Raw genomic sequence first — 230,686 nt, forward strand, 5'->3', positions numbered from 1 at the left:
GCGGCATGGATGCCGGCCTGCTGCACAAGGCCATGTACGAGGTGGTGCAGCCCAACGGCCTGCTGGTGTTCCGCGACCCGGCCCGGACCACCGGCGCTTCGGTCAGCTTCGATCCCGATGGCAGCGGCCGCAGGCTGGAGACCTTCCCCGGCCAGGACATCTACAGCAACAACATCATCACCGCCGCCGGTTACCGCGATCCGGGTGACACCCTGACGATCACCGGCAATGTCAGCGGCGACATCAACCCAGGCTACCTGCGCACTGCGCGCCAGCTGCAGGCGTTCGTCGATGACGACTTCGCGCGCTGGAACGATACCGACTTCGCCACCACGTACATCAACTATGCGGTGAACATCTACAACCGCTCCAGCGCCGGCCCGAACGGCATCGGCCCGGCTTCGGTGCAGGATTACCTCAACAATCCGGGTACACAGCAGCTTCTTCTGGGCCAGCTGCGCCTGGATGAACTGGACGCCTCCACGCTGGGCAATTCGGCTGGCGTGATCCGCGTCGCCAAGGGCGGCACCTGGCGCACCGCCGAAACCACCGGCGCCGATTTCATGCTGGTGGAGAACGGCACCATCGCCCTGGAAGGCGGCGCGTTGCGCACGCCGGAGCTGCGCGTGCTGGCGGCCGGCATGGTGGTCGGTCACGGCGACATCGCCTCGGTTGCCACCGACTCGAGCGCACTGCTCGATGCCACCGGCCCGTCGTACCGCGAGGATGGCTTCAACCGCCTGCGCGTGTACGGCACCCTGATGCCGCGTGGTGGTGACCTGGTCACCCATGGCTACGTCAACATCATGCCGGGCGGCAAGGTGCTGTTCGACGTCACCGAGGCAGGCGGCGCCAACAGTGGCCGTCTGCGCGTGGGCGACTTCTACGACAGCGGCGCCAACGAGGGTGCGCTGGTCATCTCGCCGGGCGCCCACCTTGAACTGAACGTGGCGCAGGGCTTCTACGCCGGCAACTACCAGCGCGAGCTGGTGAGCGGCCCGATCTACCAGGGCGGTTTCACCGATGCGGTGCGCCTGGGCGACACCGGCTATACGGCCAGCATCACCAACGGCCAGGTGTTCCGGCCACGCCACAATTCGCTGCTGAGCTTCAACATCAACCAGACCGCCGAGGGCCTGTCGCTGACCGCCAACCCCGGCTTCGACCAGCTCGCGCAGCTCACCGGCAACAATGGTAACGATGGACTCGGTCGCGCGCTGGCCACTGCCGGCCAGCGCCAGGATGCCGGGCTGAAGCCGCTGCTGGGGGCGCTGCAGTTCGCTGACCGCGATGTGATCGCCCAGCAGGCCGGTGCACTGCGCGGTGATGGCCATGCCAGCCTGCGCCTGGCCGACAACGCGCTGGTCGGCAGCATCGGCAGCGTGGTGCAGCAGCACCAGGCCGCACGGCGCAGCGGCAGCGGTGATGCCGGTGGCTTGGCCGCACAGGCCGCGCAGGCGGCGTCGGCACAGCCGGGCATGGCCAATGGCAGCCTGTTCAACCAGTTGGCGATGCATCTGGTGGAGCCGGCGGGGACGGGCGGTGGCAGCACCAACTTCGGCGGCGAAGCGCCGCGCAGCCATGGCCTCTGGGGCCGCGGTTTCGGCAGCCATGGCCGCATCGACGGCGAGGGCGGCGTGGCCGGCCTGAGCCATACCGTCGGCGGCATCGTGCTCGGTGCCGATACGCAGCTGGCCGATGACCGGGTGACGCTGGGTGTCAGCGTTGCCGCCGCAGACATGTCGACCAAGGGCCGCGATGGTTCCGGTTTCAGCGGCGACGTGCGCGCGCTGGATGTGGGCGGCTACCTGGACGCCACCTACTCGCGTGGCTACCTGTCGGCCTCGGTGCGCTATACCGATCTGCGCCACGACACCCGCCGCAGCATCGATGGCATCGACGGCCTGCAGGGTCCGTTGCGTGCCAAGTACAACAACGATGCGATCTCGGCACGGCTGGAGCACGGCTTCTCGTTCACCACCGCCAAGGGCGTAGTGATCCAGCCGCTGCTGCCGGTGGTCGATTACGCGCGCATCTCGGCCACCCGTTTCAATGAAGGGCAGGGGGCCGGCGCACTGGTGGGGCGTGGTGACAGCCTGGAAAGCATCCGCGTCGGTGCGGGTCTGCAGGTGTTCAAGACCTTCGAAGGCAACAATGGCGAGCGCATCACCCCGCGCGCGCGCTTGGTCTGGCAGAAGGAACTGGGCGACAGCCAGGCCCGTTACAGCACCGGCTTCGCCGCCGCGCCGGACCTGGTGTTCGGTGCCAGCAGCCAGGCCGTGGGCGAGCAGGTGCTGGCCTGGAACCTGGGCGTGACCAGCCGCGCCACCGATCGCCTGTCGGTGATGGTCGACTACGTGGGCGAGCGCCGCGACGGCCAGCTGCAGAACGGCGTGATGCTGGGCCTGGGCTACACGTTCTAAGGCAGTACCGGCACCGGCGGCCGTCGCGCCGCCGGTGCCATCCCCATCGGTGTGCGGGTGCGCTATGGTCGTGGCGGATTTCCGCGCAGGCCTTGCCATGCAGATCGCCGTTTTCAGTGCCCGTCCCTACGACCGCCGCTTTCTCGAGGAAGCCAACCAGCGCGAGGGGGCAGGGCAGGATTTCCAGTTCGTGTATTTCGACGCGGCGCTGGACGTGCACACCGCCGCGCTGGCACAGGACTGCGCCGCCGTTTGCGTGTTCGTCAACGACAGGCTCGATGCACCGGTGCTGCAGACCCTGCATGCACTGGGCGTACGCGCGGTGCTGCTGCGCTGTGCCGGCTTCAACAATGTGGACCTGGCCAGCGCGAATGCGCTCGGCCTGTTCGTCGCCCGCGTGCCCGCCTACTCGCCGGAAGCGGTGGCCGAGCACGCACTGGCGCTGGTGATGACCCTCAACCGGCACACCCATCGTGCCTACAACCGTGTGCGTGAGGGCAACTTCATGCTGGATGGCCTGCTCGGCCGCACCCTGCATGGCAAGACCGTGGGCATCGTCGGTACTGGCAAGATCGGGTTGGCCACCGCGCGCATCTTCCGCGGCATGGGCTGCACCGTGCTGGGACACGATCCGTATCCCTCGCCGGCGTTCGCCGGGATCGGCGCGATGGTTGAACTGGACGAGCTGCTCTCGCGCTCGGACATCGTCTCGCTGCATTGCCCGTTGACCCCGGATACCCAGCACCTGATCGACGACGCCTCGCTGGCGCGGATGAGGCCCGGCGCGATGCTGGTCAACACCTCGCGTGGCGGCCTGGTCGATACCCACGCAGTGATCCGCGCGCTGAAGTCGCGCCGGCTGGGCCACCTGGCCATCGACGTCTACGAGCAGGAAAGCGCGCTGTTCTTCCAGGACCTGTCCAGCGAGATCATCGACGATGAGGCCTTCCAGCGCCTGATGACCTTCCCCAACGTGCTGGTGACCGGCCACCAGGGCTTCTTCACCGTGGAGGCGCTGCAGGAGATCTCGGCGATCACGCTGGGCAACCTGGCCGATTTCGCGGCGGGGCGGGAGTGCGGCAACCGGGTGGCGGCGGGTTGAGAGCCCGGGCGGGTGGGCGTTTGACGGCAATCGTCACGACCGGATTGACCGCAGGGGCAGGGCGACCGTAAAATTGCCTGCTTCGCCGGAATAGCTCAGTTGGTAGAGCGGCGCATTCGTAATGCGTAGGTCGTAGGTTCGATTCCTATTTCCGGCACCAGTTTCAGCAAAAGCCCCGGCCTTGGCCGGGGCTTTTTGTTTGGGGCGGCACGGTTCTCCGTCGGCCCTCGCCCCCTGGCCCTTCAGCTCTGCCTATAATCGGCCGCGCAGATCACCTGCACCGGTTCACCCGCACGGAGGCTTCCCATCATGTCCATTGCTGCAATCCCCGATGTTTCGCTGGTCGACAACAGTGAGCAGCGCACGCCGCTGATCCTGGTGCTGGACTGTTCCGGCAGCATGAGCGGTGGCCCCATCGAGCAGTTGAACGCGGGCCTGAAGCTGCTGGAGCAGGAGCTGAAAGCCGATGTGATCGCGGCCAAGCGTGTGCGCGTGCTGCTGGTCGAGTATGGCGGCATGGACAACGCGGCCATCAGCGGTGACTGGTGCGATGCGATGGATTTCACCGCGCCCACGTTGTCGGCCAATGGCACCACGCCGACTGGCGCGGCCGTGGAAGTGGCGCTGCAGGAGATTGAAGACGAGAAGGCGCGCTTCCGCCAGGCCGGCGTCGCCTACACCCGGCCGTGGCTGTTCCTGATGTCCGATGGCCAGCCCACCGACGCCTGGGAAGCGGTGGCCGAGCAGTGCCGCGAGGCCGAGCAGCAGAACAAGGTGGCGGTGTTCCCGATCGCCGTCGGTAATGCCGACTTGAGCGTCCTGGGTCAGTTCAGCCGCAATGGCGAGCGCGGCGTGAAGCGCCTGCAGGGCCTGCAGTTCAAGGAACTGTTCCTGTGGCTGAGCGCCAGCATGCGGGTGGTCTCCAATTCGACGCCCGGTGGCCAGGTGCAATTGCCGGCCACCGACAGCTGGTCACAAGTGCCGGTCTGACCATGGCCTGGCGCGTGATGGCCGCATCGGCCACGGGACGGTCCCATCTGGACCGCGGGCAGCCCTGCCAGGACGCCTATGCGTCGGTGCAGGTGGGGCAGACATTGGTCGCGGTGGTCTGCGATGGCGCAGGCTCTGCATCGCATAGCGATGTGGGCGCCCGGCATGTATCCAGCAGCGTGGCGGCGTCGGTTACCGGGTCCGCGCAGCTCGGCGCCGATCCACTGGCACTGCCGGTGGACGCGCTGCGCAGCATCATCGAAACCGCTGTCGACGATGCGCGCGGGCAGCTGGCGATGCTTGCGCTGGGCCAGGGCCTGAAGCTCTCCGACCATGCCTGCACGCTGGTAGGGGCGGTCGCCACACGCGATGGAGGGTGGTTCTTCCATGTGGGCGATGGCGTGGCCGCCTGTGCGTTCAGCAATGAATCGCCCGATGCGGTGTCGCTGCCTGCCAATGGCGAGTACGCCAACGAAACCTGGTTCGTGACCGGTGGCAACTGGCGCGATCAGCTGCGGTTGACCCGCTTCGAAGGGGCCATCGATGCGCTGGTGCTGATGTCCGACGGCGTGCAGCCGTTTGCGATGTCGCGCGCGGGCGACAGCTTGTTCCAACCGTTCATCGCACCGGTGATCCGTTATCTGGCCGGCGTGGACGAGACCCACGGCAGCCAGGCGTTGCATGCGACGCTGGCCGACCCGCGCACCGATCAGATCACCGGCGACGACAAGACGTTGCTGGTCGCGCTGCCGGCCTGAGCACATGCCCGGGCGCAGCGGCGAAAAGGTCTACGACGCGCAGCGCAGGCCGCTCACCCTGGAGCGGTTGCTCAAGAGTGGCGGTGCGGGCAGCGTGTTCACCCTCAAGGAGCGGCCGCGCGAAGTGGCCAAGCTCTACCATTCGGACAAGGACGCGCGCGTCTACGAGCGCAAGCTGCAGGCGATGCTGGAGCTGCAGCCGGACCTGCCGCCGATGGAAGGGCAGGGGGCCGACCAGGTACAGATTGCCTGGCCGATAACCCTGCTGCGGGATCGCAGTGGGCGTTTCATCGGCTTCACCATGCCGATCCTGGATCTGTCGGCCACCAGCGATCTGGAGCATGTGCTGCAGGAGCGGCAGGCACGCGCCGAGGGCCTGCCTACCGGCCTGGGCGCGAAGATGACCTTGGCGGCCAACCTGGCGGTGATGCTGGCTGCGCTGCACCGGCGGCAGCACTATGTGGTCGACCTCAAGCCGCTGAACGTGCGGTTCTATCGCAGCACCTTGTTCATCGCGATGCTCGATTGCGATGGTTTCAGCATCCAGGGCAAGGGCGAGCGCTTCCCGGCCGGGCAGGTCACTACCGACTATCTGGCGTCCGAGTTCCAGCAGCCGGGGGTGAAGCCGGGCCAGGAGGAGGCGCAGGATCGATTCGCGCTGGCGGTGATGGTGTTCCAGCTGCTCAATTCCGGCCTGCATCCGTTTGCGGGCCGGCCGCAGGGGGCGACGGTGCCCAGTGACCTGCCGGCGCGCATCGCCGCCAACCTGTACCCATATGCGCGCGGCAAGCCGCATCCGCGGATGTTGCCCTCGCCGGTCAGCGGCCATGAGATGTTCCCGCCGGCACTGCGCGACATGTTTGATCGTGCGTTCTCGGCGCAGGCGCGGCGGCGGCCTTCGGCGCAGGAATGGGCCACGCTGCTGCTGGACTACGCACGGCGCAACGCCGGTCAGCTGGTGGCGTGCGGCAAGGATGCGGCCCACCAGCATTTTGTCGGCATGCCCTGTGCCGCCTGCGCCCGCGCGGAACTGCTGGCCGGCAGCGCCCGCGCGGCGCAGACTCGCACGCGGCAGAAACCGAACAAGGCCCGCAAGCAGCGTGCACGCACCGCCGCGCGCGTCGCCCAAGCGCAGCCGGTCGCCGCGCAGGCATCGGCGGCCAGCGGCGTCCCCGGTGTGATGTCGCGGGTGACGATGGCGGTGATCGGCACGCTGCTGCTGGGCTGGGTGATGGGCTGGGGCATGCCGGCCTACCGCCGCTACAGCGCGCTGGTAGACCCGGGCATCTGGGATGGCGTGGGGCTGGCCGTGCAGATGGCCATGCTGGCGATCGCGATCCTGCTGTTCATCCTGTTCGTGCCGATGCTGATCATGAGCAAGCGCCCATGAAGCTGCTGGGTGTACTGGCCGTGCTGTTGCTGGCGCTGATCGGGATGGCGCCGTTCTGGGGCGACCTCGGCGTGCTGGTCTACAGCTCGATCGGCTGGCTCGGACGAGTGCTGTCGAGCGGCGTGTTGAGTGATGGCAGGGCGGCGTTGCGTGCTGCGCTGCTGATCGGCGGAGCGGTGTCGGTACTGTCATTCCTGCGCGTAGCGGTGCAGGACCGGGCCGTGGACTATCTGATCGCGTCGGTGATGTTCGGCTTCCTCTCTTTCGTCGTCTTCATCGTCACCGGCATTTCCGGGGATGGCGCTACGGGCGCAGGAAGCGGTCAACAGGGGCCGAGCTCGGTACTGGTCGGCGAGGATCGCACTACGGTTCCGCGCTGGTACTCGCGCGGTCATTTCGAGCGGGAAATGCTCAACAAGGTGCACGAAACCGCGCGCACTGCTGCCCGCGGCGATCTGCCGCGTACGCAGGCGCTGATGCAGGAGCTGGATCTGTGGGCGCGCAATGGCCCCGTGCTGCGCGAAGACCGTACCGAGTACGAGCGCCTGCGCGCGGCGTACAACGAGACCATCGAGACCCTTGCCGCCCGGTCCGGCCGCCGCACGCAAAGGACGGCGGGGCTGGCCAGCGATGCGGGCGCGATGGTGGACCGGCTGACGGCGGAGGAAGCGCGCGAGCTGGAGCTGAAGCAGGTCGAGCTGCTGCAGCAGATGTGGAAGCTCTCGCCATCGAGCACCTCGGTTGCGATGCGCCTGCTGGCGACGGATCTGCAGGAGCTGGCGATCCGCTCACGGTGGTCGCCGCGCAAGCCGTTCGACCGTGAGGGCGACGCGGCACTGGAAGAGCGCCTGTGGCGCGTCCACGGCACGCAGGAGGTGTTGTTCGCCTATGCACCGCTGGAGGAGCGTCTGTGGAATGCCTACGCTTCGACGATGGTCGACACGGACGAAGAGCTGGCGCTGGGCGCGCTGGTGATTGCCGGACTGATCGACCGCAGTGACAAGAACGCTTCGTCCGATCCCGCCCGGTTCGACGTGAACACGCTGCTGATTGGCAGCGACGTGTTCATGCTCTCGACGCTGCTGGCCAGTGCGTCCGAAGACCGCATGGAGATCCTGACGGCGCGCGCGACACTGCTGCTGGGCGATGACGATCGGCAGGCGAAGGCAGGCAAAGGCAATGCGCCGGACGCCGCCGACACCGCCGCAGACCCCGCTGGCCCGGCGGTCTCGGAGCCTTCGCCGCCGGCGGTCCCGAAAGCGGACACCGCCAGGCAGGCGCAACGCGCGATGCCGCCAGCGGGGATGCTGGTCGATCGCAAGGGCTTGGCGCTGCGTACGTCACCCTCTCTGCCGCCGTCGTCGCCACCAGCAGAGTATGGGCAGGTGCTGGTCGACCTGCCCGCCGCCGGCTTCAAGGACCTGCGCCATGGCATCCCGCTGCGCGCACCTGTGGAGGCCGACACCATGGTGACCCTGCAGGTGGATGTCTGGCAGACCGGCGTGGTTACGGCGGTGCTGGTGGAAGGCAGCAGTGGCAGCCCCCAGCTGGATGAGGCCGCGCGCCGGGGCGCACGCACCTGGCTCAGCGCGTCGAAGGTGCCCACAGGCGGCGAGCGCAGGCAGGTGACGGTCGTGTTCAAAGCGCCTGTCGCAGCCACGCCGCCGGCGGTGACCGTGGACGCACCAGCGCCGACGGCCATGGACCCGCCGCCGCCGCAGCTGGACCCCGAGCAGGCGCTGGGCGCGCAGTTGGCGGCGATGACGCGCCGGCATCCCCCGCGTTATCCGCGTGGTGACGGGGAGACGGTGCTGGAAGGCAGCGTCGAGCTGCTGATCACCATGTCAGCCGAGGGGCGCGTGCTCGATGTGACCGTGGACCGCAGCAGCGGACATCCTGCGCTGGATCGCGCCGCCCGTGAGGCTGCACTCCAATGGCATGTCACCCCCCGGCGGCCGGTGACCACGGTCAAGCAGATCACCCTGCGTCTCCCGGTGCGGTTCCAGGGCGGCTGACGGAGCAGCCCGAGACGCGGCCGTCACCGCGCCCGCACCGGTTGCCGCAGCACCGTTTTCAGGCGAGCAGGCTCTACCTTGCGTGGGTCGCCCAGGTAGATCTCATGATGCGGCCCGGCGAAGGTCAGCCCCTGAGCCGGCATGATCCGTTCATGCAGTTCGGCCAGTGTCGGGCCCTCGTCATCGTAGGCGCCTACATGCAGCGTCTGCAGGCACAGGCCTTCCTCGTAAAGCGCCAGGCGCAGGCTCTGCGGCGCGGTACCGCGCTTGTTCGATGCCTTGGCCACCGCTTCGTTGAAACGCGGAACGCCGACGTCCAGCGGCGTGCGGATCATCATCGTCCAGCGCCACGCGTGCTTGCGCCGTGCCACGAAGCTGGACGGGTCGTCGGCCCACCACAGTCCCTCCAGCGGCGGCACCACGTAGTCCCGTCCTTCGGCCTTCATCGCGAACTTCAGTGCGTAGCTGACCGAGTACAGCCACTCCACCGCATCGCGATAGGCCGGCGCCTGGTTCGGATCACCTTGGCCATCGACCATCACGAAGGACATCGGCGGCACCTCGATCCGCACGAACGAGCCGGCCGGTGGCCGGTACAGCGCCTTGTCCTGCGTCTTGAAGTCGATCTTCGCCCGCGTGGCTGCGGACCGGGTCATTGTACGGCTCCGTTGGCAGGCCCCTTCAGCTCCACCGTGTTGCCGTCCGGATCCTTGAAGTACAACGACAATCCGTCGCCCTCGGCACCGAAGTTGACTTCGGCCGGTCCCGGCACCGGTACGCCGTGGGCGGCCAGGTGGGCGACCAGCGCCGCTTCGTCGAAGGGGTGCACGCGCAGGCACAGGTGGTCAACGTTGCGCCCTTCGCTGCCCGGTCCGCTGCCGCCGTGGCGACCGAGCGTGCCGTCCAGGCTGATCAGGTCGATCATCGATGCACCTGCGCGCAGGTGCACCAGACCCAGGTGCTCGCGCCGCCGCACCACCGCGCAGCCCAGCACCTGGCCATAGAAGGCTTCGCTGCGGGCCAGATCGCGCACCCTCAGCACCAGGTGGTCGATGCGTTCAACGCTGAAGGGTCTTTCCATGCCGGGTTCCTCGAAGAATGGGGGGCACAACTTGCTGAACCTGTTCAGTCGACTTTGCCGAACGAGGGGCCTCGTCGTCCTCGTGGCCGATGCTACGCCGCCATCCCCGCGCGTTCTGCCTCTCACAATGGCGCGGTGCGACAACGTGTCGCATCCAGATCCGGGCCTTTCCTGCGCCTGATCATTGTCAATGCCTTTCTTAAATGGTGGGTGACGGCCTAAAATTGAAAGGCTGACTCGACCCCACCTCACCTGCCTGTCTTCTGGACGGGTGGGCCCGGCTTTGGCCGGTGCGGGCAGGACGGGGAACGGCATTCCCTCGCAATTGGATCGACCGATGATTCCGTTGAAAACCCTTGGGCGCTGGTTGCGCCCGGGCCTGCTGCTCGCATTGCTGGTGATGCTCACCGGCTGCGATGCCGTGGCCATCCTCAGTCCGAAGGGCCAGATCGGCCAGGATGAAAAGACACTGCTGATCACGGCCACCGTGCTCATGCTGCTGGTCGTCATCCCGGTCATCATCATGACCCTGACCTTCGCGTGGAAGTATCGCGCCTCCAACACCAAGGCCCGCTACGAGCCGAAGTGGTCCCACTCGACGGCGATCGAGGTGGTGGTGTGGTCGATCCCCTGCATGATCGTGCTGGTCCTGGCGGTGCTGACCTGGCGGTCCTCGCACGCGCTGGATCCGTACAAGCCCCTGGAATCGGACGTCAAGCCGGTCACCATCCAGGCGATCTCGCTGGACTGGAAGTGGCTGTTCATCTATCCGGAAGAGAAGATCGCGGTCGTCAACGAGATCAAGTTCCCGGTCAACACCCCGCTGAACTTCGAGATCACCTCCGATACGGTGATGAATGCGTTCTTCATCCCGCACCTGGGCAGCATGATCTATTCGATGGCGGCGATGGAGACCAAGCTCCACCTGATCGCCAACGAGACCGGTGAGTTCCCGGGCATGTCCTCGCACTACAGCGGTGCAGGCTTCGCCAAGATGCATTTCACTGCCTACTCGGTCACCGATGCGCAGTACCGCCAGTGGCTGGACCAGGTCCGTGCCGGCGAGCAGAGCCTGGACAAGGCCTCGTTCAAGGCGCTGGGCGAAGCGAAGAATTCCGAGTGGTACCCGGTCACCTACTTCGGCAAAGTTGAAGAGAACCTGTTCGATTGGGTCATCGCCAAGCACATGGGCGACAACAAGCACTACGGCATGAAGCATTCCCACGCCGGTGCCGCTGCTGCCGACGCTGCCAGCCATGAAGCGCACGAGGGCCATGCCCCGAGCGACGCCCATGAGTCCAAGGAATCCGGCGAGAACCTGGATGCCACCGAACACGAACACGCAGGCCATGCCGGCCACGCGGGTTCGGGAGAATGAACATGTTGGGAAAACTCTCTCTTGAGTCGATCCCCCACGATCCGATCGTGCTGACCACCCTGGTCGGCGCGATCCTTGGTGGCCTGGGCGTCGTCGCCCTGATCACCAAGTTCAAGCTGTGGGGCTATCTGTGGAAGGAGTGGTTCACCTCGGTGGATCACAAGAAGATCGGCGTGATGTACATCATCGTCGCCTTCGTCATGCTGCTGCGCGGTTTCTCCGACGCGATCATGATGCGTACCCAGCAGGCCATCGCCGTCGGCGGGTCCGAGGGTTACCTGCCGCCGCACCACTACGACCAGATCTTCACCGCCCACGGCGTGATCATGATCTTCTTCGTGGCGATGCCGCTGATCACCGGCCTGATGAACCTGGCCGTGCCGCTGCAGATCGGTGCGCGCGACGTCGCGTTCCCGTTCGTCAACTCGCTCAGCTTCTGGCTGTTCGTGTCCGGTGCGGTGCTGATCATGCTGTCGCTGTGGATCGGTGAATTCGCCGCCACCGGCTGGCTGGCGTTCCCGCCATTGTCGGGCATCGAGTACAGCAACAATGTAGGTATGGACTACTACATATGGGGACTACAGGTGGCGGGTCTGGGTACCACGTTGAGTGGTATCAACTTCTTCATCACCATCCTCAAGATGCGCACCCCGAGCATGAAGCTCATGCAGATGCCGGTCTTCACCTGGACCGCTCTGGTGACCAACGTGCTGATCGTCGCCGCCTTCCCGGTGCTGACCATCACCCTGGTGCTGCTGACCCTGGACCGTTACCTGGGTACGCACTTCTTCACCAATGACGGTGGCGGCAACGCCATGCTGTACATCAACCTGATCTGGATCTGGGGCCACCCGGAAGTCTATATCCTGGTGCTGCCGGCCTTCGGCGTGTTCTCCGAGGTCATCGCGACCTTCTCGCGCAAGGCCCTGTTCGGCTACAAGGGCATGGTCTACGCCACCGCCTGCATCGGCGTGCTGTCGTTCATCGTGTGGCTGCACCACTTCTTCACCATGGGCTCGGGTGCCAACGTCAATGCCTTCTTCGGCATCACGACGATGATCATCTCCATCCCCACCGGCGTGAAGATCTTCAACTGGTTGTTCACCATGTTCCGCGGTCGCGTGCAGTTCACCACGCCCGTGCTGTGGACCATCGGCTTCATGGTCACCTTCACCATCGGCGGCATGACCGGCGTGATGCTGGCGATCCCGGCCATCGACTTCGTGCTGCACAACAGCCTGTTCCTGATCGCCCACTTCCACAACGTCATCATCGGCGGCGTGGTGTTCGGCATGTTCGCCGGCATCACCTACTGGTGGCCGAAGATGTTCGGCTTCCGCCTCAACGAGTTCTGGGGCAAGTGCGCGTTCTGGTGCTGGTTCATCGGCTTCTATGTGACCTTCATGCCGATGTACGTGCTGGGCTTCATGGGCATGACCCGTCGTCTGCAGAGCACCGTCAACCCGGCCTACGAGCCGTTCCTGCTGGTGGCCGCTGTGGGCGCCTTCATCGTGGGTGCCGGCATCCTGTGCCAGATCATCCAGGTGGCCGTGTCGATCCGCGACCGCAAGAAGACCGCCGACCTGACCGGCGACCCGTGGGATGCCCGTACGCTGGAGTGGGAAACCTCTTCGCCGCCGGCCTTCTACAACTTCGGCACCCTGCCGGAAGTCACCGAGCTGGACGATTTCTGGGAGCGCAAGCAGCGTGGTGAAGCCTGGCCGAAGCCGGCCAAGTACACCGACATCCACATGCCGCGCAACACCGGCACCGGCGTTGTCATCGGCGCCTTCAGCCTGGTGTTCGGCTTTGCGATGATCTGGCACATCTGGTGGCTGGCCATCATCGGCTTCGTCGGCATGATCGCCACGTTCATCTACCGCACCTTCGACCAGGACGTGGACTACTGGGTCCCGGCTGCCGAGGTGGAACGCATCGAGAACGAACACCGCAAGCACCTGGAAGCCCAGGGCCTGGTGAAGTCGGAGCTGAAGGCATGAGCACCAATACCTCGACCCTGAGCCACGGGCACGCCGCACACGCGGCGGCCCATGGCCATGACGACCACGAGCACCACGACACCGGCGGCAACACCGTCTTCGGTTTCTGGGTGTACCTGATGAGCGACTGCCTCATCTTCGCCTCGCTGTTTGCCACCTACGTGGTGCTGGCCGGCGGCACTGATGGCGGCCCCGGCGCGAAGGACCTGTTCGAGCTGCCGTTCGTGGCGTGGGAAACCGCGCTGCTGCTGACCTCGTCGCTGACCTTCGGCCTGGGCATGATCTCCATGCACCGCAAGCAGGTCGGCCAGATGTTCCTGTGGCTGGGCATCACCTGGCTGCTGGGCTTCGGCTTCATGTGCATGGAAGTCTATGAATTCCAGCACCTGATCCATCAGGGCTACGGTCCGGACCGCAGTGCCTTCCTGTCGGCGTTCTTCGCCCTGGTCGGTACCCACGGCCTGCACGTCAGCGCAGGCCTGCTGTGGCTGCTGGTGATGTTCGTGCAGCTGAAGAAGTACGGCCTGACCCCGACCAACAAGACCCGCATGGCGTGCCTGAGCCTGTTCTGGCACTTCCTGGACCTGATCTGGATCGGCGTGTTCTCCGTCGTCTACCTCAATGGAGCGCTGTAATGGCACATGACAACCATGCACACGACCACGCCGCCGGCGGCGAAAGCCACGGCACCGTGAAGTCGTACCTGATCGGCTTCGTGCTGGCGGTGGTGCTGACCGTCATCCCGTTCTACATGGTGATGTCGGGTGATTTCTCGCGCACCGTCAACGGTGTGGTGATCGCCATCACCGCGGTGCTGCAGATGCTGGTCCACCTGGTGTTCTTCCTGCACCTGGACCGCTCGTCGGAGAGCCGCTGGAACGTCAACGCTGCGGCCTTCACCGTGGTGGTGATCGGCATCATCGTGGTCGGTACCCTGTGGGTCATGCACAACATGAACGTGCACATGATGCACTGACGTCTTCGCGACGTTGCCACGCAGAAAGGCCGCCCCCGGGCGGCCTTTTTGTTTGTTGCGCGATCGCGGGGAACGCATCCACGCATGGCGTGGATCTACCAGTCACCGCGAAGTCCCCGCACAGTAGATCCACGCCATGCGTGGATGCGGTTGCCTCTAACCCACCTTGCGCAGGAATTCCTCGGCCTCCATCGGCCGCCCCAGGTGGTAACCCTGCAGCTGGTCGCAGCCCAGCTCGCTCAGGTAGTCGCGCTGGGCCTGGGTCTCCACGCCCTCGGCCACCACCTGCAGCTGCAGGGTACGGCCCAGCGCGATGATCGAGGACACGATGGCGGAATCTTCGTCATTGCGTTCAAGGTCATGCACGAACGCCCGGTCGATCTTCAGCTCGGTGGCCGGCATGCGCTTGAGGTACAGCAGGCTGGAATAGCCGGTACCGAAATCATCGATGGCGATGTGCACGCCCATCGCGGTCAGGTCGTTGAGGATCGCCAGGCTGGCCTCGACATCCTTCATCGCCGTGGTTTCGGTGATCTCCAGGGTCAGCCGCGCCGGGTCGATGCGATGCCGCTGCAGGACCGAACGCACGCTTTCAAGCAGGGCCGGCGAGGCGAACTGCAGCGGCGACAGGTTCACCGCCATCGTCCAATGGCTGTGTCCGCCGTCATGCCAGGCGCGCAGCTGCGCGCACGCCTGGTCCAGCACCCAGTCGCCGATCGGCAGGATCAGGCCGCTGCGCTCGGCGATGGGAATGAACACGTCCGGTGCCAACAGGCCCAGTTCCGGGTGCTGCCAGCGCAGCAGCGCCTCGGCGCCGGTGGCCGGTGCATCGGCCGCCGGGAATTTCGGCTGGTAGTGCAGCAGCAGCTCGTTGCGTGCGATCGCCTTGCGCAGGTCCTGCAGCAGCCGCAGCTGGCGGTTGGCACTGAGCTGCATCGAGGGAATGAAGAAGGTGTAGCCGTTCCGGCCGGTTTCCTTGGTGTGGTACATCGCCGCATCGGCATGTGCCATCAACTCGCGTTCGTCGCTGGCATCGTCCGGATACAGGGCAATGCCCAGGCTGGCGGTAACCTGCAGCTCGGCCGCGTCCAGCACGAACGGTTCACCGGCCGCGGCGATCACCCGCTCGGCGACCACCGCCGCATCATCAGGTGCATCGATGGCCAGCACGATCACGAACTCGTCGCCGCCGAGGCGGGCGAGGGTGTCCTGCGGGCGCAGCTGCGCCCCCAGGCGCTGGGCCACCGCGACCAGCAGGCGGTCACCCAGCTGGTGGCCATAGGCATCGTTGACGGCCTTGAAGCCATCCAGGTCGCAGAACATCACCGCCACCGACTGCTGGCGGCGTTGCGCCTTCTCGATGGCCTGCTCGATGCGATCCTGCAGCAGCATGCGGTTCGGCAGCTGGGTCAGCGGATCGTGCAGTGCGGCCTGGATCAGCTTGTCGTTGGCGTGCGCCAGGGAATCGGCCAGCAGGCCGGTGCGCACGCGCATCTGGCGGTCGAACAGCGAGGCCACCAGGGCGATGCCGAGCGTGGCCAGGGTGGTCACGATCACCAGCACTGCCAGCCAGCGGGGATCGATGCCGCCGCTGCCGATGGCGCCGCAGACGCTGCCTGCCGGGAAGCGCGCGGCGGCCATGCCGGTGTAGTGCATGCCGACGATGGCCAGGCCCATCACCAGCGACGCCAGCATCCGCAGGCGCACCGTGTTGCGCTGTTCCACGCGCAGCCGGAAGGCAATCCACAGCGCTGCACCGGCGGCAGCGATGGCCACTGCGATCGACGCGGCAAACCAGCCGGGGTGGTAATCGATACCGGGCTGCATGCGCATGGCGGCCATGCCCAGGTAGTGCATGGCGGCGATACCCAGTCCCATCAGCACCGCACCCGCGGCCAGCCGCTGCAACGGCAGGCTGGGGCGCGACACCAGCCACAGCGCATAGGCCGACGCGCCGATCGACACCGCCAGCGAATACAGGGTGATCGCCAGGTCGTAACCGACCGGAACCGGCAGCTTGAAGGCCAGCATCGCGATGAAGTGCATCGACCAGATGCCCAGGCCCATCGCGGCGGCACCGCCGGCCAGCCACCAGCGGGCGACCCGGCCCTGGGCCGTGGCCAGGCGGCCGGCCATATCCAGCGCGGTATACGATGCCAGCATGGCCACCAGCAACGAGATGGCGACCAGGCTCTGACTGTAACTACCAGTCATGTTGAATCCAGAGGAGGAGGGAGGGGCGCCCGCAAGGCGCACGCCCGCCACCGCTATCGGCACCGACGGGTGGGACTTGAGTGGTCGCAGCAGCTGCGACCCGGCTCGGCTATCCTGCCACGCTCGTTGCCCCTGCAGGAAATCTCCGATGGCCAAAGCCCGCACCGCGTATGTCTGCAATGAATGCGGCGCCGAATACAGCAAGTGGCAAGGCCAGTGCACCGAGTGCAATGCCTGGAACTCGCTGTCGGAAATCGTTCTTGAGAGCGCTGCGGCGGCCAAGGCGCCCGCGTCGCGCCGTGCCGGCTGGGCGGGCAAGATCGACCCGCCGAAGATCACCGCACTGAAGGACGTGGCGCAGACCGAACACAACCGGGTCAGCACCGGCATCGGTGAATTCGACCGCGTGCTCGGCGGCGGCCTGGTCGAGGGCGCGGTGGTGCTGGTCGGTGGTGATCCGGGCATCGGCAAATCCACCCTGCTGCTGCAGGCGGTGGCGAAGATGGCCGCGGTCCTGCCGGTGCTCTACGTCACCGGTGAAGAGTCACTGGCCCAGGTCGCCGGCCGCGCGCATCGGCTGGAGCTGCCGCTGGAGGGTGTCAACGCGCTGGCCGAGACCGGTGTCGAATCCATCCTGCAGCACGCCACCAAGAGTGGGCCGCGGCTGATCGTGGCCGATTCGGTACAGACGCTCTGGACCGAGACGCTGACCGCCGCGCCCGGTTCGGTCAGCCAGGTGCGCGAGAGTGCCGCACGGCTGGTGCGTTTCGCCAAGGAAACCGGAACCGCCGTGTTCCTGGTCGGCCATGTGACCAAGGAAGGCGGCATCGCCGGCCCGCGCGTGCTGGAGCACATGGTCGATGCCGTGCTGTATTTCGAAGGCGAGAGTGGCAGCCGCTTCCGCCTGCTGCGCGCGTTCAAGAACCGCTTTGGTGCGGTCAACGAGCTGGGCGTGTTCGCGATGGGCGACAAGGGCCTGAAGGAGGTCTCCAATCCGTCGGCGATCTTCCTTTCCGGTGCCAGCACGCACCAGCCGGGCAGCTGCGTGATGGTTACCCGCGAGGGCACCCGGCCGCTGCTGGTGGAAGTGCAGGCGCTGGTCGACGCCTCGCCGCTGTCCAATCCGCGCCGCGTGGCGGTGGGGCTGGAGCAGAACCGCCTGGCCATGCTGCTGGCGGTGCTGCATCGGCATGGCGGCGTGCTGGTCGGCGACCAGGACGTGTTCGTCAACGTGGTCGGCGGCATCCGCGTGCAGGAGACCGCCGCCGACCTGCCGGTGCTGCTGGCGGTGCTGTCCTCGCTGCAGGACCGTCCATTGGCCGAGAAGACCATCGCGTTCGGCGAAGTGGGCCTGTCCGGTGAGATCCGGCCGGTGCCCAACGGCGAGGATCGCCTGCGCGAGGCGGCGACCCACGGTTTCAAGCGCGCCATCGTGCCGAAGGCCAATGCCCCCAAGGGCGGCTCGGTGAAGGGCATGGAGGTGATCGCGGTCGAACGCCTGTCCGAGGCCATCGACGCGGCGTGACGGGGTCGGGTGCGTGCTCGGACCTGCAGATGCGGCCGACGGCACAGCAGCGGTCAGCCAGCCTGTGCTAGTTTTCCCGGCTCGACGAAGGCGCCCCCTGGCGCCTTTCCGTGGCAAGGAGTAATCGTTTACATGCAGGACCCGATGTTCAGCACCCCCGCCGCCGAAATCCGCCGCGCCGGGGTCGATCTCAATGGACTGATGACGGTGCTGGGCAAGCACCTGTATTCCACGCCGATGGTGGCGCTGCGCGAGCTTGTGCAGAACGCGCACGATTCGATCATCCGTCGCCGTATCGAGCAGCCCGGCATCCAGAGTGTGTCGCGCATCGACGTGCAGGTTGATGTCGCCGCCGGCGTGCTGCGCATCACCGATACCGGTGCCGGCCTGACCCGGCAGGAAATCCACGATTACCTGGCCACGGTCGGTGTCGGTTACACCCGGGGCCTGCGCCAGGACGGCGAGGACGATGAAGGCCTGATCGGCATGTTCGGCCTGGGTTTCCTGTCGGCCTTCGTATTGGCGCGCCGTGTCAGCGTGCGCACCACCTCCTACCAGACACCAGAGCTGGGCCACCTGTACGTGTCCAGCAACGCCGAGCAGTACACCGTCAGCGAAGTGCCGGCGCGCGCGATCGGCACCGAGGTCGAGCTGGAGCTGCATCCGGACTTCCTGCCGCTGGCCAACGAAGCGCGCCTGCACGAGGTGCTGGGCCGCTACTGCGCGCTGCTGTCCGAGCCGATCTTCATCGGTGCGGCGGCCGCCGCGATCAATCCCGAACCGCCGCCATGGCGCGGGCAGGGTGACGTCGCGCTGCATCCGGTGCAGGCGCGCCGCCAGGCGCAGCAGTTCGCGGCCCGTTTCGAACACGATTTCGAGCCCATCGTGACGATGCCGCTGCAGTCCGATGGCAGCAGCGACGCCGTCGGCATGCTCTGGGTGCAGGACGGTGCCACCTACGGCACCAGCGACAACCGCAACCTGTCGGTGTTCGTGCGCGGCATGCTGCTGGACGACGATGCACGCGACCTGCTGCCGCCGTGGGCCGGTTTCATCGGCGGGGTGATCGAATCGTCGAAGCTGACCCCGACCGCCAGCCGCGAGGACCTGCAGCGCGATGACCACTATCGCGCCGTGCAGCACGCCCTGCTGGAAGCGCTGATCGATGGCCTGGCCGACGTCGCGCGGCAGCAGCCCGAAGCCTGGCGACGCGTGCTCAGCCGCCACAACGAGGCCCTGCTGGGCGCGGCGCTGTGCGATGAGCGCCTGTTCGACCTGCTGCTGGAACACGTGCGCGTGCCGACCTCGCAGGGTGACCTGCCGGCCAGCGCGTTGCCGGCGCGCGGCGCGGTGCATGTGATCCTCGACAACGGTGGCGGCTTCGAGGAAATGCTGTTCCGCGCGATGGGCGTGCCGGTCGCGCATGGTCATCGCTACGCGGTGGTGCCGTTCCTGCGGCGCTGGGCCCAGGCCAAGGGCCTGCGCCTGGTCGAACTGGGTACCGAGCAGGGCAATCGCGCACTGTTCCGCACCGACGACAGCCTTGACGATGCGCAGCTGGCCTGGCTGCGCGAACACCTGGGCGATGGCGAACAGCTGCTGCCCGCGCGGTTCAGCCCCGAGGCGCTGCCGGTGGTGGTGGTGCCCGACCGCGAGGCCGAACTGAAGCAGCGCCTGGAAGACGACGAGAACGACAAGCGCGTATCGATGGCGGCATTGCGGCTGGCGCGCCAGTTCACCGCGCGCATCGAGGCGCGTGCGCCGTCGCGGCTGTACCTCAACCTGGACAATCCAGCGGTGCAGGCGTTGCTGCAGGCCCAGCGCGAGGGCCACCCGCAGGCCGGGGCGGCCGCGCGCCTGCTGCGCTCGCTGAAGATCATCGTGTCCGCACAGGGCCGGCCGCTGCAGCAGAGCGCGGCGATGCCGGGCCCCGATCTCAATGGTGCATTTACCGACATTGCCGGTGCCCTGCAGCAGATGCTGCGCTGAGCACCGCTACCCCCTCTCATCCAGCCTTCGCTAGACAGGAGCATTACCCCCATGGATATCTGGAACTGGGTCGAAAAACTGCAGGAAGACCTGCGCCAGGCAGGCCAGGCGCAGAACGCCCACCTGCTGACCCGCCTTGCCGATGAAGTCAGTGAACTGCAGGTCGACCGCGTCGATGCACTGCTGCCCGAAGCGCGCGCGCTGGGCAAGGCGCTGGACAACCCCTGGGTCGACGTCTATGTCGGCCATTGGGCGCTGCGCAACCGCGTCGGCAACCGCGTGGAAGGTGAAAGCGCGCTGGGCGAGTCGGTGGCGCTGTTCGAGCGCGCACACCGTGCCGATACCCTGGACTGCCCGCAGTCGATCTGCGTCACCCAGGATCTCGCCGCCTGCTACGGCAACATCGATGGTCCGGGCTGGGTGCCCGAACGCATCGAGGTCTGCGACGAGACGCTGGGCCGCATCGACCCGAGCTGGGCCTGCTTCCAGTGCCTGAGCTGCGAGAAGGCAGACGCGCTGCTGGACGACGGCCGCGGCCAGGATGCGCTGGATTACCTACAGGTGCAGGCGGCGGCGATCCAGGCGCGCGGCAAGGAAGTGTTCGACAGCTTCCCTGAAATGCAGATCAAGATCCTGCTGGCCAGCGGCCGTGCGCAGGAAGCGCTGGCGCTGATCGAGAAGCGCGAAGCCGAAGTGGCCGCTGCGGGCGAATACGAGCCTGCCAACTGCACGGTGCCGCGCCGGCTGTCCAAGGCCTGGGCACTGGCCCAGCTGGGCCGCGATGAAGAGGCGCTGCAGCAGCTGGTGCCCTGGAGCGAGCTGACGCCGAATCACTGGCGGTTGTGGGCCAATACCGCTTCGACACTGTGCAGCCGCGATGCCGCCCGCAACACCTGGGATCTGGGAACGCGCTTCAACACGATCATCGAACACTTCGCCGCTGTCGGCGCGCATCGCCTGGTGATCGAGATCGCCGCGTTGAGCCTGGAGCTGGCCCTGCAGCGCGGTGCGCGCTGGGTGGCGCAGCGCCAGTTGGGTCTGGCCCGCACCCATCTGGCGCAGCTGCGGCAGGACCGCGGCGCGGCCGCGCTGGTGGCCGGTCTGGCGGCACGCATCGAAGCGCTGCCGCAGATGGCGCCGCTGCCGGTGCCTGCCGATGAGCTGCTGGCGTGGCTGGAAGCGCAGGGCGAACAGAACCAGTCGCGCGATCCCGAGCGCGAAGCGCAGTGGCTGCTGCAGGCGCACGCCGAGCGGCCGGACGACGGCGCGCTGGCCGAGGTCGCCGCCTCGGCGCTGCACGCGTGTGGCGCGAAGACGGAAGCGCAGGCGCTGCTGTGGGACTTCGTGCGCGGCCACGCGCAGGAAGACGGCGCGGCGGCCTACACGCTGATGCGTTGGCTGGCCGAGCAGGGCGATGATGATGGCCTGCGCAGGCTGGCCGCGACCTACCGCGACAGCGTGCCGGTGTTCGCGCACTGGTGCGAGGTCCAGCGTGCACGGCGTGCGTCCGACTGGCCTGCACTGGAACAGGCCGCGCAGGCATTGCTGGCGTTGTCGCCAGGCTCGAACGGCGCACGCGGGACGCTTGCCCGCATGTACATGGAGACCGGCCGCTTCAGCGAGGCGCAGGCCTGCTATGCGCAGCTGGTGGAACTGCTGGAAGAGCCCAGTGCCGCGCATTGGGACCATATGAGTGCGGCCAGTGCGGCGCGCGACTGGGATGCGGTGCGCCGCTCGGCGGCAGCGATCGGCATGGAACTGTCCAGCCAGCAGGGCGTGGTCGAAGAGCCCTGGGGCTGGGTGATCATCCGCAGCGAAGAAGGCGGCGAGCCGATGGAGTACTACGCCCGCCGCAGCGGCCCGGTGACCGCGCGCATCGTCGAGAACGCACCGGCCAACCGCGCGCAGCAGGTGGGGGACTGGGTGGTGTTCGACGCCGGCCTGGTACACCCCGCACCAGAGGACGAAGCGGAGCGCGAGCACTTCATTCCGACCTATGCGCAGGTGCATGTGCTGGAGCGGGGTGGTTTCGCGCGCAGCTGGCTGGTCGACGGCGCGCACCCGGGCGAGGAGGCATGGAACGCTTTCGTGGAGGCAGCCGAGGCACAGGGCTGGAAGGTGTGGTCGCACAGCCGTGCGGACTACACCGTGACCGATCCGGACGCGGAAGACGGCACGCTGCCGGGTCTGTTGTTCACCGTCGCGCAGCCGCAGGACCATGCGCCGCTGGCGCTGCACCGCTTCCTGCAGCAGGCCACGGCGGATTGGGCACATCCACACTGCTGGCTGCGCCTGGCCGAGGCCTGCGACCAGGACCGCCAGCCGCATCTGGACGCGATCGAACGGTACGGGTTGTAATCCGCCGATATCGGGGTTGCCAGCCGCTGGCCGGCAACCCCATGGAATCACGCGTTGCCGGCCAGCGGCCGGCACTACCACCAGGGAATTGGAACATGCGGAAGACAGGGATGTGGGTGATCATCGGCCTGCTGCTGGCCCCCACCGTGCAGGCCGCGCCGGCCTGCCAGCAACCGGCCGACGTGGCGCGCGCCTTCTTCGAAGCGACCACCGGCAAGGGCGACCTGCTGGAGCCGCCGCAGGCACTGGTCAGTGCGGCGTTTGCCAAGGCGCTGCACGGCGAGCGTGCCTGCCAGGTGCGCGAAGAGGGCATCTGCACGCTCGATTCCGATCCGTGGCTGGACGCGCAGGACGGGGAGATCGACAGCCCGGTGCGCTACAGCTGGAAGCAGGCCTCGGCCACGGCCGGCCAGGTCGAAATGCGCTATCCGGTCTGGGGCAAGGCCTACGTGACCCGCGTGCCGATGGTGCGCAAAGGGGAGGGCTGCTGGCAGGTCGACGACATCCTCACCAACAGTGGTCGCTCGGTGCGCAGGATCCTGGCCCAACCGCTGCCCTGAGCATCCGGGGCATCCACGCATGGCGTGGATCTACTGTGCTCCGATTGCCGGCCGGCGGCCGGCACTACCAGGTGATGTTGGGGTGGGTGCCGACCGTTGGTCGGCACGCCTCTATCGCGAATGCCCGAACACCAGCTCGATCACGAACTGGCTGCCGAAGAACGCCAGCAGCAGCAACAGCATCGCCGTCAGCGTCCAATGCACTGCCTTCGTGCCGCGCCAGCCATAGCGGCGGCGGCCGATCAGCAGCACGCCGAACACGATCCACGACAGCACGCTCAGAACCGTCTTGTGCACCAGCTTCTGCGCCAGCAGGTCGTCGACGAACAGCACGCCGGTAACCAGGGTCAGGGTCAGCAGGGCGAAGCCGACGGTGATCACCCTGAACAGCAGCGATTCCAGATCGGCCATCGGCGGCAGCGCACGCAGCCACGGACGGAATTCACGGCGCCGCAGCGCACGCTCCTGCAGCCATAGCATGATCGCCAGCAGCGCGGCGATGCTCAGCGTGGCGTAGGCCAGTAGTGCCAGCCAGGCGTGGCTGGCCAGGCGCCAGCCCAGCACCTTGCTCGGTTCATGGCCGTAGCCGTGGTAGACCACCAGCAGCAGCGCGGCCAGCGGGAACACCACCACGCCCAGGGTGGACATGCGCCCGCGCGCGCCCACCAGCGAGGTCAGCCAGGCCATTCCCAGGCCGACCAGCGACAACGCGGCGAAGAAGTGCATGTCCGGGCCGCCGGTCGTGCGCATCGCCACCAGCACGTGGTAACCGCCATGCAGCAGCATCGCCGGCAGCGCAGGCCACAGCCACGCGGGCGAGGTCACCCCGTCGTTGCGACCAAGGGCGCGCACCAGCAGGGCGCTGGCGGCCAGGTAGAGCAGGACGGCGATGAGAACGATTGTCATCGTTGAAGTTTCGCATACCCCCGCGGTGCTGGCGACGGGCGTGGCGTCGCAGTCCGGGGAGCGCGATGGACCCGTTATACTGTGGGCCTTATTGTCCCCCGCTTTCAGACAGGTTGCGCCGCATGTTCGAGTCCCTGACCCAGCGCCTTTCCGGCACCATCGAGCGCCTGCGCGGCCGTGGCCGCCTGACCGAAGAGAACATCCGCGAGGCGACCCGCGAGGTCCGCATCGCCCTGCTTGAAGCCGACGTCGCGCTGCCGGTGGTGCAGGCCCTGATCGAACGCATCAAGGTGCGTGCGGTCGGCCAGGAAGTGCTGAAGTCGCTGACCCCGGGCCAGGCCCTGATCAAGGTCGTGCGCGACGAGCTGACCGCGGTGATGGGCGCCGAAGCCAGCGACCTGAACCTCAACGTTCCCGCGCCGGCCATCATCCTGATGGCGGGCCTGCAGGGCGCCGGTAAGACCACCACGGTCGGCAAGCTGGCCAAGCACCTGAAGGAAAAGCGCAAGAAGAAGGTGATGGTGGTCTCGGCCGACGTCTACCGTCCGGCGGCGATCGAGCAGCTGAAGACGCTGGCCGACCAGGTGGGCGTGATGTTCTTCCCATCCAGCGCCGAGCAGAAGCCGGAGGCCATCGTCCGCGCCGCCATCGATGACGCGCGCAAGTCGTTCGTCGACGTGCTGCTGGTCGATACCGCCGGCCGCCTGGCCATCGACGAAGCGATGATGGCCGAGATCAAGGCCCTGCACGCTGCGGTCAACCCGGCTGAAACGCTGTTCGTGGTCGATGCCATGACCGGCCAGGACGCGGCCAATACCGCCAAGGCCTTCGGTGATGCGTTGCCGCTGACCGGCGTGGTCCTGACCAAGACCGACGGTGACGCCCGTGGCGGCGCCGCGCTGAGCGTGCGCTACATCACCGGCAAGCCGATCAAGTTCGTCGGTGTCAGCGAAAAGCCGGAAGGCCTGGACGTGTTCCACCCGGACCGTATCGCCAGCCGCATCCTCGACATGGGCGACGTGCTGTCGCTGGTCGAGCAGGTCGAGCAGCAGGTCGACAAGGACAAGGCGCAGAAGCTGGCCGAGAAGGTCGCCAAGGGCAAGAAGTTCGATCTGAACGACATGCGCGACCAGCTCGAGCAGATGCAGAACATGGGCGGCATTGGCGGCCTGATGGACAAGCTGCCGGGCCTGGGCCAGATTCCCGAGCACCTCAAGCAGCAGGTCAGCCAGGGCAAGGAAGTGCCGCGCATGATCGCCATCATCGGCTCGATGACCAAGAAGGAACGGCGCAACCCGAACCTGCTCAATGGCTCGCGTCGCGCCCGCATCGCCAAGGGCTCGGGCGTGACCCCGGCCGACGTCAACAAGCTCATGAAGCAGTACATGCAGATGGAAAAGATGATGAGCAAGATGGCCGGTGGCGGCATGAAGGGCATGATGCGCAGCATGAAGGGCATGATGGGCGCCATGGGCGGCCGTGGCATGCCGTTCCGCTGAGCGCGCGCTGTATCGAACGCTTGAACAACCCGCGGAATCAATCAAAGGAATGTGCATGAACAAGTCGATCGTGGTGATGGCGCTGGCCCTGGGCCTGGTTGCCTGCAAGGACGACACCTCCGTGTCGCAGAAGGCCGGTAGTGCCATCAGTGGTACCGCTGCCGATTTCGTCGCCGGGCTGGGCGAGGGCGTGGACAAGCGCATGAACGTGACGCTGCAGGCCGATCCGGGCCTGGCCGCGCAGGGCCTCACCGTCACCCTCGGCAAGAGCCGTGGCATGGGCTCCAAGGACGCGGCGGTGTACGTGGTGGCCGACAAGGCGTTCAAGGGCAAGCTGGTGGCGCGTGCGCTGGATGCGGAGGGCACCGAGATCGGTCGCGCCAGCGCCGAGGAAGAGTTCGCCGCTGATGACGCGCGCTATGTGACGTTCAAGTTCAACGAAGAAATGGACAGCCAGCTGGTCCGCACCTACGCGGTGTCTGCACGCTGAGCCAGGCGGGAGCGGATCGCCCGAGGCGACGCTCCCGTCCACAGTGTCTGGCGTATGCTGGCAGCGACTCCTCCCACAGGTGCGTCGCGTGAGCCTTTCGCCGATTCTCGAACGCGCCGACGATTTCTGTCGGCGTTTTTCATTGCAGCTGCCGATCCTGCTGGCACCGATGGCCGGTGCCTGTCCGGTTCCGCTTTCCGCCGCGCTGGCCAACGCCGGCAGCATGGGCGCGATGGGGGCCGTGTTGTCGCCGGCGGCGGATATCGGTCGCTGGATGCAGGACTTCCGTGCAGCGTCCAGCGGGCCGGCGCAGGTGAACCTGTGGTTGCCCGATCCCGCGCCGGTGCGCGATGTGGCCGCCGAGGCCAGCACGCGTGCGTTTCTCGGCCAGTGGGGGCCGGAGGTTGCGGCCAGCGCAGCGGATGCCACGCCTGCCGATTTCGAGGAGCAGTTCAGTGCGCTGCTGGCGGCACGGCCGGCGGTGGCCTCGACCATCATGGGCGTGCTGTCGCCGCGTCATGTGCAGCAGTTGAAGGATGCGGGCATCGCCTGGATCGCCTGCGCTACGACGCTGGCCGAAGCGCGCGCTGCGCAGGACGCGGGTGCTGACGCGGTGGTCGCGCAGGGCGCCGAAGCCGGCGGCCATCGCGGCGCCTTCGATCCGATACGTGCAGAACAGCAGCTGGTCGGCCTGTTCGCACTGCTGCCGCGGCTGGCGGACAACCTGAGTATTCCGGTGATCGCTGCGGGCGGAATCGGCGATGGTCGCGGCATTGCTGCTGCCCTGATGCTCGGGGCCAGCGCCGTGCAGATCGGCACGGCCTTCCTGCGCACACCGGAAGCAGCGGTGGCGCCGGCATGGGCCGATGCGTTGGCCCGCAGCGAACCCGAAGACACCTGGCCGACCCGCGCTTTCAGTGGTCGCCTGGGCCGTGGCCTGGCGACTGCCTACGTGCGTGCAGCTGCTGCCGAGGGTGCACCCGCGCCGCGCCCGTACCCGGTGCAGCGTGGCCTGACTCGACCGATGCGCAAGCAGGCCACGCAGGAAAACCGGCTTGCTGCGATGCAGGCCTGGGCCGGGCAGTCGGCGTGGATGGCACCGGCAGCGCCGGCCGCCGACGTGCTGCGTGGCATGTGGGAACAGGCGCAGGCGCTGCTGCGATGACGGTGACCTGCAACGGCGCAACGGCGCGGGCCGAAGACCTGCTGCCGGCGCTGACCAACTACGGCCACTTCACCTCGTTGCAGGTGCGCGGCCGCGCGGTGCAGGGGCTTGATCTGCATCTGCAGCGGCTGGCCAAGGCAACGCAGGAACTGTTCGGCAGCGTGCTCAATATCGCGCAGGTGCAGGCGTGGATGACGCAGGCGCTGCAACAGGCCGGCCAGGTCGACGCATCGATGCGGGTCACCGTGTACTCGCGCCGTTTCGATTTCCGCGCGCCGCTGGCAAGCGTGCCGGTGGATGTACTGGTTGCCGTCTCCGCGCCGGTCGCGCTGACCGCGCCGAAACGCGTACGCAGCGCGACATGGCAGCGAGAGCTGCCGCAGATCAAGCATGTCGGTACGTTTGGCCTGTTCGCCCAGCGCCGTGCAGCGTTGGCAGCGGGTTTCGACGATGCGCTGTTCGTGACCGCCAATGGGCAGATCAGCGAGGGCACGACCTGGAACCTGGCCGTGCATGACGGGGGACACCTGATCTGGCCGCAGGCGCCTGCGCTGCGGGGAACCGCTGAGGCACTTCTGCGGGCAGGCTGGGTGGGGCCGCAGCAGACCCGGCCGTTGCGGCTGGATGAGCTGGTCGGCATGCGGGCGGCTTTCGCCTGCAACGCCAGCGGGTTGTGGGCGCTGGATGCCATCAATGGTCAGGCGCTGCCGGGTTCGCAGGCCCTGGCTGAACAGGGCAGGGCGGTGTTGGCCCGAGTGCCCTGGCAGTCGCTTTCCTGAATGGAACCGTTCGGGTCAGATCCCTTTTGCTCGGTAAAAGGGATCTGACCCCGGGGTACACGCCCGGGGTTGGCTCGGCCGAACTCTGCCGCTATAATCGCCCGCTTACCGCGCCATCCTGGCGACTGGGCAATAGGAAAAAACCACCATGGTCAAGATTCGACTGACCCGCGGCGGCGCCAAGAAGCGTCCGTTCTACCACATCATCGTCACCGACGTCCGCAGCGCCCGCGACGGCCGCAACATCGAGCGCGTTGGCTTCTACAACCCGGTTGCACAGGGCGGCGAGAAGCGTATCGAGCTGGACCTGGCCCGCGTTGACCATTGGGTCAAGAACGGCGCCCAGCCGACCGAGAAAGTTCGCAACCTGATCAAGGAAGCGAGCAAGTCCCAGGCCGCTGCGGCCTGATCCTGACGGGCCGCGCCCTGGTGCGGCCCATCTGATTGAACGCAGATGAAAGATAACGAGCGCCGCATCCTGCTTGGCAGGGTTGTCGGCGCTTTTGGTGTGCGCGGCGAAATAAAGCTCGAGTCCTGGACCGAGCCGCGTTCCGCTATTTTCCGTTACCAACCGTGGATCCTGCGCAGCCCCAACGGGCAGGAATCGACGCTTGAAGGCGCCCGTGGCCGGGATACCGGCAAGCACCTTGTGGCCCGTTTTCCGGGCATCGAGGATCGCGACACGGTCGAGGCGATGCATGGCACCGAGGTCTTCGTGGCCCGCAGTGCGCTGCCGCCGCCGAATGCCGACGAGTATTACTGGGTCGATCTGGAAGGCCTGGATGTGAAGACCGTCGAAGGCGTTGCCCTCGGCCAGGTCTCGCACCTGTTCAGTACCGGCGCCAACGATGTGGTGGTCGTACGCGGTGATCGCGAGCGGATGATTCCGTTCGTCGTGCCGGAGTTCGTCAAATCCGTCGACTTCGAGGCCAATCTGGTCGTGGTCGACTGGGACCCCGAGTTCTGAGTGTGAGCATGCGTTTCGACGTCATCACCCTGTTCCCCGATTTCCTCGCCCAGTCCGCTGGGCTGGGCGTGGTCGGCCGTGCGCAGGAAAAGGGATTGTTCAGCCTGCATGGCTGGAATCCCCGTGACTACGCCGAGGGCAACTACCGCCGGGTGGACGATCGTCCGTTCGGCGGTGGCCCGGGCATGGTGATGCTGATCGAACCGCTGCAGGCCTGCCTGCAGGCGATCCGTGAGGCCGATCCGACGCCTGCGCGGGTGATCCATCTCAGCCCGCAGGGCGCGCCGTTGACCCAGGCCAAGGTGCGGGAACTGGCGGCATTGCCGCGCATGGTCCTGCTCTGCGGCCGCTATGAAGGCATCGACGAGCGTTTCCTGACCGCCAATGTCGATGAGGAGATTTCCCTCGGCGACTACGTGTTGTCCGGCGGCGAGCTGGGGGCGGCGGTCATCATCGACGCGGTGGCCCGGCTGCAGGAAGGCGCCTTGAATGACGCCGAATCCGCGGCGCAGGACAGTTTCGAGGGCGACCTCGGCCTGCTCGACTGCCCGCATTTCAGCCAGCCGGCCCAGCATGCGCTGGGGGACGTGCCGGACGTGCTGCGCTCGGGCAACCATGCCGCCATCGCCGCCTGGCGCCGGCAGCAGTCGTTGATCCGTACCGCACAGCGGCGCCCGGACCTGCTGGATGAACAGGCGCTGGGCAAGGCCGACCGCAAGCTGCTGGCCCTGGCCCGCCAGGTCCCGGCGGAAAAGGGCAAGGCCTAGCGCCAGCCCTGCTTTATCGGCTATCATGGCCAATTACCGCCGGCCTCGGCCGGTGCGCAGTACCCAAAACAAACGTGCAGCACAGTCCGGTGACTGCATGAGCCCACGCTGTCGAATGACACGCCCACCCGAACAATGAATCGGTGTAACCCATGAGCAAGCTGAACAAGTCCATCGTCGCGGAATTCGAATCCGCCCAGATCACCCGTGAACTGCCGCAGTTCAGCCAGGGCGACACCGTTGTCGTCAACGTGAAGGTGAAGGAAGGTACCCGCGAGCGCGTGCAGGCCTATGAAGGCGTTGTCATCGCGACCAAGAACGGCGGCCTGAACTCCTCGTTCACCGTGCGCAAGATCTCGCACGGTTACGGCGTCGAGCGCGTGTTCCAGACCCACAGCGCCATCATCGACTCGGTCGAAGTGAAGCGTCGTGGTAAGGTCCGCGCCGGCAAGCTGTACTACCTGCGTGGCCTGGAAGGCAAGGCTGCCCGCATCAAGGAAGATCTGGCTGCTGCTGCTGCCGCCAAGGCTGCCCGCCTGGCGACCAAGGGCTGATAAACAACTTCGGTTGTTGCCGCGACGGCCGCCTTCGGGCGGCCGTTTGCGTTTGTGGTGCCGCCTCGTTAGTTTCAATGGATGGATGAGACCGACCATCGATATCCGGCGGACATCCAGGTGGCGTTGCGCTTCCTGGACCGTTCCGGGGTGCCACGGAGGGAAGCGGCCCCCTTGCTGCACCGCATGCTGTGGCGGCTGGGTGTCGCGCTTCCGCCGCCGATACTGGCCGGTTTCCTGACCAATACGCTGCTGCAGGGCCTGCTGTTTGGCGTGTTCTGGACGGTACTGATGTGGCTGCTGTTGTGGCAGGGCAGGGCCCCGGCGCTGGAACTGCTGTTGCTTGCCGGGGTGGCGGCAGGCGTGATGTTCGGCCTGGTGATGGCCACCCTGATGTGGTTCCTGCGCGGGGCCCGCAAGCTGCCCACCTGGCGGCAGTTCCGCAGCAGCCTCTGAGACCATGGCGCAGTGCGCCGTGACCGCTGCCGGGCGGCGGCGTACGCTCGGGCCTTCGACCCTCATGGCCCCTGCGATGCCCGCCAAGCGACCTGCCAGCAGTGCCGCGCCGAAGCTGCTGTCCGGCGGTAACCCGCAGATCGCCAAGGGTGAGGGCGATGCGCCCGTGCAGGCTTATATCGCTGCCATGCCGGACTGGAAACGGGCCGTTGGTGAGCGTCTGGACGCCCTGATCGAACAGGCCGTGCCCGGTGTGCACAAGGCAGTGAAATGGAACTCGCCGATGTACGGCGTTGCTGCCGGCGAGGGCTGGTTCCTCAGCTTCCATTGCTTCGCCCGCTACATCAAGGTCGCGTTCTTCCGCGGTGCGCTGTTGCAGCCTGTTCCGCCTGAACCGTCCAAGAGCGCCGACACGCGCTACCTGCACATCCTTGAGGACGAGCAGCTGGACGAGGCGGGCTTCCTCGACTGGGTGCGACAGGCCAGCCAGCTGCCTGGCGAACGCATGTAATCCCCCAGGTTCTTTCCCCGAACGAGACCACGCGATGGCCACGCAGAAGTCCGATCCCGCAGATGCCGCTCTCCCCGCTGCCGCCCTGATTGACGCCCGCATCGCCGAGCTCGCTGATTGGCGCGGCGACATCCTCGCCCGCGTGCGCGCGCTGATCCACGAGGCGCTGCCTGACGTGGAGGAAACCTGGAAATGGCGCGGCACACCGGTGTGGGAACACAACGGCATCCTGTGCACCGGTGAAACCTACAAGCAGGCGGTGAAGCTGACCTTCGCCCACGGCGCCGCGTTGCCGGACCCGAAGCGTCTGTTCAATGCCAGCCTGGAAGGCGGCACACGCCGCGCGATCGACATCCACGAAGGCGGCATGCCCAACGCCGCGGCGCTGAAAGCACTGCTGCGCGCCGCCGCCAGGCACAACGCGGAAAAGAAAAAGCGGTAGTGCCGGCCGCTGGCCGGCAACTGCGCGATGTCTGCGGCGTCCATGGAATTGCCGGCCAGCGGCCGGCACTACCGGTGCATGTTCAACGCGGTGGAATGGTTTCCAGCGCCGCATCCGGGTCGGCCACCGGCGAAGGCGGACAGGCGGGAATCTCCGAGGGCGTGGCGAGTTCTTCGGCATGCACCGGTGTACTGATCATCTTCGCCTTGCGCCAGCCACCCCAGCGGTAATACGCCAGCGACAGCAGCATCGACACCAGCGAGCCGGCCGGGAAACTCCACCAGATCGCATCGGCACCCCAGTACGGCTGCAGGAATTCGGCGAATGGCACGCGCACGCCCCACAGCGACGCGGCCAGGATCAGCAGCGGCGGCAGCACCGCGCCGGTGGAGCGCACCACGCCGGAAATCACGAAGCTGACGCCGAAGAACAGGAATGAACCGATCACGATGTGGTTCAGGTGCCGCGCGATCTGCAGCGACTCGCTGCCCTGCGGCAGGAACAAGGCCAGCGAGTACTGGTCCAGCAGCACCAGCGGCAGGATCAACGCGCCGGTCAGCAGGAAGTTGAACGCGATGCCCTGGCGCGCGGTACCGCGCACGCGATCCCAGCGCTGCGCACCGACATTCTGCGCGGCCATCGACGAGCATGCCGCACCGATCGCCATCGCCGGCATCTGCACGTAGTTCCACAGCTGCAGCGACGCACCGTAGGCTGCGCCGGTGTCGGTGCCGTACTGGTTGACCATCGTCATCAGCATGATCACCGACAGCGAGATCAGCACCATCTGCAGGCCCATCGGCACGCCCTTGACCACCAGCGCGCGCAGGATGGTCATGTCCAGCTTGAACAGGTGCATGTCGGCGCGGCCCAGCCACAGCGTGTGCCGCTTGTGCCGCATGTACAGCAGCAGGCCGGCCAGCGACAGCGTCTGCGACACCAGCGTGGCCCAGGCCGAGCCGGCGATGCCCAGTTCCGGGAACGGCCCCATGCCGAAGATCAGCACCGGGTTCAGGGCGATGTCCAGCACCACCGAGACCAGCAGGAAGCGGAACGGCGTGCGCGAATCGCCGGCACCACGCAGCGCCGCACTGAGGAAGGCGAAGGCGTACAGCGTCGGCATCGCCAGGAAGATGATGCGCAGGTAGGCCTCGGCCAACGGCAGCGAGGCGGCAGGCGTGCCCATCGCCGCCAGCAGCGGGTGGGCCAGGAACCAGCCGGCGATGGCGATGATCACCGACAGGCCGATGAAGAACGTGGCGCTGGTGCCGACCACGCGCCGTGCCTGGGCGATGTCGCGTGCGCCGATGGCCTGGCCGATCAGGATGGTCGAGGCCATGCCGAAGCCGAACACCGAACCGATCAGGAAGAACATGATGTTGTTGGCGTTCGCGGTCGCGGTCAGTGCCGCTTCGCCAAGGAAGCGCCCCACCCATACCGCGTTCACCGAGCCGTTCAGCGACTGCGCGATGTTGCCTGCCAGGATCGGCAGCGCGAACAGCAGCAGGTTGCGGCCTATCGGGCCGGAGGTCAGGTCAAGCTGCGCTTTGGCCATGGAGTGGTGATCGATTCCCGGGAGGCGCACACTAGCATCAAGCCGGTTTGCAGGATGTGGCAATGCATCAACCACAACAGGCGATGCGGATGATCGTGGCGGCCTTGATCGCAGCGGCGCTGGCCGCATGTTCGTCAGGTGACCGGCTCGGCGATACCCAGGTGCGGCCGACCGACCGCCCCGAGTGCCTGGTCGGCAGCCAGCGCCAGGACCTGGCGGCCGGCACACCGGCATTGATCGGGGGCAGCGGCTGCCGCACCGACCCCGATAATCCGCGTCCCCTGAACAAGCGAACGGAGTAGTCCCTACCGATGTCCGAGCTTTCCCCGTTGGCGCCCAGCGTCCGTCTGGACATCTGGTTGTGGGCGGCCCGCTTCTTCAAGACCCGCAGCCTGGCCAAACAGGCGATCGAGACCGGCAAGGTATCCGTGGCCGGGCAGCGCCCGAAATCCTCACGCGCAGTACGCGTGGGAGAGCAGCTGCTGGTCGATCGCGGTGAAGAACACTTCGAGATCCAGGTGCTGGGCCTGAGCGACCAGCGCGGTCCGGCGCCGGTGGCGCAGCAGCTGTATGCCGAGAGCGAGGCCTCCAAGGCGCGCCGCGCCGAACAGCGTGCGCTGCGCATTGCCGCGCGTGATGGCTACCAGGCGCCGGAGCACAAGCCGGACAAGCGCGCGCGACGGTTGATCCGCGCCCTGGGTGATCTCGATGCGCTTTGACGCAGTGACCGGACTGAACCGGCTCGCGCTCCGGTAGCCGTCCACCTTGGTGGGCGCTTTGCCGCCTACGCTCAGCCACCGTTCGGCTTGCGCCCCGCACGTTGGATCGTCCTCCTCATGGAAGCCCACCATGTTCCTGCGCCGCAGCCTGCTGTGCCTGGCCCTGTCCGCCGCCGTCCCGGTGTTCGCCGCCGACATCACCTTCTGGGATACCCCGCAGCGCGGTGGCAACAGCTTCAACGAAACGCCGCCCGACCGTGCCTACTTCCAGGGCCTGCGTGACACCGGCGCCACCTGGGTACGACTGACCCCGGACAAGTGGCGCAGTGCCGGCGGCCGCGATTTCCTGATGGGCGATGCCGACCACTATCAAGGACTGGTCGATGCCGACGTGGCCACGCTGCGTCGCGCGCTGGATGACGCCAATGCCGTGGGATTGAAGGTGGTGCTGGTGCCGCTTTCACTGCCGCTACTGCGCTGGAAACAGAAGAACGGTGACGTGGTCGACCAGCGCCTGTGGCAGTCCTTCGACAACCACGCACCTGCGCAGCGCTTCTGGCGTGATCTTGCCGCCGCGCTGAAAGGGCATCCGGCGCTGGCCGGCTACAACCTGATCAACGAGCCGGCGCCGGAATACGGCACCACGCTGGCCGAACACGCCTCCCGCGAGGACATGCTGAAGTGGTATGCGGGCGTGCAGGGCGGACCGCGCGATCTGCGCCAGCTGTACACGGAACTGGTGGCCAGTGTGCGCGCGGTCGATGCAGACATGCCGCTGATGCTCGACGCTGGTTGGTACGCAGCGGCCGATGCCTTCGATTACTGGCCGGCGCCCCTGCAGGACACGAAGCTGCTTTACAGCGTGCACATGTACGAGCCGTACGCGGCCACCAGTGCGCCGAACCAGAAGCGCAGCAAACCGTACCGCTATCCCGCCGAAGTGCCGTTTGGCGACCGCAGCGAGCGCTGGGACGCCGCGCGCGTGCGCAGCTACCTGCAGCAGCCGATGGACTGGGCGAAGACACATGGCATTGGTGCCAACCGGATGGTGATCGGTGAGTTCGGCTGCATGCGCCGCTGGCCGGACTGCGGCCGCTACCTGCGCGACGTGCTGGACGTGGCCGAGCAGCAGAAGGTGCACTGGGCGTTCTACGCATTCCGCGAAGACGGTTGGGATGGCATGGACTACGAACTGGGCGACAAGCCGCTGCTGGGGGCGTACTGGCAGGCTATCGAAAAGGGCGAAGCAGCGCAGCCGCCGCGTTCGATGCAGGCGCCGCTGTTCGCGCCGATCCTGGAGCGGTTGAAGGAAGGGGCGCCTCGGTAGTCGCCCACCTTGGTGGGCGTTGTGTCCTGTGCCAACCAAGGTTGGCATCTACCAGAACATGGTGCGAACGCTTTGGTATTCGCCCACCTTGGTGGGCGTTATGCCGCGTGCCGCGTGCCAACCAAGGTTGGCACTTACCATATCCGGTCAACCGTGCAGGTCGTAGCGGTCCAGTTCCATCACCCGCGTCCAGGCGGCGATGAAATCCTGCACGAACTTCTTCTCGCCATCGGCACTGGCATACACCTCGGCCAACGCGCGCAGCACGGCGTTGGAACCGAACACCAGATCCGCACGGGTGCCGGTCCAGCGCGCAGCGCCATCGTTGCGGTCGCGGCCTTCATAGCTTTCGCGGCCGGTCGCCTTCCAGGTCGTCCCCATGTCCAGCAGGTTGACGAAGAAGTCGTTGCTCAACGTGCCGGGGCGGTTGGTGAACACGCCGTGCCTGCCGCCATCGACGTTGGTGCCGAGCACGCGCAGGCCACCGACCAGCGCGGTCATTTCCGGTGCGGTGAGGGTCAGCAGCTGCGCCTTGTCGATCAACAACGCCTCACCCGGCACGCTGTAAGCGCCCTTGAGGTAGTTGCGGAAACCATCGGCAGCCGGTTCCAGCACCGCGAACGATTCGACGTCGGTCTGTTCCTGGCTGGCATCGGTGCGGCCCGGGGTGAACGGCACACTCAGGTCATGGCCGCCGGCCTTTGCCGCCTGCTCGATGCCGACGCCACCGGCCAGCACGATCAGGTCGGCCAGCGACACCTGCTTGCTGCCCGTGCCGTTGAACTCGGCCTGGACCTTTTCCAGCGCGGCCAGCACCTTGGCCAGCTGTTGCGGCTGGTTCACCGCCCAGTCCTTCTGCGGTGCCAAGCGCACGCGTGCACCATTGGCGCCACCGCGCTTGTCCGAACCGCGGAAGGTCGAGGCCGAGGCCCACGCCGTGGACACCAGCTCGGCCACGCTCAGGCCGGTCGCTGCGATCTTCTGCTTCAGCGCGGCGATGTCCTTGGCGTCGATCAACGGGTGCCTGGCTTCCGGCACCGGGTCCTGCCAGATGAATTCCTCGGCTGGAATCTCCGGGCCGAGATAGCGCGCACGTGGGCCCATGTCGCGATGGGTCAACTTGAACCAGGCGCGGGCGAAGGCATCGGCGAACGCCTGCGGATCAGCAAGGAATTTCCGCGAGATCTTTTCGTAGGCCGGGTCCATGCGCAGCGACAGGTCGGTGGTCAGCATCGTCGGGCGGTGCTTTTTCGACGGATCGTGCGCATCGGGAATCACCGCATCCGCATTCTTGGCGACCCACTGGTGGGCGCCGGCCGGGCTCTTGCTCAGCTCCCATTCGTTGCCGAACAGGATCTCGAAGAAATCGTGGCTCCACTGCGCGGGGGTGCGGGTCCAGGTGACTTCCAGGCCGCTGGTGATGGTGTCGCCACCTTTGCCGCTGCCGAAGCTGTTGGCCCAGCCCAGGCCCTGGCTTTCCAGGCCCGCTGCTTCCGGTTCCTTGCCGACGTTGTCGGCCGGGCCTGCACCATGGGTCTTGCCGAAACTGTGGCCACCGGCGATCAGGGCGACGGTTTCCTCATCGTCCATCGCCATGCGGCCGAAGGTGTCGCGGATGTCATGCGCGGCCAGCACCGGATCGGGATTGCCATCCGGGCCTTCCGGGTTCACATAGATCAGGCCCATCTGTACCGCGGCCAGCGGGTTTTCCAGTTTGCGCGAGTGCACATCGCCATCAGCGTCGTCATCGGACACCAGCACGCCGTGGTCCTCTTGCACGCCCTCCGAGCCGTGCTTGTAACGCACGTCGCCACCGAGCCAGGTGGTCTCGCGGCCCCAGTACACGTCCTGGTCCGGCTCCCAGGTATCGGGACGGCCGCCGGCAAAGCCGAGCGTCTTGAAGCCCATCGACTCCAGTGCGACGTTGCCGGTCAGGATCAGCAGGTCGGCCCAGGAAATGGCCTGGCCATACTTCTGCTTGATCGGCCACAGCAGGCGTCGCGCCTTGTCCAGGCTGACGTTGTCGGGCCAGCTGTTGAGCGGGGCGAAGCGCTGCTGGCCGCGACCACCGCCGCCACGGCCATCGTCGATGCGGTAGGTACCGGCGCTGTGCCACGCCATGCGGATGAACAGGCCGCCGTAGTGGCCGAAGTCGGCTGGCCACCAGTCCTGCGAGTCGGTCATCAACGCCTTCAGGTCGGCCTTCAGGGCGCTGTAGTCCAGCCCGTTGAAGGCCTTGGCGTAGTCGAAGCCCGCATCAAGGGGATTGGAGCGCGTGGAGTGCTGGTTGAGCAGGTCCACGCGCAGCTGGTTCGGCCACCAGTCGCGGTTGGTCGTCGCATCACCGACGACGGCATGGTTGAACGGGCACTTCGCTTCGCTTTTCATGGGTCTCTACCTGTGGGCTGGCGAATGAGGGAATCAGATCGCTTACCCACCATAGGCATCGCCTAATGATGGGTAAATTCGATTGATTCAACCGATGCGATAGTGGCCGCCTATGGCAGGCGGCGCTTGCATCGTTGTGCGCGATCAGCGCTTGAGCAGGCCCGCGCCGAGCTTGAACAGATCGCTGGCGCCGAACTGGCCATCGCCGTCCTGGTCGAGCGCACCGCCAAGCAGGCTGCCGATGCCGCCGCCGGATTGCTGTGCTTCCTGGCCGAGGGCCTGGCTGAGCTGGCCTGCGTTGCCGCTCTGGGCAAACCGCTGGGCCAGGAACGACATGACGATGGGGGCAAGGATCGCCAGCAGCTGGCTGGACTTGCCGCTGTCCAGGCCGGTCTTCTGGCCCAGCGCTTCGGCCGCCTGCGAGGTCTGCCCACCGAATACGTGGCCGAGGATGCCGGCACCGTTGGTGGCGTTGCCGCCGGCACCGCCCATCACCGCGCCGAGGATGCTGCCGAGGTCGAAACCGCCACCACCGCCGCCGGCCGAGCCAAGGTGGTCGCGCTGCAGGGCATTGAGGAGGGACTGCGCACCCTGCGGCTCACTGGCGTTCTGGCCCATTGCGCCGAGCAGCAGGGGCAGGGCGCTGCCGACGGCCTGGGTAGCCTGGCTGCTGTCCAGGCCGAGCTGCTGCGACACCTGCTGCAGGCCTTGGCCCTGCTGCAGCTGCTGGAAAAGGGATGCAGCGAGGGATTCGGTGTTCATGGCGGTCTCCGGTCTGTGAAGGACGAACCGCCCGAGCATAACGCCGTGTACACGACGGCAATGCGAAGGCTTCATGGCGGGCGTCCGCCGGGCAGGGCCGGCGGAACCTGCGGCCGGCCTTACAGCAGCGCCTTCAACCGGTACAGCGCTTCCAGTGCCTGCTTCGGGGTCAGCTCGTCCGGGTCGATCGCGGCCAGCGCCTCCTGCGCCTTGTTCGGCGGGGCGGCAAACAGCCCGAACTGCTGCGGGGCATCCAGCGCCTGCGGGGCGAGTTCGGCGGCATGGCTTTCGCCGCCGCGCTGTTCCAGCTCGGCCAGGCGTCGGCGCGCCTGTGCCACGGTGGCACGCGGCAGACCGGCCAGGGCAGCCACCTGCAGGCCGAAGCTGCGGTTGGCCGGACCGTCCTTCACTGCATGCATGAACACCAGTGCTTCGCCGTGCTCGACGGCATCCAGATGCACGTTGGCGATGCCGCTGCGGCCGCCTTCGTGCTGTTCGTCGGCCAGCGCGGTCAGTTCGAAGTAATGGGTCGCAAACAGCGTGTAACAGCGGTTTTCGTAGGCGAGGTGGCGCGCTACCGCGTCGGCCAGGGCCAGGCCGTCGTAGGTGGACGTGCCGCGGCCGATCTCGTCCATCAGCACCAGCGAATGCGCGGTGGCGTGATGCAGGATGTAGCTGGTTTCGGCCATCTCGACCATGAAGGTCGACTGCCCGCGGGCAAGGTCGTCGCCTGCGCCGATGCGGGTCAGGATGCGGTCGATCGGGCCGATCAGCGCACGGCTGGCCGGCACGAAGCTGCCGATGTGGGCCAGCAGCACGATCAGCGCGTTCTGCCGCATGTAGGTCGATTTACCGCCCATGTTCGGGCCGGTGATGACCAGCATGCGACGGTCCGGGTGCAGGTCCAGGTCGTTGGGCTCGAACGGCTGGTCACGCACCGCTTCCACCACCGGATGGCGGCCGCGCTCGATCTTCAGGCACGGCTCGGCCTGCAGCTCCGGGCGCGCCCAGTCCAGCGCCTGCGCACGTTCGGCGAAGGCGGCCAGCACGTCCAGTTCGCTGAGTGCGGCAGCACACTGCTTGAGCGGCTCCAGCTGGGTGCCCAGCGTGTCCAGCAGCTGCTCGTACAGGTACTTTTCGCGCGACAGCGAACGGTCGCGGGCGGACAGCACCTTGTCTTCGAACGCCTTCAGTTCTTCGGTGATGTAGCGCTCGGCGTTGGTCAGTGTCTGCCGGCGGGTGTAGTGCACCGGCGCACGGTCGGACTGGCCCTTGCTGATTTCGATGTAGTAGCCATGCACACGGTTGTAGCCGACCTTCAGGGTGGCGATGCCGCTGCTCTCGCGCTCGCGCTGCTCCAGGTCGACCAGGAACTGGTCGGCGTGGGTCGACAGGCGGCGCAGCTCATCCAGCTCGGCGTCGAAGCCATCGGCCAGCACGCCACCATCGCTGAGCTTGAGCGGCGGCATGTCGGCGATCGCGCTGGCCAGCAGGTGGGCGCATTCGTCGTGTTCGCCGAGCGCGGCGTGCAGGGTCTGCAGGCGCGGTGAATCCAGTGGTGCCAGCACCTCACGTACGGCCGGCAGCAGGCCGAGGCCATCGCGCAGGGTGGAGAAGTCGCGCGGTCGTGCCGAGCGCAGGGCGACGCGGGTGAGGATGCGTTCCAGGTCGCCGAGGCGGCGGAACTGCTCGCGGATATCTGCGTCCGCGCCACGGTCGATCAGTGTTTCCACCGCGTGGTGGCGCTGCACCAGCACCTCGCGCAGGCGCAGCGGCCGATGCAGCCAGCGGCGCAGCAGGCGGCCGCCCATCGGCGTCACCGTGCTGTCGAGCACGCCGAGCAGGGTATTGCGGGTATCGCCGTCGACGCGGGTGTCCAGCTCCAGATGGCGCCGCGTTGCCGCGTTCATCGCGATCGCTTCGCCGGCGGTTTCCATCGAGATGGAGGTCAGGTGCGGCAGGCGCTGTTTCTGGGTTTCCTCGACATAGCCGAGCAGGGCGCCGGCAGCGGCGGTGGCGCGCGGCTTGTCGTCGATGCCGAAGCCGCTCAGGTCATGCAGCTTGAAGAAGTTCAGCAGCTGGCGGCGGCCACTGTCGGCGTCGAACAGCCACGGTGCGCGGCGACGCACCCCGCTGCGCTGGCGCAGGAACTCCGGCCAGTTCTCCTCATCCGGCACCAGCAGTTCGGCCGGTTCCAAACGCGCGAGTTCGGCCTCCAGCGCGTCATCGGTGTCCACTTCGTTGACCAGGAAGCGGCCGCCGGCCAGGTCGGCCCAGGCCAGCCCATAGCCGTTCTTGTTGCGCGACAGGGCCATCAGCAGGGTGTCGCGGCGCTCATCCAGCAGCGCTTCGTCGGTGACCGTGCCGGGGGTGACGATGCGCACCACCTTGCGTTCGACCAGCCCCTTGGCCAGTGCCGGGTCGCCGATCTGTTCACAGATCGCCACCGATTCGCCCAGCGCGACCAGTCGTGCCAGGTAACCCTCGTAGGCGTGCACCGGCACGCCGGCCATCGGAATCGGTGCACCACCGGAGCTGCCACGCTGGGTCAGGGTGATGTCGAGCAGGCGCGCGGCCTTGCGCGCGTCGTCGTAGAACAGCTCGTAGAAGTCGCCCATGCGGAAGAACAGCAGCAGGTCCGGATAGTCGGACTTGGCTGCGAAGAACTGCTTCATGAGGGGCGTGTGCTCTGCACTGGCCTTGGATGCAGACGGTTTCGCTTTTGAATCAGTGGTTTGCAATTGAGCTTCCTACGGTTGTAGCGATCGATCCAGGTCACTGACGGCGAGTAACGGGGTTCTTCGTTGCGCCACGGTTGCGGCGGTCACTCAAAGAGCATCAAATCGATGTTGCGACGGATACACGGCGGATCGACCATGGATACGGTTGTTGCGGCGCAGGCAGATGCCCCGCGCCGGCGAGGCACCAAGTTTAAGCTGACCTGCCGCCAAATCTGCGAACTGAGCGTGGCCAAGGGCCCGCTCGACGGCAAGCAGGGGCGGGGCGGCATCGCCCCTCGACCACCCGCAGACCCCGGAAAGCCTTACCGCGTCTTGGACGGCAAATGGGTCGCTTGAGTGCGGTGAAGCTAAACGGCGCGGTTGCTGCGGAATACCGCTACAACGATCTGGGTCAGCAGATTCCTCGGAAGGCCGAAGGTGCTTCAGCCCTGAATCTCTACGACGAGCGCGGGCAATGGCTGGGGGAATACGACCAGACGGGTGTTGCGCGTCAGCAGGTAATCTGGTTGGACAACCTTCCCGTCGGGTTGCTGAAGGGTAGCGCCCTCTACTACGTTCAGCCGGATCATCTGGGTACCCCTCGCGTTGTCGTTGACCCAGCCCGTGACGTGGCGGTTTGGAGTTGGGATATGAAGGGGGAGGCGTTCGGTGCAACGGCCCCAAATGAGGATCCTGACCAGGACGGCAGTCTGTTTGAGTTTGCGATGCGCTTCCCTGGGCAGCTCTATGAAGGTGTTTCTGGTCTCAACCAGAACTACTATCGTGACTACGATCCGTCTGCTGGACGCTATGTGCAGAGCGATCCCATCGGAATTGCGGGTGGCATTGGAACCTACGGATACGCCGAGAATTCGCCCATCCAGCTTAGTGACAGATTTGGTCTCGCTAGCTGCTATTACTCGATCCGGGATGAGCGAATGGAGTGCTTCCCGTCGACAGAAGGAAAGCAATACCTTTCGATCAGGGTTGCCTCTGGAAACAATGGGGGCGGGATGCAGTGCAAGAACAACCCGGCTTGTACAAGCCTCCAAGGACGTGGCCCTATTCCGACAGGTAAGCGGAACTGGACAAGTACCTGGACCAGCAAGCCCAATGGCCGAGCTTTGGAGCCTGCTCCAGAAACCAATACCTTTGGCCGATCCCTGATAAGGTCGCACAGCTGTGCAAACGCCTTTGGTCCGTCGCTGGGCCCGCACTTCTGTTCCGAGGGGTGCGTGACAGGTGCTGCCGCGGACCTGAAAAAGCTCAATGAGCTAATCGACGATGAGCCAGGGAGTACTCTGCAGGTGATGGATCAGTTTACGCGTCTTCCCCCAAGATTCTGGTGAGCCGATGAAAACCACTGTGCTGATTTCGTGCTTCGTCCTTTGTGTTCTATATGGCTCCTCGGTGTCCGCCCGGCCGCTGGCAGAAAGACTCGCGGCAGACATGGAGATGGCCGAACACTCTATTCTTGCCTCGCTGGTAGTGCACAAGAGTTCCGAGAGCAAGTCACTGTGCTCTCAGACGCCATATGCCTGTGTAGGAGCTGACGGTGCTGAGCTTGGTCTTGCCTTGATAGGGGGCAGTAGGAGTCCGGCTGCCCCTCGGAACTTGGTTGAACTGTCCCGCTTCCGTATGGACGGAGCGCTCTCCGAAGACTACAAGTGCTACGTCGCCGCGCAGGGCAATTCAATGGTTCAGGCTGCGTCGAGGCTGGATGCCAGGAAGCTGGCAGGTCAATGCCTCTCCGAACTTGCTGCTTTCAAGCGTCGGGCGGGCGGGGCGAACTTCGACGTGGCGCCTGAAAACATCTGTAGCTCAGTCGCGGACATCCAGAGTTCCCTGCGTGACGTGGTCAGGCTCGCCAAGGCCGGTAGTGACTGCGATGGCGTCTGAATCGGTCGTTTGACATGTACTACCACAACCGGTCGCGCTGTAACGGTTGGCGTGTTCCGCAGGCGCGATGCCGCAGGGGGGAGGGGCGCCACTTCAGGCGCACACCAGTGCAACGTTCGGGTGGCTGGCGAAGATCTCCATCACGATGTCGAAGTAGGTCTGCCCCTCGCCACGTTGCAGGGCGTCCAGCTGGCGGCCGATGGTTTCGGCATTGAACGTACTCGGCTGCCGCAGCTTGTCTTCCAGCCACGCGCGCGTGGCCTCCAATCCCAGTGCCTCTCGGCTGCGGTCGATGTCGCGCCAGACCAGCGTGGCGGTTTCGTGCCCGGCCAGCGCGCCATAACCGCCGTACAGCAGATCGTCCAGCCCATCGAGACTGGGCCCGAGCTGCCAGGCTTCGCCGGCCATGAATACCCGGTTGATCTCCGCATAGAGGCTGGGGATATCAACAATGGCGGTGCCATTGATCTGCAGGAATACGGTCATGCGCCGACTGTAGCGTGGGCCGGCGAAAGGCGTTGTGCTGAACGCCGTTGCTTTGCGACGTGGCGCGCGCCCACGCATACTCTGGATCTCTGCCTGCGGTGTTCTGTCCCGTAGTAGTGGGCATTTGAAAATTTCCCTATAGAAATCCTTCGGGCGGCCGATAGCCTATGCGCCACTTCGCGTCGGGCGCGGTGGCATGCCGTTGCATACCCCGGCGAACCTCGATTCAAGCCATCGGGTTGGCCCTTCTCCTTTCCGGGAGCAGGACCGCTGACGCGTGGCATCAACACGTGGAATTGATTGTGCAAGCAAGGAAGATGTCTGTGCGCGGTGCGCGCCGCAGTGGTGGAGGGTTGGTGCTTCTGGGCATGGCCTTCAGTGTTGCTGCCCAGCAGGTGGGTGACCCGGGCGCGCAGGAGCTGCTGCGCCAGCAGGAACGAGAACGCGTGCTGCGCGAGCAGCAGGAAAGCCGGCCCGATGTACGCCTGGAGAGCAGCCAGGGTGAACAGGGGGAGCGCCTGCCGACGCAGGAGCAGCCCTGCGTGCGTATTGATCGCATCGTGCTGGACGGCGAGGGTGCCAAGGACTTCCAGTGGGCATTGGCCAAAGCCGATCCACGCGAAGATCCCGCCAGCGGCCGCTGCCTGGGCACTGAAGGCATCAACGTGGTGATGAAGCGCGTGCAGAACGCGATCATCGCGCGTGGCTATGTCACCACCCGCGTGCTGTCGGCTCCGCAGGATCTGAATACCGGCACGCTGACACTGTCGGTGGTGCCCGGGCGATTCCGCGAGGCGGTGTTCACCGAGGCGGATGGGCGGCATCCGGCCATCGCCAATGCGCTGCCGATCCGCAGTGGCGGCCTGTTGAACCTGCGCGACATCGAGCAGGGGCTGGAGAACCTGCAGCGCGTGCCCACCGTCACTGCTGACATCAAGATCGCACCTGCAGACGGCGAAGGCGCCGCGCCCGGCCAGAGCGACCTGAAGATCGACTGGAAGCAGCGTTCGCCGGTGCATGCCAGCCTGACCCTGGATGATGCAGGCAGCCGCGGCACCGGCAAGCTGCAGGCCAACGCCACGCTGTCGTTGGACAACCCGCTGGGCCTGAACGAGCTGTTCTACGTCAGCGCGGGGCGCGGGGTGTTCAATGGCAAAGGCAAGGACACCAACAGCTGGACCGCGCACTACGACGTGCCCTACGGCTACTGGCTGTTCGGCGCCACGGCCAGTGCCTACGACTACAGCCAGACCGTGGTGGGCGCGTACGAAAGCTATGACTACAGCGGCCGCAGCGGCAACGCCGAGGCACGCGTGGATCGCCTGCTGCTGCGCAATGCCAAGACCAAGCTGGGCATCTACGGCCGCGGTTGGCAGCGCACGTCGAAGAACTACATCGACGATACCGAGATCGAGGTGCAGCGTCGCCGTACCTCGGGCTGGGAGCTCGGCCTGACCCACAAGCAGTTCATCGGCGCGGCTACGCTTGATGCCACGCTGGCATACCGGCGCGGCACCGGCGCCTTCCATGCACTGCGCTCCCCGGAAGAGATGGCCCAGGCGTGGGATCCGACCCTGCCGTTGGAAGGCACCTCGCGGATGAAGGTGATCACGGCTGACGCGCAGTTCAGCGTGCCGTTCCAGCTGGGCAAGCAGCGCCTGCGCTACACCGCTGCCTGGCGCGCGCAGTGGAACCGCACACCATTGTCGCCCCAGGATCGCTTTGCGATCGGCGGCCGCTACACGGTGCGTGGCTTTGATGGCGAAAGCTCGCTCAGCGGCGAGCGTGGCTGGTCGCTGCGCAACGATTTGTCGCTGGGTATCGGCGGCGGCCAGGAGTTCTACGTCGCCGCCGACTACGGCCGCATCGGCGGGCCATCGGCGCAATGGCAATCCGGCCGGGATCTGGCCGGCATGGCATTGGGCCTGCGCGGCGGCTGGCAGCAGCTTTCCTGGGACGGCTTCGTGGGCTCGGCCCTGCACAAGCCCTCCAACTTCCCGACTGACTACACCACCTTCGGCTTCAGCCTGGCGTGGCGCTACTGATCTGGCACAAGGATTCGTGAAATGAACAGCATCTATCGCCTGGTTTTCAACCGCGCGCTGCGCGTGTGGCAGGTCGCTTCGGAACTGGTGAAAGGCGGTGGTGGCCTGGTCGGCCAGGTCGCCGGCCGGCAGACGGCAGCCGTGTCGCCGCTCGGCTTCGCGCTGATGTGCGCGTTGGGATGGGTCAGCCTGGCGCCCGTGGCTGCAGCGCAGTCGGTCGGCCACATCATGTCCGATCCCAACGCGCCCGGCCGTGAGCGGCCCACCGTGGTCACCGCGCCGAACGGTGTGCCGATGGTCAACATCACCACGCCATCGGCCGGTGGTGTTTCGCGCAACCGTTACTCGCAGTTCGATGTCGGCCGTGAGGGCGTGATCCTCAACAACGCGCGTGGCCAGGTGCAGACGCAGCTGGGTGGCTGGGTGCAGGGCAATCCGTGGCTCGCCACCGGCAGCGCACGGGTCATCCTCAACGAGGTCAACGGCCCGGCCAGCCGACTCAATGGCTATGTGGAAGTGGCCGGACAGCGCGCCGAGGTCATCATCGCCAATCCGGCCGGTATCCAGGTCAACGGTGGTGGTTTCCTCAATGCCAGCCGCGTCACGCTCACCACCGGCACGCCGGTGTTCAGCGGCAGCGGTTCGCTGGAAGGTTATCGGGTCAGTGGTGGGGCAATCGAGGTCAACGGCGATGGCCTCGATGCCAGCCGCGCCGACTACACCGACCTGATCACCCGATCGCTGAAGGTCAACGCCGGCATCTGGGCCAACCAGCTGCAGGCGACCCTCGGCAACAACGTGGTCAGTGCCGACCACAGCCAGGTCAACGCTGCGGCGGCCAGCGGCGATGCGCCGACCTTTGCACTGGATGTGGGCGCGCTGGGTGGCATGTTCGCCAACAAGATCTGGCTGGTCGGCAATGAACACGGTGTGGGCGTGCGCAATGCCGGCAGCATCGGTGCCCAGGCCGGCGAACTCGTGGTCACGGTGGACGGCCGGCTGGAGAACACCGGCGCGCTGCAGTCACTGCAGAACGTGCGCGTGCAGGCGAGCGGCGATCTGGTCAATGCCGGCACCATCGCTGCCACGCGTGAAGCTGCGATCACCTCCGGTGGCACGCTGGACAACAGTGGCGGCAAGCTCAATGCACAGCGCCTGCAGCTGCAGGCACAGGCCCTGCGCAACCGTGGCGGCGCCATCGAGCAGACCGGCGTGCAGGCGTTGAGCCTCAACGCGGGCAGCGTGAGCAATCGCAGCGAAGGCCTGATCGGTGCGCTGGATGCGGTGGCGTCGGGCGGCTCCGGCGGCACCCCCGGCAGTGGCTCCTCGCCGGGAAGCGGTGGAACGCCAGGTACCGGTGCACCCGGAACCGGCACGCCCGGTACGGGTACTCCGGGTACACCGGGTACCGGCACTGGCGGCGGTACGCCAGTGACGCCGGCTGTTCCGTTGGCCGCCGGTGTGCTGGACATCGCCGGCACGCTCGACAACGACGGCGGCAGCATCAGCAACGGCGGTCGTGTATCGCTGGTTGCGGGCAATGGTCTGGACAACAGCGGAGGCCGCCTTGGTGTGGCCTCACTGCGCGCCACGGGCGATCTGAACAACGATGGCGGCACACTGCAGGTGCACGGTGACGCTGCGCTGCAGCTGGGCACGCTGTCCAACCAGAAGGGCGCGCTGAGTGTGGCCGGTGCGCTGCAGCTGCAGACACAGTCGCTGGACAACCGGGCAGGCGAGCTGCGCCATGCCGGCAGTGCCGAGTCGGCCTGGACAGTGCAAGGCGCGTTCAACAACGAGGGCGGCCTGCTGGCGACCAATGCCGAGCGCCTGACGCTGGGGGCAGGTCGGGTCTTCAACGCCGGTGGCCGCATCGAGCACGCCGGTAACGGCGGCCTGTTGCTGACCACGGGCGACTGGACCGGTGCCGGCGGTCGCCTGAGCACGCTCGGTCGCCTGGACTGGACGGTGGGCAATGCGGACGTGCGCAATGGCACGCTCACCGCAGCGCAGTTCCAGATCGTCGCCGGCACGCTGGACAACCGCGGCGGCAGCCTGCTGTCGCTGGGCAACCAGGGCAGCGCGCTGCGCGCCGGTACGCTGGACAACAGTGCCGGTGGCACCGTGGCCGGCAATGGCGAGCTGCACCTGACAGCGACCACGCTGGACAACAGCAAGGGCCTGCTGCAGCAGGCCGGCAACGGCGCGTTGCGTGTACACGCCGATACGCTGCGAGGCAGCGAAGGCCGCCTGCTCAGCAACGGCGACCTGTCGCTGACCGGTGGTCAGCTGGATGTGAGTGGCGGCATCACCTCGGCGCAGAGCGTGCAGATCCAGGCCGACGGCCTGCGCAATGCCGGTGGCCAGATCGTGTCGCTCGGCAATTCCGAGTTGGCGCTGGAAGTACGTGGCACCTTCGACAACCAAGGCGGGCAGGTGCTTGGCAATGCGGGCCTGCGCATCGATGCGGGCCGCATCGACAACCAGAAGGGCACGCTGCAGTCGGCTGGTAGCCAGGGCGCGACACTGACCGTGCGCGACGATCTGGACAACAGCGCCGGTGCGATCTCTGGCAACGGCCAGTTGCAGCTGCACGTCGGCAGCCTGCTCAACCAGGGCGGCAAGGTGCTTGCGGCGGGCAGCGGCTTGTTGCAGTTGCAGGCCCGCGAACTGTTGGACAACAGCAACGGCGGCCGCCTGGCCGGCACGGGCGACGTGCTGCTGCAGGCGGCGCGGCTGGACAACCGCAGCGGTGCAATCGAGCACGCGGGCAGTGGCACGCTGCAGATCCGTGCCGATGCGCTGCAGGGCGCGGCGGGCCGGATTCTCAGCCAGTCGGCGCTGACGCTTGAGGGGGGCGAGCTGGTACTGGGTGCCGGCAGCACCACCCAGGCCGAGCGCATCGCGATCAATGCCGAGCGCCTGGACAACGCCGGCGGCAACCTCAGCGCCACCGGCAGCGATGCGCTGCAGTTGCGCGTGGTGCAGACCGTGGACAACAGCGGCGGCACGATCGCCGGCAACGGCGCCCTGGATGTGCAGGCCGGTGAACTGCTCAACCGCAAGGGCACGCTCAGTGCTGCCGGTGCAGCCGACAGCACGTTGCAGGTCAACGGTACGCTGGACAACCATGAAGGCACCATCGCCAGCAATGCCAACCGGCTGACCCTCACTGCCGCGCAGCTGGACAATACCGCCGGTGCCATCCGCCAGGCCGGCAACCAAGGCCTGGATATCACCACAACCCGTCTGGATGGCAGCAAGGGCACGTTGGTCTCTGCGGCTACGCTGACCCTGCGCGCGGATGAGGTAGACCATCGCGACGCAACGCTGGGGGCTGACCGCTTCGACCTCGAGGCCGGAACGCTGGACAACGCCGGCGGCCGCATCATCGCAAGTGGAGAGGGTGCCAACCGCATCCATGCCACCACGCTGGGCAATGCCGGCGGTACGCTGGCCAGCAATGGTGACCTGACGCTGCAGGCGCAGACGCTGGACAACAGCGCAGGCAAGATCCAGCACGCCGGCAGCGGCCAGTTGCAGGTGCTCGCACAGACCCTGCTGGGTGCGGGTGGCAGCGTGCTCAGCAATGGCACGTTGGTGCTGGAGGGCAAGACCCTCGATCTGTCGAAGGCGACCACGTCGGCGCGCCGCATCGACCTCACTGCCGATAGCCTGACCACGGCCGGCGGTGCGCTCACTGCCACCGGCGAAGAAGCGCTGCGCCTGCGGGTGCAGGGGCTGCTGGACAATCGCGGCGGCTCGCTGGCCAGCAATGGCGTGCTCGACGTTTCCGCGCGGCAGCTGATCAATGCGCAGGGCACCCTGCAGGGCGCCGGCAGCGGCCGTTCCACCCTGGCCATCCGCCAGGCACTGGACAACCAGAGCGGGCGCATCCTGCTGGGTGGCGCGGGCACGATCAATGCCGCCAGCCTCGACAACCTCGGCGGTACCGTCCACGCCGGTGGCAGCGAGCTGGTACTGGGCATCGACGGTCGCCTCGACAACGGCAGTCAGGGGCTGCTGTCCAGCACTGGTTCGATGACGCTGGACGCTGCCAGCCTCGACAACCGGCATGGCACGGTGGTGGCAGGCAAGGACCTGCTGCTGACCACGGTTGCAGGCGTGGACAACAGCGATGGCGCGATGCAGGCCGGCGAGCTGCTGCAACTGCAGGCCAATGGCCTCGACAACCAACGCGGCACGCTGCTGGGGGGGCAGCTGACCGTCGATACCCGCGGCCAGCGGCTGGACAACAGCGCAGGTACGCTGGGTACGCAGAAGGGTGCGCTGACCGTGCACAGTGGCGCGCTGCTCAACCAGGGTGGCCGGGTGCAGTCGGCCGCCGATCTCCGCATCGATACCGCAGGGCAGACCATCGACAACCGGGACACCGCCAGCAGTGGTGGCCTGTTGGCGGCGGGCACACTGCAGCTGGACGCTGGTGCGCTGGACAACCGAGGTGGCACGCTGAACGCACAGGGCGATGCGCGGCTGGTGCTGGCCAGTGCCGACAACAGCGCCGGCGGTACGCTTGCCAGCGCGGCGGGCCTGTCGCTGCAGGCGACGACGCTGGCCAACGGCGCCGGGCGCGTGCAGGCCGGGCGCAATCTCGACCTGACCCTGAGCGGGCACCTGGACAACACTGCCGGCGCGATCGCCGCCGGCCAGTTGCTGACCCTCACCGCAGCCAGCGTGGACAACCGCAACACCCGCGGCGGCGATGGCACCAGCGGCCTGCAGGCGGGCCAGCTGCAGTTCGGAACGCAGTGGCTGGACAACAGCCAGGGACAGATCGTCACCGATGGCGGCGCGCGGTTGCAGGTCAACGGCCAGCTGCAGAACAACGGGGGTGTCATCACCACCGGCGGCAACCTCGACAGCAGTGCCGACAGCGTCGCCAACAGTGGCGGCCTGCTGCGGGCCGATGGCAGCCAGACCCTGGTGGCGCGCGCGCTCAGCGAGGACGGCCAGGTACACGCCCAGCGCGACTTGAGCCTGACCCTGCAGCAGGGCCTGAGCAACCGCGGCGAGTGGGTTGCCAACGGCACGCTGGCCCTGCATCTGTCCGGCGACCTGGACAACCAGGGCGTACTGCGTGGCGGCAACCTCGATCTCAACGCGCAGAACATCACCAACGCGGCCAACGGCGAGATCTCCAGCGAAGGCATCACCCATCTCAATGCACGCGGCCAGCTGACCAATCGCGGCCTGATCGACGGCAAGGTGACCCACCTCGAAGCCGACGTGCTGGACAACCTTGGCACCGGCCGAATCTATGGCGACCACGTGGCGATCTCGGCCGGCGTGCTGAAGAACCATGCCGAGGATGCCAACGGTGCCACCCGCGTCGGCACCGTGGCCGCGCGCGAGCGCCTGGACCTGGGCGTGCGCGAACTCCAGAACACCGGCAAGGGCCTGATCTACAGCGGCGGCGACGCGGCCATCGGTGGATCGCTGGGGGCTGATCGCATTGCTGCGGGCACTGCCGGCAGGATCGACAACATCGGTTCGATCATTGATGTAAGCGGCAACCTGGCGATCGATGCGGGCGTGATCAACAACATCCGTGAGAACGTGGTCATCACCCAGACCACCACGGTGAACGCGCCGGTGCGCATGGATCGTCCTGCATGGTGGCGCAACGGCAAGAACGGCACCGAGAACATCCGCAGTACCAGTCACTACAGCGCGCACGAGGTCTATTACCTCAATCCTGCAGACATCCTGGAAGATACGCCGCACATCACCCCCGACGGCTTCACCGTACACCGGGCGGTGGTGCGCCTGACAGCACAGACCAGCGCCTACTTCTTCGGGCGCGGCGGGCTCTATGCCGGCCTCGGCGAGCGTTCGCGCTTGAACGTGCAGGACGGCACCGTGGTCATGTACTACGTCGGTCGCCAGGACAACCAGATCAATCCCGACCAGGTCGCCAGCGGCGCGGATGATCCGTTCACCGAGCTGAGCGGGCTGCATCCGGATGCACCGCCCTTCCGCTACGTCGACGACAAGCTGACCTATTCCAACGCCTATGGCACCTGCACCACCAACTGCGTGCAGCTGTGGACCTACAAGGACTATGCCCCGGACCAGCACCTGACCAATCCGCGAGGTTCCGGCGGCAACAACGTCAGCAGCAACGAACAGTACCGCATCGCCACGCAGACGGTGACCGAGGATGTTCTGGGGCCAGGCGTAGGCGCCGATGCGGTCATCCGCGCCGGTGGTGCAATGCGATTGCGTACCGATGATCTGCGCAATCACTACGGCAGCATTGCCGCCGGCGGCAATCTCGACATCGTTGGCCTGGGTGGCACCGCCAAGGTGGAGAACCTGGCTGCGACGCTGTATCGCACCCATGCTTTCAACAACGTGGGGCATACCTTCTCCGGCGACCTCGTCACCTGGAGCAACCCGGCGATCTCCGAAGTGACCGGGAAGATCGGCGGCAGCATCACCAGCGGCGGCACCCTGACCATCGACGTTGGCGACCTCAGCAACCTCAACCAGGGGCGCAACGCACCCAACGTGCAGGATGGCGCGGCAATGGCCAACCTCAACGTGCAGGGGCCGAAGACGCTGCCGGACGGCCCTGGCCATAACGGTGCGCAGGGACCGGGCCACAGCGTAGGGACGGGGGCGGAACGCGCGCTGGCGCAGGCGGCCGATGCCGCCGGCACGCAGCAGGGCGGCACGGTCGGGGGCATCGCCGGCAATGGCGCCGCATCCGGTTCGCGCGTGGTCGCCGCCGCCGGCGGCTCGCCGGACCGCATCGCGATGGGCGCGCCGGACACCCGCGCACCCACGGCCAGCCTGTTCAACGTCAATCGCAACGGTGGCAACTATCTGGTTGAAACCGATCCGCGCTTCACCGACCACAAGACGTGGCTGAGCTCGGACCACCTGCTGGGGCAGATGGGTTACTCGCCCGATACCGTGCAGAAGCGGCTGGGTGACGGCTACTACGAACAGAAGCTGGTGCGCGAGCAGATCGGCGAGCTGACCGGCCGCCGCTTCCTTGATGGTTACGCCAGCGATGAGGCGCAGTACCGCGCGCTGCTGGAAGCCGGCGCTACCGTGGCCAGCGAATGGGGGCTGCGCCCGGGCGTGGCGCTGACCGAGGCGCAGATGGCGCAGCTGACCAGCGACATTGTCTGGCTCGTCGAGCAGACCGTGACCCTGGCCGACGGCAGCACCACCACCGCGCTGGTGCCGCAGGTGTACCTGCGCTTGCGCCCGGGTGACCTGGACGGGCAGGGTGCGCTGCTGGCCGGCGCAAATGTCGATATCAAACTGGCCAATGGCCTGGTCAACACCGGTGACATCGCTGGTCGCAAGCTGGTGACCATCGATGCCGGCAACATCGAACACCTGGGCGGCAGCATCTCCGGCCAATACGTCGGGTTGGCGTCGGACAAGGACATCCGCATTGCCGGTGCATCCGTGACGGCGACCGATGCGCTGTCGGTGCAGGCGGCGGGAAATGTCACGGTGGCCTCCACCGTGGAAACACAGCGGGGCGGTGGTACCTACCAATACGAGACCAACCGCATCGATCGCGTCGCCGGCCTGTATGTGACCAACCCCAGCGGCGATGGCATGTTGTCGGTGGTGGCCGGCGGTGACATCAGCCTGCAGGCCGCGCAGATCCGCAATGCCGGCACCGATGGTCTTACCCAGTTGGCGGCAGGTGGGAATCTGGATGTCGGCACGATTGCGCTGGACGAGCGCCGCGATGCCACCTTCGACGACCGCAACCACCAGCGCAGCAGCAAGACAACGCACGCTGCCACGTCGGTACAGGGTGGTGGCGATGTAGTGCTGGCTGCTGGCAAGGACATCAACCTGGCCGCCGCGCAGATCAAGGCCGGTGGTGGACTGGCGCTGCAGGCCGGTGGTGACATCAACAGCCAGGCATTGGTGGACAGTGAGAGTCGCGACTTCGCCAATGCGGGCAAGCGCAGCTCACTGCAGGTTAGTCAGAGTGATGAGACAGTTCGTGGAAGCCAGTTGCAAGCGGGGGATGACATCGCGTTCTCCGCTGGCCGCGATGTGACGTTGATTGCGGCGGGCGTGCGAAGCGACCAAGGCGCGATCAGCATTGGCGCAGAGCGCGATGTCAATCTCCTCGCAGCTCAGGAATCGCATACGTGGGAGAAGGACACTCAGAGCAAGAAGCGCGGGCTCACCTCCAGCACCCGAACCGCAACGCATGATGCCACGCAGGACGCCCTGGCAATGGGCACCACGCTCTCGGGAGAGAAAGTAATCATTGGAGCCGGCCGGGACATTACTGTTGAGGGGGCCAGGGTAGCGGCGACCGCCGACGTTCTGATGGCAGCCAAGGGCAATCTCAGCATCTTGGCTGCCGAATCAACTCATTCCGAACAACACAGCAGCGACCGCAGGAAATCGGGCCTTCTGGGAGGTATGAACGGCAGCTTCGGCGTGACGTTTGGGAGCCGTAGCAACGGAAACAGCAACTCGTTGACTGAAACGCTCGCCGAAGGAAGTCTCATTGGCAGCGCGCAAGGGAGCGTTACGCTCTCTGCCGGGCAGACCTTGCACCTGGGTGGATCGGATGTGCTGTCCAAGACGGGCATCACGATGATTGGCAAGGACGTGCTCATTGATGCTGCCAAGCAACAAACGACATACACCGACAATAGCTACTTCCGCCAGTCCGGTCTGAATGTCGCGCTGGGCGGTGCCAGCGTTGATACCGTGCAAAGCGCGAGGGCGGTCTATGCGACCGCCAAGAGAGCAGATGAAGTCGAAGATGATCGTCTGAAAGCACTTTATGCGTACAAAGCTGCTCAAGGAGCGATAGCCGTCGCCGAAGCGGTTGGCCAGCAATCGGGCAACGGCGAGGGCGGTGCCGGCTTGAATGTCAGAGTGACGGTTGGCAGCCAGCGGTCCCGCTCTGAGAGCGTAATGGAGCAGACAACGCACCGGGGCAGCCTCCTGAAGAGCGAGGGCGACGTTGTTGTTGCTGCGACCGGCGGCGACCTGACGATTGTCGGCAGCCAGATTTCCGGCCGCAATGTCGATCTGGCCGCAGCGAATGACCTGATCATCCGTAGCAGTGAAGATCGCTACTCTCAGGAGAGCCGAAACCAGTCGCTGGGCGGGGAGGTGGGCGTTGCCATCAGTGGCAGCAGTGGTGGAGGTGCCGCCATCGGTGTCTACGTGGGCGCGAACGCTGCGCGCGGCAAGGCGGACGGCGAGGGCACCCTTCACAACGAGAGCATCATCCAGGCCGGCGACAGGCTGACTTTCAGCAGTGGCGGCAATACCACCTTGCAAGGCGCACAGCTCCTGGCCGACCAAGTGGTCGGACGTGTAACCGGCGATTTGACGCTGCGCAGCGAGCAGGACACAGACCGTTACAAGACCGATCAGCTGGCTGCGAAGGGCGAGGCGACCATCGGCTACGGCTTTGAGGGCAGCGCCAGCGGTAGTGCCAGCATGATCGACAGTGACTATCGCAGTGTTCGCGAGCAGACAGGAATCGCAGCGGGTAGCGGCGGATTCCAGCTTCAGGTTGGGGGAAATACCCACCTCGCTGGTGCTGTGATCGGCAGTACGGCGGATCCGTCGAAGAATCAGCTGTCTACGGGCAGCCTGTCGTTCGAGGAGCTGAAGAATCGTGCTGAGTTCCTTTCTGCGTCCGTCAGTGGCGGTACAAGCGGCGGTGGCAATCCCTCGGATGGCTTCTCGTTCGATCCGTCACTGGTGCCCGGTCTGCCGACAGGGGACAGCAAGAGTTCCACAACTCGCAGTGGCTTGGCAGATGGAACAGTCGAGATCCGCAACGGTGACGACTCCGTACTAGCAGGCTTGCAGCGTGGCGTGACGGGCTTAGACAACGCCAACGGCTTTGCGCCGATCTTTGACGAAAGAAAGGTGCAGGAGAGGCAGGAACTGACTGAGATGCTTGGTGCCATCGGCTTTGAAGTGATCGGCAACCTGGCAGCAAAAAAAACTGCCCAGGCAAATGCAGACCTGGAAGTGGCCCGTGCCAATGGCGATGCTGAGGCCGAAGCCGATGCACTTCGCCGGATTGACCAGTGGGGCGAGGGTGGACGCAACAAAGTACTCCTGCACGGTCTGACTGGCGCGGCAGTGGCAGCGTTGAGCGGTGGGGATATCGGCGGTGCAGCGGCGGCTGCGGCCGGTTCCGAGCTGGCCAAGGATGCGATGATCAGGTTCCTTACGGGTCAGGGTATGGACCCCAGTAGTGCTGAGTTCAATAGCCTGATCGAACTGGCGAGCGCTGCATTGGGTGGTGTGGTCGGTGGGACCGACGGTGCTGCAACTGCGCTGTTGGGGGATCGGTACAACCGTCAGTTGCATCCAGACGAAATAAATTTCTTGGTGGGAAAGGCTGAAGAGTTTGCAGATCAGTTGTACGGGTGTGGGTCGACCTGCACTCCTGACCAGATCAAGCAGGCACGAGGCCGTTTGCTACGTGAAGCATACGCGCGGGTTGATGAGATCTATGGCAAGTACGACTCTGACGCTGCTGCATCTCACTTCATTGGAGCCAATCCGATGACATTCATTGGGCCTGATGGCCAGCAGCGTGAGGGATTCATAGAGCTGGACGACAACAGGCGTCGCGACCACAGCCTGTACAAGGATCTGCTTGGAACTCGAAGAAGGGAAATTGATTTCCTCTCTGAAGCGCTCATGGATGGGGGCAAGACAGAAGCGGACGTACGCTTGGATTACAATCGCCAATTCGCCGAGTTGGCAACGGGTGCGCGCGGACGAGATGGAATTACCATTCTTGAGACCTTCAGTGGGGATATTGGCGCGATTGGGAGCTTCATTAAGAACCTGTTGAAGGGGGATGGTGAGTCTGCGAGCCTCGCGGCAATTCCTCTGTTAGTTGCGACCAAGGTTCCGGGTGGCAAGGTTGTGGCAGAGGTCGCGGAATCAATTGCTTCGCAGGCTATCAAGAACTCAGCATCCGCTGTTGCACATGTGGGGGGGACCGTCAGTGCAGGCCAAATTCGGATAGTCCTCGGCTCCGCCCAAGCCCCCTACAAGGGCAGCACTGTGATTGGTCATGCCTTGTCGAAGCATGCCGGCAGAAACCCTGAAGTATGGGGGAAAATGACCGGTTCGATGAAGTCGTGGAACGAACAAGCAATGAGGCATCTTCGTGAAGTGGCGAGGGCGCCAGGAGAGTTCAAACCTGTAACCAATAAGGATGGAATCACCTTCTTGGAGAAGAAGCTTCCTGATGGACGGGGTGTTAGATTGAATATGGACGGAAGGTTCAAGGGGTTTATCGATGAGTGACGCGTACGAAGTGGTGATGGAAGGAGTACCTCTTGACGGGGTTCTGGCCGTGTTGGCGAGAATTTGGCGGTCCTCGGATTCGGTTTCAGTTCCGGAAGTTGATGGCATGCCCGTTGATGTCGAAATGTGGATTGACGCCGGCCCTGGCTCTGCTTGCGCAGATGGCGATTCATGCCTCGTGCAAACACTGCAAGGATTCAATGTTGGCAATGTGCATCTGCCATTTTTGTTGCTTCGAGTGCTTAGATATGATGGTCTGATGGATGTTGAGGTTTCATTCGACGCGGATCGCGCGGAGGTTTTGGCTGCGATGGATGAGCTGCAGAAATTGTTCTTGTACATAAAAGGCGTGGTTGGTGCGAGGACCGTTATTGGAGGCATGGAGCCTGCAAAGGATGAAGAAACACGGTTTTTCACCGATGAGTTTCCTGGCCCAATGGCGTCCTAAGGTTGGGGCACTTCTTAGTGGCTTGTTCGGTGCCGCAGGCAGCTACCAAGGGTCGGTCTGCAGTGATTTCCACAAGTCAACAGGGCATCAGGTAGGCCGACTTTACCGTTGAGGAAAAGTGGCGTTTTTTCTCGAGGCGGGCTGTCGTTGGGCTGGAAATAATTCTAACGATTACCTGCCAACAGCGCGGGCGGGTCGGTGCATGTGGAAGAATGTTTGAGCCGATTCACATTTATGAGGGTTTCAGCGTAAAGTATCCTTAAAGTTTCCCCATCCCGTGCCGCCACCGATATAGGGCCACGATCAAGGGAATTGAGATGCTCGCCTTACGCAACCTCCGTGTGGGATCCCGGCTTTCCGCCGGCTTCGGTCTGCTGTTGCTGTTCATCCTGGCCATCGTCGGCCTGGTGCTGTACGGAAACCATCTGAAGTCCGCCCAGTTCGAGAAAGTGGTGGGCGTGAACATGGTCAAGATGCGGTTGTTGAACGACATGCTCGATACCAACAACGCGGTGCTGATGCATCGTCGCCTGATGGTGATCAAGCGCGGTGAGGAGTTCGACAAGGATTACCAGCTGGCGCAGGAACTGAGCCATACCTACGATGGCATCTGGGACAAGTACGTCAAGATTCCCCGTGATGCCACCGGCGATACGCTGGTGGCGCAGATCGCGGCGGCACGCAAGGCGACCGACGTCTCCACCCAGCAATTGCACGAGCGGATGAAGGCGGGCGACTACGATGGTGCGGCCACCGAATTGCTGGCCGAGCACGGTCTGGCCACGGCCTGGAATGAAGCGATCTCCAGCCTGCTGCGGCACCAGGAAGCCCTGACCGAACGCAGCCGTGAGGAGTACCGCGCCACGGAAGCGTGGACGGGAACACTGTCCATTGCGTTCGGTGTGCTCAGCCTGATCCTCGGTGCACTGGCTGCGTGGGCGATCACCCGCAGCCTGACCCGCCCCTTGGCGGGTGCGGTGAAGCTGGCCGATGGCATCGCCAACGGTCGCCTGGACAACGTCATCGATGCTTCGGGCAACGACGAGGTGACCCAGTTGCTGAAATCCATGCAGCGTATGCAGGGGCAGCTGCAGGCCGTGATGACGGCGCAGGGCGAGATGGCGCGGCAGCATGATGACGGCAGCCTGAGCTACCGCATGGACGAGAGCACCTTCCCCGGTGACTACGGGCGGATGGTGCATGACACCAACGCGCTGGTGGGTTCGCACGTGCAGGTACAGAACCGCCTGATCGAGGTGATGAAGCACTACGCGCGCGGTGACCTGTCGGTGGACATGGATCGCCTGCCGGGCGAAAAAGCGGCGATCACTCAGGCCATGGACGAGACCAAATCGAGTCTGTCGGCCATCAACGGCGAGATCCGCCGCTTGGCGACGGCCGCCGCCGCAGGCGACTTCAGCCTGCGTGGCGACGAAACGCGCTTCGAGCACGATTTCGGCGAGATGGTGACCGGCCTGAACCGGTTGATGCAGACCACCGATGAGAACCTGGTGCAGGTGTCGAGCCTGCTGCAGGCGATCTCGCGCGGAGACCTGACCGTACGCATGCAGGGCGAATTCCACGGTGTGTTCGCCCGCATGCGCGACGACTGCAACGCCACCGTCGAGCAGTTGACCCAGATTGTCGGCCGCATCCAGGCCAGTGCATCCAGCATCAATCTGGCAGCGGGGGAAATCGCCTCGGGCAATACCGATCTGTCGCGCCGTACCGAGCAGCAGGCGGCCAATCTGGAAGAAACGGCGGCGTCGATGGAGGAACTGACCTCCACGGTGAAGCAGAACGCCGAACACGCGCGTCAGGCGAACCAGTTGGCAATCGGTGCACATGGGGTGGCGTCGCAGGGTGGGGAAGTGGTCGGCCAGGTGGTGACCACCATGACGGCCATCGAAGCGTCGTCGAAGAAGATCGCCGAGATCATCAGCGTGATCGATGGCATTGCCTTCCAGACCAATATCCTGGCGCTCAACGCTGCGGTGGAAGCTGCGCGCGCGGGCGAGCAAGGCAGGGGCTTTGCCGTGGTGGCCAGCGAGGTGCGGACGCTGGCGCAGCGCTCTGCGGGCGCCGCCAAGGAGATCAAGGGCCTGATCGAAGAGTCGGTGGGCAAGGTATCCGACGGCTCGGCGCTGGTGCGTCAGGCGGGCACCACGATGGGCGAGATCGTTGCATCGGTGCAGCGGGTGACAGACATCATGGCCGAGATTTCCGCCGCGTCGCAGGAGCAGAGTTCCGGCATCGAGCAGGTCAACCAGACTGTGATGCAGATGGATGAAACCACCCAGCAGAATGCTGCGCTGGTGGAAGAGGCCAGCGCTGCTGCACGTTCGATGGAGGAGCAGGCTAACCTGCTGGCCGAAGCGGTGTCGGTGTTCCGCACCGGGGCTTCGGTGGCGGCGGCAGCGGTCCGGCCGATGCTGGCCGCGGTCGCCGCAAGCGTGCCGCCGGTGCGTCGCGTGACCGGCGTGCCGCCGCGCATCGCCCCGTCGCTTGCTGCCAACACGGGTGGGTGGGAAGAGTTCTAAGCCGGGTGGGAGACGGCGCCCATCGCGATGCTGGTCGCGATGGGCGCATTTTTGTTTCCTGAACCGATGATGGCCATTGAGCGCTTGGAGACGTGGATTTCACCTGCAGTTGCCACGTGCAGGCAGACACTTGCCCCATACCGGAGCACAGGAGATGGCCATGAAGAGCTCGACCCGATTGATGGTGCTGGGCACCCTGCTGGCGGCCTCGTCCGTTGCTGGCGCACAGAATTACGGCCCGCGTGATGAAGGGCGCAAGTTCAACGATGGCAGCCGCGTGGTCTGCAAGAACGTGGAAGTGCAGCGCAATACCCGCGATCCCAACCGCATCACCGGTACCGCTACGGGCGCCGTGGTCGGTGGCCTGCTGGGCAACCAGGTAGGCGGCGGCAATGGCAAGAAGCTGGCGACTGTCGCCGGTGCCGTGGCGGGCGGTGCAGCTGGGCGGCAGATCCAGGGCAACCATCAGCAGAAGACCGGCGACCGCGTGGTCGAGCGCCGTTGTGAGCGTGTCTATCGCTGATCCCTCCATGCGATAACCCCTTCCACACTGCTGTACCCCGAACGCCGGCCCTGTGCCGGCGTTCTCCGTTTCCGGTCCCGTTCCGTGAAGCAGGGTGCATGCCTATACTGCGCCGACCTCCAGGGATGAATCGCCAGTGAACGAGTCGAGTACTGTAGACCGCCGGGAACCGTCCGATGTTGCCGATGCAGTGCCTCGCACGACAGCCAGCTACTCCCGCGTGCGCGACCGCACAGACGAGCTGGAGCTGTTCATTTCCGGCCTGCTTGCCTTCGCGCTGCTGGCCGTGCCGGGCTACCTGTTCGATGCCTGGGCGCGCAGCAGCCTGCATACCGAAGGGGTCTATTTCCAGGCGCTGTGGTTCGCCTTCAGTATCGGCGTCGGCATGTGCTACGTGCTGGCGGTGGCCTTGATCATCCACTTGGCGGTGCGTGGCTACTGGATCGGCCTGATCGGCCTGAAATCGCACTTCCCCAAAGGCATCGACTGGGATCGACTGACAATGTTGGGGCCGTTCTCACGTGCGTTCCTGAAGCAGCGCGACGGTGGGCTCGACGGCACCATCGAACGCGCAGACCGGCTTGCCACCATGCTGTTCTCGAGCACGCTGCTGTGCGTGCAGACCCTGGCCGGCACGCTGGTGGTGGCGATTGTCTCGCTGGGCGTGGCGATGGCCATCGGTGCCGCCTTCGGCGATGTCGATCGCATCACGCTGGCGATCGTTGCGGTGCTGATGGTTGGCCTGCTTGGCCTGGCGATGGTGCCGATGCTGCTGGAAAAATCGATCGCGCGGCGCCACGCGCGGGGCCTGGACACCGCACGGCAGGAGAAGCGGCTGCAGTCGGTGCTGGCTGGCCTGCAGCGGGTACCGATGCTGCGCCTGCTGCAGACCATGCAGTGGACCCTGCAGAGCAACCTGCGCGGTCGCTCGTTCACCGTGATCTATATATCGGCGGTAATGCTGGCGATGGTGCTCGCCGCGCTGCAGGTGTACGGCTCGATGAAGTTCTCGCTGTTCAACCGCTACAGCGTGATGACCGAAGAAGCGGTGGACCACGGCATGCTTGGCGCGCACTACGAATCGCTGCGCTCGGCGCATGACCAGCTGCTGCCCTATCCGATGATTCCGGCCGATACCATTAGTGCATCGCGGTTGCGGCTGTTCATTCCGCACCGTCCGCAGCGTGACAATCCGGTGGCACGGCAGCGCTGTGCGGGCGGTGCCCGCAACGAAGCGCAGGGTGCACAGGCGGCGACGGCAGCGGTGAACTGCATGGCGCTGCTGTGGACGGTGCAGCTCGATGGCGGCAAGGTCGACCTGCATGATTTCGTGCCGATGGAGCGCCGGGACCTGGATATGCGCGGGCTGGTGGGCTACTTGCCGATGGCGGATCTGAAGCCGGGCCGGCATGACCTGCGACTGGTCTGGAACGCCGACGGCGGCGAACGTGGGCCCAGCCGCCGTCGCGAATACAGCATCCCGTTCTGGTACGCACCGGAACCGTAAAAGGGGACGGAGGGGATCAAGTCGGTTTCTCCCCTTCGCGCCGATTACGACTTAATCCCCTCCGTCCCCTTTTTGCTGTGCAGGCGCCAGAGGGCGAGGGCGCTGTACAGCACCAGCAGGGCGGTCAGGGTGATCAGCTCGTGGCTGACCTCAGCCAGGCTGGCGTCCATCTGGTTCAGGCGCACCATCAGGTTGATGCCGGAAGTGGTGGGCAACAGTTGCGCCAGCCACACCAGTGGGCGCGGGGTCATCACCGCCGGCCAGGACAGGCTGGCCAGGAAGAACAGCGGGATCGAGGTGGCGATGATGTACTGGAAGGCGCGTTCGCGGGTGCGGAAGAAGCTGCCGACGAACAGGCCGAAGGCTACCGTGGCAGCGATGAACAGCGTACCGCCCAGCAGTTGCCCGAGTGGATTGCCACCACGCGGATAGTCCTGCACCCAGGCGGTGAATCCGGCGTACCAGAACAGCCCGAACAGCCCGATCAGGCCGAAGCCGAGCGCCATGCCGGTCAGGGTGGGCAGGTCGAAGCGCAGGCGCCGGCCCAGTGCCAGCCGGCGACCGCCGAGCAGCACGCCGATCCCCATCAGCAGTGTCTGGTGCACGATCAGTTCGGCCACGCCGGGTACGATCGCGCTGCCGTAGCCTTCCTGGGTGTTGAACAACGGCCGCTGCACGAGGGCGACCGGTGGCGCCTGTGGCGCGCCCATGAACGCGGCCTGGGTGACTGCCGCTTCGCGGCCGAACGCGCCCAGTGCATCCGCCACGCTGCCCAGCACCCAGCTGGCGCGGCCGAGATATGCGCCGTTGCCGAGCAGCACCAGCTTGGCCGGATGGCCACGCAGGATGTCGCGTTCCAGGTTGGCCGGGATCAGCACGATGCCTTCGGCATGGCCGGCCTCCAGCTGTGCACGCGCCTCCAGCAGGTCGGCCGGTTGCCCGACCACATGGGCCACGCGCAGCGAATCGAGCTTGCGCAGCAGTTCGCGGCTGGTCGCGCTGTGGTCTTCATCGACCACAAGCACGGGCAGGTTGCCGGCCACCTGGTGGCGATAGGCGGCGGGGTAGAAGAACGAGTACAGAATCACCGCGCCGACCATCACCACGATCGCATAGCGGTCGCAGAGCACGGCCAGCAGGGTCTGCCGCAGGCTGTGCCAGATCCTGCTCATGCGCCCGCTCCAGCGGGTTGCGCGGCCTGCGGCGTGCGCGCGAACGCCAGTAGGCGCCAGCCGCCGATGCCGCCGGCGACCACGATCATCAGCAGCAGCGTGGCCAGTGGCCACAGCGACACGGCCAGTGGCGAGCCGATGAACTGCTGCTGGGTCTGGAGCTTGATGTAGGCGCTGAGCGGCAGCAGCAGGTGCCAGACGCGGGTGAACAACGGTGCGTCGATCACCGGGAACGTGGCGCTGGAAAAGGCCAGCGCGGTGCCGATGCTCAGGCCCACGGCAGACAGGGCCGTGCCCATGTCGCGGGTGACGCCGACGAAGAACAGGGCATAGGCCGCGGTGGCCAGGTAGAACAGCGGCTGTGCGAGCAGCAGCAGAAGCACGCTGCCAGCGATGCCGTCGCCACGCAGCCAGGCCAGGTAGGCCGCGCCCAGCGCGCCGTACAACGAGAACAGCAGCACGTAGGGCAGCACCTTGCCGGCAATGGCCGACCATGGTGCATGGCCCAGCCAGGCGGGCAGGGTACCGTCGCGGATCTCACGGCCGAGGCTGCCGGCCACGGCCAGCGCCAGTATCAGCGACAGTACCGCCGGGAAGATCAGTGGCAGCAGGAACAGCTCGTAGCTGCGCGCCGGGTTGAACAGGATGTCCGACTGCACCGCGATCGGGGCGGCGCGCAGCTTGCCCGGCCCGACCTGCAGGCCGATACGTTCGCGCAGCAACCGCGCGTTCCATGCCGATACCGCGTCGCCGATATCCCGCGCGGCGGACTGGCCGGTGGTCATGTAGGTGGCGTTGTAATAGGAAAACACCGTGCCCTGCCGGCCGCGCAGCGCCTGGCGGGTCACATCGCGCGGCACCAGTACCACCGCGAACACCTCCAGCCGACGCAGCTGCGCGCGCGCCTCATCCATATCGACCGGTTGGCGGGCGATGCGCACACCGGGGCTGGCGTCGAGCATGCGCAGCAGCAGGCGGCTGTCGCTGCTGTGGTCAAGGTCGACCACGGCAATCGGCACATCGCGCATCACCGATGCGGAGAACATCCAGGCCATCACCACCAGCATCAACAGTGGCAGCACGGTGACCAGCGCCAGGTCCGCACGGTTGCTGCGCAACCGGCGCAGTTCGCGCTGCCATGAGCTGCCGAAGCTGCTGCGGCTGGTGTTCAGTGCTGCGGCCATGCGAACAGCACGCTCATGCCGGGGCGGAAGCCCTCGATGCGGCGTACCGGGCGCACCCGCACTTCGAAGCTGCGCACGTCATAGCCCGATGACTGGCGGGTGGTGCGCCAGGTGGCGTAGTCGCCCGCGGGATTGATGAAGTAGACCTCGAACTCACCGTCCTTGCCGAGTGCCGGCACGCTGCCCTGCAGCTTGCTGCCGACCTTCAGGCCCTGCATCTGCGATTCGCGCAGGTTCATCGACACCCACATGCGGTCGATGTCGACCAGGGTGAACACCGGGTAGCCGGCTGGTACCAGTTCGCCCGGGTCGGCCATGCGCTTGTTGATCTCGCCGGCCACCGGCGCGCGGCCTTCCACTTCAACGCGCGCGGCGTTGACTTCCGCCACCGCGCCCTGGGCCTGCTGCACCTGGCCCTGCGCGGCACGCTTGTCCTGTTCGCGCGCGCCGGTCAACGCCATGTCGTACTGGGCGCGTGCGGCGCGGGCCAGTTCGCGCGAGCTGGTGGCCTGGGCCGCCGCTTCATCGCGCTTCTGCCGGGTCATCACCCCTTCGTTGAACAGGTTCTGCACGCGCCGGTAGGTGGCATCGGCAAGCGTGGCACCGGCTTCGGCGCGCTTCCAGTTGGCTTCGGCCGCGCGGATGTCTTCGCTGCGTGCGCCTTCGGCAGCCTTGTCGGCCACCGCCTGCGCCGCAGCCAGTGCGCCGTGCGCCTGCTGTTCCTTGGCTGCTACTTCGGGGCTGTCGAGCAGGAACAGCACCTGCCCGGCCTGCACGCGATCGCCCTCGCGGACCTTCAGTTCGGCCACGCGCGCGGTGATCTTGGCGGACACGTTGAGGGTGTCGGCGTCGGCCATGCCCTGGATCTGGTCGGCGGGGCTGCGCCAGGCCAGCCATAGGCCCAGCACCACCGCCACCAGCAGCACCACCAGCAGAACCGGCCCCAGCCGGCGCTTGCCCGGGGGCGTAGTTGCTTCGTCGTGCAACACATCACTCATGATCAATTACCTCGTCTGCACGCCGCCGATGGTCTTCGAAGCGGTCCATCTGTCCACTCACCTCGAGCAGTTGTGCCAAGGCGATATCGTATTGGTAGGCGGCCTGCGCACGTTCGACGCGGGCACCGCCGAGACCGAGCCGCGCGTCGATCACGTCCAGCGAGGTGGCCTGGCCTTCGCGGAAGGCCAGCTCCTGCAGGCGCAGGTTCTCGTCGGCCTGGGCGATGCTGCTGTCCAGCAGCACGAACTGCTGGCGTGCGGTTTCCAGCTCGTTCCAGGCCTTGCGCACACCCAGCGCGACCTGGTTCTCGGCCTCGCGCAGGCCGGCCTCGGCCTGTTCCTGCTGCGCGCGTGCTGCACTGATCTGTGCCGGCCGTGAGTTCGGCGACAGGAACGTGTACTTCAGGCCGATGCCGAACGCCCAGTCCGGATCGGTCAGCATTTCGTCGCGGCGCCGGAAGTCGTACTGGCCGAACAGGAATACCGTTGGCTTCAGCTTGGCCTGCTGCACGCGCACGCCCTGTTCGGCCTGCGCGACGATCGCGCGCAGGCGGGCGATCTGCGGCTGCCGTGCCTGCGCGGTGCGCTCGAAGGTGGCGACCGGTTCCAGCGGCGCGCGCTGCACGAACAGCGGCGACAGCGGCTGCACATCGCCGCCACTGCGCAACAGCGTGGCCAGCGCAGCCTTCAGCGTGGCCAGATCATTGAGCGTCTTCTGGTACTCGCGCTCGGCCTTGTCGCGGGCGACGGTGGCCTGCAGGCGCTGCGCACGCGTGGCGAAGCCTTCGCGTTCCAGTTTCTCGGCATCGGACAGGTGGCGGTTCAAGCCATCGCGCACGTCGCGGCGCACGACCACTGCCTGTTCGGCCAAGCGCTGACCGAAGTAGGCCTGGGTCAGTTGCACGGTCAGCGACTGCCGCTGCGCTTCGCGCTCGGCGCTGGCCTGTTCGCTGGCCGCGCCGGCAGCACGCTGCGCGGCCGGAATCAGGCCGCCGGTGTACAGCGGCAGCACCGCAGTGACCACCGGCCGTGTGCGCCAGTCGCGCTCGGTGAACGACAGCGGTGAGTCGATGCCAAAGGCTTCGGCCACCGGCGCCAGCGAGCCCAGCGGCAGGGTCAGTGTCTTCTGGAACTGCAGCCGCCGCACTTCGCCGGTGATCTCCGGCAGGCGCAGCAGGCGGGTGGCCTCGTGCAGGTCTTCCTTGTTGCGCACGCCGGCATCAGCAGCGGCCAGCGCGTCGGAGACCTGTTCCAGACGCTGCCGCGCCTGTTCCCATTCCAGTGCGGGAGGCGCGCTGGTCTGTGCCGCTGCAGCCAGCGGCAGGCTGGCCAGCAAGGCCAGGCCGGCAGCGCCGAGCGCGCGATGAATCCTTGTCCGTGGGCAGCTCAGGCGCATGCCGTTCCTGTAGTGAAGAAGTGGGCAAACGGTAGTGGTCCGCGCGTGAAGCCGGGGTCTGCGGTGGTCTGGATCATGCTCTTTTCAACGTAGGGTATTGCCCGCGGCGGTACGCAGCGCGTGGGTGATGTGTTGCAACGTGCTCGAACGCACGGCGGCATGCTGCCAGAACAAGGGTACGTCGAGCCAGCGATGCGGTTCCAGCACAACTATCTGCCCGGCCTCTGCCGCTGGCGTGACCAGGGCCTCCGGTGCCAGGCACCAGCCCAGCCCACGCGCGGCAGCATCGACGAAGCCGGTGGAGGAGGGCAGGTAGTGTACGGGCGGTTGCATTCGCGCGCGGGTGAGCCTGCGCAGGAAACGCCATTGCAGTTCATCCTTGCGGTTGAACACGATCATCGGCGCCGAGGCCAATGCTTCGGCCTGCATGCCCGCGCTGAAGTGGCGACGCGCAAATGCCGGTGAGGCGATGGCGCGGTAGCGCATCGCGCCCAGCGGATGCACGTTGCAGCCCTTCAGCGGTCTGCGTTCGGCGGTGACCGCGCCAAGCACGCTGCCGGTGCGCAGCAGTTCCAGGGTGTGGTCCTGGTCGTCCATGCGCAGGTCGAACAGGTAGCCGTGACGCTGGTGCAGCTCGGCGATGGCGGCGACGAACCACGTGTCCAGCGAATCGTCGTTGACCGCCAGCGGAATCGGCGTACGGGTGGCATCGCTGCCGCGTTCCGGCAGCAGTTCGGCAAGCGCTTCGGCCTGCAGTGCCTGCATCGGCCGCACCCGCCGCAGCAGCACTTCGCCGGCAGCGGTAGGGCGGCACGGGGCCTGGCGCACCACCAGCACCTGGCCCAGCCGGTCCTCAAGCGCCTTGATCCGTTGCGACAACGCCGACGGGCTGATCGACAGGCGGCGTGCGGCGGCCTCGAAGCTGCCTTCTTCGAGCACGGCGGTGAAGGCGCTCAACTGCGGATGTACCAGGTCCACGCGGTGCCTCTTCAGTTTTTCTGCACAGGATAAAGAAAAACCAGCTGGCCTTAACGGGTTGGTTCGTCGCACCCTGCGTCTCCTTTCAAGGTGGAGAGCGTCGGATGTGGATTGCTGCGGCTCTGGCCGGCCTGTTTGCGGGCGCCGGCCTGATCATCGCCATCGGCGCGCAGAACGCCTTCGTGCTGCGCCAGGGGCTGCAGCGCCGCTACGTGGGCATGGTGGTGCTGGCCTGCATGGGCGCGGACATCGCGCTGATCCTCGCCGGGGTGGGCGGCATGGGGGCGCTGGTGCTGCAGTGGCCGTTGCTGCTGCAGGTGCTGCGCTTCGGCGGGGCCGCCTTCCTGCTGTGCTATGGGCTGCAGGCCGGGCTGCGCGCGTGGCGGGGTGGCAGCGCGCTGGCCGCTGCCGATGCCAGTGGTGGCAGCCGGCGGCAGGTGCTGCTGGCCTGCCTGGCGTTCACCCTGCTCAACCCGCACGTGTACCTGGATACGATGGTGCTGCTGGGCAGCCTGTCCACGCGCTACCCGGGTGACCTGCGTTGGGTGTTCGCAGCGGGCGCCTGCGTGGCCAGCGTGCTCTGGTTCTGCGGGTTGGGGTTCGGTGCACGGTTGCTGCAGCCGGTGTTCCGCAACGCGGCAGCATGGCGGTTGCTGGATGCAGGCGTGGCGGCCTTCATGCTGTGCCTTGCGCTGCTGTTGCTGCTGCGCCCGCTCTAGGCCGCATCCACCGCGCACAACGGGGTTTCACCAGGGCGCAGGGTCAGCACGCGCACGCCGCTGCCGGTCACGGCCACCGTGTGCTCGAACTGCGCCGACAGCTTGCCGTCGCGGGTATACACCGGCCATTCGTCCGGCTGCTGGCGGATGGCAGGCTTGCCCTGGTTGAGCATCGGCTCGATGGTGAACACCATGCCTTCCTCCAGCTCCATGCCGGTGCCGGCATGGCCGTAATGCAGGATCTGCGGCTCCTCGTGCATCTCCTGGCCGATACCGTGGCCGCAGTACTCCTTGACCACGCTGTAGCCGTGGCTGCGGGCGTGGCGGGCGATGGCGTGGCCGATATCGCCCAGGCGCGCGCCGGGCCGCACGGCGGCGATGCCTTTCCACATGGCCTGGTAGGTCACCTGCACCAGCTTGCGCGCGGCGTAGTCGGCATCACCCACAACATACGTGGTGCTGGAGTCGGCAATGTAGCCGTTCTTCTCCAGCGTGATGTCGAGGTTGACGATCTGGCCATTGCGCAGCACGTCATCGGCCGACGGCATGCCGTGGCAGATGACATTGTCGATCGAGGCATTGAGCACGTACGGGAAACCGTACTGCCCTTTGCTGGCGGGCCGTGCCTGCAGGTCGTCGACGATCATGCGTTCGACGATGTCGTTGATCTCCAGCGTGCTGCGGCCCTGCAGCGGCAGCGCGTCGAGCATGGCGAAGACCTGCGCCAGCAGTCGCCCGGACTCGGCCAGGCGGTCGATCTCGTCGGGGCGCTTGATCATGGCCATCGGCTCAGGCCCGCCCGGGGGCAAGCAGCTGCGGCTGCACACCGGCGGCGCGCAGTTCACTGGCGACGACGTCCTGGAAGCTCAGGGTCGGGTTCATCTCGCACAGCATGCCGACCCGGATCCAGAACGTGGCCTGGGCGTTGATCGAGCGGTTGGAGACGGTGCAGGCACGGCGCAGCTGGTCGTGCAGGGTGTCATCGATGTTGACGATGCCCATGGGCGTTCTCGATTGGAAATATATGAAGCGTATACGAAACGTATATTCCCGCTCAAGCGCGTGGCATTCAGCCAGCGTCGGTGGCGAAGCGCAGGCGATTGCCGTCCGGGTCGACGATCAGCATCTCGCGGCTTCCCCAGTCGGTATCGTGTGGCGGCTGCTCGATGGGTACTCCCGCAGCGCTGAACGCGCGGTGCAGGCCATCGACGTCGGTGACGATGAAATACACCGCACCGCCCACCTCGCAGTCGCCGGTGTGTTCGGTCAGGAAGATCGTCTGGCCCTCGCGGGTGAGCTGGGCGAACAGCGGGAAGCCGGGTTCGAAGCGGTGCTCCCAGTCGACGAGGAAGCCCAGGCCCTGCACGTAGAAGGGCAGGCTGGTATCGGCATGGCGCATGCGCAGCTGCGGGATGACGGTCTGGGGCATGGCGGCGGCTCCGGGGGCGGACGTCCAGTGTAGTGCCGGCCGCTGGCCGGCATCCTCGTGAGCCCGGGAACAATGAGGTTGCCGGCCAGCGGCCGGCACTACCGACTCTGCCTGGGTCTGGCAGGTGCCAACCTTGGTTGGCACATCGTGGTACAGCTGCCGGCCAGCGGCCGGCACTACAGGGCGGGGTCAGCAGGCCGCCGGCACTGCGGCCATCGCCGCCAGCAGTTCGCGGTTCACCTGCTGGTGCTGCTGCTGCCATGCCGGCAGATCATCGGCGCTGATGTTGGGCTGCCCATCCAGCGATGACAACCAACGCTTGAAACGGCTCTGGTAGTTGGCAAGTGACACCTCGCCGGTGATGTCGCTGCCCACCAGTCCACCGGTGCGCAGGGCCTCGATCACCATCAGCGCGTGTTCAAGCTGGAAGCGGCCCTGGTCCCAGTTGCTTCGCGCGACATCTTCAGCGAACACGTCCTTGTCGATCGACAGGTAGGTCGGTTGAGGGGCCTGCGCCTGTTCGGCGGCGAACGCGGCGACCAGGGCCTCGGGATGGTCGAAGCGGCGGAAGGCAGCTGCCATGCCCATGCGGCTGGCCCAGCCCACATCCACATCCATGCACCAGTAGGTCAGCCGCCGCCCCAGCAGCGGCCGCCAGTGGTTCTCCCACGCATGGCCCAGGCCGATATCGGCGGAGGTGATGCCCAGCACATGCACATGCGATACCTGTGGCAATGCGGCGGCAGCGTTCACCCAGGAACCGCAGTGCATGCCGAAGGGAAAGCGCATGTTGTCCGGATGGTTGTCCAGCACCACCAGCTGGAACGGGGCACGCGTGTGCAGGTGCTGCAGCAGCGGCAGGCTGAGATGGTGGAAGTCGCCGCTGCCGAGCATGACCGTGCCGAGCTGTGCCGGCAGCGGCCGAAGAACTTCAGTGGCGAAGCGTGACAGCGTGGCGTTGCGGCAGGCAAAGCGCAGCGGGTCATGCCAGTGCTGCAGCGCAAGCGTGCGTGCCTGTGGCAATGGCAGTACGCCACCATCGAGGTCGAGGATCAGCGGCGGACGCAGTTGCATCGGTCAGCCTCCTCCATCCGGCTCAGCCTGCAGGTGCGGGGCCAGCCTGCGCAGGACGGCGCGCAGCAGCGGCGAACGCGCATGTACCGCGTGTACGGTGGAGGTGAAGCGGGCACCCAGTTCGGCCTTGATGCGTGAATCGGTCCAGCCGGCAACGTAGTGGCTGAGGCCGTGCTGCAACGCGTATTCCAGGTTGTGCATCCAGCTGACCGAGTACAGGTTGTGGTCGCGCGACTGCGGATAGGACAGGCCGATGTACTTGTCCACCAGCTTGCCGGCATGCACGTAGCACAGGTTCCAGCCGATCAGCTCGCCGTTGTGGCGGTAAAGGAACAAGCGCCCCTGTCCCTGCGTGTCTGCCAGCAGGTGCTGGAAGAAGGGCAGGTCGAGCCGGTCGAAATGCACGGCGCTCTGTGCATACACCTGCAGGTACAGCGCATGCAGTTCGGCCTGCAGCCGCGGTTCGGCAAGGGCAGGGGCACCGGTGGCGATGCAGTCGATCTGCAGGTTGCTGCGTGAGCGCAGCTTGCGCCGGATGTTCTTGCGACGCCCTGCGGACAGGCGTGCCAGATAGGCGTCGATGCAATCGAAATCGATCGCCACCCATGCCAGCGGCATGCCCTCCAGCGGGATGAAACCGCGTGCTTCCAGCGCCTGCAGGAAGGCGTGGCTGTGTGCGTTGGCGGCATCGTCCAGCAAGGGCGAATCGATCGCCAGATCCTTGACCACCAGCAGCCGGCTGTCACCGACGCCATGGCGCAGCACGTCGTCGGCCAGTGCCGCCGCAGAAACATGCCCCGGCAGCGGCGTGTACTCGGTGCTGGTGGCACCGATGAACCGCGTCTGCCAGGTCAGCCACGGCTGCCACAGGCGCGACAGCGGCAGCCCCAGCAGGCGCGTGCGCAGTGCATCGTCCAGGGTTGTGGTCAGATCCAATGGCGCACGGAAACTGGGCAGGCCGCTGGGCAGGCGGCTGGCATCGAACCCCAGGGGTGGGTGGGCCAGGAAGCCCTCCAGCAACGCGGCCGGTTCCAGCGCGGTGCTGGATACACGCGGGATCATGTCCATGCGGGGCACGGGAACCGGCAGCGCATTCCCGCTCAGCCCTTGGCCTTGGTCAGCAGCTGGTCCAGCAGGGTGATCGCCAGGTCGATCTCTTCGTAGCTGATGTTCAACGAGGGTGCGAAGGTGATCACGTTCTTGTACCAGCCACCCACATCGAGCACGAGGCCCATGCGCTTGCCGTCGTGCAGCAGGTCGCCGGCCAGGCCGATGTCGACCATGCGGTCCAGCAGTTCACGGTTCGGGGTGAAGCCATCGGCGGCGCAGATTTCCGCACGCAGTGCCAGGCCGAGGCCATCGACATCGCCGATTTCCGGATGGCGCTTCTGCAGGCCGCGCAGGCCGTCGAGGAAGTAGGCGCCCTTCTCCGGCACGGTGCGCTCGTAGTCCATCTCCTTGCCCAGCTTCAGCACTTCCAGGCCCAGGCGCGTGCCCAGCGGATTGGAGTTGAAGGTGGAGTGGGTGGAGCCCGGTGGGAACACGGTCGGGTTGATCAACTCTTCGCGCGCCCACAGGCCCGACAACGGGTTGAGGCCATTGGTCAGCGCCTTGCCGAACACCAGCACGTCCGGGGTGACATCGAAGTGTTCGATGGCCCACAGCTTGCCGGTGCGCCAGAAGCCCATCTGGATCTCATCGACGACCATCAGGATGCCGTACTTGTCCAGCACGCGCTTGAGGCCCTTGAAGAAGTTGCGCGGCGGAATGACGTAGCCGCCGGTGCCCTGGATCGGCTCGACGTAGAACGCGGCGTACTCGGCCTGGCCGACCTTGGGATCCCACACGCCGTTGTACTCGCTTTCGAACAGACGCTCGAACTGGTGCACGCAGTGGTCGGAGTATTCGTCCGGGGTCATGCCCTTCGGGCGACGGAAGGGATAGGGGAACGGGATGAACATCGCGCGTTCGCCGAAATGGCCGTAGCGGCGGCGGTAGCGGTAGCTGGAGGTGATCGACGAGGCGCCGAGGGTGCGGCCGTGGTAGCCGCCTTCGAAGGCGAACATCAGGCTCTTGCCGTTGCGCGCGTTGCGGACGATCTTCAGCGAATCCTCCACCGCCTGCGCACCACCCACGTTGAAGTGCACGCGGCCGTCGAGGCCGAACTTCTCGTGCATGTCCACCGCGATGGTCTTGGCCAGCTGCACGCGAGTCGGGTGCAGATACTGGCTGGCGACCTGCGGCAGGGTATCGATCTGGTCCTTCAGCGCATTGTTCAGGCGCTGGTTGGCGTAACCGAAGTTGCACGCCGAATACCACATCTGCAGATCGAGGTACGGGGTGCCGGCGGCATCGAACATGTAGCTGCCTTCGCAGCGCTGGAAGATCTTCGGCGGATCGACGTAGTGCACGGTGTCACCGAAGGAGCTGTAGCGGGCTTCGTCTGCCAGCAGCTGCGCATCGGTGATGGCGGCATCGGCGTTCTTGTCAAAAATATTCATCGGTTCGGTTCCGGAGAGGGCATTCGAAGGAAGCAACGGGCGGAGCGATCAGGCGGTGGCGAGCAGCCGCGGAAGCGAGGGTTGAAGCAGGCTGCCGTCGAGCAGGCGCGGCAGCAGCGCAGTGGCGTCATGGAAGGTGTCGATGGCGGCGTGGGGAATGCCGGCGTTGGTGCAATGGGCGATCAGACGACGCTTGGCGAACACGAAATCGGCGTGTTCGGACACGCAGAAATCCGAGGCGCCATCACCGATCATCAACACGCGGGGAGCTTCGTCAGCACGCGCCTGCGCCGCGCAGGTGCACTTGCAGGTGCCGCTGCGGCAGCCTTCGGCCTGGTAAGGGGATTCCAGCTGCCAATGGCCGTCACACCAGCGCAGGTGGTTGGCCACCACAGCCAGCGGCGGCAGGCCGTGGTTGGTGAGGATGCGATGGATTGCGTAGTCCAGGCCGTCGCTGACGATGCGCAGTGGCAGGCCCAACGCCTGCGCGCGATTGACGAAGGCGGCGAAGCCCGGATCGATCCGTACCTGGTCCAGGTGTGCATCGAGGGTGGCCGGATCCAGCTTCAGCAGGCGGACCTGGCCCTGCATGCATTCACGCGAACCGATCTCGCCGGAGCGCCACTGGTCTTCCAGCTGTTGCCAACCGGGCTGGCCGAAGTTTTCCAGCAGTGAATCGATGACGTCCTCGAGGCTGATGGTGCCATCGAAGTCACACAGGATGCTCCATTGCATGGGCAGCTCCGTCGATGAAGAGAGGCCTTGGCACGATGCCGGCGACGGGGCCAATGTAGGCAGGCCGTCTTTCTCGTTCCTTTCCACCTGAAAGCCCGAACGAAGGCACTCGGGAAGCGTTCAGTCAGTAGGCGCGAAGCAGGCTTCGGCCACTACTGGCCTGCCAGTACCTTTACGATCTCGCGCGTGTCTTCGTGGGTCAGCCAGGGGCTGTTGCCCACGGTCAGGGAGCGGGCGGCGAAGTCGCGGGCATTGGGTACGTGCGCGTCTGCAACGACGCCTCGCAGATAGGCATAGTCCGGCAATGCATGGATGAACATGCGGCTGACACCCAGGCCGCGCTGCCACAGCGATGAAAGTGCTTTGTCACGCGCACGTTCGCTGGGCAGCAGCAGCATCAGCATCGGCCAGGTGCCCTGGGTGCCAGGCATTCCGTCCACCACTTCAACGGCGGGAAGCGACTCCAGCTGCATGCGCAGCTGCAGCGCACGCAGACGGGCGGCCTGCAGGAAATCGGGCAGGCGCTGTGCTGCGCGTGCACCGACGCTCTGCCGCCAGCGGCTGACGTGATGCTGCGGAATATCCAGTGGAAATACGTCACCCACCGCAGCTTCCAGGTCGCCGCGGCGCAGGGCACGCCGCAGCGGATTTCCATACACCAGCGACAGCAGGGAAGGGCGGTAGCAGGCCGCCAGGCCCAGCAGCTGCAGGCTGCGGGTCAGTTCCCAGCGCGGCTTGAAGGGCGTGTGTCCTGCGGCCTGCTCGATCAAAGCCGCACGCAGTTCTTCATCACGCGTCAGCAGCAGACCGCCCTCATGCAGGCTCAGACCCTTGCCGGCGGCCAAGCTGAAGAAGCCGATATCGCCGCGCAGGCCGACGCTGTTGCCGGCCACGCGTGCACCCAGTGCCTGTGCGGCGTCCTCGATCACCCACGCACCGACGCGGTGCGCAATGGCACATGCGCGATCAACATCGGCGATGCGCCCGCCCAGATGCGTGGGAATGATCGCCAGCGTGCGTGCATCGGCTGCGGCGTGCAGCACCGCCGGGTCGAAATCGAAATGGTCGCGGCGGGTATCGCACAGGTGTATGCGCAGGCCGAGGCTGTGCACGGCAATCGGTACCAGCGGACAGGTATAGGCCGGCAGGATCACCGTATCGCGCTGCGGCGCGCGCCTGCGCAGGGTGCGCAGGGCGATCAGCAGGGCATGGGTGCCCGAGCAGGTCAGCTGCAGCGGCGGCGTGCCCAGCTGCCCGGCAAGAATCGTGCACAGGTCACCGCCACCGGGAAGGAAATCGCCGGCCTGCAGGGGCAGCCCAGCGGTGGGAGGCAACTCGCGCGACAGCAGGCTCACGGGGCTGCTTCGGTAACAGCATGCGGATCATCCGCCTCGGCGCGGCCCAGGCAGATGATGCCGGCCACGATCAGCACCGCACCGATCAGGTGATGCAGCGTCAACGGCTCGTGCAGCAGCCACGCCGACAGCAGCAGCACGCTGATCACTTCGAGGTGCGAGGCCGCGAACGCGGGGCCGATCGGCGCGTGCCGCAGAAGGCTCATCCAGGTGAAGAACGCGCCGACGTAACCGAGCATCGCGCCGTATACCCAGGGCTGTGACAGCACGCGCAGCAGCCATGCGCTGTTGGCCTCGACCGGCAGCGCGGCGTCGCCGGCATACTTGAAGCACAGCTGGGCCAGGGTGTCGAAGGCCATCAGCAGCGGGAAGCCGACCAGGTACAGCCGCCTCATGTTCCGGCTCCGACCACGGCAACGCCGGCGCTGACCAGCAGCATGCCGGTCACCCGCAACGGCGTCAGCCGCTCGCGGAACAGGATGCGGCCGGCCACCATCAGCGCGACGATGTTGATCGAGCCGAGCAGCACGCCCTGCGACAACGGCACCAGTGACAGGAAGGCGATCCAGGCGACGAATTCAAGCACATAGCAGGCGATGCCCAGCCACAGCCAGGGACGGCCGAACATGTGTTTCCAGCGCTGCAGGCCTTCGCCATCCTGCGGGTCGCTGGCGGCAGCCTTGAAGGCCAACTGGCCGCTGGTATCGAGCACCACGTTGACCAGCCACAGCAGGGTCGCAAGCGATCCCATCTCAGGCGACCGCCTGCAGCACGCCCGCACGTTCGCCGATGTCGCTGAAGAAGCGCGCGCTGCGGCGGATCACCTCGCGCCGTTCGCGATCGATGGTGATCATGTGGTAGCTGTCTTCCAGCACCACCAGTTCGGTCGGTCCGCTGACGCGCGAGATCACCAGTTCGGCGTTGCCCATGCTGGCCACGTCGTCCTCGCGGGCATGCATCACCAGGCATGGTGCCGTGACCTGGTGCAGGTGACGCCGTGTCCAGGTGCTCAGTGCACGCATTTCGGCCAATGCATGCCACGGGTTGCCTGGCAGGCCGGCAGCGGCACTGTCACCAGAGAGCATGGCGGCGCTGACCTGCGCACGCAGGCGCTCGTCGCGCAGGCCGTACGGCGGCTCTTCCATGAACATGCGGTCGCGGCCGATGCCCAGGCGCTTGAACCACGGCAGCAGGAACGAGAAGCGTGCGACCGCCGGAATGTTCCAGCCGTCGAAGCGGAAGGTGGCGCCGTACACCCCCACGCCGGAGACCCAGTCCGGCCGCCGCGCGGCCAGCGCCAGCGCCAGCACCGCCCCCATCGACAGGCCGCCCACGAACAGCTGGTCGACCTTGCCACGCAGGTCCGCCGCCGCATCTTCCACGCCCTGGTACCACTGTTCCCATCGGGTCTGCAGCAGGTCTTCGACGCTGCCGCAGTGACCCGGCAACTGCACGCCATGCACGCTGAAGCCCGCGTTGTTCAGCCCTTTGCCCAGCATGCGCATTTCGGCGGGCGTGCCGGTCAGGCCATGGATCAGCAGGACACCCTGCGGGCCACCGGGAAGAAAGAACTCATGGGATGCAGGCACCAGTCGGCTCCAGCGCGGCAGTCGGGAAGGTCAGCATCGCAAGCGCGATTTTCGGCAACCTTTCAACGGTCCGTCTGGATCAAGGGCCCTTCAGCAACGGTATGGTGATGGACACCTTCAGGCCACCGCCGGGGCGGTTGAGGTAGCCCAGGCGTCCGCCCAGGTGTTCGACGGCCTCATGGGCGATGGCCAGGCCCAGGCCGGTGCCGCTGGCGGCAGTGCCGGGCGCGCGGAAGAAGCGTTCCCCCAGCCGCGACATCACGTCCTCGGGTACGCCTGGGCCGTTGTCTTCGACGTACAGCTCGACATCGTTGTCGTCCAGGGCCTGCACTCCGACCGTGACGGTCGCATCTGCGCCGGCGTAGCGCAGGGCGTTGTCGATAAGATTGTCCACCGCCTCGTGCAGCAGGGCGCCGTTGCCCAGTATCCGCACCGGCTGCTGCGGACCCAGGTAGCCCAGGTCGATGCCATCGCGGATCGCTTCGGGCACGCGCATGCCCACCCATTGCGGCACCAGTTCGGACAGGTCCAGTGCCTCCACCGTCTCCGGCACGGTCTGGGCACGGCTCAACGCCAGCAGCTGGGTGCTGACGCGTGCGGTCCGCTGGTTGAGCCGGCGGATGTTCTGCAGCGCTTCGCGCACGGTCTCCGGATCGCCGTGGGCCAGTGCCTGGTCCACGTGCAGTGCCATGCCCGCCAGCGGCGAGCGCAACTGGTGGGCGGCATCGGCAATGAAGCGGTTCTGCAGCGTGATCATTTCCGCCTGCCGCGCGAACAGGCCATCGATGGTGCTGATCAGGGGCTGGATTTCCTCGGGCACGTCGGCATCGGAAATCGGTGCGAGCTCGCCGCGGCGCTGGGCCAGGCGCGAGGTCAGCGGGGTCAGGATACGCAGGCCGTGGGTGACGCCGAACCAGACCAGCGCGGCCATTCCCAGGGCCAGCATGGCCATCAGTGGAATGACGATCATCAGGATCTCGCGTGCACGCTGGCGGCGGTCGGCCATGCTTTCGGCCACGGTCACCGCCAGCTGGTCCTGCGGATCGTTCATCGCCTGGGTGCAGACCGTCGACATGCGCACCTGCTGGCCGTTCAATTCACCTTCGTACAGGGCCGGGTGCGTGCCGCTGCAGTCCTGCGAGGGCGCATAGGCGCTGAAATCTGCGTTGCCGGCGATGGTGCCCAAGCGGCTGCTGTCGACGTTGAAGTAGCGATGACCGTCGGGGTCGTATTCGATGAGAAAACGTGCCTGCGGGGACAGGTCGCTGCTGACCGGCATCGTGCTGAGCATCTGTGCGAACGACACGGTGTCATCGGTCAGGTTGCGGTCGTGGATGCGGTTGGAGTAGTCCAGCGCCACGTAGTAAGCCAGCAGCGTGTTGAAGGTCAGCAGACCCAGCATCGGCAGCGCCAGGAAGGCGAGCAGACGCCGTCGCAGGCTGGGCGGTCCGCTGATCACGCGCTGGCGTCTTCCAGCATGTAACCCAGCCCGCGTACCGTGCGGATGCCCATGCCGCCCGGCTGCAGCTTGCGGCGCAGGCGGTGCAGGGCGATGTCCAAGCCGTTGTCGGTCAGGTCCTGGCCCCAGTCGCACAGGGCCTCCACCAGCTGCGCACGCGAGACGATGCGCTCGGCACGCACCGCCAGGGCGGACAGCAGGCCGAATTCGCGCGCGGTCAGCTCCAGCGTCTGCTCGTCTATCCACACACGGTGACCGGTCAGGTCCAGGCGCAGCCGGCCGATGCGCAGGTCGGGGTTGCCGTTGCTGGTGACCCGGCGCAGCTGTGCACGCACGCGTGCTTCGAATTCGTCCAGCGCGAAGGGCTTGACCAGGTAGTCGTCGGCTCCCAGGTCGAGCACGCGCACGCGCTCGGCCAGGCCATCGCGTGCGGTGACCACCAGCACGGCCAGGCCATCGCCGCGCTGGCGCAGCCGTTGCAGCACGTCGCGGCCATCCAGCTGGGGCAGGCCCAGGTCCAGCACCAGCAGCGCGTACTGGGTGGAGTTCAGGGCGGCATCGGCATGCGCGCCGTTGTCCACGTGGTCGACCACGTGGCCCTGCCGGCGCATCGAGGCGCACAGGCCAGAGGCGATGTCCGGGTCGTCTTCTGCGATGAGTACGCGCATGCGCGGGGCTCCTGGGGGCGGATGGGCCGCCCGCTGGACAGGGCGGGCCTCTCGGCTGCCGAGGGTAGCGGCAAACCGGGTGGAGGTGGCAGGCGTGAGGGGGCCAGGCGCACCCGGCGCTGGCCCTTCGTTCAGTCCTGCAGGCCAGGCTGGCCCTTGGCCAGCGGCACCCGCGATCCGTCCAGCAGGCCGCGGCTGAGCTTGCCGTCCTCGATGAACAGCAGTTCGCCGTTCTCGCCATTCTTGATGCTGCTGTCGATGGCAATCACGCGGCCGTCGTGGAAGCTGCTGACGTGTGGCATCGAGGTGTGGCCGACCACGATGCGCTTGAGCTGGAGACGGTCGAGCACCGCCTGTACGCCCTGGCTGTCCAGGCGCCCGTCGAAGTAGCCGCGGTACCAGATCGGGCTGGTCTTGCCGTCGTACAACGGTGCGGTGGCGGGGGCTGCCTTCACCTCGGCCTTGGGAATGCCCAGCGAGGCCTGGTAGGCGGCATTGGTGTGGGCCGGGTCCAATGCCATCTGCACCGCTTCGGGCGAGATGCCGCCATGCAGGAACAGGGTATCGCCGATCTGCAGCAGCACCGGCCGCGTGCGCAGCCACTGGCCGATCACCGAGTCGGCAGCATACAGCTGCGGATAGCTGCGACCGAGCAGCTGCGCGCTGCGCAGGTATTTCGGATTGACGTAACGCAGGTCGTCGTACAGCACCATGGTCTCGTGGTTGCCGAGCACGAAATGCACCGCGCCACCGGCGGCGGCCGCCTGCTGCTGCAGGCCATACAGCAGCCAGAACGCTTCGGTCACCTGCGGGCCGCGATCGAACACGTCGCCGGCGATCACCAGCGTATCCGTGCCCAGTGCCCAGCGGTCCTGCGTGTCGATCACCCGGTTGGCGCGCAGCAGGCGGACCAGCAGCGCGTACTGGCCGTGGATGTCGGACACGGCGACGATGCGTGGCACGGCCGGCAGTATCGATGCCGACGGCGCGTTCGGCGGCAGCACATGCACCGCATGCGGGTAGCCGCAGCGCGCGGCAACCTCCGTGCCATCGGTTCCGGCCTGCACGCTGTGGGTTTCCACCTGGTCCTGGCAGATCCACTGCGCTTTCAGCTGCGCGCCCTCACGGAACAGGTAAGGGCCGTCGCTGTCCACGTGCTCTGCAGGTGCTGCCACGTCGCGGGCAGAGGCCGGTGGTGCGGCCAGCAGCAGGACCAGTGGCAGCAGGATCGACAGGGTTCGGGCGTGGTTCGGCATCGGCGGCATCCAGCGGCAGGAGACGAGCGATGCTAACCGCCCACGGACGCCACCGGTGTGCGCGAACGGGCGGATCAGCCCCGGCCGCCTTCCCCCTTGAGCTTGCGCACGCGGGTATCGGCGGCGCGCACGGGCTGGCCGTCACGGCCTTGGGGTTGCATGTAGGGCAGTGGCCGGCGGCTGCTGGATTCGATCAGTTGCGAGTGCGCTTCGCCAGCAGCGAAGCAATGCCGTTCTCCCCATTGGCGCAGGGCCACCAGCAGCGGAAACAGGTCCTGGCCGGCCGCGGTCAGCACATAGTCGTGGTAGGCGCTGCCATCGGCGGCGGGCTGCTGCACCAGCAGCCCCGCCTCGACCAGGCGCCGCAGGCGGTCGCTGAGGATGTTGCGCGCCGCGCCCAGGCTGCGCTGGAAATCGCCAAAGCGACTGACGCCATCGAAGGCATCGCGGATGACCAGCAATGCCCAGCGGTCGCCGAGCAGATCGGCGCTGCGGGCCACGGGGCAGGGGCTGTTGGCGTGCATGGCGGACTCCCTCGATTGTGGTTGCAGTTTAAAACCAGTGGCGCTACCGTGCACCTGGTTTCAAAATGCAACCAAACTGATGATGCCTTCGCTGTCCCGCCCCGTGTCGGGCCTGCTCGCCATTGCTGCCGGTGCCAGCGTGGCCAATGTCTATTTCGCGCAGCCGCTGCTGGAGCGCCTGGCCCATGATTTCGCTCTGGATGCCGCCGTGGCCGGTGCAGTGCTGGCCGCCACCCAGGCCGGCAGCGTGCTGGCCTTGCTCGGGCTGCTGCCGTTGGCCGACCGTGGCGACCGCCGTCGACTGCTGCGGATGCAACTGCTGGCGCTGGTGGTGGCGCTGCTATGGCTGGCCGCCGCCCGCAGCACCGCGTGGTTGCTGTCGGGCATGCTGCTGGCGGGTCTGCTGGGTACCGCGCTCACCCAGGGACTGATCGCCTACGCCGCCAATCTCGCTGCACCGGAGCAACGCGGGCGGGTGGTCGGCATGGTCCAGGGCGGCGTGTTCATCGGCCTCCTATCGGCGCGCGTGGTCTCAGGTGCGGTAGCCGCCGTAGCGGGATGGCGCGCGGTGTACGTGCTGTCGGCATTGCTGATGGCGGCGCTGGCACTGCTGCTATGGCGGCGCCTGCCGCACGTGCCGGTGCCCGCAATGCCGCCGTCGTGGCGCAACCTGCTGCGTTCGATGGCCGATATGCTGCGGCAGGATCGCGCGCTGCGCGAACGCGGGCCGCTGGCATTGTTCCTGTTTGCCGGTCTCAACGTGTTCTGGGCCGCGGTGCCGCTGCCGTTGTCGGCGCCGCCGTTGAACTGGTCGACCGCCGCCATCGGCGCGCTGGGCCTGGCCGGCATCATCGGCGCACTACTGGCAGCGCGGGTCGGGCACTGGATGGATCGTGGCCTTGCCCACCGGATGAGCCTGGGGGCGCTGCTGCTGATGCTGGTCGCCTGGGTGCCGTTGCTGGGCCTGCCGTACTCGCTGGCCCTGTTGCTGCTGGGCGTAGTGGTGCTGGATCTGGGCGGGCAGGCGTTGCATGTGTCCAACCAGGCCCTGCTGCTGCGTGCACCGGCCGAACAGCATGGACGCCTGGTGGCGCTGTACATGCTGTTCTATGCCGTGGGCAGCGGTGTGGGGGCTGCGGCAGGCACCTGGACGCAGGCGCGCTATGGGTGGCCGGCGGTGTGCGCGCTGGGCGCGGGCATCGCGCTGCTCGCACTGACGTGGTGGGCGACGTGGCGCATACCGCGCAAGGACGCCGCGTAGCGTCGAGACCGTCCGACACCACGTCACGCGCGCTGCAGGCTCAACGTTGCAGCGCGCGTCGTCCCGGAGCTTCCGGCAGTGCGTCGTCGGCCACCACCACCCGGTTGCGGCCCTGTCGCTTGGCGGCATACATCGCCGCGTCGGCGCGCGCCATCAGCCGCTCGTAATCGGGATGACCATCGTGTCCGGCCACGCCGATGCTCGCGGTCAGCGCCAGCGTCTGTCCATTGGGCAGGGTGATCGGCGACTGTGCGATCTGCCGGCGCAGGCTTTCGGCGATCACCTCCGCCTGCGACTCGCTTGCCGCCACCAGCACCACCACGAACTCCTCGCCGCCGTAGCGGAACAGGTAGTCGCTGCCTCGGGTCTGCTGGCCGAGCAGGGCTGCGACGTGCTGCAGCGCGCGGTCGCCGGCGTCATGACCGTGGCCATCGTTGATCGCCTTGAAATGGTCCAGGTCCAGCAGCAACAACGAGAACGGCGTGTGGTTGCGCGTGGACAACTCGATCTCACGGCGCAGCACGGTCGGCAGGAAGCGCCGGTTGAGCAGGTTGGTCAACGCATCGCTGCCCGCATCCAGTTCACCGATGCGTTCGAACAGCAGGGTCATCAGGTTGCGGATGGTGGCCAGGTCTTCGCGGATCATCGGCAGGGCGGTCAGCCGCCGTGCCGGATCTTCATCGGTGGCGCGCTGCAGGCGGCTGTCGATGCGTGCCATCAGCTGGCCCACCTGCTGCGTCTCGCTGCTTTCGCCGAAGCTGGGAATGCCCTTGTGGGTGAACCACAGGCCGAATTCCGAGCTCGCCAGGCTGGCGTTGTCGGCACCGGTCGCATGGCCGGCGAGGGTGTACAGCAGGCTGTTTTCCCAATCCAGCAGCAGGGCGCGCTGGCGCTCGCGCTCGGTGCTGACGTTCTGCACCAGCGAGAACAGCCGGTACGCCGCATCGGTGCGCGAAGAGCGCTCACGGGCGTGCGTATAGGCCAGCGTCATGCCTTCCATGGCGATGTCCATGATCGCGCTGAGGCAATCGATGGCGGCGAAGGCGGTGTCGTTGTCAGCGGCATCGGCGCGCAGGCGGATGAACAGCTCGTGCTTGAGTACGCGCGCACCGCGGGCCACCAGGTCCACCGGAATACCGACCCGTGCGTGCACATCGCCGATCACCCGTTGTGCGGCGACGGTAGCGGCAATGCCATCCGCATCGGTGGTCAGCAGCTGGGCCAGCCAACGCTGCATCGCCGGTTGCAGGCGCTGCTTGACCTGTTCGTGGGACAGGAAGCGGCGCGCACGCGTGTCCTGCAGCAGCACTTCGTAGAAGCGCTGCGCCAGCGTCGGCGGTGCATCGGCGGCCACGGCATGCAGCAGCGCGGCGGCGGCGGGGCCGGCCAGCAGCAGACACTGCTGCCAGGCCTGGGCCAGCGGTTGGCTGGCTTCGTCCAGTTGGGGTGTATCCACGTCGATCTCTAACGGCGCACAACAGACCACGGTATCGGCCGCGGCTGTCGACGGTTGATGGCAGGGAAGCCGGCCAGTTTAAGCGCCATGCAGGCCGAAAAACGCGGGTGAAGCACATGCCGGCCGATGCCGCAATGCGTTGACGCATTTGAGAATCACTCGCATTTGTGAAAAAATGACGGCAGGAACCGGCATGCGGGCATCCCGCAGTGATCGTTCCGCCTCCCCCGTCGCCGCCTCGTGCCCTATGCCAGAGGCTTCCGTTGCCCTGCCAGAAGGTTCAGAACATGCCTGCAAACACTCTTTCACCGCGCCCGCTGGCGCTTGCCGTGGCTGCGCTGCTGGCCACCGCTGCCGTCACCGCCCATGCGGAAACCGATGCCACCGATATCGACACCGTGCATGTCACTGCCTCGCAGATCGCGCGGCAGGCGCTGGGCACCTCCACCATCACCGCCGAGGACATCGCCAAGCGGCCGCCGGTCAACGACATCGCCGAACTGCTGCGGACGATGCCCGGCGTCAATCTGACCGGCAACAGTGCTTCGGGCCAGTACGGCAACAACCGGCAGATCGATCTGCGCGGCATGGGGCCGGAAAACACCCTGATCCTGATCGACGGCAAGCGCGTGGGTGCACGCGACGCGGTGCGCATGGGCCGCAGTGGCGAGCGCAACACGCGCGGCGATACCAACTGGGTGCCGGCGGAAATGATCGAACGCATCGAAGTGCTGCGCGGCCCGGCAGCGGCACGCTATGGCTCGGGTGCCTCCGGTGGCGTGGTCAACATCATCACCAAGCGCCCGACCGGCGACCTGACCGGTGCGGTTGACCTGTACGGCCTGGTGCCCGAACACAGTGCCGAGGGCGGCAGCGAGCGCCTCGGCCTGCAGCTGAGCGGGCCGATGACCGACACGCTGTCGTTCCGGTTGTACGGCAACCTCAACAAGACCGATGCCGATTCGCTGGATCTCAACCGCGACTTCGCCACTGGTGCCAATGCGGTACCGCCGGCGGGGCGCGAAGGCGTCAAGAACCGCGACGTCAACGCGCTGCTGCGTTGGGACGTGACCGCCAACCAGGTGGTCGAGTTCGAGGCCGGTACCAGCCGCCAGGGCAACATCTATGCTGGCGATCGTGCGGTCAGTACCACTGGTACCTCCACCGGCGTCGACCTGGCCGCGCTGGCCGAGCAGCAGGCCGAGACCAACCGCATGTACCGCACCACCGGCGCGATCACCCATCGCGGACGCTGGGGCGATGTCAGCTCGCGGCTGACGGCAGCGGTGGAAGGGGTCAACAATTCGCGCATCAACGAAGGCCTGGCCGGCGGCCCGGAAGGCAGCTTCAATGGCGCCGACTGGTCGACCTCGCGCCTGCGCAACTACCAGTTGGACGGCGAGGTCAGCTTCCCGACCAGCCTCGGCGGCGCGGAGAACGTGTGGACGCTGGGCTTCGAGTACCTCGACAGCCGGCTGACCGATCCCTATTCGATGAGCCAGTCCAGCAGCAGCGGTGGCGGCATTCCGGGCCTTTCGGCCGATCGTGCACGCGGCAAGTCCGATGCACAGACCACCGCCGTCTACGTGGAAGACAACATCTACCTCGGTGAGCGCTGGATCGTGACCCCGGGCCTGCGTTTCGACCATCACAGCCAGTTCGGCAACAACACCAGTCCGAGCCTCAACGCGCAGTTCCGGCTCAACAGTGACTGGGTGGTCAAGGGCGGCATCGCACGCGCGTTCAAGGCGCCGAACCTGTACCAGTCCAACCCGGACTATCTGTATTACACCCGTGGCAACGGCTGCCCGAACGCGTTGCCGAGCCTGGGCGCCGGCTGCTACATGCAGGGCAATGCGGATCTCAAGGCAGAGACCAGCCTGAACAAGGAACTGGGCGTGGAGTGGGCACCGCAGAGCGGCTGGCAGGCCTCGTTGACCTATTTCCACAATGACTACAAGGACAAGATCCAGGCCGGTTACACCCAGATCGGCCTGACGGCCGACCGCAAGGGCCGCATCTTCCGCTGGGAGAACGCACCCAAGGCCATCGTGCAGGGGCTCGAGGGCAACCTGGTGATCCCGCTGCTGGGCGAGCAGGGCGACCGCCTGAAGTGGAGCAACAACTTCACCTACATGGTGGAGAACGAGAACAAGAGCACCGGCCAGCCGCTGTCGGTGATTCCCAAGTACACCGTCAACACCATGCTGGACTGGCAGGCCACCGAGCAGCTGTCGCTGCTGCTGACCGGCACCTTCTACGGCAAGCAGGAACCGGCCACGGCCAACATCAACAACGATCCGCGCTGCACCGCCAACTGCGATGCGTCCACCGTGCTGCAGACCCGCGGCGCGTACAACGTCTGGGGCGTGAGCGCGCGCTACAAGGTGACCGACACGGTCAGCGTGGGCTTCGGCGTCAACAACCTGGCCGACAAGCGCCTGTTCCGCGAGGCCAACAGCAGTGACGCCGGTGCGGCGACCTACAACGAACCCGGCCGGGCGTACTGGGCCAGCCTGCGTTTCGGCTTCTGATCATCAGGCGGTGTTGCCGGCCGTTGGCCGGCACCCTCCCGCTTCGCGCCAGCCGTGCATGCCTGCAATGTTATAAACACCGTGATAGTTTCCCGACACCCGCCGGCGTAGCCTGACTCCCATCGCTAAGGAGCTGTTGCCATGGGTCACGACCACGATCACCTGCCATCCGAGATCCGCCACGAGAAACCCTTGTGGTGGGCGCTCGGCCTGACCTCCACCTTCCTTGTCGTGGAGGTGGTCGGTGCATTCTGGACCAACAGTCTGGCACTGCTGTCCGATGCCGCGCACATGGCTACCGACACCCTGGCACTGATGATCGCGCTGGTGGCCGTGCGGCTGAGCCGGCGCCCGCCGGACGCGCGCCGCACCTACGGTTATGCACGTCTTGAAGCACTGGGCGCGATGATCAACGGCGCAATGCTGTTCGTGGTTGCCGGCTACATCCTGTGGGAAGCCATCGGTCGCTTCCGCCAACCGCAGGAGATAGCTTCCACCGGCATGCTGGTGATTGCCGCGGTCGGCCTGGTGATCAACATGATCTCCATGCGCCTGCTGCAGGCCGGCAGCGGCGAGAGCCTCAACGTGAAGGGCGCCTACCTGGAAGTGTGGGCCGACATGCTCGGCTCGGTGGCGGTGATCGCCGGCGCGCTGTTGATCCAATGGACCGGCTGGAAGCCGATCGACCCGATCCTGGCCGTTCTGATCGGTTTGTGGGTGCTGCCGCGCACGTATATGCTGATGCGCGAGGCCATCAACGTGCTGCTGGAAGGCGTGCCCAAGGGCATGGACGTGGCCAGGGTCCGCGACCGCCTGTCCGACCACGACGCAGTGCTGGACGTGCATGACCTGCACGTGTGGGCGCTGGCGTCCAGCACGCCGGCACTGACCGCGCACATCGTGATGCGCGAAGGCGACGACGCCGACCGCCTGCGGCGCGAACTCGGTGATCGCCTGCACGATGATTTCGGTATCGAACACGTGACCCTGCAGATCGAAGCCGACCATTGCGGCGAAACCTGTGGCCAGCCGTCGGCGGGCAAGGACGACGATCACGCCGGGCACGATCATGCAGCTGCCGATGCGCAGGGCCATCGCGGTCACGTGCATCGCTGAAGCGGGTGTGGCGGCTGGTGCCCGGCGCTACCTCTGTTCGTCGCGCCGCGAGGCCAGCCGATCCGCCAGCCGGGTCGGCTCGGGCAGGCGATAGCCGCGCAGCGTGCGCTGCACCCAGGCCAACGCGGTATCGGCACTGACCCGATGCCCGCCGGCGACGAACAGCGGCTTGCAGCGCAGCTTGCTGCGCAGTACCCAGCCGAGCTGCTCGCCGCCGTCCAGCAACGGCGTGTGCGCGCCGGCCTCGGGCCCGGGCTCGATGAAGCGGCCGACCAGCTTCGATTTGGCCACGCCGATGCTCGGCAGGTCGGTCACCACGCCCAGGTGTGCGGCAATGCCCAGCCGGCGCGGATGGCTGATGCCATGGCCATCGACGAACACCAGGTCCGGTGCGCGCGGCAGCAACGCCAACGCAGCCAGCAGCGCCGGCAGTTCGCGGAAGCTGAGCAGGCCCGGGATATAGGGCATCACGGTGGGGATGCGGGCGATTTCCTGCGCCACCGGCTGCAGGGTGTCCGCGTCGAGCAACACGGCCGCAGCGCGGGTGATCGCGCCGTCTTCCTCGAAGCCGACATCCAGCCCGGCCAGCCAGCGCACGGTAGTGGGCAGCCGGTCCTGCCGCTGCACGCGGGTGGCCAGCTGCTTCTGCTGTTCGCGGGCGGCGCTGACGCTGCCTTCCCAGCGCCCGGGGTCGATCAGTGCATTCATCGGCCACAGGATGACATCCACACCGCCACGGCGCGGTGAGCGGGCGCCGGGGCTACAATGGCCGCCTGCCTTTCCTCGCGTTGGAGACCCTGCAGTGACCCGTAAACTCGTACTGTTGCGCCATGGCCAGAGCCAGTGGAACCTGGACAACCGCTTCACCGGCTGGGTCGATGTCGACCTGACCGAGCAGGGGCGCCGGGAAGCGGCTGCCGCCGGCCGCCTGATGCGCGAGGAAGGCCTGCAGTTCGACGTCGCCCACACCTCCGTGCTCAAGCGCGCCATCCACACCCTGCAGGGTGCGTTGGCCGAGCTGGAGCAGGACTGGCTGCCGGTGAACAAGTCCTGGCGCCTCAACGAGCGCCACTACGGCGGCCTGCAGGGCCTGGACAAGGCCGAGACCGCCGCCAAGCATGGCGAGGACCAGGTCAAGGTGTGGCGCCGTTCGTACGACATCCCGCCGCCGGCGATGGACCTGGAAGATCCGGGCCACCCGATCCACGACCGCCGCTATGCCGGGCTGGATCGCAACGCGCTGCCGGGCACCGAATCGCTGGCGACGACGCTCGACCGCGTGCTGCCGTACTGGCACGACGCCATCGCGCCGCAGTTGAAGGATGGCAAGACCGTGCTGGTCACCGCCCACGGCAACTCGCTGCGCGCGCTGTACAAGTACCTCAACAACGTCTCGCGCGAGGAAATCCTCGAGCTGAACATCCCGACCGGCATTCCGCTGCTGTTCGAGTTGAACGACGATCTCACCGTGAAGTCGTTCCGTTACCTGGGTGACCCGGAAGCGGCACGCAAGGCCGCCGAAGCCGTGGCCAACCAGGGCAAGGCGCGGTAGATACCCACCGTTGGTGGGTATTCCCCTGTTGGGTGTGTGCGGACCAACGGTCCGCACCTACCCGGTTGCGACCACGGGCGTTCCCCCTGTGACCTTTGGCCGGTCCCCACCATCGCCGCAGCGGCTACGCTGGACGATTCGCCGTTGGAGACACGCCATGAATGTCCGCAATCTGGTCCCGCTGGGCCTGACCATCGCCATCGCCGCTTCGCTCGCCGCCTGTGGCAAGAACGAGACCGCGCCCGCTGCCGACGCCGCCAAGCCGGCGTTCGACCAGTCGCAGATCAAGACCGCGCTGATCAGCCTCAACAGCGCCGATCTGGATCCGTCCATCGCCGCGTGTACCGACCTCAACGGCTTCGTCAACAGCAAGTGGCTCAAAGCCAACCCGGTGCCGGGCGACCAGACCACCTGGGGCAGCTTCGAGATCCTGCGCGAGCGCTCGCTGGAAGTGCAGCACGCGCTGGTGCAGCAGGCCGCGGCCAGCCAGGCCAAGGCCGGCTCGGTGGAAGCCAAGATCGGTGACATCTGGAAGACCGGCAGCGACGAAGCGAAGATCGAGGCTGCCGGCCTGGCGCCGCTGCAGCCGACGCTGGACAAGATCACTGCGCTGAACGACACCGCCGCCATCACCCAGTACCTGCGCGACAGCCAGGCGCAGGGCCAGGGCGTGCTGTTCTCGCTGTTCGCCAATGCCGATTACAAGGATTCGGCCAACGTCATCGCCTACGTCGGCCAGGGCGGCCTGGGCCTGCCGGAGAAGGGCTACTACTTCGACGACGCGCAGGCCAAGATTCGCGACGCCTACGTGGCCTACATCGGGCAGGTGCTGACGCTGTCCGGCGTGGACGCGGCGCAGGCTGCCGAACAGGCCAAGGCGGTGATGGCGTTCGAGACCCGCCTGGCCAAGGCCTCGATGTCGCGCATCGAAATGCGTGACCCGGCCAAGCGCTACAACCCGCTCAGCGCCGCCGATGCGGACAAGCTGACCCCGAACTTCAGCTGGACCGCGCTGTTCGACACGCTGAAGGTGCCGGCTGCACAGAAGTTCTCGCTGGCCCAGCCGGGCTTCTTCAGCGAAATGGACAAGATGCTGGCCGACGTCCCGGCCGCAACCTGGCAGTCCTACCTGCGCTTCCACACCATCGACGATGCCTCGCCGTACCTGAGCAGCCAGTTCGAGAAGGCCAACTTCGAGTTCTACGGCAAGACCCTGCGCGGCCAGCAGGAAATGCAGCCGCGCTGGAAGCGTGTGCTGGAGTCGGTGAACGGCGGCATGGGCGAAGCCTTGGGCCAGCTGTACGTGGACGCGGTATTCCCGGCCGAATCCAAGGAGGCCATGCAGCATCTGGTGCAGAACCTGTCGGTGGCGCTGAAGGCGCGCCTGGAGCAGCTGCCGTGGATGGGCGAGGAAACCAAGAAGAAGGCGCTGGAAAAGTGGGCCAGCTTCACCCCGAAGATCGGTTACCCGGACAAGTGGCGTGAGTGGACGGGTCTGCAGACCAACGGTGACAGCTATCTGGGCAACATGCAGGCAGCGCGTGCGTTCAACTACCGATACATGCTGGACAAGATCGGCAAGCCGGTGGACAAGACCGAGTGGGGCATGACCCCGCAGACCGTCAACGCCTACTACAACGCCACCAAGAACGAGATCGTGTTCCCGGCGGCGATCCTGCAGGCACCGTTCTTCGATGCCAAGGCCGATCCGGCGCTGAACTACGGTGGCATCGGTGCGGTCATCGGCCACGAGATGATGCACGGCTACGACGACTCGGGCAGCCAGTTCGCCGCCAACGGCAACTTCGACAACTGGTGGACCGACAGCGACCGCAAGGCCTTCACCGAACGAACCGACCAGCTGGTCGCGCAGTTCGACGGCTATGAATCGGTGCCGGGCGTGTTCGTGAAGGGCAAGCTGACCCTGGGCGAGAACATCGGCGATCTGGGTGGCCTGACCGTGGCCTACGATGCCCTGCAGATGGCGCTGAAGGAGAACCCGAAGGCGAACGTCGAGGTGGACGGTCACAGCCAGGACCAGCGCTTCTTCATGAACTGGGCCACCGTGTGGCGTCGCAACTTCACCGACGGTGAGCTGCGCGTGCGCCTGAACACCGATCCGCACGCACCGGCGAACTTCCGTGCCAACGGTGCGCCGTCGAACATGCCGTCCTATGCGGCTGCGTTCCAGTGCAAGGCTGGCGATGCGATGGTGCGTGCCGACGACAAGCGCGTGGTGATCTGGTAATCGATCGCATGCGGCAGTAATGCAGGAGGCCCGGCGAATTCCGGGCCTTCCTGTTTCCGCCTGCCTACATCGCCATCGGCTGCAATGAATGCGTTAGGATGCGCGCGCTGCGCACGCCCTGCACGGGGCCCAGGGACGGTCATGAGCTTCAATTTATACGAATCCAGCAACACGTTACCTGCTGCAGCGGTCGCGCCGATGCCGGCGTGCGGGCACCGTCGGCCCTTGTGGCTGGGGATGACCATTGGCGCGATCACGCCCTGGGTGGGCCTGGTGGTGGTGGTGGTCTTGTTCGCGCTGACACTTGGCAGGACCCCGTACTATCTCGTCCGGCTGGCTGCATCACTTCACGAAGTGATGGTGTCGATGGCATTCGCGGTAGTGCTCTGCGGGCCCTGGATCGGGCTGCTTCACTGGCGCCGACGCCTGAGCTGGGTATCGGTCTGCGTTGGCGCTACGCTGATCGGCGGCATCATGCTGATGCTGCGGGCCGCCTGGCCGCCGGAAGATGGCTACCTGGAGATTCTGCTGATGGACCTTGGTTGGGGGCTCATCTTCTGCTTCCCGGTCGGCGGCTTCTTTGGATTGCTGAGCGGGATTGGCTTCAGTGCGGTTGCTGGGATTCCATTGAGGTCCCGCGCCCGCGCCAAAGGTACCTAGAGAGGCCCGCAGGCAGTCTCCGCGGTGTGCAACTCAGGCCAGCGCCGGCTCGTTCCTGAGCATGCCGTGGAAACGCTGCAGCACGTAGGGATCGATCAGGCCACCGGCCTGCTCATCGAGGATCCGCAGCACCGTCTCGTGCTCCATCGCCGCGCGGTAAGGGCGCACGCTGGTCATTGCATCGTAGGCATCGGCAATGGTGACGATGCGGGCGCCGAGCGGAATGGCATCGCCGTGCAGGCCATCGGGATAGCCGCTGCCATCGAACGCTTCATGATGGGCACGGATCAGTCGCGCGACCGGCGCGGCATCACTGCGGCCGGTGGCCAGGAAAATGTGCTCGCCGCGCACCGGGTGCTCGCGCATGATCGCGCGCTCTTCGTCGCTGTGCCGGCGCGGGCTCAGCAGTACCTCGTCGGGGATGCCGATCTTGCCGATGTCGTGGAAGCGCGCGGCCAGGCCGACCTGCGCACAGGCGTCCTCATCCAGGTCGCAGTGCAGGGCAAGGTGCTGCGCAAGAAGGCCCACGCGGTCACAGTGGTGGCGGGTATAGGCATCACGCATCTGCAGCGACATCGACAGGGCGTCGATCAGGCAGGCCTGCGCGTGCAGGAGGTCGGGAGGTCTGGGCTGGGGCATCGGAACTGGCGGCGCGGCGAAGCTGCGCAGGAAACGGAAAGGCCCGCGAGAGCGGGCCGGGGCGGCGCATAGGGTACCCGCATCAGTGTCACGCGGGGGGCATCGACGGTCCCGCGTGGGGCTGTGCGTTCAGTCGCATGCAGCATTTGGCCCAGGCCGCATCGGCAACCGGGGCGGCGTGGCTCAGCCGGTGGTCTGCAGGTGGATGCGATGGGCTTTGGCGAAGGCGTCCTGAGCGTCACTCAGGGTCTGCATGTCTTCGTCCATTCTGGTCACGGCCTCATCCAGCGTCTGCAGCAGCGGGGTGACCTGTTCTTCGCTGTAGCCATCGGGCAGGGCGGCCAGCTGTTCCATCACGGCGAACATGTGTTCGGTGCTCTTCAGGGAATCGAGCAGGTTCTGGTGCAGTGCATCGGCGTCCTTGCCATGGGTGAACTGCTGGACGAAGACCAGCCGGTCGGCGATTTCCTTGTGCGCGTTCTTCAGGCCGAAGCGATGCTGCTGCATGCTCTTGCCGTCCTGCAGCGACGCATGGAAGGACTCGCCGTTCGGGCCGTTGGTCCATTGCTCGACCATGCTGACCGTGCCGTTCCAGCTGGCGACATTCTCATGCAGGTAGTCGCGGTTGCTCATGCCGCTGTGGCAGGCGGCCAGCAGGCCCAGGCTGGTGGCGAGCAGAAGGGGGGCGAAACGATTCACGGCAACACTCCTTGTCGCGGGCGCAGTAAACGGAAAAGGTACCGGTCTGCCGCCCGCGGCGGACCGGAACCTTGGATATCGATCAACGCAGGGCCAGGGTCAGCAGCAGCGCGCGTGCGGCGTTGAAGCGGTCTTCGGGCAGTGGCAGCGGATGCTTGACGCGCAGCTTGTCCGGACCGTCCATGGCATAGAGGTTCGGTTGTTTCTGGATCAGCTGGATCACCGCCATCGGATCGATGTTCGGCTTGGATTCGAACACGATGCGGCCACCGTTCTCGCCCAGGTCCAGCTTGCGGATGCCCAGCGTGCTGGCCTGCAGCTTCAGCTCGGCGATCGCGAACAGGTTCTTGGCCGCATCCGGCAGCAGGCCGAAGCGGTCGATCATCTCCACCTGAAGTTCGCGCAGCGCATCGCTGTCGCGTGCGCTGGAAATGCGCTTGTACAACGTCAGGCGGGTGTGCACGTCCGGCAGGTAGTCGTCCGGAATCAGCGCCGGCACGTGCAGCTCGACCTCGGCGCCCCGCGCTTCTTCGCCGGCATCGATGTCGGGCAGATGGCCCTGCTTGATGCTGCGCACTGCGCGTTCCAGCAGCTCGGTGTACAGGCTGAAGCCCACTTCGGCCATCTGCCCGCTCTGGTCCTCGCCCAGCAGTTCGCCGGCGCCGCGGATCTCCAGATCGTGGGTGGCCAGGGTGAAGCCGGCGCCCAGTTCGTCCATCGAGGCGATCGCTTCCAGGCGCTTTTCCGCATCCGGCGTGATCGAACGACGGTCGGGTACGACCAGGTAGGCGTAGGCGCGGTGGTGCGAACGACCGACGCGGCCACGCAGCTGGTGCAGCTGGGCCAGGCCGAAGCGGTCGGCACGATTGATGATGATGGTGTTGGCGTTGGGGATGTCGATGCCCGATTCGATGATCGTGGTCGACAGCAGCACGTTGAAGCGCTGCTTCTGGAAGTCCAGCATCACCTTTTCCAGCTCGCGCTCGGGCATCTGCCCATGGGCGATGCCGATGCGCGCTTCGGGCACCAGCTCGGACAGCTCGCGCTGCATGCGGCCGATGCTCTCCACGTCGTTGTGCAGGAAATACAGCTGACCACCGCGTGCCAGCTCGCGCTGGAAGGCTTCGCGCAGCAGCGCGTTGTCCCACTGGGTGATGAAGGTCTGCACCGCCAGCCGGTTCGGCGGCGGGGTGGCGATGATCGACAGGTCGCGCAGGCCGGCCATGGCCATGTTCAGCGTACGCGGAATCGGCGTGGCGGTCAGGGTCAGCAGGTGCACGTTGGCGCGCAGTGCCTTCAGCGCCTCCTTCTGGCGCACGCCGAAGCGCTGCTCCTCGTCGACGACGACCATGCCCAGGTCCTTGAACTTCACGTCCGGCTGCAGCAGGCGATGGGTACCGACGATGACGTCGATGGTGCCGGCGGCGACCTTCTCCAGCTCGGCCTTGATCTCCTTGGTGCTCTTGAAGCGCGACAGTACTTCGACCTTCATCGGATAGTCGGCGAAGCGGTCGCGGAAATTGCGGTAATGCTGTTCGGCCAGCAGCGTGGTCGGCACCAGCACCGCCACCTGCTTGCCAGCGCTGGCGGCAGCGAACGCGGCGCGCACGGCAACTTCGGTCTTGCCGAAGCCCACGTCGCCGCAGACTACGCGGTCCATCGGCTGGCTGCTGGCCAGGTCACGCAGGGTGGCGTCGATGGCAGCCAGCTGGTCGGGGGTTTCCTCGAACGGGAAACCGGCGGCGAACGGCTCGTACATCGCGCGGTCCACCTGCAGTGCCAGTCCGGCACGCGCCTGGCGGCGGGCCTGGATCTCCAGCAGTTCGGCGGCCACATCGCGCACCTTCTCGGCGGCCTTGCGCTTGGCCTTGCTCCACTGCTCGCCGCCCAGCGAATGCAGTGGCGCGGTTTCGGCGGACGCGCCGGAATAGCGGCTGATCAGGTGCAGCTGTGCGACCGGCACGTACAGGCGGTCGCCCTTGGCGTACTCGATTTCGAGGAACTCGCCGGGCATGCCGCCGACGTCCATCGCGATCAGTCCGCGGTAGCGGCCGACGCCATGGTCCTCGTGCACGATCGGCGCGCCTTCGGTCAGTTCGCCCAGATCGCGGATGATCGCTTCCGGCTCTCGTCCGGCGCGGCGCGTGCGACGGGTGCTGCCGGCGCGCTCGGGGAACAGCTGGCGTTCGGTCAGCACCGCGATGTGCGGCGCATCCAGGGCGAAGCCGTCTTCCAGCGGCGCCACGGCAATGGCGAAGCGTTCGTCGCTGGCCAGGAAGGACAGCAGGTCGGCCACCACCGGTGGCTTCAGCTCGGCGGCCTGCAGCACTTCCAGCAGGGCCTCGCGACGGCCCGGCGAATCGGCGGCGATCAGCACTCGGCCAGGGTAATGGCCAAGGAAGGATTTCAGCGCGTCACCGGCCGGCGCCTCGCGCGCGGCCACCGGCAGCGGCGGCAACGGCTGGTCGCCCAGCGCATGCGCCTCGGCGATGCGGGCGTGATCGGCAGCCCATACCTCGATGCGCGGTGCGTCGTTCAAACGCTCGCGCAGCAGGTCCGGCGACAGGTACAGCGCCGACGGTGGCAGCAGCGGTCGTTCCACATCATGGCGGCGTTGCTCGTAGCGCTCGCCGGTCTGCGTCCAGAAGGTCTCTGCCGCTTCAGCGGCACCGACACAGACCACCGGCAGGCTGCCGGCAGGCAGGTAGTCGAACAGGGTGGCGGTACGCTCGAAGAACAGCGGCAGGTAGTACTCGATGCCGGCCGGGGCCAGGCCCGATTTCAGGTCCTGGTACAGCGAACTGCGTCGGGTATCGACGTCGAAGCGCTCGCGCAGGGTCGCCAGCACCCGGGCGATGCTGGCGTCGTCCATCGGTACTTCGCGGCCGGGCAGCATGTGCACCGCCTCGACCTTGTCCAGCGAGCGCTGGCTTTCCGGATCGAACGCACGGATCGAATCGATGTCCTCGTCCAGCAGTTCCACCCGCAGCGGCTCGTCGGCGCCCATCGGGTAGACGTCAAGCAGGCCGCCACGCACGGCGAAATCACCCGGGTCCATCACCTGCGGCACGTTGCGGTAGCCGGCGCTTTCGAGGCGACGCTTCTCCGCTTCCAGGTCCAGGCGCTGGCCGACTTCAAGATTGAAGCTGCCGCCGATGACATAGCTGCGGGGAGCCAGCTGCTGCAGCAGGGTCTGCACCGGCACCACCACCAGGCCGCGCTTCAGCGTGGGCAGGCGGTGCAGGGCCGACAGACGCTGCGAAATGATGTCCGGGTGCGGGCTGAAGCGATCGTAGGGCAGCGTCTCCCAGTCCGGGAACGCCACCACCGGCAGGCTCGGGTCGCCTCCCAGCAGGGTATGCAGATCCGCTTCGATCTGGTTGGCACCGTGGTTGTCACGGGCCACCACCAGCAGCGGGGCGTCATGCGTGCGCGCTGCCTGGGCCAGATACCAGGCCAGGGCAGTGGGCGAGGCGGGGGCGCGCCACCAGGCGCGAAGCTGGCCGGCACGTGGCAGCGGCGGGGCGGGGTATTGAGTACGCGACATGAACCGCGGATTTTAGCAGAAGCCCCCGCCTGGCCCATGATCGTTACGTGACCGGGGTAGCGCCGGGCCATGCCCGGCGAGCGCAGCGGTCGGATCAACATCGCCGGGCAGGGCCCGGCGCTGCCGTTAGTTGTCCAGTTCCAGCACCATCCGCACCAGGCCTTCGGCCCCGTTCGGATGGGGGACCGGCTTGAAGCCCAGCGAGGCGGCCAGCTGCTTCATCGGCTCGTTCTCGGCGGCGACATCGCCATACAGGCGGTCCAGGTACTTGCCGCGGCCCCATTTCACCAGCTTGCGCATCAGCTGGCGGCCCAGGCCCTGGCCGATCAGGAAGCGGCTGATCAGGATCGCGTACTCGGCTTCCCGGGTACCGGGGATGATCGAGGCACGGGCCACCGCGCCGACCACGGCCTCACCGGCCGGCAGCGACTCGGCGGCGACCAGGGTGATCTCGGTCTTCGGGTTGGGATGGGTCAGGCGCTGGGTGGTTTCCGGCGACAGCTCGGTCACCGACTGCAGGAAGCGGTCGCGGATTTCTTCCGGCCCGAACAGGCTGAAGGCGGCCTGCAGCGGCGCGCCATCTTCCGGGCGGATGGGGCGGATCAGCAGCTCGTGGCCGCTGGGAGCCTTGAAGATCTCATGCCAGGGCGGCATGCGGTTGCGAGTGGCCATACCGGGTGATTCCTTGGTGGTCCATCGATTGTGTCATCACCGGGGCTGCATTCCGTGAACGAAAGGCTCACGGTCGTACAGCCTCGTGAAGGCCCTTATTCGGCCGTCTTCAGCCAGTCCAGGCGGGTGCTGGCGCCAGGCTCGCCCAGATGCTGGCGCAGGGCCGGCAGGGCCGGGCCGACCACGCGGTCGAACTGCCAGGGGGCATTGAGCACCAGCATGCCGCTGCCGTTGAGGCGCAGCGGGGAGTCGTCCGGGCGGACCAGGAACTCGATGGTCATCGCCGACTTCACCGGCAGTGCGGTGGCCTTGCGCAGGAAATGCAGGATGGTGCGGCGCTGCTTGATCGGGAACCAGACCGCACAGGTGGCCTGGGGCCAGCGGGCCAGGGTCTCGGCCAGCGCGGCGAGGACTGCCTGGTACTCGGCGTCCTGGGCTTCGTAGGGCGGGTCGATCAGGACCAGGCCGCGGCCGATCTTGGCGCCGTTGGCCTTGGGCGGCAGCAGCGAACGCAGCAGTGCGTAGCCGTCACCGGGGTGCACGCCGACGCGGCTGTCATGGGCGAACAGGGTCTTCAGCGAAGCGGCCTCATCCTCCTGCAGCTCGCACACCGCCATGCGGTCCTGCGGGCGCATGGCCTGCGCGCTGAGCAGCGGCGAGCCGGGGTAGGCGATCATCGCGCCGACCGGATTGTCAGCCTGCACCGCTTTGAGGTAGCGCTCGACCACCTCGGGCAGCTTGGGCTGGGCCATCAGCCGCATCACCCCGGATTCGACTTCCAGGGTCTTGCGGCTTTCTTCGCTGGCCAGCAGGTAACGGCCGGCACCACCGTGGGTGTCGAGCACGAAGAACGGGCTGTCCTTGCGCTTGAAGCTGTCGATCAGGGCCAGCTGCACGATGTGCTTGAGGACATCGGCGTGGTTGCCGGCGTGGAAGGCGTGGCGATAGTTCATGGGCGGCAGTGTACGGGGCAAGGGCCGCAGCGGCTATGCTTCGCGCCATGACAGCCCCTGTTACCCATGTCCTGGTGGTCGAAGACGAAGCGGCCATCGCCGAAACCGTGCTCTATGCGCTGCGCAGCGAAGGCTACGCCGCCAGCCATTGCCTGCTGGGCGGGCAGGCGCTGCAGCGGCTGCAGGCCGGCGATATCGACCTGGTGGTGCTGGATGTCGGCCTGCCGGACCTCAGTGGTTTCGAAGTCTGCCGCCGGCTGCGGGCCCTGCCGGGGCCGGTGGCGCAGGTGCCGGTGATCTTCCTGACCGCCCGCAACGACGAACTCGACCGCGTACTGGGCCTGGAGCTTGGGGCGGACGACTACATGGCCAAGCCGTTCTCGCCGCGCGAGCTGGTGGCGCGGGTGCGTGCCCGGCTGCGGCGTGCCACGCCCACTCCGGTGGCCCCGTCCGCCGAGGCCGGCTGGCAGGAACACGGTGCCTTCGCCATCGATCGCGATGGCCGCCGCATCCGCTTCCAGGGCCATCCGCTGGACCTGACCCGCTACGAATATGCGTTGCTGGAGGCGTTGCTGCAGCGCCCCGGCGCGATCCTCAGCCGTGCCCAGTTGATGGACCGTGGCTGGGACAGCGCCGCCGACAGCGCCGACCGCACCGTCGACACCCACGTCAAGACGCTGCGTGCCAAGCTGCGTGCGGCCGGCGCCAGCGGTGAGCCGATCCGCACCCATCGCGGCCTCGGCTACGCCCTGGAGGTCTGACGCGTGCGTCTGGTCCTGAAACTGTTCCTGGGGTTCTTCCTGATCGTTGGCATCGCTGCGTTCTTCGTGATGCGCGTGTTCGTCAACGAAGTGAAGCCGGGCGTGCGCCAGGCGATGGAATCGACCCTGGTGGATGCGGCCAACGTGCTGGCGGAAATGGCCGCCGCCGACGTCAAGGCCGGCACCATCCGCAATGGCACCTTCACCCGCAACCTGGCCAAGGCCCGGCAGCGCGACCTGAAGGCGATGGTCTGGCGTTTCCCCAAGCGTGCGCTGGACTACCGGGTGACGATCACCGACGCCAAGGGCATCGTGATCTACGATTCGCTGGGCCGCGACGTGGGCCGCGACAATTCGCGCTGGAACGATGTCTACCGCACCCTGCGCGGCGAATACGGTGCGCGCTCCAGCCCGGAAACGCCGGGCGATGACAGCAACACGGTGATGCACGTGGCCGCGCCGGTGTATGACCCGGCCGATGGCAGCACGCTGATCGGCGTGCTCAGCCTGGCCCAGCCCAACCGCAGCATCGATCCGTTCATCGCCGCCAGCCAGCGCGCCATCATCGAGCGCGGTGCGTGGCTGATCGGTCTGTCGGCGCTGGTGGGCGTGCTGGTGACGATGTGGCTGACCAACGGCCTGGGCCAGCTCAGCCGCTATGCGCGTGCGGTCAGCGCCGGCGAACCGGTGCCGCCGCCAAAGCGGCGCAGCGACGAGATCGGCGATCTTGGCCAGGCGCTGGAGACCATGCGGCGAAAGCTGGAAGGCAAGGCGTACGTCGAGCAGTACGTGCAATCGCTGACCCACGAGATGAAAAGCCCGTTGGCGGCGATCCGCGGTGCCGCCGAACTGCTGCAGGAGCCGATGGCCGACGCCGACCGTGCGCATTTCGCACGCAGCATCGTCGACCAGCAGGAACGGCTGACCGAAACCATCGACAAGCTGCTGGCGCTGGCCGAGGTCGAGCAGCACGGCTGGTTGCAGACTCGTGATCCGATCGCCTTGCCGGTGCTGCTGCAGGAAGCCGCGGCGGCGGCGCAGGTGCGCGCGCAGGCCGCAGGTGTCCAGCTGCACATCGACGAGGTGCCCGACCTGCGCGTGCAGGGCGATGGTTATCTGCTGCGACAGGCGCTGCACAACCTGATCGACAACGCCATTGCGTTCTCGCCACCCGGGGCACAGGTGCAGCTGGATGCCCAACTGGATGGGCAGGGCGTACGCCTGCAGGTTGCCGACCGTGGCGCGGGCATTCCCGATTACGCACGCGAGCGCGTGTTCGAGCGCTTCTATTCGCTGGCCCGACCCGACACTGGCCGCCGCAGTTCCGGCCTCGGCCTGCCCTTCGTGCAGGAAGTCGTGCGCCTGCATGACGGCCGCGCCAGCCTGCAGCCGCGCGAAGGCGGCGGCACCGTGGCCAGCCTGTGGCTGCCGTTGGCGATACCGGGCCAGCGTCTGCGGCGCTGACTTCACACCCGCTTCAAATTCGCCACAAACCCTGCTCACCGCAGCCGTCCATCCTGCAGTCCTCTCCAACGAGGACGGACGATGAAATCCCTGAAGATGCTGCTGCGGTTCGCCATTGTCGGCGGCCTGATCCTGCTGCTGCTGATCCCGCTGTTCCTGATCCGCAGCGTCATCACCGAGCGCAGCGCCTATCGCGAAGAGGCCTACTCGCGGGTGGCCGAAAGCCGTGCCGGTACCCAGCGCGTGGTCGGGCCGGTGCGCGTGGTGCCATGGTCCAAGCGCGAGCAGGTGGAAGTGGTCGATGCGCAGGGCAACAAGAAGACGGAGCTGCAGACCACCCAGGGTTACTGGTTGCAGCCGCCGGCCACTCTGCAGATCAGTGGCGAGCTGCTGCCCAGCCAGCGCTCGGTCGGCCTGTTCAAGGTGCCGGTATACAGCTGGAATGGCCAGCTCAAGGCGACCTTCAGCGAGGACGACTACCCGGAGCACGATGGCATGACCTATGGCGACGCCTACATTGCGCTGGGCGTGTCCGATGCGCGTGGCCTGGTCGGTACACCGAACCTGCGGGTTGATGGGCAGCAGGTCAAGCTGCTGCCGGGCGTGGCCGGCGCATCCGCATTGGGCCGTGGGCTGCATGCACCGATTGCCGGCATTGCCCGCACCGGAGGCACCTTGGCGGCCAGCAGCGTGGAACTGGAACTGCAGCTCGATGGCAGCCGCTCGCTGTCGGTGGTGCCGGTGGGCGATGACAACCAGATCGCGCTGCGGTCCAGCTGGCCGCACCCGTCGTTTGCCGGTGCATTCCTGCCGAACGAGCGGCGTGTGGATGCGCAGGGCTTCGATGCACGTTGGGCCGTGTCCTCGCTGGCATCGGACGCACAGCAGCGACTGCGCGAGGGCGATGACCTGGATGCGCAGGCGGTGCAGGTTTCGCTGGTCGACCCGGTCGATACCTATACCCAGGCCGACCGCGCTTCCAAGTACGGCGTGCTGTTCGTGGTGCTGACGTTCGTTGGTTTCATCCTGTTCGAACTGATCAAGTCGCTGCGCATCCACCCGCTGCAGTACCTGATGGTCGGCCTGGCGCTGGCGATCTTCTTCCTGCTGCTGATCAGCCTGTCCGAGCACATCGCCTTCTGGCAGGCCTACCTGGTTTCGGCGCTGGCCTGCATCAGCCTGCAGGCGGTGTACCTGGCCAATGTGCTGGGTCACTGGAAGCGGGGCCTGGGCTTCGCCGCGATGCTGACGGTGCTGTACGGCGCGCTGTATGGGCTGCTGGTCTCGGAAAACAATGCACTGCTGATGGGCTCGCTGCTGCTGTTCGTGATCCTCGCGCTGGCGATGTGGGTGACCCGTCGGGTTGACTGGTACGCCCTGGCCGAGCAGAAGTAAGGAGCACGCCATGGGCTGGCGCCAAGGATTGCAGCAACGGGCACGACAGGGCATTCCCGCGCTGTTGGAGGTGGATGCACTGCTGCAGGCCCATGGGGTACTGGCGGCCTTGCCGGGGGCACGGATCGCGCCCGGCCTGGTCCGCTTCCAGCTGGCCGCCGTCACCTGCGAAGGATTGCAGCGGCGCGGACTGGACTGGTTGCGGGAGGCGCGGCACGGACGCGGCGCGCTCGCCGGCAAGGTGCCCCGTTACCGGCCATGGAAGGCCGGGGCGGCGGCATTGTCGGAGATCGGCATCGACGGGTTGCCGGCAGACTGGCCGGAACATGCGGCGGTGTTTGGTTGCAGCAGCATCGACCAGCGGCACTGGCTGCTGCTGTTGCCCGAACGCGCGCAGCTGTGGCTGGGGTGGAAGGGGTGACAGCGGAAGGCCCATCCACGCGTGGTGTGGTTCTACGGGGCCTCTGCTGGGTGCGGACCTTGGTCCGCACCGCTCTTCGGTGGGAAGGCGCCATCCACGCATGGCGTGGATCTAGCAGATGCCCATGACCGATGGGACGTGGGCCGGGCGCCCCGGCTGGCTAGACTCGACAGGATGATGATCGAGCCGAAAGGGCAGGGGTGCGGCGTGTTGACGTGGAGCGGGCTGAAGTGGGGCGTGCTGGCAGTAGCGCTGGCGATGGGTGGCAATGCGGTGGCGCAGCAGCGCGAGCCGGTGGACCTGGACATGGTCGGCAAGATCCGCCAGCAGGCGTTCCACAAGTCGCAGGTGATGGATACCTTCAGCTACCTCACCGAACGCATCGGGCCGCGCCTGACGAATTCGCCGGCGATGGGGCGTGCCAACGCCTGGACCCGCGGCAAGTTCAGCGAATGGAAGCTGGACAATGTCCATGACGAAGCCTTCGACGAATTCGGCCGTGGCTGGGAATTCACCTCGGCCAGCGTCGAGATGCTGGGCGATCGCGTGCAGCCACTGCATGCGCTGCCCAAGGCGTGGACGCCGGGCACCAATGGCCCGGTCGAGGGCGACCTGCTGCAGGTGGACATCAAGAAGCCCGAGGACATCGAGAAATATCGCGGCAAGCTGCGTGGAAAGATCCTGCTGCTGGGCGAGGCACGCGAATACAAGCGCGGCACCGACGCCGATTCGCACCGGCACGACGCCACCTCGCTGGAAGGCCTGCAGGAATTCACCCTGCCCAAGGACAAGGACGTGGCCGCCGACCGCGCCAAGCGGGTCAAGGAATACCAGGAGAAGCAGGCGCTGGCGGCGAAGGTCAACGCATTCTTCGTTGAAGAAGGCGCGCTGGCCTCGATCAGCATCAGCAGCTGGGACAACGGCATCATCCGCGTGGCCGGTGGCGGCTCGCGCAAGGCCGGCGAAGCGGTCGGCATTCCCGAACTGGCGATGATCGCCGAGCACTTCAATCCGCTGGTACGCGCGCTGGAAGCCAAGCAGAGCGTGCGCCTGCGCGTGGATGTGGCCGCACGCTTCACCGACGAGGCCGACCAGCCCGGCTACAACACCCTGGCCGAGATCCGTGGCAGCAGCAGGCCGGACGAGGTGGTGATGATCGGCGCGCACCTGGATTCCTGGCACAGCGGCACCGGCGCGGCCGACAACGCCGCCGGCGTGGCGGTGATGATGGAGGCCATGCGCATCCTCAAGGCCAGCGGTGCCAAGCCCAAGCGCACCATCCGGGTTGCGCTGTGGAGTGGCGAGGAACAGGGACTGATCGGTTCGCAGGCGTACGTGGCCAAGCACTTCGGTCGATTCCCCGAGCCCACCGACCCGGCGCAGAAGGCGCTGCCGGCCTCGCTGCGCGAACCGACCGGTGCCCTGCAGAAGACCCGCGACTACGGCAAGTTCCAGGTCTACTTCAACATGGACAACGGCTCGGGCCGCTTCCGTGGCATCTACGCCCAGGAAAACCTGGCGGCGATGCCGATCTTCGAAGCCTGGCTCGCCCCGTTCCATGACGTGGGTGCAACCACCGTGGCCACCCGCAACACCGGCAGCACCGACCACATCAGCTTCGACCGCATCGGCCTGCCGGGCTTCCAGTTCATCCAGGACAAGCTGGACTATTTCAGCAACGTCCACCACAGCCACCTGGACACCTGGGACCACGCCGAACCGGAAGACCTGAAGCAGGCCGCCGCCATCGTCGCCTCCTTCGCCTACCACGCCGCCATGCGCGAGCAGCCGTTCCCGCGCAAGCCCGAGCCCTGAAAAAGGGACGGAGGGGATCAAGTCGTATTTCCCCTCCGCTGCATCGGCGTTCTCCCGGGAGCGCGGCAATAGCGACTTGCCCCCTCCGTCCCCTTTTTCCGCAGGGGGCGGAGGGCTGGTAAAATCGGGGGATACCCGTTCCTCGAGTCCTCCATGACCTGCCGCACCCGCTTCGCCCCCAGTCCCACCGGCTACCTGCATATCGGTGGCGCCCGCACCGCGCTGTACTGCTGGCTGGAGGCCCGCCATCGTGGCGGCGAGTTCGTGCTGCGCATCGAGGACACCGACCGTGAACGCAGCACCCAGGGCGCGATCGATGCGATCCTGGAGGCGATGGAGTGGCTGGGCCTGGACTACGACGAAGGCCCGTTCTACCAGACCGAGCGCGTCGCCCGGTACAAGGAAGTGGCCGAGCAGCTGATCGCCGACGGCAAGGCGTACTACGCCTACGAAACCCGCGAAGAGCTGGACGCCATGCGCGAGGCCGCGATGGCCAGGCAGGAAAAGCCGCGTTACAACGGCGCTGCCCGCGAGCAGGGCCTGCCGTACAGGGACGACCCGAACCGCGTCATCCGCTTCAAGAACCCGCTTGAAGGCACGGTGGTGTTCGATGATCTGATCAAGGGCCGCATCGAGATCGCCAACAGCGAGCTGGATGACATGGTCATCTTCCGTCCGGACGGCTACCCCACCTACAACTTCGCGGTGGTGGTGGACGACTGGGACATGAAGATCTCCGAAGTCATCCGTGGCGACGACCACATCAACAACACCCCGCGCCAGATCAACCTGTACGAAGGCATCGGCGCACCGGTGCCGAAGTTCGGCCACATGCCGATGATCCTGGACGAGCAGGGCGCCAAGCTGTCCAAGCGCACCGGCGCGGCCGACGTGATGCAGTACAAGGACGCCGGCTACCTGCCTGATGCACTGCTGAGCTATCTGGCTCGTCTGGGCTGGTCGCACGGTGACCAGGAACTGTTCAGCCGCCAGGAACTGATCGACCTGTTCGATGTGAAGGACTGCAATTCCAAGGCCTCGCGCCTGGACATGGCCAAGCTGGGCTGGGTCAACCAGCACTTCCTGAAGACCGAGGAGCCGGCCGCGATCGTGCCGCACCTGGTCTACCAGCTGCAGAAGCTGGGCCTGGATGTGGCCGCTGGCCCGGCGCCGGTGGACGTGGTGATCGCCCTCCGCGAGCGCGTGCAGACCCTGAAGGAAATGGCCGAGAAGGCCGTGGTCTGGTACCAGCCGCTGAACGAATACGATGAAGCGGCCGTGGCCAAGCACTTCAAGGCCGGTGCGGAACTGCCGCTGGGCAAGGCCCGCGAGCTGCTGGCGGCCCTGCCGGAGTGGACCGCCGAGGCCGTTGGCGTGGCCCTGCACGATGCAGCCGCCGCGCTGGAAATGGGCATGGGCAAGGTCGCCCAGCCGCTGCGCGTGGCCATCACCGGCACCCAGGTCAGCCCTGACATTTCCCATACGGTGTACCTGGCCGGCCGCGAGCAGGCCTTGAAACGCATCGATGTGGCCATCACCAAGGTAGCAACGGCCTGAGCCCTGCGGCCCACGCCCGAACTGGAGAACGCGCATGTCCGCCAAAACCGCCTGTACGGCCCCGCACCACCATGTCCACGACGCTTCGGATTTCGTGGCGGTGGTCGAGCGTGTCTCGCGCGAGCGCGGGCTGCGCCTTACCCCCATCCGCGCCAACGTGCTCAAGCTGATCGCCGAGGCCGGCAAGCCGGTCAAGGCCTACGAGCTGCTGGAGTGGGTGCGCAACGGCAAGGGCGTGGGCGCTGACGCCCCGCCCACCGTGTACCGCGCGCTCGACTTCCTCATGGCCAATGGCTTCGTGCACAAGCTGGAATCGGTCAATGCCTTCGTGGCCTGCCACCATCCCAGCAGCGCGGCCCATTCGGTGCCGTTCCTGATCTGCAACAGCTGCCACAGCGCGGTGGAACTGGAAGACCGTGAGATCGTGACCCAGCTGGAAAAGCGGGCCAAGGAGCTCGGCTTCCAACCGCAGGCACAGACATTGGAAGTACACGGACTCTGCGCCCGCTGCGCAGGTTGATGCGAGGGTAGTGCCGGCCGCTGGCCGGCTTCCTCGGGTTTGGGGTCAGATCCCTTTGCCAGTGGCAAAGGGATCTGACCCCATTTCATAACAATGCAGCCGAGCATGGCTCGACTCCACCGGGCCGGCGCCCTAGTCCATCGGCTTGGTCGCGGTATCCACCCGCACGATCACCGACATGCCCGGCCGCAACCGCGCCGCCAGTTCCTGGTCCCCGTTGATCGAGATACGCACCGGCAGCCGCTGCACCACCTTGGTGAAATTGCCGCTGGCATTGTCCGGGCGCAGCACGCTGAACTCCGATCCGGTGGCCGGCGCGATCTGCTCCACCCGTCCGCGCAGCACCTGGCCCTGGAACGCATCCACCGAGAACGAGGCGGGCTGCCCGATCTTCATCTGCCAGGTCTGGCCTTCCTTGTAGTTGGCCACCACCCACAATGCATCGGGTACCAGAAACAGCAGCTGCGACCCGGCCGCCACATACTGCCCCACGCGCACGCTGGCCTCGCTGATCTGCCCATCGCGCGGCGCATGGATCACCGTATTGGCCAGGTCGATGCGGGCCAGCTCAAGCTGTGCCTGCGCACTTTCCACCTGCGCTTCCAGGCTCTTGCGCGAGACCTGGGTCGAGACCAGGGTTTCTTCGGCGATGCGGATCTGCGCTTGCGACTGCTGCACGCTGGCCTGCGCCGAGGCCTGGCTGGTGCGGAACTTGTCGCGGTCGTTGATCGACACCAGCTGCTGCGCCGCCAGTTCCTCGTAGCGCTTGGCCTCGTTGCGCGAGCGTTGCAGCTCGGCCTGGCCGGCCGACAGCGTGGCCTGCGCCGCAGCGATCTGCGCGCGGTTCTGCGCCTGCGACTGGTCCGAATTGGCCAGGGCCGCGCGCGCGCTGTCCAGTGTGGCCTGCGCCTGCGCCACCCGCTGCGCGTAGATGCGGTCGTCGATGCGCAGCAGTGGCTCGCCCTGCTTCACGTGCTGGAAGTCCTTCACCAGCACGTCGGTCACATAGCCGTTCACCTGCGGCGCCATCACCGTGATCTGCCCACGCACGTAGGCGTTGTCGGTCACCATCACGCTGCTGGTGAACGGCCACAGGTGCCAGGCGCGCAGGATCAGCGCGATGCCCAGCAGGGCCACCACCACCATCACCACCACGCTGCGCGAACTCGGCTTGAGGTACTTCGGCGCGGCGGCGGGCGCGGCAGGCGTCGCCGCCGGTGCCGCATCGGTGGGCGGCGGCGGGGTGACGTTCTCGGCAGAGTCGGTGTCGTCTGGACGGGGCGGGACGGGAGGCATGACGGTGGACTCAGCGCGGTGCCGCGGTCGCAGCCGCAGCGGGGGAGGAAGGATGGCGCTTGCGCCATTGTTTGCGTACGGCGGTACGCAGCGACAGCAGCAGCAACCAGCACAGGAAACCGATTGCCAGCCAACCGCTCAGGGTGAACACATCGTTGAACCCTCGCACGTTGGCTTCGCGGCGGGTGGTCTGTGCCAGCTGCGCGCTGCCCTGGGCACTGCGCAGCACCGGGTCGGTGATCTGCGCTGCGTACAGCTGCTGCTGGATGCGCAGGCGCTGTGCCACCACCGGGTCGGCTGGATCGAGCTGGCTGGTCAGCGCGCTGGAATACAGCTGCTCGCGATGCAGCTGGAATGTTCCCAGTACGGCCGAGCCGGCCAGTCCGCCCAGCGTCTGCGTGATCGACAATGTCACCAGGAAGGTGATCATGTGGTCCACGCCCTGTTTCAACGCGGCGGAAATGCCGAGCATGATCAGCGGGCCCATGAACATGCCGGCGCCCACCGACGCCAGGAACTGGCTGATGTAGAAGTCGTGCGGGCGATCCAGGCTGGTGCGGTGCTGGTCGAAGAACGCGGCGGCACCCAGCAGCAGGATCGCCATCAGCAACTGCGCAATCAGGCGCTTCGGGCCGAAGGTCAGTGACGCACCGGCGATGCCGGTGACCACCCCGGCCAGGATCACTACGAACAGCGGCCGCATCTGGTCCGGTCCCATGCCCAGCGTGCGCATCAGGTTGACCACGCCGTAGGACTGTTCAGTGGTCAGGAAGCGGATCAGGAAGGCGCCGACGATGAAGTGCATCACCGGCAGGGTCGACAGCCAACGGATCTGCAGCAGCGGGTTGCGCCGGTAGTGTTCGATGATCAGTGCGGTGGTGGTCAGCACGATGGAGGCGATCAGCGCCCAGCCCAGCCACGGTGTGTTCAACCACCAGCGCGTGTAGCCCTGGGCCAGCACCACCACCAGCAGGGCGACGGCGGGCGCGAGCAGGGCAAAGGTGAGGAAATCCAGCGGTTCGAAGGCCTTGACCTGGATGCCCGGCGGCAGCTTCAGCACGACCACGGCGGCAAACGCGCACAGCGCCAGCCCCGCTTCGAACGAATACAGCTGGTGCCATTGGCCGGTATCGACCAGGCCGGGCGAGACGATCCAGGCAATCGGCACCGCCAGCTGCGACAGGCCGACGCCGATCACCAGCAGGTTGCCGGTGAATCGCCGCGGCAGCGCCTGCAGCATGTACAGCGTCCCCAGCGTCGAACAGGCCGCGCCAGCGAAACCGCTGGCGGCGCGGGTCAGCATGGTGGTCTCGAAACTGCCGACGAACAGGTGCAGCACCGCCAGCGCCGCATATAGCCCCAGGCCGATCTCGGCGAACAGGCGGATGCCGTATTGCTGGCGGAACTTGAAGGCCAGCAGGTTGGCGGTCACGTTGACCATGGCGTAGGCAGCCACCAGCCAGCTGCCCTGGGTGGGGGTGAGCGCCAGTTGCCCCTGCAGGAAGGGCAGGTTGGCCGTTACCAGCGCGTTGCCAAGGCCGCCGGTGATGGCCACCAGCAGCGACACCAGTGCATAGGCTGCACGCCGATAGGGCGGGTGCCAGGGCATCGATGCCGAACCGGGCATGGTCGGCTTCTCGTGCTCCTCCCAATCCGGAACCGGCTTGAGGTACGGCTGCACCATCAGCGTTCCCCGTTGGCTGCTCCCTGGAGTCCCCCGCGCAGCAGTTGCAGGGCACGCCCGGCCAATTGGGCGCGCTCATCGCGGGTCTTGCCGCGCAGGGCCGCGCCCAGCATGCCCGAGATCAGTGAAATATCCGTCTTCTCGAGGTCGGGCCGGCACAGGCCAGCAGCCTTGGCGCGGGCGATGGGGGCTTCCAGCAGGTCGCGCACGGTCTCGCGTGCGGTGCGCATGGCCGGCACGTCCGAATCGACCGCGCGCCAGTAATCGGCCAGTGCCGGCGAATCGACGATGCGCTGGGCCATGCCTTCGAACACCTCGAACAGGGCGTCGTCGCGGTCGCCAAGCTGCTCGACCTGGCGGCGGATGCGGTCGACCGTGCGCTGCAGCAGCGCCTGGATCAGCGCGGTGCGGTCAGGGAAATTCCGATACAGGGTGGCGCGGCCGACTTCGGCACGCTCGACCACCAGGTCCAGCGGCGCGGTGACGCCGTGTTGGCCGAACACATGGTCGGCAGCATCGAGGATGAGGGCTCGGCGGGCAGCGGCATCGGCACGTTGGGTGGTCATGGCTTCATTTTCGGACACAAATGTCCGGATGGCGAGAGACAGATGGCGACGGGATTGTCCGCTTGTTGTCGTACGCACATCTTTGTGACGGATGCGTGAGGGTCGATCGAGGTCAGCAAAAAAGACGGGGGGCCAACCTGGCCCCCCGGGAGAGAACGACAGCATGCCGCCGTCAAAGTCAGAAAATCCACACCACGCGCGGATGCACTTCAGTAGATCCACGCCATGCGTGGATGCCTCATCAGAAGAACGCGCGGATCCCGAAAGCGACACCACGACCCGGCAGCGGCGAGTAATCCTTCAGCAGCGAGGTATGCGGACGCACTTCGCGGTTGGTCAGGTTGCTGCCATCCAGGAACAACTCGTAGCTGTTGCTGTCGCTGCGGTCCCAGCGGTAGGCCAGGTGCGCATCGACCAGGGTGTAGCCGTTGCTCGGCTCCTCGTTCTGCGCAACGTCCTTCTGCCGGCTGTAACGCACCGCGCCCACCGAGGCACGCCAGCCATCCTTCGCCCAGCGCAGGTCGGCGCCGACACGGGCCGGGGCGATGCGCGGCAGGTAACCGGTGTTGGCCAGTTCGACGCTGTAGTTGTGGTTGTGGTCACCGTGCGGCACGGCGATGTCCAGGGTGCGGCTGCCGTTGCCGTCCAGCTTGGCCTGCACGTAGTCGCCGAACACGCGCAGGTCCCAATCACCGGCGCCGCCTTCGAACAGGTGCACCAGCGCTTCGGCCTCGGCGCCCTTGAACACCGCGTCCTGCTGGGTCCAGGTGCGCACCGGCAGGCTCTCAGTGATGCCGGTGTCGGCCAGGTAGATGAAGTCCTTGAACCTGGTCTGGTAGATCGCGGCAGAGAAGTCCAGGCGCTCGCTGTGGGTGTGGATGCCCAGTTCAATGCGTTGGCCGCGCTCGGTCTTCAGGTTGGCATCACCGATTTCCAGCGAACGGGTGGCGATGTGCGCACCCGCGGCGTACAGCTCCTCATTGGTCGGTGCACGCTCGGAGCTGTCCACGCCGATGCGCAGGTCGACCGCATCGTTGAGCTTCCAGATACCGGCGGCCGACAGGTTGGTCGCGTCGAACTTGCGGCGGCGGTAATCGCCGGTGGGGTCCAGCTTGACCTGGTCGTGGCGACCGCCCAGTTCCAGCTTGAACGGGCCGAACTGCTTTTCCTGCAGAACGAACAGGCCGATGTTCTTGGTTCCGGTATCGGGCACGAACGCTTCTTCGCCCTTGGCGCCGAAATCGCTGTTGCCGAACTGCAGGCCGAAGGCGCCGTCCCAGCCGCCGATCTGCTGCTGCACAGCTTCCAGGCGGCCTTCGATGCCGCGGTTGGTGAAGCGGGTGGACGGCGTGCCGGCTTCCAGCTCCACGTGTTCGTAGTCGGTGTAGGCCACGCGTGCGTTGACGTTCTTCAGGAACGATACCGGGTTGTAGATGCCGGCCTTGGTCTCGAAACGGTTCTGCACCATGTCGATGCGCACGTCGTGCTCTTCACCTTCCTCCTCCTCGCCATGGTCGTGGTCGTGATCATGGTCGTGGCCATCGCCGTCAGCATGCACGTGGGCGCCGTTGGGGATGCCGTAGTTGGTGCGGTAGGTGCTGGCCGAGGCGCCGAAGTAGCCGCCTTCACCCAGCCACGTGGCGCCGACGCCGCCGGCGCGGGTGCGGATGGAACTGTTGTCCAGGCGGCCGCGACGCGGCTCTTCACCTTCCTCGCCCGCGTGGTCGTGGTCATCGTGGTGGTCTTCCAGGCCGTCGATCACCGCGTAGCCGGGAATGCGGAAATCATCGCCATTGCGCACCAGGCCATCCACGTGCAGCACGACGTTGCCGCTCACGCCGTCCAGGCGGAACATGCCGCTGCGCTCGTCGTTGACCGAATTGCCACGCAGCTCGGCACGGCCGCTGAGCGGTCGATCCGGCAGTTCGCGCGCAATGCGCCCATCGACCACGTTCACCGCACCGCCGATCGCGCCGCTGCCGAACAGCAGGGTAGCCGGGCCTTTCAGTACTTCGATCTGGTCGGCCAGGAACGGCTCGATGCTGGTGGCATGGTCGGCGCTCACGGTGGAGGCGTCCATGTTGCCCATGCCGTTGGACAGCACGGCCACGCGCGGGCCTTCCTGGCCGCGGATGATCGGGCGGCCGACACCGGGACCGAAGAAGGTGCTCTGCACGCCGGGCAGCTTGGCGACGGTATCGCCGAGGGTGCCGGCCTTCTGCTCATCCAGTCGCTCACCGGCCAGCACTTCAACCGGACGCGCCAGCGATTCGGCGTCACCCTGCAGCGGCGACGCGGTGACCTGCACCGAGGACAGTTCGGTCAGGTGGCGGTCACGATGCGAATCATCGTCGGAGGCCGCAAAGGCGACGGACGGCAGCAGCGCAGCGAGCGCCAGGGCCAGGGAATGCGGCTTGAAACGAGGGTGGTGGGAGGGCATGGGCGGTCCTTTGTTACAATATATCAATCGGGTGGCGCACGAATCCCGTCGGCGGGACAGGGGGAGAGAACCGTGCGGTTCGGGGATCGATGTTATATTATTCCATAACGATTCGCCGCCCTGCTGGAAGTCATGCCTTTGCCCTCACGCCTGCGCCACCTGCTCGATCGCTTCGGCGCCACCGGTTCGATGCTGTGCGCGGTGCATTGCGCGGTCATTCCGCTGCTGCTGGCCGCTGCCCCCTCGCTTGGCCTGTCTTTCTGGCTCAGTGATGGCGTGGAGAAGGCGCTGGTGGTGTTCGTGACCCTGCTGGGCTTGTTCAGCCTGGTCTGGGGCTATCGGCGGCACGGCGCGCTGCGTGCGCTCGCGTTTCTGATTCCCGGTCTGGTCGCTTTGTGGGCCGGCGTGCTGTACGACCCGCTGCACCACAACGCGGTGCCGCATGCGGTGGTGATGACCTTGGGCGGGCTGCTGGTCGGCATCGCGCACCTGGTCAACCTGCGCCTGAACCACGGCCACGTGCATGACGCCAGCTGCGCGCACTAGGCGCTACGTGGTAGGCTTTCCGATCGTGCGCGGGGGCGCCCAGCAAGGCGGCCCCGCCGAACCCGTGTCAGTACGGGGTAACCAGATTTCACATTTGAGGAGTTGAAGACATGGGTAAGGGTGACCGCAAGACCGCCAAGGGCAAGCGCTACAACGCCAGCTACGGCAACGCCCGTTCGCACACCGCGAGCAAGGTCGCCGTAGGCGCCGCCGCCCCGGTTGCCAAGAAGACCGTGGCCAAGGCTCCGGCGAAGAAGGCTGTGGCCAAGAAGGCAGTGGCCAAGGCCGGCTGATCCGCCGACCGACCGGTCCAAAGAAAAACGCGGCGCTCGGCGCCGCGTTTTTTTTTGACCATGGCCAGGGCATGGCGCCGCGATCAGCGCAGGGTTTTCTGCAGCGTCTGCGCGTTGCCATCGTTGGCCGCTTCCGGCACCTGCAGCAGGTGCACCAGCAGCGGGTAGACGTCGACATTGTCGAAACCGTCGATCACCAGGCCTTGCCGGAATGAAGGGCCACGGGCGACGAACACTGCGCGCATCGACGGCAACGCGTTGTCGTAGCCATGGGAGCCGCGATCGGCGTGCTCGCGCTTGGCGATCTTCTCGCGCGTCAGCGCGTCCCAGCCTTCATCCATCTGGCAGACGATGGCAGGCACGCGCGGATGGGTGCCGTAATGCCAGCGGGCCGGCAGGTTCTCCTTCTTCCAGCATTCGTAGTGTGCGTGGCGACCGAGCAGGGCACGCTCGGCCTCTGCTTCGCGTCCCACCTCCGGCGCGAAGCCGACCGACTGGCCTGCGCTGACGTTGCGCGCGATGGCAGGGTCAACCATCGATTCGAGGGCGATCACCTGGCCCTCCGGTACCGGCGCCATGCCGTGATCGGAGACCACGATCACGTTGGTGCTGTCGGCCAGGTCGTGCTGCTGCAGGCCATCGAGCACCTGGCCGATGACCTTGTCGGCATGCACGATGGCCTCGGTGTACTGCCTGGATTCGGGGCCAAAGTTGTGGCCGGCCTTGTCCACATGCTCCATGTACAGCGTGGTCAGGCGCGGCGCATCGGCATCGGTCTGCGACAGCCAGTCGAGCACTGTCTGCGCACGCTGCTCCAGCGGTTCCTTGGCATCGTAAATACGCCACTGGCTGGGCCGTGTGCCCTGGATCTCGGCTTCGCTGCCCGGCCATGAGGTGGTGGCGGTGCGCACACCGACCTTCTCGGCACCGACCCAGATCGGTTCGCCGCCCCACCATCCGCTGGTGGTCACCGCAGTGCGGTCGTGCAGCGCGAAGCGACCGAGCGCGGCATCGTCCATGCTGTTGTTGATGATGCCGTGGTGGTCCGGACGCAGGCCGGTGACCAGTGTGTAGTGGTTGGGGAAAGTAAGCGAGGGATAGGAGGGCGTCATCCAGCGCGCACGCACGCCCCCATCGATGATCCGCTGAAGGTTCGGGGTGAGGCCGCGATCCAACGCATCGGCGCGCAGGCCGTCGATGGAGATCAACAGCAGCTTCGGCGGGCGGGCGGGCGGCGTATTCGCCTCCGCGGCAGGTGCAGCGATGGTTGTCGAAGGCGAAGGCGTGGTGGTGCATGCGGCCAGGGGCAGCAGCAGCGCCAGCGTGCAGGTCAGGCGTACAGAAGTCATCCGCTCATGATAATCCGCAGCAATGACGTACCCAAGACACGCCATCGCGCCTGTGGCGCGCTGGCGTGTCCACGCATTTCACCTTATCCCCGCGCTTTTGGCGCGCCCCCTTGAACACGCCATCCCGCCGTTGGCGTGCTGGCGTGTCCACGCATTTCACCTTATCCCCGCGCCTTTGGCGCGCCCCCTTGAACAACAAGGGGGCTTTTCTCCAGACAGATTACGGATGCTTCCATCCACGCATGGCGTGGATCTACCGGAACGAATCAAACCGTCACCGGGAACCTGTCGAAGGCGGGGCGGTGTCGGATTGCGGGGTGTCCGCGGCATGGGCCCGAGGCATGCCTCGGGCGGGTTGGGCAGGACGTCCAACCCCGGTCTTGCCGTGTGCGCAGGACAGCGCGCAAGAGCAAGCCGCGGCCAAGCCCCCAAGGATGGGTTTACGGCGTCCCCGCAATCCGACACCGCCCCGACCACCCACGGACAACCTGCTTTTGACGTTGATGTTGCTCTGGCTTGTAGCGGGTGCAGGGCGCAGCCCTGCCTCCAACCCTCATGCAAACAGCGGTGCCTGTCGCTGCTCCAGCCGCAACAAGGCCGCCTTGGTTTCCAGTCCACCACCGAAGCCGGTCAACGTACCGTTGCTGCCGATCACGCGATGGCACGGCAGTACGATTGGCAACGGATTGCGGCCATTGGCCGCGCCGACCGCACGGGTCGCCGTCGGCTGGCCCAACTGCTGCGCCAGCTGCAGGTAGCTCCAGGTCTGGCCGAAGGGAATCAACGCCAGCGCATGCCAGACGCGCAGCTGGAACGGCGTGCCATGCGGTGCCAGCGCCAGGTCGAAACCGCTGCGCTCACCGTGCAGGTACTGCAACAACTGTTCGCGCGCCTCCGGCAATGCGCCAGGCGCGTAATGCCAGTGCTCGCGGCCGCGCGCAGGATGGCGGTTTTCCGGGAACAGAACGTGGGCCAGGCCATTCTCATCCCCGGCGATGGTCAGTTCACCGATCGGTGTATCGAAGCGATCGAACAACAGGTTCATGAGGGTTCTCCAACGAAAGTGCCGGACAGGTGCCACAGATGCAGCACGGCATAGGCGCGCCATGGGCGCCATGATTGCGAACGGGCCTCGGTGGCGCGTTCGCTGAGGCGCTGGCCCTGCGCGTGGCCCAGCACCTGCTGCAGCACCAGGTCACCGGCGGGGAAGGCATCAGGCTGGCCGAGCCCACGCAGGGCAATGTACTGCGCCGTCCACGGGCCGATGCCGGGCAGGGCCACGCAGCGGGCGACGAATTCTTCCAGTGCCTGCCCCGGCCCGAAGTCCAGCTGGCCGCTGGCGCAGGCTGCGGCGAGGGCGCGCACGGTGGCGGCGCGGCTGCGTGGCAGGCCGATCGATTCCAGCGGCGCGTCGCCCAGTACGTCCGGCGCTGGAAACTGACGGTCGAATTCGGGCGGCATGCCGGGCAGGTGCGCACCGTAGGCATCGACCAGCCGACGCGCGAACGTGGTGGCCGCGGCCACGCTGACCTGCTGGCCCAGCACCGCGCGCACGCCCACCTCGAAGCCGTCCCATCCGCCTGGCACGCGCAGGCCGGGGCGCTCGTCGATGCCGCGCGCCAACAGCGGTTCATCGCCCAGCGCTGCGTGCACCTGCTGCAGGTCGGCGTCCAGGTCGAACACACGGCGCACGCGGCGCACGATGTCCGGAATCAGGCGTGGGTCGACCGCGCCCAGTTGCAGGCGCAACTCGGGCCGCTTCGGGTCGGCGGTGACGCGCAGCAGGGCGGGGCGCTCGGCTGTGCCCAACACGCGCTGGTAACTGTCTTCCCCGATCAGTTCGATGCCGGGCAGGCTGCGCTTGCGCAGGAAGGCCAGCATGCGGGGGAAATCCAGCGGCGGTCGATAGCCCAGGCGCAGCACCAGCCCGCCATCGTCGGCGGCCAGGGGATGGTGTTGGCGGCGCAGTACGGTAGGCGCCATGCCGCAGCCCTGCAGGAATGCCGTATTGAAGCGGCGGAGGCTGTTGTAACCAGCGGCCAGTGCCACGTCGGTCACCGGCAGCGTGGTTTCGGTCAGCAGCTGCTTGGCCAGCAGCAGGCGATGGGTTGCGTGGATCTGCCCTGGCGTTGCGCCCAGCCGTTCGATGAACAGGCGTTGCAGCTGGCGTGCGCTGAGGCCGATCTTTCCTGCCAGCTCGGCCACCGGCTGGTCCTGCAGGAAGCCGGCATGGATCAGCGCCAGGGCCCGCTGCACGGCCTGTCCGGCCAGCGCCTGTTGTGCCAGCGGGGCCAGCTCGGGGCGGCAGCGCAGGCAAGGGCGATAGCCGGCGGACGCAGCGGCCGCTGCCGTGGGGTAGTAGGTGATGTTACGTGGCTTCGGTGGCGGCGCCGGGCACACCGGCCGGCAATAGATGCCGGTGCTGCGCACGGCGGTGAAGAACACGCCGTCGAAGCGTGCATCACGGGCCAGGCGGGCGCGATCGCAGGCGGCAGTGTCGAGGGCGAGTGCGGTATCCATGGCGCCAGTCTAGGCGCCTGCGGGCGGTAGTACTCGCCATATTCGGACATGGATCCTGGAGGGGCCTGGCCGGGCTGCGCCCGGCACCCGCAAAGGCAACGGCAACGGCAACAGCGGGCTAGCCGTGGGATGGCGGGGTGGGTCCGGTTGCAGGGGACGCTGCAAGTCCCCCTCCGGGGCCCGGCCCAGCCGCTGGCGGCTGTGCGTTCGGGCGCTTGCGAAGCAGTGCTTCGCAAGCAAAGCGCCCTCACCCCTGTAAGCTTGGCCGCGGCATCCATGCCGCGGACACCCCTGCAACCGGACCCACCCCGCCTTCGACAGGTTCCCGCTGCTGTTGGTGGGTGTCGACCTTGGTCGACATGGTGGATCCACGCAATGTTGTGTGGGATGTCGGATGTCGCTGGGACGGGAAATGACAGGGTCAGAGGGTCAGAACAGGTTCAGTGGCGGGCGCTGAATGCGCGTCGTGGACGGGTAGACTGTGGTTCTTGCCTGTCTGAATCCGGTTGCCCGATGTCCGCCAAACTCCGCTGGTTGCCCCTGTTGTGCCTGGCCCTGGCGGGCTGCAGCCAGTTGGAGAACCCTGGCAACGTAACCGCTGCCGACAAGGCCACGCGGGCTCCGGCCAGCGATGGCGAAAACATGGTGTCGATCAATGCCGCCGATGCGCCGCCACCGCCGGCACAGGCACGCAGCCGCGCTGATCGGCCCTGGCCGCAGGCGCAGCTGGAAAACGGCAAGGCCTGGGTCAGCTGCACCACCGATTACGCCGGCGACGGCGGCGATGGCATTGAACTGGAAGGCCTGCAGCGCGAACAGCTGAAGCAGGCGCTGGCGCCGTGCGCCGAGCGTGGCCTGCTGCGCGTGCGCTACAACGGCAAGATCAACCCCGGGTTTGCCGAGATGATGTGGCGGCTGGCCGTGGTCGCCGACGAGCTGCAGATCCACAAGCGCATCCTGGATCTGGATTCCAGCGGTGGCCAGGTGGAATCGGCCATCGTTGCCGGCGACAGCATCGGCGAATCCGGCTGGACCATCTGGGTGCGCGAGGGCTCGATCTGCCACAGCGCCTGCGTGTTCGTGCTGGCTGCCGGCGACAACCGCCTGTTGACCGGCAAGGTCGGCATCCACCGCATGATGCGCATCAGTTCCAAGGCCACTTCGCGCGCGGAACTCAACCGCGAGCTGCACGAGGTCTATGACAACGTGAAGGATTATCTGCAGCGCAATGGCGTGGCGGTAGGCGTGGCCGACCTGATGATGACCGTGCCCAACCGCAGCCTGCGCCTGCTGACTGCCGAAGAGCTTCGCCAGTACGGCCTGGACGGGACCAACGCCGTGCAGGACGACCTGGAGCGGATCAAGCAGATGCGTACCTGCGGCGACGACTTCGTGCAGCGCAAGGATGCGTTCCTGGTGGCGTTCGACCAGCAGTGCAAGCGCGACGGTGCCGACATGGAATCGATCAACAGCTGTGGCCAGTCGCTGAAGCAGCGCTTCGGCTTCCCCGACCCGGTGTGCCCGGAGGAAAGCCCGCTGTCGGAGATCGACGTGGCTACGCTGCCACCGGCACCGCCGGAGCAGCCGCCGGTGGCCGAGCAGCTGCCCGCGACATCGGCGGCACCGGCGTCGCAGGCCGAGGCGGGTGCGGTGGAAGGCAGCGTCCAGGCGCGCTGACGGCCCACTCACTGCGCTGGCGTAGACTGCGGTTCTTTCCATCGAACCGGCGGTGTCCATGAAGCGCGTGCTCCTGCTGCTGTCCCTGTTGCCCTTCGCTGCACTGGCGCAAACGCCGGCGCCGGCCACGCCCGCACCGGCCCCGGCTCGCCCCGCGCCGAGCGCCCCGACGGCCGCAAAGCCGGCGACTGCTGCCACGCCGGCGCTGAGCCCGGCCCAGCAGGCGCAAGTGCAGAAACAGGACGCGGAAATGGGCAGTGCCGCATTGAAGGCCGCGCAACTGGTCGACGCCAATCGGGCCGGTGAATTGTGGGACGGCGCCTCGGCGGTTGCCCGCCGCGCAGTGCCCAAGGCGGCCTTCGTCAGCCAGCTTGCCGCAGACCGCACGCGTCTTGGCGCGCTGGCCGGGCGTGGCCAGCCGACCATCACCCGCGTGAAATACGCTGCAGGTGCGGCCGTGCCCGAAGGCCTGTACATCAACGTCAGCTTCCCGACCCGTTTCGCCAACAGCGCGCAGCCGGTACGCGAGCTGGTGTCGTTCCGCTTCGACGAAGACCAGACCTGGCGCCTGGCCGGATACAGCCTGCGCGCCTCCAGCCCCTGACGGAGATCGAAGATGGCTACCGAACTGACGATGCTGGCGTGGGCGATGCTGCTGGGTTTCGTCTACATCTTTGCCGCCTCCACCGTGGTCACCCGCGAGCGCGGGATGAAATGGAACGCCTCCGCACGTGACGACTCGTCCAAGCCGCTGAGTCCACTGGCTGGACGACTGCAGCGGGCGCAATCCAACTTCTTCGAGACCTTCCCGTTCTTCGCCGCCGCAGCGATTGCGGTGGTGGTGGCCGGGCGTGGCAGCGACACCACCGCGCTGGCGGCGCAGGTCTACTTCTGGGCACGCGTTGTCTACCTGCCGCTGTACGCAGCCGGCGTGCCCTATGTGCGCAGCCTGGTCTGGCTGGTGTCGATCGTGGCGATCCTGGCGATGGTGTTCGCGCTGCTGTGACGCGCAGCTGATCCAGATCAAGGCCGGTCAGGCACGCGGCGCTATGCTGGCCGCGACTGGATCAACGGCAGGAGGCGCGCATGCGCAGGATGGACGTGGTGGTGGTCGGTGCCGGACCGGCAGGGCTTTGCTTTGCGCGCGCGCTGGCCAGCACTGGCCTGCAGGTGGGGCTGGTCGAGGCACAGCCGCGCCAGGCCCTGGCCGAGGCGGCCTTCGACGGCCGCGAAATCGCCTTGACCCATGCCTCGCGGCAAAGCCTGGAACAGCTTGGCCTGTGGCAGCGCCTGCCCGAAGCCGAGGTTGCCGAACTGCGCGACGCGCGGGTGCTGAACGGAGGTTCGCCCTTCGCGCTGACCTTCGCCAGCAGCCAGGTCGATGGCCAGCCGTTGGGCTGGCTGGTGCCCAACCATCTGATCCGCCGCGCGGCCTGGCAGGCGGTGCAGGGCCAGGACGGGCTGGACCTGTTTGATGGCCGCAAGGTGCAGGCGGTACGCGCCGACAGCCAGGGCCACGTGGTGCGCCTGGACGATGGCAGCGAGCTGCATGCGCGGCTGCTGGTATGTGCCGACAGTCGCTTCTCCGGCACCCGACGCATGCTCGGCATCGGTGCGCAGATGCGTGACTTCGGCAAATCGATGCTGGTCTGCAGGATGCAGGTCGAGCGCGATCACCACCACACGGCGTGGGAGTGGTTCGGCTATGGCCGCACGATGGCGCTGCTGCCGCTCAACGAAGGCCAGGCATCGGCGGTGATCACCCTGCCGCCGCGGCAGATCGAAGCGCTGCTGGCGATGGATGAGATCGCGTTCGGGGAGGCCATCAGCGGCTTCTTCGAACACCGCCTGGGACGCATGCAGCCAGTGGCCACGCCACAGGCCTATCCCTTGGTCGGGGTGTATGCGCACCGCTTCGTCAGCGAACGTTCGGCACTGATCGGTGACGCCGCAGTGGGCATGCACCCGGTCACCGCACATGGTTTCAACCTGGGCCTGGCCAGCGCGCAGCGGCTGGCGCAGGGCATTGCCGAGCAGCAGCGACGCGGAGCGGACATCGCCGCGGCCGGCATGCTGGGCCGCTACCAGCGCGGGCATCGGCTGGCGGCGCGGCCGCTGTATGAAGCGACCAATGCGATTGCCAGCCTGTATACCGACGACCGTCGTCCGGCGCGCCTGTTGCGGGCGGCCGGGTTGCGGGTGGCGCAGGGGGTGGCACCGTTCCGGCACTTGATTGCCGCCCACCTGACCCAGCGCGTGGCCTGACGGCCACGCGGTGACTTACGCGGCGGCCAGGACGCGGATCTGGCTGTCGTTGAACTCGACCACCTGGCCTGCGCGGATCTTGCAGGCCTTGCGCAGCTCGACCTCGCCATCGACCAGCACCAGGCCTTCGCTGATGACCATCTTGGCTTCGCCGCCGCTGGTGACCAGGTCGGCCAGCTTCAGCAGCTGCTTGAGTTCGACGTAATCGCCGTCGAGGTCGAATTCGAGGATCTGCATGGAACGGGTTTCCTGGGGCAGGCGCTGCAGGACAGGGCCCGCGGCGGTAAAATGGGCGCCTATTGTGCGCCACGGCGGGCCGGAACGGCATGCCGTTGGCTTCCTGTACACCTTGTTCAGGCACAGTGCGGTATCATTCCGCTCTGAGCGAGTAAAACCTCAGCTCCAACCGAGCAGCGCCAGGGCACGCGATAAGAAGGGCGCCCAAAGCGCGGAATCCCCCTTTTTTTTCGCCTGCCATGCTCGTGGCAGTGCCTTCGGAGTTCCCCATGTCCCAAGAAACCCAAGCGCAGCTGCAGTTCGCGCAGCTCGGCCTGTCCGATTCTGTCATGCAGGCTGTCACTGCCATCGGCTACGAAACGCCGTCGCCGATCCAGGCTGCCACCATCCCGGCGATGCTGGAAGGCCGCGACGTGCTGGGCCAGGCCCAGACCGGTACCGGCAAGACCGCGGCCTTCGCGCTGCCGGTGCTGTCCAACATCGACCTGCAGCAGATCAAGCCGCAGGCCCTCGTGCTGGCCCCGACCCGCGAGCTGGCCATCCAGGTTGCCGAGGCGTTCCAGTCCTATTCCTCGAAGATCCCCGGTTTCCGCGTGCTGCCGGTGTACGGCGGCCAGCCGTACGGCCAGCAGCTGACGGCCCTGCGCCGCGGCGTGCACATCGTGGTCGGTACCCCCGGCCGCGTCATCGACCATCTGAACCGCAGCACCCTGGACCTGTCCGAGCTGAAGACGCTGGTGCTGGACGAAGCCGATGAAATGCTGCGCATGGGCTTCATCGACGACGTCGAAGCGGTGCTGAAGAAGCTGCCGGAGAAGCGCCAGGTGGCGCTGTTCTCGGCCACCATGCCGCCGGCCATCCGTCGTATCGCGCAGACCTACCTGAAGGACCCGGTCGAAGTCACCATCGCGACCAAGACCACCACCTCGGCCAACATCCGCCAGCGCTACTGGTGGGTGAGCGGCATGCACAAGCTGGACGCGCTGACCCGCATCCTCGAAGTCGAGCCGTTCGACGCGATGATCGTCTTCGCGCGCACCAAGGCCGGCACCGAAGAGCTGGCCAGCAAGCTGCAGGCCCGTGGCCTGGCCGCTGCCGCCATCAACGGTGACATGCAGCAGGCGCAGCGTGAGCGCACCATCGCCATGCTGAAGGAAGGCAAGCTGGACATCCTGGTCGCCACCGACGTGGCCGCTCGTGGCCTGGACGTGGAACGCATCAGCCACGTGCTGAACTACGACATCCCGTACGACACCGAAAGCTACGTGCACCGCATCGGCCGTACCGGCCGTGCCGGCCGCAGCGGTGAAGCAATCCTGTTCGCCACCCCGCGCGAAAAGGGCATGCTGCGCCAGATCGAGCGTGCGACCCGCCAGCCGATCGAAGAAATGCAGCTGCCGAGCGTGGAAGCGGTCAACGACAACCGCATCAACAAGTTCACCTCGCGCATCACCGAGACGCTGGGCCAGGGCGGCCTGGACTTCTACCGCCAGCTGCTGGAGCGTTTCGAGTCCGAACAGAACGTGCCGGCCATCGAAGTGGCCGCCGCACTGGCGAAGATGATGCAGGGCGATACCCCGTTCCTGCTGCAGCCGCCGGTGCGTGCACCGCGCGAAGAGCGTGCGCCGCGCGAGCGTTTCGAGCGCACCGAGCGCCCGGAACGTGGCGACCGCAACGAGCGCGGCCCGCGCTTCGAGCGTGGCCCGCGTCGTGACGATGCCGAGGGTGGCTTCGAGCAGCGCCCGCGCCGTGACGTGCCGCCGCGCGGTGCACCGGAGCAGGGCATGGAGACCTACCGCATTTCGGTCGGCCACCAGCATGGCGTGAAGCCGGCCAACATCGTCGGCGCCATCGCCAATGAAGCCGGCCTGGAAAGTCGCTTCATCGGTCGTATCGACATCCACGACGACTTCTCGCTGCTGGATCTGCCGGCACAGATGCCGTCGGACGTGCTGACCCACCTGCAGAAGGTATGGGTGTCCGGCCAGCAGCTGCAGATGCGCCCGTTGGCGGCCGGTGAAGAGGTCAATCCGGCGCCGCGTCCGTTCAAGCCGCGCTTCGACAAGCGTGGTCCGGGCGGTCCGGGTGGCCCGGGAGCTCCGCGTCGCAGCGGTCCGGGTGGCCCCGGCGGCGACCGCGACAGCCGTCCGCCGCGTCGTGATGGCTTCAACAAGCCGCGTGGCCCGCGCAGCTTCTAAGCCGCGCTGAAGTAGACGAACAACGCCAGCCTCCGGGCTGGCGTTGTTGTTTGCATGGCGCCAGGGCGGCCCGGCCGCCGCTGCCGATCACCGGCCGGGTCCGGTTTCGCATGGCCCACACATCTGCGGTTCTAGGCTGGCGCGGTTCCGTAGGAGATTGTCACCGCAGCACATTCGGGGGATCCAGGATGGGTAGAAGTGGCATGGACCAGCAGCGCCGACGGGTACCGATGACCCGCGGGCTGGGACTGCGATTTGCGCTGTTGACGGGCATGGCGATCGGCTTGGTCGCGCTGTCGGCTGTGATCCAGGAGCTGCAGGCGGCATCGACCGCATGGATCGCAGGGCAGGGCTACTGGTCGCGGGGGCAGCAGGACGCCACCGCAGCGCTCAGCCGTTACCTGGCGCGTGGCCATCTGCAGGATCTGCAGGATGCCCAACGGGCACTGCAGGTTCCGTTGGGTGACCTGCAGGCCCGCAAGGCGCTGGAGCAACCCGAACCGGACGAGGCGACAGCCCGCGCCGGTTTTCTGCGTGGGGGCAATGCCCGCGCCGACATTCCGCGGCTGATCTTCTCGTTCCGCCATGCGCGCAACGTCGGAGCCTTCCGCGAAGCCACCTGGCTGTGGCGGCAGACCGACGCAAACCTGCTGGCCATGCAATCGCTGGCGGAGGAACTGCAACGGCGCCATGGCTCCGGACCGCTGGACGAGGCGACCGTGGATGACTACCTGCATCGGCTGCGTGGCATCGACCACCAGCTGCGCGGGCAGGCGCAGGCGTTCTCGCAGGCACTGCTGCGCATGGCGCGCGCGGTGCGCATCGCGACCCTGGCCGTGGGCGGCCTGTCGGTCCTGCTGATCAGCCTGATGGCGGTGGCCCTGGCCCGCCGGGTGGGCAAGGACCTGACCGAGCATGAGAGCCGCTTCCGGGCTGCCTTCTACCAAGCCAACGTCGGCATGCTCAAGCTGGATGCCGGCGGCCGGGTGGTGGAGGCCAACCAGGCGATGGCCGACATTCTCGACCATCGTCGGGACGTGCTGCTGCAGATGTCGCTGGCCGAGCTGCTGATGGAGGGCGAGCTGGTGATCGATGAAAGTGGCCGCATCGACTGGGAACGTCAGCTGCGACCGGGCGAACTGCGTTTCCGGCGTCGTGATGGCAGCCTGGTGTGGGGACGCTGGAGTGGCACCGGCGTGCGCACCGCCAGCGGTGGCCTGTCGGTGTTCGCCATCGTGGAGGATGTCAGCCAGAACCACGCGTTGGCACGCGAGATCGAACACCACGCCAGCCATGACCCCCTGACCGGCCTGATCAATCGCCGGGAGATCGAGCGTCTGCTGGAAAAATCGCTGCTGCAGGTCCGCTCCGACGGTGGAACCCATGCACTGGGCTACATCAACCTGGACCACTTCAAGCTGGTCAACGACAGCTTCGGCCACGCGGCCGGCGACCAGATGCTGCGCAGTTTCGCCGAGTACCTGGTCGGTGCGGTGCGCGATGGCGACTGGGTCGGCCGCCTGGGGGCGGACGAGTTCGCGGTGTTTCTCGCCCGCGCCAACCAGGATGAAGCCAAGCGCGTGCTGCAGCGACTGATCCGCAACCTGGGCCAGGCCACGTTCCCGGTCAGCGAGGGCAGCCCCCAGTTGAGCTGCAGTGTCGGCGTGGTCGAAGTGACAGCCGAGGCGCCGGACGTGAACTGGTTGATGAGCGCGGCCGACAGCGCGTGCTATGCGGCCAAGCAGGCCGGTCGCAACCGCGTGCATTGCTTCAACGAAAACCGGCTGGCCCTGGAGGAGCGACGGCTGGAGGCCGAACGCCTGCAGGGCGTCAGTCGCGCCATGGCCGAGAACCGGATGCTGTTGTATGCGCAGCGCATCGCCAAAGTGGGTGATCCGTCCTACCTGCACTACGAGGTGCTGGTACGCATGCGTGACAGTGACGGCGTGCTGCACCTGCCGGGCCAGTTCATGCCCGCGGTGGAGCGCTATGGCATGGCGGTGGTGTTGGACCGGCACGTGCTCGGGTTGCTGTTCCGCCACCTGCAGGTGTGCCCGGCGCACGTACGCCAACTGGGCCTGTGCAACGTCAATGTGTCGGCCCAGTCGATCGCCGAGCCGGGATTCCTGGCCTTCGTCTGCGACCTGCTGGAGCGCAACCGCGCACTGGCGTCCAAGCTCTGTTTCGAGATCACCGAAACCGCGGCCATCGGCAACCTGAGCCAGGCGCGTGCCTTCATCGACGCGGTCAAGGCGCGCGGCTGCCGGGTGGCGCTGGATGATTTCGGCTCGGGCCTGTCCTCGTTCGGCTATCTGCGGCAGCTGTCGGCGGACATGCTGAAGATCGACGGGGCATTCGTGCGCGACATGGACACCGATCCGGTCAGCCGTGCCAGCGTGCGCGCGATCAGCGAGCTGGGCCGCGAACTGCAGATGGAGGTGGTGGCCGAGTGGGTGGAGACCACCGAAATTGCCGAGGCGCTGGCCGGGATGGGCGTGCAGGGGCTGCAGGGTTATGCCATCGAACGGCCGCAGCCGCTGGAACGGCTGACCCTGGCTGACCTGCGGCCGATGCGGTTGGTCGGCACGCAGGGGCCATCGGCTGCCGGCTGAAGGTGCTGCGGCCGGGCGGCGCCCGGCACCCTCAACCTCAACCTCAACAGCAACAGCTGCATTCCGTGGGATGGCGGGGTGGGTCCGGTTGCGGGGGACGCCGCAAGTACGTCCCTGTAGGCTCGGTCGCGCCATCCATGGCGCTCACGCCCCCGCAACCGGACCCACCCCGCCTTCGACAGATTCCGGCTGCTGTTGGTAGGTGTCGACCTTGGTCGACGTGTAGATCCACGCCATGCGTGGATGACATCCAATCCATTCACTGATTTCGAAACGGTATGAACATCCATCCACGCACGGCGTGGATCTACCAGATGGCGGGACACTGTCAGGGGTGGGGCGGTATGGGCAGGCAGGACCGTTGGCGCCATGGGCCCGAGGCATGCCCTCGGGCGGGTTGGGCAGGACGCCCAACCCCGGTCTTGCCGTGTGCGCAGGACGGCGCACACGAGCAAGGCGCCATCGAGCCCCCATGGATGGGTTTACGGCGTGTCCTGCTTGCCCATACCGCCCCGCCCACCTCGGTAGCCGCTTTCGCTGTTGCTTCGGCTCCGGCCTCTGCGGGTGCCGGGCGGCAGCCCGGCCAATACCCCCGCCACTTTGGTCTACACATCGGTGGTGCATTCCGCTGCGATAATGCCGCTAGGGGCGACGCGCAGTGGGCGCGGACGTAAGCAGGAACAGGACGTGGCGTGGGCGGCAGGCAGGTGCGTTTGGAAACAGGGGCGGTGCTTGTCCTGCTGCTGGTGTGGTTGGCGTTGCCGTGGCTGGGCCATGCGCGCAGCGTCGACGCCGGCCGCGATTACCTTCTGGTCGGCACCGCGACAGCCGAACCTACGCCCCATCGCGCGTGCACGGCGGAGATGCTGGCCGGGCCGCGCCAGCAGACACGGGTAAATGCACCGCCAGAAGGCTGGTCCGGCGAGCCGCAGGCGCTGGATGTCTTCAACATCTTTGCCGGCGAAGTGCGGCTGCAGCACGGTGATCGCGAGATCTGCGGCAACATGCAGGATGCGCGCACCCGCGATTCGCGCTTTCGTGCGGGCATCGGCATGGTGGCGGTACCCGCTGCCGGCAGCCACGAGCCCTTCCTGGTTTCCTGGCAGACGCCGCTGAAGGCGCGCTGGGTTCCGACATTGCAGCTGGGTGCGCCCAGCCCGGTGCAGCAGAACGACACTGCCCGGCTGCTGGTGCGCGCCGCATGCATCGCCGTGGCAATCGCGCTGGCGCTGTCGGCACTGATGGCCTATCTGACCACCCGCGACCGCAGCTTCCTGATGTATATCGGTGCCACCCTGGTGCTGGTGCTGTGGCAGTCGATCCTTGGCGGTCTCAGCGGCTATCCCGAGCCCTGGCTGCGGGTCGGCGGGCGCGGTGACTGGTGGCTGCTGGCGCTGACTGCGGCGACCCAGGCACTGGTGTTGCCGGCGCTGTGGCGCCTGAACGGCGGTGACCGCGTGCTGCCACGTTCGCGCGTGGGCCAGCAGCTGGTGTTGTGGTCCCTGCTCACGCTGGCGGCACTGGTGCCGTGGTTGCAGCGCGATGGACTGGTTGTGGTCGCACAGGTCCTGCAGTGGAGCTTCATTGTCGGCTGCGCACTGTCGTTGGCGATGGGCATCTGGGCCCGGTTGCGCGGCGATGTCTGGTCGCTGGCCGGGCTGGCCGCACTGGCGCCGATGCTGGTGCTGATCGTGGCCGACGCCGCCAGCGCGCACTGGTTGATGGAATACCGGGTGGAGGCCCTGCAGCTGGCGGTCACCTGGCTGCTGATGATGGCGGCCTATGCGCTCAACCTGCGCCTTGGCCGGCTGCGCCAGCAGCGCGATGAAATGCGCCAGCTCGCCGAGACCGACATGCTGACCGGCCTGCCCAACCGCCGTGCCGGCCTGCACCAACTGGCCCAGCATTTGCAGGGCGGCGAGCGCGAAAGGGGGCCGCTGGTGATCGGCTTTCTCGATATCGATCTGTTCAAGGACATCAATGATCGCCATGGCCATGAGGTCGGCGACCAGGTGCTGGTGGCCGTGGCCCGCGCGCTGCGCGCCGCTGTCCGCAGCGAGGACGAGGTAGTGCGGATGGGCGGCGAGGAGTTCCTGCTGCTGTTGCCGGGAATGCCACGTGAGATCGCTGCCGCGCGCCTGGAACGCCTGCGCCAGCGCATCACCGAGACCTGCCGGGACCTGCAGGTGCCCGGCCTGGAGGTGACCGCAAGCATCGGTCTGGCACAGTGGCGGCCAGCCGAAGATGACCTGGCTGCGCTGCTGCGACGGGCCGACCACGCCATGTACGTAGCCAAGCGCAGTGGCCGCAACCGGGTGTTCGATGGCGAAACCGAAGATCCGTTGACCACGGCATGAGGCGGGAAGGGCGGTGATGCCGGATAATGGGGCGATGACCACCCGACTCAACAAATACATCGCCGACACCGGCTTCTGCTCCCGACGCGAGGCCGATCGCCTGATCGCCGCCCGCCGGGTCACCGTCAATGGCCATGCCGCCGGCACCGGCGCGGTGGTCGGTGAGGATGACAAGGTGCTGGTCGACGGCCAGCCCCTGCGCGTGCGCACTGCCCGCAAGCCGGGCGCCCGCCGCCACGTGTACATCGTGCTGAACAAGCCGGTGGGCGTGACCTGCACCACCGAAAGCACGGTGAAGGGCAACATCGTCGACTTCGTCGGCCATGAACAGCGCATCTTCCCGATCGGCCGCCTGGACAAGGAATCGGAAGGCCTGATCCTGATGACCAGCAACGGCGACATCGTCAACCAGATCCTGCGCGCCGAAAACGGTCACCAGAAGGAATACCTGGTGGCGGTGAACAAACCGGTCACCGACGAATTCCTGCGCGGCATGGCCCGCGGCGTACGCATCCATGACCAGATGACGCTGCCGTGCAAGACCTCGCGGATCGCCAAATTCGGTTTCCGCATCATCCTGCAGCAGGGCCTGAACCGGCAGATCCGGCTGATGGCGGCCGAGTTCGGCTACCGCGTGACCCAGCTGCGCCGCGTACGCATCGACAACATCAAGATCGGTGCACTGAAGCCGGGCCAGTGGCGCAACCTGACCGAGCAGGAACTGCACGGCCTGTTGCCGCAGCAGCAGGACTGGTAAGCAACGGGCGTTAGTGCCGGCCGCTGGCCGGCAACTGCACGGTGCTGGCAATGAACATCAGGATGCCGGCCAGCGGCCGGCACTACCCCGTGTGTGCAGACTGCGCGGCTACATCAGCTAGACTTTGCGGCGACCTGCCGGAACGTGACGTTGCATGATCAAGCCCGACAAGCCTGCCAACGAAGCGCTGCGCCTGGAGGCGCTGTACCGCTACCGGATCCTCGATTCCGAGCGCGAACGCTCGTTCGATGACCTGGTGGCCATCGCCAAGGCGGTGTGTGGCACGACCATGGCGGCCGTGACCCTGATCGACGTCGAGCGCCAGTGGTTCAAGTCGATGCAGGGCATCGCCGCGACCGAGAACCTGCGCAGCGAGTCGATGTGTGGCCACGCGATCCTGCAGCCGCAGGAAATCATGGTGGTTGAGGATGCATTGCAGGACGTCCGCTTCCACGACAATCCGGTGGTGACCGGCGACCCGCATGTGCGCTTCTATGCCGGTGCGCCGTTGATCAGCAGCGACGGCCTGCCGCTGGGAACCCTGTGCGTGTTCGACGCGCGGCCGCAGCAGCTGGCGACCGACAAGGCCGAAGCGTTGGCCGCGCTGTCGCGGCAGGTGATGGTGGTGATGGAGCTGCGCCGTTTCGCCCTGGATATCCAGCGGCACATGCTTGAGCGCAACGATTACGAACGCCTGCTGTCGGAGTATCACGATGTGCTGCTGGCCCAGAATGCCGACCTGGCCGAACAGAGCCGTACCGACGCCCTGACCGGCCTACCCAACCGGCGGGCACTGGCAGCGGCGCTGGACGAGGCGGTGATTGCCGTCGATGGCCGCGACCGGCAGACCTGCGTGGCCCTGCTGGACATCGACCATTTCAAGCACATCAATGATTTCCAGGGCCACGCGACCGGCGACCGGGTGCTGGCCGAACTGGGGGCGCTGCTGCGCTCGCACTTCGCCGGTGGGGGGCTGGCCGCGCGCTATGGCGGCGAGGAATTCGTGGCACTGATGCCGGACGCGGACCTGCGCACCGCCGAACTGCAATGCGAGTTCCTGCGGGTGGCCGTGTCCAACCTGCCGCTGGGCTTCCCGGTGACCATCAGCATCGGTGTGGCACAGCACCAGCCCGGTGAAACGTCTGACCAGACTCTGGCCCGTGCCGATGCCGCGCTGTATCGGGCCAAGGGCGCCGGCCGCAACCGGGTGGAAGTGGCGCCCTGACCGCCCGCGCGGCTGCGGTGGATCCACGCGATGCGTGGATGGCCCGGGCCTTTGCGTGCAGTCGCAGCCATTGCGATACCCGTACGGCACCCTCAACGACTCACCGCAAGGACGTCGACCATGCTGCAGACCCTGGCCATCGCCAATTACCGATCGCTGCATGCGCTGGTACTGCCGATGCAGCGGCTCAACGTGGTCACCGGCGACAACGGCAGTGGCAAATCCAGCCTGTACCGCGCGCTGCGCCTGCTGGCGGAAACCGCCCAGGGCGGTGTTGCAGCGGTACTGGCGCGGGAGGGTGGATTGGGCTCGGCGCTGTGGGCCGGTCCGGAAAAGATCGACCGCCGCGTGCTGGCCGGTGAGATTCCGTTGCAAGGCGGGCCGCGACAGGAGTCGGTGGGGCTCAAGCTGGGCTTCGCCACGGATGAATTCGGCTACGCCATCGACCTCGGATATCCGCCGCCTAGCCGATCGGCCTTCGCGCTGGACCCGCAGATCAAGGCTGAAGCGATCTGGGCAGGACCGTTCCTGCGCAGCGCCAATCTGCTGGTCGACCGCCGCGGTGCGCTGGTGCGGCAGCGGCACGGGCATGGCTGGGATGTAGTGGATGATCGTCTTTCACTGTTCGACAGCCTGTTCACCCAGGTGGGCGATCCGCAGCGCATGCCGGAAGCCATCACCTTGCGCGAGTACATCCGCCGTTGGCGCTTCTACGACCACTTCCGCAGCGATGCCGATGCACCGGCGCGACAACCGGCAATGGCGACCCGTACCCCGGTGCTGCACCACGACGGCCGCGACCTCGCCGCCGCCTGGGTGACGATCCTGGAAATCGGCGATCCGCAGGCGCTGGCGCGGACGATCGAGGATGCATTCCCGGGGGCGACGGTCAGCTTCGAGGAACTGGATGGCCGACTCGCGCTGCGCTTCCACCAGCCCGGTCTGCTGCGACCACTGTCGATGGCAGAACTGTCCGACGGCACGCTGCGGTTCCTGTTGCTGGCCGCGGCCCTGCACACGCCACGGCCACCGCCGCTGCTGGTGCTTAACGAGCCGGAGACCAGCCTGCATCCGGACCTGCTGCCGGCGTTGGCACGGTTGATCATCGCCGCCAGTGCACGCAGCCAGGTCTGGGTGGTATCGCACGCCACGCGCTTGATTGCCGCGCTGGAACAGGCACCGCAGTGCCATTCAATGCACCTGCACAAGGAACACGGGCGTACGCTGCTGAGCGGGCAGGGCCTGCTGGATGCACCGGCCTGGCATTGGCCGCAGCGCTGAGACAGGTACCGGGAAGATCCACGCAATGCGCGGACGCACTCAATCGGCGATGTTGCGCGCTTCGGATGTGCCGAGGATTTCCGGATGCTGTACGCGCTTGCGGCGGTTGAGCAGCGGATGCAGGAACACGGCACCGACGATGATCGCCACGCCCAGGTAGAACCACGGGGTGACTTCATGCTGCTCGCGCAGCAGCACCACGGCCAGCAACACGGCGTAGACCGGTTCCAGGTTGGTGACCAGCTGCACGGTGTAGGCGCTGAGGTGGCGCAGCGCGACCAGGGCCAGCGCGAACGGCAGCAGCGTGCAGGCACCGGCCAGCACCAGCAGCAGGATGCCGTCGTGCAGGTCGGGAACGATCCACAACGGGCTGGCCAGCGCCGGCAGCAGGTACGGCATCAACGGTGCCAGCAGGGTCAGGGTGATGGTACCGGCGCCGAGCTCCAGCGCGGTCACCGTCAGCGGATCGGCATGGCTGACCATGCGCTTGTTGAGCGAGCCGAACACTGCCACCAGCAGGGCCGAGAGCGCACCGATCAACACGCCCAGACGCATGCCGTCGGGCACGCCGCCCACCACCAGCGCCACACCGGGCAGCACCGCCAGGCCGAATGCCAGTTCGCGCAGCTGGAAGGGACGCTTGGCCACCCAAGGCTCGATGATCGAGGTGAACACCGGTGCCAGGGCGATGCAGGTGGCGGCAACCGAGGCATTGGCCAGCTTCACCGCGCCGTAGAAGGTCAGCCAGTGCAGGGCCACCAGCGCGCCGATACCGGCATAGCCGGCCACCAGCCGCAGCGGCAACGTGCGCAACCCGCGCCAGACCCGCGGCAGCAACGCCAGCATCGCCACCACCAGCAGCATGCGCCACCACACCAGCGGCAGCGCCGGCAGGGTGATGACCTTGCCGAGGATGGCGGTGACGCCCCACAGCAGGACACAGAAGTGGATCTGCCAAAGCGCTTTGCGGGTGTCGGGTGTGCTCATCGGCGTATTGTGAGGCAAGCCGCATCGGCGGGCGATGCCTGTGGCATGCTCGCGGCGTTGCCACGAGGGAGCCGTGCATGCCTGCTGCCCGTTTTCTTCTGCTGCGCGGCTGGGCGCTGTTGACCGCGCTGGTCGCGGCAGCATCGCTGCTGCTGCAGTTTGCCCTGCTGATGCGTGGCATCGGCACCAGCCTGGGACCCGGCGTGGCGAGCCTGCGCTTCTTCAGCTACTTCACCATCCTCAGCAATCTGGCCGTGTGCCTGGGCTGCCTCTGGCTCTGCAGCGGCCGCGCACTGCGACCTACGGTAGCCGCCACCCTGGCACTGTGCATCGGCGTCACCGGCCTGATCTATCTGCTGGCGCTGCAGGGGTTGTGGCAGCCAACTGGCCTGCAATGGTGGGCCGATGTCGGCTTGCACTACGTGGTGCCGCTGCTGTATCTGGCCGGTTGGGCGGGGCTGCTGCCACATGGTGGCCTGCGCTGGCGTGCGTTGGGTGTGGTCCTGCTGGTGCCGCTGGCCTACCTGGGCTGGGCGATGCTCACGGCCTCGTGGCTGGGCAGCGCACCGTATCCGTTCCTGGAAGTACAGCGGATCGGTTCGCGTGCATTCGGCCTCAGCGTGCTGCGCGTCGGCGGGGTGTTCGTGCTGGGCTGGACACTGCTGTGGGCAGTGGATCGCTGGCGCCGTCGATGACCCGCTGCAGTGCCATCGCCGCCGCCGGATTGCGCACCTTGCCGGCACCGATGCACAGCAGGTAGACATCGCGCGGCGCGGCAGGGGCCGGTGCGGCCAGGCAGGGCAGGTCGTCCACCGCCTCACCCCGGGCCCAGCACCGCGCGCGCGTGGCCCAGCGCTGCTGCATCGGCTGGGGAAGACCTTCGGCCAGTCTGGCCTGGCTGCGTTTGATCCGTGCATAGACGAAGCTGGCGGTGATGTCGCCATGCAGCGGCGATTCGTCGCTGTCTTCGATCACCAGGGCCACGCCATGCCGGCGCGCCGCTTCCACCAGTTCCGGCCCATGGACGCTGGCGTTGCGCACCTCCAACGCATGCTGCAACCCCGTTCCATCCAGCTGCTTGGGCAGCTGTGCCATGAAGGCATCCAGCGCCGCGGCATCGGCCGGGTGCTGCGGGTCGAACTGCCAGAGCAACGGGCCCAGCCGGTCGCCCAGCGCGACGGCCGCCTGCAGGAACGCGCTGGCCGCCTCGATCGTGGACGACAGGTCGCGACGCTGCACCAGATGACGCGGGGCCTTCATCGAGAACCGGAAACCTTCCGGCGTCTGCGCTGCCCATTGCGCGCACTGGGTCGCTGTCGGGGTGCGGTAGAAGGTGCCGTTGATTTCGATGCAGCGCAACGCGCGGCTGGCATAGGCCAGCTCTTCGCGTTGGATCAGGCCGGGCGGATAGAAGGCGCCACCACGCCATTGCGGGAACACCCAGCCGCCGATACCGCAGCGCACCGGCGCCGCAGACCCATGCCGTGCCGTCATTGCGTGTGTTCCGCCCGCCACGGATCGTAACTGCCGAACCACCACAGGTAGCCTTCCGGGTCGGCACAGGCATAGCCACGTCCGCCGTAGGCCTGGTCGGCAATGTCGATGACGATGCGCGCACCGGCAGCCTTGGCACGGACGTAGTGCGCGTCGACATCGGTGACGATCACGCAGGCACTCTGGGTCTGCCGGCCACCGACTTCATCGGGCATCGCCGCCAGCTTGGCCCATTCGCCGCTGTTGCTGGCAGATCCGAGCATGATCATGCCCTGGCCGAATACCAGCTGGGCGTGATGCACCGTATCGCCGTCGGCATACACGGCCTGCGCGTGGAAACCGAACGCGCGCTGCAGCCAGTCGATGGCGGCCAGCGCATCGCGGTAGCGCAGGCACGGAATGATGGTGGAGCCGTTGCTGCTCTGGCCGTTCGCACCCATGACACCCCTCCTATGGCACAGGGCAGGCTGCACCCGGGGCCGTTACCATCGCGCGAAACCCCGGTGACGGCCTGCACATGGCCGCTACCCCTGTTCGGAGATGGTGCTGGATGAAAACCTGGATCGGAGGAGCCGTGCTGCTTGCGTGCACGACCATGGCCAATGCGGCGACCCCGCAGCAGCTGCAGGACCTGGATGCGACCGTGGAGCGCGTGCGCGCGCAGTTCGACGTGCCCGGTATCGCCGTGGCCGTGGTCAAGGACGGGCAGGTGGTGCTGGAACGCGGCTGGGGCGTGCGTGAGCTGGGCAAGCCGGCGCCGGTCGAGGCCGATACCCTGTTCGCCATCGCCTCCAACACCAAGGCCTTCACTGCCACCTCGCTGAATCTGCTGGCCGAGGACGGCAAGCTGAAGATGGACGACAAGGTGATCGACCACCTGCCATCGTTCCGCATGTCCGATCCGTTCGTGACCGGGCAGATGACGATCCGCGACCTGCTTTCCCACCGCAGTGGTCTGAGCCTGGGCGCAGGCGACCTGCTGTTCTGGCCGACCACCTCCTACAGTAATGCCGAAGTCGTGCAGCGCCTCGGCCAGGTGCCGCTGAAGGGCGGTTTCCGCGAGCGCTATGCCTACGACAACATCCTGTATGCGGTCGCCCAGCAGGTGATCGAGCACGTGTCGGGAATGAGCTACCAGCAGTTCCTGCAGACACGCATCTTCGACAAGGTCGGCATGGCCGGCACGCGCTACAACGCCGATCACCTCAAGGCCGGCGACAATGCTGCGGTCGGCCACGCCAAGTACGATTTCAAGGACCTGCGCACCGTTGCACCGTTGACCTGGTCGAACAACGCCGGTGCCGGTGGCATCTATTCCAGTGCCCACGACATGGCGCGCTGGATGCAGGTGCAGCTGGCCGAAGGCAAGCTGGCCGATGGCACTGCGCTGTTCACCGCCAAGAGCCAGCAGCAGATGTGGCAGATGATCACGCCGCAGACGATTCCGGCGCCGAGCGTGCCGGAGCTGGCACCGGCGCGGGCCAACTTCGCCGGCTATGGCGAGGGCTGGAGCCTGAGCGACTATCGCGGGCAGAAGCTGGTCTGGCACACCGGTGGCTGGCCGGGCATGGTTTCGCGGCTGACCCTGGTGCCGGGCGAGAAGCTGGGCGTGGTGGTGCTGACCAACCAGGAAGTGGGGGCCGCCTTCAATGCGATCACGCTGAGCGTGCTCGATGCCTACCTCGGCGGTGAAAAGCACGACTGGGTGGATGCCTATGCCAAGGGCGTGGCCAAGGGCCAGGACAAGGCCGACGAAGCGTGGGCCAAGCACCAGGCCGAGCGTGACAAGGGCAGCAGACCGTCGTTGCCGCTGGCCGGGTATGCGGCCACCTACCGCGACCGCTGGTATGGCGACATGGTCATCCGCGCGGAAGGCAAGGACCTGCGGTTGCGCTTCGCAAAGACGGCACAGCTGAGCGGCCGCCTGGAACACTGGCAGCACGACACCTTCATCGTGCGCTGGGACGATCGCTCGCTCAATGCCGATGCGTTCGTGAATTTCAGCCTGGACCCGGATGGAAAAGTGCGCGAGGTGCGCATGCAGCCGATCTCGGACCTGACCGATTTCAGCTTCGATTTCCAGGACCTGCTGTTCACGCCCACTGCCCGGTAGACGCCGACCTTGGTCGGCCCCACTGCCCGGTAGATGCCGACCTTGGTCGGCATACGGTAGAGCGCCCACCAAGGTGGGCGACCACCAGGGCGTGCGGGAACCGGTGGTGATCGTCGGCCGGCGTACACACGTGGCGTGGGATACTCCGCCGGCTATCGATGGCGAGGGAATGCGATGTTCCGTTGGTTTGAATCCCTGATTCCGGTGTTTCCGCCCATTGACGGGCGCATGCCGCCGCGCACCGTGGTGCCGTTCTACCTGCACTACCTGCGGCCGGTGTGGCCGGTGCTGCTGGCCACCCTGGTCGCCGGCCTGCTGCTGGCGTTGGTGGAAGTGGCGATGTTCGATTTCCTCGGTCGCATCGTCGACATGGTTGCCGAGCAGCCCGGTGCGGACTTCTTCCAGCGCCATGCAGATACCCTCGGCTGGATGCTGTTCATCACGGTCATCGCGCGCCCAATCCTGGTCGGCCTGCACAACCTGCTGGTCAACCAGGCCATCGTGCCGGGCCTGAGCAATCGATCGCGCTGGCTGATGCACAACTACGTGGTGCGGCAGAGCCTGAGCTTCTTCCAGAACGACTTCGCCGGCAGCATGGCCAACCGGGTGATGCAGACCGGTACCTCGCTGCGCGAGTCGGCGGTGCAGATGGTCGATTCGCTGTGGTACATCGTGGTCTACACCGGCACCGCGCTGTACCTGTTCGCGCAGGCCGACTGGCGGTTGATGGTGCCGCTGATCCTGTGGCTGCTGGCCTACGTGGTGATCATGATCTACTTCGTGCCGCGCGCGAAGGAACGGGCCTGGATCGCCTCGGAGGCGCGCTCCAAGGCGATGGGACGCATCGTTGATGGCTACACCAACATTCCCACGCTGAAGCTGTTCGCCCATGGCGGCCGCGAGCAGGCCTATGTTGCCGATTCGATCCAGGAGCTGGCGGTCAAGCACCGCGCGCAGACCCGGATCACCACCGGCATGGACCTGACCATCGCCATCGTCAATGGTTTCCTCATCGCCGGTACCTGTGGCCTGGCGCTGTGGCTGTGGAACGGCGGACACATCACCGTGGGCGCGATCACCCTGGCAACCGGCCTGGTGATCCGCATCCACAACATGTCCGGCTGGATCATGTGGACCATCAACGGCATCTTCGAAGACATCGGTACCGTGCAGGATGGCATCACCACCATCGCCCAGCCGCTGACCGTGCAGGACCGCGAGGATGCGGTGCCGCTGCAGGTGACTCGTGGCGGTGTGCACTTCCAGGATGTCCATTTCCATTACGGCAAGAAGGGCGGCGTGATTGCCGGCCTGGACCTGGTGGTGAAGCCGGGCGAGAAGATCGGCCTGGTCGGCCCCTCCGGTGCCGGCAAGTCGACGCTGGTGAACGTACTGCTGCGGCTGTACGACCTGGAAAGCGGTCGCATCCTGATCGATGATCAGGACATCGCCTACGTCACCCAGGAAAGCCTGCGCCAGCAGATCGGCGTGGTCACCCAGGATACGTCGCTGCTGCACCGTTCGATCCGCGACAACCTGCTGTACGGCCGCCCGGATGCCACCGACGCGCAGCTGCGCGCGGCCGTGGCCAAGGCGCGCGCGGAGGCCTTCATCGACACACTGGTCGACGGGGAGGGGCGTCGTGGCTACGACGCACACGTCGGCGAGCGCGGGGTAAAGCTGTCCGGTGGCCAGCGCCAGCGCATCGCCATTGCCCGTGTGCTGCTGAAGGACGCCCCGATCCTGGTGCTGGACGAGGCGACCTCGGCACTGGACTCGGAAGTGGAAGCGGCCATCCAGGACAACCTGGACGAGCTGATGGGCGGCAAGACGGTGATCGCGATCGCCCATCGCCTGTCGACCATCGCGCGCATGGACCGGCTGGTGGTGATGGACCAGGGCCGCATCGTCGAGACCGGTAGTCATGCCGAGCTGATCGAGGCCGGTGGACTGTACGCGCGCCTGTGGGCGCGGCAGACCGGTGGCTTTGTCGCCGCGGAGCAATGACCAACGCCGCACGGTGGATGCGCAACAGTAGATCCACCCCATGCGTGGATGCCGTTCCACACGGATAAAGAAACGGCCCGGGTCTCCCCGGGCCGTTTTCATTCACCTCACACCCGATCCATCACTCGATCGGCTGGTCCAGCATCAGCTGGCGTGCGAAGCGCACCGGCGGTGCGCCGTAGGACAGCATCTGGTCGTGGTAGGCCTTCAGGTTGAACTTGTCGCCCAGCTTGTCCTGCATCGCCTTGCGGGTGTCGAAGTGTTCCTGCGCACCGACGAAGTAGGTCGGCAGCTGAGCCGAGGTCAGCTGCGCACGTACCCACTTGCCCGAGGCTTCGCTTTCCTGCTGGAAGGCGTCGTGGGTCATCAGGTGCATCGCCTTCTCGCGATCCCAGTTGTCCACGTGCACACCCTGGTCGAGGATCGCGTTGGAGATCGTGCGCAGGTAGAACTTCAGCTGCACCAGGTGGAACAGCGGGTCGTTGTTGAGATAGCCCTGCTCCTGCATCATGCGCTCGGTGTAGACCGCCCAGCCTTCGGCGAACAGGCCCGAGCGCAGCACCGCGCGCAGGGTGGAGGGGAACTTGGCCGAATGCCAGCCTTCCAGGTAGTGGCCCGGTGTGCCCTCGTGGATGCTGAGCAGGTGGATCATGCGCGAGTTGTATTCGCGCAGGAACGAATCAACCTGCTTGTCGTTCCAGTCGTCCGGAATCGGCGAAACCGCGTAGAAGGTCTTCAGGTTCTTGTCCAGCGGGCCCGGCGAATCGCAATAGGCCACGGCCACGCCACGCTGGAATTCCGGCATCAGGATGATGTCCACCGGCGCGTCGGGCAGGGTCATCAGGTCGTGCTCGCGGACGAACGCAGTGGACTGCTCCAGTGCGGCCTTGGCGTCGTCGACCACCTTGTCGCGCGCCGGCTTGTCAGCGTAGGCCAGCTCCAGCGCGGCCTCGATCGCCTTCTGCTGCTGTTCGTCGGTCGGCTGCGCCGGCATTTCCGGTGCGCCCGGCTTGTCTTTCAGCACGGTCTGCGCGATGCCGTACATGTCCTCGCGCACGCGCTTGAGTTCGGCGCGTGCACGCTCACCGATCTCCTGCCGCGACAGCGAGGAATTCAGCGCGAACTTGAGCTTCTGGTCGTACTTTTCCGCACCGATGCGGAAGTCACCCTTGGCGTTCGGCACCAGGGTCTTGTCCAGCCAGGTCTGCTGTTCGTCCACGGCCTTCTTCAGGCCGTCGATGGCGGCCTGCAGGCGCTGCTGGTCGGCCTGCGGCAGCTCGCCGATGTGCGGGGTGATGAAGGTATCGACGATGCTGAGGATGCCCTTGTTCTGCTTGGCCACCGTCTCGGCATGGATCTTTGGCACGCGTGCCGGATCCAGGTTTTCGCGGGCCTGGGCGAAGATCGCCGGCAGTTTCTCCATGCGCGCGGTGGCGGCCTTCAGGCGCTCGGGCAACGGCGCGAACTCGCGTGCCATCAGGCCGTAGATCGCGCTGCCGGCAACGCCGTTGTACAGCTGCGGATCCCACTTGCCGGACTGCATGACCTCGGCATTCCAGATTTCCGACTGCAGCTGGTTGCGCAGGATCGCTGCATCCACCTGGTTTTCGCGGCCCAGCTTGGCCACCTCGATCTTGTCCAGCTCGCCCAGCAGGCCCTTGTAGGCGTCCACGGTCTTCTGCTGGCCGGCCGCGCTCAGGTCGTCGATCTCGCTGTCATAGCGGTGGTCGCCGATCTGGGTGGCACTGACCGGAGACAGCTGCATCCAGGTATCCAGGGCACGCTTGGACAGGTCGGCGAAGGCGGCGTCGACCGCCGCATCACCAGCCTGCTGGCTGGCGGCCGGGGTGGAACCGTTGGTCGGGGCATCGGCCGGCTGGCAACCGGCGAGGGCGGCGACGAGGGCGAGGGCAAGAAGATGCGGGCGCATCGGCATTCCTGTACGGGGTCAATCCTCGAGCATAGGCCCCCAGGGCTGCTTTGTCCCCGTGCCATAGGATTACCATGGGCGCATACAGGGACTCTCCAGCGGAGCGCGGGACATGGAATACCAGGGAAGCTGCCATTGCGGCAGGATCGCATTCACCGTGCAGGCCGACGCCCCCATCAAGGACGTCATCGACTGCAACTGCTCGATGTGCCGCCGCCGCGGCAGCCTGCTCTGGTTCGCCCCGCGCGAGGCGTTCCAGCTGGGCACCGATATCGCCGACGTGGCGACCTACCAGTTCAACACCCACAACATCGATCACCATCACTGCCGCGAGTGCGGCACCGCGCCGTACAGCGAGGCGGTGGATCCGCGCAGCGGCCTGCCGATGGTGGCGATCAACGTGCGCTGCCTGCCACAGGTGGAGCTGGGTGGATTGTCGATCACCTCGTTCGACGGAGCCTCGCGATGACGGCGCCTCGCGTGTGGACGCGCGTGGTTATCGTGCCGGCATTGCTGCTGGCGCTGGCGGCCTGTGCCAAGCAGGGTGAGAGGGCCGCCGATGCCGGTGGTGCCGCCGAAGCGGGCGTAGCCTCGCCTGAAGGCGCATTCCTGGCGTATGAGCACGATGTGCAGGTGCAGCTGGAAGCAGCGCAGATCGCCCCGCGCATCCAGCAGGTCGCGCAGGCGTGCCAGAACGCGAAGTTCGGTGAGTGCGCGGTGCTGCAGGTGGATCAGCGCAGTGGCGAACAGCCCAGTGGCGAGGTCAAGGTACGCATCGCGCCGAAGGGCGTGGAGTCACTGATCGGCCTGGCCGGCGAGGGTGGCACGCTGCAGGCGCGCAACACGCGTGCCGAGGATCTGGCCCAGCAGGTGGCCGACACCGCGCTGACCAAGGCACGGCTGGAGAAGGAGCACGCGCGGTTGCTGTCCTACCAGGACCGCGGCGATCTGAAGATCGAGGATCTGATGGCTATCACCACGCGCCTGTCGGAGATCGAGGCGGGGGTGGAGCAGGCCACCAAGGATGCCGCCCAGCAGCGCAGGCGCATCGATACCCAGCTGGTGACGATGCATTTCGACACCACGTCGGGCCAACGTAGCCGCAGCGAGATCGGCGAAGCCCTGAGCGAGTCGGGCAGCATTCTCAGTACCAGCGTGGCATTCCTGATCCGTGCCGCCGCCGCTTTGCTGCCGGTGGGCGTGGTGGCGCTGGTGATGGCCTGGATCGTCCGTGCGCTGATCCGTCGCCGCCGCCGCAAGCTGCCGCCCGCAGTCTGACCGGCACAGGAGTGCCGGCCGCTGGCCGGCACTCCCGCATCTCAGCCTTCGTCGGTCTCGTATTCGACGAACACATCCAGTTCCAGCGCCAGTTCCTGCACCGCATCGCGGACCTTCTGCGCGGTGCTTTCGTTGCCCACTTCCACTTCCAGTTCGTGGGTGCCCGGGCCGATGTCGTCGGAAAGGCCGGCCGAGCTGGAATCATCGTCATCCATGTGCGGCATCAGGTCGTCGGTCTCTTCGACGTGTTCGATGCCTTCCAGGCCGAGCAGCAGGTCGCTGATCGCGCGGGCATCGTCTTCGGTTCCGGTAATTCGCAGTCGCAGCAGGGCCATGGCGGAAGCACGTTGTGGGGTTCGCCTGCAGCCTAGCCAGCGCTGGGCAAAGATCGGGTGAGGGCGCAGTCAGCCGGGTGTGGTCGGTCGGCCCAGCAGACTGTCCGGCAACGCCGGCACCGGCGTGCGCTCATCCGCTGCCTGGCCCAGCAGCCAGTCAATGAACAGCCGTGCGGCGGGGCTGGGCGGCCGCCCTTCGGCATGCACCACGTAATAGGCATAGCGTGCCTTCAGTGCAGGGCCAGGCAGGCGTACCAGCTCATAGCGCTGCAGGTACGGCTGGGCGACGTGGGTACGCGCCAGCACCGCGCCCATGCCGTACACCGCCGCGCGCATCGCGTCGGTACTGTCGGCAAAGGTGTGCATCGCCGGCAACGGTGACGGCGGACGCACGCCGGCGTGGCGGAACCAATCGCGCCAGCCCTGTGGTGACAGATCGCTCAGCAGCGGCAGTTCGGCGATGCGTGCCGGGTCCTGCAGCGCTTCGACTCCCGGCAGCGCCGGGGACGCGACGGGAAACAGGTTGTCGTCCATCAGGTGCTGCGCGTGCAGTCCGGGCCATTGGCCCAGTCCGTAGCGGATGCCGACCTCCGGGCCGTTCTCGTCGTAACGGTCCAGGCCACTGCCAGTGTGCAGCTCGATGCGGATGTGTGGATGGGCCTGGGTGAAACGCGGAAGCCGTGGCAGCAGCCAGCAATATGACAGCGAGCGCAGCGTCGCGATCCGCAGCGGCACGCTGTCTGCGTCCGGCTGCAGATGGTGGGCGACGGCGGCGACATCGGTGAACGCCGCGCTGGCGGCGTCTGCCAACTGCCGGCCTTCGGCGGTCAGGCGTACCCCGCGCGCATGGCGCAGGAACAGGCGCGTGGCCAGTACCTCTTCCAGGCGACGCACGTGGTGACTGACCGCGCTGGCAGTCAGATGCAGTTCCTGCGCGGCCTGGGCGAAGTTCTGATGGCGCGCAGCGACCGCGAAAACGGCCAGGGCGGGAAGCAGGGAAGGGCGTAGCAGCATGTCCAGCCTCAAACCATATTTGTGGCTGGCAGCGATACTACGCGCTTGTGCAGCGGGCGTCTGCGGCTGATCCTGTGTGGCCGGAACAGCGCCACGATGACGAACGGACAGAGCACATGAATGCGATACCCCAAGCGACCGAGCGTGATTGGCGCACACCGCTGGAATTGACCCTGCTCGGCGCGATCTGGGGCTGCTCGTTCCTGTTCATGCGGGTGGCGGTGCCTTCATTCGGGCCGTTCGCCCTGGTCGAGGTACGGCTGGTACTGGGCGCACTGGTGTTGCTGCCGTTCCTGTGGCGCGCACGCGCGCAGTTCCCGCCGCGCCGCTGGTTGTGGTTGGCGCCGATCGGCTTGGTCAATTCGGCGTTGCCGTTCGTGCTGTTCGCTTACGCCGCAGAGCGCGCGCCGGCGGCCATCGGTGCGATCTGCAATGCGATGACGGTGCTGTTTGCCGCACTGATCGCCTTCCTGTTCTTCGGCGAGAAGATCGGGGTGCGCCGTGCCGGCGCGCTGCTGGTGGGTTTTGCCGGCGTGGTGGTCCTGGCCACGGCCAAGATCTCGGGGTTGAGCATCGGCACGGCCGTACTGGCCGGTGCCGCCGCCTCGCTGCTGTACGGCTTGGGCGTGAACCTGGTGAAGCGGCACATGACCGGTCTGCCTTCGGCCGCGGCCGCCGCTGCCACGTTGTCGTGCGCCTCATTGTGGTTGTTGCCGATGGCGCTCACTCATCTGCCGCAGGGTCCGATTCCGGGCAAGGCATGGGGCGCGGCGATCGCGCTGGGCGTGGTCTGCACCGGATTCGCCTTCCTGATGTTCTATCGCCTGATCGGCCGCATCGGCCCGTCGCGCGCGTCAACGGTGACCTACCTGGTTCCGCTGTTTGGCGCTGCGTTCGCCTGGTTGTTCCTGGGCGAAGCGGTGACGGTGCAGATGTTGATTGCGGGTGCGTTGATTCTGGGTAGCGTGGCGGTGAGTCAGAAGGGCTGAGGCATATTGCACGTGGCACGTGCTGAAGGTGCTTCATTGTTCATGGGCGTTACTTTTCTTTGTACGCAAAGAAAAGTAACCAAAAGAAACGTTCCGCCAGTCACGAGCCGATGCGCGTTGCGCATCGGTACCCTGCGCTCCTCGGTCCGCCGAGGGACGGCGCGGGAACTCGCTGCGCTCAGACACCCGCGCCTCTTCGCCCTCGCCGGACCTGCGGTGCTCGGCTCGCTCAAGGCGGACTGGAAGGTCAAGACCAACAGCAAGAGCATCCACGCATGGCGTGGATCTACTGGGTGCAGCCGCGGCCTTTGATCTTGGGTCCGCCTTGAGCGAGCCGAGCATCGCAGGGGAATCAGGGGCGAAGAGGTGCCGATGTCCTGTAGAGCCGACTGTTAGTCGGCTGACTTCTGCGCGCCGTCCCTCGACAAACCGAGAAGCGCAGGGAACCGGCGTGCGCAGCACGGCGGCTCGCGACCGGCGGAACGTTTCTTTTGGTTACTTTTCTTTGCGTACAAAGAAAAGTAACGCCCATGAACAACGAAGCACCTTCAGCACGCGTGACGCGCGGAAAGCATCACCGCACCGGCACCGGGATATTGCACAGGTCGATATGGCCCGCCGGGCGCTTGTAGAAATCATCCACGCGGTTGCGCCGGGCTTCCACCGTATCGGCGAAGGTCTTTGAATCCGTGCGCAGCACCTGGATCGGTGTGCGCTCGGCCGCAGTCACGTCACTGGCGCGGCGGATCGACATGATCGGCGTGCGCAGCTTCGGGTCGGTGTAGAAACCCATCGGTGCCGGTCCACGCTGGATCGCGCTGAGCAGTTCCATGCCCTTCAGCACGCGGCCGACCAGGGTGATGTTGCGGTCCAGCTGGCGCGGCGACTGGCCGGTCACCACATACAGTTCGGCACCGATGCTGCTGTCTTCCTCGTTGCTGCGCCCCGCACCCAGCATGCCGTAGCAATGCGCCAGCCAGGCCTTGCCGGCCTGCGGGTCTTGGCCGACCGGGAAGCCGTCGACGAAGCCGGTCTGTGCTGCCCATCCATCGCGGTCGGGCAGCAAGCTCACCTTCAGGCCAGCGCTGGCGCGCTCGAACTCGGCCGGCAGCTTGCGCTGCGCGCTGCCGAACGGCTTGGCCTTGGCGGCATCGTCGGCGTCGGCATCGCCGAACTGCACCACGAAGTTGTCCTGCGAACGGTAGATGCTGGTGCCGTCCCAGAAGTGTTCGTGGGCGAAGGTCTGGATGTTGGCGACATGGCGTGGGGCGAACTGCGGCGCCAGCTCGATGATCACCCGGCCGGCCGGCAGGTCCATGTACAGCAGGTTGGCCGGGTCCGGCGTGCGCCAGTCGCTGGCCGCGGAGGCATCGAGGATCTGCTGCGGGCTGCGGTAGGGCGTGGCTGCGCTGGCCGTTGCAGGCAGCAGGCAGGCCAGGGCGAGGGCGGTCAGGGCAAGGCGTCGACGGTGCGGCATGGGATCCCCGGAACATGAACGAGGCCTCGATTCTGCGCGAGAGTGCGTGCCTGCGCCACGGTCGCGTGCTGGCCGTGTCCATGTACGTGCGGCACGATGGTCATTCTCCTTAATGGAAGCAGATGATGTTGATACCGCATCCGGAGGCCCCCGAAGCCGCACTGAGCGCCAGAATCGACCAGATCCTGAAGGCGTTCGTCGACGAAGGGGGGGATCGTGTGCACTGGTTGCAGACGTTGTCGCCACGTGGGCTGTTCGATCTTGATGAGCGTCGGCGCAGTTGGTGGGCTGCCAACGATGATGGCCTGCTCGCCTGCCTGAAAGCCTGTGCAGCGGCGCCGGCTACTGTGCAGACGGCGGCACTGTTCCTTGCGGGCTCGGATGGCAATGGCCGCACGCGTGAGGCCGCGTTGCAGATGATGCGCTCGGTGCCCAGCCATTTGACGTTGTCCTGTGCCTTGCTCCGCTGCAATGACTGGGTGGCTGAAGTGCGTGCGGCGGCGCAGGATTGCGTGATGTCCCTGCTCGGGCAGTGCGCGGTGCAGCACGTACTGGCGGCCTGGCCGGTCGCCGTGCGCCTGCGCCATTCCCAGCGCGTTGACCGGGCGTGGCTCGAGGGCACCCTGTTCGCCTGGTTGTCATCGCCCTCCAGCCGCATAGTGCTTGAAGGACTGCTGGGCCATCCCGACGCACGTACCCGGCTGATGGCCTACGCCGTCGCCCTGCACAGTCATCCGGATCGGGCAGCGTTGCGCGTGCACGCGATTCTGGACAGTGATCCGCACATCTCGCACCTGGCACTTGCCGATCTTCTGCACCACGGTGAGCCTGCGGATGTCGAGGCGAAGTGCGCGCTGGCATTGTCCGCGCCTGCGAGCGGGGTACGTAGTGCCGCGTTACGTGCGCTGGTCGAGCGCGAGGTGGCCGGCTTGGATGCGCACATCGAAACCGCGGCATTCGACCGTTCGAGAGGCGTGCGCCGGTTGGCGATGTGGCTGCTCCAGCAGCGGCAGGCCACGCCGGCCATCGCGTTGTGGCGAGACGAGCTCAAGCACCGTCGACGCGCGCGATGGCGCGAAGCATTGGAAGCGCTGGCCGATCACGCCGAGGCAGAGGATATGCCCGCACTGCGCGCCTTGTTGCCCCAGGTATCGGCGCGCCACCAGCGCAACTGCCTGCGCGGCTGGGTGCGGGCCGAGGGCGGTGCCCGTCTGGCATTGCTGCGCGAGGCGCTGGAAAGGCCGGGGCGGACCGTGAATGCGTTGCTGGCCAGCGCCACCATGCTATGGGCGGCAGAGCTGGACCCGCCGCGCCTGCTCGCCTTCTGCCACGACGGTCCTTCGCCGGTGGCACAGGCTGGCCTGCTCGGGCAGCTGACCCGGCTGCCCTTGTGGCAACACCTCGACCTGCTGCTGGATGCGGTACCGCAGCGCGAGGATGAACGTGCCTGGCACCTGCGGCTCGTGCATGGCTGGCTTCGGGTGAGCGGGCAGTACTCGCCGCTCGGGGCCGCCCGCCGGCAGGCCCTGCTCAGCCGGCTTGAAGAGGGCAGGCACGCTTTGCCGCAGAGCGTTGCGGCCCAAGTGCGGGCGGCCGTCCATCATGCCTGAAGGCCCCTTTCCACACGGCAGGATGACTAACGACACATTCGCTATACCGAACTTCGCACTACTGTGGACTTCAACGTAGTGGAGGGCCGGTCATGTCCGAGGACGATGTCCACCTGAAGAAGTTCCAGAAGGAGCTCAGCGCCGGCACCGTGTCGCTGGCCCTGCTGGCAGTGCTGGCCCGCGCCGGTGAGCCGCTGTACGGCTACCTGATCGCCAAGGAGCTGGAACGGGTGGGCGAGGGCGTGCTCAGTGGCAAGCAGAGCGCGCTGTACCCGGTGCTGCGCAACCTGGAGGGCGCCGGCCTGCTGGAGAGCCATGTGGAGCCGTCCAGCAGCGGGCCGCCGCGCCGCTACTACCGCATCAACGCACGTGGCCGGGAGGTGCTGCAGCAATGGCGCCAGGCCTGGCGCGACACCCGTGATTCCGTCGATTCCGTGTTGGAGGGGGTACCGCAATGAACGACCTGGACCTGGCAGGCAACCGTCTGCCCAGCACCATCCCGCAGTACCTGGCGCAGCTGCGTGCCGCGCTGGACGGTGCCGATCCGGCGATGGTGCAGGACGCCCTGTACGACGCCGAGGAATACCTGCGCTCGGAACTGGCGGCGCAACCCGGCCGCAGCGAAGCCGAGGTCATCGCCGACGTCGCCGGCAGCTACGGTGCACCGGACGAGGTGGCGGAGATCTATCGCGAAACCGAGCTCACGGTGAACCGCGCGCTGCGCACGCCGCGGGCCGACACCGGCCCGGTGCTGCGTGCAGCGGCCGAGGCCAGCGGTGCTGCACCGGCGGCACAGCCCGTAGCGCCCGTGCACCGCTCGCTGCTGGCGCGCTTCTTCGGCGTGGTGACGGACCCGCACACCTACGGCGCGCTGTTCTACATGCTGTTGTCGCTGGCCACCGGCATCTTCTTCTTCACCTGGGTGGTCACCGGCCTGTCGCTGTCGCTGGGCCTGCTGATCCTGATCATCGGCGTCCCGTTGACCGTGCTGTTCTTCGGCTCGGTGCGTGGGCTGGCGTTGCTGGAAGGGCGGCTGGTGGAAGCGCTGCTGGGCGAGCGCATGCCGCGCCGGCCGCAGTACACCGACCGCAGCCGCAGCTGGCTGCAGCGTATCGGCGACATGTTCACCGATGGCCGCACCTGGCTGACCCTGCTGTACTTCGTGCTGATGTTGCCACTGGGCATCATCTACTTCACCATCGCGGTGACCCTGCTGTCGCTGTCGCTGGGCTTGATCTGGGCACCGGTGGCGGCGATCTTCAGCGGCGACATCCCCGGCATCTACATCAACGACGTGAACGTACTGCCGATGGCGGCATCGCCGCTGGTGGCGATCGTGGTAGCAGCGGTGGGTGTGTTGCTGCTGCTGCTGACGATGCACCTGGCACGCGGCATCGGCAAGCTGCACGGCATGCTGGCCAAGAACCTGCTGGTGCGGTTGTAAGGCAGCGATCTGTTCTCTGGTGGGTGCCGACCTCGGCCGGCACTTCGCCATGGTAGGTGCCAACCTTGGTTGGCACGAACCATCAAGTGTCAGCACGCTTGAAAGAGCGCCAACCAAGGTTGGCATCTACCAGAAGCGCCAACCAAGGTTGGCATCCACCAGGGACGTGCTACCCCGCCTTTCGCCGCAGCGGGGTGACGTTGCTCTTCTTCTTCGTGGCCTTCGCTGCCGGGGCTTCGGCATGCGCGGCGAAGAAGTCACGCACCTTCGGGTAGACCACTTCGCGCCAGCGGCGGCCGCTGAAGATGCCGTAATGGCCTGCACCATCCACGATGAAGTGTTCACGGCGCTCGGCCGGAATACCGCTGCACAGTGCCTGCGCCGCTTCGGTCTGGCCGAGGCCGGCAATGTCGTCCAGTTCGCCTTCGATGCTCAACAGCGCGGTATCGCGGATTGCCGACGGGTCGACCTTTTCGCCATTGACCACCCACTCGCCACGCGGCAGCAGGAAGTCCTGGAACACCACGGAGATGGTGTCCAGGTAGTACTTGGCCGGCATGTCCAGCACCGCGTTGTACTCGTCGTAGAAGCGACGGTGCGCGTCGGCATCTTCCAGGTCGCCCTTCACCAGGTCGGTGTAGAAATCCCAGTGCGAGCTGAAGTGGCGGCTGGGATTCATCGACAGGAAGCCGGCGTGCTGCAGGAAGCCGGGATACACGCGGCGGCCGGCACCGGGATAGCTGGCCGGTACGGTGTGGATGACGTTGTTTTCGAACCACGACAACGGGTTCTGCGTGGCCAGGTTGTTGACTGCGGTCGGGCTGCAGCGCGCATCGATCGGGCCACCCATCATCACCAGCGTGCGCGGCGTCGGTTCGCCACGGCTGGCCATCAGCGAAACGGCGGCCAGCACCGGTACGGTCGGCTGGCAGACACTGACCACGTGCAGGCGCTCGACGCCGAGATGGCGGATGAACTCCTGGATGTAGGCGATGTAGTCGTCCAGCCCGAACTCACCCTCGCTGCCGGGCACCATGCGCGCGTCGACCCAGTCGGTCACATAGACGCGATGGTCGCGCAGCAGCGTGCGCACGGTGTCGCGCAGCAGCGTGGCGTGATGGCCCGACAACGGCGCCACCACCAGCACGAACGGTTGGTTGAGCATGGTGTGCAGCTGGTCGGCTTCATTGCTGTGGCGCTTGAAGCGCAGCAGCTTGCAGAACGGCTTGCTGAGTTCCTCGTGCACCACGATCGGCACGCGCTCGCCCTCGACCTCGATTTCGTTGATGCCCCATTCGGGCTTCTCGTAATCCTTGCCGATGCGATGGAACAGCTCATTGACCGCCGCCAGGCGATCAGCGCCGGGCATCTGCGACCACCAGTGTCCCTGGTTGGCGAAGAACTTGGCGTTGGCCTGGGCCTGGTGCACCCAGGGGGCGAGCAGGTTGCGGGTCAGTTCGTGCAGTTGATAGAGCATGCCGACCGAATATGTATGGTCTTATGTTGCCGCGCAGCATAGCGCATCCGACTGTCCCGGACGTTAAGCAGACGCCCTGCCCGTATTCAGCGGGCCGCCTGTTCCAGCGCAGTTGCTTCGGTGGCCAGCGCTGGCCCCAGCCAGAGGTGGGACCCCACTGCCTGCAGGCCCTGCCGGGCCAGCTCGCGCCGGTACCAGCGGGCCGGACGCGACTGGAAGCCGTCATGGTCGCCCTCGAATTCATCTTCGGCGGCAAAGGTCTCCAGGAAAGCCACCCCTGCAGTCAGCTCGGCCAGCCCGGCCAGGCCCGCGCGAAGTTCGCGGTTGGGCACGTAATGCATCACGTCCGAACAGACCAGCAGGTCGACCGGGGCGCAGGGCCGCAGCCAGGCGAAATCGCCGAAGCTGGCCAGGTGCAGGTTGCGGGTCCGGCCGTAGCGGCGCACAGCGTACTCGCTGCTGTCGAAACCGAGGTATTCGACCTTCGGACGCAGTTTCAGCAGCGGCGCGCGCCACGCACCTTCGCCGCAGCCGATATCCAGCACGCTGCGGATCGGTCGTTCCAGGTAGTACTCGGCCGTCGCCACGGCGAGGGCGACCTTGCGCGCCAGGCGCGCGCTGCCGCCGATGTCGGCGTGCCGGTACCAGCGCTGGAAGTAGGCGGCGTCGTAGGTCTTGTCCATGGCGTTCGGGTGCAGTCGTGAAATCGGTGCCTATCGTACGGTGTTGCACCACACCATGCGTCGATGTGTCGCGGCGGTTGCACGTGAGGCGGCCTCGTCAGCGCATGCGAGAATGGCGGACATCCACGCCAGCCGCCGGAGCGAGCGCATGCAGAGCTACTACTGGGTCAAGACCTTCCACATCGTGTTCGTGGTGGCATGGATGGCCACGGTGTTCTACCTGCCGCGCATCCTGGTGAACCTGTCCGAGACCGCGGGGCAGCCGGCGGTGGCCGAGCGCCTGCAGCTGATGGGCATGCGCTTGTACCGCTTCGGCCATTCGATGTTCGGCCTGGCGTTCGTGCTAGGCCTGGTGCTGTGGCTGGGCTACAAGGTGATTCCGGACTTCCCGACCATGGTCGCCCCGGGGGGCGCGGGTTGGCTGCACGCCAAGCTGGGCCTGGTGGTGGTGCTGCTGGCGTACTTCATCTGGATCGGACGCCTGCTCAAGGGCGTGGCCAAGGGCAGGGCGCTGCCGTCGTCGCGCGCGCTGCGCTGGATCAACGAAATTCCGTTGCTGGCGTTCATTCCGATCGTCTGGCTGGTGCTGGCCAAGCCGTTCTGAGATCTGGAGCTCTCGAACATGTCACTTTCTTGCTCGTGCAAGAAAGTAACCAAAGAACACGCTGCCAGGTCGCGAGCCGGTGCTACGCACCGGTACCCTGTGCTTCTCGGTGAATCAGGGGACGGCGCCGAACTCGCTGCGCTCAGACATCGGCGCCTCTACGCCCCTGATTCCCCTGCGATGCTCGGCTCGCTAAAAGGCGGACCCAACGTCAAACGCCACACCTGCACCCAGTAGATCCACGCCATGCGTGGATTCTTTTCGCTCTGCTTTCCCAATCCGCCTTCAAGCGAGCCGAGCACCGGAGGTCCGGCAAGGGCGTAGAGGCGCGGATGTTTGAGCGTAGCGAGTTCCGCGCCGTCCCTTGGCGGACTGAGGAGCGCAGGGAACCGGTGTGCAGAGCACACCGGCTCGCGGCTGGCGGAGCGTTTCTTTTGGTTACTTTTCTTTTCGCGAAAAGAAAAGTAACGCCTCGAGCAGAGGCTCAGGCCGCTTCGTAAGTACCGTAGCTGCGCAGGCGCTTGTAGCGCTGGTCCAGCAGCTCTTCGGTGGACAGCGCGTCCAGCGCGTCCAGCTCGTTCAGCAGCACGGCCTTCAGCCGCTTGGCCATCTGCGTCGGGTTGCGGTGGGCGCCGCCGGTCGGCTCGCGCACGACCTTGTCGACCAGGCCCAGGCCCTTCAGGCGCGGCGCGGTCAGGCCCAGCTGCTCGGCAGCATCCTTGGCCTTGCCGGCATCCTTCCACAGGATCGAAGCACAGCCTTCCGGGGTGATGGTCGAGTACACCGCGTATTCCAGCATCACGGTACGGTCGCCCACGCCCAGCGCCAGCGCGCCACCGGAGCCGCCTTCACCGATCACGGTGCAGATGATCGGCACCTTCAGTTCGGCCATTTCGATCAGGTTGCGCGCGATCGCTTCGGACTGGCCGCGCGACTCGGCATCGATGCCCGGCCAGGCGCCGGCGGTATCGATCAGGGTCAGCACCGGCAGGCCGAAACGCTCGGCCATCTTCATCAGGCGCAGCGCCTTGCGGTAGCCCTCGGGCTTGGGCATGCCGAAGTTGCGCTTGATCTTTTCCTTGGTGTCGCGGCCCTTCTGGTGGCCGATGACCATCACCGAGCGGCCATTGATGCGGGCAAGGCCGCCCATGATCGCCTTGTCGTCGGCGAAGGCACGGTCGCCGGCCAGTTCCTGGAACTCATCGCAGATGATGCGGATGTAGTCGGCGGTGTACGGGCGCGACGGATGGCGGGCCAGCTGCAGCACCTGCCACGAGGTCAGGTTGCGGAAGATCTGTGCGGTGCGCACGCGCAGCTTGTCCTGCAGCGCATGCACTTCGGCCTCGACATTGACCGCCGGCCCGGCACTGGCGTTGCGCAGTTCCTGGATCTTGGCTTCCAGGTCGGCGATGGGTTGCTCGAAGTCGAGGTAGTTCGGATTCATCGGAAGCCGTCGTGTAAAGAAGAGGGGAATTCTAGCCGAATGCGCAGGAACGGCCCGTACGCCTTCGTCTGGAAGCCGACGGTAGCGCAGTGGGGGCCGGCGGCGCCAGTCGGTCCGCCGGCCGCCGGTTCAGGGCAGGACCAGCGCGCTGCGGGCCATTTCGGTACTGCGGATCGTCACGAAGTCGTTGTAGGCCTGGTTGGCCGCCACCGGCAGCTTCGCGCCCAGCGTCATGGTGGCCTGGGTGAAGGCCATCTGCGCCTGGAAGTCTTCCTTGCGCAGGGCCTTCTGCTCGCTGGCCGTGGTGGCCTTCAGCCAGCGGGCATAGATGTCGCGCACCGGACCGGCATGGGCCTCGAAGGCCGGGTCCAGCGCGGGCAGCGCCGGCGCCGGTTCCAGCGTGTAGGCCGGGGCCACGTAGCCGGCGGGCTGCTCGCGCTTGTAGGCACCGGGTTCGCCCATGCTGGCCTCGATGTAGGTGATGAACTCGGGCGCGGTGAAGATCTTGGTGCTGATCCGGCCGCCGGTCGAGTCCACGTGCGCAACCACCTGCTCCTCGGGGAACGGCTCGCGCACGCCGAAGTTCCAGGTCTTGTCGATGAACAGGCCGTGGTGCTTTTCGAACGGCCCCTTGAACTCGACGCCGCCCAGCTCGATGCCCAGGCCGCTGACGCCGAAGTTCTTCAGCTTGTCCTCGCCGGTCACATAGATCTCGCGCGCGGTCACGTATTCGCTGAGGCTGGGATTGATCAGGCCGCCGCGGCCATCGGCGTAGACGATGAAGCGCACATCGCCCAGGCGGTCGGTATGCAGGTGATGCTCACCGGCAGCCAGGCTGATCGGTCGCGACGCGTGCGCGGCCACCGGCAGGTCCTTGCCATCGATGCTGATCGCCAGCGGCGCATCGGTGGGGTTGTCGATCTCGAAATCGACCTTGGAGGAGCAGCCGGCCAGCGCGAGCGCGGCCATCATCGGCAACAGCAGGTTCTTCATTACGGGCAATCGTCCTTGACGTATGCAGCGGGAAAGCGGAAACGGGGTGGGGCCAGCCTCAGCTGGCCCATGGCGGGCTGTAGCGCACCTTCAGCGTGCGCACTGCTGGTTCGGCGCGCAGCGCCTCCATCAGCTTGGAATCGACGCGCACCGCACTCTGCCCGGAAACATCGAGCATGCCGGCGATGCCGCCATCGGGTCCCTTCAACAGCAGGTCCAGGCGCAGGGGCGTGCGGCCGGGGCGATGGCGGTCGAGCAGGGCGTCGATGCGCTCCCAAACCGGTCGCTGCTGTCGCAGGTCCAGCCGCAGCGACAGGCGCGTGGCGTAGTTCGCACAGACTTCGTCGAAGTCCCAGCACTGGCGGATGCGCAATGCGAAGCCGCCGTTGAACTCGTCTTCGCGCAGGCCGCCCTTGACCACCAGGATACGGTCCTTGGTCATCAGGTGGCCGAACTCGGCCATGGCATCGGAGAACGCGCTGCATTCGACGCGGCCACGACCATCTTCCAATTGGATGAAGATCTGGCTCTCGCCCTTGCGGCGCACGCCGACCACCTGGCCGGCAAGCACGGTCTGCACTTCCGGACGCCAGCGCTTCTCGCCGCCACCACTGTTGCTGTTGGCGCTCCAGATCTTTTCCACCGAGCCGAGGTCGGTACCGACCAGATCGCGCACGTCATCGCGCCACGGGTCGAACGGGTGGCCGCTGAGGTAGAAGCCCAGCGTGTCGCGCTCGCCGTTGAGGCGCTGCAGCAACGGCCACTCGTCGGTTTCCTGCAGCTCCAGGTGGATGGCCTGCACGCCCGGCTCGGGGCCGCCGAACAGCGAATTCTGGCCGGACGCACGCTCGCGCGCCATCTGTTCGGTGGCCTTGATCACTTCCGGCAGCTGCAGCATCAGCGAGGCACGGTTGTGGCCCAGCTCATCCAGCGCGCCGCAGTTGATCATCGCTTCCAGCGTGCGCCGGTTGAGCTTGGCCGAACCGATGCGGGTGCAGAAGTCGAGCAGGTCGGTGTAGTCACCGCCGCGAAGGCGTTCCTCCACCACCGCTTCGCAGGCACCCTGGCCGACGCCCTTGATCGCCCCCAGGCCGTATTGGATCGTGTCCGGCGTGGCCGCTTCGAACATGAAGGCGGACTGGTTCACCTTCGGCGGCAGCACGGTCAGGCCAAGGTTGCGCACCTCGTCCAGGAAACCGACCACCTTTTCGGTGTTGTCCATGTCCGAAGACAGCGTCGCGGCCATGAACTCGGCCGGGTAATGGCGCTTGAGCCAGGCCGTCTGGTAACTCACCAGCGCGTAGGCGGCGGCGTGCGACTTGTTGAAGCCGTAGCCGGCGAACTTCTCCATCAGGTCGAAGATCGCATCGGCCTTGGCTTCGCCGACGCCGTCCTTGGCCGCACCTTCGCGGAAGATCTCGCGGTGCTTGGCCATTTCCGCCGGCACCTTCTTGCCCATCGCACGGCGCAGCAGGTCGGCGCCGCCCAGCGAGTAGCCGCCGACGATCTGCGCCATCTGCATCACCTGCTCCTGGTACACCATGATGCCGTAGGTGTCGCGCAGGATGCGCTCGGTGCGCGGATCGGGATACTCCACGTCTTCGCGCCCGTGCTTGCGGTCGACGAAGGAGGGAATCAGGTCCATCGGGCCGGGCCGGTACAGCGACACCAGCGCGATCAGGTCTTCGAAACGGTCGGGCTTGGCGTCCTTCAGCAGGCGGCGCATGCCCGAAGATTCGAACTGGAACACCGCGCCGGTATTGCCCGAGGCGAAGATGTCCTTGTAGGTGGGCGCATCGTCCAGCGGCAGCTGGGTGATGTCCACCGGCGGAATGCCGGCGCGCTCGTGGCGCTTGTTGATCGCCTTCACCGCCCAGTCGATGATCGTCAGCGTGCGCAGGCCGAGGAAGTCGAACTTCACCAGGCCGACTTCTTCAACGTCGTTCTTGTCGAACTGGGTGACCGGGTTCTTGCCGCGGCCATCTTCATCGTGTTCGGCGAACAGCGGGCAGAACTCGCTCAACGGCTCGGGCGCGATCACCACGCCACCGGCGTGCTTGCCGGCGTTGCGGGTCAGGTCTTCCAGCTGCCGCGCCAGGTCGATCAGGTCGCGGACGTCGTCCTCGCTCTGGTAGCGCTGGATCAGCTCGGGCGAAGCCATCTCGCTGTCCTTGCCCTCACCCATCGCATCCTTCAGCGAGATGCCGAGGATGTTCGGGATCAGCTTGGCGACGCCGTCGACCAGGCCGTAGGGGAAGCCGAGCACGCGGCCGGAATCGCGCACCACCGCCTTGGCTGCCATGGTGCCGTAGGTGATGATCTGGCTGACCCGCTCGCGGCCATACTTGCGCGCAACGTAGTCGATGACTTCGTCGCGGCGGTCCATGCAGAAGTCGATGTCGAAGTCGGGCATCGACACGCGTTCGGGGTTGAGGAAGCGCTCGAACAGCAGGTTGTACGGCAGCGGGTCCAGATCGGTGATCTGGAGTGCCCATGCCACCAGCGAGCCGGCACCGGAACCACGGCCCGGGCCGATCGGGATGCCCTGCGCCTTGCCCCACTGGATGAAGTCGGCCACGATCAGGAAGTAGCCGGGGAAGCCCATCTTGATGATGGTGTCCAGCTCGAACTCGAGGCGGTCGCTGTAATCCTGCGCGGTCATGCCGGGCGCGATGGGATTCTTTTCCAGGCGTGCGGCCAGGCCCTTGCGCGATTCGCTGCGGATCCAGCTGTCCAGCGTCTCCTCGTCCGGCACCGGATAGTCGGGCAGGAAGTAGGTGCCCAGGCGCATCTCGATGTTGCAGCGCTCGGCCAGCGCCAGCGTGTTGTCGATCGCATCGGGAATGTCGGCAAACAGCGCGCACATCTCTTCGGCCGACTTCAGGTACTGCTGGTCGCTGTACTCGCGCGGGCGCTTGGGGTCATCCAGCACGCGGCCGGTGGAGATGCACACGCGTGCTTCGTGCGCGCTGAAATCGGACGGCGACAGGAAGCGTACGTCGTTGCTGGCAATCACCGGCAGGCCACGCTGCCCAGCGGCCATCAGCGCGAACTGGTTGAAGCTCTCTTCGCCATCGCGGCCGGTGCGGGTCAGCTCCAGGTGCAGGCCGTCGCCGAACACGCGCTGCCAGTCGGCCAGCTGCTGCTCGGCCAGATCGTGCTTGCCATCCAGGGCCAGGCGCCCGGCCAGGCTCTCGCGGCCGGCCAGGGCGAACAGGTTGGCGTTGCCGGCCTTCAGCCAGTCCGGGTGCACGGCGACGCCGCCCTCGGGGCGATGGCCTTCCATCCAGGCACGGGTCAGCAGACGCGACAGGCTCAGGTAGCCCTCTCGGTCGCGGCACAGCAGGGTCATCCGCCACGGGTCCTGCCCTTCCTCGGCGATCATCACGTCGGCGCCGGCGATGGGCTTGATGCCCACACCTTCGGCTGCCTTGTAGAACTTGACCAGGGCGAACAGGTTGTTGAGGTCGGTTACCGCCAGCGCAGGCAGGCCGAGTTCGACCGAGCGCGATAGCAGGTTGGCCTGCTTGGCCTTCTTCGGGTCAGCCTGGTCCGGCTTGGCCGGCACGCGGATGGTCGAGTCCGCCAGCGAGAACTCGGTGTGGACGTGGAGATGTACGAAGCGGGAGTTGGACATGCCGGACCAGGTTGGAGCGCGCAGGCCCCGGGTGCAGACGCGGGAATCGTCGCCGGGGTCGGGAAGCGCTGGAGTGCCCGGTCAGGGTAGCGAGGGCAGGGGGTTGCGACAAGGACTTGACGGTGCGCGATATCGCCAATGCCGCCGGGCATGGCACGGCGCTACCGGGGGCGTTCATGTTGCCGTGGTAGCGCAGGGCCATGCCCGGCGAACGTTCAGGCGATCGCGATGGCGGACGCCACAGCCGGCGGCGCCTCCAGGCACTCGCGCACCGGTGCGAAACTGCGCCGGTGCTCCGCGCACGGGCCATGCTCACGCAGGGCGGCCAGATGCGCCGGGGTGCCGTAGCCCTTGTGCTGGTCGAAGCCGTACTGCGGGTGGCGTGCGTGCAGGTCCAGCATGTAGCGGTCGCGCGAGACCTTGGCCAGGATCGAGGCCGCCATGATCGCGCGGTCGATGCCATCGCCGCCGACCAGCGCCTGCGCCGGCAGCACCAGTCCCTTGGGCACCACGTTGCCGTCGATACGGGCGAAGCCGGCCACGTGGGCCACCGCCGCGACGACATCGCGCATGCCCTGCAGCGTAGCTTGATAGATGTTCAGGCGATCGATGGCTTCCACGTCCACCAGCACCACGTGCCAGGCCAGGGCGCGGTCGAGGATGCGGTCATGCAGCTGCTCGCGGCGTGCTGCGGTCAGCTGCTTGGAATCATCCAGGCCGTTCAGTCGTGGCCGCTGTGGATCGAACACCACTGCGGCCACCGCGACAGGGCCGGCCAGCGGTCCCCGGCCGGCTTCGTCTACACCGGCGATGCGATGGCCGGGATCGATCACCGCAGCGCCATCGAACAGGGCCAGGCTGGCCGCTGCGGCATGCCGGCGGCTCATGCTTTTTCCTGGCCACGGATCAGCAGTTCGCCGACAGCATCGGCTGCGCGCGCCGATGCGTTGCGACGCAGGCGTTCATGCAGGCGCGTGTAGGTTCCTTGCAGATCGGCGATCCGCTGCGGGTGGTCGAACCACTGCTGGACGGCGGCGGCCAGTTTCTCCGGCGTGCAGTCGTGCTGCATCAGCTCTGGCGCCAGGTCCTGGCCGGCAAGGATGTTGGGCAGGGCGAAGCGGTCGACCTTGATCAACCCCAACGCCTTCACCAAGCGGTACGTCAGTTCGTTGACCCGGTAGCCGACGACCATCGGTCGCTTCACCAGCATCGCTTCCAGGGTCGCAGTGCCAGAGGCCAGCACCACAACGTCGGCGGCGATCATCGCGCTGCGCGCCTGGCCGTCCAGTACATGCGAATAGGCCACCGGCAGCGCCGAGCGTGACAGCTGCTCCTCGATCAGGCGTCGGCAGGCCGCATTGGCCGCCGGCACCACCACGTGCAGGCCGGGAATACGCTCGGACACCTGCCAGGCGGCCTCGAAGAAGGCTTCTCCGAGCTTGGAGATCTCGCCCAGTCGACTGCCGGGAAGCACGGCCAGCACCTTGGCCGAGGCGGGCAGGCCGAGTTCGATCCGGGCCGCTTCACGGTCGACATGCAGCGGGATGTCATCGGCCATCGGATGGCCGACAAAGCGCGCATCGATGCCGTGCTTGGCGTAGATCGGTGGTTCCATCGGGAACAGGCACAGCACCAGGTCGGCGCTGCTGCCGATCTTCTCGGCACGCTTCTCGCGCCATGCCCACACCGAGGGGCTGACGTAGTGCACGGTGCGCACGCCACGCTGTTTCAGCCAGCGTTCGATACCCAGATTGAAGTCCGGAGCGTCGATACCGATGAACACATCGGGTTGCCACTCCAGCGCACGCTGGCGGAAAGCCGAACGCAGCTTGAGCAGGCGCGGCAGATGGCGCAGGACTTCGGTCAGGCCCATCACTGCCAGTTCGCTGGCGTCGTGCCAGGTCTGGCAGCCGGCGCTGCGCATGGCATCGCCGCCGATGCCGGCGAATTCGGCATGCGGGAAGCGGGCCTTCAGTTCGCGAATCAGGCCCGCACCGAGCAGGTCGCCGGAAGCTTCACCGGCGACCAGCGCGATCCGCAACGGACGATCGCTCAGCACCCGATGGGCAGGCACGCTGCCGGCCATCGAGGCCAGCGAAATCACCTCGGCGCCGGCCGGCGCCTGGCCGGTCGCGCTGCTCATCGCAGCAGGTGCCTCTCGGTGTGTTCGATGAAGTCCAGCATCGACTTGACGTCGTCACTGTCGCGCGCCTGTTCGGCCAGCTGTGCCTTGGCTTCAGCCAGCGGCAGGCCCGCTACGTACAGCGTGCGGTAGGCACGCTTGATGGCGGTGATGCGTTCGGGATCGAAGCCGCGACGCTTCAGGCCCTCGCTGTTGATGCCGCGCGGGCGGCCCAGCGAGTCGGTGCCGACCATGGTGAACGGCGGGACGTCGCCATTGGTCAGCGCGCCCATGCCAAGGAAGGCATGGGCACCGATGCGGCAGAACTGATGCGCACCGGCGAAGCCGCTGATGATCACGTAGTCACCCACGGTCACGTGCCCGGCCAGCGTGGTGTTGTTGGAGAACACACAGAAGTTGCCGACGTGGCAATCGTGGGCCACGTGCGTGTAGGCCAGCATCCAGTTGTCATCGCCGATGGTGGTGATGCCGCCACCGCCGCCGGTGCCACGGTTGAGGGTGACGAACTCGCGGAACACGTTGCGGTCGCCGATCACCAGTTCGGTGCGTTCACCGCCGTACTTCTTGTCCTGCGGTTCGCCGCCGACCGCGACATGGCCGATGAACCGGTTGTCGCGGCCGATCCGGGTCGGGCCATGGATGCTGCAGTGCGGACCGACCTCGGTGCCGGCACCGATCTCGACGTCCGGCCCGATGATCGTGAACGCGCCCACGCGGACGTCGTCGGCCAGGCGTGCCGACGGATCGATCACGGCAGTGGGGTGGATCAGGGGGGCGTTGTCGCTCATCTCGGACCTCCAGCCAGGGTCATTCGCGGGTGCCGGCGCACAGCACCTCGGCGCAGGCGACAACTTCGCCGTCGACCTTGGCCACACAGTCGTACACGGCCATGTTGCGGATCACGCGCTTGATCTCCACGTGCATCTCCAGCACGTCACCGGGCACCACCTGCTTGGTGAAGCGGGCCTTGTCGACCTTGACCATGTAGAACAGCTTGGACTGCGCATCGCGGCCCAGCGTCAACTGGGTCAGCACGCCGCCGGCCTGGGCCATGGCTTCGATGATCAGCACGCCGGGCATGATCGGCTGGCCCGGGAAGTGGCCCTGGAAGAACGGCTCGTTGATGCTGACGTTCTTGGTCGCGACGATCGTGCGCTTCTCGTAGTCGATCGACACCACCTTGTCCACCAGCAGGAACGGGTAGCGGTGCGGAAGCAGCGTCTGGATCTGCGCCATGTCCGGCAGGGTCTGGGTGTGGCTCATTCTTTCTCCTTGCTCACAGACAGGATGCGACGGGCCAGTGCATCGAGCTGCTTGAAGCGCGCGGCATTCTTGCGCCACGTGCGGTTGTCGGTCAGGGGCGTGCCGGAGGAATACTCGCCCGGCTCGGTGATGGAGTTGCGGACCACCGATTTGCCGGTGATCACGACCTTGTCGCAGATTTCAAGATGACCGACGACGCCAACGGCGCCGCCGAGCAGGCAGTAACGGCCGATCTTGGCGCTGCCGGCAATGCCGGTGCAGCCGGCGATGGCCGAGTGGGCGCCGATCTGCACGTTGTGTGCGATCTGCACCAGGTTGTCCAGGCGGACGTCCTCGGCCAGCACGGTGTCTTCCAGCGCGCCACGGTCAACACAGGTGTTGGCGCCGATCTCGCAGTCGTCGCCGATGCGCACGCCGCCAAGCTGCGGCACCTTGATCCATTTGCCAGCGTCCATTGCCAGGCCGAAGCCATCGGCGCCCAGCACGGCGCCGGGGTGGATGCGCACGCGCTTGCCCAGCTTGACGCGGGTGACCAGGGTGACGCGGGCGATCAGTTCGCAGCCGCTGTCGAGGGTGCAGTCTTCGCCGATGATGCTGCCGGCGCCGATGATGCAGTTCTCGCCGATGACGCTGCGTGCGCCGATGGTCACGAACGGGCCGACGTGGGCGCTGGCGGCGACCTGCGCCTGCGGATCGATCACCGCGCTGGGATGGATGCCGGGCGGGCGGGTCGGGGCGATGTCGAACAGCGCGCCGATCTTGGCAAAGGTGGTGTAGGGGTCCTTGGCAACCAGCGCGGTGCCGGGAGCCGCGTCGGCATCCTCGGCGCGCAGCACCACGATGCCAGCCTGGCTGTCGGCCAGCTGGGTGCGGTAGCGTGGATTGGCAAGGAAGGTCAGCTGGCCGGCACCGGCATGGGCGAGGGTGGCCACGCCATGGATGGCGGTGCTCGGGTCGCCATGGACCTGCAGGCCGAACTGATCGGCGAGTTGCTGGGCGGTGTAGGTAGGAGTATTCACGGCGGGAGTTTAACGTGTGACGCCATTGCGGTCATGCGGGAGCAAAAGCCGGCGCCTGGCTGACCGTGGGGCGATGGCGCAGGGGGCTGCCCAGGACACGCCGTAAACCCATCCCTGGGGGCTCGATGGCGCCATCCATGGCGCCAACGGTCCTGGTCAGCCCCCTGCGCCATCGCCGGATAGTCTTCCGCGCGCGAGCGGATCCAACGTCCACAGTCGCCTGCAGCGCCGAGCCATACTCGGCTCACCGCGCGTCAGCGTGCGCTTCAATAACGAAAACGCCGGGCAATGCCCGGCGATTCGTACCCCGTCTGGTGGAGAGCCCCCCTTTGTTAAGGGGGGCGCGCCAACGGCGCGGGGGATAGGGAGCAGGATAGGCCCCGCGGTTTGCATCGCAAACCGTGGGAACGTTTGGGGGCCAGTTAGAACTGGCCACCAAACGTAAATTGCAGACGTTCGATCTCGTCGCCGTCCTTCTTCTTCAGCGGGAACGCATAGCTGATCGAGATCGGGCCGACCGGGGCGCGCCACAGCAGGGCCACACCGGTGGACACGCGCAGTTCGTTGGCCTTGAAGTTGTCGGTGCCGTTGTAGACGTTGCCGAAGTCGACGAAGGCCGACACGCGGGCCGACGGGCTGTCGAACAGGCGCGGGAAATAGGCCTCGACCGAACCGACGGTCTTCAGCGAACCGCCCAGCGGCTGGCCGTTCGGGTAACCGCTGGTGACTTCGCGCGGGCCGAGGGTGTTGTCCTCGAAGCCACGAACCGAGTTGGTACCACCGGCGTAGAAGTTCTCGTAGAACGGCAGGCCCGACGCGGTGACGGTGCGGGTGGTGCCGTCGCCGTTGTCGATCACGCGGGTCTTGTCGTTGCCGTAGGCATCGCCGTAGCCGATTTCGGCGCGGGTGTTGATCACCAGCGAGGGGATGATCGGCCAGTACTTGCTGATCTGGTAGTTCAGCTTGTAGTACTCGATGGTCGAACCCGGCAGGGTGGTTTCCAGGCCCACGCGCTGGTAGGTACCGCGGGTCGGCATGAAGTAGTCGTTGCGCGAGTCGCGCGCCCAGCCCAGTTCCGTGCGCCATGCATGGAAGGTGCGGCTGCCGACGGCATCGATGTAATCGATGATCGACTTCGGGGTCGAGCCCGCGTAGGTGGTGATCTGGTTGCTGTCGATGCCGAACATCAGCGAGACGGTGTCGGTCTCGGTGATCGGCACGCCGAATACCACCTGCGCCGAACCATTGGTGCTGTTGTACTGCGCGGTGTTGAAGTCGGAGTAGTCCAGTTCGCGCCAGGACAGGTTGTAACCCAGCGAGACGCCGTCATCGGTGAAGTACGGGTTGGTGTAGCTGAAGCCGTAGCGCTGCAGGTAGCTGCTGCGCGAAGCTTCGACCGACACGCGGTTGCCGCCGCCCAGGAAGTTGTTCTGCGACAGCTGCACGGAGGTGGTCATGCCGTAGGACTGCGAATAGCCCAGGCCGAACACGAAGCTGCCCGAGGTGGTTTCCTTGACGTTGTAGACGACGTCGACCTGGTCGTTGCTGCCGCTGACGGGCGGGGTTTCCACTTCCACCGCTTCGAAGTAGCCCAGGCGCTGCAGGCGGATCTTGGAACGGTCGATCGCGGCCTGCGAGTACCAGCTGTTCTCGAACTGGCGCATTTCGCGGCGCATCACCTCGTCGGAGGTGCGGGTGTTGCCCTTGAAGATGATGCGGCGGACGGTCACGCGCGGGCCGGGCACGACCTGCATGTTGACCGCTACGGTCTGCTCGGCGCGGTTGGTGGTCGGAATCGGGTTCACCTTGGCGAAGGCATAACCGATGTTGGACAGCGAGTTGGTGATCGAGTCGGAGCTGAATTCCAGCAGGGCACGCGAGAACGTGTCGCCGGACTTCTGCACGACCATGCGCTCGACGTCTTCCTGCGGCAGGATTGTATCGCCGCTGACCTTGATCTCCGAGATCTTGTACTGGTCACCTTCGGTCACGCCGGCGGTGATGAACATGTCGCGCTTGTCGGGGCTGATCGAGACCTGCGTCGAGTCGATGCTGAAGTCGACATAACCGCGGTCCAGGTACCAGGAGTTGAGCTTCTCCAGGTCGCCGGACAGCTTTTCCTTGGAGTACTGGTCGTCACGGCGGTACCACGACGCCCAGTTGTGTTCCTTGGACTCCCAGTATTCCAGGATGTCCTTGCTGTCGTACTTCTCGGTGCCGACGATGTTGACGTGGCGGATCTTGGCCGCCTTGCCTTCCTTGATCGCGATGGCGATGTCGACACGGTTGCGGTCCAGCGGGCTCACCGTCGGGGTGATGTCGACGGTGTATTTGCCACGGTCGTTGTACTGGCGGCGAAGTTCCTGCGTCACGCGATCCAGGCTCAGGCGATCGAAGGTGCCGCCTTCGGTCAGGCCGATGTCGGACAGGCCCTTGAGCAGCTGGTCGGACTTGATGTCCTTGTTGCCGGTGACGGTCAGCTTGTTGATCGCCGGACGTTCCTTGACGGTCACCACCAGGATGCTGCCCTGGCGATCCAGCTGCACATCTTCGAAGAAGCCGGTCTTGTACAGGGCGCGGATGGTCTCGCCGACCTTGCTGTCTGTGACCGTCTCGCCACGTTCGACCGGCAGGTAGGTGAACACCGTACCGGAGCTGATGCGCTGCAGGCCGTCGACGCGGATGTCGCTGACAGTGAAGGGCTCGGCTGCCTGGGCCAGGGCGGGGGCGCCGGTGACGGCGGCGAGGGCGAGGGCCAGCAGGCGGCGATTGGGGAGTCGCGTCATGTCACGTCCGGTAGGAAGGTCGATTTCATTGGTAAGGGATGCCGACGCTGTAGACGGCAAAAACATGGAAAAGTTCATCGCGGGACCAGGCCGAGGATGTCGTTGTAGAACGCCAATCCCATCAGCCCGGCCAGCAACGCCAGGCCGATGTATTGGCCGGCGGCGACGGCACGCTCGCTCAGCGGGCTGCCCTTGACCAACTCGATAAGGTAATACAGCAGGTGGCCGCCGTCCAAGATGGGGATCGGCAGCAGGTTGATGATGCACAGGCTCAGCGACAGCAGGGCGAGGAACTGGATGAACCAATCCACGCCACGTTTGGCCGAAATATTGGCGACCCGGGCAATGGTGACCGGGCCGGAAACGTTCTGCAGCGAGGCTTTGCCGGTGACGATCCGGCCCATCATGGCCAGTGAGTCGGCGGCCATCCTGCCGGTTTCACGCACCGCCACCGTCACGGACTGCAGTGGGCCGAACTTGAGCAGGGTGTCGTAGGCGGGGCTGTAGCTCTCGGCAAACCCCGCGCCGATCTGCCAGGTGGGCTGGCCCTTGCCGTCCTTGCCCTGGCGCGGGGTGATCTCCAGCGCCAGGCGCTCGCCACCACGCAGCACCTCGATCATCGCCGGGCCACCGCGGCGGCCCAGGCTGCCCACTTCGCTGATGGCCTGCTCGACGCTGTCGATGCGCTGCCCATCGATCGCCACGATCAGATCGCCAGTCTGCAGGTGACCCTCCGCAGCCGAACCCTTCACGATGTTGTCCACCAGCGGGGGCTGCAGCCACGCACGCCAATACACGCCGGCCAGGATCGGAACCCGGCGTTCATCGAAACCAGCCGGCAGCTGCGACAGCGGCAGGGTACGCGAGCGCAGCTGGTCTGCGGGGTCGAGGACCTGCAGGGTCACGTCGCGACGGTCCATCGCCGCCGCGGTAAGGGCCATGCTGGCCTCACCCAGGGTGATCACATCGCGGCCGTCCACGCTCAGCAGGCGATCGCCGCTGCCGAGCCCGGCCGTGGCGGCCATGCCGGTAGCGCGGCCGACGGTTGCCGAATAGTCCTGCTTGCCGATCACGAACATCGCCCACAGCAGCAGGATGCACAGCAGCAGGTTGGCGATCGGGCCGGCCGCAACAATGGCGATGCGCTGCCACACGGTCTTGTGGTTGAAGGCCTGGCCACGTTCGTGCGGATGGACCTCGACTTCGCGTTCGTCGAGGAATTTCACATAGCCGCCCAGCGGGATGGCGGCAATGGCGAACTCGGTGCCATGGCGGTCGCGGCGCGACCACAGCGGACGACCGAAGCCCACCGAGAAGCGCAGCACCTTGACCCCGCACAGGCGCCCGACCCAGTAATGCCCGAATTCGTGGAAGGTGACCAGCAGCCCAAGGCTCACGATCATCCACCAGACCGATCCGATGAAGTCAGTCATGCAGGTTCACATTGGCGGACACGGGCGGCGGCGTCATACGGGATGGGTGCGCTGTTCAGGTGGCGGCGATGGCGTTCAGGGTCAGCTGGCGGGCCCGCTGGTCGGCGGACAACAGAACCTCAAGTGTATCGGCTGGTTCGGTCGGCAGTGTTGAAAGAGCGTTAGCAACGAGCGTCGGAATGGTCAGGAAGCCTATGCGGCCCTGAAGAAACGCTGAAACAGCCTCTTCGTTGGCGGCGTTCAGCACGGCCGGGGCGGTACCACCGGCGCGCATCGCCTGCCACGCCAGGGCCAGGCAGGGGAAGGCGTCAGTGTCGGGAGCCTCGAAATCCAGCCGGCCCTGGGCGAGCAGGTCCAGCCCGGAGACGCCCGATTCGATCCGTTGCGGCCAGCCCAGGCCCACGGCCAGGGTGGTGCGCATGTCCGGCAAGCCCATCTGCGCCAGCGTGGAGCCGTCAACGAACTCAACCAGTGAATGCACCAGGCTCTGCGGGTGCACCAGTACCTCGATGCGCTCGCCGGGGATGCCGAACAGATGGTGGGCCTCGATCACTTCCAGGCCCTTGTTCATCAACGTCGCCGAATCGACCGAGATCTTCGGCCCCATCGACCACTTCGGGTGCGCCACGGCCTGGGCCGGGGTGACCTGCTCCAGTTCGGCGCGGCTGCGCCCGCGGAATGGTCCACCCGAGGCGGTCAGCAGGATGCGGCGCACGCCGGCACCGTCGAGGCTGGCATCACGTGAACGCAGGCACTGGAAGATCGCACTGTGCTCGCTGTCGATCGGGATGATCTCGGCGCCGGCACGTTCGGCGGTACGGGTCAGCAGTTCGCCGGCCAGCACCAGCGATTCCTTGTTGGCCAGGAGGATGCGCTTGCCGGCCGCAGCGGCGGCCAGGGTCGAGGACAGGCCGGCGGCGCCGACGATCGCGGCAACCACGGTATCGCAGGCGTCACTGGCCGCCAGCTGGTCCAGAGCGGCATGGCCGGCGTGGGCCTGGGTGGCCAGGCCGGCATCGCGCAGGCCGCCACGCAGTTCCGCATACAGGGTTTCATCGGCGATCACCGCATGCGCGGGCCGGTGCTGCCGGCACAGGGCCAGCAGCGCCTGTACCTGGCGGCCGGCGGCAAGCACGGTGGCCTGGTAACGCAGCGGATGGCGGGCGATCACGTCAAGCGTGGAGGCACCAATCGAGCCGGTGGCGCCGAACACGGCGACCCGGCGCAGGTCTGCAGCAGCATCCATGGTCAGAACCCGAAGATTTCCTTACCCAGTGCGAACACCGGGATGGCCGCCAGCACGCCGTCGACGCGGTCGAGCACGCCGCCGTGGCCGGGGATCAGGTGGCCTGAATCCTTGGCGCCGGCATGGCGCTTGATCAGGCTTTCGAACAGGTCGCCCAGTACCGAGGCGAATACGGCCACCACCGAGGTAACCAGCAGGCCGGGCAGGTGCGCGGCATCGATGCCGGCCAGCCAGCCCAGGCCGACGGCCACCGCAACACCGGCGATCAGCCCACCGACGAGGCCTTCCCAGGTCTTGTTCGGGCTGATCCGCGGTGCCAGCTTGTGCTTTCCGAAGTGACGGCCAGCGAAGTAGGCGCCCGAATCGGCCGCCCATACCAGCGCCAGCGCGGCCAGCAGCCACAGGTGGCCCTGATGGCCCGGCGGGTCGCCGCCGGCATGGATCAGTACCAGCGCAGCCCACGCCGGCACGATGGCCAGGGTGCCGGCCAGCAGCTTGAGGATGCGCGCCGGACTGCCAGGCTGCGCGCCGAAGTTGAAGAAGCGCAGCCACACCAGCGCGCCCAGCCACCAGGCCACGCCCACCAGGGTCGCGATCTGGAACAGCACCAGCGTGCCGGCATCGGCCCACACCAGCAGCACCATCAGCACCAGGTTGAGGACCAGCAGCACGGTGCGGGCGAGGGTGTCTTCGACATCGGCCAGCTTCAGCCATTCCCACAGGCCGATCAGCAGCACGGCAGCGGCGGCGGCGGCCAGCCATTGCGTGGGCAGCAACAGGATCGCCGCAATGGCGACCGGCGCCATGATCAGCGCGGCGAGGACTCGGGTCTTGGTCATGGGCTGGACGTCTCGGTGGCCAGGGCGGCGATCTGGGCGCTGGTCAGGCCGAAGCGGCGCTCACGGCTGGCGTAGGCATCCAGCGCCAGCTGCAGCTGCGCGGCATCGAAATCCGGCCACAGCGCTTCGGTGAACCACAGCTCGGTATACGCCAGCTGCCACAGCAGGAAATTGCTGATGCGGGTATCGCCGCCGGTGCGGATGAACAGGTCCGGTGGCGGCAGGTCGGCCAGGGCCACCTGTCGCCCCAGCAGGGATTCGTCGATCTGCTCGGGAAGCAGGCGGCCGGCTGCAACTTCAACAGCCAGTGCGCGTGCGGCACGGGCGATGTCCTGACGGCCACCATAGCTGGCGGCGATCGACAGGGTCAGTGTGCTGTTGTCGGCGGTGCGCTGTTCGGCCAGCTGCATGCGGCTGACCAGGGCAGCACCGAAGCGCTCGCGTTCGCCGATGAAGCGCACGCGCACGCCGCGCCGATGCAGCTCGTCCACTTCGCGGTCGAGCGCGCCGAGGAACAGCTTCATCAACGCATCGACTTCGTCCGGCGGCCGGCCCCAGTTCTCGCTGGAGAACGCGAACAGGGTCAGCGCCGGAATGCCCAGCTCCAGGCAGCGCTCGATGGTACGGTTGACCGCGCGCGCACCGGCTCGATGGCCGATCACGCGGGGGCGACGGCGCTGCTGTGCCCAACGCCCGTTGCCATCCATGATGATGGCGACGTGGCGCGGGAGGGCGGCCGGCAGGGGAGGCGGGACTGAAGGCATCGACTTCAGACCGACATCAGTTCCTTTTCCTTGTCGGCGACGACCTTGTCGATATCCTTGATGTTGGCGTCGGTCAACTTCTGGATATCGTCTTCGCCGCGCTTCTTCTCGTCTTCGCTGATGACCTTGTCCTTCAGCAGCTTGGCGACTTCCTTGTTCGCATCCTGGCGGATGTTGCGCACGGCGATCTTGGCGCCTTCGCCTTCCTTCTGTACCTGCTTGGCCAGTTCCTTGCGGCGCTCTTCGGTCGGCGGCGGCAGGTTGACGCGGATCGAGGTGCCGATGGTGTTCGGGGTCAGCTCGATGTTGTACAGGCCCTTCTCGATCTCCTTGATCATGCTCTTGTCGAAGGGCGTGACCAGCAGGGAGTGGGCGTCGGGGTTGGAAATGGACGCTACCTGGTTCAGCGGCGTGCTGGCGTTGCCGTAAGCATTGACCGTGACGCGGTCCAGCAGGGCCGGCGTTGCGCGGCCGGTGCGGATCGAGGTGAGGGTGTGCTTAAGAGCGTCGATGCTCTTGGCCATGCGCGTCTGCGCGTTGTTCTTGATGTCGTTGAGCATCGCCAGGGTCCTGGATGTAACTGGAATCGGGCGATTATAGGCGAATACGGGACGCCGCCGGGCCTGAATCGGCCCGGAGGTCGCCTTGCGCTCAGCCTCAGGCCGGATCGCGGCCCTGGACGAGGGTGCCGATGTTCTCGCCGTGCAGGATCTTCAGCAGCTCGCCCGGCTGGCCCATGTCGAACACGCGCATCGGCAGGTCGCTGTCACGGGCCAGGGCGAAGGCGGCGGTATCCATCACTTCCAGGCCACGGCGGATCACTTCGTCGTAGCTCAGGCTGTCGAAGCGGACGGCGTCGCTGTACTTGTTCGGATCCTTGTCGTACACGCCATCGACCTTGGTTGCCTTCAGCAGCAGGTCGGCGCCGATCTCGATCGCGCGCAGGGCGGCGCCCGAGTCGGTGGTGAAGAACGGGCTGCCGACGCCAGCGGCGAAGATCACCAGGCGCCCCTTTTCCAGGTGGCGGATGGCGCGGCGGCGGATGTAATCCTCGCACACGTCGTTGATCTTGATCGCGCTCATCACGCGGGCCTTGGCGCCCACTTTTTCCAGCGCATCCTGCATGGCCAGCGCGTTGATGACCGTGGCCAGCATGCCCATCTGGTCGCCGGTGACCCGGTCCATGCCGCCAGCGGCCAGGCCTGCGCCGCGGAAGATGTTGCCGCCACCGATGACCAGTGCGACTTCGGCGCCAGCCTGCTGGGCCTCGACGACCTCACGGGCCAGGCGATTGATGATCTTGGGGTCGATGCCGTAGTCCTCATCTCCCATCAGCGCCTCCCCGGAAAGTTTCAACAGGATGCGGCGATAGGCGAGCTTGGACATAGGGACCTCGGGTGCGTGGAAATCGCGGGCGATTCTACGCGCAAGCGGCGCGCGGCCAAAGCGTTTTGTGCACTGCGGCGCAAAATGCTGGTGTGCCCCGTGCATCCGGAGCGCACCATTCAGCCAAGCTCGGCGCCCGCAGTGGCAGACAGTTCATCATGCCCCAGTTCGCCGGGAGAGCGCGCGATGACCCGGTTGCGGCCCAGGTTCTTGGAGCGGTAGAGCACGTCATCTGCGGCGCGCAGGAGGTCCTGCACACCGGCAAAACGCTCGTAACCACCTTGGGTGGCCACGCCGGCCGAGAAGGTGATGAACAGCGGGCCGCCTTCCAGTTCCGCCATCGGGGTGGCGACGATATTGGCCAGCACGCGGCGGATCACGTCAAGGGCGACCGATTCGCTGGTATTGGGCAGCAGCGCGACGAACTCCTCGCCGCCGAAACGGGCCACGGTGTCGCTGTTGCGCAGCTGCCCCTGCAGTTTGCCGGCGAAGGCGCGCAGCACCTCATCGCCGGTCAGGTGGCCGTGCGCGTCGTTGATCTTCTTGAAATCGTCCAGGTCGATGAAGGCCACCGACAATGGCCAGCCATGGCGGCCGGCGCGCAGGAACTCCTGCTCAAGCACGGCTTCGAGCTGGCGGCGATTGAGGACGCCGGTCAGGGCGTCGCGATGGGCCTGGTCGGCCAGGCGCTTGGCGCGGGCCTCGAATTCATCGGCGCGACGGCGGGCCTGGTCGGCATCCTGCAGTTCGCGCAGGTTGCGCAGGGTGGCCAGCTCCTGGGCGTGGTCGATCAGCTCGCGCACGCGTGCCGGTGAATTCAGGCCGTTCTCGAACAGGCTGGCGATGTCCGGCAGCGCTTCGCTGATCCGCGCCAGCACCTGGTCGAAGCGGGCGCTGTCCATCTGCAGGCGGTCGTGGACCTGCTGCAGGGCGCGTTCGCGTGCGCCATCGGCGTCTTCATCCAGCCAGATGTCGGCGACGGCACCAGACAGCTGTACGCAGGCCTGGAACGGATTTTCGGCGGTGCCTTCGTCTTCGCTGTGGCGGATGCTGTCGACCAGGTAGCGCGGCAGGCCCCACTCCTCGGCTACCCAGGCGCCGACGTCGGCGTGGCTGCAGCCGAGTTCCTGGCGCTCGCGCGCGATCAGATCAGGGTTGTCGCGCGCTTCGCGCAGCAGGGGCAGGTAGCGTTCGGATTCGGCCTGGGCCAGGCACAGCACGCCCATGTCCTGCAGCAGTCCGGCCAGCATCAGCTCCTCCAGCCTGCGCAGGCCGCGCGCTTGGCCGAGCTGGCTGGCCGCCAGCGCGCTGAGGATGCTGCGCTTCCAGGCGCGTTGGCGCAGATCGTGGTCGGCGCCGCCTTTGCCGGTCAGGCCCTGGGTGACAGTGAAGCCCAGGGCGAGGCTGATCGTAGCGTTGAGCCCGAGCATGGTCAGCGCCTGGCCGAGGTTCTCGATCCGGCGCCGGCTGGCATACAGCGGTGAATTGGCGATACGCAGCATGCGCGCACTCAGCGCCATGTCGATGGCGATGATGTCCGCAGCGGTAGCGATGTCCGCCTCCGGGTCCTGGGCCAGTTCGATGATGCGCAGGGCAATACCGGGCGGCGAGGGGAGGTTGCGGCAAAGCGCCAGTGCAGCTGTCAGCTCGGGAGGCATGTCGGGTCGTTCAATTCCATTAGGACAAGAATACCTAGGAATGCATCACAGTCTGCGAATTTCGTTCCTGTTATGTGACTGCAGGTTCCCTTTGCCGAGTATCGGCTTGATTCGGCTGCAACGCAAAGGTGACGGTGTGCGCACCAACGGTGCGCACCCACAGATTCGGCCACCACAGATTCGGCCACCCACAGATTCGGCCACCCACAGGTGAAGGGCACCCACAGGCCCACCGGCATAAAAAAAAGAGCCGCGGTTTCCCGCGGCTCCTTCTGGTTTCATTACAGCCGTGAGGCTGGAATCAGACCTGCATCGCCTTGGCAACTTCGGCGGCGTAGTCTTCCACCACCTTCTCGATGCCTTCGCCAACGACCAGCAGCTGGAAGCCAGCCACGTCGGCGCCGGCGGCCTTGACCACCTGCTCGACGGTCTTGTCGCCGTCCAGAACGTAGCTCTGGCCGTACAGGGTCACTTCGCTGACGATCTTGTTGATCTTGCCGCTGATGATCTTTTCCAGGATGTCGGCCGGCTTGGACTTGTCCTTCTCGGACATCTTGGCCAGTTCGATTTCCTTTTCCTTTTCCACGAACTCGGCCGGCACATCGGCGGCCTTGTTGTGCGGCGGCTTCAGCGCAGCCACGTGCATGGCCAGGCCACGAGCCAGTTCGGCGTCGCCGCCGATCAGGTCGACCAGCACGCCGACCTTGCCGTTGGTGTGGACGTAGGAACCGACGTTGCCGGTGGTGTCCAGCTTGACCAGGCGACGGATCTGGATGTTCTCACCCAGGGTCTGCACGGCGGTCGCGCGGGTTTCTTCGACGGTCTGGCCGCTCGGCAGGGTGGCGGACTTCAGGGCTTCCACGTCGGCGGCGCCCGATGCCAGTGCAGCGGCAGCGACGGAATCGACGAAGTTCTTGAAGTTGATGTCGTTGGCGACGAAGTCGGTTTCCGAGTTGATCTCGACCAGCACGGCCTTGCCACCGTCCTGGGCCAGGCCCAGACGACCTTCGGCGGCCACGCGGTCAGCCTTCTTGTCGGCCTTGGCAGCGCCGGACTTGCGCAGCGCTTCAGCAGCGGCGTCGATGTTGCCGCCGGCCTCGGTGAGCGCCTTCTTGCATTCCATCATGCCGGCGCCAGTGCGCTCGCGCAGTTCCTTGACCAGGGAAGCAGTGATTTCCACGGGATTACCTCACGAAAGAAAGGGGTTGGGCCGGCATGGTGGCCGGCCCGTGTGACAGTGTCCTGTCGTCGCGCCATCGGCAGCGGACAGGAAAGGTGGGCGCGTGGCGCCCACCGGGGCCTGGATCAGGCCTGGGCTTCGCCCTTGTCGGCAGCAGCCTTCTTGGCCGGAGCGCGGCGAGCCGGCTTGCCTTCTTCGGCCGGAGCGTCGGCGAACTCTTCTTCACGGACGGTGGCAGCGTGCGGTGCAGCAGCCTTGCCTTCCAGCACGGCGTCAGCAGCGGCGCGTGCGTACAGCTGCACGGCACGGATGGCGTCGTCGTTGCCCGGGATCGCGTAATCCACCAGCTCCGGGTTGTAGTTGGTATCGACGACGGCGATCACCGGGATGCCGAGCTTCTTGGCTTCCTTGATGGCGATGTCTTCGTGGCCGATGTCGATGACGAAGATCGCGTCCGGCAGACGGTTCATGTCCTTGATGCCGCCCAGCGAGGCTTCCAGCTTGTCGCGCTCGCGACGCAGGCCCAGCACTTCGTGCTTGACCAGCTTCTCGAAGGTGCCGTCGGATTCACCGGCTTCCAGTTCCTTCAGGCGGGCAACCGACTGCTTGACGGTACGGAAGTTGGTCAGGGTGCCGCCCAGCCAACGCTGGTTCATGAACGGCATGCCGCAACGCTCGGCTTCTTCGCGGATCGACTCACGCGCGCTGCGCTTGGTGCCCAGGAACAGGATGGTGCCGCGCTTCTGGGCAACCGACGAGATGAAGTTCATCGCGTCGTTGAACAGCGGGACGGTCTTTTCCAGGTTGATGATGTGGATCTTGCCGCGGGCGCCGAAGATGTACGGAGCCATTTTCGGGTTCCAGTAGCGGGTCTGGTGGCCGAAGTGGACGCCGGCTTCCAGCATCTGACGCATGGTGACCTGAGGCATTGCAGAACTCCTGATGGGGAACCGGCGATTCCGCCCGCGGGATAGGTATGCGGGACGCGTGGAAGCGCTGAAGGTTCCGGGGTTGGGCTTCCCTGTTGCCTCCGTGGCCGAACTCCTTGCGGAGCACCCCGGCACGGATGGGGGCAGCAGGTGTGGATTCACCGGTGACGTCCGGTGTGGACGGTGTCCCGCGCACGCGGCGGCAGGACATCCGGGCAATTATAGCCCGCTTGGCTGGCTCGCTGCAATTGCGGGTGTCTGCGCCGCCAGAATCACATCTGTGCCGTCCTGCAGGCGGGCATGGAACCTGCCGCCTGCATAGCCATCGGCGCGCGGCGGCAGCTGCCACTGGCGCTGGCGCGCCGCCAGTACGTAGCCGGCAAGACCGGGCAGCAGCAGGCTGCGTTGGCCGCCAGCCGCCTCATAGGCAAGGTCGCTCAAGCGCGCGTGCCCGGTGCCACCGTTCAACAGTCTCAGCATGAATTGCGACCCGTTGACCACCAGCTCTGCCCGCAGGCAGGGGGGCGTTGGGCCGACCGGTTCGCTGCGGAACAGGGGCAGTGAATAGCGCGGCATGGCCGGTTCTGCCGGAGCCAGGATGATACGGAATGCCTGTTCAGCGGCCACAGGTGCGGATGACGCCGGCAGCAACCAGACGCGCTGGCGTGCACCGGCAGGAAGGTCCAGCAGGGTCGGACTGGCCAGCACCTGCGCGCTGCGTTGCAGGTGTTCGGCGCCCGGTTGCTGGTCCCACGCCCAGATCTGCACCTGGCCGCGCCAATGCCCAGGGCCAGGATTGCGCAGCCACAGCTCGGCCCGCCCCTGCGCAGCCGGCAGGTTCAGGGTGGTCGGCACCAGCTCAAGCGCCTGCGCCTGCGCGGCAATAGGCAGCACCGCGGCCAGCAGAAGCAGCAGCCGGCGCATCAGTAGTAAGTGCTGGGCGGTTCGGGCAGCGAATGCCCCTGTTCGTCCTGCGCCGGCGGGGCCAGTTCACGGACCTGGGGCGGCAGGTGACCGCCGTCGCTGTGCTGCTGTGGCACCGGGCAACGTGGGCCGCCCTCCGTGCCGACGCAGCCTTCAACCACGGTCAGGCGGATCTGCATTGGGACGGGCGCCGGGTCGGCCCACGCTGTCGTGCTGGCGATGGACATCACTCCGATCAGTACTGCCCGAACCACCTGCGATCCACCGTGTTGTCGACTTGATGCGCCGTATCGGCCGACAGGGGGAATTCTGTAGAGCGGGCTCCCCTCAGTAGGTGATCGTCACCTGCACCAGGTCGTTGTAGGTGCCCGCTGGAGGCTGTCCGGCAACGGGAGGCACACGCCCGAATATGTTCAGTGTCTGCGCGCTGCCAGTGCCGACGCCGCTGAAGGTGTCCACGGTGAGCGTATTGCCCCAGCGCTGGCTGCGCGCAGCGTCCCGGTACAGCTCGTAGGTCAGGTAATAGCTGTTGCCGCCGATGGTGGTGCGCATGCGCCGGGTGGTGGTAAGGGCCGGGTTGTTCTGACCGTTGTTCAGGCCGACCTGGTAGGCGGTGCGCTTGAGGCAGGTCAGCGTCAGGGTGGCGGTCTGGTCGATGTTGGCGGGAATGCCGCCGGTGACGTTGCCGAAATCCATGGTGGTGGTGAGGTAGCTGCCGCATTGCGGCAGCACGGTGGCAGTGGCATTGAAGGTGAAGGCATTGCTGGCGGTGTTGGTGCCGGTAGCGCCGCCATTGCAGCTGGCCGGTACGGTGGCGGTGCCCAGCAGCACCTCATTCCAGGCCCAGGTGAGCACCACGTTGGCCCCGGTGAAGGTGCTGCTGTAGTTGCCGGAGGCCAGTACCTGGTTGGCCGGGATCTGTGCGAACAACTGCGTGGTACGGCTGCCGGAGCCGCCGATCAGCGGCACGTTGTAGGTCATCGTCAGCTCCTGTGCGGGAGGTGTACCGCGCGGTGCCAGGCCGGTGACTTCGCTGTAGTTGGCGACGTTGTAGATCTGGAAGTTGAGCGGATCACTGCTGCCGTTGACCATTGTCCGCCACGGCGAAGTACTGGTGCCGCCGGTGCCATTGCCCAGGCCGATGCAGACGCGGATGCCGGTGGTGGCGACCAGACTGAGTGCGGCGGTGGAGCAGTTCACGGTGATGTTCAAGGTGCCGGGGGTGGCGCCTGCCGCGCCGCTGCTGACGTTGCCGAAGGGCAGCAGCGCGTCGGCGGTGGCGGTGCAGGTCGCGGCCGCGCGTGTCGGTGCACTGGCGATCAGGCCGGCCAGAAGCAGCAGGCCGAGCAGCAGCATCCTCATGGCGCCACCTCCGGCACGCATTGCAGCGGGACCGGGCGCGCGCTGGCCCCGACGGCGACCACCTGCGGTGCCGGCACGCGCACCCGGCACTGGCCACCGCTGCTGGTGATGTACAGCACGCTGCCAGGTGCAACGTCCTCCAGGTACAGCAGGCCGTCGTAGCCGACGGTGGCCTGGCGGCCATCGGGCAGCTGCACTTCGCTGCCTGCTTCCAGCGGCTGCCCCGCCATGTCCTGCACGGTGAGGGTCAGCGACGGCCGCGAGCGCAGGTTGAAGGTCAGGCCGGTGCCGGCGCGCTGGCGGGGTGTTACCCAGTCCTCGATGCGATCAGCGCGCATGTCCGCCGGCAGGTCCAGGGTGTCGATGGAGACGCGGTTGCGCTGCCAGGACAGCAGCGGGCTGATCAGCAGCAGGCCACGCTCGTCGGTGGCACCGATCAGGCGGTTCTCAAGCCGCACCGGCACACCGCCAACGCCATTCGTGCTGACCACGGCGAAGGCGTCGGCGACTTCGCGGGCGGCGAAGGTGTGCCCGGCCATCCACACCAGGCTGCCGCTGGCGCTGCCATAGGCGTAGTTGAGGCCCGCCTGGCGGGAGGCACCGAAGGCGTAGCGGCCGACATCGTTGAGGATGCCGACTTCGGCCAGGCCGCCGCTGCCGCCGTCGCCGTGGCGGACCTGCGCGCGCCAACCGATACCGCCTGCGCTGCCGTCGCCCGGGACCGGCTGGGTGACATCGGCGACCCAGCTCTGGCGGTCGCCATTGCGCTGGCTGGACAGGCTGGCCTGGCGGTTGTTGCCCAGGCTTGCGGTCAGCGACAGGTAGACGCTGCGGTCATCACTGTCGTCCAGGTTCTGGTTGACCGACAGGTAGGCCGACCAGCGCGGGCTCCAGCTGCGTGACCAGAACAGGCTGGCATAACGGTTGTCATCGCCATCGGGGTAGCGCAGGCGAAGGTAACTGGCGCTGAGGGTGCCCAGGCGCAACAGGTCCAGGCCGACCGTGGCCTGCTCGCTGATGCTGGGCGGCAGGTTGGCCTGCAGCGCGCCCAGGTCGCGGTAGTCGCCGTGGCTGCGCACGCTGCGCAGGTTGAAATTGAAGCGCCGGTTGTTCCAGCTGTACCCCAGCGCCCACTGTCCGCCCTGCAGCCCCTGGTAGCGGCTGTGGGCATAGGCGGCATTGAGCACGCCGGCGCCGCCCAGCAGCCACCAGCCACCCACGCCGGCCTGGGCCAGGCCGCCGCCGCCCTCGGCATGTGCTTCACCGGTGAATGTGTCGCTGACGCCGCCGCGCCAGCTGGCGCTTGCCACGGCACGGTCGTCGTAGGCGAAGGAGCGTTCGCCGAACTGCTCGCGCAGCTGGCCGACGCCGAGCGACCAGTCCGACAGGCCCTTGGCCAGCAGCTGCTGGGTGCCGTAGAAGCTGAAATCCAGGGTCTGCATGCGGCCGAAGGCATCGGTGACCACCACCTGCGCGCTGCCGGTACCGCTGATGCCCGGCTGCGCCGCCAGCTGGAACGGCCCGACCGGTACCTGGCCGCTGTATTGGCGCAGGCCATCCACATACAGCTCGACCGTGGATGGCACCACCGCCTGGCCAAGGAAGGCCGGAGTCGGGGTAAGGACACGGTACGGCTGCAGCCCGTAATTGCGGCCGATCTGGATGCCGCCCAGGCGTACCGGCCGGCTCCAGTCGACAAACCCGCTGTAGAAATCGCCCACCTCCAAAGTCAGCGCTTTGTCCGGGAAATCCAACGTCCAGCGCGTATCGAGGCGTACGCTTTCGCTGCGCCAGTGGCGGTCGCCGGTCTGGTAGCGACGGCTGACGGCGGTGTTCTCGAAGGTGCCGGTACCGATGCCGAACACTCGCAGTTCAGAGCTCAGGGTCAGGTTGCCGAGGCTGTCGACACGGCTGCCGTACAGGTCGTAATTGAGCAGGACGCCGGGCGAGGCGCTGCCGCGGGAAGCGCGGACCTGCGGGCGGCTGAGCACGGTCGTGGGCAGGGTCAACTGGTCCAGCGGCACGTCCAGCGCGAGGGTCTGCAGGTGCGCGTCATAGCGCACCACCGCACCGCTGATCTGGTCGAGGTACACCGGGGCATCGCCGCTGGCGTTGAAGCCAAGCTGGCGCAGGATTTCGGGGCTGGCCTGCAGGCGGCCACGGTTGTCGGTGAAGGGCAGCAGGCCGCGCGGCGTGCTGTTGAGGGTCACGTCCAGGTACAGCGTCTGGTTGGCCGTGAGTGGGGTTGGTGGCGGCAGCAGGGCATCGGCGGAGACCCCGGAGACATCGGCTGCATGGGCCGCCGGGGACAGGGCCGCACCGAGCGCTGCGCTCATCAGCGCCTCAGCGAGCCGGTGGTGGCGGCAGCGACGTCTGTTCCGACTCGCCATTGAGCTTGGCCGTGATCTGGTCGTTGTCGCGGTCGATCGCCGTGCGCTCCAGCGGCCAGCGCATGATCTGGCCGGGCAGCACATAGCCCAGCAGGCCGGGATGGACGATGCGCGGCCGTTCCGGGCTACCTAGGGCGAGGTCAGCGATCTGCGCGTAGCTGTTGCCGGTATTGCCTACTTCCACGCCGTTGCGTCCGTCGTCCAGCCGGACCAGGCGGGCGTGCAGCTGCGGTGCCAGCCGGCTGCCAGCGCCGGGTTGCACGAATACCGGGATGGAATAGCGCAGCACGAACTGCATGCCTTCGGAGCGCGTGGCCAGATCGGGCACCTCGTCGACGATCAACCGGTAGTACTGCTGCGCAGCCGGTGCGTCGGCCACGGCGCGCATGACCCGTACCAGCTGCTGCTGGCCGGCGGCCAACTCCTGCATCGGTGGCGTGGCCAGCAGATCTTCGGTGGGCAGCAGCTGTTCGTTGCCGTCCTGCTGCACCCAACGGAATACCCGGACCTGCAGCTTCACCGGCGAGGTGCCGCTGTTGGTCAACCACAGTTCGCCGGCGCGCTGGCGTGCCTCCAGCTGCAGGCTGGTGGGCGCGACCTGCAGGCTGGTCGCCGAGGCCGCGGAGACCCAAAGAAGCAGGCTGAGAACGAGCAGCGCCACGCCGGTGGCGCGCCACGGGCGGGATCCGGCCATGCGGGCGTGCTCCATCAATAGGTGATCGTGGCGGTAACGGTATCCAGGTAGTTGCCGGTCGCAGCGTTGGCCGTGCTCAGGTTGAGGATCTGGCCGTAGACGATGTAGGGCACCGCCAGGCCGGTGCCGATACCGGCCTGGGTGTTGGTGCCCGTGGTGGCGCCCCACACCAGGGTATGCGCGGCATCCTGGTAGAGCTGGTAGCCCACGTAGTTGTTGGCCGTCACTGCTGCGTTGGTGTTCTTCATCCGCCGCGTGGTGACGTCATTGGCCGTACCGGCATTGGCACCGGCGTTGAGCGAGATGGTGTACGGGGTCAGCGCCGAACACTGTGCGGTTACGGTGCCCTGGCCCAGGGTCGGGGTGGCGGTGGTGGAGGCGGCGGTACCGAAATCGACGTTGGTGGCGGCGGCCGCAGTGATGGTGCAGGCCTTGGTGACCACCAGGGTGACGTTGAACGTAGTGGTGTCGGCGGCGGCGGCCGGGCCAGCCACCAGCAGGGCCAAGGCCCAAGCCCAGGGGGAACGAACGGTGGATCGCATGGACAACCTCCTTGACCCGAAGGTCCGTTGAACAGCGCGAAGTCGGCACGTTCGGCGCCGATTTGACGACAGTGGGGCCAGCGTAGGCACCGCAAGTGTCTGTATTCCGTGAGAAACAGGCGATCGAAAGGGTGTGGCCCATCACGCTTTCACGTTCCTTGCCGGATCCGTGCATGCCCCGGATCGCCAGTTGGGTGGCGTTCGTTCAGATTGCGGCCGGATCGGCGATAATGGGAGCCATGAGCGTGAATATCAAAACCCCGCAGGAAATCGAGATGATGCGCATCGCCGGCCGCCTGGCCAGCGAAGTGCTCGACATCGTCACCCCCCACGTCAAGCCCGGTGTCACGACCGAGGAACTGGACCGCATCTGCCACGACCACATCGTGAACGTGCAGGGCGCCATTCCGGCCAACGTCGGCTACCGCGGCTTCCCCAAGACCGTGTGCACCTCGGTCAACAATGTCATCTGCCACGGCATTCCCAGCGAAGGGAAGGTCCTCAAGGATGGCGACATCATCAATATCGACGTCACCGTCATCAAGGACGGCTGGCATGGCGACACCAGCCGCATGTACTTCGTCGGCACCCCGTCGGTGATGGCCAAGCGCCTGGTCGACGCCACCTATGAAGCGATGTGGCGCGGCATCCGCGCGGTGCGTCCGGGCGCAACCCTGGGCGACGTCGGCCATGCGATCCAGAGCTACGCCGAAGGCGAGCGTTTCAGCGTGGTGCGCGAGTACTGCGGCCACGGCATCGGCAAGGTCTACCACGATGAGCCGCAGGTGGTGCATTACGGCCGTCCGGGCCAGGGCCTGGTGCTGCAGCCGGGCATGACCTTCACCATCGAGCCGATGATCAACGAGGGCACCCGCTACAACAAGGTGCTGCCCGATGGCTGGACCGTGGTGACCAAGGACCGCAAGCTGTCGGCACAGTGGGAGCACATGATCGCCGTCACCGAGACCGGCGTGGACGTGCTGACCCTGTCGCCGGGCGAGTCGCAGGTCTCCTGACGATGCTGCCGGCGAGTTCGCTGCTGGACACGCCGGCCGCGTCGCTCAACGACCCGGACTGGGCTGCTGCCGCGCGCGACGCGCTGCAGCAGGCCGATACGCGCCTGTACCGCCGCTTCGACCAGGGCGACAACATCGAGCGCCTGCTGGCATTGCGCGCGCGCGCGGCCGATCACCTGATCCGCCATGCGTGGCAGCGCTGCCTGCCGGCCGACAGTGGCCTGTCGCTGTTTGCGGTCGGTGGCTATGGGCGCGGTGAACTGTTCCCGCGCTCGGACATCGACCTGCTGGTGTTCGGCGATCCGCAGGCGCAGCTGGCCCATGAGGAAGCGCTCGCGCGCCTGTTCGCGCTGCTGTGGGATTGCGGCCTGGCGGTCAGCCACGCGGTGCGTTCGGGCGGGCAGTGCAGCGAGGCTGCAGCCGACCAGACCGTGCTGACAGCGTTGATCGAAGCGCGCCCGCTGATGGCCGATGAGGCGGCGCGGCGTGCGCTGCGTGCGGCAGTGGATGACCGCGAACTGTGGCCGCCGCGTGCGTTCTTCCTGGCCAAGCTGGAGGAACTGCGCAACCGCCACCAGCGTTTCGGCGACACCGCCGACAACCTGGAGCCGGACCTGAAGGATGGCCCCGGCGGCCTGCGCGATCTCAACACGCTGGGCTGGATGGCGCTGCGTGCGTTTGGCGTGCGCGATCTGGAAGCGCTGGTCGGCCTGGGCCACTTGGGCGTTGACGAGGCCGCGGCGCTGAAGCGCGAACGTGCGGTGCTGGCGCGACTGCGCTTCGGCCTGCACCTGGTGGCGCGACGCCCGGAAGAGCGCCTGCGCTTCGATTACCAGAAGACCCTGGCCGCGCGCCTGGGCTTTGAGGACGATGCCGAGAGCCTGGGCGTCGAGAAGATGATGCAGGGCTTCTACCGCGCCGCTTCGGTGGTGCGGCGGATCAGTGATCGTCTCCTGCAACGTTTCGAGGAACAGTTCGATGGCGAGGCACAGCCTGAGCCGCTGACCGTGGGGTTCGCGCTGCGCCGTGGCTATCTGGCGGCCAACGATGCCGACTGGCCGAATGCTGACATCGGCCAGGTCTTCGCGCTGTTCGCCAGCTGGGCGAACAATCCGCAGATCCGTGGCCTGCATTCGTTGACCGCCCGCGCGCTGGCCGAATCGCTGCCGTCGCTGCCTGCCTATGACCAGGCAGACCCTGATGCGCGCGAACAGTTCATGGCCCTGCTGCGTGGCCAGCGCCCGGTCGACACGCTTTCGCGCATGGCGCGGCTGGGCGTGCTCGGGCAGTGGATTCCCGCATTCGCCCAGGTCAGCGGGCGCATGCAGTTCGACCTGTTCCATGTCTACACCGTCGACCAGCACACGCTGATGGTCCTGCGCAACATGGGGCTGTTTGCCAGCAGTCGCGCCGATGAACGTTTCTCCATCGCCCACGAAGTCTGGCCGCGCCTGCGCAAGCCCGAACTGCTGCTACTGGCCGGCCTGTTCCACGACATCGCCAAGGGGCGCGGCGGCGATCATTCCGAACTGGGCGCGGTCGATGCACGGGCGTTCTGCCACGCGCAGGGGCTGAGTGGTTCGGATACCGAACTGGTGGCCTGGCTGGTCGAACAGCACCTGCGGATGTCGGTGACCGCGCAGAAGCAGGACATCGCCGATGCGGACGTGATCCATCGCTTCGCGACCCTGGTCGGCAGCCGCGACCGCCTGGATTACCTCTATCTGCTGACCTGCGCCGACATCGCCGGCACCAGCCCGAAGTTGTGGAACGCGTGGAAGGACCGGCTGCTGGCCGATCTGTATTTCGCTACCCGCCGCGCGCTGCGCGAGGGCCTGGAGCATCCGGTGCCGGCCGCCGAGCGCGTGGCCGAAGCGCGTGACAGCGTGCGTGCGCTGGTGCGCGAGCAGGGCTACGACGATGCCACCATCGACCGCCAGTTCGCGGTGATGCCTGACGAAGGTTTCATCCGCCTGCGCCCGGAACAGTTGGCCTGGCAGGCTGCCGCACTGGTGCCGATCAAGCAGGGCCAGACGCTGGTGAAGGTACGCCGGATCAGCGTTGACGACCCAGCGCTGGAAGTGTTCGTGCACTCGCCGGACCGTGATGGCCTGTTTGCCGCGATCGTGATGACCCTGGACCGCAAGGGTTACGGCATCCACCGCGCACGCGTGCTGGATGGTCCGTCGGAGACGATTTTCGATAATTTTGAAGTCAGCCCGGCCGATACGTTTGCCGATGGCAGCAGCGCCAACCTGGAAGCTGCACTGCGCGAGGCGCTCAGTGGCGACCTTGCGCGGCTGCGTCCCTCGCGCCGGGTGGTGCCACGCCAGCTGCGCCACTTCCGTTTCGCCCCACGCATCGAGTTCCGCGATGAACCCGGCGCGACCCGCTTTGCCCTGGTCGCGCCCGACCGCCCCGGCCTGCTGGCCGACGTGGCGTTCGTGCTGCGCAACCAGGGACTGCGCGTGCAGGACGCGCGCATTGCCACATTCGGCGAACGCGCCGAAGACACCTTCGTGATCAGTGACGAACACGACCTCCCCCTGACTGAATCCGCCCGGCAGCAGCTGCATGACGCAATGCTGGCCTGCCTGGACCCTGATCGAAACGCCGGAGACCCCGCCTGATGGCCACCAAGCCTGCAAAGAAGACTGCCGCGACTGCCAAGAGCGCCGCGGCCAGAAAGACTACTGCCGCTGCCCCGGCTGCAAAGAAAGCTGCACGACAGCCGAAGGCTGGCCAGCCCGCAGCGACGAAGAAGACCGCCGCGCCGAAGGCTGCAGCGAAGAAGGCGCCGGCAAAGAAGGTCCCGGCCAAGACCGCCGAAGCTGCGCGCGCCGAGAACATCGCACGCAAGTCGCTGCGCAAGCCGGCCGGGCCGGGCGTGGAAGAACTGAAGTTCGGCATCGAAAGCGCCTTCGAGCGCCGCGCCACGCTGACCCTGCACGAACTGGAAGGCTCGACCCGGCCGCTGGTCAACCGCGTGATCGATGGCCTGGAAAGCGGCGAGTTCCGCGTCGCCGAACCCGATGGCCATGGTGGCTGGAAGGTCAACGAATGGCTGAAGAAGGCGGTGCTGCTGTATTTCCGCGTCAACGACATGGCCGTGGTCGATGCACGCCCGGCACCGTTCTGGGACAAGGTCGAATCGCGCTTTGCCGGCTATGACGAGGCGAAGTTCCGCCGTGGCGGCGTGCGCGTGGTGCCGGGTGCGATCGCCCGTCGCGGCACGTATTTCGGCAAGGACGTGGTGCTGATGCCGAGCTTCACCAACATCGGTGCCTACGTCGGCGAAGGCACCATGGTCGACACCTGGGCCACCGTCGGTTCCTGCGCGCAGATCGGCCAGCACTGCCACCTGTCCGGTGGTGCCGGCATCGGTGGCGTGCTCGAGCCGCTGCAGGCCAGCCCGACCATCATCGAAGACCATTGCTTCATCGGCGCGCGTTCGGAAGTGGTGGAAGGCGTGGTCGTCGGCCATCACAGCGTGATCGGCATGGGCGTGTTCCTCAGCCAGAGCACCCGCATCTACAACCGCGCCACGGGCGAAATCAGCTACGGCTACATTCCGCCGTACAGCGTGGTGGTGTCCGGCTCGCTGCCGAGCAAGGACGGTACCCACTCGCTGTACTGCGCGGTGATCGTCAAGCAGGTCGATGCCCGAACCCGCAGCAAGACCAGCGTCAACGACCTGCTGCGCGGCCTGGCCGACTGACGGGGCCGCACGCATGAGCACCACCGTCTACGGTCTGAAGAACTGCGATACCTGCAAGAAGGCGACCAAGTGGCTGGACCGCTTCGGCGTGCCGTACACCTTCGTCGACTACCGCGACAACAAACCCAGCCCGGAAACGCTGCTGGAATGGGCCGCCCAGCTGGGTGGCCTGGCGGCGATGGTCAACCGGTCCTCCACCACCTGGCGGCAGCTGCCGGACAACCGCAAGGCCGCCGATTCAGAGGCGGAATGGAAGCTGCTGCTGCGCGAGTACCCGCAGTTGATCAAGCGGCCGCTGGTGGTGACTGCCGACGGCAAGGTCAGCCAGGGTTTCAGCGACAACGGTTTCAAGGCGCGCTTCGGCGTGGGCGGCGCGTGAGCGCCGTCCTCGACCTGGCCTGCGATCTGATTGCACGGCCGTCGGTGACCCCGGACGATGCCGGTTGCCAGGCGCTGATTGGTGAACGTCTGCAGGCGGCCGGTTTCACCTGTGAGCACCTGCGGCTGGGCGAGGTCGACAACCTGTGGGCCACGCACGGCAGCGGCGCGCCGGTGCTGGTCCTGCTGGGCCATACCGACGTGGTGCCGCCGGGCCCGCGCGAGGCGTGGCAGAGCGATCCGTTCGCGCCACAGATCCGCGATGGCGTGCTGTACGGTCGCGGCACCGCCGACATGAAGGGCAGCGTGGCCGCGTTCGTGATCGCTGCCGAACAGTTCGTTGCGGCCCATCCGCAGCACACCGGCACGCTGGCGGTGCTGCTGACCAGCGATGAGGAAGGCGATGCGATCGATGGCGTGCGCCATGTCGCGCGGCTGTTCGCCGAGCGTGGCCAGCGCATCGACTGGTGCATCACAGGGGAGCCGTCCTCCACCGCCACGCTGGGTGACCTGCTGCGCGTGGGACGTCGCGGCAGCCTGTCGGCCAAGCTGCGCGTGCAGGGCGTGCAGGGCCACGTGGCCTACCCGGACAAGGCGCGAAATCCCATCCATCTGGCCGCATCGATGCTGGCCGATCTGAGTGCACGGCGCTGGGACGAGGGCTATGAGAGCTTCCCGTCGACCAGCCTGCAGATCTCCAACATCCATGCCGGCACCGGTGCCAACAACGTGATTCCCGGTGAGCTGGAGGTGGATTTCAACATCCGCTACAACCCGCACTGGGATGCAGCGAAGCTGGAAGCGGAAATCACGGCGCTGCTGGACCGCCATGGCCTGCAGTACACGCTGAAGTGGCACCGCAGTGGCGAGCCGTTCTACACCCCGGAAGGTACGTTGCGTGCAGCGGCGCGCGCGGTGCTGGCCGAGCACACCGGTCGCGCACCGGAAGAGAGCACCGGTGGTGGCACCTCCGATGCGCGCTTCATCGCACCCCTGGGCGCGCAGTGCATCGAAGTCGGCCCGGTCAACGCCAGCATCCACCAGGTGGATGAGAACGTGCGCGTGGACGAGCTGGAAGCACTGCCGGGCCTGTACCAGCGACTGATCGAGCGCCTGCTGATGTGAGCCTGGCGCTGGGGCCGCCCCGCTCCTGCTGAGGTGGGGTGCCTCAATCCTGCTGAGGTGGGGGGCCTCAATCCTGCTGAGGTGGGTGCCGACCGTTGGTCGGCACGCCTCCCGACCGGGGCCGGCTTTCCGTCACAACACGGAAGCCGGGCACCGCCGGGCGTCATTCCGAAAAAATGAAGAACGGCGGTTCGACCGCTTTCTTCCAGTAGCTCGGCGCGGCCATGTAGAAGCGCTGCGCCTCGGCCCGGGCGAACCAGCCCGCCGCTGCCTCGGTGTCCTTCTCCACGCCCGGCGCACTGCGGCCCAGCAGCAGCCCGGCGAAGTACTGGCCGAACACATTGCCCTTCTCGCCGGCGCGCTGGTACAGCTGCAGCGCACGCGCCGGATCGCGCGGCAGTCCCACGCCCTTCTCCAGCAGCGCGCCCAGATCCACCTGCGCTTCGGCATCGCCGCGCTCGGCGCGACGCTGGATCTGCGCAACCAGCGGATGCACGCTGTCGCCCTGCGCGGCCACCGCATCCGGCAGTCGCGACGATGAACTCGGGTAGCGCTGGTAGATCATTCCGCGCAGGTCCCAGCGCAGCGCCTGTTGCGCGTCGCCACGCTGGCGATAGGCCTTGGCGAGTTCGTAGAACGCATAGGGATTGCCGTGATAGGCCGCCGCCAGATAGGCGCGTTCGCCACGCCGCCAGGACGCGCGCAGCACCGGCGCAGGATTGATGTGGGGGCTGTCGGCATACCGCAGCGTGCCGGAGATCCAGATCCGGCCCAGTGCTTTTTCCGCCTTGGTGTTGTGGAAGGTCCAGGGGGTGACCGCTGCGGCACGCTCGTAATAGGCGATGGCGCGCGGATCGTTGAAGCGCTCGAAGGTTTCCGCGGTATCAAAGGCTCCCTCGAAGCTGCCGTCGGTTCCGCGTTGTTCCAGGCTCTGCTGCTGAGCCGGCGGAAGGAGCGAGGGTGGGGGCAGGGTCTGGCAGGCGGCCAGGCCAAGGCAGATCAGGGCGGCCAGAGCCGCGTTGCGTCCGTTGCGGTGTTGCATTTCCATTGCACGTTTCACGGCGGGCCATTATGCGCCCTGCGGAGTGGTTGCCAACGCAACGGTTGCGCCGTGCCGGAAAGCGGGGTAGGGTCAGTGCCATGTCGATCCGCCTGGCCACCGCCGTCAACAACACCAACCGCAATAATCTGCGTGCGAATAATCGTGCGCGGCCGATGCGGGACTGCGCCCTGGGTAGATAGACAGCAACATACGCCCGGACACCAGAAAACCCGCATCGGCCGATGCGGGTTTTTTTTGTGCCCGGGCGCAGCCCCACCCGGGCCTGGATGGCCGGTCGAACACCCTCCCCCCGTGTACTTCCCCACAACAGGAGTTCCACCCATGTGTTCGATCTTCGGTATTTTCGGCCTGCAGGCCGGTGACGATCTTCCTTCCCTGCGCCGCCATGCGCTGGAGCTGTCGCAGCGCCAGCGTCATCGTGGCCCGGACTGGAGCGGTGTGTACCTGGACGAGGGCGCGCTGCTGGTGCACGAGCGCCTGGCCATCGTCGATCCGGCAGGCGGCTCGCAGCCGCTGCTGTCCGAAGACGGGCAGCTGGCGCTGGCGGTCAACGGTGAGATCTACAACCACCAGCAGCTCAAGGCCGGACTTGCCCAGGCCTATGCCTTCCAGACCGGCTCGGACTGCGAGGTGATCAACGCGCTGTACTGCCAGGGCGGGTCGCCGGCGCAGTGGTTGGAGCAGCTCAACGGCATCTTTGCTTTCGCTTTGTGGGATCGCAGTGCGGGCCGTGTACTCATCGCGCGCGACCCGGTCGGCGTGGTGCCGCTGTACTGGGGCCATGATGCGCAAGGGCGGTTGCGCGTCGCCTCTGAAATGAAGGCGTTGGTCGATACCTGCGCCGACGTTGCCCAGTTCCCGCCGGGCCATTACTACGACAGCGCCAGCGGTGAGCTGGTGCGCTACTACCAGCAGCCGTGGCGCGAGTACGACGACGTGCAGGGCCGCCCGGCCGATCTCGCCGAGCTGCGCCAGGCTTTCGAACATGCGGTCGAACGCCAGTTGATGAGTGACGTGCCGTACGGCGTGCTGCTGTCGGGCGGGCTGGATTCGTCGCTGGTTGCCGCCGTGGCAGCACGTTATGCGCGTCGTCGCATCGAAGATGGCGGGCAGAGTGAAGCGTGGTGGCCGCGCCTGCATTCGTTCGCCATCGGCCTGAAGGGCTCGCCGGATCTGGCCGCTGCTGCGGTGGCCGCCGAAGCACTGGGCACGGTCCACCACGGCTTCGAATACACCTTCGAAGAAGGCCTGGACGTGCTGCCGGAGGTGATCCGCCATATTGAAACCTACGACGTCACCACCATCCGCGCCTCCACGCCGATGTTCCTGCTGGCGCGCCGGATCAAGGCGATGGGGGTGAAGATGGTGCTGTCCGGCGAAGGCAGCGACGAGATCTTCGGCGGTTATCTTTACTTCCACAAGGCGCCGGACGCGCGCGAATTCCACCAGGAACTGGTGCGCAAGCTCGATGCCCTGCACAACTACGATTGCCTGCGCGCCAACAAGTCGATGATGGCCTGGGGCGTGGAGCCGCGCGTGCCGTTCCTGGACCGCGAGTTCCTCGACGTGGCGATGCGATTCGATGCCGCGCACAAGATGGTCGGCGCCGGTTTTGGTGGTCGCCGCATCGAGAAGGCGGTACTGCGCGAAGCCTTCCAGGGCTACCTGCCGGACAGCATCCTGTGGCGGCAGAAAGAGCAGTTCAGCGATGGCGTCGGCTACGGCTGGATCGATGGCCTGAAGGCGCACGCCGAAGCACAGGTCAGCGACCGCGTGTTGGCTGCGGCCGACAAGCGCTTCCCGCACAACCCGCCGCAGACCAAGGAGGCGTACTACTACCGTCACCTGTTCGAGCAGTTCTTCCCCAGCCATGCGGCGGCTGAAACCGTGCCGGGCGGCAAGTCGATCGCCTGTTCCTCGCCGGCAGCGATCGCCTGGGATGCCAGCTTCGCCGCCGCCGCCGACCCATCGGGCCGCGCCATCGCCGGCGTGCACGAGCAGGCCCTGGCCTGATCGGCCGCGCCGAGCGGCAGCACACGGGTAGCGCCGGGCCATGCCCGGCGAGCCCTGCAGCGCATGGGCGGCGAGGGACGTATTATCAGCCCCTGCACATTGGGGAATGTTCATGGACGTACAGACCGGAGGTCCCGTGAGGCCGACGAAGTGGGCTTGGCGCTACCTGGTGTGGGCCGGCGTGCCGCTGCTGGTCGGCCTGCTGCTGGCCCGTTATGCGGGCCCCGGGCTGCCGACGGTGGCCAGCAAGGCCGAAGCCGTGGTCGGCAGTGACTGGGCACATCACCTGGCCTCGCCGCTCGGCCTGTTCCTGCTGCAGCTGCTGGTGTTGCTGCTGGTCGCCAAGGGCGCCGGTGCGCTGTTGAAGCGCTTCGGCCAGCCGGCCGTGATCGGCGAAATGGCCTCCGGCCTGATGATGGGGCCGCTGTTGCTGGGCAGCCTGCTGCCGCAGGTGCACGGTGCACTGTTCCCGGCCGCTTCGCTCGGGCCGCTGGGCATGCTCAGCCAGCTGGGTGTGCTGATGTTCCTGCTGGTGGCTGGTGCCGAACTGGATCTGGGCGCGCTGCGTGGGCGCCGTCGATTCGCCTTCACCGTCAGCCACGCAGGCATCGCGGTGCCGTTCGTGCTTGGTGTGGTCCTGGCCATCTGGCTGTACCCGCAGCATGGCCCGCAGGGCGTGAGCTTTACCGCGTTCGCGCTGTTCGTCGGCATTTCGATGAGCATCACCGCTTTCCCGGTACTGCTGCGCATTCTCGCTGATCGCGGTATCACCCACACCCCGCTGGGGCAGACCGCCATCGCCTGCGCGGCGCTGGGCGATGCGACCGCGTGGTGCCTGCTGGCGTTGATCGTGGCGGCAGCGCAGGCCACCGGCTGGTTGCCGGCCAGCCTCAACCTGCTGTGCGTGGTGGCGTTCATCGCGCTGATGCTGGGACTGGTGAAGCCGTGGTTCGCCCGCCAGACCATCGCGCCGGGTCGCGAAGGGCGCTGGCTGCTGGGCATCCTGCTGCTGTCGCTGGCCAGTGCGCTGGTCACCGAAGTGCTCGGCATCCATGCGCTGTTCGGCGCCTTCGCTGCAGGCGTGGCGGTGTCGTCCAACGCGCAGCTGCGGCACCTGCTGGTGGCCAGGGTCGAACCGTTCGCGGTGACGCTGCTGCTGCCGCTGTTCTTCGCCATGACCGGCCTGCGCATGCGCGCCGACGCGTTGCACAGCAGCGACATTCTGCTGTGCGTGGTGGTGATCGCCGTGGCCACGGTGGGCAAGCTGCTGGGGACCTGGAGTGCGGCGCGCAGTACCGGCATGGCCTCGCGGGAAGCGTGGCGACTGGGTGCGCTGATGAATACCCGCGGGTTGATGGAGCTGATCGTGCTCAACCTCGGCTACGAGCTGGGCCTGCTGGGCGACCGCCTGTTTGCGGTGCTGGTGATCATGGCACTGGTGACCACTGCGATGACCGGTCCGCTGTTGAACCTGATCGAGCGCCGCCACCTCCGTTAATGGGGTCAGATCCCTTTTCCACAGGAAAAGGGATCTGACCCCGGTCTTCATGCCGTGGCCGGCCAGCGCTATCGCGCCGGTAGCAGCGTCAACGTGTGCTGCGCCTTGCCGGGCAGGAACGGGGTGGGGCGGCCATGCACCCAGTCCTCATGTCCAGCGCCCCAGTACGGAGACAGCGGATGGCCGCTCTGCCCACCCGGCATGTGCACGATGCCATCGGCCTCGTGGCCGGGCGAGACCACCATGCGCTGCGAGGCGCCGAACGCCGGCGTCTGTACACGCGGCATGTCACGGTCGCCGGGCAGGGGATCGGCCGGCATGCACAACCAGCGGCTGGCGAAGGCGGGCAGGGCGCGCGCGACCGGATGACAGATCGCTGCGGTATTGCGCTCGCCCCAGCTGCGGTGCGCCAGCGGCCCCTGCGCGGACAGCTCCGCTTCGGTACGGCGCGCCGCATCGGCCAGCAGCGCATCCCAGCTCGTGTAGGCGGGTGGCAGCAGGTTGGCGGGGCGTTGCTGCAGCATCGGCCAGGCCACGCCTTCCAGCTGCGCCAGGCGCGGTGCCAGGAAATCCTCGCCCAGCGGTGCCCGGGCCGGTGCCAGCAGCGCATCGGTCAACGTGTCGAGTACCTGTGTGCGGAACTCGCGCACCACCCGGTAGCTGACCGAATCGATCGCGGCGCGACCCTCCCAATGGCTGCTGACCGTGCCCAACCGCTTCAGTGCCGGATCGTCGCTGTGCTCGACCACCTGGTGCAGCAGCACCCACCAGCGTTGCAGGAACACCGCGCGGTCGTCGAGCTGGATCGCCAGCAGGTCGTGCTCGTCGAAATGCGCCTGCGTGGCCAGCAGGTCGCGGATCTGCCGTCCGCGCGCGCCGAGGTCGTAGCCGCCATTGCCGACCGTGGCCAAGGTCGCCTCGTCCACCACGCGGCTGTTGGCCGTCCACAGCCGATGCGAGGCGGGGTCGACCAGGCTCGGCGCGGCGTCGCTGCGGATCGGCCACGGCGCGCAGCCCGGGTTGCGGTGATTGTCATTGAAGCCCAGCGGTGTACAGCCCGGGCCACGGTCAGGCCGCGCGCCGATCAGGCGCCACGCGATACGCCCGCTGCGGTCGCCGATCACCAGATTCTGCGCGGGAATGCCGGCATGGTCGGCAATCTGCAGGGCCTGGTCCAGATCGGCGGCCCGTGCCATGTCGGCGAAGTCCATGCGCACCGCGCCCGGCAACTGCGCGACCCAGCGCAGGGCGTCGCCGCTGCCATCGGCGTGGGTGTGCAGGATCGGTCCCCACGCGGTCTCGCGTACCGGGAAACGCACGTCGGCACCGCCGGCCACGACGATCCGTTCCTCGTGCACGGTCACTGCAGCGTCTGCTGGCTCGGTGCGGAAGTCGGCAGTGTCGATGTAGCTGTTGGTGAAGCCCCAGGCCACGTGGCCGTTGCTGCCGACAATCACCGCCGGCACGCCCGGCAGCGAGAATCCGCTGACGTCGACCTGGCCACCCGCGGCCTGTGGATCGGGGTAGCGCAGGCGCACACGGAACCACAGGCTGGGAGCGCGCAGGCCCAGGTGCATGTCGTCGGCGACGATCGCACGGCCATCGGCGGTCAGCGCGCCGGCCACGGCGAAATTGTTGCTGCCGACCGCGTCGGCATCCTCGGCAGCCGCGCCGGTCGCGGCCTTCAGCGTGCGCAGGTCCAGCTGGCTGGCATCAGGCAGGGGGGCGTTGCCACGGGCAGCGCCGGCCAGCGGCGCATCCCACTCGTTGCCGTCGTGCGCCAGCAGCGCATACAGTGCCGGTGGCACCACCGCTCGGATGCGCTCCAGGGCGAGTTCGGACTGGTTGCTGGGGTCCTGCAGGTCGGCGTACATGGCCAGGCCTGCCAGCACGCTGTCGCTGGCCTGCCACGGTCGGGGCGCCTGCCGCAGCAGCAGGTAGGCCCATGGCCGCACCGCCAGGCTGCCCAGGCCCTGATTGACCCCGTCCACATAGGCGCGCACGGCCGCAGGGTCGCTGCCCAGTGCGTCCTGCAGATGGGCCTCGGTACGCGCGCGCAGGCGGTGTACGCGCATGCGCTTGTCGGCTTCGATCGCCTTCGCCCCGAACAGGGCGGACAGTTCACCTGCGGCACTGCGCCGCATCAGGTCCATTTCGAAATAACGTTCCTGCGCGTGAACACGGCCGAGCGCCCGCAGGGCATCAGCCTTGTTGCCGGCGGTGATGGTGACCACCCCCAGCGCATCGCGCTCCACGGTGACCTTGGTGGCCAGCCCGGGCAGCGGGCGCTCGCCGTCCAGTTCGGCCAGGCTACCGCGCAGCAGCAACCACAGGACCAGCACCGCGAGCAGCACGATTGCCACCAGCACACCCAGAATCCACCGCCACGTACGACGCATTACAGGTCCTTTCCGAGCAGATCGGCCGATTGTAGCCGCAGGCGCAACTGCGACTGATTCCGATTAGATCACCGTATTTCCAGATGGGGCACCATGGGCGCCATCGATTCACAGGAGCTCCCCCCATGAAAGGCAACCCGGACGTCATCGCCTGCCTGAAGGAACTGCTGCGCGGCGAACTCGCCGCCCGCGACCAGTACTTCATCCACTCCCGCCGCTACGAGGACCAGGGCCTGTTCGCGCTGTACGAACGCCTGAACCACGAGATGGAGGAAGAGACCCAGCATGCCGACGCGCTGTTGCGCCGGATCCTGTTCCTGGGCGGCGACCCGGACATGCGCCCGCATGCCACCGAGCCCGGCAAGACCGTGGAGGAGATGCTGCGCAAGGACCTGGACACCGAATACGCGGTGCGCAACAACCTCGCCGCCGGCATGAAGCTGTGCGAGGAGAAGGGCGACTACGTGAGCCGCGACATGCTGCTGGCGCAGTTGAAGGACACCGAGGAAGACCACGCATGGTGGCTGGAGCAGCAGCTGGGCCTGATCAAGCGCATCGGCCTGGAGCTGTACCAGCTGAGCAAGATCGACGGCAGCGGCGCCCCGGCGCACTGACCCCGGTTGTCGTAGCGCCGGGTCATGCCCGGCTCTACCAGGAGCGCAAAGCAACGTCGCCCGCCAGCACCGGAGCACCGCCAGCCAGCCTTCGCCCGCCAGCTGCTCCATCGCCCGCCAGCCGACAAACAAAGAAGCCGGGGAATGCCCCGGCTTTTTTGTGTCTGATGCTCCGATCCCGGTAGCGCCGGGCCATGCCCAGCGGGTTCCCGGTTGCCGGGCAAGGCGTGTCAACCAAGGTTGACACCTACCGTCACTCGACCGACAACCCTTCCACCTTCTGCCAGCCACGCGGCAGCAGATGGCCACGGGTGGCGCGGGCGCCCAGATAGGCGTCGAGCTCGTTGAACTTCAGGCCCATGGTGCGCTGGCCGCTGCGGACCTGCAGGGTCTGGCCGGGGCTGATTGCCACGATGGCGACCACGCGTTCGGTGGCGAGCTTGGCCTTGGGGATCTCGATGATCTTGTTGCCCTTGCCCTTGTCCAGTTCCGGCAGGTCGTTGGCGGCGATCGCCAGCAGGTTGCCCGAACTGGTCACCGCGACGATGCGGTCGGTAGCGACGTTGGCCACCACCGATGGGGTCAGTACCGACGAGCCCGCCGACAGGTTCAGCATCGCCTTGCCGGCCTTGTTGCGACCGATCAGGTTCTCGAAGCGGGTGACGAAACCATAGCCGTGGGTCGAGGCCAGCACGAAGCGGGTATCCGGTTCGGCGCTGGCCAGGGTCACGAAGCTGGTGCCTGCGGCCGGCGAGAAGCGGCCGGTCAGCGGCTCACCGTTGCCGCGTGCCGAGGGCAGGGTATGCACCGGCGTGGAGTAGGCGCGGCCTTCGCTGTCCAGGAACGCGACCTGCTGGGTGCTGCGCGCACGCACTGCACCCTGCAGCGCATCGCCATCGCGGTAGGACAGGGTCGAGGCATCGATGTCGTGGCCCTTGGCGGCGCGGATCCAGCCCTTCTCGGACATCACCACCGTCATCGGCTCGCTCGGCACCAGCTCGGTCTCGTCGATGGCCTGCGCGGCCTGGCGCTGCACCAGCGGCGAGCGGCGCTCGTCGCCGAACTTCTTCGCATCGGCCTGCAGCTCGTCGCGGATCAGCTTCTTCAGTTTGGCCTTGCTGTCGAGGATGCTGAGGATCTTGTCGCGCTCCTTGGCCAGTTCGTCCTGCTCGCCGCGGATCTTCATTTCTTCCAGGCGGGCCAGCTGCTTCAGCTTGGTTTCCAGGATGTACTCGGCCTGGTCTTCGGACAGGCCGAAGCGTGCGATCAGCGCCGCCTTCGGTTCGTCCTCGGTACGGATGATGTGGATCACCTCGTCCAGGTTGAGGAACGCCACCAGCAGGCCTTCCAACAGGTGCAGGCGACGCTCGACCTTCTGCAGGCGGTGCTGCAGGCGGCGGGTGACGGTGCTGCTGCGGAATGCCAGCCATTCGCTGAGCAGCGTCTTCAGGTTCTTCACCTGCGGACGGCCGTCCAGCCCGATCACGTTGAGGTTGACGCGGTAGCTGCGCTCCATGTCGGTGGTGGCGAACAGGTGCCCCATCAACTGCTCGGCGTCGACGCGGTTCGAGCGCGGCACCAGTACCACGCGCACCGGGTTGGCGTGGTCGGACTCATCGCGGATGTCTTCCAGCCACGGCAGCTTCTTGGCGCGCATCTGCGCGGCGATCTGCTCGATCACCTTCGACGGCGACACCTGGAACGGCAACGCGGTGACCACCACGTTGTGCGCTTCCTTGATGTAGGTGGCACGCGCACGCACGCTGCCGTTGCCGGTCTCGTACATGTTCCGCAGATCGTTGGCCGGGGTGATGATCTCGGCGTTGGACGGATAATCCGGACCCTTCACGTGCTCGCACAGGTCGCGCACGCTGGCATCCGGATCGTCCAGCAGGTGCAGCAGCGCGCTGACGATCTCGTTGAGGTTGTGCGGCGGCACATCGGTGGCCATGCCCACGGCGATGCCGGTGGTGCCGTTCAGCAGCAGATGCGGCAGGCGTGCCGGCATCCAGGTCGGTTCCTGCAGGGTGCCGTCGAAGTTCGGTGCCCAGTCGGTGGTGCCCTGGCCCAGTTCGCCCAGCAGTACTTCGGCGATCGGGGTCAGCTTGGATTCGGTGTAACGCATCGCCGCGAACGACTTCGGATCGTCGCTGGAACCGAAGTTGCCCTGGCCTTCGATCAGCGGATAACGGTACGAGAACGGCTGTGCCATCAGCACCAGCGCTTCGTAGCACGCGCTGTCGCCATGCGGGTGGTATTTACCGATGACGTCACCGACGGTGCGTGCGGACTTCTTCGGCTTGGACGCGGCATTCAGGCCCAGCTCGCTCATCGAATAGATGATGCGGCGCTGCACGGGCTTCAGGCCGTCGCCAATGAACGGCAGGGCGCGATCCAGGACCACGTACATCGAGTAGTCGAGGTAGGCGCGTTCGGCGTACTCGCGCAGCGGCAGTTGTTCGAAACCGTGGAACACGGGGCGGGCAAGATCGGTCATGCGGCGTTGTTACCTATGTCGGGAGGCGGTGACGGCGGTCGCCGCTCTCAATCCAGTGATTATCCGGATGCGGCGGGGGATGCCAAGCCGCGTGCAGGGTCAAGGCCCGGTTCCAGGCCGTGGCCGGCCCGTGCCAGGTAGCGTCCGGGCGGTAGCCCGAAGTGTCGCCGGAACACGGTGACGAAGGCGCTGGCGCTGCTGAAGCCCAGTGCGTGGGCGATATCGGCCACGCTGCGGCCCTCGCTGAGCTGCCGCAGCGCCTCGGCCAACCGCGCCTGCTGGCGCCATTGCGCGAAGCTGAGGGTGGTCTCGTCGCGGAAATGGCGGGTCAGGCTGCGCGGCGACAGGCCGGCCCAATGCGCCCACTGCGCCAGGCCGCGCTCGTCGGCCGGGTCGGCCAGCAGCTGCGAGGCGATCTTCAGCAGGCGCCGGTCACGTGGCATCGGCAGGTGCATGCGCTGGCGCGGCGCGGCGCGTATCTCGTCCAGCAGCACGTTGATGATGTGCTGCCGTTCGCTGGTGCTTTCGTAGTCCTGCGGCCAGTCACAGATGCGTTCGGCCACTGCCTGCGCCAACCGCGAGATGCCCAGCACGCATGGGTCGGCGGGCAGTTCGGCGCACAGCGGTGCGGCCAGCACCATGCCCCAGCCGCGCAGGGGGCCATCGATGTGGACCGTATGCGGCTCGGCCGGCGGCATCCAGCCCGCCGAACCTGGCGCCAGCGACCAGGTGCCATGCGAGGTGCGGGTGGTCAGCAGGCCGCGTTCGACGCAGATCAGCTGCGCGCGGACGTGGTGATGCCAGTCCACTTCGCGGGCCAGCCCCTGCGGGCTGTCGAAGCGGAAGGCGATGACCGGCGGGCCGTCATTGCGTTCGAACCAGTCCAGTGCTTCTTCGCGCAGCAGGGTGGCAGGGCCGGGTTCGCCCGCCTTCACGCGGGCCGGGGGTGGCTTGAATGTGACATTCATTGGCTGGATTGTACTACCGGGCCAGTTGGGGGCGCCATTAAGGTGGCGCCTTCACCTGATCCAGCCCACTGCTGCAACACAGCATTTGATGCCAGATCGAATATTTCCATTGAGAAATATTTTTTTTGGAAGAGAATGCTCCCCCATGATCTGTCCTGCAACCACTCCCCCCAGCTTCGGCCTGCTGCTGCGCCAGGTGCGCGACGGCCTGGTCCGCCAGCTCGACGCGTCCATGGCCGAAGAAGACCTCGGCATCGGCTTCACCCACTACATCGGGCTGAAGGTGCTCTCGAACATGGCGCCGTGCACGGCCAACGAGCTGGCCCAGGCCATCGACCAGGTGCCCAGCGCGGTCACCCGCCTGCTGGACAAGCTGGAAGCGCTCGGTTGCGTGCGCCGCGAGCCGCATGCGCAGGACCGGCGTGCACTGCAGATCGTATTGACCGATGAAGGCCGCGCGCTGTGGGCGCGGTTGAAGCTGCGCGGCGACGCGGTGATGGATTACGCCCTGCGCGATCTGTCCGCCGACGAACGCACGCAGCTGCTGTCCCTCCTGACCCGAATCCGCGATTCCCTGACAACCCCATGAACCCGATCCCGCATCCCACTCTCCGCCGCTCCGGGCGCGCGCTGCTGGTTTCAGCGCTGGCCCTGGCCTTGGCCGCCTGCGCAAGCAGCCGTGGCCTTGACCCGCAGGGCCACGTGCTCGACGTGGACAGCCTGCACAGCGAACGTACCCTGGCCGACAGCGACCTGAGCGCAGCCGGTTTTCCTGCCCAGGACTGGTGGAAGGCACTGGGCGATGCGCAGCTGGATGCGCTGATCGCCGAAGGCCTGGCCGGCCATCCGAGCCTGGACGCCGCCGACGCGCGCCTGCGCCAGGCACAGTCGCAGGTCGGCACCGCGCGCGCGGATCGCCTGCCCAGCCTCTCCGTGTCCGGTGGCTACACCGGCCTGCGCCTGCCCGAATCGATGGCTGGCGATGAAATCGGCGGCCACTACGCCGGCAGCAGCCAGATCGCGTTCGACTTCAGCTACGGCATCGACCTGTGGGGCGGCAAGCGCGCCGCCTGGGAGGCTGCCGTGGATGGCGCCCACGCCGCGACTGTCGAAGCCCAGGCCGCGCGCCTGAACCTGTCCACCGGCATCGCCCAGGCCTATACCGACCTGGCCTACGCCTGGCAGCTCAACGACGTGGCCGAAGAAGAACTGGCGCGCTCGCAGAAGTCGCTGCAGCTGACCCGGCAGCGTCGTAGTGCCGGCATCGACAGCGATCTGCAGGTGCGCCAGGCCGAAGCCCGCGTGCCGGCCGCACAGCAGCAGTTGCTGGCGGCGCAGCAGCGCATCGATGCCGGGCGCACGGCGCTGGCCGCGCTGGTCGGCAAGGGCCCGGACCGCGGCCTGTCGATCGAACGCCCGCGGGCGATGAACCCGCTGGCCCTGCAGCTGCCGGGCGTGGTGCCCAGTGAACTGCTCGGCCGTCGCCCCGACATCGTCGCCGCGCGCTGGCGGGTGGAAGCGGCCGACAAGCAGATCAAGGTCGCCAAGACCCGGTTCTACCCGAGCCTCAACCTGACCGCGCTGGCCGGCGTGGTCGCACCGAATGTCGGCGACCTGCTGCAGAGCAGTTCCAGCTTCGCCTACATCGGCCCGGCGCTGAGCCTGCCGATTTTCGAAGGCGGCAAGCTGCGGGCCAACCTGGCCAACACCGATGCGCAGTACGACCTGGCCGTGGCGAACTACAACCAGGCGGTGCTCGATGCACTGCGCGACGTGGCTGACCAGGTCAACGCGGTGCGCTCACTGGCGCAGCAGGCGCAGTCGCAGCAGCAGGCGGTGGATACAGCACGCGCTGCGTTCGACCTGGCCCAGCAGCGCTATCGCGCTGGCATCGGCAGCTACCTGGACGTGTTGACCGCGCAGTCCACCCTGCTGCAGTCGCAGCAGCAGCTGGCCGGCCTGCAGTCGCAGCAGCTGCAGACCTCGGTGCGCCTGAGCAAGGCGCTCGGCGGTGGTTTCCAGCCCAGTGACGCTGATGCCGCACCGCTTGCTTCCCATTCCGATTCCTCGCATTCCTGAAGACGCCTGCCATGAGCCAGACCCAAGACACTGCGGCCCCCGCCGCCCCCAACCGCCGCGGCAAGCTGTTGCGCGGCCTGTTCGTGATCGTCGTGCTGCTGCTGGCGGCACTGGCGCTGTGGTACTTCATGTTCGGCCGTTGGTTCGAAGAGACCGACGACGCCTACGTGCAGGGCAACCAGGTGCAGATCACCCCGCTGGTGGCCGGTACCGTGGTCGCCATCAACGCCGATGACGGCATGCGCGTGGAGCGCGGCCAGCTGCTGGTGCAGCTGGACCCGGCCGATACCTCGGTGGCCCTGCAGCAGGCCGAAGCCAACCTGGCCAAGACCGTGCGCCAGACCCGCGGCCTGTACCGCAGCGTCGAAGGTGCGCAGGCGGACTTGAACGCACGCCAGGTGACCCTGAAGCGCGTGCGTGACGACTTCGCACGCCGCAAGGACCTGGCCGCCACCGGCGCCATCTCCAACGAAGAACTGGCCCACGCCCGCGACGAGCTGGCAGCTGCCGAAGCGGCCGTGGCCGGTTCGCGCGAGACCGTCGAGCGCAACCGTGCACTGGTCGATGACACCGTGATCGCCACCCAGCCGGATGTGCAGGCTGCCGCCGCGCAGCTGCGCCAGGCCTTCCTCAACAATGCACGTTCGGGCATCGTCGCGCCGGTCACCGGCTATGTCGCCCGTCGTTCGGTGCAGGTCGGCCAGCGCGTGCAGCCGGGCAATGCGCTGATGGCGGTGGTGCCGACCGAGCAGATGTGGGTCGAAGCCAACTTCAAGGAAACCCAGCTGCGGCACATGCGCCTGGGCCAGGAAGTGGAGCTGAAGTCGGACCTGTATGCCGGCGACGTCAAGTACAAGGGCCGCATCGACAGCCTGGGCCTGGGCACCGGCTCGGCGTTCTCGCTGCTGCCGGCGCAGAACGCCAGCGGCAACTGGATCAAGATCGTGCAGCGCGTGCCGGTGCGCATCGCCATCGATGCCAAGCAGCTGGCCGAACACCCGCTGCGCATCGGCCTGTCGATGAAGGCCGAGGTGAGCCTGCGCGACCAGAAGGGCGAAGTGCTGCCGAGCGCAGCCGCCAAGGGCACGGTGTTCGACACCGACGTGTATGCCAAGCAGCTGCACGATGCCGATGAGGTGATCCACACGATCATCCAGGGCAACCTGCCGCAGCAGTCCAAGGCGAGCTGAGGTCGGCCATGTCCGCACAAGCTCCAGCTGCGCCCGGCTCTCCGGGCGCACCGGCGGCGCCGGGTGCGGCCGCTGGATTCCTGCCACCCAGTGTGGCCCTGTGCACCGTGGGCCTGGCGATGGCCTCGTTCATGCAGGTGCTCGACACCACCATCGCCAACGTCTCGCTGCCGACCATCGCCGGTAATCTTGGCGCCAGTTCGCAGCAGGCGACGTGGGTCATCACCTCGTTCGCGGTCAGCACCGCGATCGCGCTGCCGCTGACCGGCTGGCTCAGCCGTCGCTTCGGCGAGCGCAAGCTGTTCGTGTGGGCCACGCTGGCCTTCGTGATCACCTCGCTGCTGTGCGGCCTGGCCCAGAGCATGGGCATGCTGGTGCTGTCGCGTGCGCTGCAGGGCTTCGTCGCCGGCCCGATGTACCCGATCACCCAGTCGCTGCTGGTCTCGATCTATCCACGGGAGAAACGCGGGCAGGCGCTGGCGCTGCTGGCGATGATCACCGTGGTGGCGCCGATCTGCGGGCCGATCCTCGGTGGCTGGATCACCGACAACTACAGCTGGGAATGGATCTTCCTGATCAACGTGCCGCTGGGCATCTTCGCTGCGCTGGTGGTGGGCAACCAGTTGAAGGGTCGCCCCGAGCACGTCGAGAAGCCGAAGATGGACTACGTCGGCCTGGTCACCCTGGTGATCGGCGTGGGCGCATTGCAGCTGGTACTCGACCTGGGCAACGACGAAGACTGGTTCTCGTCGATGAAGATCGTGGTACTGGCCTGCGTGGCCGTGGTGGCGCTGACCGTGTTCCTGATCTGGGAGCTGACCGACAAGGACCCGATCGTCGACCTGAAGCTGTTCCGGCACCGCAACTTCCGTGCCGGTACGCTGGCGATGGTGGTGGCGTACGCGGCGTTCTTCAGCGTGGCCCTGCTGATTCCGCAGTGGCTGCAGCGCGACATGGGTTACACCGCGATCTGGGCCGGCCTGGCGACGGCACCGATCGGTGTACTGCCGGTGATCATGACCCCGTTCGTGGGCAAGTACGCATCGCGTTTCGACATGCGCATGCTGGCCACCATCGCGTTCGTGGTGCTGTCGATGACCAGCTTCCTGCGCTCGGGTTTCAACCTGCAGGTGGACTTCCACCATGTGGCCGGCGTACAGCTGATCATGGGCATCGGCGTGGCACTGTTCTTCATGCCGGTGCTGCAGATCCTGCTGTCGGACCTGGATGGTCGTGAGATCGCGGCCGGCTCGGGCCTGGCCACCTTCCTGCGTACGCTTGGCGGCAGCTTCGCGGCGTCGCTGACCACCTGGCTGTGGGCACGTCGCACGCAGGTGCATCACGCGGACCTGACTGAGCACATTTCGGCCTATCAGCCGGGCATGCAGGACCAGGTGGCGGCGATGGGGCAGGGCGACCTGCAACATGGCGCGGCGGTGCTGAACAACATGATCAACCACCAGGCATCGCAGATGGGCTTCAACGACATCTTCTTCCTGCTGGGCTGGATCTTCCTGGCGATCATCTCGTTCCTGTGGCTGGCCAAGCCGCCCTTCGGTGCGGGCGCGGGTGCCGCCGCCGGTGGCGGGCACTGATCGATCGCTGTTGCTGAAAAACAAAACCCCGCCGGAAGGCGGGGTTTTTGTTTGCAGTGCATCCACGCATGCATGCGAATTCCAGTAGATCCACGCCATGCGTGGATGGACGCCACAATCGCGTGATCCCGGCAAACGCCGGACATGAAAAAACCCGCTTGCGCGGGTTTGATCATTGTCTGAGTCATGGTGCCCAGGAGAGGACTCGAACCTCCACGAAGTTGCCCCCGCTAGCACCTGAAGCTAGTGCGTCTACCAATTCCGCCACCTGGGCGACTCAGGAGGAGAATTTTGCAGGAAGGCTGGATATGTGTCAACACCATTTCACACATTTTTTTCTGCACCGGCTTCCGCGTGCACATCCAGATGCAGCAGCAGGCTGCGCATCGGTGGCGAGAGCGATTTCCAGTCGGCGAACGCGGCGCACAGCCGGCGTTGTGCCCACGCGTTGCCGAGTGCAACGGCGACGATGCCGGTGGCCCGTCGATGCTGCCGCGCGATCGTGCGCGGCGCGATGCCCACGCCGATGCCATGGCCCACCATCGTGCAAAGGCCTTCAAAGGTCTTCATGCGGATGCGCACGTCGAGCGTGCGTCCGGCCTCTGCCGCCAGCTCTTCGATATAGGTCTGCAGCGCATTGCCGTCGGCCAGGGCAACGAAGGTCTCGCCCAGCACATCGCTGAAGTCGAGCGAACGCCGCGCGGCGAAGCGATGGCCTGCCGGCAGCATCATCATCAGCGGGTCTTCGGCAACGACATGACGACGCAGTCCATCGGCGGGAACGGCATCACTGATGACGCCGGCCTCTGCCTGGCCGGCACGGATCGCGCGCACGACTTCATTGCTGGTGCGTTCGTGCAGTTCCACGCGCAGGCGAGGGCGCTCTGCCAGCCATGGGGCCAGCCGCGCGGGCAGGTAGTTGGTCAATGCCGCGGTGTTGGCGTACAGGTGCAGCGTGCCGCGCGCACCGTGGGCGAACGCCTGCAGTTCGCCGCGCAGCTGCGCCTGCTGCTGCAGGATCAGGCGCGCGTGATGGGCCAGTGCGGCACCCGCTTCGGTGAGGCTGATGCCGCGCGGGTGACGGGTGAGCAGCGCCGTGCCAGCGTCGGTTTCGATGGCGCGCAGGCGTTCGCTGGCCGATCCCAGTGCCAGATTCGCCTCCACCGCGCCGGCAGTGATGCTGCCGGCTTCGGCCACCGCCAGGAACAGGCGCAGATCGGCAATGTCCAAGCGCATGTCGTTTGCTCCGCTCGGCCCTGCCTTCGGCTGGTCCGAAGGCGCAGGCGGGAAGACCGCATTGTGCGCGCCTGCGGCGCCGGCTCCAATGGCGGCATGAACGAGACGACATACTTCTATGGATTGCTGGTGGTGGTGTTCGTGCTGGCCGGGGTGGTCAAGGGCGTGACCGGCATGGGCCTGCCGACGGTGGCGATGGGATTGCTGGGCGGCGCGTTGTCGCCGGTGGCGGCGGCCTCGATGCTGTTCATTCCTACCTTCGTCACCAATGCCTGGCAGTTGCTGTCCGGGCCATCACTGGGCCGCACCCTGCGGCGGCTGTGGCCGATGATGCTGGCCGTGGTGGTGGTGACGCTGGGTTCGGCCGCGCTGCTGGTGCGGGTGGATCGTGATGCCTCGCGCGCCGCGTTGGGCGTGGCGCTGATGGTGTATGCGCTGTACGCGCTGGTGGCGCCGGTGTTCCGCGTACCGCAGCGGCGCGAGCGCTGGCTGGGGCCGCTGGTCGGGGCGGTGTCCGGCGTGGTCACCGGCGCGACCGGCGTGTTTGTAATGCCGGCGGTGCCGTACCTGCAGTCGCTGGGGTTGCAGCGCGAGGAGCTGGTGCAGGCACTGGGCCTGGCGTTCACCGTATCGACGATCTCGCTGACCACCGGGCTGGTGCTCAATGGTGCGTTTGGCGTGCAGCAGCTGGGGTTGAGCGCGCTGGCGGTGCTGCCGGCGTTGCTGGGCATGTGGCTGGGGCAGGTGATCCGCCAGCGCATCAGTGCGCGCGTGTTCCGTGCCTGCTTCCTCGGCTTCCTGCTGTTGCTGGGCCTGGAGCTGATGCTGCGTACGTGGTGGTGATGCCGACCGGACGCCAGACAAGAAAAAACCCGCTTTCGCGGGTGTTTTTCATTCTCGACATGGTGCCCAGGAGAGGACTCGAACCTCCACGAAGTTGCCCCCGCTAGCACCTGAAGCTAGTGCGTCTACCAATTCCGCCACCTGGGCGTCGAGGAGGAGAATTATGGGGTGCCGTGACGGAGGTGTCAACACCCTTCTGAAATTCCTGCGTCCAACGCGCTCAGTAGATCCACGCCATGCGTGGATGGGTGCGGCAGCCGGATTTCAGGCAAAAAAAATCCCCGCCGAAGCGAGGAGTTTTTTCGTTGGTGCCCAGAAGAGGACTCGAACCTCCACGGTTTTACCCGCTAGTACCTGAAACTAGTGCGTCTACCAATTCCGCCATCTGGGCGTTCCAGAGGCGCAATTGTGAAGATGAACCCGGGGCCTGTCAACGATTTCCTGAAAATTCTTAATGGGGGTTCCTCAACGTGTTTGCTGACCCGTTCTGCACGCCCACAGCGGCTACCATGGAGGGCGATGACTACCAAAAAACCAAGCAAGGGCGGGAGCAAGTCCCGCAGTGAAGCCCCCAACAAGGGCACCAAGCAGGGCACTGCCCGCAACAACAAGCCGGGCAAGCCGTTGCCGGGCTGGCTCCCCGCACTGGCCGAAGGCGGTGCACCGCCTCCAGGACGTGGCCGCCGCAACGCCGAGCCGCCGGGTCCGGCGCCGGGCCGCAAGCTGCCGCCGACGGGCAAGGTGATCGACGATCCCTATGCGTCCCGCGAAGCGGAAAAGTACGAACAACCCATCGCCAGCCGCGAGGCCATCCTGGCCCTGCTGGAACGCTGCGAAGGGCCACAGACGGCTGAGGAACTCGGCGCGCGCCTGGGCCTGACCGCACCGGACCGTGCCGAAGCGCTGTCGCGCCGGCTCGGCGCCATGGTCCGCGACGGCCAACTGGTGCAGAACCGCCGCGGCGGCTTCGCGCCCATCCAGACGTTGAACCTGGTCACCGGCGTGGTGATCGCCAATCCGGAAGGGTTCGGCTTCCTGCGCCCGGTCGAGGGCGGTGACGATCTGTTCCTGCCGCCCTATGAAATGCGCAAGGTGATGCACGGCGACAAGGTGCTTGCACGTGTCACCGGCATTGACCACCGCGGCCGTCGCGAAGGCAGCATCGCCCGCGTGCTCGAGCGCGGCATGACGCGCCTGATCGGCCGCTTCAGCGTCGAGATGGGCATCAACTACGTGGTGCCCGATGACAAGCGCATCCAGCGCAACGTGCAGGTACCGCCGGATCAGACCGGCGGCGCGAACGATGGCCAGCTGGTCGTCTGCGAACTGACCCAGGCACCGGACAGCCGCCGTCCGCCGATCGGCCGCATCATCGCCGTGCTCGGCGACAAGCTGACTGCCTCGCTGGTGGTGGAAACCGCGATCCACGGCCACGAGCTGCCGTTCGAGTTCCCGCAGGAGGTGCTGGACGAAGCCGCCTCGGTACCGCTGGTGGTCGAGCCGGCGATGATCGGCGGCCGCGTCGACCTGCGCAGCACGCCGCTGGTGACCATCGATGGCGAGGACGCCAAGGACTTCGACGACGCGGTGTACTGCGAGCCCAACGCCGATGGCTTCCGCCTGGTGGTCGCCATTGCCGACGTCTCCAACTACGTTCGTCCTGGCACGCCGCTGGACGACGAAGCGCAGAAGCGCGCGACGTCGGTGTACTTCCCGGGCTTCGTGGTGCCGATGCTGCCGGAAACGCTGTCCAACGGCATCTGTTCGCTGATGCCGAAGGTCGACCGCATGTGCTTTGTCTGCGACATGCAGATCGACCGCGAAGGCGTCGTCACCCACTCGCGCTTCTACGAAGCGGTTATGAATTCGCATGCGCGCCTGACCTACACCCAGGTGTGGCAGGCGGTGGGCGAGGACGATGCCGGTGCCAAGGCATTCATCGGCGACCTGCTGCCGCAGGTGCAGCGCCTGCACCAGCTGTACAAGGTGCTGTCGAAGGCGCGCACCAAGCGTGGCGCGATCGAGTTTGAAAGCAGCGAAGTCCGCTTCGTGCTCGACAACCGGGGCGAAGTCACCCAGGCCGGCATGCTGGTGCGCAACGATGCGCACAAGCTGATCGAGGAATGCATGATTGCGGCCAACGTGGAGGCGGCCAAGTACCTACTGTCGCGCCATGTGCCGGCGCCTTACCGCGTGCATGAGAAGCCGCCGGAGACCAAGTACGCCGATCTGCTGGAATTCCTCAAGGAGTTCAAGCTGAGTCTGCCGCCGTGGTCGAAGGTGCGCCCGGGTGATTACACCAAGCTGCTGAAGAAGATCCGCGACCGTCCCGATGCCACGCTGCTGGAATCTGTGCTGCTGCGCAGCCAGAGCCTGGCCGTGTACAGCCCGGACAACAACGGCCACTTCGGCCTGGCGCTGGAAGCGTATGCGCACTTCACCTCGCCCATCCGTCGCTACCCGGATCTGCTGGTGCACCGGGCGATCAAGCATGCGCTGTCGGGCAAGCCGCTGGACAAGTTCACCTACACCGCCCGCGAGATGGCCGCACTGGCACTGCAGTGTTCCGAGCGTGAGCGTCGCGCCGATGAGGCCGAGCGTGAAGTGGATGAGCGTTACCGCGCGGCGTGGATGGAAAAACACGTCGGTGGCCAGTTCGACGGCGTGATCAGCGGCGTGACCAGCTTCGGCCTGTTCGTGGAGTTGGCCGACTCGAAGGTGCAGGGCTTGGTGCACGTGACCCAGTTGCCGCAGGACTATTACAAGTTCGACGCGACCCGCAAGACGCTGACCGGCGAGCGCCGCGGCAGCAGTTACCGGCTGGGTGACCAGGTGCGCATCCTGGTGCTGAAGGCCAGCATGGAAGAACGCAAGATCGACTTCCGCCTGGTCGAGCACAAGGGCGAGGAAGAGGAAGCAGGCGCGGCCCCGCTGCCCGAGCGCGGCAAGCCGGCCAAGCGCGCGAAGAAGAAGTATTGAAAGCTGTGCCGACCAACGGTCGGCACCCACCTCACCCGGTAGGTGCCAACCGTTGGTTGGGACGATGTTCCGGAGGAATACAGCAATGCAGGGCCAACCCGAATACAGCGGCGGCTGCCAGTGCGGCGCGATCCGCTTCCAGGCGCGGGGCGAGCTGACCGACAGCTCGATCTGCCATTGCCGGATGTGCCAGAAGGCCTTCGGCGCGTATTACGCGCCGCTGGTGTCGGTGCGCGGTGTGCAGTTCAGCTGGACCCGTGGCCAACCGCGCTATTTCCAGTCCTCCAACGTAGTGCGGCGCGGCTTCTGCGCCGACTGTGGCACGCCGTTGACCTATGAAGCCCCCGATGGCGTGGCGGTGGCCGCCGGTGCCTTCGACCAGCCTGAACGCCTGCCGCCGACCCTTCAGTACGGCGTCGAGCGCAAGCTGCCCTTCGTCGATGGGCTTGGCCGGCTGCCGGCACGCCGTACGGAACAGGACATGGCCGCGCTGGAATTCCTGGCCACGGTCGTTTCCCATCAGCATCCCGACCACGACACCCCGCACTGGCCGCCGCGCAGCCGTTCGGCCGAAGGGTGAACGGCGGGTAGCGCCGGGCCATGCCCGGCGAGCGCGAAGCGCGGCCGCCCCTGATGCTCTACCATAGCCACCCCCTTTCCGGTCCTGCCCGCATGAGCAAGAACAGCCAGTGGATCGTCGGCGTCAACGCCGTCGCCTCCTCCATCGAGAACGACGCCGAGAACGTCCGCGAAGTGCTGGTCGAGGCCGGTGCGAAGAACCCGCGCCTGGTCGAAATCGAGGAAAACGCCCGTCGCAAGGGCATCGACGTGCGCAAGGTCAACAGCCAAGCGCTGGACGGCGTGGGCGGTTCGGTGCGCCACCAGGGCGTGGCTGCACGCTATGCCGCCGCCCGCACCTACAACGAGAACGAGCTGGAAGGCCTGGTCACCGCTGCGGAAGGCAAGGCCCTGCTGCTGGTGCTGGACGAGGTGCAGGACCCGCACAACCTCGGCGCCTGCCTGCGCTCGGCTGCCGCTGCCGGCGCCACCGCCGTCATCATTCCCAAGGACAAGTCGGCCACGGTCAATGCCACCGTGCGCAAGACCTCGGCCGGCGCTGCCGACCGCATCCCGGTGGTGGCGGTGACCAACCTGTCGCGCTGCCTGAAGGACCTGCAGAAGCAGGGCGTGTGGATCTACGGCCTGGCCGGTGAGGCGACTGCGTCGCTGTACCAGCTGGACCTGAAGGGCAACATCGCCCTGGTGCTGGGCGGCGAAGCCGATGGCCTGCGCCGCCTGACCCGCGAAAACTGCGATGGCCTGGTCAAGATTCCGATGCCGGGCGAGATCGAGAGCCTGAACGTCTCGGTCGCGGCCGGTGTCAGCCTGTTCGAGGTCGTGCGCCAGCGCGGTTGATCGGCATCGCCGCAGCGTGATCCGGGTCAGATTCCTTTCCCTTGGGAAAGGGATCTGCCCCTATTTTCTGCCGGACCCCAATCCACGCATGGCGTGGATCTACTTTCAGCTCTCGCGGAACTGTATGAGCCGGGGTGCCGTGGGTGTGCAGGGTGTGAGCCGCATGGATGCGGCGACCAAGCCCCCAGGGATGGGTTCACGGCGTCCCCGCACATCCACGGCACCCCGGCGATCCTGCAGAAACCGCGCTGTTGTCGTTGCCTCTGCGGGTGCGGGGCGCAGCCCCGCATCGCGCTTACCCCGCACTGCCTCCCAGCGCCTTGAACAGCGTCACGTCGTTGTTCAACTGGCTCTGCCGCACCCGTGCCAGTGACAGTTCCGCGTCGCGCCGGGTCTGCTGCGCTTCCAGCCAGGTGCGCAGATCGGTGGCGCCCACGCGATAGCGCACTTCCTGCGCACGTTCCACTTCCACCGCTTCATCGTAGGACGCCTGCGACGCGGTTACCTGGCGCAGCAGCTGCTCGCGTGCGGACAAGGCGTTGTCCACCTCCGACAGCGCGGTGTACAGCGTCTTGCGGAAGTTGGTAGCGGCGATCTGGTAGTTGGTGCCGGCCACGTCCGTATCCAGCTGCGCGCGCTGCAGATTGAGGAAGGGCAGCGACAGGCCAGCTCCCAGCGTCGCCACCGGATTGCGCAGCACATCGCCCAGCGAGGTGGCGCTGGAACCCAGGCTGCCGGTAAGACTCAGTGCCGGGTAGTACTGGGTGGCGGTCACCCGGATCGTCTTCAGGCTGTTGCGCAGCCGCAGTTCGGCCGCGCGCAGGTCGGGCCGGCGGCCGAGCAGGTCGGCGGGCAGGCCTTCGGCAATGCTCGGGCTCTGCGCCTCCAGCAGGTTCTGCGGTTCGTCCTGCTGTGGCCACGGCGTGCCATCCAGCAGCACGGTCAGCGCGTTGCGCACTTCCACCCGCTGTTGTTCCAGCGCGCTCTGCGCCGAACGCTGCGACTGCAGGTTCTGCAGTGCCTGGCGTACTTCCAGGCGCGAAACCGCACCGGCATCGAAGCGCGCCTGCACCAGTTCGTGCGTGCGCTGCAGCCGCTCAAGGTTGGCTTGGCCGGTGGCGATGGACTGGTTGAGGTAGGCCAGTGCCCAGTACTGGTTGATGACATCGCCGATCACCAGCAGGGCGGTGTTCTGCCGGTCTTCTTCGCTGGCGTTGGCCTCCCAGCGGGCGATGTCGCGCTGGGTGCGCAGGCGGCCCCACAGATCGATCTCCCACCCCAGCGACACGCCGGTGGAATAGCTGCGGCGCCAGTCGTCGGCCTGGTCGGTGGCGCGGCTGCCGCTTCCGCTCACGCCGGACGACGAAGGCTGCGGCCACAGCGCGTTGCTGGCCAGCCCGGCCTGCAGGCGTGCACGTTGCACCGCCAAGCCGGCCGCACCGAGGTCGCTGTTGGCGGCAAGCGCCTGCGCGACGAGGCGGTCGAGGCGCTCGTCGCCGAAGCCGGTCCACCAGTTGTCCTGGCGGACGTCACGGGCCGGGGTATCCAGGCCGCTGCGCGGGTCGTCGGCCGGCGCGTTGAGGGTCGCATCGCCACGACCATAGGTGGCGGCAACGCTGGGGTCTTCGACCGGATAGCGGCCTACGGAAGCGCAGGCGGAGAGTGCAAGCAGCACGGCGCCGGACAGCAGCAGGCGCGAGGGAGCGGGGAAGGGCAATCGGGTCATCATCTTCATTCGCGGGCCAGGGCCTCCACCGGGTCGAGCTGGGCGGCACTGCGTGCAGGCAGGAAGCCGAACGCCACGCCGATCAGGGTCGAGCAGGCGAAGGCGGCAATGATGGAAGCGGTGGAGAACAGCACCTGGAAATCACTGGCGAACCGGCCGATCAACACGCCCATCAGCAATGCCAGGCCGATGCCGAGCAAACCGCCGAGCAGGCACACCAGCACCGCTTCGATCAGGAACTGCTGGCGGATGTCGCTCTGCCGCGCCCCCACCGCCATGCGCACGCCGATCTCGCGGGTGCGCTCGGTCACCGAGACCAGCATGATGTTCATCACGCCGATGCCACCGACCAGCAGCGCGATGGCGGCAATGGCGCCGATCAGCAGGGTCATCGTGCGCGTGGTCTGTTCGATGGTGTCGCGGATCTCGGCGCTGTTGCTGAGGAAAAAGTCCTCGGTGCCGTGGCGCATGGTCAGCAGCCGGGTGATTGCTTCCTGTGCCGCATCCATCGGCGTTTCATCGTTCACCCGCACGGTGATGCTGGAAACGTGGCTCTGCCCGAGCATGCGCGACATCACCGTGGTGTAGGGCACGAACACGCTCAGGCTGGTGCTGCCGCCGAAACCGAAGCTCTGCTTCTTGGCCACGCCGACCACGCGCACCGGCACGTTGCCAAGCAGGATCACCTGGCCGATCGGGTCGCTGTCGGGGAAGAACTGGGTCCGGGTGTTCTCATCGATCACCGCCACCTGGCCCAGCCCTTTCACCGCGTCGGTGTCGAAGAAGCTGCCGCTGAGCAGGCTCACGCCCTTCACCCGGAAGTACTGCTCGCCGACGCCGCTGATCTGTGCGGTGGCCGACTGGTTGCGGTAGCGCGCGGTGACCGAACTGGACACGCTGGGGGTGGCGCTGTCGACGTAGCTCTGCCGCGACAGGGCATCGGCATCGCTGGCCTTGAGGGTCTGCACCCGCGCCGAACGCATGTCGCCGAAGCCGCGACCGGGGTAGACGTCGATGGTGTTGGTACCCAGCGCGCTGATGTTCTGCAGGATCTGCTGCTGCGAACCGTTGCCCAGTGCCACCACCGAGACCACCGAAGCGATGCCGATGATGATGCCGAGCATGGTCAGGAAGGTACGCAGGCGATGGGCGTTCATCGCCAGCAGGGCCATCCGGAACGCCTCGGTGAAGCGGTCGCGGGCGGCCTGCCAGCTGCTGCCATGGGCCACGCCAGCGCTCGGTTCGCGTTGCGCACGGTAGCTGGGCGCGGCCAGATTGGCACGGTCGGCGATGATCTCGCCGTCGCGGATCTCGATGATGCGCTGTGCGTGCTCGGCCACGCTCATGTCGTGGGTGACGATGATGATGGTGTGGCCTTCGGCATGCAGTTCGCCGAGGATGGCCATCACCTCTTCGCCGGATTTCGTGTCCAGGGCGCCGGTCGGTTCGTCGGCCAGGATCACCTCGCCACCGTTCATCAACGCTCGCGCGATCGACACGCGCTGCTGCTGGCCACCGGACAGCTGCCCGGGTTTGTGGTGCATGCGGTCGGCCAGGCCCAGCCGCTGCAGCAGCTGCTCGGCACGCGCGGTGCGCACCGGGCCGGGGCTGCCGGCATACACCGCCGGCACGGCCACATTGCCGCGTGCGTCGAGATCACCCAGCAGGTGGTAGCGCTGGAAGATGAAACCGAAGTGCTCGCGGCGCAGCTCGGCCAGCTCGTCGGGCGCCATTTTCCCGGTCTCGCGGCCCGCCACCTGGTAGCTGCCACGGGTCGGGCGGTCCAGGCAGCCGAGGATGTTCATCAACGTGGACTTGCCCGACCCGGACTGGCCGACGATCGCCACCATCTCGCCGGCATGGATGTCCAGGTTGACGTCGCGCAGCACGGCGATGACATCTTCACCGGCCGGGAATTCGCGTCGAAGGTCGCGCAGGCGCAGCAGTGGCGCCGTCATGCTCATCGGCGCCCCATGCCCGGGCCGCCGACCCGCATCTGCATGCCGCCACGGTTGCCGCCGCCAGCGGCTGCCGCAGCGCCGCCTTCGCCGACCACCACGCGCTCGCCTTCCTTCAGGCCGGACAGGACCTCGACGTTGGCGCCGTTGTTGATGCCGACCTTGATCTTGCGCGGCTGCGGCTGGCCCTTGTCGTCGACCACCCGCACGATGCGCTCGCCATCGCGCGACTTCGGTCCCAGTGCCACGGCCGGCACCATCAGCACGCCCTTGGCCTGCTTGAGCAGCACCGATACCTGTGCGGTCATGTCGATGCGCAGGGTGCCATCGGGGTTTTCGACGTCGAACAACGCGTTGTAGTAGACCGCGCTGCTGGAGCTGGAACTGGACGAGCTGCTGGAACTGGACGAGCTTTCGTTGGCGATCGACGCCGGTGCCGGATTGATCTGCCGCAGCGTGGCGTGGTACTTGCGGTCCGGGTCACCCAGCGTGGTGAAGTACACCGGCATGCCGGCCTTGATCTTGACCACGTCGGCCTCGGACACCTCGGCATTGACGGTCACCACGTCCAGCCGTGCCAGCATCACGATGGTCGGCGCGGTCTGGTTGGCGTTCACCGTGCGGCCTTCCTCGGCCACTACCGCCACCACGGTGCCGTCCATCGGCGCGACGATGCGGGTATAGGCCAGGTTGGCACGGGCAGTGCCCAGTTCGGTTTCGCGGCCCTTGATCTGCGCCTCGTAGGACTGCAGCTGCGCACGTGCAGTCTTCAGCTGGGCCTCGGCGGCGTCGTATTCCTGACGCGAGGTGGCTTCGGCAGCCAGCATCTGCTGCTGGCGTGCGAACTCCAGTTCGGCCTGGCGCAGGGTGGCCTGCTGCACTGCGCGCTGCGCGGTCACCTGGTCCAGCGAGGCCTGCGCGTTGAGCACCTGGTTCTGCTGGGTGGTGGCGTCGATCTCGGCGATCAGGTCGCCTTCCTTCACCGTATCGCCCAGCTGCACCTTCAGCGACTTGATCTGGCCGGAGGCCTGCGCGCCGACGCTGACCAGCTTGTAGGCGTCGATCACGCCGGTAGCTTCCACCGTCTGCTCGATGTCGCCGCGGCTGACCGGGGTGGTCGCCAGCGCCGGTGCGGCAGGCTTGCGCAGCAGCCACCAGGCGGATACAGCGGCGATCAGGACAATCAGGGCGATCAACATCAGGCGACCCTTGCGGGTCGCAGGCAACAGGCGGGAGATCACGTGGCGGCTTCACTCTGGGGGCCGCAGCGGCGGCGTTGGTGGGCATTGTGAAGATCGAGCGACGCTGTGCTCAATCCTCGGGGTGTGTCTCTATGTAACACTGTCTGCGAGACTGCGTATCGGCAGGTATCCCGCACTGCGGGGGATACAGTGGTACGCATTGGCCTGGATGCGGTTCAGCTGCCGACACGGGATGATTCGCGACATGGAGACTGAAAACCCGATGCACCGTTTGCTGATCGTCGATGACGACAACGATATCCGCACCCTGCTGGCCGAGCAGCTCGGCCGTGCTGGCTACCAGGTCAGCACCGCCGCCGATGGCACCAGCATGCGCCAGCTGCTGGAACGCGAACACGTGGACCTGATCGTGCTCGACCTCAACCTGCCGCGCGAGGATGGCCTGACCCTGTGTCGCGACCTTCGCGCGCGCTCGAACACGCCGGTGATCATGCTCACCGCGCGCGCCGAGCCGATCGACCGCGTACTCGGCCTGGAAATGGGCGCCGACGACTACCTGGCCAAGCCGTTCGAGCCGCGTGAACTGCTGGCGCGCATCCGCAACGTGCTGCGCCGTACCGAAGCGCTGCCGGCCAACCTGGAACCGCTGGCGGTGCGCCGTGCGCGTTTCTCACGCTGGATCTTCGATCTGGAGCATCGCCACCTGGTCGATCCAGACGGGCGCGTGGTGGTGCTGTCCGGCGCCGAATTCCGCCTGCTGCGGGTGTTCATCGCCCATGCCAACAAGGTGCTCTCGCGCGAGCAGCTGGTGGCCCTCAGCAGCGGCCGCAACTACGAAGCGCAGGACCGCGCCATCGACCTGCAGGTCAGCCGCCTGCGCAACAAGCTGGCCGATGACGGTGGCCCCGATGGCCTGATCAAGACCGTGCGCAACGAAGGCTATGTGCTGGCCTCGGCCGTCAACCTGGAATAAGCCGCGATGAAGCGCCTGCGCCACTTCCTGTCCTCGATGGTCGGACGGCTGTTCGTGATCCTGCTGCTGGGCATGAGCGTGGCCGCGATCGGTGCGACCATGCTGGCCAGTTCCAAGCGGCAGCAGGAATTCGAGCGGCAGAACCTGAACCGCATCGCCGACCGACTGCAGGGCTACATCAACCTGCTGGACGGCAACCCGGAGCTGCGCGAGCGGCTGCTGGAAGTAGGTGGCCCCAGCGTGCGGGCACTGCAGCCCGGCGCGCGCATCGGGCGGGCCGACAAGGCGCTGATGGAAGTACTGGAGGACCGGCCGGGCCCGGTGTCGCGGGCGCATGTGCACTTCGCCTCGTTCCGTTCGTGCATTCCCAAGCTGCAGGACCTGCTGCCGCCACCGCCGCCGGGCCACCGCAAGCCGCCACACGAACGCGATCCCACCTTCATCCCGCCCAAGTGCCGGGCGGTGGACGTGGTGCTCAACGACGGCACGTTGCTGAAGCTCGCCCTGGATTCGCCGGCGATCGCGCACAACGGCATCCTCGCCGTGGACCCGCTGTTCCTGACCCTGCTGGTGCTGGCCATCGCCGTGCTGGCCTACGTGGTGGCACGCATGGCCAGTGCGCCGCTGCAGGAGCTGGCGGCCGCCGCCGAGGACCTGGGCGATGACCTGCAGCGGGCACCCTTGCCGCTGCGCGGGCCGCGTGAAGTGCAGCGCGCCGCCGAAGCCTTCAATGCCATGCAGCATCGGCTGCAGCGCCACCTGGCCGAACGTACGCAGATGCTGGCGGCGATCACCCACGACCTGCAGACGCCGCTGACCCGGCTGCGCCTGCGCCTGGAAAACGTGACCGACGAGACGCTGCGCGAGCGCCTGATCGGCGACCTGGCTGCGATGCAGGCACTGGTACGCGAGGGGCTGGAACTGGCCCGGAGTGCGGAGAGTGCCGAACAGCGCGCCGCGCTGGACCTGGATTCGCTGCTGGAGAGCATCGTCGAGGACACTGCCGAGGACGGCGCCGACGTCGTCTTTGAAGGCCGCAGCGGCGCGGTGCTGATGCTGCGCCCGCTGGCGATGCATCGCTTGTTCTCCAACCTGGTGGACAACGCGGTGATGTATGCGCAACGCGCCCGGGTACGTGTCGAGCGCGGCGAGGGCACGATCACGGTGGTCATCGCCGATGATGGCCCCGGGCTGGCCGATGACCAGCTGGAAGCGGTGTTCGACCCGTTCGTGCGGGTGGAGACATCCCGTTCGCGCGAGACCGGCGGTGCCGGCCTGGGCCTGACCATCGCCCGCGCGCTGGCCGAGAAGGACGGGGGCCGACTGTGGTTGCGCAACCGCCCCGAAGGTGGGCTGGAAGCGGTGGTGCAATGGTCGACCAGCGCCGAGGCGCGGTAGCGGCATTGATCCCGGACCCGGCCCGGTTGCGCCGGGCTGCCCGGGCGCGGTGACGCCGGTGACAGGGTTTGCCCTATCATCTGCGTACTTCCCCATTCTTCGTCCGATGAGCCTGCCTGTTCCTGCCGGCATGCCGCCCTGCGCGGTGCAGCTGTCCCTGTTCGCGTCTGCTGCCGCCACCGGCATCCGCAGCTGGCCGCCGCCGCTGCGCTGATGGGCGGGCAGGGGGCGGGCAGGCGCCGGGCGGGGCGCCACGCGGAGAACATCGGTCGCCTGCTGCAGGTGGGTCTGCTGTGGCTGCTGCTGGCGATTGCCACGCCACTGGCCGCGCAGAGTGGCGCGCCGCCGTTGCGCGACTACGCCATCGACGTGTGGACCTCGCGCAATGGTCTGCCGCACAACTCGCTGCGCGACATCGCGCAGACCCCGGAAGGCCACCTGTGGTTCGCCACCTGGGAAGGCCTGGTGCGCTACAACGGCCTGGATTTCACCGTGTTCGACCGCAGCACCCGGCCGGGGCTGCGCGACAACGGCATCGGCGCGCTGCTGGTCGACCCGCAGGGCGGTCTGTGGATCAGCGATTCGCGCGGCAATGTCAGCCACCGCGGCAGCGACGGCCAGTGGCGGGTCTGGGAACATCAACCGGATACGCCGCAGGTGCTGATCCAGTCCATGCAGATGGACAGCCAAGGGCGCCTGTGGCTGTTGTACGAGGGCAAGGGCATTGGCTATCTGACCCCGGACAAGGGCATCGTCTACCAGCGCCCGCCGCCGGACCTGCCGCTGGCGATGAGTTTCACCAAGATGGCGGTCGATGCGCAGGACCGGGTCTGGATCGGCACCCTCGACGGCCTGGTGCTGCGCGACACAGCCGGCGTACTGCAGCGCGCGCCAGCAGCGTGGGGCGTGGACAAGGGCCTGTCGTGGCCCTATCGCGCACCCGATGGCACGCTGTGGATCGTCGCGGGCGAGCGCCTGTACCGGGTGGAGGATGATCGCCTGGTGCTGGTGCACCGGCTGCCTGGCCAGCTGCACTTGACCGCCATGCTGCAGGACCGCCATGGCGACCTGTGGCTGGGCACCGAGAACCAAGGGCTGCTGCGCATCTCGGCACATGGCCTGGAGCGCCTGCCAGCGGGCCTGAACCTGCCCGGCGGGCGCGTGGTCAGCCTGCGCGAAGACGCCGAGGGCAGCATCTGGGTGGGTGCCAATGGCGGCCTGTACCGCCTGCGCGAAACCCTGTTCAGCAGTTACACCGAACGCGATGGCCTCAGCGGCGACTACGTGCGCACGGTGCTCGAAGACCGTGACCGTCACCTGTGGGTGGGCAGCGCCAGCGGCCTGGACCTGCAGACCGCCGACGGTCGATTCCGTGCGATACCGCTGCACAACCGCGGTGGCAAGGCGCCTTCGGTGCTGAGCCTGGCGCAGGATGCCGGCGGCGATCTGTGGGTGGGCACCTTCGGCGACGGCATCTACCGGCTGCACGCCGATGGACGGCTTCGCCACAACTACGCGGCGGCCGATGGCCTGCCCGGCGGCAACATCCGTGCGATCAGCATCGCGCCTGATGGCGTGATCTGGGCGGGAACGCAGAAGGGCGTGGTCCGTATCGAGGGTGACAAGGTAACCGTGCCCACGGTTCCCGGCATGCCGGGAGGCCTGACCACCGCGCTGGAACACGATCACCAGGGAAATCTGTGGATCGGCACCATCGAAGGCGTCCGCGTGCTGCGCGGTGACCGGGTGCAGTCGATCGACCTGGCGCCGCTGGGCGGTGGCCGCAGCGTGTTCGGCTTCCACCAGATCGGCGATGCGATGTGGATCAGCAGTGATCGTGGGCTGTACCGCTGGCAGGCGGGGACGCTGGCACGGGTGGGCCTGGAGCAGGGCATGCCGGTGGATGCGGTGTTCCAGCTGGTGCCCGACCGACTGGGCAACGTGTGGATCAGCAGCAACCGCGGAGTACTGCGCACCGACATGGCCACGCTCAACGCCGTGGCCGACGGACGCGCGCCGCGGGTCACGGTGGAGCGTTACAACGAGATCGACGGCATGGCCAATGCGCAGGCCAACGGCAGCTCCGGTCCCTCGGCGATCCTGCGCCAGGACGGCACGTTCTGGGTGGTGACCGCCGGTGGCTTGAGCACGGTCGATCCGCAGCGGCTGCAGCGTTTCCGTGAACGCCCGGCACCGCCTGCGGCAATCGAGAACGTACAGGTCGACGGTGCGCCGGTGCACTGGGAAGGCCCCGAGCGCAACCTGATTCCCGGTGGGCGACGGCTTGCGGTGAGCTACGTGGGCCTGAGCTACCTGATGTCCGACCGCATCCGCTACCGCACGCGGCTGGAGGGGCTGGACAACGGCTGGGTGGAACGTGGCCCGCAGCGCAGCGTGGAATTCGTCGGCCTGCCGCCGGGTGATTACACGCTGCACGTGGCCGCCGCGCACCCGGGGGGCAGTTGGGGTCATCAGGAGGCGGTGTGGAGCTTTACTGTCGAGCCGTTCTGGTGGCAGCGGCACAGCGTGCAGGCGCTGATCGGGCTGGTGCTGCTGTCCGCGCTGGTGGCGCTGTACCGCTTCCTGCTGCAGCAGTACAAGGCCAGCAACCTGCGCCTGGCACGGCGCGTGGACGAGGCGACCTTCGACCTGCAGGCGCAGACCGTGCACCTGCAGGCCCTGAACCAGGAGAAGACCGAGCTGGCCGAGCGCCTGGCGCGGCAGGCCGAGGCGTTCGAACGACAGGCCCGCGAAGACGCGCTGACCCGGCTGGCCAACCGTCGCGGCTTCGACGAGGCGCTGGCCCGCGACTTCGCCCGCGCCCAGCGCAGCGGTCATCCGCTGTGCCTGGTGGTGCTGGACATCGACCACTTCAAGGACGTCAACGACCAGCACAGCCACAGCATCGGTGATGCGGTACTGGTGGAAGTGGCCCAGGTGATCGCCGCCGCCAGCCGTGATTCGGACCTGCCGGCACGCACCGGCGGCGAAGAATTCGCGCTGCTGCTCAATGACACCCGGCTGGAGGAGGCGGCGCAGCTGTGCGCGCGCCTGCGTGGCTTGTTCCATGACCATCCGGACTGGGCCGGCATCCCGGGCCTGCGGGTGACCTTCAGCGCCGGCCTGGTGGAACTGGACGGTGACGACCGCACCCCGGCACTGCTGTACCAGCGCGCCGACCGCGCGTTGTACCGCGCGAAGAGTGACGGCAGGGATCGCACGAGCATCGGTTGATCCAATGCAAAGCATCCACGCATGGCGTGGATCTACTGGCATTGCCGTACCAACAGTCGGCACCCATCGAGCGCAGCGACCCGCTGTTGCTCCCGCCTTTCTGATCTTTCCGTGGCGCCCGGAAAACTGTCAAAGGCCGGGCAGGGTGGGTTCGCGGGGGTATCCGCGCCATGGATGGCGCGGCTAAGCCCCCAAGGATGGGTTTACGGCGTCCCCCGCGAATCCATCCTGCCCGGCCTCACCCGCAATGCCGATTCGCCACGAGGGGCTTCGCCGTTGGCTGCTTCACCGCGGCCAGGCGTTGGCGATCGTGCAGAACAACCGCGCCGTCTGCTCGGTGTCATACACCGCGCTGTGCGCCTCGTTGGCGTCCCAGCCCAGCCCGGCCGCCGTGGCCGCGCGTGCCAGCACCGTCTGGCCATAGGCAATGCCCGCCAGGGTGACCGTGTCGAACACGCTGAAGGGGTGGAACGGGTTGCGCTTGTGCCCGGTACGGGCGACGGCTGCGTTGACGAAGCCGAGATCGAAATGCGCGTTGTGGCCGACCAGGATCGCGCGCTGGCAGCCGTACTTCTTCATCGCTGCACGCACCGGAGTGAAGACGTGGTCCAACGCCGCCTTCTCTTCCTTGGCCAGCCGGAACGGGTGGTCGAGGATGATGCCGGTCACTTCCAGTGACTTCGGGTCGATCTCCAGTCCCTCGGCCGGCACCACGTGGGCGCTGGCGGTCTGGCCGGGGTAGAGCAGGCCGTTCTCGTCCATCTCGATCGGCACGGCGGCGATTTCCAGCAGTGCATTGCGCTGGCTGTCGAAGCCGCCGGTTTCAACATCCACCACCACCGGCAGGAAGCCGCGGAAGCGTTGTGACATCGCGCGCTGCGCCTGGGGTACGTCGGAAACAGGGGCGGGGGCAGGTGCGGAAGTGGGGTCAGTCATGTACGGATTCTAGCAGAGCGACCCTGAGCGCCCGGGATCCCGGTAGGTGCCAACCTTGGTTGGCACACTGCGCGCCGACCAGGGACGGCGTCTACCGGAGCACAGGCCGCGCCGTGGGGCCCGACGGATACCAGCGCGCCAGCACCGCATCCACGCTCAGGCGCCCAGCACCGGTGAACAGCAGCGGCAACAGCATCGCCATGAACAGCAGCGGCAGTTTGAAGTTGCCAAAGCCCTGATCGCTGATCGCATAGCCCATCGCCAGATCGCCCAGCGAGCTCCATTCGGCCGGCCAGTGCACCGCGTACGTTGCCACAGCCGTCAGCACCAGCAGGCTGGCGGCCGCAACGCGGGTGCCGAAGCCCAACAGCAGGCACGCTGCGCCCACCAGTTCGAACCAGGTGGCCAATTGCCAGTTCAGCGCAGCGGGCAGCTGGTCGAACGGAAACGGAAAGGCATCCTGCAGATCGGCGAACCAGTTCTGCCCGTGCAGCTTCTCGCGCCCGGATTCGAAGAATTCCCAGGCAAGCAGCAGGCGCAGGCCAAGCGGGGCCAACCACGGGGCGAAACGGTCCAGCTGGCCGCGTGCGGCGGCCAGGGTCGGGGTCTTCATCGGTGTATCTCCTGGAAGGGGCGTCAGGGTGAAGCGGGGAGTGGACCGATCACGCCAGCACGCAGGAACTGCTGCAGCAGGTGCGCGCCAGGGGCGGCCAATGTCCCAGGATCGAGGTGGTGCAGGGCGGCCAGTTGCTGCAGCTGTTGTTGGCCGGTGGCCCCGGGGGACTCGCCGATCAGGGTCAGCAGATGCACCGCCAGGCTGGTCAGTGTGGCAAATCGCACCGCACCATCGGCATCGCGCCGTACCAGCAGGCCGGTGGGCTCTGCCGGTGGCTGCGACGGTGCATCGTCGCTACCCAGTTGATGCACCGGCCAGCGGTACAGCAGTGGCCAGGCCAGCGGTGAGCGGCGCAGCGGCACCTGCAGCGGATCGATGTCGCCCGGTTCCGGCAGCGGATCGGCCTGCAGCTGGTACAGCGCGGTCTCCACCCACTCGTAGTGGGCCAGTTCGGCAAGCGCCGGATGCGGCAGCTCCGGCTGCACCTGCAGCCACTGCACGAACTCGGCAGCCAGTTCGGTGAACAACGGGGTGTGGCAATGGTGGCTGGCGAAATAGTGGCGCACCAGTGCACTCCAGTCCGGTTCGCCCAGCAGGCGCACGCAGACCGGGAAGCCATTGCTCAACAATCCCAGCAGATTGTTGAACAGCAGGCGTTCGTACACGGCCACCCGACGCGGATCCATGCCGGGCGGCGCCGGTACCCGCGCCGGGTCGCGCAGGTGCGCGGTGAACGCGTGCTGCTGCGCACGCAGGCGTTCGGGGGCGTCAGCCATGGGCGGCTCCGGCATGCGCGGCCTGCAGGCGGTGGATGGTCTGCAGTTCGCCCCGCAGCTCGGCGTAGGGCGGGAAATTGAAGTCGCGTTCGAGCAGGGTAGGGCGTGGGCCGATGCGGGCGTAGGTGCGTGCCAGCAGGTCCCACACCGGATCGATCACCGGGCTGCCGTGGGTGTCGATCTTCAGGTCCGGCGCCTCGTCCAGGTGCCCGGCCACGTGCAGGCAGACGATGCGTTGTGCGGGCAGGCCGGCGATGAAGGCATCGGCGTCGTAGCCATGGTTGCAGGCATTGACGTAGACGTTGTTGACGTCCAGCAGCAGATCGCAGTCGGCCTCGGCCAGCACGGCAGTGGTGAAGGCCAGTTCGTCCATCGTCGGGTCCGGCGCCAGGTAGTACGACACGTTTTCCACGGCGATGCGGCGGCCGAGAATGTCCTGCACCCGCGCGATGCGGGCAGCGGTGTGGCGTATCGCTTCATCGGTGAATGGAATCGGCAGCAGGTCGTACAGGTGGCCCTCGTCGCTGCAGTAGCTCAGGTGTTCGCTGTACAGCGGCACTTGATGCTGGTGCAGAAACGCACCCACCTGCGCCAGCAGCTGGGTATCCAGGGGCGCACTGCCGCCCAGCGACAACGACAGGCCGTGGCAGCTCAGCGGATGGCGCGCCGCCAGTTCGGCCAACGCGTCACCTGCGGGACCACCGACACCGATCCAGTTCTCCGGCGCGCATTCGAGGAAATCGAAATCGCCGGCCGGTGCATCGCGCAGGTCCTGCAGCAGGGCACGGCGCAGGCCCAGGCCCACGGCCGCCGCAGGAAGCGGCGACCGCGGGTGGACGACGCCGGCGCGGACGTCAGTGCTTGCCACCGCACTTGCCTTCGCCGCACTTGCCTTCGGCCGACTTCTTGTCACCGCCGGTCTTGGCCTTGGTGTCCGCACCGGCCGCTGCCTTGCCCTTGTCGCCGCCGCACTTGCCTTCAGCACTCTTGCCGTCGGCGCCACACTTGCCTTCGGCATGCTTGGCCGCATCGGCGGATCTTGCATCGGTCGCCTTCGCGTCGGTGGCCTTGGCCGCCTGGCCGGCCACCAGGTAGCCCTGGGCGAGGTCGGTCATGCTCAGGGCCGAGGCGGAGGCGGTCATGCCGAGGCCGGCGGCCAGGGCGGTGGCGGTCAGCAGGGACAGCGTCTTGTTGGAGGTGCTCATCGGTCGTGCTCCTGGTGGTGGGCGGGTGCCCGTGGTGAAGCGATGGTGCAGCGATCCTACTCAACGAATCCTCGCCGGGAATTCAAATTTTCGTGAGAAGTATTACAGCGCCAACAAAAAGGCCGCTGTCACGAGGACAGCGGCCACCCTGGAGTCGAATCCGGTGTTGCAGTGCAGTATCAGATATCGCCTGCGCTGGAGGTCTCGTCGCGCTTCTGGCGCGGCGGCAGCGGCTGTTCGCCGTGCACCAGGAACCACACGTTCTCGGCGATGTTGGTGGCATGGTCGCCCACGCGCTCCAGGTTCTTGGCCATGAACAGCAGGTGGGTGCACGGGGTGATGTTGCGCGGGTCTTCCATCATGTAGGTCAGCAGCTCGCGGAACAGCGCGGTGTACTGCGCATCCAGGCGGGCGTCGTCCTCGCGCAGTTCCAGCGCGGCATCGGCGTCGTTGTCGCGGTAGGCGGCGATGGCGCGGCGGACCTGCTGTGCGGCCAGGCGGCCGAGGGCGCGCAGGCCCTGGATCTGCGGCAGCGGCGGCACCTTGCCCAGCGCGATCGAGCGCTTGGCGACGTTGGCCGCGTAGTCGCCAATGCGCTCGATATCGGCCGGAATGCGCAGGCCGGCGAGGATTTCGCGCAGGTCGCGGGCCATCGGGCCACGCAGCGCCAGGCGCATCACGTCGTGGCTGATCTGCTGTTCCAGCGAATCGATCGCTTCGTCGTTGGCGATGATGCGATGGGCGGCGTTCTCATCGCGCTTCTCGATGACGTCCATCGACGCCTCCAGCTGGGCGACGGCCATCTCGCCCATGCGCACGATCTCGGCCACCAGGCGCTGCTGCTCTTCGTCGTAGCTTTTGACGATGTGGTCGTTGGGAAGGTTCATGTTCTGCAATCCAGGTAGAGCCAGGGCGCGCCTGGCTGGGACAGGTGGCGAAGCGTCAGCGCCGATCAGCCGAACCGGCCGGTGATGTAATCCTCGGTCTGCTGCTTGGACGGCTGCGAGAAGATCACTTCGGTGCGGTCGTGCTCGATCAGGTCGCCCAGGTACATGAAGGCGGTGTAATCGGACACGCGCGCGGCCTGCTGCATGTTGTGGGTGACGATCACGATGGTGTACTCGTGCTTGAGCTCTTCCACCAGCTGCTCGATGCGGCTGGTGGAAATCGGGTCCAGCGCCGAGGTCGGCTCGTCCAGCAGCAGCACCGACGGGCGCAGGGCCACGGCACGGGCGATGCACAGACGCTGCTGCTGGCCACCGGACAGGCCCAGCGCGCTCTGGTTGAGCTTGTCCTTCACTTCGTCCCACAGCGCGCCCTGGCGCAGTGCGTGCTCGACACGGTCGGCCATGTCCGCCTTGGACAGCTTCTCGTGGTGGCGGATGCCGTAGGCCACGTTCTCGAAGATGGTCATCGGGAACGGCACCGGCTTCTGGAACACCATGCCGACCTTGCTGCGCAGGCGGTTCATCGGGTACTTCGGCGACAGGATGTTCTCGCCGTCGAGGATCACCTCACCGCGCGCTTCCAGCTTCGGGTACAGCGCGTAGATGCGGTTGAAGATGCGCAGCAGGGTCGACTTGCCGCAACCGGAGGGACCGATCAGCGCGGTCACGCGCTTTTCCGGGATCTCCAGGTTGATGCCCTTCAGGGCGTGGAACTTGTCGTAGTAGAAGTCCAGTCCACGCGCGGCGAGCTTGACCGGGGCCGGAGCGTGCAGGTTCTCGTGCGAGGCCGGCACGACGATGCGCTGCATCGGCACGGCGTTGGAAAGGTCGTTCATGGCGGTATCCACGGAAAGGTCAGTCATGGGAGATACGGTTGCGCAGCAGGATGCCGCGCGCAGAGAGGCTGACCAGCAGCACGAACACGGTCAGCACCAGCGCGCCGGCCCAGGCCAGCACCTGCCAGGATTCGTACGGGCTGCCGGCGAACTGGTTCATCACCACCGGCACCGAGGCCATCGGCTGGAACACGTTGCTGTTCCAGTACTGGTTGCCGAAGGCGGTGAACAGCAGCGGTGCGGTCTCGCCGGAAATGCGGGCCAGCGCCAGCAGGATGCCGGTGATGATGCCGGCCGAGGCACTGCGGTACAGCACCTGCACGATCACCTTCCACTGCGGAATGCCCAGCGAAAGCGCGGCTTCGCGCATCTGCGAAGGCACCAGGCGCAGCATCTCGTCGGTGGTACGCACCACCACCGGCAGCACGATGAAGGCCAGCGACAGTGCACCGGCGAAGGCGGAGAAGCTGCCGCCGGTCTGCATCACGTACAGGGTGTAGACGAACAGGCCCAGCACGATGGACGGGGCCGACAGCAGGATGTCGTTGACGAAGCGGACCACGGTGCCGGCCTTGCGGGCGTTGCCGTACTCGGCCAGCCAGGTGCCGGCCAGCACACCCAGCGGGGTGCCGATGCCGATCGCCAGCGCACACATCACCGCACTGCCGAAGAAGGCATTGGCCAGGCCGCCTTCCTGCATCGGCGGCGGTGTCATCTTGGTGAACAGATCCAGGTTGATGCCGGCCAGGCCCTTGGAGGCCAGGGTGAACAGGATCCAGCCGAGGAAGAACAGGCCGAACAGCGCAGTGGCGCAGGACATCGCGATGGCGATGACATTGCCGATGCGGCGGCGCAGGTACAGGGAGTCAGCGGTGCTGGACATCAGTTGCCCTCCTTGCGGGACAGGCGCATCAGCATCAGGCGGGCGATGGCGAGCACCACGAAGGTGACGATGAAGAGGACGAAGCCGAGCAGCAGCAACGCCGAGCGGTAGGTTTCAGTGGCTTCGCCGAAGTCGTTGGCGATCAGTGCGGCGATGGTGGTGCCCGGTTCCAGCAGCGACGGCGACAGGCGCACGCTGTTGCCGATCACGAAGGCCACTGCCATCGTCTCGCCCAGTGCGCGGCCGAGGCCGAGGAACACGCCACCGATCACTGCCGAGCGGGTGTAGGGCAGCACGATGTCCCAGCTCACTTCCCACTTGGTGGAACCCAGCGCGTAGGCCGATTCCTTCAGGCGGGTCGGCACGGTCAGGAACACTTCGCGCATCACCGAGGAGATGAACGGGATGACCATGATCGCCAATACGAAGCCGGCGGTGAGCATGCCGATGCCCAGCGGCGGGCCCTGGAACACCGGGCCGATGATCGGCCATTCGCCCAGGGTTTCGTTGAGGAACGGGGTGACGTACTCGGTCATCACCGGCACCAGCACGAACAGGCCCCACATGCCGTAGATGATCGAGGGAATGCCCGCCAGCAGTTCGATGGCGGTACCGACTGGGCCACGCAGCCAGCGCGGTGCCACTTCGGTGAGGAAGAAGGCGATGCCGAAGCTGACCGGTACGGCGATGACCATCGCGATCAGCGCGGTGACCAGGGTGCCGTAGATCGGGGCGAGGGCGCCGAACTTGTTTTCGACCGGATTCCAGTCGGAGGAGAAGAAGAAGCTCAGGCCCTGCATCTGCAGGGCGTGGCGACCACCCCACAGCATCGACAGTGCGGCGCAGGCCAGCGCGATCAGGACGAAGATGACGGTGCCGACCAGCACCCATCGGAACAGTTTGTCGTTGCGGGCATCACGCGTGTCACGCGTGGACGGGGCGGCTACAGGCTGGGCGATGGCATTCATGGGGACGGCAGGGCCAGGAAGGGGCGGGGCAGCACGATGTGCAGGAGACGGTGCCCGCACGTGGCGGGCACCGTCGGGTCCATCACTTCAGTTCGGTCGCCCAGTAGGCTTCGATCTGCTTGACCAGCTCGGCCGGCAGCGGCACGTAGTGCAGTTCGTTGGCCTGGGTCTGGCCGCTTTCGAAGGCCCACTTGAAGAAGGCCAGGGCATCCTGGTTGCGCTTGGCATCCTTCGGCTTCTTCTGCATCAGCATGAAGTTGGTGGCGGTGATCGGCCACGCCTGCTCGCCCGGGGCGTTGGTGATGACCAGGTTGAAGTCCTTGGCGCTGGCCCAGTCGGCGCTGGCGGCAGCGGCGGCGAAGGTTTCAGCGTTCGGCTGCACCCAGGTGCCGGCGGCGTTCTGCAGCGAGGTGTACGGCATCGCGTTCTGCAGGGCATAGGCCAGTTCGACGTAGCCGATCGAGCCCTTGATCTGCTTCACGTAGGAAGCAACGCCTTCATTGCCCTTGCCACCCACGCCGTCCGGCCACTGCACCGAGGTGCCTTCGCCGACCTTGCTCTTCCACTCCGGGCTGACCTTGGACAGGTAGTTGGAGAAGTTGAAGGTGGTGCCCGAACCATCCGAACGGTGGACGATGGTGATCTTGCCGTCCGGCAGGGTCACGCCCGGGTTGGCGGCGACGATGGCCGGGTCGTTCCAGGTCTTGACCTTGCCCAGGAAGATGTCGGCGAGCAGGGCGCCACTGAGGCGCAGCTTGCCGGCTTCCAGGCCGTCGATGTTGACCACCGGCACCACGCCGCCGATGGCCGACGGGAACTGGGCCAGGCCGGCCTGGCCCAGCTCATCGCTGCTCAGCGGCTTGTCGGACGAACCGAAATCGACGGTGCCGGCCTTGATCTGGGCGATGCCACCACCGGAACCGATCGACTGATAGTTGATCTTGGCGCCGGTGGCGGTGTTGTAGTCAGCCGACCACTTGGACACCAGCGGGAAGATGAAGGAGGCGCCAGCACCGGAGACCTCAGCGGTCACCTTGTCGCCGGCAGCGGCCGGAGCAGCGGCGCCGTCAGCGGCCGGCTGCTGAGCGGCCTGCTTGTCGCCACCGCAGGCAGACAAGCCCAGGGCGATGGCCAGGGAAAGGGCGGCAAGGCTGGCCGAGTGCAGTTTCATGGTCACTCCATAGCGGGGTAGAGCCGACGGTGTCGGCGGATGCGGCTATGAAATGATGTTTTTGTTACAGCCGTATGACGTCCATGACAGAGGTGTCCTGGATCACGTTCTGGCAAGGGTTTCGCGGGATTCACGGTTGGCCGCCGGGTCGGCTGACGACACCAACTGCGCTTCTGCGCGGTCCCCGGCGCGGCGGAGGGCCGGGTAACCGTTGCCCCCGCTCCTGCCTTCCATGACCCATCGCCGCAACAACTCACCAACGGAAGCGCAGCGCCTTTCACGACCAACCCTACAAAAAAGAAGAGCGCCGGACCCAGAGGGATCCAGCGCCCGGTGGGGCCGGCGGGGGAGAGAGGACCCGCCGGCCCCGTTCCTGCGGGGGAACGCCTTGCAACGAACTCAGTACTTCAGGTTCTGCGTCCAGTAGGTCTCGATCTGGCGCACCAGCGCGTCCGGCAGCGGCACATAGTCCAGCTGCTTGGCCTGCGCATCGCCATTCTTGTAGACCCAGCGGAAGAACTCCTGCGTGGCCTTGGCGCCCGCCACGTTCTTCGGCTGCTTGCGCACCAGGATGAAGTTGGTGGCGGTGATCGGCCATGCATCAGCGCCCGGGGCGTTGGTCATCACCAGGTAGAAGTCACGGGCGTTGGCCCAGTCGGCGCTGGCCGCAGCGGCCGAGAACGAGGCGTCCGACGGCTGCACGATCTTGCCGGCCGCGTTCTTCATCGCCGCGTAGGACATCTTGTTCTGCAGCGCGTAGGACAGTTCGACGTAGCCGATGCCGCCCTTGATCTGCTTCACGTAGGCAGCAACGCCTTCGTTGCCCTTGCCGCCGATGCCGGCCGGCCACTGTACCGAAGTGCCTTCACCGACCTTGCTCTTCCACTCCGGGCTGACCTTGGACAGGTAGTTGACGAAGTTGAAGGTGGTGCCCGAACCGTCCGAACGATGGACGATCGTGATCTTGCCGCTGGGCAGGGTCAGGCCGCTGTTCAGTGCGGCGATGGCCGGGTCGTTCCAGGTGGTGATCTTGCCCAGGAAGATGTTGGCCAGGGTCGGGCCGTCCAGCTTCAGCGCGCCGGGGGCGACGCCAGCAACGTTGATCACCGGCACCACGCCGCCGATCACCGACGGGAACTGGGCCAGGCCGGCGGCAGCCAGCTCTTCCGGCTTCAACGGCGCGTCGGACGAACCGAAGTCCACGGTCGCTGCCTTGATCTGGGCGATACCACCGCCGGAACCGATCGACTGGTAGTTGACCTTCTTGCCGGTGGCGGTGCTGTAGTCGGCCGACCACTTGGACATCACCGGGTAGATGAACGAGGCGCCCGCGCCGGTGACATCGGCGGCGTTGGCGGCGAACACGGACGACGCGGCCAGAATGGCGACGGCGGCGCGCGACTTGAAGGCGTGGATCACGGGAGAGACTCCTGGGGTGGTCGAGGGGCGGCTGCCCGACGTTTCGGTGCACATTCCATAACGGTTCCATGACACGCCCGCGTCTGTCATATGACGCGAACGTGACAGCCGTCATGGCGGTGCCCAAGCCCGCCCTTCAGAGCCCGCGCAGCGCCTCCGGAACGGCATAACGACCGTCGCTGGGCTGCAGTGTCCAGCGCTGTGCGGGTGCCGTCGTGTCGGTGGCATGGCAGTCGTTGCCGGCGGCGACGCTGATCGTATCGGTGCGTTTTTCGCGCACCACGATCAGCGCCAGGCCAGCGGCTTTGGCATTGCCCATCTCCAGCGTGCGCTCGAAGCGGCTGAACTCGCCGGCGCATCGCGTATCCCATTCGCCGCGACTGCCGCTGATGGCCAGCGGGGCAAGCACCCGGCGCAGCTGCCGGCCCTCGCGTACGAACAACTGCAGCTCGCTCTGCGCGAACGGGTTGGGGCCTGAGCTGCCGTTGTAGTCCATGCGCACGCCGAACGCGCGGGTGGCCGGGTCCAGCTGCCAGCGTGCCGTGTCCAGGCGAAGTCCGGTAAAGCGCAGCGCATCACTGCTGACCGCATCGGCCACGCGGGTCCAGGCCAGCGGCTGGCCACTGGCGGTATCGATCAGCAACAGGTCCAGGTCGCCACCGCGCACGTCTTCCGAGGCGGGGGCGGTCCATTGGGCGACGGCCAGCAGGGTCGTGCCGGGCTGTGCGGGCCACGCGCGGCAGGCCGTGCTGTCCGCATCGGTGAAACGTGCCGTGACCGGCAGGGCGCCGGCCGGCAACTGCCGATACGCGGCCTCGCGCACGGCATCCGCATCGTCACAGGCGAACGCAGTGGCGGGCAGGGCAGCGAGCAGGACACCGCAAAGCAGGCGGCGCAGGCGGAGCGAAGAAGGCATCCCGAAGGTCCTTGTCGACAGGGCAGGGCATCATCGCGCGGCCACCGCCTGCCCACAACGACGAAGGCACGGCCTGGGCCGTGCCTTCGTTCGAACGCGTGCTTCCGGTATTACCAGAAGAACTGCGCGCGGGCTTCCAGGATGTTCGGATCGTCGTTGACGAAGCCGCGGGCGGTCGAGCTGTACTTCTTGCTGTCGACCATCACGTAGTTGAGCATCAGCTTGAAGTTCGAGCGCCAGTACCAGTTCGCGCCGACGGTCCAGATGTCCATCTTGCCGCCGAGCACGCCATCGACGATCGGCGGACGGCCGGCCACCGGGTTGGCGGCGAGGTTGCCGTCGTTCAGATCCATGTGGTCATAACGCACGCCCAGCTGCCACTGGCCGCCAGCCGGGTTGTTCGGCAGGCCGGTGCCCGGGGTGCCGCCCTTGTAGCTCCAGCTCTCGCCGGTGACATTCCACACGCCGCTGACGTAGTAGCCATCGCTGGTGTAGTTGTCGTTGGCCAGGCGCTTGGCCTTGCTGGTGTAGTACTCGGCCTGGGCCTTGAACGGGCCCTGGAAGTACATCGCTTCAGCACCGATGGTGCTGACGCGGTCGGTGTCGACCAGGTTGCCGCTGTCGACCAGGCGCGCGGTGGCCAGGTCGGCGTTCGGACGGGCACGCACGCGCAGGGTGTCCGCGTCGGTGTCGTAGTCGACGTAGCTCAGGCCGAAGTGCAGGACCTGGCCCTTCTCGTTGATCGGGGCCCAGGTGCCACGCGCGCCGTAGCCGCTGCCGTGGGCCAGGTTGCGGGTCAGTTCGCGGCCGAAGGCGCTGGCGGTGACCGACCAGTTGTCCTGGCCGTAGCTGTAGGCACCGCCCAGGCGACGGGCGACAGCGTAGGTGTTGGTGACCGCAGCCTTGGAGATGAAGTCGTTGTTCTTGGTGCTGGACAGTTCTTCCAGGCTGTTGGGCTGCTTGAACTGGCCGACCTGGATGAAGTGGTTGGCGTTGCCCAGCAGCTTGTACTTCACGTTGGTGTCGAGGAACTTGTCGGCCTTGGCGTCGTAGCCCACGACCCATTCCACGTTACCCGGGCCCTTGCCCTTCAGCACCAGCTCGGCGCGACGCAGTTCGAATTCGCTGTTCTTGCCGTTGCCGGCGTCACCGCCGTTGAGGTCCACGACGTCATTGTCGTACCAGTTGCCGTCGGCCTGGACCAGGCCTTCGAAGGTGATTTCCGAACCGCCGATCACATCGATGGCGACTTCGGCGTGGGCGGCCGGCACGTACAGCGCAGCAGCCACGGCGATCGTCAGGAGCTGGTGATGCAGTTTCATGGAGAGGAGCCTTGCAGGCAGGTGGGAAGATGCGCGCAGGCTAAAACGTGAAGATTGCGTAAATGTGACAGTTCTCGCACGGCGGCGATCCGCCGCAGGCCCCGTCACGGCTGGGCCTGCCATTGAAACCGGTTACGTATGACGCGCGGATTGCGCCCCGGTTGCAGTAGATCCACGCCATGCGTGGATAGCGCGGTCACTCCGCGGGTGTCTTGTCCTTGTACCGGCACAGGTCGGCAATCACGCAGCCCGGGCAATCCGGTTTGCGCGCTTTGCACACGTACCGGCCGTGCAGGATCAGCCAGTGGTGCGCGTCGAGCAGGAACTCGGCGGGAATCGCTTTGACCAGTCGATCTTCAACC

Annotated in this window: 190 protein-coding genes and 4 tRNA genes (2 of these 194 only partly in view); 92 read left to right on the forward strand and 102 right to left on the reverse strand. The window is 66.7% G+C overall.

Features of this window, described 5'->3' with window-relative positions:
• The 7 genes from AC07UW_RS03255 to AC07UW_RS03285 all read left to right on the forward strand — a co-directional run.
• Positions 1 to 2,423, forward strand: partial view of an autotransporter domain-containing protein gene (locus tag AC07UW_RS03255; RefSeq protein WP_495211426.1) — the 3' portion only. Its footprint begins 466 nt before the window's first position; 2,423 of the gene's 2,889 nt are visible here — the last part of the coding sequence; its start codon lies off the left edge, out of view; the stop codon is at positions 2,421 to 2,423.
• Positions 2,424 to 2,520: 97 nt separating this feature from the next.
• Positions 2,521 to 3,525: a 2-hydroxyacid dehydrogenase gene (locus AC07UW_RS03260; protein WP_495211427.1), complete on the forward strand. Its 1,005-nt coding sequence runs from the start codon at positions 2,521 to 2,523 to the stop codon at positions 3,523 to 3,525.
• Positions 3,526 to 3,609: 84 nt separating this feature from the next.
• Positions 3,610 to 3,685, forward strand: a tRNA-Thr gene (locus tag AC07UW_RS03265).
• A 149-nt stretch (positions 3,686 to 3,834) separates the two neighbouring features.
• The gene (locus AC07UW_RS03270) at positions 3,835 to 4,515 is read left to right on the forward strand and encodes a vWA domain-containing protein (RefSeq protein ID WP_495211428.1); all 681 of its coding nucleotides are present in this window, start codon (positions 3,835 to 3,837) and stop codon (positions 4,513 to 4,515) included.
• Between the two features lie 2 nt (positions 4,516 to 4,517).
• On the forward strand, positions 4,518 to 5,273 hold the full coding sequence (locus AC07UW_RS03275; RefSeq protein ID WP_495211429.1) for a PP2C family serine/threonine-protein phosphatase: 756 nt from the start codon (positions 4,518 to 4,520) through the stop codon (positions 5,271 to 5,273).
• A gap of 4 nt (positions 5,274 to 5,277) precedes the next feature.
• Positions 5,278 to 6,663, forward strand: coding sequence for a hypothetical protein (locus AC07UW_RS03280; RefSeq protein WP_495211430.1), 1,386 nt, complete (start codon positions 5,278 to 5,280; stop codon positions 6,661 to 6,663).
• Positions 6,660 to 8,678: an energy transducer TonB family protein gene (locus tag AC07UW_RS03285; RefSeq protein ID WP_495211431.1), complete on the forward strand. Its 2,019-nt coding sequence runs from the start codon at positions 6,660 to 6,662 to the stop codon at positions 8,676 to 8,678. Before AC07UW_RS03280 ends, AC07UW_RS03285 begins: the two co-directional genes overlap by 4 nt.
• A gap of 23 nt (positions 8,679 to 8,701) precedes the next feature.
• Here the strand turns inward: AC07UW_RS03285 and AC07UW_RS03290 are convergent, their stop codons facing one another.
• Together AC07UW_RS03290 and AC07UW_RS03295 are read right to left on the reverse strand one after the other, a co-directional pair.
• Positions 8,702 to 9,334 carry a GyrI-like domain-containing protein gene (locus tag AC07UW_RS03290; protein WP_495211432.1) on the reverse strand — a complete coding sequence of 211 codons (633 nt, stop codon included), beginning with the start codon at positions 9,332 to 9,334 and terminating at the stop codon, positions 8,702 to 8,704.
• Entirely contained in the window at positions 9,331 to 9,759 is a 429-nt protein-coding gene (locus AC07UW_RS03295) for a VOC family protein (protein WP_313248793.1), read from the reverse strand. Before AC07UW_RS03295 ends, AC07UW_RS03290 begins: the two co-directional genes overlap by 4 nt.
• A gap of 337 nt (positions 9,760 to 10,096) precedes the next feature.
• On the opposite strand from AC07UW_RS03295, the gene cyoA reads away from it, so the two are divergent.
• From cyoA to cyoD, 4 genes are read left to right on the forward strand one after another with little or no spacing between them, the layout of a single operon-like run.
• Positions 10,097 to 11,137 carry a ubiquinol oxidase subunit II gene (cyoA, locus tag AC07UW_RS03300; protein ID WP_312109752.1) on the forward strand — a complete coding sequence of 347 codons (1,041 nt, stop codon included), beginning with the start codon at positions 10,097 to 10,099 and terminating at the stop codon, positions 11,135 to 11,137.
• 2 nt (positions 11,138 to 11,139) lie between these two features.
• The gene (cyoB, locus tag AC07UW_RS03305; protein ID WP_223494538.1) at positions 11,140 to 13,137 is read left to right on the forward strand and encodes a cytochrome o ubiquinol oxidase subunit I; all 1,998 of its coding nucleotides are present in this window, start codon (positions 11,140 to 11,142) and stop codon (positions 13,135 to 13,137) included.
• Positions 13,134 to 13,772: a cytochrome o ubiquinol oxidase subunit III gene (cyoC, locus tag AC07UW_RS03310; protein WP_025873832.1), complete on the forward strand. Its 639-nt coding sequence runs from the start codon at positions 13,134 to 13,136 to the stop codon at positions 13,770 to 13,772. Before cyoB ends, cyoC begins: the two co-directional genes overlap by 4 nt.
• Positions 13,772 to 14,113 carry a cytochrome o ubiquinol oxidase subunit IV gene (cyoD, locus tag AC07UW_RS03315; RefSeq protein WP_025873831.1) on the forward strand — a complete coding sequence of 114 codons (342 nt, stop codon included), beginning with the start codon at positions 13,772 to 13,774 and terminating at the stop codon, positions 14,111 to 14,113. The genes cyoC and cyoD overlap by 1 nt, the downstream gene beginning before the upstream one ends.
• 156 nt (positions 14,114 to 14,269) lie before the next feature.
• Here the strand turns inward: cyoD and AC07UW_RS03320 are convergent, their stop codons facing one another.
• Positions 14,270 to 16,327: a putative bifunctional diguanylate cyclase/phosphodiesterase gene (locus AC07UW_RS03320; RefSeq protein WP_483021130.1), complete on the reverse strand. Its 2,058-nt coding sequence runs from the start codon at positions 16,325 to 16,327 to the stop codon at positions 14,270 to 14,272.
• Between the two features lie 148 nt (positions 16,328 to 16,475).
• Between AC07UW_RS03320 and radA the strand changes: the two genes are divergently transcribed.
• The 4 genes from radA (at position 16,476) to AC07UW_RS03340 (ending at position 22,759) form a co-directional block, all read left to right on the forward strand.
• Positions 16,476 to 17,852 carry a DNA repair protein RadA gene (radA, locus tag AC07UW_RS03325; RefSeq protein ID WP_025873829.1) on the forward strand — a complete coding sequence of 459 codons (1,377 nt, stop codon included), beginning with the start codon at positions 16,476 to 16,478 and terminating at the stop codon, positions 17,850 to 17,852.
• Between the two features lie 132 nt (positions 17,853 to 17,984).
• A complete protein-coding gene (locus AC07UW_RS03330; RefSeq protein ID WP_495211433.1) occupies positions 17,985 to 19,841 on the forward strand; it encodes an ATP-binding protein in 1,857 nt (618 codons plus the stop codon).
• A gap of 51 nt (positions 19,842 to 19,892) precedes the next feature.
• Positions 19,893 to 22,199 (forward strand): tetratricopeptide repeat protein, encoded by a 2,307-nt coding sequence (locus AC07UW_RS03335; RefSeq protein ID WP_301866618.1) that lies wholly within the window; start codon positions 19,893 to 19,895, stop codon positions 22,197 to 22,199.
• Positions 22,200 to 22,294: 95 nt separating this feature from the next.
• On the forward strand, positions 22,295 to 22,759 hold the full coding sequence (locus AC07UW_RS03340) for a YqhG/Tai3 family protein (RefSeq protein WP_059063500.1): 465 nt from the start codon (positions 22,295 to 22,297) through the stop codon (positions 22,757 to 22,759).
• Positions 22,760 to 22,870: 111 nt separating this feature from the next.
• On the opposite strand, the gene AC07UW_RS03345 is transcribed toward AC07UW_RS03340, so the two are convergent.
• Positions 22,871 to 23,665 (reverse strand): cytochrome C assembly family protein, encoded by a 795-nt coding sequence (locus AC07UW_RS03345; protein ID WP_025873825.1) that lies wholly within the window; start codon positions 23,663 to 23,665, stop codon positions 22,871 to 22,873.
• Between the two features lie 122 nt (positions 23,666 to 23,787).
• On the opposite strand from AC07UW_RS03345, the gene ffh reads away from it, so the two are divergent.
• The 11 genes from ffh (at position 23,788) to AC07UW_RS03400 (ending at position 31,295) form a co-directional block, all read left to right on the forward strand.
• Positions 23,788 to 25,164 carry a signal recognition particle protein gene (gene ffh, locus AC07UW_RS03350; protein ID WP_495211434.1) on the forward strand — a complete coding sequence of 459 codons (1,377 nt, stop codon included), beginning with the start codon at positions 23,788 to 23,790 and terminating at the stop codon, positions 25,162 to 25,164.
• 55 nt (positions 25,165 to 25,219) lie between these two features.
• The gene (locus tag AC07UW_RS03355) at positions 25,220 to 25,654 is read left to right on the forward strand and encodes a hypothetical protein (RefSeq protein WP_025873823.1); all 435 of its coding nucleotides are present in this window, start codon (positions 25,220 to 25,222) and stop codon (positions 25,652 to 25,654) included.
• Between the two features lie 88 nt (positions 25,655 to 25,742).
• A complete protein-coding gene (locus tag AC07UW_RS03360) occupies positions 25,743 to 26,819 on the forward strand; it encodes an NAD(P)H-dependent flavin oxidoreductase (protein WP_495211435.1) in 1,077 nt (358 codons plus the stop codon).
• Complete coding sequence (locus AC07UW_RS03365; RefSeq protein ID WP_495211436.1) at positions 26,816 to 27,598, forward strand: aminotransferase class IV family protein; 783 nt, start codon at positions 26,816 to 26,818, stop codon at positions 27,596 to 27,598. The genes AC07UW_RS03360 and AC07UW_RS03365 overlap by 4 nt, the downstream gene beginning before the upstream one ends.
• Positions 27,599 to 27,746: 148 nt before the next feature.
• Complete coding sequence (rpsP, locus tag AC07UW_RS03370; RefSeq protein ID WP_025873821.1) at positions 27,747 to 28,007, forward strand: 30S ribosomal protein S16; 261 nt, start codon at positions 27,747 to 27,749, stop codon at positions 28,005 to 28,007.
• A gap of 45 nt (positions 28,008 to 28,052) precedes the next feature.
• Positions 28,053 to 28,565, forward strand: a complete 513-nt coding sequence (rimM, locus tag AC07UW_RS03375) for a ribosome maturation factor RimM (protein WP_312786069.1) — start codon at positions 28,053 to 28,055, stop codon at positions 28,563 to 28,565.
• A gap of 8 nt (positions 28,566 to 28,573) precedes the next feature.
• Complete coding sequence (trmD, locus tag AC07UW_RS03380; RefSeq protein ID WP_495211437.1) at positions 28,574 to 29,332, forward strand: tRNA (guanosine(37)-N1)-methyltransferase TrmD; 759 nt, start codon at positions 28,574 to 28,576, stop codon at positions 29,330 to 29,332.
• A gap of 152 nt (positions 29,333 to 29,484) precedes the next feature.
• Positions 29,485 to 29,886, forward strand: a complete 402-nt coding sequence (gene rplS / locus AC07UW_RS03385) for a 50S ribosomal protein L19 (RefSeq protein ID WP_223494549.1) — start codon at positions 29,485 to 29,487, stop codon at positions 29,884 to 29,886.
• 81 nt (positions 29,887 to 29,967) lie between these two features.
• Positions 29,968 to 30,342, forward strand: a complete 375-nt coding sequence (locus tag AC07UW_RS03390) for a DUF6404 family protein (protein WP_025873817.1) — start codon at positions 29,968 to 29,970, stop codon at positions 30,340 to 30,342.
• A gap of 76 nt (positions 30,343 to 30,418) precedes the next feature.
• The gene (locus AC07UW_RS03395; protein WP_495211438.1) at positions 30,419 to 30,853 is read left to right on the forward strand and encodes a DUF1801 domain-containing protein; all 435 of its coding nucleotides are present in this window, start codon (positions 30,419 to 30,421) and stop codon (positions 30,851 to 30,853) included.
• A 34-nt stretch (positions 30,854 to 30,887) separates the two neighbouring features.
• Positions 30,888 to 31,295 (forward strand): DUF1801 domain-containing protein, encoded by a 408-nt coding sequence (locus tag AC07UW_RS03400; protein ID WP_059063506.1) that lies wholly within the window; start codon positions 30,888 to 30,890, stop codon positions 31,293 to 31,295.
• Positions 31,296 to 31,377: 82 nt separating this feature from the next.
• On the opposite strand, the gene AC07UW_RS03405 is transcribed toward AC07UW_RS03400, so the two are convergent.
• Positions 31,378 to 32,850 carry an MATE family efflux transporter gene (locus AC07UW_RS03405; RefSeq protein WP_495211439.1) on the reverse strand — a complete coding sequence of 491 codons (1,473 nt, stop codon included), beginning with the start codon at positions 32,848 to 32,850 and terminating at the stop codon, positions 31,378 to 31,380.
• Positions 32,851 to 32,912: 62 nt separating this feature from the next.
• Between AC07UW_RS03405 and AC07UW_RS03410 the strand changes: the two genes are divergently transcribed.
• The 3 genes from AC07UW_RS03410 to AC07UW_RS03420 all read left to right on the forward strand — a co-directional run bounded on the left by AC07UW_RS03410 (position 32,913) and on the right by AC07UW_RS03420 (position 34,896).
• Positions 32,913 to 33,152 carry a hypothetical protein gene (locus tag AC07UW_RS03410; RefSeq protein ID WP_025873813.1) on the forward strand — a complete coding sequence of 80 codons (240 nt, stop codon included), beginning with the start codon at positions 32,913 to 32,915 and terminating at the stop codon, positions 33,150 to 33,152.
• A gap of 9 nt (positions 33,153 to 33,161) precedes the next feature.
• Positions 33,162 to 33,569, forward strand: coding sequence for an RNA-binding S4 domain-containing protein (locus AC07UW_RS03415; protein ID WP_223494551.1), 408 nt, complete (start codon positions 33,162 to 33,164; stop codon positions 33,567 to 33,569).
• Between the two features lie 130 nt (positions 33,570 to 33,699).
• On the forward strand, positions 33,700 to 34,896 hold the full coding sequence (locus tag AC07UW_RS03420; protein WP_495211440.1) for a glycoside hydrolase family 5 protein: 1,197 nt from the start codon (positions 33,700 to 33,702) through the stop codon (positions 34,894 to 34,896).
• A gap of 147 nt (positions 34,897 to 35,043) precedes the next feature.
• Here the strand turns inward: AC07UW_RS03420 and katG are convergent, their stop codons facing one another.
• The 3 genes from katG to mutS all read right to left on the reverse strand — a co-directional run bounded on the left by katG (position 35,044) and on the right by mutS (position 40,787).
• Entirely contained in the window at positions 35,044 to 37,284 is a 2,241-nt protein-coding gene (gene katG / locus AC07UW_RS03425) for a catalase/peroxidase HPI (RefSeq protein ID WP_447944815.1), read from the reverse strand.
• 144 nt (positions 37,285 to 37,428) lie between these two features.
• A complete protein-coding gene (locus AC07UW_RS03430) occupies positions 37,429 to 38,046 on the reverse strand; it encodes a DUF937 domain-containing protein (RefSeq protein WP_223494554.1) in 618 nt (205 codons plus the stop codon).
• A gap of 119 nt (positions 38,047 to 38,165) precedes the next feature.
• Positions 38,166 to 40,787 (reverse strand): DNA mismatch repair protein MutS, encoded by a 2,622-nt coding sequence (gene mutS / locus AC07UW_RS03435; RefSeq protein WP_425507085.1) that lies wholly within the window; start codon positions 40,785 to 40,787, stop codon positions 38,166 to 38,168.
• Positions 40,788 to 41,110: 323 nt separating this feature from the next.
• On the opposite strand from mutS, the gene AC07UW_RS03440 reads away from it, so the two are divergent.
• Positions 41,111 to 42,115, forward strand: coding sequence for an RHS repeat-associated core domain-containing protein (locus tag AC07UW_RS03440; RefSeq protein WP_495211441.1), 1,005 nt, complete (start codon positions 41,111 to 41,113; stop codon positions 42,113 to 42,115).
• Between the two features lie 4 nt (positions 42,116 to 42,119).
• On the forward strand, positions 42,120 to 42,665 hold the full coding sequence (locus AC07UW_RS03445) for an Imm57 family immunity protein (protein WP_495211442.1): 546 nt from the start codon (positions 42,120 to 42,122) through the stop codon (positions 42,663 to 42,665).
• 93 nt (positions 42,666 to 42,758) lie between these two features.
• Here the strand turns inward: AC07UW_RS03445 and AC07UW_RS03450 are convergent, their stop codons facing one another.
• Positions 42,759 to 43,151 carry a barstar family protein gene (locus AC07UW_RS03450; protein WP_248149846.1) on the reverse strand — a complete coding sequence of 131 codons (393 nt, stop codon included), beginning with the start codon at positions 43,149 to 43,151 and terminating at the stop codon, positions 42,759 to 42,761.
• Positions 43,152 to 43,519: 368 nt separating this feature from the next.
• Between AC07UW_RS03450 and AC07UW_RS03455 the strand changes: the two genes are divergently transcribed.
• From AC07UW_RS03455 to AC07UW_RS03480, 6 genes are all read left to right on the forward strand, one after another.
• Positions 43,520 to 45,196 (forward strand): ShlB/FhaC/HecB family hemolysin secretion/activation protein, encoded by a 1,677-nt coding sequence (locus AC07UW_RS03455; RefSeq protein ID WP_495211527.1) that lies wholly within the window; start codon positions 43,520 to 43,522, stop codon positions 45,194 to 45,196.
• A gap of 21 nt (positions 45,197 to 45,217) precedes the next feature.
• Entirely contained in the window at positions 45,218 to 56,509 is an 11,292-nt protein-coding gene (locus AC07UW_RS03460) for a hemagglutinin repeat-containing protein (RefSeq protein ID WP_495211443.1), read from the forward strand.
• Positions 56,502 to 56,957, forward strand: coding sequence for a Cdi1I family immunity protein (locus AC07UW_RS03465; protein ID WP_223494563.1), 456 nt, complete (start codon positions 56,502 to 56,504; stop codon positions 56,955 to 56,957). Before AC07UW_RS03460 ends, AC07UW_RS03465 begins: the two co-directional genes overlap by 8 nt.
• A 317-nt stretch (positions 56,958 to 57,274) precedes the next feature.
• Positions 57,275 to 59,497, forward strand: a complete 2,223-nt coding sequence (locus AC07UW_RS03470; protein ID WP_495211444.1) for a methyl-accepting chemotaxis protein — start codon at positions 57,275 to 57,277, stop codon at positions 59,495 to 59,497.
• A 154-nt stretch (positions 59,498 to 59,651) separates the two neighbouring features.
• Entirely contained in the window at positions 59,652 to 60,020 is a 369-nt protein-coding gene (locus tag AC07UW_RS03475; protein WP_495211445.1) for a glycine zipper 2TM domain-containing protein, read from the forward strand.
• A 220-nt stretch (positions 60,021 to 60,240) separates the two neighbouring features.
• Entirely contained in the window at positions 60,241 to 61,527 is a 1,287-nt protein-coding gene (locus AC07UW_RS03480; protein WP_181950733.1) for a hypothetical protein, read from the forward strand.
• Between the two features lie 44 nt (positions 61,528 to 61,571).
• On the opposite strand, the gene AC07UW_RS03485 is transcribed toward AC07UW_RS03480, so the two are convergent.
• From AC07UW_RS03485 to AC07UW_RS03505, 5 genes are all read right to left on the reverse strand, one after another.
• The gene (locus AC07UW_RS03485; RefSeq protein WP_223494565.1) at positions 61,572 to 62,699 is read right to left on the reverse strand and encodes an ABC transporter permease; all 1,128 of its coding nucleotides are present in this window, start codon (positions 62,697 to 62,699) and stop codon (positions 61,572 to 61,574) included.
• Positions 62,696 to 63,883 (reverse strand): ABC transporter permease, encoded by a 1,188-nt coding sequence (locus AC07UW_RS03490; RefSeq protein ID WP_495211446.1) that lies wholly within the window; start codon positions 63,881 to 63,883, stop codon positions 62,696 to 62,698. Before AC07UW_RS03490 ends, AC07UW_RS03485 begins: the two co-directional genes overlap by 4 nt.
• Positions 63,868 to 64,881 carry an HlyD family secretion protein gene (locus tag AC07UW_RS03495; RefSeq protein ID WP_229291083.1) on the reverse strand — a complete coding sequence of 338 codons (1,014 nt, stop codon included), beginning with the start codon at positions 64,879 to 64,881 and terminating at the stop codon, positions 63,868 to 63,870. Before AC07UW_RS03495 ends, AC07UW_RS03490 begins: the two co-directional genes overlap by 16 nt.
• The gene (locus AC07UW_RS03500; protein WP_495211447.1) at positions 64,874 to 66,277 is read right to left on the reverse strand and encodes a TolC family protein; all 1,404 of its coding nucleotides are present in this window, start codon (positions 66,275 to 66,277) and stop codon (positions 64,874 to 64,876) included. The genes AC07UW_RS03495 and AC07UW_RS03500 overlap by 8 nt, the downstream gene beginning before the upstream one ends.
• A gap of 84 nt (positions 66,278 to 66,361) precedes the next feature.
• Positions 66,362 to 67,255 carry a LysR family transcriptional regulator ArgP gene (locus AC07UW_RS03505; RefSeq protein ID WP_336025995.1) on the reverse strand — a complete coding sequence of 298 codons (894 nt, stop codon included), beginning with the start codon at positions 67,253 to 67,255 and terminating at the stop codon, positions 66,362 to 66,364.
• A 104-nt stretch (positions 67,256 to 67,359) separates the two neighbouring features.
• Between AC07UW_RS03505 and AC07UW_RS03510 the strand changes: the two genes are divergently transcribed.
• Positions 67,360 to 67,974 carry a LysE/ArgO family amino acid transporter gene (locus AC07UW_RS03510; protein ID WP_025873790.1) on the forward strand — a complete coding sequence of 205 codons (615 nt, stop codon included), beginning with the start codon at positions 67,360 to 67,362 and terminating at the stop codon, positions 67,972 to 67,974.
• Here the strand turns inward: AC07UW_RS03510 and map (AC07UW_RS03515) are convergent.
• From map (AC07UW_RS03515) to AC07UW_RS03585, 15 genes are all read right to left on the reverse strand, one after another.
• Positions 67,971 to 68,753, reverse strand: a complete 783-nt coding sequence (gene map / locus AC07UW_RS03515) for a type I methionyl aminopeptidase (protein WP_336025998.1) — start codon at positions 68,751 to 68,753, stop codon at positions 67,971 to 67,973. The two genes, AC07UW_RS03510 and map (AC07UW_RS03515), sit on opposite strands and share 4 nt — an antisense overlap.
• A gap of 10 nt (positions 68,754 to 68,763) precedes the next feature.
• A complete protein-coding gene (locus tag AC07UW_RS03520; protein WP_025873788.1) occupies positions 68,764 to 68,976 on the reverse strand; it encodes a ParD-like family protein in 213 nt (70 codons plus the stop codon).
• Positions 68,977 to 69,043: 67 nt separating this feature from the next.
• On the reverse strand, positions 69,044 to 69,403 hold the full coding sequence (locus AC07UW_RS03525; RefSeq protein WP_033830670.1) for a bleomycin resistance protein: 360 nt from the start codon (positions 69,401 to 69,403) through the stop codon (positions 69,044 to 69,046).
• A gap of 189 nt (positions 69,404 to 69,592) precedes the next feature.
• Positions 69,593 to 70,477, reverse strand: coding sequence for an arginase family protein (locus AC07UW_RS03530; RefSeq protein ID WP_336026002.1), 885 nt, complete (start codon positions 70,475 to 70,477; stop codon positions 69,593 to 69,595).
• A 3-nt stretch (positions 70,478 to 70,480) separates the two neighbouring features.
• On the reverse strand, positions 70,481 to 71,545 hold the full coding sequence (locus tag AC07UW_RS03535; protein WP_495211448.1) for a GNAT family N-acetyltransferase: 1,065 nt from the start codon (positions 71,543 to 71,545) through the stop codon (positions 70,481 to 70,483).
• A gap of 32 nt (positions 71,546 to 71,577) precedes the next feature.
• Positions 71,578 to 72,978 (reverse strand): aspartate aminotransferase family protein, encoded by a 1,401-nt coding sequence (locus AC07UW_RS03540; RefSeq protein WP_032976023.1) that lies wholly within the window; start codon positions 72,976 to 72,978, stop codon positions 71,578 to 71,580.
• A 48-nt stretch (positions 72,979 to 73,026) separates the two neighbouring features.
• The gene (locus AC07UW_RS03545; protein WP_336026006.1) at positions 73,027 to 73,713 is read right to left on the reverse strand and encodes an MtnX-like HAD-IB family phosphatase; all 687 of its coding nucleotides are present in this window, start codon (positions 73,711 to 73,713) and stop codon (positions 73,027 to 73,029) included.
• 152 nt (positions 73,714 to 73,865) lie between these two features.
• Positions 73,866 to 75,068: a DegT/DnrJ/EryC1/StrS family aminotransferase gene (locus tag AC07UW_RS03550; RefSeq protein WP_336026008.1), complete on the reverse strand. Its 1,203-nt coding sequence runs from the start codon at positions 75,066 to 75,068 to the stop codon at positions 73,866 to 73,868.
• Positions 75,065 to 75,463, reverse strand: coding sequence for a DMT family transporter (locus AC07UW_RS03555; protein WP_025873781.1), 399 nt, complete (start codon positions 75,461 to 75,463; stop codon positions 75,065 to 75,067). The genes AC07UW_RS03550 and AC07UW_RS03555 overlap by 4 nt, the downstream gene beginning before the upstream one ends.
• Positions 75,460 to 75,819 (reverse strand): EamA family transporter, encoded by a 360-nt coding sequence (locus tag AC07UW_RS03560; RefSeq protein WP_223494587.1) that lies wholly within the window; start codon positions 75,817 to 75,819, stop codon positions 75,460 to 75,462. The genes AC07UW_RS03555 and AC07UW_RS03560 overlap by 4 nt, the downstream gene beginning before the upstream one ends.
• 1 nt (position 75,820) lies before the next feature.
• Positions 75,821 to 76,657 carry an alpha/beta hydrolase gene (locus AC07UW_RS03565; RefSeq protein WP_495211449.1) on the reverse strand — a complete coding sequence of 279 codons (837 nt, stop codon included), beginning with the start codon at positions 76,655 to 76,657 and terminating at the stop codon, positions 75,821 to 75,823.
• A gap of 79 nt (positions 76,658 to 76,736) precedes the next feature.
• Positions 76,737 to 78,116: a sensor histidine kinase gene (locus AC07UW_RS03570; RefSeq protein WP_336026015.1), complete on the reverse strand. Its 1,380-nt coding sequence runs from the start codon at positions 78,114 to 78,116 to the stop codon at positions 76,737 to 76,739.
• The gene (locus AC07UW_RS03575) at positions 78,113 to 78,784 is read right to left on the reverse strand and encodes a response regulator (RefSeq protein ID WP_025873777.1); all 672 of its coding nucleotides are present in this window, start codon (positions 78,782 to 78,784) and stop codon (positions 78,113 to 78,115) included. The genes AC07UW_RS03570 and AC07UW_RS03575 overlap by 4 nt, the downstream gene beginning before the upstream one ends.
• Positions 78,785 to 78,915: 131 nt before the next feature.
• Complete coding sequence (locus tag AC07UW_RS03580) at positions 78,916 to 80,040, reverse strand: metallophosphoesterase (protein ID WP_495211450.1); 1,125 nt, start codon at positions 80,038 to 80,040, stop codon at positions 78,916 to 78,918.
• 74 nt (positions 80,041 to 80,114) lie between these two features.
• Positions 80,115 to 80,564, reverse strand: coding sequence for a winged helix-turn-helix transcriptional regulator (locus AC07UW_RS03585; protein ID WP_336026022.1), 450 nt, complete (start codon positions 80,562 to 80,564; stop codon positions 80,115 to 80,117).
• Between the two features lie 79 nt (positions 80,565 to 80,643).
• Here AC07UW_RS03585 and AC07UW_RS03590 point away from each other — a divergent pair, with 79 nt between their 5' ends.
• The gene (locus AC07UW_RS03590) at positions 80,644 to 81,825 is read left to right on the forward strand and encodes an MFS transporter (protein ID WP_495211451.1); all 1,182 of its coding nucleotides are present in this window, start codon (positions 80,644 to 80,646) and stop codon (positions 81,823 to 81,825) included.
• A 40-nt stretch (positions 81,826 to 81,865) separates the two neighbouring features.
• On the opposite strand, the gene AC07UW_RS03595 is transcribed toward AC07UW_RS03590, so the two are convergent.
• On the reverse strand, positions 81,866 to 83,281 hold the full coding sequence (locus AC07UW_RS03595; RefSeq protein WP_025873773.1) for a GGDEF domain-containing protein: 1,416 nt from the start codon (positions 83,279 to 83,281) through the stop codon (positions 81,866 to 81,868).
• 287 nt (positions 83,282 to 83,568) lie between these two features.
• On the opposite strand from AC07UW_RS03595, the gene AC07UW_RS03600 reads away from it, so the two are divergent.
• Together AC07UW_RS03600 and AC07UW_RS03605 are read left to right on the forward strand one after the other, a co-directional pair.
• A complete protein-coding gene (locus AC07UW_RS03600) occupies positions 83,569 to 85,815 on the forward strand; it encodes a TonB-dependent siderophore receptor (protein ID WP_495211452.1) in 2,247 nt (748 codons plus the stop codon).
• A gap of 141 nt (positions 85,816 to 85,956) precedes the next feature.
• A complete protein-coding gene (locus AC07UW_RS03605; protein WP_495211453.1) occupies positions 85,957 to 86,931 on the forward strand; it encodes a cation diffusion facilitator family transporter in 975 nt (324 codons plus the stop codon).
• Between the two features lie 27 nt (positions 86,932 to 86,958).
• Here AC07UW_RS03605 and nfi read toward each other — a convergent pair whose 3' ends face one another.
• Positions 86,959 to 87,639, reverse strand: coding sequence for a deoxyribonuclease V (gene nfi / locus AC07UW_RS03610; RefSeq protein ID WP_495211454.1), 681 nt, complete (start codon positions 87,637 to 87,639; stop codon positions 86,959 to 86,961).
• Between the two features lie 94 nt (positions 87,640 to 87,733).
• Here nfi and gpmA point away from each other — a divergent pair, with 94 nt between their 5' ends.
• From gpmA to AC07UW_RS03625, 3 genes are all read left to right on the forward strand, one after another.
• Positions 87,734 to 88,483, forward strand: a complete 750-nt coding sequence (gpmA, locus tag AC07UW_RS03615; RefSeq protein ID WP_025873769.1) for a 2,3-diphosphoglycerate-dependent phosphoglycerate mutase — start codon at positions 87,734 to 87,736, stop codon at positions 88,481 to 88,483.
• A 157-nt stretch (positions 88,484 to 88,640) separates the two neighbouring features.
• A complete protein-coding gene (locus AC07UW_RS03620) occupies positions 88,641 to 90,731 on the forward strand; it encodes a M13 family metallopeptidase (RefSeq protein ID WP_495211455.1) in 2,091 nt (696 codons plus the stop codon).
• Positions 90,732 to 90,872: 141 nt separating this feature from the next.
• On the forward strand, positions 90,873 to 91,391 hold the full coding sequence (locus tag AC07UW_RS03625) for a hypothetical protein (protein ID WP_312786158.1): 519 nt from the start codon (positions 90,873 to 90,875) through the stop codon (positions 91,389 to 91,391).
• A 33-nt stretch (positions 91,392 to 91,424) separates the two neighbouring features.
• Here AC07UW_RS03625 and AC07UW_RS03630 read toward each other — a convergent pair whose 3' ends face one another.
• The 5 genes from AC07UW_RS03630 to AC07UW_RS03650 form a co-directional block, all read right to left on the reverse strand.
• The gene (locus AC07UW_RS03630; protein ID WP_495211456.1) at positions 91,425 to 92,030 is read right to left on the reverse strand and encodes an HD-GYP domain-containing protein; all 606 of its coding nucleotides are present in this window, start codon (positions 92,028 to 92,030) and stop codon (positions 91,425 to 91,427) included.
• A gap of 183 nt (positions 92,031 to 92,213) precedes the next feature.
• Positions 92,214 to 92,729, reverse strand: coding sequence for a hypothetical protein (locus AC07UW_RS03635; RefSeq protein ID WP_025873765.1), 516 nt, complete (start codon positions 92,727 to 92,729; stop codon positions 92,214 to 92,216).
• Between the two features lie 82 nt (positions 92,730 to 92,811).
• Entirely contained in the window at positions 92,812 to 96,276 is a 3,465-nt protein-coding gene (mfd, locus tag AC07UW_RS03640) for a transcription-repair coupling factor (protein ID WP_223494599.1), read from the reverse strand.
• Between the two features lie 126 nt (positions 96,277 to 96,402).
• Positions 96,403 to 96,948, reverse strand: a complete 546-nt coding sequence (locus AC07UW_RS03645) for a GNAT family N-acetyltransferase (RefSeq protein ID WP_025879325.1) — start codon at positions 96,946 to 96,948, stop codon at positions 96,403 to 96,405.
• A 95-nt stretch (positions 96,949 to 97,043) separates the two neighbouring features.
• Complete coding sequence (locus AC07UW_RS03650; protein ID WP_263929710.1) at positions 97,044 to 97,901, reverse strand: 23S rRNA (adenine(2030)-N(6))-methyltransferase RlmJ; 858 nt, start codon at positions 97,899 to 97,901, stop codon at positions 97,044 to 97,046.
• Between the two features lie 35 nt (positions 97,902 to 97,936).
• Here AC07UW_RS03650 and creB point away from each other — a divergent pair, with 35 nt between their 5' ends.
• The 7 genes from creB to AC07UW_RS03685 all read left to right on the forward strand — a co-directional run bounded on the left by creB (position 97,937) and on the right by AC07UW_RS03685 (position 105,834).
• A complete protein-coding gene (gene creB, locus AC07UW_RS03655) occupies positions 97,937 to 98,662 on the forward strand; it encodes a two-component system response regulator CreB (RefSeq protein ID WP_495211457.1) in 726 nt (241 codons plus the stop codon).
• Between the two features lie 3 nt (positions 98,663 to 98,665).
• On the forward strand, positions 98,666 to 100,126 hold the full coding sequence (gene creC / locus AC07UW_RS03660) for a two-component system sensor histidine kinase CreC (protein ID WP_495211458.1): 1,461 nt from the start codon (positions 98,666 to 98,668) through the stop codon (positions 100,124 to 100,126).
• An 81-nt stretch (positions 100,127 to 100,207) separates the two neighbouring features.
• The gene (creD, locus tag AC07UW_RS03665; RefSeq protein WP_312110418.1) at positions 100,208 to 101,521 is read left to right on the forward strand and encodes a cell envelope integrity protein CreD; all 1,314 of its coding nucleotides are present in this window, start codon (positions 100,208 to 100,210) and stop codon (positions 101,519 to 101,521) included.
• Positions 101,522 to 101,531: 10 nt separating this feature from the next.
• A complete protein-coding gene (locus tag AC07UW_RS03670; RefSeq protein ID WP_134832207.1) occupies positions 101,532 to 101,942 on the forward strand; it encodes a hypothetical protein in 411 nt (136 codons plus the stop codon).
• Positions 101,943 to 102,119: 177 nt separating this feature from the next.
• Positions 102,120 to 103,757 (forward strand): M28 family metallopeptidase, encoded by a 1,638-nt coding sequence (locus tag AC07UW_RS03675; RefSeq protein ID WP_312110413.1) that lies wholly within the window; start codon positions 102,120 to 102,122, stop codon positions 103,755 to 103,757.
• A gap of 153 nt (positions 103,758 to 103,910) precedes the next feature.
• Complete coding sequence (gene gltX, locus AC07UW_RS03680; RefSeq protein WP_033830686.1) at positions 103,911 to 105,314, forward strand: glutamate--tRNA ligase; 1,404 nt, start codon at positions 103,911 to 103,913, stop codon at positions 105,312 to 105,314.
• 34 nt (positions 105,315 to 105,348) lie between these two features.
• The gene (locus AC07UW_RS03685; RefSeq protein WP_025879333.1) at positions 105,349 to 105,834 is read left to right on the forward strand and encodes a Fur family transcriptional regulator; all 486 of its coding nucleotides are present in this window, start codon (positions 105,349 to 105,351) and stop codon (positions 105,832 to 105,834) included.
• Positions 105,835 to 105,966: 132 nt separating this feature from the next.
• On the opposite strand, the gene AC07UW_RS03690 is transcribed toward AC07UW_RS03685, so the two are convergent.
• From AC07UW_RS03690 to AC07UW_RS03705, 4 genes are all read right to left on the reverse strand, one after another.
• On the reverse strand, positions 105,967 to 107,130 hold the full coding sequence (locus tag AC07UW_RS03690; RefSeq protein ID WP_495211459.1) for an HlyD family secretion protein: 1,164 nt from the start codon (positions 107,128 to 107,130) through the stop codon (positions 105,967 to 105,969).
• Between the two features lie 10 nt (positions 107,131 to 107,140).
• On the reverse strand, positions 107,141 to 108,814 hold the full coding sequence (locus AC07UW_RS03695; protein ID WP_025879335.1) for an MFS transporter: 1,674 nt from the start codon (positions 108,812 to 108,814) through the stop codon (positions 107,141 to 107,143).
• Positions 108,814 to 109,380, reverse strand: coding sequence for a TetR/AcrR family transcriptional regulator (locus AC07UW_RS03700; RefSeq protein WP_223494609.1), 567 nt, complete (start codon positions 109,378 to 109,380; stop codon positions 108,814 to 108,816). Before AC07UW_RS03700 ends, AC07UW_RS03695 begins: the two co-directional genes overlap by 1 nt.
• Before the next feature lie 241 nt (positions 109,381 to 109,621).
• On the reverse strand, positions 109,622 to 111,820 hold the full coding sequence (locus AC07UW_RS03705) for a TonB-dependent receptor (RefSeq protein ID WP_495211460.1): 2,199 nt from the start codon (positions 111,818 to 111,820) through the stop codon (positions 109,622 to 109,624).
• A gap of 132 nt (positions 111,821 to 111,952) precedes the next feature.
• On the opposite strand from AC07UW_RS03705, the gene AC07UW_RS03710 reads away from it, so the two are divergent.
• Positions 111,953 to 112,366, forward strand: a complete 414-nt coding sequence (locus tag AC07UW_RS03710) for a MerC domain-containing protein (protein ID WP_025879338.1) — start codon at positions 111,953 to 111,955, stop codon at positions 112,364 to 112,366.
• A 110-nt stretch (positions 112,367 to 112,476) separates the two neighbouring features.
• Positions 112,477 to 112,659, forward strand: coding sequence for a 30S ribosomal protein THX (locus AC07UW_RS03715; RefSeq protein WP_025879339.1), 183 nt, complete (start codon positions 112,477 to 112,479; stop codon positions 112,657 to 112,659).
• Between the two features lie 83 nt (positions 112,660 to 112,742).
• Here AC07UW_RS03715 and AC07UW_RS03720 read toward each other — a convergent pair whose 3' ends face one another.
• The 3 genes from AC07UW_RS03720 to AC07UW_RS03730 form a co-directional block, all read right to left on the reverse strand.
• On the reverse strand, positions 112,743 to 114,008 hold the full coding sequence (locus AC07UW_RS03720) for an alkaline phosphatase family protein (RefSeq protein ID WP_223494612.1): 1,266 nt from the start codon (positions 114,006 to 114,008) through the stop codon (positions 112,743 to 112,745).
• Positions 114,009 to 114,561: 553 nt separating this feature from the next.
• The gene (locus AC07UW_RS03725; protein ID WP_025877732.1) at positions 114,562 to 115,053 is read right to left on the reverse strand and encodes a methylated-DNA--[protein]-cysteine S-methyltransferase; all 492 of its coding nucleotides are present in this window, start codon (positions 115,051 to 115,053) and stop codon (positions 114,562 to 114,564) included.
• Positions 115,050 to 116,528 carry an AlkA N-terminal domain-containing protein gene (locus tag AC07UW_RS03730; protein WP_495211461.1) on the reverse strand — a complete coding sequence of 493 codons (1,479 nt, stop codon included), beginning with the start codon at positions 116,526 to 116,528 and terminating at the stop codon, positions 115,050 to 115,052. The genes AC07UW_RS03725 and AC07UW_RS03730 overlap by 4 nt, the downstream gene beginning before the upstream one ends.
• A gap of 513 nt (positions 116,529 to 117,041) precedes the next feature.
• Here AC07UW_RS03730 and AC07UW_RS03735 point away from each other — a divergent pair.
• From AC07UW_RS03735 to ubiM, 4 genes are all read left to right on the forward strand, one after another.
• Positions 117,042 to 118,205 carry a COG3904 family protein gene (locus tag AC07UW_RS03735; protein WP_495211462.1) on the forward strand — a complete coding sequence of 388 codons (1,164 nt, stop codon included), beginning with the start codon at positions 117,042 to 117,044 and terminating at the stop codon, positions 118,203 to 118,205.
• Positions 118,206 to 118,263: 58 nt separating this feature from the next.
• Positions 118,264 to 118,809 carry a DUF4019 domain-containing protein gene (locus AC07UW_RS03740; protein WP_495211463.1) on the forward strand — a complete coding sequence of 182 codons (546 nt, stop codon included), beginning with the start codon at positions 118,264 to 118,266 and terminating at the stop codon, positions 118,807 to 118,809.
• Positions 118,810 to 118,821: 12 nt separating this feature from the next.
• Positions 118,822 to 119,211, forward strand: a complete 390-nt coding sequence (locus tag AC07UW_RS03745) for an MAPEG family protein (protein WP_312112989.1) — start codon at positions 118,822 to 118,824, stop codon at positions 119,209 to 119,211.
• 80 nt (positions 119,212 to 119,291) lie between these two features.
• On the forward strand, positions 119,292 to 120,470 hold the full coding sequence (gene ubiM, locus AC07UW_RS03750; RefSeq protein WP_495211464.1) for a 5-demethoxyubiquinol-8 5-hydroxylase UbiM: 1,179 nt from the start codon (positions 119,292 to 119,294) through the stop codon (positions 120,468 to 120,470).
• Positions 120,471 to 120,485: 15 nt separating this feature from the next.
• Here the strand turns inward: ubiM and AC07UW_RS03755 are convergent, their stop codons facing one another.
• Positions 120,486 to 120,707, reverse strand: a complete 222-nt coding sequence (locus tag AC07UW_RS03755) for an RNA-binding S4 domain-containing protein (RefSeq protein ID WP_025877723.1) — start codon at positions 120,705 to 120,707, stop codon at positions 120,486 to 120,488.
• A gap of 269 nt (positions 120,708 to 120,976) precedes the next feature.
• Here AC07UW_RS03755 and AC07UW_RS03760 point away from each other — a divergent pair, with 269 nt between their 5' ends.
• From AC07UW_RS03760 to AC07UW_RS03785, 6 genes are all read left to right on the forward strand, one after another.
• Positions 120,977 to 122,905, forward strand: a complete 1,929-nt coding sequence (locus AC07UW_RS03760) for a DEAD/DEAH box helicase (protein ID WP_025877722.1) — start codon at positions 120,977 to 120,979, stop codon at positions 122,903 to 122,905.
• A gap of 188 nt (positions 122,906 to 123,093) precedes the next feature.
• Positions 123,094 to 125,517: a putative bifunctional diguanylate cyclase/phosphodiesterase gene (locus tag AC07UW_RS03765; RefSeq protein ID WP_223494619.1), complete on the forward strand. Its 2,424-nt coding sequence runs from the start codon at positions 123,094 to 123,096 to the stop codon at positions 125,515 to 125,517.
• A 692-nt stretch (positions 125,518 to 126,209) separates the two neighbouring features.
• Positions 126,210 to 127,874 (forward strand): sensor domain-containing diguanylate cyclase, encoded by a 1,665-nt coding sequence (locus AC07UW_RS03770; RefSeq protein WP_495211465.1) that lies wholly within the window; start codon positions 126,210 to 126,212, stop codon positions 127,872 to 127,874.
• A 34-nt stretch (positions 127,875 to 127,908) separates the two neighbouring features.
• The gene (locus AC07UW_RS03775) at positions 127,909 to 128,631 is read left to right on the forward strand and encodes a pseudouridine synthase (RefSeq protein ID WP_495211466.1); all 723 of its coding nucleotides are present in this window, start codon (positions 127,909 to 127,911) and stop codon (positions 128,629 to 128,631) included.
• 154 nt (positions 128,632 to 128,785) lie between these two features.
• Positions 128,786 to 129,856, forward strand: a complete 1,071-nt coding sequence (locus tag AC07UW_RS03780; protein ID WP_059063565.1) for a GGDEF domain-containing protein — start codon at positions 128,786 to 128,788, stop codon at positions 129,854 to 129,856.
• 120 nt (positions 129,857 to 129,976) lie between these two features.
• Positions 129,977 to 131,137 carry an AAA family ATPase gene (locus tag AC07UW_RS03785; RefSeq protein ID WP_134832215.1) on the forward strand — a complete coding sequence of 387 codons (1,161 nt, stop codon included), beginning with the start codon at positions 129,977 to 129,979 and terminating at the stop codon, positions 131,135 to 131,137.
• Between the two features lie 39 nt (positions 131,138 to 131,176).
• Here the strand turns inward: AC07UW_RS03785 and AC07UW_RS03790 are convergent, their stop codons facing one another.
• Complete coding sequence (locus AC07UW_RS03790; protein ID WP_495211467.1) at positions 131,177 to 132,124, reverse strand: DMT family transporter; 948 nt, start codon at positions 132,122 to 132,124, stop codon at positions 131,177 to 131,179.
• A 77-nt stretch (positions 132,125 to 132,201) separates the two neighbouring features.
• Between AC07UW_RS03790 and AC07UW_RS03795 the strand changes: the two genes are divergently transcribed.
• Positions 132,202 to 132,819: a Pr6Pr family membrane protein gene (locus tag AC07UW_RS03795; protein ID WP_495211468.1), complete on the forward strand. Its 618-nt coding sequence runs from the start codon at positions 132,202 to 132,204 to the stop codon at positions 132,817 to 132,819.
• On the opposite strand, the gene AC07UW_RS03800 is transcribed toward AC07UW_RS03795, so the two are convergent.
• Together AC07UW_RS03800 and AC07UW_RS03805 are read right to left on the reverse strand one after the other, a co-directional pair.
• Positions 132,740 to 133,618: a DUF72 domain-containing protein gene (locus AC07UW_RS03800; protein WP_495211469.1), complete on the reverse strand. Its 879-nt coding sequence runs from the start codon at positions 133,616 to 133,618 to the stop codon at positions 132,740 to 132,742. The two genes, AC07UW_RS03795 and AC07UW_RS03800, sit on opposite strands and share 80 nt — an antisense overlap.
• Positions 133,615 to 134,058: a VOC family protein gene (locus tag AC07UW_RS03805; protein WP_495211470.1), complete on the reverse strand. Its 444-nt coding sequence runs from the start codon at positions 134,056 to 134,058 to the stop codon at positions 133,615 to 133,617. The genes AC07UW_RS03800 and AC07UW_RS03805 overlap by 4 nt, the downstream gene beginning before the upstream one ends.
• Positions 134,059 to 134,168: 110 nt before the next feature.
• Between AC07UW_RS03805 and AC07UW_RS03810 the strand changes: the two genes are divergently transcribed.
• Together AC07UW_RS03810 and smrA are read left to right on the forward strand one after the other, a co-directional pair.
• Positions 134,169 to 135,731, forward strand: coding sequence for a serine hydrolase (locus tag AC07UW_RS03810; RefSeq protein WP_447944844.1), 1,563 nt, complete (start codon positions 134,169 to 134,171; stop codon positions 135,729 to 135,731).
• Positions 135,732 to 135,905: 174 nt separating this feature from the next.
• The gene (gene smrA, locus AC07UW_RS03815) at positions 135,906 to 137,738 is read left to right on the forward strand and encodes a multidrug efflux ABC transporter SmrA (protein WP_025877703.1); all 1,833 of its coding nucleotides are present in this window, start codon (positions 135,906 to 135,908) and stop codon (positions 137,736 to 137,738) included.
• Positions 137,739 to 137,859: 121 nt separating this feature from the next.
• On the opposite strand, the gene AC07UW_RS03820 is transcribed toward smrA, so the two are convergent.
• Positions 137,860 to 139,668 carry a DUF885 domain-containing protein gene (locus AC07UW_RS03820; RefSeq protein ID WP_025877701.1) on the reverse strand — a complete coding sequence of 603 codons (1,809 nt, stop codon included), beginning with the start codon at positions 139,666 to 139,668 and terminating at the stop codon, positions 137,860 to 137,862.
• Between the two features lie 112 nt (positions 139,669 to 139,780).
• Between AC07UW_RS03820 and AC07UW_RS03825 the strand changes: the two genes are divergently transcribed.
• Together AC07UW_RS03825 and AC07UW_RS03830 are read left to right on the forward strand one after the other, a co-directional pair.
• Positions 139,781 to 140,137 (forward strand): GFA family protein, encoded by a 357-nt coding sequence (locus tag AC07UW_RS03825; protein WP_093817734.1) that lies wholly within the window; start codon positions 139,781 to 139,783, stop codon positions 140,135 to 140,137.
• Positions 140,134 to 140,946 (forward strand): DUF4349 domain-containing protein, encoded by an 813-nt coding sequence (locus tag AC07UW_RS03830; RefSeq protein WP_336026118.1) that lies wholly within the window; start codon positions 140,134 to 140,136, stop codon positions 140,944 to 140,946. The genes AC07UW_RS03825 and AC07UW_RS03830 overlap by 4 nt, the downstream gene beginning before the upstream one ends.
• Positions 140,947 to 140,987: 41 nt before the next feature.
• Here the strand turns inward: AC07UW_RS03830 and AC07UW_RS03835 are convergent, their stop codons facing one another.
• Both AC07UW_RS03835 and AC07UW_RS03840 read right to left on the reverse strand, forming a co-directional pair.
• Positions 140,988 to 141,281 (reverse strand): hypothetical protein, encoded by a 294-nt coding sequence (locus AC07UW_RS03835; RefSeq protein WP_025877698.1) that lies wholly within the window; start codon positions 141,279 to 141,281, stop codon positions 140,988 to 140,990.
• A 69-nt stretch (positions 141,282 to 141,350) separates the two neighbouring features.
• Positions 141,351 to 142,295, reverse strand: coding sequence for a LysR substrate-binding domain-containing protein (locus AC07UW_RS03840; protein ID WP_117309888.1), 945 nt, complete (start codon positions 142,293 to 142,295; stop codon positions 141,351 to 141,353).
• A gap of 116 nt (positions 142,296 to 142,411) precedes the next feature.
• Between AC07UW_RS03840 and AC07UW_RS03845 the strand changes: the two genes are divergently transcribed.
• A complete protein-coding gene (locus AC07UW_RS03845) occupies positions 142,412 to 143,284 on the forward strand; it encodes a DMT family transporter (RefSeq protein WP_089239805.1) in 873 nt (290 codons plus the stop codon).
• A 574-nt stretch (positions 143,285 to 143,858) separates the two neighbouring features.
• On the opposite strand, the gene AC07UW_RS03850 is transcribed toward AC07UW_RS03845, so the two are convergent.
• A complete protein-coding gene (locus AC07UW_RS03850) occupies positions 143,859 to 144,761 on the reverse strand; it encodes a peptidylprolyl isomerase (RefSeq protein WP_495211471.1) in 903 nt (300 codons plus the stop codon).
• A 515-nt stretch (positions 144,762 to 145,276) separates the two neighbouring features.
• On the opposite strand from AC07UW_RS03850, the gene AC07UW_RS03855 reads away from it, so the two are divergent.
• The 3 genes from AC07UW_RS03855 to AC07UW_RS03865 all read left to right on the forward strand — a co-directional run bounded on the left by AC07UW_RS03855 (position 145,277) and on the right by AC07UW_RS03865 (position 147,815).
• Positions 145,277 to 146,371: a hypothetical protein gene (locus AC07UW_RS03855; protein WP_495211472.1), complete on the forward strand. Its 1,095-nt coding sequence runs from the start codon at positions 145,277 to 145,279 to the stop codon at positions 146,369 to 146,371.
• A gap of 92 nt (positions 146,372 to 146,463) precedes the next feature.
• Positions 146,464 to 146,829 (forward strand): PadR family transcriptional regulator, encoded by a 366-nt coding sequence (locus AC07UW_RS03860; protein WP_032975774.1) that lies wholly within the window; start codon positions 146,464 to 146,466, stop codon positions 146,827 to 146,829.
• Complete coding sequence (locus tag AC07UW_RS03865) at positions 146,826 to 147,815, forward strand: sensor domain-containing protein (RefSeq protein ID WP_495211473.1); 990 nt, start codon at positions 146,826 to 146,828, stop codon at positions 147,813 to 147,815. The genes AC07UW_RS03860 and AC07UW_RS03865 overlap by 4 nt, the downstream gene beginning before the upstream one ends.
• Positions 147,816 to 147,984: 169 nt before the next feature.
• Here the strand turns inward: AC07UW_RS03865 and AC07UW_RS03870 are convergent, their stop codons facing one another.
• Positions 147,985 to 149,292 (reverse strand): polyhydroxyalkanoate depolymerase, encoded by a 1,308-nt coding sequence (locus AC07UW_RS03870; RefSeq protein WP_025877691.1) that lies wholly within the window; start codon positions 149,290 to 149,292, stop codon positions 147,985 to 147,987.
• Between the two features lie 86 nt (positions 149,293 to 149,378).
• Positions 149,379 to 149,975 carry a class I SAM-dependent DNA methyltransferase gene (locus AC07UW_RS03875; protein ID WP_312108541.1) on the reverse strand — a complete coding sequence of 199 codons (597 nt, stop codon included), beginning with the start codon at positions 149,973 to 149,975 and terminating at the stop codon, positions 149,379 to 149,381.
• Between the two features lie 148 nt (positions 149,976 to 150,123).
• Between AC07UW_RS03875 and AC07UW_RS03880 the strand changes: the two genes are divergently transcribed.
• Positions 150,124 to 150,579, forward strand: a complete 456-nt coding sequence (locus tag AC07UW_RS03880; protein WP_495211474.1) for a CopD family protein — start codon at positions 150,124 to 150,126, stop codon at positions 150,577 to 150,579.
• 484 nt (positions 150,580 to 151,063) lie between these two features.
• On the opposite strand, the gene AC07UW_RS03885 is transcribed toward AC07UW_RS03880, so the two are convergent.
• The 24 genes from AC07UW_RS03885 to AC07UW_RS04000 all read right to left on the reverse strand — a co-directional run bounded on the left by AC07UW_RS03885 (position 151,064) and on the right by AC07UW_RS04000 (position 179,211).
• On the reverse strand, positions 151,064 to 152,023 hold the full coding sequence (locus AC07UW_RS03885; RefSeq protein ID WP_025877686.1) for an acetyl-CoA carboxylase carboxyltransferase subunit alpha: 960 nt from the start codon (positions 152,021 to 152,023) through the stop codon (positions 151,064 to 151,066).
• A gap of 129 nt (positions 152,024 to 152,152) precedes the next feature.
• Positions 152,153 to 153,016 carry a hypothetical protein gene (locus tag AC07UW_RS03890; RefSeq protein ID WP_080149343.1) on the reverse strand — a complete coding sequence of 288 codons (864 nt, stop codon included), beginning with the start codon at positions 153,014 to 153,016 and terminating at the stop codon, positions 152,153 to 152,155.
• Between the two features lie 58 nt (positions 153,017 to 153,074).
• On the reverse strand, positions 153,075 to 156,653 hold the full coding sequence (gene dnaE, locus AC07UW_RS03895; RefSeq protein WP_495211475.1) for a DNA polymerase III subunit alpha: 3,579 nt from the start codon (positions 156,651 to 156,653) through the stop codon (positions 153,075 to 153,077).
• Positions 156,654 to 156,868: 215 nt separating this feature from the next.
• Complete coding sequence (gene rnhB, locus AC07UW_RS03900; protein WP_336026133.1) at positions 156,869 to 157,540, reverse strand: ribonuclease HII; 672 nt, start codon at positions 157,538 to 157,540, stop codon at positions 156,869 to 156,871.
• Positions 157,537 to 158,739 carry a lipid-A-disaccharide synthase gene (lpxB, locus tag AC07UW_RS03905; protein ID WP_312108547.1) on the reverse strand — a complete coding sequence of 401 codons (1,203 nt, stop codon included), beginning with the start codon at positions 158,737 to 158,739 and terminating at the stop codon, positions 157,537 to 157,539. Before lpxB ends, rnhB begins: the two co-directional genes overlap by 4 nt.
• A gap of 53 nt (positions 158,740 to 158,792) precedes the next feature.
• Positions 158,793 to 159,584: an acyl-ACP--UDP-N-acetylglucosamine O-acyltransferase gene (gene lpxA, locus AC07UW_RS03910; RefSeq protein WP_025877677.1), complete on the reverse strand. Its 792-nt coding sequence runs from the start codon at positions 159,582 to 159,584 to the stop codon at positions 158,793 to 158,795.
• A 19-nt stretch (positions 159,585 to 159,603) separates the two neighbouring features.
• Positions 159,604 to 160,059, reverse strand: a complete 456-nt coding sequence (fabZ, locus tag AC07UW_RS03915) for a 3-hydroxyacyl-ACP dehydratase FabZ (RefSeq protein ID WP_025877675.1) — start codon at positions 160,057 to 160,059, stop codon at positions 159,604 to 159,606.
• Positions 160,056 to 161,078 (reverse strand): UDP-3-O-(3-hydroxymyristoyl)glucosamine N-acyltransferase, encoded by a 1,023-nt coding sequence (gene lpxD / locus AC07UW_RS03920; RefSeq protein ID WP_223494642.1) that lies wholly within the window; start codon positions 161,076 to 161,078, stop codon positions 160,056 to 160,058. The genes fabZ and lpxD overlap by 4 nt, the downstream gene beginning before the upstream one ends.
• Before the next feature lie 422 nt (positions 161,079 to 161,500).
• A complete protein-coding gene (gene bamA / locus AC07UW_RS03925; RefSeq protein WP_140226666.1) occupies positions 161,501 to 163,864 on the reverse strand; it encodes an outer membrane protein assembly factor BamA in 2,364 nt (787 codons plus the stop codon).
• A 74-nt stretch (positions 163,865 to 163,938) separates the two neighbouring features.
• Entirely contained in the window at positions 163,939 to 165,297 is a 1,359-nt protein-coding gene (rseP, locus tag AC07UW_RS03930) for an RIP metalloprotease RseP (RefSeq protein WP_223494643.1), read from the reverse strand.
• A gap of 55 nt (positions 165,298 to 165,352) precedes the next feature.
• Positions 165,353 to 166,543 (reverse strand): 1-deoxy-D-xylulose-5-phosphate reductoisomerase, encoded by a 1,191-nt coding sequence (locus AC07UW_RS03935; RefSeq protein WP_495211476.1) that lies wholly within the window; start codon positions 166,541 to 166,543, stop codon positions 165,353 to 165,355.
• 2 nt (positions 166,544 to 166,545) lie between these two features.
• Complete coding sequence (locus AC07UW_RS03940; RefSeq protein WP_025877667.1) at positions 166,546 to 167,382, reverse strand: phosphatidate cytidylyltransferase; 837 nt, start codon at positions 167,380 to 167,382, stop codon at positions 166,546 to 166,548.
• Positions 167,379 to 168,146 (reverse strand): polyprenyl diphosphate synthase, encoded by a 768-nt coding sequence (uppS, locus tag AC07UW_RS03945; RefSeq protein WP_495211477.1) that lies wholly within the window; start codon positions 168,144 to 168,146, stop codon positions 167,379 to 167,381. The genes AC07UW_RS03940 and uppS overlap by 4 nt, the downstream gene beginning before the upstream one ends.
• A 5-nt stretch (positions 168,147 to 168,151) precedes the next feature.
• Positions 168,152 to 168,706, reverse strand: coding sequence for a ribosome recycling factor (frr, locus tag AC07UW_RS03950; RefSeq protein ID WP_099821430.1), 555 nt, complete (start codon positions 168,704 to 168,706; stop codon positions 168,152 to 168,154).
• 97 nt (positions 168,707 to 168,803) lie between these two features.
• Positions 168,804 to 169,532 (reverse strand): UMP kinase, encoded by a 729-nt coding sequence (gene pyrH, locus AC07UW_RS03955; protein ID WP_025877663.1) that lies wholly within the window; start codon positions 169,530 to 169,532, stop codon positions 168,804 to 168,806.
• A gap of 119 nt (positions 169,533 to 169,651) precedes the next feature.
• Positions 169,652 to 171,190 (reverse strand): sensor domain-containing diguanylate cyclase, encoded by a 1,539-nt coding sequence (locus tag AC07UW_RS03960; protein WP_025877660.1) that lies wholly within the window; start codon positions 171,188 to 171,190, stop codon positions 169,652 to 169,654.
• 301 nt (positions 171,191 to 171,491) lie between these two features.
• Positions 171,492 to 172,370 (reverse strand): translation elongation factor Ts, encoded by an 879-nt coding sequence (tsf, locus tag AC07UW_RS03965; RefSeq protein ID WP_093817754.1) that lies wholly within the window; start codon positions 172,368 to 172,370, stop codon positions 171,492 to 171,494.
• A gap of 125 nt (positions 172,371 to 172,495) precedes the next feature.
• On the reverse strand, positions 172,496 to 173,299 hold the full coding sequence (gene rpsB, locus AC07UW_RS03970; RefSeq protein WP_025877657.1) for a 30S ribosomal protein S2: 804 nt from the start codon (positions 173,297 to 173,299) through the stop codon (positions 172,496 to 172,498).
• Positions 173,300 to 173,518: 219 nt separating this feature from the next.
• Positions 173,519 to 174,223 carry a fimbrial biogenesis chaperone gene (locus AC07UW_RS03975; RefSeq protein WP_495211478.1) on the reverse strand — a complete coding sequence of 235 codons (705 nt, stop codon included), beginning with the start codon at positions 174,221 to 174,223 and terminating at the stop codon, positions 173,519 to 173,521.
• Positions 174,223 to 174,450: a hypothetical protein gene (locus AC07UW_RS03980; protein WP_336026168.1), complete on the reverse strand. Its 228-nt coding sequence runs from the start codon at positions 174,448 to 174,450 to the stop codon at positions 174,223 to 174,225. The genes AC07UW_RS03975 and AC07UW_RS03980 overlap by 1 nt, the downstream gene beginning before the upstream one ends.
• A gap of 100 nt (positions 174,451 to 174,550) precedes the next feature.
• Positions 174,551 to 175,585 (reverse strand): Csu type fimbrial protein, encoded by a 1,035-nt coding sequence (locus AC07UW_RS03985; protein WP_313249195.1) that lies wholly within the window; start codon positions 175,583 to 175,585, stop codon positions 174,551 to 174,553.
• Positions 175,582 to 177,921, reverse strand: coding sequence for a fimbria/pilus outer membrane usher protein (locus tag AC07UW_RS03990; protein WP_495211479.1), 2,340 nt, complete (start codon positions 177,919 to 177,921; stop codon positions 175,582 to 175,584). The genes AC07UW_RS03985 and AC07UW_RS03990 overlap by 4 nt, the downstream gene beginning before the upstream one ends.
• Positions 177,922 to 177,928: 7 nt before the next feature.
• Positions 177,929 to 178,684, reverse strand: a complete 756-nt coding sequence (locus AC07UW_RS03995; protein WP_495211480.1) for a fimbrial biogenesis chaperone — start codon at positions 178,682 to 178,684, stop codon at positions 177,929 to 177,931.
• On the reverse strand, positions 178,684 to 179,211 hold the full coding sequence (locus tag AC07UW_RS04000) for a Csu type fimbrial protein (RefSeq protein ID WP_025877648.1): 528 nt from the start codon (positions 179,209 to 179,211) through the stop codon (positions 178,684 to 178,686). The genes AC07UW_RS03995 and AC07UW_RS04000 overlap by 1 nt, the downstream gene beginning before the upstream one ends.
• A gap of 173 nt (positions 179,212 to 179,384) precedes the next feature.
• Here AC07UW_RS04000 and map (AC07UW_RS04005) point away from each other — a divergent pair, with 173 nt between their 5' ends.
• From map (AC07UW_RS04005) to dapE, 5 genes are read left to right on the forward strand one after another with little or no spacing between them, the layout of a single operon-like run.
• The gene (gene map, locus AC07UW_RS04005; protein WP_080277585.1) at positions 179,385 to 180,227 is read left to right on the forward strand and encodes a type I methionyl aminopeptidase; all 843 of its coding nucleotides are present in this window, start codon (positions 179,385 to 179,387) and stop codon (positions 180,225 to 180,227) included.
• A gap of 20 nt (positions 180,228 to 180,247) precedes the next feature.
• Positions 180,248 to 182,857, forward strand: a complete 2,610-nt coding sequence (locus tag AC07UW_RS04010; protein WP_495211528.1) for a [protein-PII] uridylyltransferase — start codon at positions 180,248 to 180,250, stop codon at positions 182,855 to 182,857.
• Positions 182,857 to 183,945, forward strand: a complete 1,089-nt coding sequence (gene dapD / locus AC07UW_RS04015; RefSeq protein ID WP_223494653.1) for a 2,3,4,5-tetrahydropyridine-2,6-dicarboxylate N-succinyltransferase — start codon at positions 182,857 to 182,859, stop codon at positions 183,943 to 183,945. Before AC07UW_RS04010 ends, dapD begins: the two co-directional genes overlap by 1 nt.
• A gap of 13 nt (positions 183,946 to 183,958) precedes the next feature.
• Positions 183,959 to 184,324, forward strand: coding sequence for an arsenate reductase (locus tag AC07UW_RS04020; protein ID WP_025877641.1), 366 nt, complete (start codon positions 183,959 to 183,961; stop codon positions 184,322 to 184,324).
• On the forward strand, positions 184,321 to 185,448 hold the full coding sequence (gene dapE, locus AC07UW_RS04025) for a succinyl-diaminopimelate desuccinylase (protein WP_495211481.1): 1,128 nt from the start codon (positions 184,321 to 184,323) through the stop codon (positions 185,446 to 185,448). The genes AC07UW_RS04020 and dapE overlap by 4 nt, the downstream gene beginning before the upstream one ends.
• Before the next feature lie 163 nt (positions 185,449 to 185,611).
• Here dapE and AC07UW_RS04030 read toward each other — a convergent pair whose 3' ends face one another.
• The gene (locus tag AC07UW_RS04030) at positions 185,612 to 186,490 is read right to left on the reverse strand and encodes a tetratricopeptide repeat protein (protein WP_223494656.1); all 879 of its coding nucleotides are present in this window, start codon (positions 186,488 to 186,490) and stop codon (positions 185,612 to 185,614) included.
• A gap of 342 nt (positions 186,491 to 186,832) precedes the next feature.
• Between AC07UW_RS04030 and asnB the strand changes: the two genes are divergently transcribed.
• Complete coding sequence (asnB, locus tag AC07UW_RS04035; RefSeq protein ID WP_032975805.1) at positions 186,833 to 188,524, forward strand: asparagine synthase B; 1,692 nt, start codon at positions 186,833 to 186,835, stop codon at positions 188,522 to 188,524.
• 106 nt (positions 188,525 to 188,630) lie between these two features.
• Positions 188,631 to 190,022, forward strand: a complete 1,392-nt coding sequence (locus AC07UW_RS04040) for a cation:proton antiporter (RefSeq protein ID WP_495211482.1) — start codon at positions 188,631 to 188,633, stop codon at positions 190,020 to 190,022.
• Between the two features lie 68 nt (positions 190,023 to 190,090).
• Here the strand turns inward: AC07UW_RS04040 and AC07UW_RS04045 are convergent, their stop codons facing one another.
• Positions 190,091 to 192,421: a penicillin acylase family protein gene (locus tag AC07UW_RS04045; protein WP_495211483.1), complete on the reverse strand. Its 2,331-nt coding sequence runs from the start codon at positions 192,419 to 192,421 to the stop codon at positions 190,091 to 190,093.
• A gap of 125 nt (positions 192,422 to 192,546) precedes the next feature.
• Here AC07UW_RS04045 and bfr point away from each other — a divergent pair, with 125 nt between their 5' ends.
• On the forward strand, positions 192,547 to 193,035 hold the full coding sequence (bfr, locus tag AC07UW_RS04050; protein WP_025877631.1) for a bacterioferritin: 489 nt from the start codon (positions 192,547 to 192,549) through the stop codon (positions 193,033 to 193,035).
• A 253-nt stretch (positions 193,036 to 193,288) separates the two neighbouring features.
• Here bfr and parC read toward each other — a convergent pair whose 3' ends face one another.
• A complete protein-coding gene (parC, locus tag AC07UW_RS04055; protein ID WP_032975808.1) occupies positions 193,289 to 195,532 on the reverse strand; it encodes a DNA topoisomerase IV subunit A in 2,244 nt (747 codons plus the stop codon).
• Positions 195,533 to 195,591: 59 nt separating this feature from the next.
• Positions 195,592 to 196,500, reverse strand: coding sequence for a helix-turn-helix domain-containing protein (locus AC07UW_RS04060; protein ID WP_223494663.1), 909 nt, complete (start codon positions 196,498 to 196,500; stop codon positions 195,592 to 195,594).
• Between the two features lie 145 nt (positions 196,501 to 196,645).
• Here AC07UW_RS04060 and emrR point away from each other — a divergent pair, with 145 nt between their 5' ends.
• From emrR to emrB, 4 genes are read left to right on the forward strand one after another with little or no spacing between them, the layout of a single operon-like run.
• A complete protein-coding gene (gene emrR / locus AC07UW_RS04065) occupies positions 196,646 to 197,089 on the forward strand; it encodes a multidrug efflux system transcriptional regulator EmrR (RefSeq protein ID WP_025877626.1) in 444 nt (147 codons plus the stop codon).
• The gene (emrC, locus tag AC07UW_RS04070; protein ID WP_032975811.1) at positions 197,086 to 198,579 is read left to right on the forward strand and encodes a multidrug efflux transporter outer membrane subunit EmrC; all 1,494 of its coding nucleotides are present in this window, start codon (positions 197,086 to 197,088) and stop codon (positions 198,577 to 198,579) included. Before emrR ends, emrC begins: the two co-directional genes overlap by 4 nt.
• 11 nt (positions 198,580 to 198,590) lie before the next feature.
• Complete coding sequence (emrA, locus tag AC07UW_RS04075) at positions 198,591 to 199,769, forward strand: multidrug efflux MFS transporter periplasmic adaptor subunit EmrA (RefSeq protein WP_099783412.1); 1,179 nt, start codon at positions 198,591 to 198,593, stop codon at positions 199,767 to 199,769.
• A gap of 8 nt (positions 199,770 to 199,777) precedes the next feature.
• On the forward strand, positions 199,778 to 201,364 hold the full coding sequence (emrB, locus tag AC07UW_RS04080; protein ID WP_025877622.1) for a multidrug efflux MFS transporter permease subunit EmrB: 1,587 nt from the start codon (positions 199,778 to 199,780) through the stop codon (positions 201,362 to 201,364).
• Positions 201,365 to 201,551: 187 nt separating this feature from the next.
• Here emrB and AC07UW_RS04085 read toward each other — a convergent pair.
• Both AC07UW_RS04085 and AC07UW_RS04090 read right to left on the reverse strand, forming a co-directional pair.
• Positions 201,552 to 201,638: transfer RNA gene (locus AC07UW_RS04085), tRNA-Leu, on the reverse strand.
• A gap of 50 nt (positions 201,639 to 201,688) precedes the next feature.
• Positions 201,689 to 202,600 (reverse strand): LysR family transcriptional regulator, encoded by a 912-nt coding sequence (locus AC07UW_RS04090; RefSeq protein ID WP_495211484.1) that lies wholly within the window; start codon positions 202,598 to 202,600, stop codon positions 201,689 to 201,691.
• Positions 202,601 to 202,696: 96 nt separating this feature from the next.
• On the opposite strand from AC07UW_RS04090, the gene AC07UW_RS04095 reads away from it, so the two are divergent.
• Entirely contained in the window at positions 202,697 to 203,443 is a 747-nt protein-coding gene (locus AC07UW_RS04095) for a sulfite exporter TauE/SafE family protein (protein ID WP_447944857.1), read from the forward strand.
• Between the two features lie 60 nt (positions 203,444 to 203,503).
• Here AC07UW_RS04095 and AC07UW_RS04100 read toward each other — a convergent pair.
• Both AC07UW_RS04100 and AC07UW_RS04105 read right to left on the reverse strand, forming a co-directional pair.
• Positions 203,504 to 203,590, reverse strand: a tRNA-Leu gene (locus AC07UW_RS04100).
• Between the two features lie 159 nt (positions 203,591 to 203,749).
• A tRNA-Leu gene (locus AC07UW_RS04105) sits at positions 203,750 to 203,834 on the reverse strand.
• Between the two features lie 128 nt (positions 203,835 to 203,962).
• Here AC07UW_RS04105 and rnr point away from each other — a divergent pair.
• The 3 genes from rnr (at position 203,963) to rlmB (ending at position 207,838) form a co-directional block, all read left to right on the forward strand.
• Positions 203,963 to 206,422 (forward strand): ribonuclease R, encoded by a 2,460-nt coding sequence (gene rnr, locus AC07UW_RS04110; protein ID WP_223494666.1) that lies wholly within the window; start codon positions 203,963 to 203,965, stop codon positions 206,420 to 206,422.
• A gap of 85 nt (positions 206,423 to 206,507) precedes the next feature.
• Complete coding sequence (locus AC07UW_RS04115) at positions 206,508 to 207,002, forward strand: GFA family protein (RefSeq protein ID WP_093817773.1); 495 nt, start codon at positions 206,508 to 206,510, stop codon at positions 207,000 to 207,002.
• Positions 207,003 to 207,094: 92 nt separating this feature from the next.
• The gene (gene rlmB, locus AC07UW_RS04120) at positions 207,095 to 207,838 is read left to right on the forward strand and encodes a 23S rRNA (guanosine(2251)-2'-O)-methyltransferase RlmB (RefSeq protein ID WP_223494668.1); all 744 of its coding nucleotides are present in this window, start codon (positions 207,095 to 207,097) and stop codon (positions 207,836 to 207,838) included.
• 295 nt (positions 207,839 to 208,133) lie between these two features.
• Here the strand turns inward: rlmB and AC07UW_RS04125 are convergent, their stop codons facing one another.
• The 3 genes from AC07UW_RS04125 to AC07UW_RS04135 are packed head-to-tail and all read right to left on the reverse strand — an operon-like array spanning position 208,134 to position 212,763.
• Entirely contained in the window at positions 208,134 to 209,573 is a 1,440-nt protein-coding gene (locus tag AC07UW_RS04125) for an efflux transporter outer membrane subunit (RefSeq protein WP_318533510.1), read from the reverse strand.
• A complete protein-coding gene (locus AC07UW_RS04130; protein WP_223494670.1) occupies positions 209,570 to 211,528 on the reverse strand; it encodes a MacB family efflux pump subunit in 1,959 nt (652 codons plus the stop codon). Before AC07UW_RS04130 ends, AC07UW_RS04125 begins: the two co-directional genes overlap by 4 nt.
• Entirely contained in the window at positions 211,525 to 212,763 is a 1,239-nt protein-coding gene (locus AC07UW_RS04135; RefSeq protein ID WP_025875401.1) for an efflux RND transporter periplasmic adaptor subunit, read from the reverse strand. Before AC07UW_RS04135 ends, AC07UW_RS04130 begins: the two co-directional genes overlap by 4 nt.
• Positions 212,764 to 212,968: 205 nt before the next feature.
• On the opposite strand from AC07UW_RS04135, the gene AC07UW_RS04140 reads away from it, so the two are divergent.
• The 3 genes from AC07UW_RS04140 (at position 212,969) to AC07UW_RS04150 (ending at position 218,329) form a co-directional block, all read left to right on the forward strand.
• Positions 212,969 to 213,697: a response regulator gene (locus AC07UW_RS04140; RefSeq protein ID WP_025875399.1), complete on the forward strand. Its 729-nt coding sequence runs from the start codon at positions 212,969 to 212,971 to the stop codon at positions 213,695 to 213,697.
• Between the two features lie 6 nt (positions 213,698 to 213,703).
• Positions 213,704 to 215,095: an ATP-binding protein gene (locus tag AC07UW_RS04145; RefSeq protein WP_223484989.1), complete on the forward strand. Its 1,392-nt coding sequence runs from the start codon at positions 213,704 to 213,706 to the stop codon at positions 215,093 to 215,095.
• Positions 215,096 to 215,308: 213 nt separating this feature from the next.
• On the forward strand, positions 215,309 to 218,329 hold the full coding sequence (locus tag AC07UW_RS04150; protein WP_223494672.1) for a ligand-binding sensor domain-containing diguanylate cyclase: 3,021 nt from the start codon (positions 215,309 to 215,311) through the stop codon (positions 218,327 to 218,329).
• Positions 218,330 to 218,614: 285 nt separating this feature from the next.
• Here the strand turns inward: AC07UW_RS04150 and rnt are convergent, their stop codons facing one another.
• From rnt to nth, 14 genes are all read right to left on the reverse strand, one after another.
• Positions 218,615 to 219,199 carry a ribonuclease T gene (rnt, locus tag AC07UW_RS04155; protein ID WP_032951815.1) on the reverse strand — a complete coding sequence of 195 codons (585 nt, stop codon included), beginning with the start codon at positions 219,197 to 219,199 and terminating at the stop codon, positions 218,615 to 218,617.
• Positions 219,200 to 219,356: 157 nt separating this feature from the next.
• The gene (locus AC07UW_RS04160) at positions 219,357 to 219,878 is read right to left on the reverse strand and encodes an HvfX family Cu-binding RiPP maturation protein (RefSeq protein WP_140228547.1); all 522 of its coding nucleotides are present in this window, start codon (positions 219,876 to 219,878) and stop codon (positions 219,357 to 219,359) included.
• A 23-nt stretch (positions 219,879 to 219,901) separates the two neighbouring features.
• Positions 219,902 to 220,657 carry an HvfC family RiPP maturation protein gene (locus tag AC07UW_RS04165; protein ID WP_336026255.1) on the reverse strand — a complete coding sequence of 252 codons (756 nt, stop codon included), beginning with the start codon at positions 220,655 to 220,657 and terminating at the stop codon, positions 219,902 to 219,904.
• A complete protein-coding gene (locus AC07UW_RS04170; protein WP_080149319.1) occupies positions 220,650 to 221,525 on the reverse strand; it encodes an HvfB family MNIO-type RiPP peptide maturase in 876 nt (291 codons plus the stop codon). Before AC07UW_RS04170 ends, AC07UW_RS04165 begins: the two co-directional genes overlap by 8 nt.
• Positions 221,512 to 221,862 (reverse strand): HvfA family oxazolone/thioamide-modified RiPP metallophore, encoded by a 351-nt coding sequence (locus AC07UW_RS04175; protein ID WP_313282374.1) that lies wholly within the window; start codon positions 221,860 to 221,862, stop codon positions 221,512 to 221,514. Before AC07UW_RS04175 ends, AC07UW_RS04170 begins: the two co-directional genes overlap by 14 nt.
• Before the next feature lie 179 nt (positions 221,863 to 222,041).
• Complete coding sequence (phoU, locus tag AC07UW_RS04180) at positions 222,042 to 222,749, reverse strand: phosphate signaling complex protein PhoU (RefSeq protein ID WP_025875384.1); 708 nt, start codon at positions 222,747 to 222,749, stop codon at positions 222,042 to 222,044.
• Positions 222,750 to 222,814: 65 nt separating this feature from the next.
• Complete coding sequence (pstB, locus tag AC07UW_RS04185) at positions 222,815 to 223,645, reverse strand: phosphate ABC transporter ATP-binding protein PstB (protein WP_025875381.1); 831 nt, start codon at positions 223,643 to 223,645, stop codon at positions 222,815 to 222,817.
• A 19-nt stretch (positions 223,646 to 223,664) separates the two neighbouring features.
• On the reverse strand, positions 223,665 to 224,528 hold the full coding sequence (gene pstA, locus AC07UW_RS04190) for a phosphate ABC transporter permease PstA (RefSeq protein WP_032951813.1): 864 nt from the start codon (positions 224,526 to 224,528) through the stop codon (positions 223,665 to 223,667).
• Positions 224,528 to 225,496: a phosphate ABC transporter permease subunit PstC gene (gene pstC, locus AC07UW_RS04195; RefSeq protein WP_025875378.1), complete on the reverse strand. Its 969-nt coding sequence runs from the start codon at positions 225,494 to 225,496 to the stop codon at positions 224,528 to 224,530. Before pstC ends, pstA begins: the two co-directional genes overlap by 1 nt.
• Before the next feature lie 82 nt (positions 225,497 to 225,578).
• Entirely contained in the window at positions 225,579 to 226,667 is a 1,089-nt protein-coding gene (gene pstS, locus AC07UW_RS04200; protein WP_495211485.1) for a phosphate ABC transporter substrate-binding protein PstS, read from the reverse strand.
• Positions 226,668 to 227,066: 399 nt separating this feature from the next.
• A complete protein-coding gene (gene pstS, locus AC07UW_RS04205; protein ID WP_025875374.1) occupies positions 227,067 to 228,086 on the reverse strand; it encodes a phosphate ABC transporter substrate-binding protein PstS in 1,020 nt (339 codons plus the stop codon).
• Positions 228,087 to 228,222: 136 nt separating this feature from the next.
• Positions 228,223 to 229,002, reverse strand: coding sequence for a PA3715 family protein (locus tag AC07UW_RS04210; protein WP_495211486.1), 780 nt, complete (start codon positions 229,000 to 229,002; stop codon positions 228,223 to 228,225).
• Positions 229,003 to 229,112: 110 nt separating this feature from the next.
• The gene (locus AC07UW_RS04215; RefSeq protein WP_093817784.1) at positions 229,113 to 230,324 is read right to left on the reverse strand and encodes an OprO/OprP family phosphate-selective porin; all 1,212 of its coding nucleotides are present in this window, start codon (positions 230,322 to 230,324) and stop codon (positions 229,113 to 229,115) included.
• Between the two features lie 196 nt (positions 230,325 to 230,520).
• Positions 230,521 to 230,686 carry the final stretch of an endonuclease III gene (gene nth, locus AC07UW_RS04220; RefSeq protein WP_312962373.1) on the reverse strand. It continues 524 nt past the right edge of the window, so only the last 166 of its 690 coding nucleotides appear in the window; its start codon lies beyond the right edge, outside the window; its stop codon occupies positions 230,521 to 230,523.

Source organism: Stenotrophomonas sp. GW821-FHT02D01, assembly GCF_059421765.1.

Coding starts and splice junctions, on each gene's coding strand:
- AC07UW_RS03260 (WP_495211427.1), top strand. CDS start 2,521: ATGCAGATCGCCGTTTTCAGTGCCCGTCCCTACGACCGCCGCTTTCTC.
- AC07UW_RS03270 (WP_495211428.1), top strand. CDS start 3,835: ATGTCCATTGCTGCAATCCCCGATGTTTCGCTGGTCGACAACAGTGAG.
- AC07UW_RS03275 (WP_495211429.1), top strand. CDS start 4,518: ATGGCCTGGCGCGTGATGGCCGCATCGGCCACGGGACGGTCCCATCTG.
- AC07UW_RS03280 (WP_495211430.1), top strand. CDS start 5,278: ATGCCCGGGCGCAGCGGCGAAAAGGTCTACGACGCGCAGCGCAGGCCG.
- AC07UW_RS03285 (WP_495211431.1), top strand. CDS start 6,660: ATGAAGCTGCTGGGTGTACTGGCCGTGCTGTTGCTGGCGCTGATCGGG.
- AC07UW_RS03290 (WP_495211432.1), bottom strand. CDS start 9,334: ATGACCCGGTCCGCAGCCACGCGGGCGAAGATCGACTTCAAGACGCAG.
- AC07UW_RS03295 (WP_313248793.1), bottom strand. CDS start 9,759: ATGGAAAGACCCTTCAGCGTTGAACGCATCGACCACCTGGTGCTGAGG.
- cyoA (WP_312109752.1), top strand. CDS start 10,097: ATGATTCCGTTGAAAACCCTTGGGCGCTGGTTGCGCCCGGGCCTGCTG.
- cyoB (WP_223494538.1), top strand. CDS start 11,140: ATGTTGGGAAAACTCTCTCTTGAGTCGATCCCCCACGATCCGATCGTG.
- cyoC (WP_025873832.1), top strand. CDS start 13,134: ATGAGCACCAATACCTCGACCCTGAGCCACGGGCACGCCGCACACGCG.
- cyoD (WP_025873831.1), top strand. CDS start 13,772: ATGGCACATGACAACCATGCACACGACCACGCCGCCGGCGGCGAAAGC.
- AC07UW_RS03320 (WP_483021130.1), bottom strand. CDS start 16,327: ATGACTGGTAGTTACAGTCAGAGCCTGGTCGCCATCTCGTTGCTGGTG.
- radA (WP_025873829.1), top strand. CDS start 16,476: ATGGCCAAAGCCCGCACCGCGTATGTCTGCAATGAATGCGGCGCCGAA.
- AC07UW_RS03330 (WP_495211433.1), top strand. CDS start 17,985: ATGCAGGACCCGATGTTCAGCACCCCCGCCGCCGAAATCCGCCGCGCC.
- AC07UW_RS03335 (WP_301866618.1), top strand. CDS start 19,893: ATGGATATCTGGAACTGGGTCGAAAAACTGCAGGAAGACCTGCGCCAG.
- AC07UW_RS03340 (WP_059063500.1), top strand. CDS start 22,295: ATGCGGAAGACAGGGATGTGGGTGATCATCGGCCTGCTGCTGGCCCCC.
- AC07UW_RS03345 (WP_025873825.1), bottom strand. CDS start 23,665: ATGACAATCGTTCTCATCGCCGTCCTGCTCTACCTGGCCGCCAGCGCC.
- ffh (WP_495211434.1), top strand. CDS start 23,788: ATGTTCGAGTCCCTGACCCAGCGCCTTTCCGGCACCATCGAGCGCCTG.
- AC07UW_RS03355 (WP_025873823.1), top strand. CDS start 25,220: ATGAACAAGTCGATCGTGGTGATGGCGCTGGCCCTGGGCCTGGTTGCC.
- AC07UW_RS03365 (WP_495211436.1), top strand. CDS start 26,816: ATGACGGTGACCTGCAACGGCGCAACGGCGCGGGCCGAAGACCTGCTG.
- rpsP (WP_025873821.1), top strand. CDS start 27,747: ATGGTCAAGATTCGACTGACCCGCGGCGGCGCCAAGAAGCGTCCGTTC.
- rimM (WP_312786069.1), top strand. CDS start 28,053: ATGAAAGATAACGAGCGCCGCATCCTGCTTGGCAGGGTTGTCGGCGCT.
- trmD (WP_495211437.1), top strand. CDS start 28,574: ATGCGTTTCGACGTCATCACCCTGTTCCCCGATTTCCTCGCCCAGTCC.
- rplS (WP_223494549.1), top strand. CDS start 29,485: ATGAGCAAGCTGAACAAGTCCATCGTCGCGGAATTCGAATCCGCCCAG.
- AC07UW_RS03390 (WP_025873817.1), top strand. CDS start 29,968: ATGGATGAGACCGACCATCGATATCCGGCGGACATCCAGGTGGCGTTG.
- AC07UW_RS03395 (WP_495211438.1), top strand. CDS start 30,419: ATGCCCGCCAAGCGACCTGCCAGCAGTGCCGCGCCGAAGCTGCTGTCC.
- AC07UW_RS03400 (WP_059063506.1), top strand. CDS start 30,888: ATGGCCACGCAGAAGTCCGATCCCGCAGATGCCGCTCTCCCCGCTGCC.
- AC07UW_RS03405 (WP_495211439.1), bottom strand. CDS start 32,850: ATGGCCAAAGCGCAGCTTGACCTGACCTCCGGCCCGATAGGCCGCAAC.
- AC07UW_RS03410 (WP_025873813.1), top strand. CDS start 32,913: ATGCATCAACCACAACAGGCGATGCGGATGATCGTGGCGGCCTTGATC.
- AC07UW_RS03415 (WP_223494551.1), top strand. CDS start 33,162: ATGTCCGAGCTTTCCCCGTTGGCGCCCAGCGTCCGTCTGGACATCTGG.
- AC07UW_RS03420 (WP_495211440.1), top strand. CDS start 33,700: ATGTTCCTGCGCCGCAGCCTGCTGTGCCTGGCCCTGTCCGCCGCCGTC.
- katG (WP_447944815.1), bottom strand. CDS start 37,284: ATGAAAAGCGAAGCGAAGTGCCCGTTCAACCATGCCGTCGTCGGTGAT.
- AC07UW_RS03430 (WP_223494554.1), bottom strand. CDS start 38,046: ATGAACACCGAATCCCTCGCTGCATCCCTTTTCCAGCAGCTGCAGCAG.
- AC07UW_RS03440 (WP_495211441.1), top strand. CDS start 41,111: ATGGGTCGCTTGAGTGCGGTGAAGCTAAACGGCGCGGTTGCTGCGGAA.
- AC07UW_RS03445 (WP_495211442.1), top strand. CDS start 42,120: ATGAAAACCACTGTGCTGATTTCGTGCTTCGTCCTTTGTGTTCTATAT.
- AC07UW_RS03450 (WP_248149846.1), bottom strand. CDS start 43,151: ATGACCGTATTCCTGCAGATCAATGGCACCGCCATTGTTGATATCCCC.
- AC07UW_RS03455 (WP_495211527.1), top strand. CDS start 43,520: ATGGCCTTCAGTGTTGCTGCCCAGCAGGTGGGTGACCCGGGCGCGCAG.
- AC07UW_RS03460 (WP_495211443.1), top strand. CDS start 45,218: ATGAACAGCATCTATCGCCTGGTTTTCAACCGCGCGCTGCGCGTGTGG.
- AC07UW_RS03465 (WP_223494563.1), top strand. CDS start 56,502: ATGAGTGACGCGTACGAAGTGGTGATGGAAGGAGTACCTCTTGACGGG.
- AC07UW_RS03470 (WP_495211444.1), top strand. CDS start 57,275: ATGCTCGCCTTACGCAACCTCCGTGTGGGATCCCGGCTTTCCGCCGGC.
- AC07UW_RS03475 (WP_495211445.1), top strand. CDS start 59,652: ATGGCCATGAAGAGCTCGACCCGATTGATGGTGCTGGGCACCCTGCTG.
- AC07UW_RS03485 (WP_223494565.1), bottom strand. CDS start 62,699: ATGAGCAGGATCTGGCACAGCCTGCGGCAGACCCTGCTGGCCGTGCTC.
- AC07UW_RS03490 (WP_495211446.1), bottom strand. CDS start 63,883: ATGGCCGCAGCACTGAACACCAGCCGCAGCAGCTTCGGCAGCTCATGG.
- AC07UW_RS03495 (WP_229291083.1), bottom strand. CDS start 64,881: ATGAGTGATGTGTTGCACGACGAAGCAACTACGCCCCCGGGCAAGCGC.
- AC07UW_RS03500 (WP_495211447.1), bottom strand. CDS start 66,277: ATGCGCCTGAGCTGCCCACGGACAAGGATTCATCGCGCGCTCGGCGCT.
- AC07UW_RS03510 (WP_025873790.1), top strand. CDS start 67,360: ATGTGGATTGCTGCGGCTCTGGCCGGCCTGTTTGCGGGCGCCGGCCTG.
- map (WP_336025998.1), bottom strand. CDS start 68,753: ATGATCAAGCGCCCCGACGAGATCGACCGCCTGGCCGAGTCCGGGCGA.
- AC07UW_RS03520 (WP_025873788.1), bottom strand. CDS start 68,976: ATGGGCATCGTCAACATCGATGACACCCTGCACGACCAGCTGCGCCGT.
- AC07UW_RS03525 (WP_033830670.1), bottom strand. CDS start 69,403: ATGCCCCAGACCGTCATCCCGCAGCTGCGCATGCGCCATGCCGATACC.
- AC07UW_RS03530 (WP_336026002.1), bottom strand. CDS start 70,477: ATGCAACTGCGTCCGCCGCTGATCCTCGACCTCGATGGTGGCGTACTG.
- AC07UW_RS03535 (WP_495211448.1), bottom strand. CDS start 71,545: ATGGACATGATCCCGCGTGTATCCAGCACCGCGCTGGAACCGGCCGCG.
- AC07UW_RS03540 (WP_032976023.1), bottom strand. CDS start 72,978: ATGAATATTTTTGACAAGAACGCCGATGCCGCCATCACCGATGCGCAG.
- AC07UW_RS03545 (WP_336026006.1), bottom strand. CDS start 73,713: ATGCAATGGAGCATCCTGTGTGACTTCGATGGCACCATCAGCCTCGAG.
- AC07UW_RS03555 (WP_025873781.1), bottom strand. CDS start 75,463: ATGAGGCGGCTGTACCTGGTCGGCTTCCCGCTGCTGATGGCCTTCGAC.
- AC07UW_RS03560 (WP_223494587.1), bottom strand. CDS start 75,819: ATGGGATCGCTTGCGACCCTGCTGTGGCTGGTCAACGTGGTGCTCGAT.
- AC07UW_RS03575 (WP_025873777.1), bottom strand. CDS start 78,784: ATGCGCGTACTCATCGCAGAAGACGACCCGGACATCGCCTCTGGCCTG.
- AC07UW_RS03580 (WP_495211450.1), bottom strand. CDS start 80,040: ATGCCGAACCACGCCCGAACCCTGTCGATCCTGCTGCCACTGGTCCTG.
- AC07UW_RS03585 (WP_336026022.1), bottom strand. CDS start 80,564: ATGCACGCCAACAGCCCCTGCCCCGTGGCCCGCAGCGCCGATCTGCTC.
- AC07UW_RS03590 (WP_495211451.1), top strand. CDS start 80,644: ATGATGCCTTCGCTGTCCCGCCCCGTGTCGGGCCTGCTCGCCATTGCT.
- AC07UW_RS03600 (WP_495211452.1), top strand. CDS start 83,569: ATGCCTGCAAACACTCTTTCACCGCGCCCGCTGGCGCTTGCCGTGGCT.
- AC07UW_RS03605 (WP_495211453.1), top strand. CDS start 85,957: ATGGGTCACGACCACGATCACCTGCCATCCGAGATCCGCCACGAGAAA.
- nfi (WP_495211454.1), bottom strand. CDS start 87,639: ATGAATGCACTGATCGACCCCGGGCGCTGGGAAGGCAGCGTCAGCGCC.
- AC07UW_RS03620 (WP_495211455.1), top strand. CDS start 88,641: ATGAATGTCCGCAATCTGGTCCCGCTGGGCCTGACCATCGCCATCGCC.
- AC07UW_RS03625 (WP_312786158.1), top strand. CDS start 90,873: ATGAGCTTCAATTTATACGAATCCAGCAACACGTTACCTGCTGCAGCG.
- AC07UW_RS03630 (WP_495211456.1), bottom strand. CDS start 92,030: ATGCCCCAGCCCAGACCTCCCGACCTCCTGCACGCGCAGGCCTGCCTG.
- mfd (WP_223494599.1), bottom strand. CDS start 96,276: ATGTCGCGTACTCAATACCCCGCCCCGCCGCTGCCACGTGCCGGCCAG.
- AC07UW_RS03645 (WP_025879325.1), bottom strand. CDS start 96,948: ATGGCCACTCGCAACCGCATGCCGCCCTGGCATGAGATCTTCAAGGCT.
- AC07UW_RS03650 (WP_263929710.1), bottom strand. CDS start 97,901: ATGAACTATCGCCACGCCTTCCACGCCGGCAACCACGCCGATGTCCTC.
- creB (WP_495211457.1), top strand. CDS start 97,937: ATGCTTCGCGCCATGACAGCCCCTGTTACCCATGTCCTGGTGGTCGAA.
- creD (WP_312110418.1), top strand. CDS start 100,208: ATGAAATCCCTGAAGATGCTGCTGCGGTTCGCCATTGTCGGCGGCCTG.
- AC07UW_RS03670 (WP_134832207.1), top strand. CDS start 101,532: ATGGGCTGGCGCCAAGGATTGCAGCAACGGGCACGACAGGGCATTCCC.
- AC07UW_RS03675 (WP_312110413.1), top strand. CDS start 102,120: ATGATCGAGCCGAAAGGGCAGGGGTGCGGCGTGTTGACGTGGAGCGGG.
- gltX (WP_033830686.1), top strand. CDS start 103,911: ATGACCTGCCGCACCCGCTTCGCCCCCAGTCCCACCGGCTACCTGCAT.
- AC07UW_RS03685 (WP_025879333.1), top strand. CDS start 105,349: ATGTCCGCCAAAACCGCCTGTACGGCCCCGCACCACCATGTCCACGAC.
- AC07UW_RS03690 (WP_495211459.1), bottom strand. CDS start 107,130: ATGCCTCCCGTCCCGCCCCGTCCAGACGACACCGACTCTGCCGAGAAC.
- AC07UW_RS03695 (WP_025879335.1), bottom strand. CDS start 108,814: ATGGTGCAGCCGTACCTCAAGCCGGTTCCGGATTGGGAGGAGCACGAG.
- AC07UW_RS03700 (WP_223494609.1), bottom strand. CDS start 109,380: ATGACCACCCAACGTGCCGATGCCGCTGCCCGCCGAGCCCTCATCCTC.
- AC07UW_RS03705 (WP_495211460.1), bottom strand. CDS start 111,820: ATGCCCTCCCACCACCCTCGTTTCAAGCCGCATTCCCTGGCCCTGGCG.
- AC07UW_RS03710 (WP_025879338.1), top strand. CDS start 111,953: ATGCCTTTGCCCTCACGCCTGCGCCACCTGCTCGATCGCTTCGGCGCC.
- AC07UW_RS03715 (WP_025879339.1), top strand. CDS start 112,477: ATGGGTAAGGGTGACCGCAAGACCGCCAAGGGCAAGCGCTACAACGCC.
- AC07UW_RS03720 (WP_223494612.1), bottom strand. CDS start 114,008: ATGACTTCTGTACGCCTGACCTGCACGCTGGCGCTGCTGCTGCCCCTG.
- AC07UW_RS03725 (WP_025877732.1), bottom strand. CDS start 115,053: ATGAACCTGTTGTTCGATCGCTTCGATACACCGATCGGTGAACTGACC.
- AC07UW_RS03730 (WP_495211461.1), bottom strand. CDS start 116,528: ATGGATACCGCACTCGCCCTCGACACTGCCGCCTGCGATCGCGCCCGC.
- AC07UW_RS03735 (WP_495211462.1), top strand. CDS start 117,042: ATGTCCGCCAAACTCCGCTGGTTGCCCCTGTTGTGCCTGGCCCTGGCG.
- AC07UW_RS03740 (WP_495211463.1), top strand. CDS start 118,264: ATGAAGCGCGTGCTCCTGCTGCTGTCCCTGTTGCCCTTCGCTGCACTG.
- AC07UW_RS03745 (WP_312112989.1), top strand. CDS start 118,822: ATGGCTACCGAACTGACGATGCTGGCGTGGGCGATGCTGCTGGGTTTC.
- ubiM (WP_495211464.1), top strand. CDS start 119,292: ATGCGCAGGATGGACGTGGTGGTGGTCGGTGCCGGACCGGCAGGGCTT.
- AC07UW_RS03755 (WP_025877723.1), bottom strand. CDS start 120,707: ATGCAGATCCTCGAATTCGACCTCGACGGCGATTACGTCGAACTCAAG.
- AC07UW_RS03760 (WP_025877722.1), top strand. CDS start 120,977: ATGTCCCAAGAAACCCAAGCGCAGCTGCAGTTCGCGCAGCTCGGCCTG.
- AC07UW_RS03765 (WP_223494619.1), top strand. CDS start 123,094: ATGGGTAGAAGTGGCATGGACCAGCAGCGCCGACGGGTACCGATGACC.
- AC07UW_RS03775 (WP_495211466.1), top strand. CDS start 127,909: ATGACCACCCGACTCAACAAATACATCGCCGACACCGGCTTCTGCTCC.
- AC07UW_RS03780 (WP_059063565.1), top strand. CDS start 128,786: ATGATCAAGCCCGACAAGCCTGCCAACGAAGCGCTGCGCCTGGAGGCG.
- AC07UW_RS03785 (WP_134832215.1), top strand. CDS start 129,977: ATGCTGCAGACCCTGGCCATCGCCAATTACCGATCGCTGCATGCGCTG.
- AC07UW_RS03790 (WP_495211467.1), bottom strand. CDS start 132,124: ATGAGCACACCCGACACCCGCAAAGCGCTTTGGCAGATCCACTTCTGT.
- AC07UW_RS03795 (WP_495211468.1), top strand. CDS start 132,202: ATGCCTGCTGCCCGTTTTCTTCTGCTGCGCGGCTGGGCGCTGTTGACC.
- AC07UW_RS03800 (WP_495211469.1), bottom strand. CDS start 133,618: ATGACGGCACGGCATGGGTCTGCGGCGCCGGTGCGCTGCGGTATCGGC.
- AC07UW_RS03805 (WP_495211470.1), bottom strand. CDS start 134,058: ATGGGTGCGAACGGCCAGAGCAGCAACGGCTCCACCATCATTCCGTGC.
- AC07UW_RS03810 (WP_447944844.1), top strand. CDS start 134,169: ATGAAAACCTGGATCGGAGGAGCCGTGCTGCTTGCGTGCACGACCATG.
- smrA (WP_025877703.1), top strand. CDS start 135,906: ATGTTCCGTTGGTTTGAATCCCTGATTCCGGTGTTTCCGCCCATTGAC.
- AC07UW_RS03820 (WP_025877701.1), bottom strand. CDS start 139,668: ATGCGCCCGCATCTTCTTGCCCTCGCCCTCGTCGCCGCCCTCGCCGGT.
- AC07UW_RS03825 (WP_093817734.1), top strand. CDS start 139,781: ATGGAATACCAGGGAAGCTGCCATTGCGGCAGGATCGCATTCACCGTG.
- AC07UW_RS03830 (WP_336026118.1), top strand. CDS start 140,134: ATGACGGCGCCTCGCGTGTGGACGCGCGTGGTTATCGTGCCGGCATTG.
- AC07UW_RS03835 (WP_025877698.1), bottom strand. CDS start 141,281: ATGGCCCTGCTGCGACTGCGAATTACCGGAACCGAAGACGATGCCCGC.
- AC07UW_RS03840 (WP_117309888.1), bottom strand. CDS start 142,295: ATGCTGCTACGCCCTTCCCTGCTTCCCGCCCTGGCCGTTTTCGCGGTC.
- AC07UW_RS03845 (WP_089239805.1), top strand. CDS start 142,412: ATGAATGCGATACCCCAAGCGACCGAGCGTGATTGGCGCACACCGCTG.
- AC07UW_RS03850 (WP_495211471.1), bottom strand. CDS start 144,761: ATGCCGCACCGTCGACGCCTTGCCCTGACCGCCCTCGCCCTGGCCTGC.
- AC07UW_RS03855 (WP_495211472.1), top strand. CDS start 145,277: ATGTCCCTGCTCGGGCAGTGCGCGGTGCAGCACGTACTGGCGGCCTGG.
- AC07UW_RS03860 (WP_032975774.1), top strand. CDS start 146,464: ATGTCCGAGGACGATGTCCACCTGAAGAAGTTCCAGAAGGAGCTCAGC.
- AC07UW_RS03865 (WP_495211473.1), top strand. CDS start 146,826: ATGAACGACCTGGACCTGGCAGGCAACCGTCTGCCCAGCACCATCCCG.
- AC07UW_RS03870 (WP_025877691.1), bottom strand. CDS start 149,292: ATGCTCTATCAACTGCACGAACTGACCCGCAACCTGCTCGCCCCCTGG.
- AC07UW_RS03875 (WP_312108541.1), bottom strand. CDS start 149,975: ATGGACAAGACCTACGACGCCGCCTACTTCCAGCGCTGGTACCGGCAC.
- AC07UW_RS03880 (WP_495211474.1), top strand. CDS start 150,124: ATGCAGAGCTACTACTGGGTCAAGACCTTCCACATCGTGTTCGTGGTG.
- AC07UW_RS03885 (WP_025877686.1), bottom strand. CDS start 152,023: ATGAATCCGAACTACCTCGACTTCGAGCAACCCATCGCCGACCTGGAA.
- AC07UW_RS03890 (WP_080149343.1), bottom strand. CDS start 153,016: ATGAAGAACCTGCTGTTGCCGATGATGGCCGCGCTCGCGCTGGCCGGC.
- dnaE (WP_495211475.1), bottom strand. CDS start 156,653: ATGTCCAACTCCCGCTTCGTACATCTCCACGTCCACACCGAGTTCTCG.
- rnhB (WP_336026133.1), bottom strand. CDS start 157,540: ATGAGCCGCCGGCATGCCGCAGCGGCCAGCCTGGCCCTGTTCGATGGC.
- lpxB (WP_312108547.1), bottom strand. CDS start 158,739: ATGGCCGGCAGCGTGCCTGCCCATCGGGTGCTGAGCGATCGTCCGTTG.
- lpxA (WP_025877677.1), bottom strand. CDS start 159,584: ATGAGCGACAACGCCCCCCTGATCCACCCCACTGCCGTGATCGATCCG.
- fabZ (WP_025877675.1), bottom strand. CDS start 160,059: ATGAGCCACACCCAGACCCTGCCGGACATGGCGCAGATCCAGACGCTG.
- bamA (WP_140226666.1), bottom strand. CDS start 163,864: ATGACGCGACTCCCCAATCGCCGCCTGCTGGCCCTCGCCCTCGCCGCC.
- rseP (WP_223494643.1), bottom strand. CDS start 165,297: ATGACTGACTTCATCGGATCGGTCTGGTGGATGATCGTGAGCCTTGGG.
- AC07UW_RS03935 (WP_495211476.1), bottom strand. CDS start 166,543: ATGGATGCTGCTGCAGACCTGCGCCGGGTCGCCGTGTTCGGCGCCACC.
- AC07UW_RS03940 (WP_025877667.1), bottom strand. CDS start 167,382: ATGACCAAGACCCGAGTCCTCGCCGCGCTGATCATGGCGCCGGTCGCC.
- uppS (WP_495211477.1), bottom strand. CDS start 168,146: ATGCCTTCAGTCCCGCCTCCCCTGCCGGCCGCCCTCCCGCGCCACGTC.
- frr (WP_099821430.1), bottom strand. CDS start 168,706: ATGCTCAACGACATCAAGAACAACGCGCAGACGCGCATGGCCAAGAGC.
- pyrH (WP_025877663.1), bottom strand. CDS start 169,532: ATGTCCAAGCTCGCCTATCGCCGCATCCTGTTGAAACTTTCCGGGGAG.
- AC07UW_RS03960 (WP_025877660.1), bottom strand. CDS start 171,190: ATGCCTCCCGAGCTGACAGCTGCACTGGCGCTTTGCCGCAACCTCCCC.
- rpsB (WP_025877657.1), bottom strand. CDS start 173,299: ATGCCTCAGGTCACCATGCGTCAGATGCTGGAAGCCGGCGTCCACTTC.
- AC07UW_RS03975 (WP_495211478.1), bottom strand. CDS start 174,223: ATGCGCCGGCTGCTGCTTCTGCTGGCCGCGGTGCTGCCTATTGCCGCG.
- AC07UW_RS03980 (WP_336026168.1), bottom strand. CDS start 174,450: ATGTCCATCGCCAGCACGACAGCGTGGGCCGACCCGGCGCCCGTCCCA.
- AC07UW_RS03985 (WP_313249195.1), bottom strand. CDS start 175,585: ATGAGGATGCTGCTGCTCGGCCTGCTGCTTCTGGCCGGCCTGATCGCC.
- AC07UW_RS03990 (WP_495211479.1), bottom strand. CDS start 177,921: ATGAGCGCAGCGCTCGGTGCGGCCCTGTCCCCGGCGGCCCATGCAGCC.
- AC07UW_RS03995 (WP_495211480.1), bottom strand. CDS start 178,684: ATGGAGCACGCCCGCATGGCCGGATCCCGCCCGTGGCGCGCCACCGGC.
- AC07UW_RS04000 (WP_025877648.1), bottom strand. CDS start 179,211: ATGCGATCCACCGTTCGTTCCCCCTGGGCTTGGGCCTTGGCCCTGCTG.
- map (WP_080277585.1), top strand. CDS start 179,385: ATGCCCCGGATCGCCAGTTGGGTGGCGTTCGTTCAGATTGCGGCCGGA.
- dapD (WP_223494653.1), top strand. CDS start 182,857: ATGGCCACCAAGCCTGCAAAGAAGACTGCCGCGACTGCCAAGAGCGCC.
- AC07UW_RS04020 (WP_025877641.1), top strand. CDS start 183,959: ATGAGCACCACCGTCTACGGTCTGAAGAACTGCGATACCTGCAAGAAG.
- AC07UW_RS04030 (WP_223494656.1), bottom strand. CDS start 186,490: ATGCAACACCGCAACGGACGCAACGCGGCTCTGGCCGCCCTGATCTGC.
- asnB (WP_032975805.1), top strand. CDS start 186,833: ATGTGTTCGATCTTCGGTATTTTCGGCCTGCAGGCCGGTGACGATCTT.
- AC07UW_RS04040 (WP_495211482.1), top strand. CDS start 188,631: ATGTTCATGGACGTACAGACCGGAGGTCCCGTGAGGCCGACGAAGTGG.
- AC07UW_RS04045 (WP_495211483.1), bottom strand. CDS start 192,421: ATGCGTCGTACGTGGCGGTGGATTCTGGGTGTGCTGGTGGCAATCGTG.
- bfr (WP_025877631.1), top strand. CDS start 192,547: ATGAAAGGCAACCCGGACGTCATCGCCTGCCTGAAGGAACTGCTGCGC.
- parC (WP_032975808.1), bottom strand. CDS start 195,532: ATGACCGATCTTGCCCGCCCCGTGTTCCACGGTTTCGAACAACTGCCG.
- AC07UW_RS04060 (WP_223494663.1), bottom strand. CDS start 196,500: ATGAATGTCACATTCAAGCCACCCCCGGCCCGCGTGAAGGCGGGCGAA.
- emrR (WP_025877626.1), top strand. CDS start 196,646: ATGATCTGTCCTGCAACCACTCCCCCCAGCTTCGGCCTGCTGCTGCGC.
- emrC (WP_032975811.1), top strand. CDS start 197,086: ATGAACCCGATCCCGCATCCCACTCTCCGCCGCTCCGGGCGCGCGCTG.
- emrA (WP_099783412.1), top strand. CDS start 198,591: ATGAGCCAGACCCAAGACACTGCGGCCCCCGCCGCCCCCAACCGCCGC.
- emrB (WP_025877622.1), top strand. CDS start 199,778: ATGTCCGCACAAGCTCCAGCTGCGCCCGGCTCTCCGGGCGCACCGGCG.
- AC07UW_RS04090 (WP_495211484.1), bottom strand. CDS start 202,600: ATGCGCTTGGACATTGCCGATCTGCGCCTGTTCCTGGCGGTGGCCGAA.
- AC07UW_RS04095 (WP_447944857.1), top strand. CDS start 202,697: ATGAACGAGACGACATACTTCTATGGATTGCTGGTGGTGGTGTTCGTG.
- rnr (WP_223494666.1), top strand. CDS start 203,963: ATGACTACCAAAAAACCAAGCAAGGGCGGGAGCAAGTCCCGCAGTGAA.
- AC07UW_RS04115 (WP_093817773.1), top strand. CDS start 206,508: ATGCAGGGCCAACCCGAATACAGCGGCGGCTGCCAGTGCGGCGCGATC.
- rlmB (WP_223494668.1), top strand. CDS start 207,095: ATGAGCAAGAACAGCCAGTGGATCGTCGGCGTCAACGCCGTCGCCTCC.
- AC07UW_RS04125 (WP_318533510.1), bottom strand. CDS start 209,573: ATGAAGATGATGACCCGATTGCCCTTCCCCGCTCCCTCGCGCCTGCTG.
- AC07UW_RS04130 (WP_223494670.1), bottom strand. CDS start 211,528: ATGAGCATGACGGCGCCACTGCTGCGCCTGCGCGACCTTCGACGCGAA.
- AC07UW_RS04140 (WP_025875399.1), top strand. CDS start 212,969: ATGGAGACTGAAAACCCGATGCACCGTTTGCTGATCGTCGATGACGAC.
- AC07UW_RS04145 (WP_223484989.1), top strand. CDS start 213,704: ATGAAGCGCCTGCGCCACTTCCTGTCCTCGATGGTCGGACGGCTGTTC.
- AC07UW_RS04150 (WP_223494672.1), top strand. CDS start 215,309: ATGGGCGGGCAGGGGGCGGGCAGGCGCCGGGCGGGGCGCCACGCGGAG.
- rnt (WP_032951815.1), bottom strand. CDS start 219,199: ATGTCACAACGCTTCCGCGGCTTCCTGCCGGTGGTGGTGGATGTTGAA.
- AC07UW_RS04160 (WP_140228547.1), bottom strand. CDS start 219,878: ATGAAGACCCCGACCCTGGCCGCCGCACGCGGCCAGCTGGACCGTTTC.
- AC07UW_RS04165 (WP_336026255.1), bottom strand. CDS start 220,657: ATGGCTGACGCCCCCGAACGCCTGCGTGCGCAGCAGCACGCGTTCACC.
- AC07UW_RS04175 (WP_313282374.1), bottom strand. CDS start 221,862: ATGAGCACCTCCAACAAGACGCTGTCCCTGCTGACCGCCACCGCCCTG.
- phoU (WP_025875384.1), bottom strand. CDS start 222,749: ATGAACCTTCCCAACGACCACATCGTCAAAAGCTACGACGAAGAGCAG.
- pstB (WP_025875381.1), bottom strand. CDS start 223,645: ATGAACGACCTTTCCAACGCCGTGCCGATGCAGCGCATCGTCGTGCCG.
- pstA (WP_032951813.1), bottom strand. CDS start 224,528: ATGTCCAGCACCGCTGACTCCCTGTACCTGCGCCGCCGCATCGGCAAT.
- pstC (WP_025875378.1), bottom strand. CDS start 225,496: ATGAATGCCATCGCCCAGCCTGTAGCCGCCCCGTCCACGCGTGACACG.
- pstS (WP_495211485.1), bottom strand. CDS start 226,667: ATGAAACTGCACTCGGCCAGCCTTGCCGCCCTTTCCCTGGCCATCGCC.
- AC07UW_RS04210 (WP_495211486.1), bottom strand. CDS start 229,002: ATGCCTTCTTCGCTCCGCCTGCGCCGCCTGCTTTGCGGTGTCCTGCTC.
- AC07UW_RS04215 (WP_093817784.1), bottom strand. CDS start 230,324: ATGAAACTGCATCACCAGCTCCTGACGATCGCCGTGGCTGCTGCGCTG.